Raw genomic sequence first — 230,686 nt, 5'->3', positions numbered from 1 at the left:
CAGCCATTTTTACATGCAGCGCATTTCGGTCGGCGTCGGAATAGACCGCGACCGTAGCAATGCCCATTTTCTTTGCCGTTTTGATAACCCGGCAAGCGATTTCGCCGCGATTGGCAATGAGGATTTTCTTTATCATTTTGTTCCCACTCATCGCTATCAAAGCGGAATTGTGTCGTGTTTTTTCCAGGGCGTGTTCTGGCTCTTGTTACGCAGAGCAGAGAAAGCGCGGGCGATGCGGCGGCGGGATGAATGCGGCATGATGACCTCATCAATGAAGCCGCGTTCAGCCGCAACGAAAGGATTGGCAAAACGCTCCTCATATTCCTTCGTTCGGGCTGCAATCTTTTCAGTGTCACCAAGTTCGGAGCGATAAAGGATTTCGGTGGCACCCTTGGCACCCATGACGGCAATCTCGGCGGTGGGCCATGCATAATTCATGTCTGCGCCGATATGTTTGGAAGCCATCACGTCATAAGCGCCGCCATAGGCTTTACGGGTGATGAGTGTCACCATCGGAACGGTGGCCTGGCTATATGCAAACAATAGTTTCGCACCATGCTTGATCACGCCGCCATATTCCTGCGCTGTACCGGGCAAAAAGCCCGGAACATCGACAAGTGTCAGGATCGGAATGTTGAAAGCATCGCAAAAGCGCACGAAGCGTGCAGCTTTGCGCGACGAATCGATATCAAGGCAACCAGCCAGCACCATCGGTTGATTGGCGACGACACCAATGGTCTTACCCTCCATGCGAATGAAGCCGGTGATGATATTCTTGGCAAAAGCTTCCTGAATTTCGAAGAAGTCGCCTTCATCCGCCAGCGCAAGGATGAGCTCCTTCATATCGTAGGGCTTATTGGCGCTATCGGGGATCAGCGTGTCGAGCCGCATTTCGAGGCGCGCGGGATCGTCGTGGAAAGGGCGGGTAGGCGATTTTTCGCGATTGTTGAGCGGCAGGAAATCGAACAGAAGACGCACTTGTTCGAGCGTCTCGATATCGTTTTCATAAGCGCCATCGGCAACAGAGGATTTCTGCGTATGCGTGCGTGCGCCACCAAGTTCTTCCGCCGTCACAATCTCATTGGTGACGGTTTTGACCACATCCGGCCCCGTCACGAACATGTAAGATGAGTCGCGCACCATGAAAATGAAGTCGGTCATGGCTGGAGAATAAACCGCGCCACCGGCACATGGTCCCATGATGACGGAAATCTGCGGAATAACGCCTGAAGCATCGGCATTGCGCTTGAAGACGTCAGCATAGCCCGCGAGCGATGCCACGCCTTCCTGAATACGTGCGCCACCAGAATCATTGAGGCCGATCACCGGCGCGCCGTTCTGTATCGCCATATCCATGATCTTGCAGATTTTCTGCGCATGGGTTTCGGACAGCGAACCGCCAAGAACGGTGAAGTCCTGACTGAACACATAGACTTGCCGGCCATTGATCGTGCCCCAACCGGTAACGACGCCATCGCCCGCGATTTTCTGCTTCTCCATGCCGAAGTCGGTGCAGCGATGCGTGACATACATATCAAACTCCTCGAACGATCCCTCGTCGAGCAGCACTTCCAGTCTTTCGCGGGCAGTGAGCTTGCCTTTGCCGTGCTGGGCATCAATGCGTTTTTGCCCGCCGCCAAGGCGCGCTTCCGTGCGACGTGCTTCAAGTTGTTGGAGAAGTTCCTGCATTCGCTATGCCTTTGGAAAGCTATGAAATTGCGGGTTGTTGTCTCAATGATTAGAGCCAGTATGCCGCATTCTGAAAGCTTGAAAAGGTGTGGCTGTGTAATTTATAAATTTGCAAATAGCGAAATGCGAATTTGCAAACATGGCACCGAGAAAACTTTACGTTGGCAGAAAGATCCGTGAGATACGCGAGCAGCATCGGACAACCCAGTCCGGTTTTGCTGAACGCTTAGGTATTTCAACGAGTTATCTGAACCAGATCGAGAACAATCAGCGGCCGGTTTCAGCTGCTGTTTTGCTGGCGCTCGCCGAGAACTACCAGATCGACATTGGTGCGATTTCACTGGGCGATGATGATCGTTTGTTATCCGCTGTATCAGAAGCCTTGGCTGATCCTGTCTTTGATAATTACAAGCCAAATTTGCAGGAACTGAAGCTGATCACGCAGAATGCGCCGGGACTGGCGCATGCGCTGATCGCTTGTCATCAGGCCTATCGGCGCAACAGCGAGCAATTGGCAAGCCTCGATAATCAGCTTGGGCGCGCGCCGTCAGTCGCCGAGCCAGCACCTTATGAAGAAGTGCGCGACTTTTTCCATTTTATCGACAATTACGTCCATGAGATTGATATTGCCGCAGAAAAGCTTGCTGAGAAGCTCGACATTCCAGCGCGGGATATTGGCTTGGCGCTGCCGCAATATATGGAAAGTCATCACCGGGTGCGCGTCGCACGCGCTGATCCGGATGAGGCAATTCTGCGTCGTTTCAACCCTGAAACCCGCATTCTCTACCTCAATCCTTATTCGCCCGCTTCAACACGAAATTTTCAGATCGCATTTCAGATTGCAGAACTGGAAATGGAGGAAACGGTCACAGCAATTGCGAAGCGTGCAGATTTTCGCTCAACAGAAGCTGTCGAAATTTGCAAAATTGGACTACGCAATTATTTTGCTGGCGCGCTGATGCTGCCTTATCAGAACTTTTTGTCTGCAGCGAAAGAGCTGCGGCATGATCTGGAATTGCTGGCGTCGCGTTTCGGCGCAAGCCTTGAACAGGTCGCGCACCGTTTAAGCACCTTGCAGAGATCGGGCCAACGCGGTGTGCCGGTGTTTTTTGCGCGCATCGATCGGGCAGGAAACATCACCAAGCGCCACAGTGCGGCAAAGCTGCAATTCGCGCGTTATGGTGCGGCTTGTCCGCTGTGGAATGTGCATCAGGCGTTTGAAACGCCGGGGCGTATTATCCGGCAGCTTGCGGAAACGCCGGACGGTGCGCGCTATCTTTGTGTCGCGACAGAACTCACGAAGAGCGAAGGCGGTTTCAATGCCCCACAGCGCCGCTATGCCATAGCACTTGGCTGCGAGGTGACTCATGCGCAGGACTTTGTCTATGCCGATGGGCTCGATATCGCCACGCGCTCTGCTTTTGACCCAATAGGTGTTTCTTGCCGCATATGCGAACGCGCTGAATGTGTTCAGCGCGCTGTCCCACCACTCAAAAGCCGCATATCGGTCGATCATGACCGCCGTGGTATTCTGCCCTACAAGCTTTTATGAAATCAAAAGCCTGCATGTTCCTTGAGGAATTCGGCTTCATCGTGCGTGGTGTCGCGCCCCAGCACCTTATTGCGGTGCGGGAAGCGGCCGAAGCGTTCGATAATGTCGTGATGCTGACGCGCAAAGCCGAGTGAGGATTCGTCGCCCAGCTTTTCGTAAAGATCGACACAGCGCTTCTGATCACTCAGGTGTTCGCTATGCATGAAAGGCAGATAGAAAAACTGCCGCTGTTCAGCGGACAGTTTGCGATCGAAATCGTGGTCGAGCGCTTGTGCTGCCACATCACGTGCAAGGCCATCGCTTTCAAATGAGCGCGGAGAGCCACGGAACATATTGCGTGGAAACTGATCGAACAGAATGGTCAGCGCGAGTGCGCTTTCCGGCAGTTGTTTCCAGTCTTCGAGCTTGTCAGCGCGCGCGTCTTCATAAGCAGCCAAAAACTTTTCGCGAATTTCCGCATCGATTTCGTCGCTCTTGGTGAACCAGTTTTCCCGCATCTTTGCGGAGAACCAGAATTCGAGAACGTCTTGGGGTTGAATGGCCATGGCTGCCTCTTTCCGGGTTATGGTGTCTGGTTTGGAGTATCAGGCTGCGGGCAGGGCGGTTCGCCCTTGAAATTGCGCGATGCGCAAGCGAATCGGTCGAACCCTTTGCCCGCATCCATTGCCGCTTTTCCAGCACCGCAGCCGGAAAGAACAGCCAGCGAAATCAATAGGAAAACTTTAGTCATCTGAAGTGTTTCCGGTTTCAATATTGATGCCAATAATAGGCATCGCGGTGCATAGCGGCAATAGAGCGGTTCCGATTAAAACGAGGTGTTGAACCGCTCTAATTATTTGTCTTTACGCGCAACTTCTCCGAAAACTGTTTCACACCTATTTGGACGCGCTTTAGATACAGATATTTGTAATCAACCGCGACCGCGATAATTGGGTACTGACTGTTCAGGAATCCAAACATTCTGAGGTGCTGCGCCCGTTTGATAAAACACATCAATCGGGATCCCACCGCGCGGATACCAGTAGCCGCCAATGCGCAACCACTCAGGCTTTAGAAGTTCAACCAGACGCTTTCCGATTGTCACTGTGCAGTCTTCATGAAACGCACCATGATTGCGGAAAGAAAACAGGAAAAGTTTGAGCGATTTGCTTTCAACCAGCCATTCTCCGGGCACATAATCGATCATCAGATGTGCGAAGTCTGGCTGTCCGGTCATGGGGCAGAGCGAGGTGAATTCAGGCGCTGTGAAGCGAACACAATAGGGTGTTCCTGCTTGCGGATTTGCAACGCGTTCAAGAACAGCCTCTTCAGGTGATTGTGGAACTGCCGCGGTTGATCCAAGCTGCTTTAAATCGGAATATATCGTCTTTTCAGACATTTGCGTGCCTTTATGAAAGCCACGGTGCAGTCTTCACGCGTGCATATCACGCGGTTGTCCTTGTTTTAACCGGGTAGGCTGCGACCGGTGGCAGATAGCCAATGGCTCCGATTAGCAGCGTTGATGTCGTGGGTAAAGCCCATAAGAAAACCCGCGCTGTGGAGCGCGGGTTAGTTAGGAGGAGTCTTATCTGAATTAGCGGCGATCAGATAAAGCGCAGCCAATCGCTACACCGATCAAGATGCCCAAGATGCCAGCAGTACCAAATAGGGTCGTTGCTGTGCCGGGATTTTCCTTAACCGTTTCTGCCACTGCCTGACCGCGTTCACGGACTGCCTGCGCTGCATGTCGGAACCGACCGGATGCATCATCCAGAGCGTCTTCGGCGGTATCTCTAAAGTCGCTTGTGCGTGATGCCAAAGACTTTGACAGACGTTTCAGCTCACCGCGCAATTCAGAAACCTGTTGTTCCAGAGCCTGCTGAACGTCGTTAGCTGTTTTGTTATCGGCCATTTCAAACCTCCGTTGGAATTGATGCTGATAAAACGCTCATGCATCGGTTTGGTTCCAATGGGGAAAACAGAAGGTCGGGCGTTAGCTTCCGGTCTTTTTTGAAAAGAACGGCAGAAGGCTAAGGCCACGGCCGATAAAAACGCCACCGATTGCACCCACTGCTTTGAAGACAAAGTCTGCGAATTCTCCATGACGACCCGGAGCTAAGCGTTGAAGCAACTCAAACATGCCTGCGCATCCGACAGTCAATAACAACACGGCGATCCAGTGGCGTGGATAGGCGAGCGCAAACAGAAAACCGACAAGAACAAAGGCTGCGAAACGTTCAACATCAGCCGGTTCACCGGTAATGGGTCGAAATTGGATCGGGCTTATCGTCACGATAAGAATTATTGCCAGAACCAGCCACGCGGCAAGGCGCAAAAGTCGCGTCATTAAACAAAGGGCCTTCTATTCTGCCGTGTAATTTCCGACAGGTTCGTCCTGATTAGGATCGCCGCAACGCTGATACATCCGATCAGTTATCGTCTTTTTCAATTCATTGCCAAATGGCAATTCATAATGTGCGATAACATCGACACCCATACACCATTTAACGTTCTCCGGAGAGAGACCATAATTGGTTTCGAGGAAGCCAATGGCATAGTTTATGCCTTCTTCGCAATCACCCGTTGTGCAGAAGTTGCCATCTCTCGCCAACTGACGGATCGAACCTTCGCCGATCTTTTGGACAACAGGTTCAACCGCAAAAGGTGCTGCACCGGCAAGCGCAACAATAACCAGTCCAATAAGGGTATATTTTATAGAACGCCGCATGAATCGCTGTCAGTTACCAATCCTGTTGTCACTTCATAACGCATGAGCGGCACTATGATGGCAAGGCTGTGTGATAAATGTGGTGGCTACTTATAGGCAATATTAGCGAATGTGACGGTTTAATATTGACTTTTACGTAAAGGCGGTTGCACAACATTTGCCTGCATATTGCAAGACTGGGATGTCGTAGTGCGCGAATATTATACGATCACGGAGCTGACGCGGGAATTCGGGATATCAACCCGGACACTGCGTTTTTATGAGGATGAGGGGTTGATAGCGCCTGTACGGCGTGGTCGCACGCGCTTGTTCAGGCCGTCTGATCGGCATCTTCTCAAGCAAATCATGCGCGGAAAGCGCCTTGGGTTCTCGATCGCCGAGATCCATGAAATCGTGCAGATGTATCGTGAGCCACCGGGTGAAACTGGCCAGCTCAAGTTACTGATGAAGCGCGTTGAGGAAAAACGAGGCGATCTTCGGCAGAAGCGTCGTGATATTGATGAGACGCTTGCCGAGCTTGATCAGGTGGAAGAAGCCTGCATTGAGCGTTTGGCAGAACTTGGTGTTTCCACCTGATTTAAAGCACATCCCGAAAAGTGTGAAACGGTTTTCGGGAAAGGTGCGCGATACAGCAAAGAATTTAAGCGCAGATCTGATAAAATCAGAACGAAATGCCTTCTAAGGCTGGCTATCTGGCACAGGTGAGCAGATTTCCGCGATTTTCAGAACTGTGCTGTTGTTGTTCTGGTCAGCTTTTCCGCTGAAGACATCGTCAAACAGCTTTGCCTTGTCGAGTTCACTGACAACGCAACCACAAAACTGAGCACAGAGCGCGTCGCTGCCATTCTGCATGCAGGATGATACGCAGGATTGTGTGAACGCTTCACGCGGCGCTGGTCGTGGAGGTGGCATGATCTGAGAAAAGATAAAGACCAACCCGATCAACACCGGCTGGTGGATCAGATAGAATGCGAGGCTATGGCGACCGATGAAAGTCAGTGGTTTTTGCAGAAAACGCGGTGTTATTCCGCCTGAAAGCACTGACAGCCAGTTGAAGCGCTCGAAGATGCGCGCCGCCGCAATACCAAGCAAAACAGCGCCAAACCATGGAAACAGTGGTACATAATCATTGGAACGTGGTGGGACTGTTGAAAGTCCGACCCAGGCAAGCCACATCTGGTTGAAAATATCAGACTGTGCGTAAAGCGGCGCTGTAATGACAAAGGCTGCGACTATGAGAGTTACAACGGCAGGCAGGCGCAGGAACAGCAGGCCAAGCACACTTGCCAGCGCAATTTGGTGCAAAATACCGAAGAAAATGAAGCTATCCGGCGACATATAATATGTTACCGCTGAAATCACAGCCGCTGCTGCCACTATCTGCAACAGACGTTTTCCTACAGCATTCCAGCGAATGGCGCGGCCATGTGCGAGAACGAGGCTAAAACCTACCAGAAACAGGAAGCTTGATGCGATGCAGCGGGCAAAGAGTTTCCATCCACCATGCGCGGTGGTGGCTGGCGCCATATAGCCGAAAAACTCAAGGTCCCAGCCGAAATGATAGATCGCCATCGCAATGAGCGCTAGACCACGCGCTATATCGATGCGCTCCAGCCGCGGACGGCGTGAGGGCGTACCAGTCATCTCAACGTTGCTCTGCATATCACGTCCTGGGCATTGGAAATTCGAGTCAGGCAGGTTTTTATCACATGCGATTGCACGGCTATAGTATGTCAGAGAATCGGATTCGTTCGGATTGGATTGAACTGTGAAGTTTGTCGGCGGAGATTGTGTTGTTTTTCAGTGTTTCAAAGCTATTCTGGCTGTTTTTCCAGCCTCTGACCATCATCTTCGTATTTCTGCTGCTCACACTTTTATTGATTTGGGCAGGGTTTAGAAAACTTGGCCTCGCAACGCTAGTTATTGGCGCTGTTGTCTTGTTTATCAGTGCGTACACAACGCTTGGTTCTGTGCTTCTCGCCCCGCTGGAAGATCGCTTTCCTAAACAGGCAGAGCTGCCGCAACGTATCGACGGTATCGTGGTGTTGGGCGGTTACATGAACGGGGATATCAACGCTGGTAGACCGGGATTTGAGCTCAATAGCGCTGCCGACCGTATATTCGAAACAATGCGACTTGCCCGGTTATACCCTGATGCAAAGGTTATTGTATCGGGCGGAGACGGTGCTTTTTTTGAAGAAGCTGTGCCCGAAGCTGATAGCACACGCCGGATGCTGGCTGATCTCGGTTTCTCGGGGGACCGCTTCATTTTCGAGAACAAGTCACGCAATACGGTAGAGAATGCCGAGTTTTCAAAGACACTGGCACAGCCAAAGCCCGGCGAAACATGGCTTCTTGTGACATCGGCATATCACATGCCGCGTTCGATCGGATGTTTCCGCAAGGCCGGTTTCGATGTCGTTGCTTGGCCGGTCGATTACAAGACACCGGCAAAAGAGAGTTTTTCTCTCTATCTCGAATCGCCAAATGAGGCCTTGTCTCGTTTTAGTGTGGCAATGCGCGAGTGGGTGGGGCTGACTGCATACTGGCTAACCGGTAAGACAGATATGCTGTTGCCTCAACCCTGATGCCGCATTTCTGCCGTGACTTTAAAGCTTTTGTTAAGCATACGTGTTGTTAAGGTTCTGATACTAAAACAGTTTTTGAAACGCCGTGAAGCAAGGCGGGTAAAAGCGCCGCATTTCTGCCATTTTTCACAGTTGCGTTTCATCGGCTTCAGGATTATATCTCCGGTAACAGCGTTGTGAAGGACGCTGATTATAAGAGTTGCACAACAAGGTTGTAAAAAATCTCCATGGACGAAACCGTTCAAAAATCCTGCTGGGGCGTTACGCTCTGGGCAGTCGTTGGCCTCGCTACCATCATTCTCATGGCCTACCTTTTCTCCGCTTGATACGGGCGTGATAGTTTTTGAAAAGTTGAATAGCTTTTCGGATCGAGCTTCCCATTGAACATCGACAGAACAGACGTTTGCATTCGCACAAGAACGCGACGTGCTGTGGTATTGCGTAAACCGGAAATTTAATGCCGCATTTCGGCATTCTGTTGGCGTTGCTCCTCTCCTACACTATCTGATAATGGTGTAATATTATTGCGTGTGTCTGATGAGCACATGCATGTTAGAGCGTCGCGCACCTTGTAGGGCGCACAAAGGACGCTCTTAACTGTTGAATCACGCATCGTGCTATCCAAAAATCGATTCTGATTTTTGGGCCGATACAGTAGATTGCACTACCCATTTGTGGGTCGGAATAGGTGTAGAATGTTTCTGTCGGTATTCGATCTCTACAAGATTGGCATTGGGCCTTCGAGTTCACACACGATGGGCCCGATGACGGCCGCTCACATGTTTCTCGATGAGCTGATCAGCGACAATTGGCCGAAGCCAGCCAATGCCAAGGTTTATCGACTAAAGGCCAGCCTTCATGGCTCGCTCGCGTATACCGGCGTTGGACACGCGACAGATCGCGCCGTGGTTCTTGGTCTTTGTGGCTACACACCTGATTCGATCGATCCCGATATCATGGACAGCGAAGTCGAAAAGGTTTCACGCGCGAAGACTGTGCAGCCTGCCGGTCATCCGGCTTATCAGTTTGATCCCAGCACGGATCTGGTTCTTGATCGTAAAACACCTTTGCCAGGTCATGCCAATGGCATGGCTTTCGAGGCTTATGATCGTAGTGACCGCCTGTTGCTCCGCCGCGTCTACTTTTCGATTGGTGGTGGTTTTGTTGTCACAGCAGAAGAAATGAGCCGTGTGCAGACCAGTGGCGGAAAGCGCGAGGAAACGGCTGATGTGCCTTATCCATTCAACAATGCTGCTGAAATGCTGGAGATGGCGCGCGCGAGCGGCCTTTCGATAGCTGACATGAAGCGCGCCAATGAAGAATGCCATATGTCTTGCCTTGATCTGGATGAAGGTCTGGATCGTATCTGGGGTGCAATGCGTGGCTGCATCGAGCGTGGATTGAGCCGCGATGGTATCATGCCGGGCGGTTTGAAAGTTCGCCGCCGCGCCCGCCAGCTTTTTGAACGGCTGGAAGACGATTGGCGCAACAACAAGGTCAATCCGTTGCTCGCCAATGACTGGCTGTCTGTATATGCGATGGCGGTCAATGAAGAGAATGCGTCAGGTGGTCGTGTTGTGACTGCACCGACCAATGGTGCAGCGGGCGTTGTGCCTGCGGTTCTGCGTTATTATTTGCATTTCCATGACGATGCCGATGAGAAGGGCATTCGCGATTTTCTGCTGACGTCTGCGGCTATCGGTGGTGTGATCAAGCACAATGCGTCTATTTCGGGCGCAGAAGTCGGTTGTCAGGGTGAGGTCGGTTCGGCGTCGGCTATGGCAGCAGCCGGTCTTGCAGCCGTTCTTGGTGGTTCTCCGGAGCAGATCGAGAATGCTGCTGAAATCGCTCTTGAGCATCATCTTGGCATGACCTGCGATCCTGTGGGCGGGCTTGTTCAGGTTCCTTGCATAGAGCGCAATGCGCTGGGCGCTGTTAAAGCTGTCACTGCTGCATCGTTGGCAGTTAAAGGCGATGGTCAGCATTTTGTGCCGCTTGATGCTTGTATCGAAACCATGCGTCAGACAGGTCATGATATGAGCGAACGTTACAAGGAAACCAGTCAAGGCGGTTTGGCTGTCAATGTGGTTGCCTGCTGAGGATAACGTTCTTATCACTTGAAGCTCTTATTCAGCTTGGCTAAATCAGCTCCATGGCACTTAATCTCGTCAAACTCTGCGTCGGCTGCGACAGCATCGAAGATCTCGCGGCCTGGATTGATTTCAGGCTGGCCGAGCAGCGTGCTGCCGGGCTCGTTCCAGAACAGTTTCACACCACACGAATGGTTCCCAAGCGTGTCGATGAACTACTGGAAGGTGGTTCGCTCTACTGGGTGATCAAGGGCAATGTGCAATGCCGTCAGCGCCTGCTGGATATCCGCCCTTTTACCGATGAGCAGGGTATTAACCGCTGTCATCTTATGCTCGAGCCAAAGATCCACTCGACCCAATGGCAGCCGCGGCGTGCGTTTCAGGGCTGGCGCTATCTCGCTGAAAATGAGGTTCCGCTGGATGAAGCTGCTGGAAAATCGGGTAGGGCAGCTTTGCCGTCCGAGCTGCGGCAGGAGCTTGCAGCACTGGGGCTGCTCTAAGCATTTATCTAAAAGCATTTCAGAAATGAAATAGGCCCGCCATAAAAGGCAGGCCTATTTGTTTTAGCTTGTAACGTCCTCAGCTTTCGATGGTGAGACGTACTGAAACTTTGTCTGATGTGACCGGTAAGGTCATACGCATCATTGTGCGCGGCTGCATCATGCGGCGGTTGCGAGCGGCATGGCTTACCAGTAATCCAACCAGATCGCGGGTATGGAAACCTTTGCCGTGACGCACGTCCGCAATGCGAATCGCCGCCTGCTTCAAAACCTGAACAGAAAACAGGGAACCCAGACCTGAGGGACGAGGTGCCTGTTCGGCCCATGTACTGGACTTCAGGGCATATTGTCCGATTGGTTCATTCATATTCGACATCTCGAAACCCTCTACGCAATACAAATTTCGGGTTTAAAGCGGTGCAAGAGAGGTATCCCTCCTGCGTTCGGATTGTTCTCTTGTCGCATCGTCCCATGCAAAGCGGCTTCGCGCTTTTGCTGGAAATGCTTTTAGTTTGCGACTGCGTAGCAGCCAAAGTTCTTCTTTTTCAGTGATGCGCATGCATCCCATGCAGCCTGCTTCGAGGAGAAGCCAACAAAGCGTGCACGGTAGAAAGTGGAGCTGCCCTTGGTGAAGGTTTCTGTATAAGGCGATGCAGAGCGCAACGAACCACCAACCGAAGCCGAAGCTTTGGCGAGCATGTCGCGTGCCTGACCTTCACTTGGAAGCGAGCCGACCTGGATTGCCCAGCCACCGCTTGCAGGGGCCGATGCAGTCGTAACGGGATCAATGTCGTGAGCCGGTGCGGCAGGAACCGCTGCCTTTGGCGTGGGGCGAACCGCTGCTTGCGCTGCCATTGCTGCTGGACGCTGCGTTGGTGCTGCGAGAGCCAGAACCTGTGGCTGATCGACGTCGCCTTCACCGCTTTCGTTGTTGATGACGTCAGCAACTTCATTGATCTGACGTGCAACCGGAACCGGCGCATTACGTGCCTTTGGAAGATCGACAGATGCAACGACCTGTGGAACTTCACCGCGCATTGCGACGAGTGGTTCGGAAACACGGCCACGCGTGGCTGCAGGCAGATACTTGCGGATTAGCTGGGTCATGTGGGCGTCACGGCTTGCGCCAGTGTTACCACCCATGACAACCGCAACCAGACGACGGCCATCGAGATTGACCGAAGAGGCAAGGTTGTAGCCGGATGCATTGGTGTAACCGGTCTTGATGCCGTCAACACCTTCAACGCGGCCGAGCAAACGGTTGTGACCGTTGATTGTCTGACCACGGAATACGAAATTGCGGCGCGAGAAATATGAGAATTCCTGCGGGAAATGCTGACGAAGCGCAATGCTGAGGATTGCCATGTCGCGGGCTGTGGTCTGCTGGGACATGTTTGGCAGGCCAGATGCGTTGCGGAATGTGGTGTTGCTCATGCCAAGACGACGGGCTTTGGTCGTCATCATCTGGGCGAAACGTTCTTCAGAACCACCGAGGAATTCGCCGGATGCCGTGGCAACGTCATTGGCAGACTTTGTCACCATGGCAAGGATAGCATCTTCAACGCGAATGCTCTGACCCGGCTTGAAGCCGATCTTTGTCGGAGGACGTGCGGCAGCATAGGCGGAGATCGGAATGCGGGTATCTTTGTTGATGCGACCGGATTTCATTGCTTCAAAAAGCATATACATGGTCATCATCTTGGTGAGCGACGCGGGATACCGCTTTGCGTCTGCATTGGATGCAAACAGCGTTTTACCTGTGTTCGCGTCAATCACGATCGCGGCATACCGATCGCTAGCTGCAACGGCTGGCACTGTTGTAGAGGCTGTGGAACAGCCTGTTACGACAGCGAGAAGAAGGGTGGCTTGCGCCGCTCTTTTCAAGGCGTATGCGACTTTACTGAATGCGGTACGCACGATGATGACCTGCCTGTATCCCGGTTTTTTTGAACTGCGGCGCAAAGGGCACACAGCAATCTAATTCCGTGACCTTACTGTCATCAGCGTTACCAATCCGTTTATGGTAACCGACTTATTCATAAAATTTGAAAAAAATTGCCTGTCAGATTTTTCGGCTGAGCCGTGAATTCCGCTGAACCGACATGGTTTGCCTTTCGGGGACTGGAATTTCCCGATAAACTTATCGAGATAATTGTGCCAATGCTGCAGCTTGCAATAAGTCTCGGTTGCAAGTGTCGTCGAAGGGCTTAAAATCACCGCATGACGCCCTACATATATGGGCAAGCAGGCAGATAGTAAGGTCCAGATGTCTGGGCCAGGAACTGGGCATTGGGTGATAGTTTCCATGCGGCATTCTAATCCAGTCATGCAGAGCAAGACCAACGGCGGGAACGGACCGGATAACGGTACCGTGGTGGTCACGCGTACGCAGCCGAAAACAAAGAAGCCAAGCCTCTATCGCGTCCTGCTTCTCAATGATGACTATACTCCCATGGAGTTTGTCATTCATGTCCTGCAACGTTTTTTTCAAAAGAACATGGACGATGCGACGCGTATAATGTTGCATGTTCATAACCACGGTGTCGGCGAGTGCGGCGTATTTACATACGAAGTTGCTGAGACCAAGGTTAGTCAGGTCATGGATTTTGCCCGCCAAAACCAGCATCCATTACAATGTGTAATGGAGAAAAAGTGAGGTCATATGCCATCGTTTTCTCCCAGCCTTGAAAGGGCGCTGCATCAAGCGCTTACCATCGCGAACGAGCGGCATCACGAGTATGCGACGCTCGAACACCTTTTGCTTGCCCTGATCGACGATCAGGATGCAGGCGCAGTGATGCGCGCCTGTAACGTCGATCTGGAGCACCTCAAACGGATAGTTACAGATTACATCGACCGTGAACTGGATAATCTCGTCACCGGCTATGATGAGGATTCCAAACCTACGGCCGCTTTCCAGCGCGTGATTCAGCGCGCAGTTATCCACGTCCAATCTTCAAACCGTGAGGAAGTGACGGGCGCCAATGTGCTCGTTGCCATTTTCGCGGAGCGTGAAAGCCATGCTGCTTACTTCCTCCAGGAACAGCAGATGACGCGTTATGATGCCGTCAATTATATTTCGCACGGCATTTCGAAGCGTACACAGAGTAGCGAGCCACGCACGCCGCGCGGTGCGGAAAGCGCCAGCGAAGAACGCACAAGCGTAGAGCCGGAAGAAGGCACAAAGAAAAAGCAGGATGCTCTTTCTGCCTATTGCGTCAATCTAAATGAAAAAGCCAAATCCGGGCGTATCGATCCGCTGATTGGTCGTGACAGTGAAATCAGCCGCACTATTCAGGTTCTTTGCCGTCGGTCCAAGAACAACCCACTCTACGTGGGTGATCCTGGGGTCGGTAAGACTGCGATTGCCGAAGGTCTGGCCAAGCGTATCGTTGAGGGCGAAGTGCCTGAAGCACTCGCTGATGCCACAATTTTTTCGCTCGACATGGGTACGTTGCTTGCAGGGACCCGCTATCGCGGCGATTTCGAAGAGCGCTTGAAACAGGTTGTGAAAGAGCTCGAAGATTATCCGGGAGCGGTTCTGTTTATTGACGAAATTCATACGGTGATTGGCGCAGGCGCCACGTCGGGCGGTGCAATGGATGCATCGAACTTGCTGAAGCCTGCTCTGTCTTCCGGCGCAATCCGTTGCATCGGTTCGACCACCTATAAGGAATATCGTCAGTTCTTCGAGAAAGACCGGGCACTGGTTCGTCGTTTCCAGAAGATTGACGTCAATGAGCCGTCGATCCCGGATGCCATTGAAATCATGAAGGGTTTGAAACCGTATTTTGAAGACTTCCATAAAGTCAAATATACGGGTGATGCCATCAAGTCTGCGGTGGAGCTTTCTGCACGCTACATCTCTGACCGCAAGTTGCCGGACAAAGCCATCGACGTGATCGATGAAACTGGTGCAAGCCAGATGCTTCTGCCGGAAAACAAACGAAAGAAGACAATCGGCGTCAAGGAAATCGAAGCAACCATTGCCACCATGGCTCGGATTCCACCCAAATCGGTTTCCAAGGATGATGAGGTTGTGCTTTCGCATCTTGATGCGGAACTCAAGCGCGTCGTCTATGGTCAGGATCTGGCAATTGAAGCGCTTTCGGCTGCCATCAAGCTTGCTCGTGCAGGCTTGCGTGAGCCGGATAAGCCAATTGGTTCCTATCTGTTCTCCGGCCCGACAGGTGTCGGTAAGACAGAAGTTGCCAAGCAGCTTGCGTCTTCGCTGGGCGTGGAACTGCTTCGATTCGACATGTCCGAGTATATGGAACGCCACACCGTATCGCGTTTGATCGGTGCGCCTCCCGGCTATGTCGGCTTCGATCAAGGAGGTCTTCTGACTGATGGCGTCGATCAGCATCCGCATTGCGTGTTGCTGCTCGATGAGATCGAGAAGGCACATCCAGACCTTTACAATATTCTGTTGCAGGTTATGGATCATGGTTCGTTGACCGATCACAACGGCAAGAAGATCGACTTTCGCAACGTCATTCTGATCATGACCACCAATGCCGGTGCTGCTGATATGGCAAAGGCCGCGATTGGATTTGGTTCGACGCGACGCGAAGGCGACGATATGGAAGCGATCAACCGGCTGTTTACGCCGGAATTCCGCAACCGTCTCGATGCAATTGTGCCATTCGGCCCGCTGCCTGTTCCGGTCATTCATCAGGTTGTGCAGAAATTTGTGCTTCAGCTTGAGGCCCAGCTTGCAGAACGTGGTGTTACTTTTGAGCTAACCGAATCTGCGATCGCCTGGCTTGCGGACAAGGGTTATGACGAACGTATGGGCGCACGTCCTCTGGCTCGTGTTATCCAGGAGCACATCAAGAAGCCGTTGGCTAATGAAGTGCTATTTGGCAAGCTCAAGCATGGTGGAATGGTTCGTGTTGATGTAACGACCAAGGACGACGGCAAGACCGATCTCGTGCTTGAAAGTGTCGCTGATAAGCCTGTGAAGCCTAAGAAGGATATTCCTCCGGAGAAGAAGCTTCCACAGCGCAAGAAAGCTGCACCGAAAAAGGCCGAGAAGGAAAAGGTATTGGCTGGCAAGGATGAAGAAGTCTCGGCCAAGCCAGCAACCAAAGCCACGACGGCAAAGTCGTCGGTACCTAAAGTGCCGCGCAAGAAATAAACTTTACGGAAAGGCCCTTCTTTGGAAGGGCCTTTTTCATTTTAAGTGCTTTTGATTGGACAGATCGCGCTAAATGCAGGTGCTCTTTTTTGCGCCCTGTTCTATTTTTAAGATATGTCTTCGAGTCGCTCCCTCAGTTCTAAGCATCAGTCAGCCGAACAAACTAGCTCCTTGGGTTGGTTTTTTCGTGGGACGCGTCGCATAATCAGCGTACCAGCAATATTGCTGATGAGCTCCTTCATTGGCTTTGCAGGATTGGCGATTGAAAGCGGCATAACCGTCGGGCAGGCAGTTTTCATGACGCTGACCATCTGGGCGCTACCGGCCAAAGTGGTTCTGATCGGTGCAATCAGCGCTGGTGCTTCGATCCCCGCGGCAGCACTCGCCGTCGGATTGTCTTCGGTTCGTTTGATGCCAATGGTTGTCGCACTTCTGCCAGAGCTGAAGGGGCCGAAGACCCGAAAACTCACGCTCGCAGCGCTCTGCCATTTTGTGGCAGTTACGGCCTGGGTCATGGCAATGGAGGAATTGCGCAACGTTCCGCGCGATATGCGTACAAGCTACTTTGCAGGAATTGGCACGGTCCTTGTTGGCACAAATGCGCTGGTCGTCGCGGTGGTTTATTTGCTTTCAGCGTCATTTCCGCCGGTGGTGTTTGCGGCACTATTCATGCTCACACCGATGTATTTTCTGACATCGCTTTGGCGTTCGGCTCGCGAGCGGGCAGGGCAGATTGCCATGGTTTCGGGGATCGTGTTGTTCCCGATTTTTCATCAGTTCGCGCCAGGTTACGATTTGTTGATGACGGGTGTCGCGGGCGGGGTGATTGCATTTGCTTTCCATCGGTCACGTAATTCCAGCAAGGATGTGGCCAAATGAACTGGGGTAGTTTTTCCGACTGGTGGTGGCCGTTTACCTTCATCCTGCTTGCAGGCGCGCTTCCGACTTATATTTTTCGCGTGATGGGTGTGATCGTTGGTGGTCGAGTACGCGAAGATTCGGAAGTGCTGGTGTTTGTTCGCTGTGTCGCCACAGCACTTGTCGCAGGCGTGATCGCGCAACTTATTCTGTACCCGAACGGGGAGCTTGCAAACTCCCCGATGTGGTTGCGGGTTGGATCAGCTGCGGCTGGCTTTGCAGCCTATCTCATTGCAGGAAAGCGCCTGCTTGTGGGCATCTTGGTTGCCGAAGTGCTGCTGATAACTGGACTTTTAAGCTTATAAAGCCGTTTCTTATCAAAGTGCTGCGCGGATTTTCTCAGCATTTTCTGAAAGTATCGCTGCATCTTCCATTTTCCCGGTATGTGGCTTGAGTTCTACGCCTTCAAAACGTGGGATCACGTGAAAATGCAGATGGTAAACCGTTTGGCCTGCTGCAGGTTCATTGAACTGAATGACAGTGACACCATCGGCGCTGAACGCCTTCTTGACCGCATTGGCGATCTTCTGCACGGCCTGTATCGCTTCAGCCAACGTTTCAGGCTCCGCATCCAGCAGATTACGCGATGGCGCTTTGGGAACAACGAGCGTGTGGCCCGTTCCCTGTGGCATGACATCCATGAAGGCCACAACATGATCTGTTTCGTAGACGCGTGTTGACGGAATTTCGCCGCGCAGGATTTTGGCGAAGATGTTGTTGTCATCATAGGTGGCGGACATGCGATTCTCTCCAGTTCAATATTCTATCTATGTTGGCATTCATGTGTGTTTGAAAGGCGAATGCTCTTCCAGTCCTACATGTATCTGTTCGACCTCGCGGCGCTCGTGCTCCAGATAATCGCTAACTGCTCTGCGGAAACCCTCATGCGCAATATAATGCGCGGAATGGGTTGTAACCGGAACATACCCGCGGGCGAGTTTATGTTCACCTTGCGCTCCGGCTTCAACGACACGAAGTTTCCTGTCGATTGCAAAGTCGATTGCCTGATGGTAGCAGACCTCAAAATGGAGATATGGGTGATCCTCGATACACCCCCAGTGGCGACCATAAAGTGTGTCGCTGCCAATAAAGTTGATCGCGCCTGCAATATAGCGGCTGTCGCGGCGGGCCATGACGAGCAATATGTCGTCGGCCATCGTCTCGCCAATCAGTGAGAAAAACTTACGGTTGAGATAAGGGCGCCCCCACTTGCGGCTACCCGTATCGACATAGAACGCATAAAAATCGTCCCAGACCGATTCCGTCAGATCGCTGCCGGTCAACCAGTCGATTTCGATACCTTCAGACAAGGCATCGCGACGTTCTTTTTTGAGTGCTTTCCGTTTTCGCGAAACAAGCTCATTTAGGAAGTCAGCATAGTCTGAAAAGCCATTGTTTATAAAATGGAATTGCTGATCTGTTCGATGCAGAAAGCCAGATCTTTCAAGTGATGAAATTTCGCTTTTCGGCGCGAAGGTCACATGGGCAGACGAAGCGCCGGTCTGGTCCGTCAATTGGCGTAGCCCGTTTGCGAGAGCAAGTTGAACCGCATCGGGTTCGAACTCTGCGTGATGGAGTAAGCGTGGCCCAGTTGCGGGTGTGAAGGGAATTGAGGCCTGAAACTTGGGGTAGTAGCGTCCACCAGCGCGTTCAAAAGCATCAGCCCAGCCATGGTCGAAGACATATTCGCCCTGGCTATGCCCTTTGAGGTAGTTCGGTACAGCGCCTATTAGGTAGCCCTTGTCATCTTCAAGGCGCAGGTATCGTGGCAACCAGCCCGCTTGCTGTGAAACGGACCCGGATTGTTCGAGCGCATTCAGAAAGGCGCGCGAAATAAAGGGATTGTAGTTTCCGCCTTGCCGGAAGGTTCCGGCAAGGTGGTTCCATTCGTCTTCCGAAAAATCGCCGATGCCTTCGACGACACGAAGAACGAAGCTTTGCTCTGTCTGCCTTTCGTCGTCGCTCATCGCCGGATTTTCCTATCAGGCAACCAAAGACCGGGGATCGAAACCTTCAAAGGTAATCTGATCCACGTTGAGATCGCTGTGCTTTTTCATCTCGGCGTCGCGGACCGTCCAGCTGATGACCGGAAGATTGAGCTTTTCGCGAACAAAGCTGACAAACGGGTTTGGCAGGTGATGCACATTGTAAGACACGAACGAAATCTGATGCGCGAGCATCGAGAAGTGTGCTTCAAAATCCTTGATTCGCGTGCCTTCAGCAGTCAGTCCGCCGGGAATTCCCGGAGCGTCGCTTGCAAACAGACGGACCAGATGATGGTCGAAGGACATGATCGCAGCTTCTCCCTTATAGGAAGCGAGCTCCTTTGCGACAGCGGCGACCAGACCATCGTCACGGCCTTCAATGCCTTTAAGCTCGATGACAAGCGGCACACGACCAGCGACCAGATCAAGCATTTGGCGTAGTGTCGGTGCATGATCGCCAGTGCCACCAATACGCAGCTCTGTGGCCTCCGCGAGTGTCAGGTCACTGATGCGACCGTCTCGTCCGGTGAGGCGCTTGAGATCGTCATCATGGAATACGATGACGCTGCCATCTTTGGTGAGATGTACGTCGCATTCGATTGCAAAGCCCGCTTTTGCAGCAGCATCAAAGGCCGATAGGGTGTTTTCCCAGCGCACTTTGTTTTGATCGTGCAGTCCGCGATGCGCAATCGGCTGTTTTTTGAGCCATTCGGGTGAAGACATTTAGGCAACCTCAATGATTGCTTCGATTTCAACGGGAGCATTGAGCGGCAGGCTCGCAACACCGACAGCCGAGCGCGCATGCTTGCCCGCGTCGCCAAGGACCGCGACGAGCAGATCGGATGCGCCATTGGCAACAAGATGCTGTTCGACAAAATCGGCGGTCGACGAAACGAATACGGTGATTTTCACGATCCGCTTGATGTTGTTCAGGTCGCCAAGTGCAGCCTTTGCTTGCGCCAATATATTGACGGCACATGCGCGCGCTGCGGCCTGACCGTGTGCCACTGTGAGCACATCGCCAATCTGGCCGGTATGAACGAGTTTGCCATTTTCCAGCGGAAGCTGGCCCGATGTAAGCAGCAGAGAGCCCGTTTGTGCGAAAGGCACGTAGTTTGCAGCTGGTGCTGCGGCTTCTGGCAAAGATATACCCAGATTTTTAAGACGGCTGTCGATTGTGTCGGTCATTCTATTAATCCTTACTAACTTAATGCCTTTCGCACCCGATATATTGGATAGAATCGGTGAAGCTTTTGGGGAGGGTGCGTTTTTTGCCTCGCTTCCGCCATGAGTTTTTTTATCATGCTCCTCAACAGATCGGGAGATTCATGTATGCGTTTTTTGAGTATGGCATTTGCAGCAAGCGGAGCAGCGGCTTGCGTTTGGGGTAGCTCGGTCGGTATTGCCGCCGCTGCTTCGACGGTAACGTTGGTTCCGCATCGCGCAGTGTATGATCTCACGTTGGATCGTGCCGATGAGAAATCCGGGATCAGTGGGCTGACCGGCCGTATGGTCTATGAGTTCAATGGTTCAGCCTGCGAAGGCTATACGACGAATTTTCGTTTCGTGACGCGCATCGACATGGATGAGCAGCCGCAGCGTGTGACCGATCAGCAAACGACAACCTTTGAAAGCGGCAACGGCAAGGACTTCCGTTTCGTCAACAAGACTTTTGTCGATAAGGAACTGGTCAAGGAAGTGCGCGGCGATGCCAAGGTTGAAGACGGCAAAACGGTTGTCGCCCTGTCCAAACCTAAAGAAGACAATATCGATCTGAAGGCGACACAATTTCCGACGACTCATATGGAAGAGCTGATCGGCAAGGCGGAAGCTGGCGAACGATTTTACCAGACGTCATTATACGATGCGTCGGAAGATGCTGATCGTGTTGTCGCAACGACCGTTGTTGTCGGCAAGGAGCAGGAAGCCAAAAGCGACGAAACCAAAGCCATGGGCAAGTTCACGAAGGACAATGTCTGGCCGGTGACGATTTCCTATTTCGATGACAAGGAAAAGCAGGACGGGCTACCGATTTATCGCATTAATTTCAAGCTATACCGGAATGGCATTACGCGCGACCTAACCATGGATTATGGTGATTTTTCCATGCGCGGAAAACTGGTCAAGCTTGATGTATATGATGACAAGCAGCCAAGCGCGAGCTGCAAATAAGTTTATTAGAGCGGATTCAGTTAAGGTAGATTGGTTGGAGACGCTCCAATTATTTGTTCTCCGCATCTCCAGAAAGCCGGTTCCCGCTTTTCTGGAGATGCTTTAATACAGTCTTTGGCGGTATAATGGTCACAAGGCTTGCATTTATTGGCGCGATAAGTTAACAGCGCGCCTATTCCACACACGGGATTGGGCTTTTGCAGGGAGAAATCCTGCTTCAGCCTCCGGTGGCGAGCAATCGCCTCAGCCCGTGGAGGTTCAACCGGAAAAGGAAAATACAGATGGCATTGCCTGAATTCAGCATGCGTCAGCTTCTGGAAGCTGGCGTTCACTTCGGTCACCAGACACACCGCTGGAATCCGAAGATGGCCCCATACATCTATGGCGACCGTAACAACATCCACATTCTCGACCTGTCCCAGACTGTTCCTCTGCTGCACAATGCGCTGAAGGTCGTTTCGGACACTGTTGCTCGTGGTGGCCGCGTTCTGTTCGTTGGTACCAAGCGCCAGGCTTCGGACATCATTGCTGATGCAGCAGCCCGTTCGGCTCAGTACTACGTTAATGCACGCTGGCTGGGCGGCATGATGACCAACTGGAAGACGATTTCGAACTCGATCCAGCGTCTGCGCAAGCTCGACGAAATTCTCTCGGGCGAAGCACACGGCTTCACCAAGAAGGAACGTCTGAACCTCGAGCGCGAGCGTGAAAAACTCGACCGCGCACTTGGCGGCATCAAGGACATGGGTTCGGTTCCTGATCTGATGTTCATCGTTGACACCAACAAGGAAGCAATTGCTATCCAGGAAGCAAAGCGTCTTGGCATTCCGGTTGTTGCTGTTATCGATTCGAACTGCAACCCAGACCAGATCGACTTCCCGATCCCAGGGAACGACGATGCTGCACGCGCTATTTCGCTTTATTGCGATCTGATTGCCCGTGCTGCTCTTGACGGCATTGCACGTCAGCAGGGCGCGCTTGGCATCGACGTTGGTGCACAGGCTGAAGCTCCTGTTGAGCCAGCTCTCGAAGCTCCAGCTGCAGGCGCATAATCAGCGCTTATGAATTTCATCCATCCGTCACATGACGGGTGGATAACTTCATTCGTTCCGACGCAATGAGCGTTGGTTAAAAGTTGGCACACCCATTCGGTGTGCCTTCGCTTTCGTGAAAGGCGACACAATGAGCATTTCCGCATCACAGGTTAAAGAACTCCGCGAACTGACTGGCGCAGGCATGATGGACTGCAAGGCAGCGCTTGCTGAAACCAATGGCGACATCGAAGCCGCTGTTGATTACCTGCGCGCCAAGGGCATGGCAAAGGCTGACAAGAAGGCTGGCCGTACGGCTGCTGAAGGTCTGGTTGGTGTTGCAGCTTCCGGCAACAAGGCTGTTGTTGTTGAAGTCAATTCCGAGACCGACTTCGTTGCTCGTAACGACGCTTTCCAGGATCTCGTTCGCAAGATCGCTCAGGCTGCTCTGTCGACCGATGGTTCGTCGGAAGCTGTTGCTGCAGCAGACATCGACGGCAAGTCGGTAACGCAGGCTGCGAAAGATGCAGTTGCAACCATTGGTGAAAACATCAGCTTCCGTCGCTCGGCGGCTCTTGAAGTTTCGCAGGGTGCAGTTGCTACCTACATTCACAACGGCGTTGCAGACGGCCTCGGCAAGCTCGGCGTTCTCGTTGCAATCGAAACTGCTGGCGACGTAGAAGCTGCAAACGCATTTGGCCGCCAGGTCGCAATGCACGTTGCTGCAATCAACCCGCTTGCACTGACTGCTGCTGACGTTGATCCAGCTGCTGCTGAGCGTGAAAAGGCTATTTTCATCGAGCAGGCTCGTGAATCCGGCAAGCCAGACAACATCATCGAAAAGATGATCGAAGGCCGTATGCGCAAGTTCTACGAAGAAGTTGTTCTTCTTTCGCAGGCTTTCGTTATCAATCCGGACCTGACTGTTGAAGCAGCGCTTAAGGAAGCTGAAAAGTCGATCGGCGCTCCTGCGAAGATCATCGGCTTTGCACGCATCGCTCTCGGTGAAGGCATCGAGAAAGAAGAAAGCGACTTCGCTGCTGAAGTTGCTGCTGCTGCCAAGGGCTAAACAGCCTTTTGGAGGTGCATCCGGTTTTCGAATGCGCTTCAATATTTGTCTTACCACATTATCCTACGCAAAAGGCTTATGCAGTTTTGCTGGAAATGGGTTAAAAGGCTTTTGATTGTGAAGGGCATCGCGTGACAACGCGGTGCCCTTCGTGTATCGGAACCCCAATAGTAACAGTTGATCATGATCTGCGGAGAACACTCCATGTCCGTTAAGTCCGCCTATAAACGCGTTGTCCTCAAAGCCTCAGGCGAAGCATTGATGGGCAGTCAGGGCTTTGGCATCGATGTCTCGGTTGCCGATCGCATTGCCAGTGACATTGCTCAGGCGCGTGAACTGGGCGTTGAAGTGGGTGTCGTGATCGGTGGCGGCAATATTTTCCGAGGCGTTGCAGTAGCGTCCAAGGGTGGCGACCGCGTGACGGGTGATCACATGGGTATGCTTGCAACGGTGATCAATTCGCTGGCCCTGCGTACTTCGCTTCACAAAATCGGCGTGGATGCCGTTGTCCTTTCCGCCATAGCAATGCCTGAAATCTGCGAGAGCTTCTCTCAGCGCAAGGCAACTGCCTATATGGACGAAGGAAAGGTTGTGATTTTTGCAGGTGGTACTGGCAATCCTTTCTTCACAACAGACTCGGCCGCAGCATTGCGCGCAGCCGAAATTGGTGCGGATGCACTTTTGAAGGGCACGCAGGTCGATGGTATTTATTCGGCTGACCCGAAAAAAGACCCAACTGCAACGCGGTTTGACAAGCTCACACACAAGGAAGTTCTTGATCGCGGGCTCGCGGTGATGGATACGGCTGCTGTCGCCCTTGCGCGTGAGAACAACATTCCGATAATAGTTTATTCCATCCATGAAAACGGCGGCTTGGCCGATATTCTGCAAGGCAAAGGACGCTGCACGATCGTTTCCGATAAATAATCGGCTATCGATCGTTTGTCTTGTCGCGCACTGAAGGAGAACATGTATGAGCGATGTTTTTGACATCAACGACCTCAAGCGACGCATGGAAGGCGCAGTCAGCGCCCTGAAGCATGACCTTGGTGGTCTGCGTACGGGCCGCGCTTCTGCAAGCTTGCTCGAACCAATTACGATTACAGCTTATGGCGCTGAAATGCCGATCAATCAGGTCGCCAATATCACTGTGCCTGAATCGCGCATGCTTTCGGTTTCCGTATGGGACAAGAGCATGGTGGGCGCGGTTGAGCGCGCGATTCGTGAATCCGGTCTTGGTCTCAATCCAATCACCGATGGCATGACGCTTCGCATTCCACTGCCCGAACTCAATGAACAGCGCCGTAAAGAGCTGGTCAAGATTGCGCATCAATATGCCGAACAGGGCCGTATTGCAGCGCGTCACGTTCGCCGTGATGGTATGGATACGCTTAAGAAGCTCGAGAAAGACGGCGACATCAGTCAGGATGACAGCCGCGGCCTTTCTGAAAAGGTTCAGAAGCTCACTGACGATACGATCGCCGAAATGGATAAGATCGTTTCGGTCAAAGAAGGCGAGATCATGCAGGTCTAGTTTCTTGATTTCAAAGTTCGTGCGATTTCATATCATGATTGGAGCCGGACTTTGAAACCAAACGAAATTAGAAACAATTCGTTGCCAGTGTCTGGCAAGTTGTGAAATTCTGATTGTGTTTGTTCAAACGCTACAGATTTATGACGTTAGGCACTGGATTTGCATGATTTACCAATGAGGAGAGCTTCGCAATGTCCGATCCGCGCCACATAGCCATTATTATGGATGGCAATGGCCGTTGGGCGAAGGCGCGCGGTTTGCCGCGCAGCGCCGGCCACAGAGCCGGAGTTGAAGCTTTGCGTGAGACGGTGAGGGGCGCAGGTGATCGCGGTCTTGGCTATCTCACCCTTTTTGCGTTTTCTTCCGAAAACTGGTCACGCCCGAGCGGCGAAGTCGGCGATCTTATGGGGTTGCTGAAGCTGTTTATCCGGCGTGATCTTGCCGAACTGCATCGCAATAATGTCCGGGTGCGGATTATTGGCGAGCGCGAAGGGTTGGCCTCCGATATTTGCGGATTACTCAGCGAAGCAGAGACACTAACCCGACACAACGCGGGCCTTAATCTGATCATTGCCTTCAATTACGGTTCGCGCGATGAAATTGCACGTGCCGTTAAAAGTCTGGCGCGCGATGTCGCAGCCGGCCTTCTTGATCCGTCATCGATTTCCGCTGATTTGATCTCTGCAAACCTGGATACTGCAGGTATTCCTGATCCAGATCTGATCATTCGCACGAGCGGCGAAATGCGTCTGTCGAATTTTCTGCTCTGGCAGGCGGCTTATTCCGAGTTTCTGTTTGTGCCGGGGCACTGGCCTGATTTCAAGCCTGCTGATCTTGATGCAGCTTATGAAGTTTTCCGTCAGCGCGAGCGCCGTTTCGGTGGCGTAGAAGCGCGCGACAAGCTCGAAGAGTGTTCAACCGCAATCGAATGCACTTCGGCAAAAGGTGCAGCGGTTTGATGCGGCCTGTCAGCATAGAGCGCCGCGCGCCTGGTGGGATGCGTAAACATCGCTCTAGCGGCTTAAAGTATTTCCAGCAAAAGTGGGAACCTGTCTTGCGTTCGGAAATGCTTAAAAACAAATAGTTACAGCGGTTTCAACGATTCGATCTTAACTGGAACCGCTGTAAGTTAGCCGAAAGGTATCAATGTCAAATCTGCAAACTCGTATTCTGACCGCCATAGTTCTCGGCGCTGCGGCCCTCTGGCTGACCTGGGTAGGCGGGGTGGGTTTCACTCTGTTCTCTATCGCCATTGGTCTGGCGATGTTTTACGAGTGGACTGAACTCAGTGCGATAAAGCAGACTTCATTTTCTCGCATTTTCGGTTGGGCCTGGCTGCTTGCGACCTTCATTCTTCTAATTGTCGACCGGGGTGCTTTGCTGACAATTGGCGTGCTGCTTGCCGGTTGCATCATTCTATTGGCAACGCAGTGGAAGACAGGGCGCGGATGGCCTGCTGCTGGTCTTTTTTACGCTGGCTTTTCAGCTATCTCGCTTTCGCTGTTGCGTGGCGATGAGCCGTTTGGCTTCACAGCTATATGTTTCCTTTTTGCAGTCGTATGGTCGACCGATATCGCAGCCTATTTCAATGGGCGTGCGTTGGGTGGACCCAAGCTTGCGCCGCGCTTTTCGCCTAACAAGACATGGTCAGGGGCGTTGGGTGGTGCTGCGGCGGCCGTTGCAGGCGGCATTCTGGTTGCGTCACTGGTGGCAGCACCCGGTAGTTGGATCGTGCCGCTACTCGCTCTTCTTCTCTCTATCGTCTCGCAGATTGGCGATCTGGCTGAATCATGGGTTAAGCGGCAGTTCGGTGCAAAGGATTCCGGTCGTCTTTTGCCAGGACATGGTGGTGTTCTGGATCGAGTGGATGGGCTTGTGGCGGCGGCAGCGCTTCTGTACCTCTTTGGTGCTATTATCGCCGAGCCAGATGTACCATCTGCAATCTTTTTTAGTTTCTGAGCGCGTATGAATTCGTAGGAGTGGTAATTTGCAGGAGGCTCTGGCCTTTTTTATCGGCAGTGAAAGTCTGCTTGTCGGAACCATAATTCCATTTCTTTTTGTGCTGACGGTTGTCGTTTTCGTGCACGAAATGGGGCATTACCTCGTAGGACGCTGGTGCGGTATTGGCGCAAGCGCTTTTTCTATTGGTTTCGGACCTGAACTAATCGGCTTCACCGATAAGCACGGGACGCGCTGGAAGCTTTCAGCAATTCCTCTTGGCGGCTATGTGAAGTTTCTGGGCGATGAAAGTGCTACGAGTTCGCCTGTGGGTGTGGATAACTCCAATCTCAGCGCAGAAGAACAGAGTAGGGCATTCCATACGCAGCCGGTCTGGAAGCGCGCTGCAACGGTTTTTGCTGGCCCTGCATTCAACATCATTCTTACGGTTGTCATCTTCAGCGTGTTCTTTGCGTTGTATGGACGGCAGATTGCTGACCCGCTTGTTGCTGGCGTTCAGCCGGACAGTCCGGCTGCCGCAGCCGGTTTTGAGCCGGGTGATCGCTTTGTTAGTGTGAATGGGGAGAAGATTACAACTTTCTCCGATGTGCAGCGGATCGTTTCCGGGCGCTCGGGCGATGTGCTGGACTTCACTGTCGAGCGCGATGGCAAGATGGTCGATCTTAAGGCCACACCTGCACTCGTTGAACGTACAGACCCTCTGGGCAATAAGGTCAAGATGGGGGCGATTGGCGTGGAAACCACGCAGGCGGTCGGAAATTTCCGCCGTATTGAATATGGTCCGCTCGAATCAGTGGGGCAGGCGATTGTCGAAACCGGACATATCATCAGTCGCACTGGAGAGTTTTTTCAGCGCTTTGCCGTTGGTCGTGAAGATAAATGTCAGCTCGGCGGACCCGTGAAGATTGCCAATATGGCGGGCAAGGCTGCAAGTCAGGGATTTGATTGGCTTATCCAGCTGACTGCGATGCTGTCCATTGGCATCGGGCTTTTGAACCTGTTTCCCTTGCCGCCGCTGGATGGTGGGCATCTGGTTTTCTACGCCGTGGAAGCAATCAAGGGCAGCCCTGTGTCTGTTTGGGCGCAGGAAATTTTTTATCGTGTTGGATTCCTCGTTGTGATGGGATTCATGGGGTTCGTACTTTTCAACGACCTGTTTGCCTGCTAGATCACTGTCCGGCTGGTTGTCGGGGAACTGGGTCGCGCTGCCAATATGGCGAGACTCTCTACCGCAAGAAGCGCTACTCACAGTGAAAGCTGTGTAGAGGCGTTAATCAGAAATGAACGTTGGGAGTGAGGACTGGAAAAGCGTAGTGATTTGTTTACCATAACCGTTAAATCGCGTGGCACGGATGTCACGCTGGTTGCTTAAGTAAACAGATTTTAACCGCGACGCTTGCTTGTATAGAAAAACCGGCTATTACGGTTGTATCTATACGTGCATTTCTGGGAAATTCGCCCCGGGGACAGAAAGAAACGAAGGTTCGGAAAGCCTATGACGGCAAGTTCTAAATTCTTTGGCGCCGCTTCAGCGCTCGCCATGTCGGTGGCTCTTGTAGCTTCGGGTACTGCTGCGCTCTCTCTGGCATCGGTAAATGCTGCTGAGGCCGCGGTCGTCAATCGTATTGAAGTGCGCGGCAATACGCGCGTCGATGCGCAGACAATCCGTGACAATATCGACATTCGCCCGGGCAAGGCTTTCAACAGCAATGATATTGATGCTGCTGTTAAGCGCCTTTTCGCAATGGGTTTGTTCTCTGATGTTCGCATCAACCAGTCTGGTGGATCGCTGATCGTTCAGGTGAGCGAACGTTCTGTTGTGAACAACGTCCTTTTCCAGGGGAACAAAAAGGTCAAGGATCCTGATCTGGCTCGCGCCGTTCAGCTCAAGGCTCGTTCGCCGTATGACGCGGCAACCATGGAAGCTGACAAGGAAGCCATCAAGGGTGCTTACGCGCATATCGGCCGCAGCGATGCGGTTGTAAATGCTCGTACCGTTGATCTCGGTCAGGGTCGCGTCAACGTGGTTTATGAAATCACGGAAGGTTCGCGCACCAAGATCGCTAACATCAATTTCGTTGGTAATAGTGCATACGGCTCGCGTCGTCTGCGTGACGTGATCTCCACCAAGCGCTCGAACCCGCTTTCGTGGCTGACCCGTAACGACGTTTATGATGAAGGTCGTCTGCAGGCTGATGAAGAAACGCTGCGTCGTTTCTACTACAACCGAGGCTATGCGGATTTCCGCGTACTTTCATCGAATGCTACGCTTGATCCATCGACCAACGAATACACGATTACGGTTACCGTTGACGAAGGTCAGCGCTATACCTTCGGTAATGTCGGCGTTGAAAGCACCGTTGAAGGTGTTGATACGCAGGCTCTTGGTGGTCTGGTCAAGACGCGCGAAGGCAAGCCTTACAGCGCTAAAGAAATCGAAGACTCCGTTACGGCTATCACGGAAAATGTTGCCGGTAGCGGTTACGCATTTGCCAAGGTCGAGCCGCGCGGTGATCGTGATTTTGACAATCACACAATCTCGCTCGTCTATAGTGTTGATCAGGGTCCGCGCGCTTATGTTGAGCGCATCGAAATCCGCGGCAACGACAAGACCCGCGATTACGTCATTCGTCGTGAGTTCGACATGAACGAAGGCGATGCCTTCAATCAGGTCATGGTCCAGCGTGCGAAGCGTCGTCTCGAAGCACTCGACTTCTTCCAGACTGTCAATATCTCCACTGCTCCAGGCGCAGAACCTGATCAGGTGATTCTGGTTGTTGACGTTGTCGAAAAGTCGACCGGTGAATTCTCAATCGGTGGTGGTTACACGACCGGTGGCGAATCGCCTGGTGCACAGGTTGAAGCTGCTATTACCGAGCGCAACTTCCTCGGTCGTGGCCAGTTTATCCGAATCAGTGCTGGTGCAGGTCAGGACGAAATGCGTAACTACGCGCTGTCGTTCACCGAGCCATACTTCCTCGGCTATCGCATGTCGGCTGGTTTCGACGTATTCCGTCGCTCGTACCGCGTAGATAGCGGCGGTCGTTATGATGTTCAGCAGACGGGCGGCACGATCCGTTTCGGCTTGCCGATCACCGATAACTTCTCTGCTGGTCTGGCCTATAACCTCGTTCAGGAAAAGTATGACCTGTACGTTTCCGGTCCTGATGGTAACCCTGATCCAGATTACTACGCACCTGCTCTTATCGATGCAGCTGAATTCAGCCCATGGCTGCGTTCGTCGGTTAGCTACTCGCTAACCTACAATTCCATCGACGATATGAAGAACCCGCATGAAGGTATTTATGCGAAGTTCACGCAGGAATTTGCGGGTCTTGGTGGTGACGCGAAGTACGTCAAGACGACTTTCAAGGGTAATTACTACACCACGCTTATGCAGGAAGCTGACATCGTCGGTATGCTGGGTGTCGGTGGTGGTTACATCCACGAATTTGGTAATGACGGCGTTCGTATCTTCGATCTGTTCAAGAACAATTCGGATATGATCCGCGGCTTCAAGTTCAACGGTATTGGTCCTTATCAGGATGCGAACAACGGCAACCGCTACTGGATGGGTGGAACGACCTATTTCAACGGTACAGCTGAAGTTCAGTTCCCGATGCCGCTTGTTCCAGAAAGCCTTGGTATCCGTGGTGCTCTCTTTGCAGACGCTGCAACCCTGTATGGAAATGATACCACGGGTGTTAATGGCGACGACAAGAAGCTTCGTGCTTCGGCTGGTGTGAGCTTGATGTGGGCTTCGCCATTCGGTCCGTTGCGCTTTGACTACGCATTCCCTATTGCAAAGGCTGATACCGATAAGGTTCAGAATTTCAACTTTGGTGTTTCGACCAAGTTCTAATAGATTTGCCTTTTCCCGGGGCAGACATGCCCCGGGCAAGAAAGTGCTTTGATGGCAGATCCCATTTTCTTCAAGCCTTCTCGTGAACTCACGATCGGCGATATAGCAGATTTTACCGGTGCTAAACTTCGCAACCCGAAGTTTGCACCGCGTGCTGTTGCACGTTTAGCTTCATTGAATGATGCGAGTGAAAATGCACTCGTTTTTGTTGATGGCAAAAAGAATGCTGCCGCACTTGCTGGCATGAAGGCCGCAGGTGTTCTTTGTTCCGAAGATGTCGCGGATAGTGTTCCTTCGGGTATGGCAGCGCTTGTTACCAGAAATCCTCAGCGTGATTTTTCGTCCGTCGGACGGATGCTTTTTCCTGTATCGGTGAGGCCGGAAAGCTGGCTGGGTGAAACTGGTATTTCCCCGGCGGCATTTATTCATCCATCTGCAACGATCGAAGATGGTGCGACAATTGAAGCGGGCGCGATGATTGGCAGGAATGTCAGTATTGGTGCCGGGACGCTGATTGCTGCAACAGCTGTCGTTGGCGAAGGCTGCCAGATCGGTCGCGATAGTTATATTGCGCCGGGTGTAGCTGTTCAGTTTGCCCTGATCGGCAATCGCGTGTCTCTGCATCCGGGTGTTCGTATCGGGCAGGACGGCTTTGGCTATGTTCCTGGGCCCAGAGGCCTTGAAAAGGTGCCTCAGCTTGGACGCGTTATCCTGCAGGACGATGTCGAAATCGGTGCAAATACCACGATTGATCGTGGTGCTTTAAACGATACCGTGATCGGTGAGGGTACTAAGATCGATAATCTGGTGCAGATTGCGCATAACGTGCGATTTGGCCGATTTTGCGTTGTGGCTGCACTTTGCGGTATTTCGGGAAGTGTTGTTATCGGTGACCAAACCATGATCGGCGGCAGTGTAGGCCTTGCCGATCACGTGGTTATCGGTTCGCGTGTACAGATTGCTGCGGGAAGTGGCGTAATGAATGACATACCCGATGGTGAGCGTTGGGGGGGCGTCCCTGCTCGGCCAATTAAACAATGGTTCAGAGATATCGCGAATATCCGGAGCATCGGGAAACCAAGAAAGGAGCAATCCTCTGATGAGTGATGCTAATCAGAAGAAGCTGGAAACCGCAGATATTCATGCAGTTATGCGTGCGCTCCCGCATCGATATCCATTTTTGCTGATTGATCGTATCATCAATATTGATGGCGATGAATCTGCGACAGGCATCAAGAATGTCACGTTTAATGAGCCGCACTTTACCGGCCATTTTCCTGACAAGCCGATTATGCCAGGCGTTCTTATTATCGAAGCCATGGCCCAGACAGCTGGTGCGATCACTGTTCTCAAAAAGGGCACAGACGCGCCTAGCCTTGTTTATTTCATGACGATCGACAAAGCCAAGTTCCGTCGTCCGGTGGTTCCGGGCGACCAGCTTCACCTTCACGTGAAGAAGATAAAACAGCGCGGAAACATCTCTAAATTTGAGTGCGTGGCGGAAGTTGATGGCGTAAAGGTTGCCGAAGCTGAAGTTGCCGCGATGGTTGGCGTAGCCGAAGAAAAGGCGTGAGTACCTCAATGAAGGAAACTTTTATCCACCCTACAGCTCTCGTCGAGCAGGGTGTGGAGCTGGGACGAGGCGTATCTGTCGGTCCATTTTGCCATGTTCAGTCTGGCGCCGTCGTCGGTGATGGCTCGGAACTGATGAGCCATGTTGTCGTCACTGAGGCGGTAACGCTTGGTGCTGGCGCAAAGGTTTATCCGCATGCCGTTCTCGGTTGCGATCCACAGAATGGAAAGCATAAAGGCGGTCCGACCAAGCTTATCGTTGGCACAAACTGTCTTATCCGCGAAGGTGTCACCATGCATCGCGGTTCGGACAGCAGTCGCGGATATACAAGCGTTGGCGACAATTGTCAGTTTCTTGCTTATGCACATGTCGCTCACGACTGCGATGTCGGCGATCACGTCACATTCGCCAACAACGTGATGATCGGCGGGCATGTGGAAATCGGCCATCATGCCATTCTTGGTGGCGGTTCCGCTGTTCATCAGTTCACGCGCGTTGGTCATCATGCGTTTGTTGGCGGTATGGCTGCACTCGCCCATGATCTCATTCCCTACGGCAGTGCTATCGGCAACCACGCCTATCTGGGTGGTTTGAACATTATCGGCATGAAGCGTTCGGGCATGCAGCGAAAAGATATTCACAATCTGCGCCATGCAGTGCATATGCTGTTTGATCGTTCTAAGCCTGTTCGTGAACGCGCGCAGGACGTTTTGAAGGCATTTCCTGACTCGGACGGTGTGGCTGATCTTATCTCCTTCATTCTGGTGGATAATAAACGCGCCTATTGCACTCCACCGCTCGGTTCATCCGTTGGCGGAGCGATGGATGACGGTGACGACGCTTGATAGCGGGCAGAGCGTGAACAAGCGCCCCCGCACTGCTATTATAGCTGGCAATGGCCTATTGCCGATTAAGGTGGCCGAGGCTTTAAAGGCGGATGGAAATCCGCCTTTTGTGCTTCCGCTGCGTGGTGAAGCTGATGCTTCGCTCTACGAATATGATCATCAGGAAATCTCGGCTGTCGATTTTGGCATGTTGATGCGTGCCATGCGTTCCGCTGGCGTTTCGCAGGTGGTTCTTGCTGGTGGCCTTCGCAATCGGCCGCACCTGAGCGATTTGAAGCTTAACTTGCCCACAATCCGAGCGATGCGGTATGTTCTCGTTGCTCTCAGTCAGGGCGACGATGCGTTGTTGCGGGCTTTTATGCGCCTGCTAGAGCGATACGGCTTCAAAATGGTAGGAGCGCACGAAGTCGTGCCAGACCTGTTATCGCCAGAGCCTGCACGCTGTCTCACACGATTGACACCGGATTCGCGCGAGCGCCGTAATATTACGCTTGCGATGGAAGCAGCTCTTCGGTTGGGGGAACTTGATGTCGGGCAGGGTGCAATCGCAGCCGGCGGACGGGTTGTCGCTCTTGAAGGTGCTGAAGGCACTGACCTGATGATTGAGCGCGTTTTTGCCCTACGTCAGGAAGGCAGAATTCCCAAGCGTGGCGGCGTACTTGTAAAAATGGCCAAGCCAAGACAGGATGAACGCGCCGATTTGCCAGCCATTGGCGTGTCGACAGTGGAAAACGCTGCACGCGCAGGGCTTTCCGGCATCGCGATTGAAGCGGGACGCACCTTCATTCTTGGGCTGGGAGAAACCTTGGCTGCGGCAAACGAAAAAGGCCTGTTTATCGAAACGATCAGTCGAAGCACAAAGGACACGACAGGGTGAGCAAAACCAGCCGGCCATTGAAAATCGCAATCGTGGCCGGAGAGGAATCCGGCGATCTACTTGGTGCCGACCTGATTGATGCTCTTCGCAGCCAGACTGACAGGCTGGTCGACATCGTTGGCGTTGGCGGCGAGCATTTGACCCAGCGCGGATTGAAAAGCTTTTTCGATCCGCATGAAATTGCTCTGATGGGCCTTGGTGCGATCCTCAAGAATCTTCCCGGTCTTATTCTGCGTATCCGACAGACGGCGAAGCGTATCGTTGCCGAGAAGCCTGATTGCGTTCTGCTGATTGATAGCCCTGAGTTTACGCATCGGGTTGCAAAGAAAATAAGGGCGACGGATTCTTCGATCCCAATTGTGAAATATATCGCACCGAGTGTTTGGGCCTGGCGTCCACAACGCGCGAAAGAAATGCGGGCCTATGTTGATCATGTTCTGACGGTGTTGCCGTTCGAGGTTGATGTGATGAAACGGCTCAACGGGCCGCAATCAACTTATGTCGGGCATCGTCTCAGCAGTTATGCACCCATCTTGGAGGTGCAGGCAGCGCAAAAGGCTGCCGAGCAGAAACGCTGGCCTGATGACACTCGTTGCTTGCTGCTGCTTCCTGGCTCGCGTCGCGGGGAACTCCAGATGCTTATGGAGCCGTTCGGCAAAGCGGTTGCCGAATTGGCGACACGTGTGGAAAAGCTGGAAGTCATCCTGCCGACATTGCCTCGTATTGAGGAAACAGTGCGTGAGATGTCCAAGGACTGGGCAGTTAAGCCGTTGATCGTGACGGGAGACGAGGCAAAATGGCAGGCTTTTGCTCGCGCAGACGCGGCATTGGCTGCATCGGGCACAGTCTCATTGGAATTGGCGCTGTCGCATATTCCAACCGTTCTTTCTTATAAAGCGGATTGGTTTGCGCGTCAGTTTCTGATCTCCAAAATTACGATCTGGAGTGCAGCACTGCCTAACATTATCGCAGATGCGCCTGTTGTACCGGAATTTTTCAATGAATCCGTGAGGCCCGGCAACCTGGCGCGCTACATCGAGCAATTGATGCAGAAAGGTGCTTTTCGGCAAGCTCAGCTTGATGGCTTCGATAAGGTGACGTCGATCATGGCTACCGAGCGGCCATCAGGTGAGATCGGTGCGCGCGTTCTACTTGATCTTGCTGAAAACGGCAGAAAGCGCTGACCTTTAAAATCGTTACAAACAAAAACCCCGGCAATTTGCCGGGGTTTTTTATTGTGCATGGATTACTTACGCTTTGCGACTGGTACGTAATCGCGTTCTGCAGCGCCGGTGTAGAGCTGACGCGGACGACCGATCTTCTGTTGTGGATCTTCGATCATTTCTTTCCACTGTGCGACCCAGCCAACTGTACGGGCGAGCGCGAACAGAACCGTGAACATTTCGGTCGGGAAGCCGAGCGCCTTCAGTGTAATGCCGGAATAGAAGTCGATGTTTGGATAGAGCTTCTTTTCGATGAAGTATTCATCGGTCAGAGCGATCTTTTCCAGTTCCAGAGCGACGTCGAGAAGCGGATCGTCCTTGATGCCGAGTTCACCGAGAACCTCATGACAGGTCTTCTGCATGATCTTGGCGCGTGGATCGTAGTTCTTGTAAACGCGGTGACCAAAGCCCATCAGACGGAATGGATCGTTCTTGTCCTTGGCACGGGCGATGAATTCTGGAATGCGGTCAACCGAGCCGATTTCAGCAAGCATGTTAAGCGCGGCTTCGTTTGCGCCACCATGAGCAGGGCCCCAGAGGCAGGCAACGCCGGCTGCGATACACGCGAACGGGTTTGCGCCTGATGAACCGGCCAGACGGACAGTCGACGTCGAAGCGTTCTGCTCGTGATCTGCATGCAGGATGAAGATACGATCCATAGCGCGGGCTAGAACCGGATTGACCTTATATTCTTCGCAAGGAACGCCGAAGCACATGTGTAGGAAGTTCGACGCGAAATCGAGGTCGTTCTTCGGATACATGAACGGCTGGCCGATGTGATACTTATAGGCCATCGCAGCCAGCGTTGGCACCTTGGCAATCAAGCGGATCGAAGCGACCATGCGCTGATGTGGATCGGTGATATCGGTCGAGTCGTGGTAGAACGCAGACATTGCGCCAACGCAGCCTACGATCACGGCCATCGGATGCGCATCACGACGGAAGCCTGTGAAGAACTTCGTCATCTGCTCATGGATCATCGTGTGACGGGTCACGCGATAATCGAAATCAGCTTTCTGAGTTGCCGTTGGCAGTTCGCCGTAAAGCAGCAGGTAGCATGTTTCGAGGAAGTCGCCGTGTTCAGCAAGCTGATCAATCGGATAGCCACGATAGAGTAATACGCCTTCATCGCCATCGATGTAGGTGATCTTGGATTCGCACGAAGCAGTCGACGTGAAACCAGGATCGTAAGTGAAGGCATTCGCATTCTTGTAAAGTGGACCGATGTCAACGACGTCCGGCCCGACAGTGCCTTGTCGTACAGGCAGGTCGAACGTTTTGCCGTCGAGGGTAAAGCTAGCTGTCTTATCTGACATCGTGTTTCCTTTCGTGTCCACTTTGCCGTCTTTGCGACGGCTGAATTTTAATCGTCGTTATAACTTGTCTTTCGCAAATTCCGAATGTTTCCCGCTTGCGCGGGAAACTTGCTAGTGGTCTTTTTTATTCCGATACTTGTAACCGAAGGGCGCAAATGTCGGAATCAGACCACTAGTTTTGAACGTATTATCCAAACGATTTCGACCGCCAAACTATCCCAATGATTTTGCGATGCAATGCGTAATTTGGACTAATTAAGCCCGTTTTGTCACGTCAGCGTGAATGCTAACAGTTCAAACGATTTGATCTTTTATGCGTGCAAGTGACTCTTCACGACCGAGCACAAACAGTACATCGAATACACCCGGAGATGTAGCGCGACCCGTAAGGGCAGCGCGCAGTGGTTGTGCCACCTTTCCAAGCTTCAAGCCTGTGGCTTCAGCATGGGTGCGAACCGCCGCATCAAGTGCTTCCACAGTCCATTCTTTGACTGATTCCAGATGCGGAAGGGCAGCCGCCAGCACTGCTCGGCCTTCGTCATTAAGCAGGGATGCGGCCTTTTCATCAAATGCAAGTGGGCGCTTGGCGAAGATGAACTTAGCACCGTCTGCGAGTTCGACGAGTGTCTTTGCACGATCTTTTAGACCGGGCATTGCTGTGAGAAGCTGTTCACGGCCTTTGTCGTCCAGAGAGGCTTCAAGTTCTTTGCCGCCTTCGATCTCAGGCAAGACAGCGATCAGAGCATCAAACAGTGCCTTGTCGTCGCTGTTGCGCATATAGAGGCCATTGATTGCTTCCAGCTTCTGGAAGTCAAAGCGCGCAGCACCTTTGTTTATATCCTTCACGTCAAACCACTCGATCATCTGTTCGGTCGACATGATTTCATCGTCGCCATGGCTCCAGCCAAGGCGAACCAGATAGTTGCGCAGAGCTTCCGGCAGATAACCCATGGCGCGATATGCATCGACGCCAAGTGCGCCGTGACGCTTGGAGAGCTTCGCGCCATCCGCACCATGAATGAGCGGAATATGCGACATCTGAGGAACTTCCCAGCCCATCGCATCATAAATCACCGTCTGACGCGCAGCATTGGTCAGATGATCATCGCCGCGGATAATGTGGGTGACGCCCATATCATTATCATCGACGACAACGGCGTGCATATATGTTGGCGTACCGTCGGAACGAAGGATGATGAAATCATCTAAGTCCTTGTTTGGGAAACGAACATCACCCTGAACCGCATCGCGAACAAGGGTTTCACCTTCCTGCGGTGCCTTGATTCGGATGACCGGCTTTACACCTTCTGGTGCTTCGGATGGATCGCGATCACGCCAGCGACCATCATAACGCGGTGGGCGGCCTTCGGCACGTGCCTTTTCGCGCATGTCTTCCAGTTCGGCTGGTGTCGCATAGCAATAATAAGCTTTGCCTTTAGCGACCAGTTCTTCGGCTACTTCGCGATGGCGTGGGGCGCGTTCAAACTGTGAGATGGCATCGCCATCCCAATCAAGACCTAGCCATGTGAGGCCATCGAGGATCGCTGCCGTTGCAGCATCAGTGGAGCGCTCACGATCTGTATCTTCGATGCGTAGCAGCATCTTACCGCCGCTATGCTTGGCATAAAGCCAGTTGAACAGGGCGGTCCGGGCTCCGCCAATATGTAGGAAACCCGTGGGCGAAGGGGCAAAACGGGTTACGACCGGTTTCGACATGACAGCTCCACTATAACAGGCCTCGTTGGGCTGCAGCGGATGCGCAGTGCGAGGCGGAATTTTGAATATGTAGCGCCCGATTGCACTCAGTCTACGGGCGTCAAGGATTCTCGATGCGGGAACCCTCTCGATTTTGGCTGGCGTTCATGTACCATAGGCAGCACAGCGCGCAAGGGCTTGAAGTTTCTTTCGCGCTAATCCGGTATTCTTCTTGAGAAATCGGGGAACACTTTTGCAGTCAGGCGGGGGCATGACGAGCATAAGCGAAACGCAGGAGATTAATGAACGGGTGTTTGTCAAAGACATGCCCGACGGTCTTGCGCGTTCCTTATTGCCCGAACCATGGCTACCTTATAAACCAACTGAACAAACACCGCCAGTTCAGCCGTCAAGACAACAAACACCGTCTGAACGGCTAACGGCGCTGGCATCCATTGTCCGGCAGAATTTTTCTGCAGCCATGACGCGGGAAATCGGCAGAGGGATGTTTTTCCTACTGTTTCCGGTTTTCATGGGTGTTGGAGCGGTTATCTATTTTTCAGTTTCGTTCGAACCTGCGTGGCTGCCACTTTTTTCGGTTCTCACAGCGTCTGTTCTTATTCGTCTTCTTTCTCGCAAACACTTCCTCGTATCGCAGCTTCTGACGCTCGTGATGGCACTCCAGCTGGGAATAATTGCGGGAAAGATCGAAACAGAGAGACGCGGAACCCAGATGCTCGGTTCCGAAGTGGCGACCCGCGTTACGGGGAGGGTAGTTGCTCTCGAATATCGGGACAATGGCAGCTGGCGCGTCACGCTTGACTTGATTGAAACGCAAACGCCCAAGTTGCGTTATTCGCCGCAACGCATCCGGATTACTGCGCGCGATATTCCAGCTTCAACGACAATCGGAAGCGGCTTGAACGGTTTTGCACGTCTGCGCGTGGCGTCCGGTCCGGTGCGGCCTGGAAATTACGATTTTGGCTTTCACGCTTATTTCGGTGGGATCGGCGCAAACGGCTTTTTTCTGGGGACGCCGAAAATTGTAGATGTACCCGGCCCAAGTAATATGGCCGCAAAAATTTCCGGTTCTATAGCACAGTTACGCGTACATGTTTCAGAGCGGATTGCAGAGGTGTTGTCCGGTGAAGATGGCAGCGTTGCAGCAGCGCTGATCGCCGGCGAGCGGGCGGGGATCAGTGAGGAGACAATGAGCATCTGCGCAAGGCTGGGCTTGCGCACATCCTATCGATTTCTGGCTTGCATATGGTGTTGGCTGCAGGAGTGGTCATGATGTCGTTGCGGTCCCTGTTTGCCCTGTTTCCGGCCTTCAGCGCGCGATACTCCGTCAAGAAATATGCTGCTTTTCTGTCGCTGCTGAGTTGTACGTTCTATCTCGCCATGTCTGGAGCCGATGTGGCGGCACAGCGCAGCTACGTGATGATTGCTGTGATGCTTTGCGCGCTTCTGGCTGACAGAGCGGCTATCAGTATGCGCAATCTGGCGATTTCAGCGATAGCGATGATCGCGATCTCGCCGCACGAAATATTGGGTCCAAGTTTTCAGATGTCATTTTCAGCAACGGCGGGACTGATTGCGGCGTTCGCCTGGTGGAGTGAAAGGAAGGCCCGCAAACAGTCAGGTATGGAAAACCGCACGGCATCGCCGCGCGGGATTCTGTCAAGAATACTAGCGCCGACGATCGCCACAGCTGCGACATCAATTGTAGCGGGTGTGGCCAGCGGGATATTTGCCGCTTACCATTTCAACAATACCGCCCCTTTGGGGCTTGTTGGCAATGTACTAGCCTTGCCGGTTATTTCGATACTGGTGATGCCATTTGCAGTCTTGAGTCTATTGTTGATGCCCCTGCAACTCGATTGGCTGCCATTACAGGTCATGGGGTTTGGCGTTCTACTTGTGCGACATATTGCGGAATTCGTCGCCAGCCTATCGCCCGATGGCAATCCCGGTGTCATGCCAGTCATCACGCTCATTCTCTGGACAGTTGCGCTTTTGATTGCTGTTGTTTTCACAACTCGGCTGCGGTTACTGGCGCTTCCATTCGTTGTGTTGGGACTGATCGCATTCATTCGGACGCCGATGCCTGATGTTCTTGTCAGTGAAGATGCGAAGTTTGTGGCGGTGCGACTGTCGGATGGGAATTTTGCTGTTAATCGCAGCAGGCCACCGCAATTCACAGCACAGAACTGGCAGACAGCCTATCTGGTTGAAACGTTTGTTTCTCCGCACATAATGAAAAAACAGCCCGTTCCCGTTGATGAGAACGCTTTCCTTTGTGAGGACGGCCTCTGTACCATTCCCCTTCGGGACGGTCGAATGCTAGCCTATACCACCCAGGAAGACATGCGCGAGGTCGCCTGTAATGTGGGGGATATTGTTATTCTTGCTATTGCCGGAAAAAAACTAAGCTGTGAGCGGTCCAACGCGCTCGTGATCGGCAGGCAAGAATTAGCCCTCAAAGGAACTCTTGAAATAAGATTTGGACAAAAATTAAACGCAGACAAAGTGGCTCAGGCAAAGTTTTTGGGGCAAGAACCAGTCAGTGAGGGTGAGGCTTATCGTTTCGCGCCTGCTGTACCTCGGAATATCAGCGACTATGCGGACAAACTGAGCTTTTCAGTCGATGCACCTACAAGACCTTGGCATCTCTATCGACTTTATTCACGAGCGGCGCGCGGCTTGCCTGATCGTGAGTATCGGAAGAAAGCTGGAACAGAAAATGCAATCGGCTCTGATCTTCCGCAATAATTCCGGAGCGTTTCTTTGATTTAACAAAAAACGCTCTAAGTTTTTATCCTAGCGCATTTCCTGTTTAAGATGAATCGTTAGAAATTCGCCTAACTGTTTGTTTTTACGCATATCTTTATACCAAAACCGGTTCCAACTTTTGGGAGATATGCTCTAGTGCGCATCTTGTCCGAAAAATGCTTTACACATTTCAGGATGGGTAGATTCAATAGTTGAGAGCGTTCTTCGTGCGCCCAAGAGGGCGCACGGCGCTCTAGTAGCGTCGGATCAGTCCGATCAGCTTGCCCTGCACACGAACACGGTCAGGACCGAATATCCGCGTCTCATAGGCAGGGTTTGCAGCTTCGAGCGCAATGGACGCACCTTTGCGGCGGAAACGTTTCAGCGTCGCTTCTTCGTCATCCACCAGTGCAACGATGATTTCGCCTGGATTGGCTGTATCGCCGCGCTTGATGATGACAGTATCACCATCGAAAATTCCGGCTTCGATCATCGAGTCGCCCTTGACCTCAAGCGCGTAGTGTTCACCTGCGCCAATCATTTCTGGCGGAAGGCTGAGCGAATGGGTCTGATTCTGGATCGCCGAGATTGGTACACCAGCAGCGATACGACCCATCACAGGGATGGAAACCATGGTCGATACGTCGTCATTGGCTGTTGTCGGAGCAGGGCGCGCAGGCACGGGGGCAGGTGGCACCTTGCCCAGACTGCCTTCAATCACACTTGGCGCAAATTTCTTTTGCGAATTCAGTCCGGGAGCAATGGAATCTGGCAGACGGAGCACTTCCAATGCACGTGCACGATTTGGGAGTCTGCGGATAAAGCCACGTTCTTCCAAGGCCGTGATGAGGCGATGAATGCCCGATTTCGAGGCTAGATCGAGAGCCTCTTTCATCTCGTCAAAAGACGGAGGGATGCCCGTCTCTTTAAGACGTTCATGAATGAACAGCAGAAGCTCGTGCTGTTTACGGGTCAACATGCGCTACACCCTCCAGACCAGAATCAAATAAAAACAAAACCAGAACGAACACTATATGTTCCAGTCTTGTTCTGCAATGGTTTTAAAATGATTAACGGACTGGCGGAATTGGATAGGTTCGTTACAGCATCAATATCAAGCACGATTCACCGGTCGCTGCAGCTGGTGCATTTTCATCTCTGATTAGCAGCGCATTGGAGCGGACTAAGGCAGAAAGCATCGACGAATCCTGGAGAGGAAAAGGTGTTGCGATCAATGTTCCATCAGTGTCCTGTTCGACTGTTGCCCGAACAAAATCGCGCCGGTGATCATTAGAATTCATCGCCTGACCAAGCTTTGCGGGACGAATATCTGCGGTCAAATCCGTGCCGGATAGCTTGGCTACCAATGGACGTAGAAATACGAGGCCGCAAACGAGGCTAGAAACAGGGTTTCCCGGCAGGCCGATGACGTGCACTGTTTTGCCTGAAACTGTCTTGCGGCCATACATCAGCGGTTTGCCGGGTCGCATAGCAATTTTCCAGAAATCGAGATCAACACCGCTGTTTTTCAACGCGCCATGCACGTAATCACGATCACCTACTGATGCGCCACCGATAGTGACAAGGATATCGATGCCATCGTCGAGCACTTGGCTTATCGCTGATTCGATTTTGGCGGGGTCGTCAACGATGATGCCCATGTCTTCAGGCTTGCCACCTGCGCGACGCACGATCTCGGCTATTCCCACGCTATTGGAGGCCACAATTTGATCAGGTCCGGGAATTGTTCCGGGTGGGACGAGCTCGTCGCCTGTGGCGAGAATGGCAATTCGCGGCTGCTTGAAAACAGAAATCGTTGCATTGCCGCTCGCTGCAGCAAGAGATAGCGCCGGGGCGTCAAGTTCGCATCCAACTGGAAGAACAGTGTCGCCGGGTGCAAAGTCGAGGCCCGCACGCCGAATGTGGCGGCCTTTATCGAGCCCTTGTTGGATCGTCAGTTTGTCACCAGAACGCTCGGTGTCTTCTTGAATGACGATGCAGTCAGCGCCAACTGGCATAGGTGCACCGGTGAAAATACGCACAGCTTCACCAGCGGCAAGCTTGCCTTCAAATCTTTTTCCAGCGGCCGATTCGCCGATCACTGTAAGTTCAATCGGATATTCAACATTCTGAGGCGCGATGAGCGCATAGCCATCCATGGCGGAACAATCAAATGGCGGCTGGAGTAGTTTCGCAGCGACCTGCTCGGCAACAACACGGCCTCCGGCTGAAGCAAGTGGTATCTGCTCAAAACCATGCGGCTCAGCGGCGCTTAGGATGCGGGCAAGTGCTTCATCGACCGGGAGAAGGGACATAGGGTTTCCTCTCGTCTGAATGTTCAGGCTTTCCAGTCGCCTGACTTGCCGCCGCTTTTTGCCGAAACACGGATGTCGGTGATCTCCATATGGCGATCAACTGCTTTGGCCATGTCGTAAATGGTCAGGCAGGTGACGGAAACAGCAGTCAAGGCTTCCATCTCTACACCAGTGCGGCCTTTAAGCTTTGCAGTAGCACGAATACGCAGACCGGGAAGTGTCAGATCAGGCTGGATATCAACCGATACTTTTGTCAACATCAGAGGGTGGCAAAGCGGAATAAGATCTGACGTTTTCTTTGCGGCCATAATGCCAGCGAGCCGTGCGGCGCCGATAACGTCACCCTTGGCTGCATTGCCTTCCAGAATAAGCGCCAGCGTTTCCGGCTTCATCCTGACTGCGCCTTCTGCCGTGGCCTGACGTTCAGTCTCAAACTTGTCCCCAACATCGACCATATGGGCAGCGCCTGTCTGGTCGATATGGGTGAGCTTGGTCGCCATATCTCAGGCCTTGCCGGTCAGAAGTTCGCGGGTTGCGGTCGCAACATCATCTTTGCGCATCAGGCTTTCGCCGATGAGGAAGGTGCCGATATTCGATTTTTCGAGACGCAGGCAATCATCATGGGTGAAGATGCCGCTTTCGCCGACCAGCAGGCGATCCGAAGGAACCATCTTTGCGAGACGTTCGGAAACCGCGAGGTCGACTTCAAATGTGCGCAGGTTGCGATTGTTGACGCCGACGAGGCGCGAAGAGAGCTTGAGCGCGCGTTCTGTTTCCTCTTCGTCGTGCACTTCAATCAATGCATCCATGCCGAGTTCAAATGCGGTTTCTTCAAGCGCCTTGGCGAGATTGTCATCGACGCTTGCGAGAATGATCAGAATACAGTCTGCACCCCAGCTGCGCGCTTCATAGACCTGATAGGTATCGAAAAGGAAATCCTTGCGCAGAGCTGGCAGAGAGCAGGCATCGCGTGCAGCCGTCAGAAACTCTGGTGCCCCCAGAAAGGATGGCTTATCGGTCAGCACGGAAAGACAGGCAGCACCGCCTTCTTCATAGGCCTTGGCCAGTGCCGGTGGATTGAAATCCGGGCGAATGAAGCCCTTCGACGGGCTTGCCTTTTTAATCTCGGCGATAAGCGCAAACTTGTTTGCAGCGCGCTTTGCTTCAAGTGCCTTCAAGAAGCCGCGTGTCGCAGGCTGATCCTTAGCCTGCGCTTTTACTTCTTCAAGTGGAAGGCGAGCCTTGGCGACAGCGATCTCTTCGCGCTTATAAGCTTCGATTTTCCGCAGAATGTCGGTGGACATGGTTTGATCCTCTCCGTCAGAGCGGTTTGTCGTTGGAGACGGCGATAACTTTTTGCAGGACTGCAAGTGCTGAACCGCTGTCGATAGATTGCGCGGCAAGAGCAATGCCGTCCTTCAAGTCTTTTGCCTTACCTGAAATGACGAGTGCTGCCGCAGAATTCAGCAACACGATATCGCGATAGGCGTTTTGATCTCCTTCGAGAACGCCAAGCAGAGCTCTGGCGTTTACTTCGGCTTCGCCGCCCTTGAGTTCCGACATATCGACACGGCGCAAGCCCACATCTTCAGGCTCAATCTCGAATGTGCGAATCGTACCGTGTTCAAGCGCTGCGATTTTCGTGGTGCCTGCCGTGGTCATCTCATCTAGACCATCGCCATAGACAACCCATGCGGTTTCAGAACCAAGTTCTTTGAGGACCTGCGCCAAAGGCTCTACCCATTCTGCCGAAAATACGCCGACCAGCTGACGCTTGACGCTTGCCGGGTTTGATAGCGGTCCAAGCAGGTTGAAAATCGTGCGGGTGCCGAGTTCAACACGCGATGGACCTACATGCCGCATAGCGGAATGGTGAGTCGGTGCGAACATGAAGCCAAGACCAGCTTCATTGATGCTGCGGCCAATCGTATCTGCATCGGCATCTATGTTGACCCCAAGGGCTGCGAGCGCATCGGCGGCACCCGAACGCGATGAGAGGGCACGATTGCCGTGTTTGGCAACGGGAATGCCTGCACCTGCGACGACGAAAGCCGAGCAGCTCGATACATTGTAGGAGCCGGACTGGTCGCCGCCGGTGCCAACGATATCAACAGCGTTAATTGGTGCGGATACCGGCAACATGCGCGAACGCATGGACGCAACAGCCCCGGCAATCTCCGGCACTGTTTCACCACGAACGCGGAGAGCCATCAGGAAACCACCGATCTGCGATGGGGTGGCCTGTCCGGACATCATGATGTCAAAGGCTGCTTTGGAATCCTCAAACGACAATGGATTACCGGAGGCAGCCTTGGAGATATAGGGTTTTAAGTCAGCCATTATTTCATGTCCGCCGCTGATCAGAAGGCCAATGCGTTGTTGATGACGGTCTGGTTGATCCGCACCGGATATTGCTTCTGCAATTCGCCAACCAGCTGTTCGAGAACGTCATCGGTAAGCGTGGTCGACAGATAGGTCTGCTGCTGTTCAGGAATTGCTTCCGGACCCGCAGCAGTTGGTTCTGTGACTTCGATAACCTTGAACAAAATCTGTGCATCGTCAGATGCAGCTGCAGCCGTACCTGTGTGATCGTTTGGCCCACGGAAGACCTGTGCGGTCGCAGCAGAGCTGAAATCAGCATCGTTGGTGTTCCGAGTGATGCCGCGCTTGGTCTGCTTTTCAACACCCGCTTCTGCGGCAATCGCGTCAAGCGTTTCACCGCCGTCGAGGCGCTTCTTCAGATTTTCCATGCGCTGGTTCAGGCGCTTCACAGCCTCGTCACCCTTCCATGCTGCTACGACCTTGTCCTTGACTTCGTCAAGCGTGCGGTCGCGAGCAGGGGTGGTGCCATCGATTTGATACCAAAGGTAGCCGGTATTGCCCATTGTCAGAGCGTCGTTGTCAAAGCCTTGTTCAGCTTGGAATGCAGCAGCGAGAAGCGCTTCGGAGTTTGGTAGTTCAACAGCGTTGCCGGCAGGATCGTTGCCTTCGGCATCAACGGATTCGATAGTGACAGTCTTGAGGCTCAAACCCTTGGCAACTTCGACCATGCTTGCGCCGTCTGAACGCTGCTGTTCGTAAGAATCGTGAATGCCGTTGATGCTGCTGATTGCAATGTTGGTTGCGACGGTATCGCGAATTTCGCCTTCAACGTCCGATAGCGACTTGACGTTCGCTGCATTCACCTTGGTGACACGGAGGATAACCGGGCCGAATGCACCCTTGACCACGTCGCTTACACCGCCTTCGTTGAGTGCAAATGCTGCCTCAGCGATAGTCGCATCAGGAAGAGCAGACTTTTCAAAGGTTCCGAGAACCAGATCGGCTTCGCTCTTGCCTTGTTCTTTGCCGATATCAACAAAGCTCGTACCAGCTGTAATTTTCTGCTGCGCGGCTTGAGCTGCAGCTTCGTCTGCAAAGTTCAACTGTTCGATGGTGCGCGTTTCAGTGGTGCTGAAGCGGCTCTTATTCTTTTCATAATACTCGTTGATTTCGTCCTGCGTGACTGCAGCTGCATCGGCAATGTCCGAAGGCTCAAGCTTCACATAGGTGATCTTGCGATATTCTGGAGCCTTGTATTCATCCTTGTTCTCATCAAAGTAAGCCTTGAGAGCTTCATCAGATGGGGCAGGAACTGCATCGGCTTTTTCGGCAGGAATGGTGATGTAATCGGCGCTGCGGCTTTCACCCTGATAAAGAGCAAGCGCTTTCAACATAGTATTCGGCATTTTCAAGCCATCGGTAGCGGCTTCAACAACCTGCTGGCGACGAGCAACTTTTGCACGATTGTCGAGATAGTCCTGCGCACGAATGTTGGACTGACGCAAAACCGCATCAAACTGGGCACGGCTAAAATTGCCACTTGCATCCTGAAATGATGGATCTTCACCAGTTAGACGCGCGATACCGTCTTTGGAAAGACCAAGCTGCATGTTGCGAGCCTGTTCATCCAGGACGACGCCAGCTGCGAGCTGTGCCAGAACCTGATTTTCAACGCCGAGCTGTTGAGCCTGTTCACGGGTCAGTCGCTGACGGAACTGCTGCGATAAACGCATCAGCTGTTGCTCATAGGCAAAGCGATAATCTGTTGCGCTCACTTCCGACTTGCCAGCGCTGAGCGCTGCACTGCCAGACGTGTCGCCCCGGAATGCATCTGCGATGCCCCAGACTGCAAAACTCAGAACGAGGAGGCCGAGAAGAAGCTTAGCAACCCAGGATCTGGCGGCATCACGCATACTGTCGAGCATTGGAAACCCTTTAAGAACAAAACATAGCCCGGCCATCGATAAAGATAAGCCGTGTGAGGGGATAACCTTAAGCTAGGCCCCGATGCAAGTTCTCATTGAGTATAGACCACCAAGAACGTTGCATTGCGTGACGAATACGCTTAGTCAGTGGCAAAATTTGGCGCCGCATACCTGTTTTAGCAGGTTGGCGCCGTTCAAGGCGAGGAGAATGATATGACTCCGGGAATCCGTCCGCTGGTTGCTGGCAACTGGAAAATGAATGGCACGGGAGAATCCCTAACGGAACTGCGCGCGATTGCTGCGGGCCTGAGTTCCGATCTGGGTCGTAAGCTTGACGCTGTCATCTGCGTTCCTGCTACATTGCTCTCACGAGCGGCTGAAACGCTTGAAGGTGAAACCGTCGCATTGGGTGGACAGGATTGTCATCCAAAGGTGTCGGGCGCGCATACCGGCGATGTTTCAGCGCAGATGCTTAAAGAAGCTGGTGCAAGCCATGTCATTCTTGGCCACTCCGAACGCCGCACAGATCACCGCGAAGCCAATGATCTTGTTCGCAGCAAAACCGAAGCTGCATGGGCAGCTGGTCTTATAGCGATTGTCTGTGTTGGCGAAACGGCTGACGAGCGCAAGGCAGACCGCACGCTTGACGTGATCGGCGATCAGCTTGCCGCTTCACTTCCAGAAGGTGTGAAAGCCGAAAATACTATTGTTGCCTATGAACCAGTTTGGGCAATTGGCACAGGCTTGACGCCAACTGTGCAAGACGTTCGCGCCGCTCACGCTTTTATACGTGAGAAGCTGACCGAGCGCTTCGGTGCCAGTGGTGCGCACTTGCGTCTTCTGTATGGCGGTTCGGTTAAACCGGCCAACGCCATTGAATTGTTGAGCGTGCCCGATGTTGATGGCGCATTGGTGGGCGGAGCCAGCTTGAAAGCAACGGACTTCCTCGCCATATGCGAAACCTATCGCAATCTGTGAGAAGTATCTGCGTCCTCAGTTTATCTGGGGCCAATCTATCTGGGGCAGAGGGCTTGGATTATCACACAATAGCGTGTAAAGAGCCGCTCTATCTATTTGTATCATCGCTATCCGGGGCGGAAATCTTGTGGTTTTTCCCGGTTACGCATTAGTCCAGAGATATAAAGACCGTAACCTATGCAGACCATAGTCATTGTCATTCATTTGTTGATCGTTCTGGCGCTTGTTGGCGTTGTGCTCATCCAGCGTTCCGAAGGCGGTGGCCTTGGTATCGGCGGTGGTTCGGGCTTTATGACGGCACGCGGCGCAGCTAATGCGCTGACCCGTACGACAGCTATTCTCGCGATTGGCTTTTTTGCCACTTCGCTTGTTCTCGGTATCATGGCCCGTTACGGCGAAAAGCCTACGGACATTCTGAACCGTATTCCGGCTGCTGGCAGCACACAGAATCCTCCAGCCGGTGGAACCGGTACTGGCGGCGGCATTCTCAATCAGCTTGGTGGCGAGTCTTCGCGTACCAATGAGACGGAAACGCCTGCTTCTGGCTCGGCTCCAACGACTGCACCAACGCAGCCTGACAGCACGCAGCCGCAGGCTCCACAGGTTCCAAGCTCCCAGTAACGAGCTTTATAATCTCAGAAATTTGAAAACCGGCTCGAAAGGGCCGGTTTTCTTTTTGTTAAACTTGAGTTCGCAAAGTGTTGCACGCCGGCAATAGCCCCACTCGAATCGTGCGGGATAGCCATTGTGGATAATTGAGTAGTGCGACTGTTTAAAGTATGGAGAGCGAAAGCCTGAACGCGATACTGCGACAGGTGTTTTCCGCATTGCTTGGGTTTTCGGGAAAAGATCATGTCTTCACGTTTTATTTTGATGGCTGGCATTGCAAGCCTTTGCATTGGACTTACGGGCCCAAGTTTTGCTGCAGGTGTGGCCGGTGCTGAAGCCGAGCTTACCGCTGCGGCAACAGGTGTTCAGCAGGTCGCTGTGGCTAGCGACGCCAAGGAAAAGCCTGCCAAGAAGAAAAAGAAGAGCGCTTCGAACGCAGGTGCTGCGAAGAAGGTCGGCCTTAACCGCTACAACATCGACCCGCGTTATCAGGCGCAGTCCGTTACCTTCACTGGTTACGAAGCAGGTACGATCGTAATCGATCCGTCGAAGTATTTCCTTTATCTCGTTGAAAGCTCGACCACTGCGCGCCGTTACGGCATTGCTGTTGGCAAAGTCGGTCTTGAATTCAAGGGAACCGCGACCGTCAGCGCGAAGCGCGAATGGCCGCGCTGGATTCCTACCAAGGAAATGATCGAACGCAATCCTGCGCAGTATGGCCGTTACAAGAACGGCATGGATGGTGGTCCGGGCAATCCGCTTGGTTCACGCGCCATGTATCTGTTCCAGGGCAACAAGGATACGTATATCCGTATTCACGGCACCACTCAGCCATGGACAATCGGTAGCCCGGCTTCGAACGGTTGCTTCCGTATGACCAATGACGACATTCTGGATCTCTATGATCGCGTCGGCATGGGCGCAAAAGTCGTCGTTCTCTGATCTTGCTTAAAAATACCCGAAAGGCCGGGATTCTTCCCGGCTTTTTTTGTGCGCGTATAAAACTGAAGTGTCAAATTTCACGCACACGTATTTCGTTATTTACGTCTGACATTTCGCTTTATGCGCGTAATCAGATGTGAAGATGCTGGAAAAAACGCCAACCGCACATTTTTTTAGTGGCGGAATCAATCAGAAGGGTCTAACGACATAAGCCCATGGCGCGATATGTATTCATCACAGGCGGCGTGGTTTCTTCCCTTGGAAAAGGCATTGCCGCAGCAGCTCTAGCTGCACTCCTTCAGGCACGTGGTTACCGCGTGCGTATCCGTAAACTCGACCCTTATCTCAATGTCGACCCTGGCACGATGTCGCCTTACCAGCATGGTGAGGTGTTCGTCACTGACGATGGTGCTGAAACAGACCTTGATCTGGGCCATTACGAGCGGTTCACCGGTCGTCCTGCAAATCAGCGGGACAATATCACCACCGGTCGCATTTACCGTAATATCATCGAAAAAGAACGCCGTGGCGATTATCTCGGCGCGACAGTTCAGGTCATTCCACACGTCACTGATGAAATCAAAAACTTTATCCTTGAAGGCAATGACGATTATGACTTCGTCCTGTGCGAAATCGGCGGTACGGTTGGCGATATCGAAGCCATGCCGTTCCTTGAAGCCATTCGTCAGCTCGGTAATGAACTGCCACGCAACAGCGCGGTCTATATCCATCTCACACTGATGCCGTACATTCCTGCTGCGGGCGAACTCAAGACGAAGCCAACGCAGCATTCGGTCAAGGAACTGCGTTCGATTGGTATTGCGCCGGATATTCTTCTGGTGCGTGCGGATCGTGAGATTCCAGCTTCCGAACGTCGCAAGCTGTCGCTGTTCTGTAATGTGCGTGAAAGCGCAGTCATTCAGGCGCTTGATGTTTCGTCCATTTATGATGTGCCGATTGCGTATCATAAAGAAGGTCTCGATAACGAAGTTCTCGCAGCTTTCGGTATCGAGCCTGCTCCGAAGCCTCGTATGGAGCGCTGGGAAGAAATTTCCCATCTCATCCATAATCCTGAAGGCGAAGTGACCATTGCCGTTGTCGGCAAATATACTGAGCTCAAGGATGCTTATAAGTCGCTGATCGAAGCGCTTCAGCATGGTGGCATTGCCAACAAGGTTAAGGTCAATCTCGACTGGATCGAAGCTGAAGTCTTTGAAAGTGAAGACCCGGCTCCGCATCTGGAAAAGGTACACGGCATTCTGGTGCCCGGTGGCTTTGGTGAACGCGGTGCGGAAGGCAAGATTCTTGCCGCAAAGTTCGCTCGTGAACGCAAGGTGCCTTATTTCGGTATCTGTTTCGGTATGCAGATGGCATGTCTCGAAGCCGCGCGTAACCTTGCCGGTATCGAAAATGCTTCATCGACCGAGTTCGGTCCGACCAAGGAACCTGTTGTCGGTCTGATGACTGAGTGGCTCAAGGGCAATATGCTCGAAAAGCGCACGAAGTCAGGTGATCTGGGTGGCACCATGCGTCTGGGAGCATATGAATCCACGCTTAAGGCTGGAACGCGTATTGCTGAGATTTACGGTTCAACCGATATTTCCGAGCGTCATCGTCACCGCTATGAGGTGAATGTTGACTATAAGGATCGTCTGGAAGAATGCGGTTTGGTGTTCTCTGGCATGTCACCTGATGGCGTTCTGCCAGAGACGGTCGAATATGCCGATCATCCATGGTTCATCGGCGTTCAATACCATCCGGAACTGAAATCTCGTCCGTTCGAGCCGCATCCGCTGTTCGCTTCCTTCATCGCTGCTGCGATGGATCAGGGTAGACTGGTTTGATGCATGAATAACCTTCTTGCGCGCAATGCTCGTTCAGTTGACCATCTCGTTTTGCCGGTGGCTCAGCTTAAGGAGGCGCGCAAGAGACTTTCTCTCTTAGGATTTACAGTGGCGCCGGATGCGCAACATCCATTCGGTACAGCCAATGTCTGCAGTTTCTTTGCAGACGATACCTATGTCGAAATGTTGGCTGTGGACCGCGCACCGCTTTATGAAGCCGCTGCGCAGCGCAACAACAGCTTTGTCCAGCGTGATTTGTCTTACCGCTTTCGCAACGGCGATGACGGCTTTTCCGGGATAGCTTTCAAGACCGATGATTCGCGTGGCGATCATGCGGAATTCAAGCGGCGGGGTATTTCCGGCGGTCGCATGGTCGAGTTTTCACGCAGCTTCATCTCATCGGAAGGGAAACGTGAGAAGGGCAGCTTCCGGCTGGCTTTTGCAGCGGATTTGCGCGCGCCGGATGCATTCTTCTTCACCTGTCAGCGTTTGGCATATCCCAAGACTGACCGTTCGCACCTGATCACGCATGAAAATGGCGTAACAGGCTTACGCGAGATATTGCTGTGTGAAGAACAGCCGCAAGACTTCTCCGATCTCTTGCAGGGCGTATTTCATGCCGCTGCTCGGAGACGTGAAGATAGTTCCCTGGCAATCACGGCTAAAAATTCCAATATAGAGGCCATGACGCCGACACAGTTTAATCGCTGTTTTGGTTGGTCGCCGGAACTGCATGGCCGTGGCTTACTTCTATCAGGACTGGTTTTCTCGGTTGCTTCGCTTTATGCCGTTGAGCAACTCCTCACTCGTAACGGAATCGCTTTTACAAAGAGCGATGGTCGTGTTCTCGTCTATCCTGCCGCAGGTCAGGGGACATTGTTTGTATTTGAAGGTTCACAATCATGACGACCGCTAATTCTGCCGTGAAAATCGGCAATGTTACGTTCTCCAATAGTGCGCCGCTGGCTCTGATCGCTGGGCCTTGCCAGATGGAAAGCCGTGAACACGCGTTCGACATGGCTGGCCGACTGGTTGAGATCACCAATAAGCTTGGTATGGGGCTTGTTTATAAGTCGAGCTTTGACAAGGCGAACCGCACTTCGCTCAGCGCGCAGCGCGGTATTGGCCTTGAAAAGGCACTCGAAGTTTTTGCTGACCTTAAGAAGGAATTCGGCTTCCCCGTCCTGACTGACATTCATACCGAAGAACAGTGTGCGGCCGTCGCTGGGGTCGTCGATGTTCTGCAGATCCCAGCATTTCTTTGCCGTCAAACTGACCTTCTGGTTGCGGCTGCAAAGACGGGCCGTGCGGTCAATGTTAAGAAGGGCCAGTTTCTGGCGCCTTGGGACATGAAGAACGTGCTTGCCAAGATCACCGAGAATGGCAATCCGAATGTTCTGGCAACAGAACGTGGTGCATCTTTCGGTTACAACACACTTGTTTCCGACATGCGCTCGCTGCCGATCATGGCTGGCTTTGGTTCGCCTGTGATTTTTGACGCGACCCATTCGGTGCAGCAACCGGGCGGGCAGGGTGGATCTTCAGGCGGTCAACGCGAATTTGTCCAGACACTTGCAAGTGCAGCCGTGGCTGTTGGTGTTGCCGGTGTTTTCATTGAAACGCATCAGGATCCGGACAATGCACCGTCTGACGGACCAAACATGGTGCCAATCGATAAAATGGCCGCACTTCTCGAAAAGCTGATGGCCTTCGACCGGATTGCTAAATCGATTTAAAATTTCATCAGGAATTCACAGGCGGGGGATTTTCCTCTGCCTCTTATTTCTATAATGAAGATGTGAAATCGGATTTCTTCAATGTGTCTCGACAAAGAGCGAGGCAATCTACTGGGAAGGACCTGCTCCTATGACTGCAATCATCGACATCGTTGGCCGCGAGATTCTCGATAGCCGCGGAAACCCGACCGTCGAAGTTGACGTAGTGCTTGAAGACGGCTCTTTTGGCCGCGCTGCTGTACCATCGGGCGCATCGACTGGCGCACACGAAGCTGTCGAACTGCGCGATGGCGGCAGCCGTTATCTCGGTAAGGGCGTTGAAAAGGCTGTTGAAGCGGTCAATGGCAAAATCTTCGACGCAATCGCCGGTATCGATGCTGAAAGCCAGCTGCTGATCGATCAGACACTGATTGATCTCGATGGTACGCCAAACAAGGGCAATCTCGGCGCTAATGCAATTCTCGGCGTTTCGCTTGCTGTCGCCAAGGCTGCCGCACAGGCAACCGGCCTTCCACTCTACCGCTATGTTGGCGGCGTCAACGCCCATGTTCTGCCAGTTCCAATGATGAACATCATCAATGGTGGCGCGCATGCTGACAATCCAATCGACTTCCAGGAATTCATGATCCTGCCAGTTGGCGCTTCGTCGATCCGCGAAGCTGTCCGTTATGGTTCGGAAGTGTTCCACACGCTCAAAAAGCGCCTGAAGGATGCCGGTCACAACACCAATGTTGGTGACGAAGGCGGCTTTGCTCCAAACCTCAAGAGCGCACAGGCTGCTCTCGATTTCGTACTGGAATCGATTGAACAGGCTGGATTCAAGCCAGGTGAAGACATTGCAATTGGTCTCGATTGCGCTGCGACTGAATTCTTCAAGGACGGTAACTACGTCTACGAAGGTGAGCGCAAGACCCGTGATCCAAAGGCTCAGGCCAAGTATCTTGCCAAGCTTGCTGCTGATTACCCAATCGTTTCGATTGAAGACGGTATGGCAGAAGACGATTGGGAAGGCTGGAAATACCTGACCGATCTGATCGGTGATAAGTGCCAGCTCGTTGGCGACGATCTTTTCGTCACCAACTCGGCTCGTTTGCGCGATGGTATCAAGATGGGTGTTGCCAACTCAATCCTCGTCAAGGTCAACCAGATCGGTTCGCTCAGCGAAACGCTGGATGCTGTCGAAACCGCTCACAAGGCCGGTTACACCGCTGTCATGTCCCATCGTTCGGGCGAAACGGAAGATTCGACCATTGCCGATCTCGCCGTTGCAACCAACTGTGGTCAGATCAAGACTGGTTCGCTGGCTCGTTCTGACCGTACGGCGAAGTACAACCAGCTCATCCGTATCGAAGAAGAACTTGGCAAGCAGGCTCGCTATGCAGGCCGCAGCGCGCTGAAGTTCATCTAAGCTTTAGTTATTTTATAAGTTGAAAAGGCGGGCTTTGGCCCGCCTTTTTCTTTGCGACTTTGTGTCGACATATTTGGTTGGTTTTTAAAGGGGCGCGCTGGGCGCAATTGGGGAGCAGAGTTATGTCGAGCGATACGCTGGGTTTTTATGCGGATAATGCAGCCGCCTATGCAGCCCGCTCCAGCGTTAATCCAAGACTGGAGAGTTTTCTCATACTCGTGCGGCCTACAGGTCTTGTTCTTGAGCTTGGCACAGGGAGCGGCCAGGATGCTAAAGCTATGCTCGAACAAGGCTTTGAGGTCGATCCGACCGATGGTTCAGGAGAACTCGCTGCAGAAGCTGCATTGCTTTTGAAGCGCCCCGTTAAACAGATGCTGTTCCATGAACTTGAGGCGGTCGAGCGTTATGACGCCATCTATGCATCTGCTTCGCTTCTCCATGCAAATCGTGCAGACCTACCCGATATTGTGCGGCGTATGCACCGTGCACTAAAGCCCGGCGGTTGGTTATGGGCGAGTTTTAAGGATGGCCCAGGAGAAGGTTATGACGCACTTGGGCGATACTATAACTATATGAGCGCCGATGAGATCGTCAGCTTTTGGAACAGCAATGCATCGTGGAATGCAGTTTCTTCAGAAAGCTGGGAGGGAAGTGGTTATGATCTCGCTCCTACCTTATGGCATTCGGTAACAGCGCAGCGGTGACTGCCCAACGATTCTTTTTTCGACCGTTTCCTTTTACGCGAGCCCTTCATCCAACCTACACGTTGAGGCTCAGAGCCTCTTCTTTTTACGCTGAGCAGGTAGTCATGCCTTATTTGACAAATCAATTTACATTGATATCAATGTAAATGCTGTTGCCAGTTAAGTTTAGTGACCTATTTCAGAGGAAAGTGAACCGAGGGCAAACGCAGTCAATGAAACGGGCGGAAAAAATGGGAGAGAGAAATGGCTTATATCGAAGGATTTGTTGTCGCTGTTCCTAAGGCGAACAAGGACACATATCAGAAACATGCCGCCAAAGCGTCGGCGCTGTTTAAGGAATTTGGCGTGACGCGGATGGTCGAAGCCTGGGGTGACGATGTACCCGATGGCAAAGTCACTGATTTTCGCCGTGCAGTGCAGGCGACAGCCGATGAGGATGTGGTCTTCTCGTGGTTTGAATATCCAGACAAAGCCACAAGAGATGCCGCGAACGAGAAGATGATGAGCGACCCGCGCATGAAGGAAATGGGCGATACCATGCCTTTTGACGGCAAACGCATGATCATGGGTGGCTTCTCGACCATTCTCGATGTGTGATTTCCACAATTATTAATGATCAAATGGTGGCCATAGTGGATTGAATTTGACGTTTGAATTCGGATGATATCGATGCTGTTTCAAACGTCAAATTCGAAAAATCCACTGGATTCATAAAGTTGCAAGTGGTCTTTTGATTCCGACATTTTTTCGATGCCTGTCACTGAGGGATGCAAATGTCGGAAACAGGTCACTATCTGCCATTTGTGATTCTGTGTGCCCAATCGCTGAAATAAAGCCTCTTTTCAAAGAAATATGCTCGATAAGCTTGCGTCATAGGGCTGCGGTAAATCTCTGTTAAGCAAAATAATGCTTCATGGTGGAAATCGGATTGACGGCTTTTTGACGAGAATCAAAGCCGTTTTGAGTGTCCGGGAAGGAAGCCGAAATGTGGACCAAGCAGAAACGTAAATCTATCCGCGGGCGCTTTGTGCTGCCTATTTTGACGGCTGCGTTTCTTAGCTATTTCGGCTTTCACGCCTATCATGGCGAGTTTGGTCTTTATTCCCGTATTCAGCTTGAAGAACAGAAAAGCCTGCTTAGCCAGCAGCTTGAGAAAGTGACTGCCGACAGGGCCGCACTTGAGAAGCGCGTCACGCTTTTGCGCGATGGGTCGATCGAAAAGGATATGCTTGACGAGCAAGCGCGCAGGGCGCTTAATCTCTCCCATCCCGACGAAATGACTATAATCATTTCAAAGGAAGACAAGTCGAATTAACTCAAATCCAGTTAATTGTCTTTTTGTGATATGTTTTTAAAGGCTTGGCGGCATAGCAGCTATGCTCTGGGTGCATATTGTATCTTGTAAATTGCCCGTATAACGTCACAATAGAACAACAATCTTAGAGCGCCGTTTGCCCTACGGGTGCGTAAGGGTCGCTCTGGTAATTTGAATCGACGCATCATGTCTTCCGAAAATCGATCCCGATTTTCGGGGGGGGGATGCTTAAGGGAGCGAGATATGGCACCGAGGGCTAAAAGGGCGCCTGCCGGCAAAATGCAGGCGTCTTCTGTTACAACCCCCAAGGCACCTGCGCCTGCAAACTTCGACAAGAAGCAGGAACTGGCCGCTTATCGTGAGATGTTGTTGATCCGCCGTTTCGAAGAAAAGGCCGGTCAGCTTTACGGTATGGGCTTCATCGGCGGTTTCTGCCATCTTTACATCGGTCAGGAAGCCGTTGTTGTTGGCATGCAGACAGCGCTGAAGGAAGGCGATCAAATTATCACTTCCTACCGTGACCATGGTCACATGCTTGCTACCGGCATGGAAGCACGTGGTGTCATGGCCGAGTTGACCGGACGCCGTGGAGGTTACTCCAAGGGCAAGGGCGGCTCCATGCACATGTTCTCGAAAGAGAAAGGCTTTTACGGCGGCCATGGTATCGTTGGCGCTCAGGTTCCGCTTGGAACTGGTCTTGCCTTCGCGAACAAGTATCGCGGCAATGACAATGTTTCCGTGACCTATTTCGGTGACGGCGCTGCCAATCAGGGTCAGGTCTATGAAAGCTTCAACATGGCTTCGCTGTGGAAGCTCCCTGTGATCTATGTGATTGAAAACAACCGTTATGCGATGGGTACGTCAGTTTCGCGTTCTTCTGCTGAAACAGACTTCTCCAAGCGCGGTGTTTCGTTCAACGTTCCGGGCATCAAGGTTGACGGCATGGACGTTCGCGCCGTTGCCGCTGCTGCTGAGTTCGCTGTTGATTGGGCACGTTCCGGCAAGGGTCCATTGATCCTTGAAATGGAAACCTATCGTTATCGCGGTCACTCGATGTCCGATCCTGCGAAATATCGCTCGAAGGACGAAGTGCAGAAGATGCGTTCCGAACACGATCCTATCGAACAGGTAAAACAGCGCCTGATCGAAAAGGGCTGGGCCACTGAAGAAGAGCTGAAGGAAATCGACAAGGAAGTTCGCGACATCGTCGCTGATTCCGCCGATTTCGCTCAAAACGATCCAGAGCCGGATGCTTCCGAGCTCTACACGGATATTCTGCTCTAATTCGAGAAAGGTGTTGTCATGCCCGTAGAAATTCTCATGCCTGCCCTTTCTCCTACGATGGAAGAGGGCAAACTTTCCAAGTGGCTTAAAAAAGAAGGCGACAAGGTTACGTCTGGTGACGTGATCGCGGAAATCGAAACCGATAAGGCGACGATGGAAGTTGAAGCCGTTGATGAAGGCACAATCGGTAAAATTCTCATCGAAGAAGGTACGGAAGGCGTGAAGGTCAATACGCCGATCGCAGTTCTGCTCGGCGATGGTGAAAGCGCCTCTGATATTGGCTCTGCTCCGGCGGCCAAGGCTGAAGCACCGAAGGAAGAAGCAAAAGAAGCGCCAAAGGCTGAAGAAAAGAAAGCCGATAGCGTTCCAGCTACTCCAAAGGTTGAAGTTGCTGCTGATCCGGATATTCCAGCCGGTACAGAAATGGTTTCGACAACTGTGCGTGAAGCACTGCGCGATGCCATGGCCGAAGAAATGCGCCGTGACGAAAATGTCTTCATCATGGGTGAAGAAGTTGCCGAATATCAGGGTGCTTACAAGATCACGCAGGGTCTTCTCGACGAATTCGGCCCGCGCCGCGTCGTTGATACCCCGATCACCGAACACGGTTTTGCCGGTGTTGGCGTTGGTGCCGCAATGGCTGGCCTGAAGCCGGTCGTTGAATTCATGACGTTCAACTTCGCCATGCAGGCGATTGACCAGATCATTAATTCGGCAGCCAAGACGCTTTATATGTCCGGTGGTCAGATGGGCGCACCAATGGTGTTCCGCGGCCCTTCGGGTGCAGCTGCCCGCGTCGCAGCTCAGCACTCTCAGTGCTATGCTGCATGGTACAGCCAGATTCCGGGCCTCAAGGTCGTCATGCCTTATACGGCAGCTGACGCGAAGGGCCTGCTCAAGGCTGCTATCCGTGATCCAAATCCGGTAGTCTTCCTCGAAAACGAAATCCTTTACGGTCATCATTTTGATGTGCCGAAGCTTGATGATTTCGTTCTGCCAATTGGCAAGGCCCGCATTCATAAGCAGGGCAAGGACGCGACCATCGTTTCGTTCGGTATCGGCATGACCTATGCGATCAAGGCTGCAGAAGAGCTGGCCGGTCTCGGTATCGATGTGGAAATCATTGATCTGCGCACCATCCGTCCAATGGACATTCCGACAGTTGTCGAATCGGTCAAGAAAACTGGCCGCCTCGTGACTGTGGAAGAAGGCTATCCACAGTCGTCCGTTGGTACTGAGATTGCTACCCGCGTCATGCAGCAGGCTTTCGATTACCTCGATGCGCCGATCCTGACGATCGCTGGCAAGGATGTGCCGATGCCATATGCGGCAAATCTTGAAAAGTTGGCTCTGCCAACTGTTGCAGAAGTGGTAGAAGCGGTGAAAGCCGTGACCTACACCGCCTGAGGAGGTACTGGACATGCCGATTAAAATCACCATGCCAGCGCTTTCGCCAACGATGGAAGAAGGCAATCTTTCCAAGTGGCTGGTCAAGGAAGGCGACAAGGTAACGTCCGGCGATGTGATTGCCGAGATCGAAACCGATAAGGCGACGATGGAAGTCGAAGCTGTCGACGAAGGCACCGTTGCCAAGCTGGTGGTTCCTGCCGGAACCGAAGGCGTCAAGGTCAACGCGTTGATCGCAATCCTCGCCGAAGACGGCGAGGATGTTGCTGAAGCTGCCAAAAGTGCAGCAGGGGGCGGTGATGCTGCTCCTGCACCAAAGGCTGAAGCACCGAAGGAAGAGCCTAAGAAAGAAGCTGCACCTGCAGCCGCCCCGGCTTCTGCGAAGGCTGAAGCTCCTGCGGCCGCTTCTGCTGCAAGCAAAGGCACTGAGAACAAGGGTGAACGCGTCTTTGCATCACCACTTGCTCGCCGCATCGCTAAGGATGCAGGCGTCGACGTTGCGGCTGTAAAAGGCTCTGGTCCATATGGTCGCGTCGTTCAGCGTGACGTTGAAGCTGCTATTAAGTCTGGTGGCGCGAAGGCTGCATCTGCTGCACAGCAGGCCACTGCATCGGCTTCGAAGCCTCAGTCGGATGATGCCATCCTCAAGCTCTTTGAAGAAGGCACATACGAAATCGTTCCTCACGACGGCATGCGCAAGACGATTGCCCGCCGTCTGGTGGAATCGAAGCAGACTGTTCCGCATTTTTATCTGACGATCGATTGCGAACTGGATGCACTTCTGGCTCTGCGTTCGCAGATCAATTCAGCTGCACCGCTGATCAAGACAGAGAAGGGTGAGGTTCCGGCCTACAAGCTTTCTGTCAACGATCTGGTGATCAAGGCCGTGGCTCTTGCGCTGCGTGATATTCCTGAGGCCAACGTCTCCTGGACGGAAGGCGGCATGATCAAGCACAAGCGTGCGGATGTCGGCGTTGCTGTGTCGATCCCGGGCGGTCTGATTACGCCAATCGTGCGTCAGTCGGAATCGAAGACATTGTCCGCCATTTCCAATGAGATGAAGGACCTTGCCAAGCGTGCGCGTGACCGCAAGCTCAAGCCTGACGAATATCAGGGTGGTTCGACCTCTGTGTCCAACCTTGGCATGTTTGGCGTCAAGGACTTTGCCGCGATCATCAACCCACCGCATGCGACGATTTTCGCAATCGGTGCGGGCGAACAGCGGGCAGTGGTCAAGAACGGTGAAATCAAGGTTGCGACAGTTATGTCCGTAACTCTTTCGACCGATCATCGTGCAGTAGATGGTGCTCTTGCTGCTGAACTGGCACAGGCCTTCAAGCGTCACATCGAAAACCCAATGGGTATGCTGGTGTAATATGACATTAACGCCAAGGCTTTTCGTTGCCTCTACTATCGGGAAAAGCCTTGGCGGCGTCTCTGCTGTCAAGAAACATGCATTGATGCGCAAGTTGCTTGCGTGGCTTGGATTTGCTTTTTTTTGTTTTATTTTTCAGTTTATTGATCAAATCCATATTCCACGGAGCCATAACGCATGAAGTCTATTTTATGCTTTGGTGACTCATTGACGTGGGGCTATCAGGCTCCCAATGGCGCACGTCTTCCATTGGAAGATCGCTGGCCTTCAGTTTTACAGAACGCGCTCGGTTCGCAGGCCAACGTCATTGCCGAAGGGCTGAACGGCCGCACGACTGCCTTCGATGACTATACGGCAGCAGAAGACCGCAATGGCGCTCGTATTCTGCCAACATTGCTCGGCACACACTCCCCACTTGATCTGGTTATTATCTTGCTTGGTAGCAATGATATGAAGCCACAGGTCGTGGGTGACGCTTTTTCAAGCCATTCTTGCATGCGCAGATTGATACAGATCATTCGTTCGCACCCGTATGGTGAAGGTTCGACCGTTCCTGAAATCCTTATCGTAGCGCCACCACATATCAGCGAGAGCGCTGATCCGGCTTTTGCTTCGATGTTTGCGGGCGGTATTGTTGAAACCGCCAAGTTAGGTCCGTTGCTTGCCGGACTTGCCGATGAAATGAAATGCGCGTTTTTTGATGCTTCGACTGTCGCGAAGACGACTTCGCTTGATGGTGTGCATCTGGATAGAGAAAATACCCGGGCAATCGGACAAGGGCTGGAGCCTGTTGTTCGTGCAGTGCTCGGTTTGTGAATTATTGGGCCGATGATATCGGCTTTTTGAACAGTGAAAGATATGCCGGTGAGCCGGCATAAAGACCACTCGAGGAGAATGAGCGTGTCCAACAGTTACGATGTTATTGTTATCGGATCGGGTCCTGGAGGCTATGTCGCCGCTATTCGTGCAGCACAGCTTGGGCTCAAGACGGCTGTTGTAGAGCGCGAACATCTTGCTGGTATCTGCTCCAACTGGGGTTGTATCCCTACCAAGGCGCTGCTGCGTTCAGCAGAAGTGAAGCACCTCGCTGATCATGCAAAGAATTATGGCCTGAAGCTTGAAGGTTCGATCACTGCAGACATCAAGGCTGTTGTTTCCCGCTCGCGCGGTATCGCCGAGCGCATGAATGGCGGCGTTGGCTTCCTCATGAAGAAGAACAAGATCGACGTGATCTGGGGTGAAGCAAAGCTTTCCAAGCCGGGTGAAATCGTTGTTTCCAAGACCTCCAAGGCACCGATGCTGCCACAGGCGCCACAGCCAAAGAACACGCTGGGCGAGGGCACTTACAAAGCGAAGCACATTATCGTTGCGACTGGTGCGCGTCCGCGTGCGCTTCCAGGTATCGAGCCAGATGGCAAGCTGATCTGGACTTATTTTGAAGCCATGGTTCCACAAGAACTGCCACAAACCATGCTGGTCATGGGTTCTGGCGCAATCGGTATCGAATTCGCTTCGTTCTACAATGACATGGGCGTTGACGTTACTGTCGTTGAACTGATGTCGAATATTATGCCGGTTGAAGACGCGGAGATCTCGACTTTCGCGCGCAAGCAGCTCGAAAAGCGTGGCCTCAAGATCATTACAGACGCCAAAGTTTCGAAGGTTGAGAAGGGCACAAACAATGTGACCGCTCATATCGAAACCAAAGACGGCAAGGTTCAGACGCTGACCGTTGATCGCATGATCTCGGCTGTTGGCGTTCAGGGTAACATCGAGAATATCGGCCTTGAAGCACTCGGCATCAAGACAGATCGCGGTTGCATTGCCATCGATGCTTATTGCAAGACGAACGTTGATGGCATCTATGCTATCGGTGACGTTGCTGGTCCACCAATGCTGGCTCACAAGGCTGAGCATGAAGCCGTTATCTGCGTCGAAAAGATTGCCGGTTTGCCGAATGTTCATCCGCTCGACCGCAACATGGTCCCCGGCTGCACCTATTGTAACCCGCAGGTCGCCTCCGTTGGTCTTACTGAAGCCAAAGCGAAAGAGCTTGGACGCGATATTCGCGTTGGCCGTTTCCCATTTGTCGCCAACGGCAAGGCAATCGCACTTGGTGAAGATCAGGGTCTGGTTAAGACCATTTTCGACAAGAAAACCGGACAGCTGCTGGGCGCCCATCTGGTCGGCGCAGAAGTAACAGAGCTTATTCAGGGTTTCGTTGTCGCGATGAACCTTGAAACCACTGAAGAAGAGCTGATGCATTCGGTCTTCCCGCATCCAACCATTTCCGAGACAATGAAGGAAAGTGTGCTGGATGCCTATGGCCGCGCGCTGAATATGTAATTTAGAAGGCTCTTACATAGGAGTAAGCACATTCCACTGATCGATAATGGAGGGCCTTGGCGGCGTGCCGCCTGGCCCATGATAAAATGGTGTACCGCAGGCGGTCTTGCACTGGGTTTTCTTGCCGGAAGCTTTAGCTTGATCGGCGGAAACACTATATCGATCAACGGAATGGCGATTGTCGGCTGGTACGGTGTCTGGACACTGACCTTGGCACTTGGCTTCGGCGGCCTTATATTCGGTCTCATATGGGCTTTGGTTTTCAGAGCGATTGGGATTGCAGCGAGACGGTAAGCCGCAGTTATGGGCATTGCGTAGCAGTGCTTCAAATTGTTAGGGCATGCCATATTCAGGGGTCTACCCATTGTTGGAGCACAAGGCCTGCAGGCGTTTTGTTCCAGATAGGCAGGAAACAGCATGGTTACAGTTCTCGATACAGTGAACCAGAGACGTCAACGGCATCCTGAAAAGGCTCACCGTCCAGACAATGAAGTTTTGAAGAAGCCCGACTGGATCCGAGTCAAGGCCCCCGTTTCGCGTGGCTATAATGAAACGCGTGAGATCGTCCGCTCCAACAAGCTTGTCACTGTTTGCGAAGAAGCTGGTTGCCCGAACATTGGTGAGTGCTGGGAAAAGAAGCACGCAACCTTCATGATCATGGGTGAGATTTGCACCCGCGCTTGTGCGTTCTGTAACGTTTCCACTGGTATTCCGAAGGCTCTCGACCCGAATGAGCCTGAAAATGTGGGTCGCGCCGTCAAACAGATGGGGCTGACGCATGTTGTAATCACGTCAGTCGATCGTGACGATCTGGCCGATGGAGGCGCGCAGCATTTCGCCGATGTCATTCTCGCGATTCGTGAAGCCGCGCCAAAGACGACGATCGAAATTCTGACGCCAGACTTCCTGCGTAAGGAAGGCGCGCTTGAGATCGTGGTCAAGGCACGCCCGGATGTGTTTAATCACAATCTGGAAACGGTGCCTTCGAAGTATCTCAAGGTTCGTCCCGGTGCGCGCTATTTCCATTCGATCCGCTTGTTGCAGCGTGTGAAGGAACTCGACCCAACGATCTTCACCAAATCCGGCATTATGGTTGGCCTTGGCGAAGAGCGGAACGAAATCCTTCAGCTGATGGATGACCTACGTTCTGCTGAGGTGGATTTCATGACCATCGGTCAGTATCTCCAGCCAACCCGTAAGCACCATCCGGTTATCCGTTTTGTGACGCCGGACGAATTCAAGTCCTTTGAGACGATTGGTCGTACCAAGGGCTTCCTGCTTGTTGCGTCCAGCCCGCTGACACGTTCATCGCACCATGCTGGCGATGATTTTGCGAAGCTAAAGGCTGCACGTGAAGCGCAGGTCGCAGCACAGGCTTAATATCGCATGCCGCAATTTACGAATGTCAGACGCGTTCACCACAGGGCAGACCAGATGTTTGCCCTGGTTTCGGATGTTGAAAAATATCCGCAGTTTTTGCCCATGTGTGAAGCTTTGTCGATCCGATCACGCAAGGAGAAAGACGGTAAGACGTTTCTCATTGCTGATATGACGGTGGGCTATAAGCTGATCCGCGAGACTTTTACCAGTCAGGTGTTTTTGAAGCCTGAAGAGAACGTCATCGACGTGAAATATGTCGATGGTCCGTTCCGCTATCTTGATAATCGCTGGACGTTCAAGCCGGTTGGTGATGGCTATGAATGCGATGTCGAATTTTTCATCGACTATGAATTTAAGAGCAGGACGCTTGGACTCCTGATGGGGTCGATGTTCGATCTGGCTTTCCGCAAATTCTCAGAAGCATTCGAGAAGCGTGCTGACGCGATTTACGGGCTTGCCTAAGTCTAAGCCAGTTCTGACGATTTAAGCGCTTCAAGAACCAGCGCCAGTGCAGCAATCACGGTTTCGTGGCGAATATCTTCGCGTGATTTTTCACCAAAGCGGCATTCTTTGTGCAGTGTTGCAAAGCCTTTACGAGCGCTCGCGATATGCACAAGGCCAACGGGCTTTTCAGCTGACCCGCCGCCGGGACCTGCAATACCTGTCACAGCGATACTGATGCCTGCGCGAGAATGAGCGAGCGCGCCCTCTGCCATGGCAATGGCCACTTCCTTTGAGACAGCGCCGATCCGATGGATCAACACAAGCGGAACGCCGATCATTTCGTTCTTGGCTTCGTTGGAATAGGTGACGAAACCCCGATCCACCACATCAGACGAACCGGCAATGTCTGTCAGCGCGCCTGCGATAAGTCCACCTGTGCAGGATTCTGCCGTTGCAATCATGGTGCCGTACTTGCGGCATGCATTGAGAACGTCAATGGCCTGAGCTTCCGCAATGAATGTCATTCCGGAACCTCCCCGGGATAGATCACTGTTGCTGTTACAATAGCAGCAATACCTTCGCCACGGCCAACAAAGCCCATTTTCTCGTTGGTAGTCGCTTTGACGGACACACGGTCGTGCGAAATTCCGAGCATATTTGCCATGGCTTCCGTCATAGCGGGACGGTGCGGTCCAATCTTTGGCTCTTCAGCAATGATCGTCACATCAGCATTGGCAATGCGCCCACCAGCTTCGCGGACGATTTTCACGGCATGTTCAACGAAAATATGGGATGCAGCACCTTTCCATTGCGGATCGGAGGGCGGGAAATGCGTACCGATATCGCCCGCGCCACGGGTTGCAAGCAATGCGTCGGTCAAGGCGTGCAGAGCGACATCTGCGTCGGAATGGCCGTTCAGCTTCTTGTTGTGTGGAATGGCAACGCCGCAGAGCGTGACATGGTCGCCGGGTTCAAAGCTGTGAACGTCATAGCCATTGCCGGTGCGGATATCTGGAAATGAAGTCATGCCATGCCTCAAGCGTTTGTCGGCCATTTCGATATCTTTGGCCCACGTTAATTTCGTATTGTCTGCGGAACCTTCAATGATGCGGACTGAAAGCCCAAAAGATTCTGCAATGGATGCATCGTCAGTAAAGTCTGAGCGCCCGCTGATGAATGCTTTTTCGTGCGCGTCGAGGATCGGCGCAAAGGGAAAGGCCTGCGGCGTCTGCGCGGAGAAAAGACCGGCACGCGGAACAGTTGTCTTGACCGTTCCATCGCTGGCCGATTGCTTCAATGTATCTGATACGGCAAGCGCGGGCAGTACACCTTCTTCTGGCGTCAGATTGTCAAAAATCCGCGCGAGAAGGTCCTGCTCAATGAAGGGGCGCACGCCATCATGAATGAGCACATATTGCGGCGCATCTGCGGTAAGCGCCAGTAGCCCGAGCCGTGTCGATTCCTGACGCGTGGGACCACCGGTTACAACGCGCACATTTGAATAATGATCTGCTATGGCGTTCTCATAAAGCGTTGCATCGTCCGCATGAATGACCACGACAATCTGGTCAATCTCAGTGCATCGAGCGAAAACACGCAGCGTACGCGCAAGCACAGCTTCGCGACCGATGCGCCGATATTGTTTCGGCCCTTCGGTGCTCTGTCCCGCCCGTTCGCCACGCCCCGCGGCTACGATGACTGCTGCTGCCCGTGAAATGTCGGTCGCCTTTGCCAAAAGATTCATCTATTCAAACAATCGTCTGCAAGCCGAATAATGCCTTGCGCAAATAATTGCCAGACGGCAATCGATTTATCATCGCAGGCATGTGCTTTTCCTTGCGTTCAACGCATTGAATGATTAAAGTGTGTGCTAATTGCATCATGCACATCAAATGGGCATTTCTTGGTGACTCTCCTCGAACAACCTCTAAACATACGTGGCGTGGCCCTTCAAAACCGCGTTTTTCTCGCGCCCATGTCGGGTGTTTCCGACCTCCCATTCCGAAAACGCGCTGCCGAGGCTGGGGCTGGCATGGTCGTTTCGGAGATGGTTGCGAGTGCAGAGCTCTGCAATAGGCATAAAGAAAGCATGCTGCGCCTTTCCGGTGAAGGGCTGGGTACGCATGTTGTGCAACTCGCAGGACGTGAAGCGCACTGGATGGGTGAAGCCGCCAAGATTGCCGAAGGCGAGGGTGCGGATATCATCGATATCAATATGGGCTGCCCCGCCAAGAAGGTGACGGGCGGCTATTCCGGTTCAGCGCTGATGCGCGATCTCGACCATGCGATGACATTGGTTGAAGCCACAGTTAATGCCGTCAAAGTTCCGGTTACGCTCAAAATGCGTCTTGGCTGGGATGAAAACAGTATCAATGCGCCGGAATTGGCAAAGCGCGCCGAAGATGCGGGCATTGCGATGGTGACGGTGCATGGCCGCACCAGATGCCAGTTTTACGAAGGTAGTGCTGATTGGGATGCCATTCATGCTGTACGCGATGTGGTGAAGATTCCACTGGTTGCCAACGGTGATGTGTTATCGCGTGACGATGCAAGAGAATTGTTGCGCCGTTCGGGCGCGGACGCTGTGATGGTTGGACGCGGTTCCTACGGACAACCGTGGTTGGCAGGCGCGATAGCGGGCAGTGATTTCGCTCCGCGTTCTCCAGAACAAATTCTTTCTTATGTTATAAGACATTACGAAGATATGCTCGACCATTATGGCAGCAAAACTGGTATCCGTCATGCGAGAAAGCATCTCGGCTGGTATCTGGATCGCCACGTGGACAAGGCATTCTCGTCGCCAGAAAAATCCAAAAAAGCTAAGGCTGAAATCATGACGCTCACCGACCCTGAAGCGGTTATCGCAGCGCTCGCCCGCGTTTTTCTGCGTGATGCAAATCATGCAGACGCAATCAGAAAGGTCGCATGATGGTCGGAAGAGCCGAAGCCGGTGGCATCCCGGGCATAATTCTGGATGCGATCAACCAGCCTGTTATCATGGTCAGCACTGACAATCACATCGTTTACGCTAATATGGATGCGGAGCAGTTTTTTCGCTCAGGCTCCTCCATTCTGGCACGTAACCGGCTGGAGTCCTTTCTTCCTTTCGGAAGCCCGCTATTGGCTTTGGTCGATCAGGTTCGCACCAGCCAGGTACCGGTTAACGAGTACCGCGTCGATATCTCGTCTCCCAAGCTGGGTGCCGAGCGCATCGTTGATCTTTATGTGGCTCCGGTGATCGAGACGCCGGGCGCTGTGGTGATCCTGTTCAAGGAAAAGACCATGGCGGAGAAGATCGATCGGCAGATGACGCATCGTGGTGCTGCGCGTTCGGTCACAGGGCTTGCTTCCATGCTGGCGCATGAGATCAAAAACCCGCTTTCAGGTATCCGCGGTGCAGCACAATTGCTTGAACAGGTAGTCACAGATGAGGATCGCGCGCTTGCGCGGCTCATTACCGATGAAACTGATCGCATCGTGAAGCTCGTAGATCGTATGGAAGTGTTTTCCGATGAACGACCTATCGAGCGCACTGCAGTGAATATTTACTCGGTGCTTGATCATGTGAAGGCAATCGCACGCAACGGATTTGCGCGGCACATTCGCTTTGTTGAGGAATATGATCCGTCATTGCCACCGGTCTTTGCCAATCGGGATCAGTTGGTCCAGGTGTTTCTCAATCTGGTGAAGAATGCAGCAGAGGCTCTCGGAAGCCGCGAAGGGGCGGAGATCACGCTATCAACGGCTTATCGTCCGGGCATTCGGCTACAAGTTCCGGGTGCGAGCGACCGCGTAGCTTTGCCACTCGAATTCTGCGTGCACGATAACGGCCCGGGTGTGCCTGACGATATGCTGCCGCATCTGTTTGATCCCTTTGTGACCACAAAGACCAATGGTTCAGGCCTGGGGCTGGCGCTTGTTGCCAAGATCATCGGCGATCATGGCGGTGTGATTGAGTGCGACAGCCATCCATCCCGCACGACATTCCGCATACTGATGCCTGCGTGGAAGAGTTCTGCCGATAATGTGGGTTCAAAAAGCCCGAAGATGTCTGCAAAGACAGGAGATAACGCATGATTGCCGGACGTCCGACAGGTACGATTCTCGTCGCGGATGACGATGCTGCAATTCGCACAGTGCTTAATCAGGCACTCTCGCGTGCTGGCTATGATGTTCGGGTGACGTCCAACGCGACCTCGCTGTGGCGCTGGGTGGCTGCTGGTGATGGTGATCTGGTCATTACCGACGTCAATATGCCGGACGAGAACGCATTTGATTTGCTCCCGCGCATCAAGAAGATGCGCCCTGATCTGCCGATTGTGGTGATGAGCGCGCAGAATACTTTCATGACCGCAATTCGTGCCTCTGAGGCAGGTGCTTATGAATATCTGCCCAAGCCCTTCGATCTAACTGAGCTCATCAATATTGTTGGTCGTGCGCTTTCTGAGCCAAAGCATAAGCCTGCAGCCGCTATGCCTGATGAGCAAGCCGAAAACATGCCGCTGGTGGGGCGTTCACCTGCAATGCAGGAAATCTATCGCGTCTTGGCTCGTATGATGCAGACCGACCTGACCATGATGGTCACAGGTGAGTCGGGCACAGGCAAGGAATTGGTTGCGCGCGCACTGCATGAATATGGCCGCCGTCGCAAAGGACCGTTTGTTGCCATCAATATGGCGGCTATTCCGCGTGATCTGATTGAATCTGAATTGTTTGGCCATGAAAAAGGTGCCTTTACCGGCGCGCAGAACCGTTCAAGCGGACGTTTTGAACAGGCCAATGGCGGAACACTTTTTCTCGATGAAATCGGCGATATGCCGATGGAAGCGCAGACGCGTTTGCTGCGCGTGTTGCAGCAGGGCGAATATATGACGGTCGGTGGCCGCACTCCGATCAAGACCGATGTGCGTATCGTGGCCGCGACCAACAAGGATTTGCGCCAGCTCATCGCACAGGGTCTGTTCCGCGAAGACCTTTATTACCGTCTGAATGTTGTGCCGCTGCGCTTGCCGCCATTGCGTGAGCGCAGTGAGGACGTGCCAGATCTGGTGCGCCATTTCTTCAAGCGAGCCGCTGAAGAGGGGCTGCCGGAGAAACGCATTACCGCTGCGGGTTTCGACATGATGCGTCGCTATCCATGGCCGGGCAACGTGCGCGAGCTGGAAAACCTTGTGCGCCGGTTGGCAGCGCTTTACCCGCAGGAAGAAATTTCTCCAGAGATAATCGAAGCCGAACTGAAGGCGGAGCTTTCAAAGCCCGATGTTCCGGTTGCCACATCTGGCGATATCGAAAACATCACCATTTCACAGGTGGTGGAGCACAATATGCAGCGCTATTTCGCATCCTTTGGCTCTGATCTGCCACCACCAGGTCTCTATCATCGCGTTCTGGCAGAATTGGAATATCCGCTCATCCTCGCTTGTCTCACCGCTACGCGTGGCAATCAAATCAAGGCGGCGGAGATTCTTGGGTTGAACCGCAACACGTTGCGGAAGAAGATCAGGGAACTTGGCGTCAACATCTATCGCGGCGCTAAACAAAGCTAAACCATCAATACACGCCGAAACGGCCCGAAATCCGCTCACCCTTTCGACACTCTTATTTTAGCTGTAAACAATCGTTGCATTTTCGCCACAATGCGTTGCATAGATGCAACGCTATTGGGTAACATGGTTAACATGAACACAGCGAATCTGACGACGGATATAGACGGTGAAGAGCGATCATCACGCGCGGGTGAGGGGCGCAGGCTTCTTGCGTTGCCTGGTATTATCACCGTTGTTTCAGCGCTGATCACGGCGTCGATTTCTTTTGCCATTCTTATTGGCATCACGCCAATCACGCCTGACCGCAATGTGACGATTGCGTTGGTTATCGTCAATGTTGCGTTGATTGTTTTCTTGATTCTGCTGATTTGCCGCGAGATTTTCCGCATCGTCTCGGCTCGTAGATCGGGGAAGGCAGCTTCCCGGCTGCATGTCCGCATCGTCGCGCTGTTTTCATTGATCGCAGCTGTTCCCGCTATCGTGGTGGCAATTGTTGCCTCGGTAACGCTCAATCTCGGTCTTGATCGCTGGTTTGATACCAACACGCGCGACATCGTAAGTTCATCGCAAAGTCTGACCACTGCGTATATTCGCGAAACGGCACTCAATCTGCAAAGCACGTCGTTCTCGATGTTGCAGGAGCTGGATGCCCAGCGCACGCTTTACAGCCTCGATCGGGGCGGGTTCATTCGCTACATGACTCTCCAAGCGGGTGGTCGTGGCTTGCTGGGCGCATTTCTGGTGCGTGAAGGCGGCGATGTCGTTGTAAAAAGCGAAACTGGTGTCGAGACACGCCTTCCGCCGCCCACCGATGATGCGTTGAAGACTGCTGTTGATGGTAAGCCTGTGATTATTCCACCCGGCAACAGTAATTTCGTCGGTGCGGTCATCAAGATGCGCGAAATACCGGATCTCTATCTCTACACGGTCCGTGCCGTCGATCAGCAGATTCTGGAAGCCATGCGCCTGATGGAAGCCAATACAGCTCGTTATCAGGAGATGGATGCCAACCGTATTCCGACCCAGATAGCTTTTGCGCTGCTCTACTTCGGTTTGACGCTGATTGTTTTGCTATCGGCTATATGGACTGGTATTGCTGTCGCTGACCGCCTTGTGCGCCCAATCCGCCTGTTGATTGGAGCGGCTGATGATGTGGCGGCGGGCAACCTCGATATTTCGGTGCCAGTCCGTTCGTCGGACGGAGACGTCGGCGCGCTTTCGGGTACGTTCAACAACATGGTTGCGGAGCTGAAGAGCCAGCGTAACGAGCTTCTTTCTGCAAAAGATCAGATCGACGAGCGCCGCCGGTTCTCGGAAGCGGTGCTTTCAGGCGTGACCGCAGGTGTTATCGGTATTGAATCTGATGGTTCCATTTCGATCCTCAATCGCTCCGCTGAACATATGTTCGGGGTGAGTTCACAGGATGCAATCGGCAAAAGCCTTAGCAGTATCGCGCCGGAAATCGGGCAGGCCTTTGAGGTTGCACGTACGACAGAACGCACGGTGCATCGCGAACAGGTCAGCATGACGCGCGGAGGTGCGGCACGTAACTTCAATGTGCAGGTTACGGTGGAAGATGCAGAATCTGACGATTATTCCTATGTCGTGACTGTCGATGATATTACCGATCTGGTGCAGGCGCAGCGTTCTTCGGCATGGGCCGATGTTGCGCGCCGTATCGCACATGAAATCAAGAACCCACTGACCCCGATTCAACTTTCTGCAGAACGTATTCGTCGTCGCTACGGCAAGGTAATTACGGAAGACCGCGAAGTCTTTGATCAATGCACGGAAACGATCATCCGGCAGGTCGGTGATATCGGTCGCATGGTTGACGAGTTTTCAGCTTTCGCACGGATGCCGAAGCCGGAAATGCGCGCAATGGACTTGCGCGAGGCGCTTCGGGAAGCATCTTTCCTTATCGAAGTCAGCCGACAGGACATTCATTTCAACCATGAATATGGTTCTGAAAAGCTTATCGGTTCATTCGATAGCCGGTTGCTTGGGCAGGCCTTTGGTAATGTCATCAAGAACGCCAGTGAGGCGATTGATGCGGTTGCCAAGGAAGAGCGCGGGGATGGTTATATTCTCGTTCGCTCGCAAAAACTCGACGGGCAGCTAGTAGTAGACGTTATCGACAACGGTAAAGGCTTGCCGGGTGATGACCGTCAGAAACTCCTCGAGCCCTACATGACCACACGTGAAAAGGGCACGGGGCTCGGTCTCGCCATCGTTCGCAAGATTGTTGAGGAGCATGGCGGACATTTGGAATTGCATGATGCGCCAGCAGATTTCCACGGAGGACGTGGCGCAATGATACGTATGATCTTTCCTGAGGTTTCCACCGGTGCAACCGGTACGGAAGAGGGAAGTCACGGAAACAAGATAATTGGACAGGTGAATTGATATGGCAGCCGATATTCTTGTAGTTGACGACGAAGCGGACATTCGGGAACTCGTTGCAGGTATTCTGAGCGACGAAGGCTATGAAACACGTACCGCTTTTGACGCTGACAGCGCGCTTGCAGCCATCGACGATCGTGTGCCGCGTCTGGTGTTCCTCGATATCTGGTTACAAGGCAGCCGTCTTGATGGGCTTGCATTGCTTGACGAGATCAAGAAGCAACATCCGGAGCTGCCCGTTGTTATGATTTCCGGTCACGGTAATATTGAAACAGCGGTGTCCGCGATCCGTCGCGGTGCGTATGATTTTATCGAGAAACCATTCAAGGCCGACCGTCTTATTCTGGTTGCGGAACGCGCTTTGGAGACATCCAAGCTCAAGCGTGAAGTTTCCAACCTGCGTAAGCGCAGTGGCAACAGTATGGATTTGATCGGTGCTTCGTTGGCTATCAATCAGCTCCGTCAGACAATTGAGCGCGTGGCACCAACCAATAGTCGCATCATGATCACTGGTCCTTCGGGCGCTGGCAAGGAATTGGCCGCACGCGCCATTCATGCGCAATCAACCCGCGCCAATGGACCGTTTGTGACAGTCAATGCTGCGACCATTACGCCAGAGCGTATGGAAATCGAGCTGTTTGGCACAGAAATGGATGGCGGAGAGCGTAAAGTCGGTGCGCTTGAAGAAGCGCATGGCGGCATTCTCTATCTCGATGAAGTTGCCGATATGCCGCGCGAGACGCAGAACAAGATTTTGCGTGTTCTGGTTGATCAGCAATTTGAGCGTGTGGGTGGAACAAAGCGTGTGAAGGTGGATGTCCGCATCATTTCTTCGACCGCACAGAACCTCGAAGGCATGATTGCCGAAGGCACTTTCCGCGAAGACCTGTTCCATCGTCTTTCGGTGGTGCCGGTGCACGTGCCAGCCCTTGCAGCGCGCCGCGAAGATATACCGGCGCTGGTCGAATATTTCATGACGCAGATTGCCGACCAGGCCGGTATCAAACCGCGCAAAATCGGTTCCGATGCGATGGCGGTTTTGCAGTCGCACAGTTGGCCGGGCAATATTCGCCAGCTGCGCAATAATGTGGAACGCGTGATGATTCTGGCGCGTGGCGACGATCCAGAAGCGCCAGTAACAGCAGATCTTTTGCCAGCCGAAATTGGTGACACGCTGCCGCGTGCACCAACGGAATCCGATCAGCACATCATGGCGTTGCCTTTGCGCGAAGCACGTGAGCGTTTCGAGAAAGAATATCTGATTGCACAGATCAACCGCTTTGGTGGCAATATCTCGCGTACTGCCGAATTTGTCGGCATGGAACGCTCGGCTTTGCATCGCAAACTGAAATCGCTAGGCGTATAACAGTTTTAGTTAGTTTAGGGCAGGCGGATTGATATGCGCGTTATTGTGTGCGGAGCAGGGCAGGTCGGCTACGGCATAGCTGAGCGGCTCGCGGCCGAAGAAAATGACGTCTCCGTAATTGATACTTCTGCACGACATATCGAGATTGTGCGTGACACGCTGGATGTCCGCGGATTTGTTGGCCATGGGTCGCAGCCTGACGTGTTGGCCGCCGCCGGTGCCAACGAGGCTGACATGATTATCGCTGTCACACTATCTGACGAAGTCAATATGGTGGCTTGTCAGGTGGCGCATTCGGTTTTCAACGTGCCGACCAAGATTGCACGTATTCGCGCGCAGTCCTATCTCAAGGCCGAGTATCAGGACCTGTTCCTGCGTGAAAACCTGCCCATCGACGTCATTATTTCACCGGAACTGGAAGTTGGTGAAGTTGTCTTGCGGCGCATCGCGTTGCAGGGGGCGACTGACGTCCTGCGATTTGCCGACGATAAGATCATCGGTCTTGCAATCGAGTGCCTTGAAGAATGCCCCGTCATCAATACACCGCTTAAGCAACTGTCGGACCTGTTTCCGGATCTTGCTGCTACGGTCGTTGGCGTTGTGCGCAATGGCAGTCTCTTTATTCCGCGCTCGACAGATCAGCTTCATGCCGGTGATCTCGCCTATGTGGTGACAACGCGTGAACAGGTGCGCAGAACGCTGTCATTGTTTGGACATGAGAAGCCGGAAGCACATCGTATTGTCATTGCTGGCGGCGGCAATATCGGCCTCTATGTTGCCAAGGCGATTGAAGAGCGCAAATGGCAAACGCGGATCAAGATGATCGAAAGTGAGCATGAGCGCGCTTTTGCGATAGCAGATCAGTTGAATCGGACAATGGTTCTGCATGGCAGTGCGCTTGATCAGGCGCTTTTGCAGGAAGCCGATATTGAGGATGCCGATCTGTTTGTTGCACTGACCAACCAGGATCAGGTCAACATTCTCTCAAGCATCATGGCGAAACGACTCGGATGCAAGGCGAACATGGCGCTGATCAATACGGTTGCGTATCAGGACTTCACCCACATGGTGGGAATCGATGCATATATTAATCCAAAGGCAGTGACCGTATCGAAGATACTCCAGCACGTGCGTCGCGGACGTATCCGAGCGGTCTATAGTGTCTATCGTGACATGGCTGAAATTATTGAGGCAGAAGCGCTTGAGACCTCCTCATTGGTTGGTGCACCTCTGCGTGACCTTGATCTGCCGGAAGGTTTGCGAATCGGCGCGATTTATCGCGACGGGCAGGTCATTCAGCCCAATGGTAATGTCCGCATCAAACCGAAAGATCGTGTGGTGATTTTTGCTACTGCGGACGCAATCAAGCATGTGGAACAAATGTTCCGCGTTAGCCTTGAATTTTTCTGATTACCCGGCGTTTATTTAACGCGTCGGCATTTTCCTCGGGGCTTTTATGGATATCTGCACGTTCTGGTACGGACCGCGGTTACGTGAAGTTGATCGTATCTGTCTGGCCTCCATGGTGATGACTGGCCAGCGTGTGAAGCTTTTTTCTTACGCACCGATTGAAAATGTTCCTCCAGGTGTGGAATTGCATGACGCCAACAGATACTTCCTGAGCTGGTGTTTAAAAGGCTGGACCCGGGTTATCCGCATTTTCGTGACCAGATCACAATTGTTCAGTTCAGCGATATTTTCCGTATCATGCTGATGAAGCACAAACAGGGCGTTTGGTTTGATACAGACGTCTATCTGCTCAAACAGCTTCATCCCGATCCATCGAAGCCCTACGTAGCACGGGAAAATCGTTTCCGTGTCGGAGTGTCGGCGCTTTATCTGCCACACAATCATCCGATTATTCGCGAATTTGAAGCATATGTTGCGGCAACCTATGCATTGCCGCGCTGGCTTGGCCTGAGGCGCGGTAAGCTGCGGCCCTTCTACTATCGAATGACTGGTAAAGAAGTCACGCCAGCATCTATTGGTATTACTATCTTTGGCAATGACGGCATTTCACGTCTCGCCAGAAAATACGGCATTTTCAAAAACGCGGCGCCGCAGGAGAACTTTTATTACTGGGTCGGGAAGGAAGCTACCCGCATCTATGATCCTGCTTATGGCTTGGAGCCAATAAAGCACCCAGACTTTATCGGCTTTCATATTCATAAGAAACACAAGGAAGTCGTTTCTCTCCAGCCTGGAAGCTTTTATATGTGGGCAATCGACCGCGTGAAACCATTGCTGGATGCGCCGCGCCAAGAGGTTCTCACGACAGCTCAATAAACTGTCCGATGGCCTTTTCCTTTCAGCTCATTGAAAATTATGCCAGATTTGCGAAGCCTGTAAGATTTGCTTACTCGCATTTGAAATTGCCGGTTGCGCAAAGATTCCCATCCTGTTAACCGAAGCTAAAGAGCGAAGCAGTTGTCTTTCCACAGCAATTGCGATCAGCGACCGGGTTTGCGCAATCCGGGAGCTTGATTTATGTGTGTGCGCGTGTTCGTCTGGCATTTGGCGAGCTGACTGCTGATCGATTAAAGGAATAAAAACAATGGCTGAACGATCGCAAAATCTTCAAGACCTTTTTCTCAACTCTGTACGCAAGCAGAAAATTTCACTGACCATCTTTCTTATCAATGGTGTGAAACTCACGGGTATCGTGACGTCTTTTGACAATTTCTGCGTATTGCTGCGTCGCGATGGCCATTCGCAGCTTGTTTATAAGCATGCAATTTCGACCATCATGCCAAGCCAGCCTGTGCAGATGTTCGAGGGCGAGGAAGTCTGACGCTTACCAGTTTATCTGGCCAGTTTTTCGCTGGAGCGTGGTGATTTCGCAAAGCTGTCACTCCGCTCCAGTTTTTTCGATTCTAATCCGGCCAGAAATGGCTTTCGGATTGTGATTTGATTAGCCGGGGCGTCTTCTATTTGAAACCGCTTGTGCGGAGACCTATCTGCGTAGGTAGTTCGTTTCCGTATCCCGGAGTAAATTTATTTGTCGAAATTCAAAGATAAGAACGTATCGCCTGCAGATGAAAAAAAGGGATTTGGTCTGTCTGAACCAGAACCTACCAGAGCAGCGGTTATCGTTCCTATATTGCCAGAACGGCACAATACAAGCACTGCAAGTGAAGAAGGCGAAAGGCCCCAGTTTCAGCGTTCTAATGAAGCGCGGCTGGAGGAAGCCGTTGGTCTTGCACGTGCGATCAATCTTGAAATTGCTCACGCCGAAAATGTAGTGGTGAACACACCGCGTCCCGCAACCTTGCTGGGAACAGGTAAGGTAGAGGCGATTGCTGAAATTCTCGAAGACAAGTCAATCGGGCTTGTTATCGTCGATCATTCGCTGACGCCGGTTCAGCAACGCAATCTGGAGAAAGAGTGGAACGTCAAGGTCATCGATCGTACGGGTCTCATTCTCGAAATTTTCGGTGAGAGAGCACGCACCAAGGAAGGTGCGCTGCAGGTCGAACTTGCGCATCTGAATTATCAGAAAGGCCGTCTTGTCAGAAGCTGGACCCACCTTGAGCGTCAGCGCGGTGGCGGCGGGTTCCTGGGCGGTCCGGGTGAAACGCAGATCGAAGCCGATAGGCGCATGTTGCAGGACAAGATTCTGCGCATAAAACGTGAGCTTGAAACCGTTGTTCGCACGCGTACCCTCCATCGCCAGAAGCGCCGTAAGGTGCCGCATCCGGTCGTGGCGCTCGTTGGTTATACGAACGCGGGTAAGTCGACATTGTTCAACCGCATGACTGGTGCCGACGTTCTCGCCGAGGATATGCTGTTTGCGACGCTGGACCCGACGCTTCGTCGTATCCGCCTTCCGCACGGCGAAACGGTTATCCTGTCCGATACCGTGGGTTTCATCTCGAACCTTCCGCACCATCTGGTCGCGGCGTTTCGTGCGACGCTTGAAGAAGTCGTCGAGGCTGACCTGATCTTGCATGTGCGCGATATTTCCGATCCGGATAATGCTGCACAAGCAGAGGACGTCGAGAGTATTCTCGCCGGTCTTGGTGTCGAGCCTCATGACCACAAACGCGTGATCCAGATATGGAACAAGATCGATAATCTGGATGAATCAGGGCGCGAGGCAGCATCTCGTCTTGCGGCGGCTGGCAGCGATGAGGGGCGTCCGATTCCGCTTTCAGCCTGGACGGGTGAGGGTGTTGACAGGTTGCTTTCGCTTATCGAGACCCGCATTGCAGGGGCGCTGGGTTCGGTCGATGTCGTGTTGTCTCCGTTTGAGATGCATATCCTTGATTGGATTTACCAGCACGGCAGCGATGTAAAACGCGAAGATCTCGAGGATGGGTCGGTCCGTATCCGCGCACGTCTGACTGAGACATCACGTAAAATGCTCGATGAGAAACGTGGCATTAAGCCTGTCATTGATGATTCCGACTGGGATTGATCGGCATCTTGCGGAACAGGGCTGCAAAGCCCTATGTATGGGTAATCCATACGATTCAAATTCGTCCTATTCGCCATAAATATCCAGAGGCCCATAATGAGAGATCCCATTGAAACCGTCATGAACCTCGTGCCGATGGTGGTTGAGCAGACCAACCGTGGTGAGCGGGCCTATGATATCTTCTCGCGCTTGCTGAAAGAGCGCATCATCTTCGTCAACGGTCCTGTCGAAGACGGCATGTCGATGCTGATTTGCGCGCAGCTTCTCTTTCTTGAATCGGAAAATCCGAAGAAAGAGATCAACATGTATATCAACTCGCCCGGCGGCGTTGTGACCTCCGGTATGGCGATCTATGACACGATGCAATTCATCAAGCCGCCCGTTTCCACGCTTTGCATGGGCCAGGCTGCATCGATGGGCTCGCTGCTGCTGACCGCCGGTGCAACCGGTCAGCGTTTTGCGCTGCCAAATGCTCGTATCATGGTGCATCAGCCGTCTGGTGGTTTCCAGGGGCAGGCGTCGGATATCGAGCGACATGCGCAGGACATCATCAAGATGAAGCGCCGCCTCAACGAGATTTACGTCAAGCACACCGGTCGTGATTACGAGACGATTGAGCGTACACTTGATCGTGATCACTTCATGACTGCGCAGGAAGCGCTGGAGTTCGGTTTGATCGATAAAGTGATCGAATCACGCGAAACTGGTGCTGAAGAATCGAAGTGAACAGGAGCCGGTTTACCCGGCTTACTGTAATTTTAGCGTCCTCTGCCACAAAAGCGGCTTATTTCTTGGTCGTACGTGAAAGTTAACGTGTCGCGTTAAGCATCTGTTGGGGTTCAGGGCGCTAAAATTGTTCAGATTATGCGGAATCTCGTCGGGGAACCTGATTTTTCAATTGTTCCCCGCTTTAGGTTCTGCAAAAGTCATCACTTAAGGCTTCTTCGGTCGGGAAGCCTGCGGTGACTGGAATCCCGAGACTAGAAGCAGCGCGTTGAAGCTGCTGATGGACCGCCAAGGAAGTGTGTTTTGCTTCCCAAATGGATCCGAACCGGAAAAAACGATCGAAATGAACACGCGATGAGGTTGTCGTTCATTTCGGTTTATTGAAAGGAAACTGCAATGAGCAAAGTCAGCAACAGCGGCGGCGATTCAAAGAATACGCTTTATTGCTCGTTCTGTGGCAAAAGCCAGCATGAAGTGCGTAAGCTGATTGCAGGTCCGACCGTATTTATCTGCGACGAGTGCGTCGAACTTTGCATGGATATCATCCGCGAGGAAAACAAAACCTCGATGGTGAAGTCACGCGAAGGTGTGCCTACGCCGCAGGAAATTATGGACGTTCTTGACGATTATGTCATTGGCCAGAAGGATGCGAAGCGCGTTCTCTCGGTTGCCGTGCACAATCACTATAAGCGTCTCGCGCATCAGTCGAAGAGCAGCGATATCGAACTTGCGAAGTCCAACATTCTGTTGGTCGGTCCGACAGGTTGCGGCAAGACCTATCTTGCTCAGACGCTCGCTCGTATTATTGATGTGCCGTTCACTATGGCCGATGCAACGACATTGACCGAAGCCGGCTATGTTGGTGAAGACGTCGAAAACATCATTCTGAAGCTTCTTCAGTCGGCCGATTACAACGTTGAACGCGCGCAGCGCGGCATCGTTTATATCGACGAAGTCGACAAAATCAGCCGCAAGTCGGACAACCCTTCGATCACGCGTGACGTGTCGGGCGAAGGTGTTCAGCAGGCGCTTCTGAAGATCATGGAAGGCACTGTCGCTTCCGTGCCTCCTCAGGGTGGTCGCAAGCATCCACAGCAGGAGTTCCTGCAGGTGGATACGACGAACATCCTGTTCATCTGCGGCGGTGCTTTTGCTGGTCTCGACAAGATCATCTCGGCTCGCGGTGAAAAGACGTCGATTGGCTTCAGTGCAAATGTTAAGTCAGCCGAAGACCGTCGTATCGGCGATGTGTTCAGGGAATTGGAACCAGAAGATCTTCTGAAATTCGGTCTTATTCCGGAATTCGTTGGTCGTCTGCCAGTGATTGCCACACTCGAAGATCTCGATGTTGACGCACTGGTACAAATTCTGACTGAGCCAAAGAACGCGCTTGTGAAGCAGTATCAGCGCTTGTTTGACATGGAAAATGTCGAACTGAGCTTCCACGAAGACGCACTGCGAGCCATCGCCAACAAGGCTGTGGAACGCAAGACGGGTGCACGTGGTCTGCGCTCCATCATGGAAAAGATCTTACTCGACACCATGTTCGAGTTGCCAACGCTGGAAGGTGTGCAGGAAGTCGTCATTTCCGGTGATGTGGTGGATGGTAGTGCGCGTCCGCTCTACATCTACGCAGAGCGTCAGGAAGAGAAGGGCAATGCGTCTGCCTGACGATTGCTTGATTTTTCGAAAAAGGCCGCGCAAGCGGCCTTTTTCTTGTCTATGTCTTGGCTGATGCTGGATACAACGGGAGCTTGTTATTGTACAAATTTCTGTGACGGCGCAGGATAGATGACGATTCTATGAATGCTGCCCTGTAAGCAGCTTGAATTTAGGAGTTCGACACTCCAATTATGGACCGACGCACTGGTTGTGGACTGCCTCGTAATGAAAGGGGCCACAGCTTGTGGCAATCGGGTCGAATGACCTGAGAAAGGACTGAATAATGACGGGTATTGAACAGAAGACCCCAGCGAATGGCGAAGACGGGCTGTATGCCGTGCTGCCGTTGCGCGATATCGTAGTCTTCCCCCATATGATCGTTCCGCTGTTTGTCGGACGTGAAAAATCGATCCGTGCCCTTGAAGAAGTGATGGGCGTGGACAAGCAGATTCTGCTCGCAACGCAGAAGAATGCAGCCGACGACGATCCGGCACCGGATGCAATCTATGAGATCGGCACGATTGCCAATGTGCTGCAGCTTCTCAAGTTGCCAGACGGTACCGTCAAGGTTCTCGTCGAAGGCACTGCTCGCGCCAAGGTTTCCAAATTTACCGATCGTGAAGATTATCACGAGGCCTATGCCGCGGCTCTCCCAGAGCCCGAAGAAGATGCCGTCGAAGTTGAGGCCTTGTCTCGTTCGGTGGTCTCGGACTTTGAAAACTACGTCAAGCTGAACAAGAAGATTTCGCCTGAAGTGGTTGGCGCTGCCAGCCAGATCGACGATTATTCCAAACTTGCCGATACGGTTGCTTCGCATCTCGCGATCAAGATTCCTGAAAAGCAGGAAATGCTGTCGATTCTTTCGGTGCGTGAGCGCCTGGAGAAGGCGCTTTCGTTTATGGAAGCCGAGATTTCGGTTCTTCAGGTTGAGAAGCGCATCCGTGGCCGCGTCAAGCGCCAGATGGAAAAGACGCAGCGCGAATATTACCTCAACGAGCAGATGAAGGCGATCCAGAAGGAGCTTGGTGATGGCGAGGACGGTCGCGATGAAGCGGCTGAGCTCGAAGAACGCATCAACAAGACCAAGCTTTCCAAGGAAGCTCGCGAAAAGGCGCAGGCTGAGCTGAAGAAGCTACGCAGCATGAGCCCGATGTCTGCAGAAGCTACAGTCGTGCGCAACTATCTCGACTGGCTTCTGTCTATTCCTTGGGGCAAGAAGTCGAAGATCAAGCAGGACCTGAACTTCGCCGAAGAAGTGCTGGGTGACGATCACTTTGGTCTTGAGAAGGTCAAGGAGCGCATTGTCGAGTATCTCGCAGTGCAAGCTCGTTCGACCAAGATCAAGGGTCCGATCCTTTGCCTCGTTGGACCTCCCGGCGTTGGTAAGACCTCGCTTGCTCGCTCGATTGCCAAAGCTACCGGCCGTGAATACGTCCGTATGTCGCTTGGCGGTGTGCGCGACGAAGCCGAAATTCGTGGTCACCGACGCACTTATATCGGTTCGATGCCCGGTAAGGTCATCCAGTCGATGAAGAAGGCGAAGAAGTCCAACCCGCTCTTCCTGCTCGATGAAATCGACAAGATGGGCCAGGACTTCCGTGGCGATCCGTCATCGGCAATGCTCGAGGTACTGGACCCAGAACAGAACTCGACCTTCATGGATCATTATCTTGAGGTTGAGTACGATCTGTCGAACGTCATGTTCGTGACAACGGCCAATACGCTGAATATTCCTGGTCCACTCTTGGATCGTATGGAAGTCATTCGTATTGCCGGTTACACCGAGGATGAAAAGCTTGAGATTGCCAAGCGGCACCTGCTGCCAAAGGCGATCAAGGATCATGCTTTGCAGCCGAAGGAGTTTTCGGTCACGGACGATGCGCTGCGCAATGTTATCCGTCTTTACACACGTGAAGCCGGTGTGCGTAGCCTTGAACGTGAGATGATGACTCTGGCGCGTAAGGCCGTGACCGAGATTCTGAAGTCGAAGAAGAAGTCGGTGAAGATCACCGACAAGAACCTCTCCGATTATCTCGGTGTCGAGCGCTTCCGTTACGGTCAGATCGATGGCGAAGATCAGGTCGGCGTTGTCACAGGTCTCGCCTGGACTGAAGTTGGCGGCGAGCTGTTAACCATTGAAGGCGTCATGATGCCCGGTAAGGGTCGTATGACCGTCACTGGTAACCTCCGCGACGTGATGAAGGAATCGATTTCTGCGGCGGCATCTTATGTCCGTTCGCGTGCGGTTGATTTCGGCATCGAGCCTCCGCTGTTCGACAAGCGTGACATCCACGTGCACGTGCCGGAAGGCGCGACGCCAAAGGATGGCCCGTCGGCTGGTATTGCCATGGTTACAGCAATTGTCTCAGTTCTGACCGGTATTCCGGTTCGCAAAGACATTGCAATGACGGGTGAAGTGACCCTTCGTGGCCGTGTGCTGCCAATCGGTGGTCTCAAGGAAAAGCTGCTTGCCGCATTGCGTGGTGGCATCAAGAAAGTTCTGATCCCTGAAGAAAACGCCAAGGATTTGGCGGATATTCCGGACAATGTGAAGAATAATCTTGAGATTGTTCCTGTGTCGCGCGTCGGTGAAGTTCTTGAGCATGCACTGCTTCGCAAGCCGGAACCAATCGAATGGACAGAGCCAGCGACTCCTGTTGCGGCGGCCCCAGCGGACGATGAAGCAGGTGTTTCGACAGCTCATTGATCATTGCTAGTGGCTAATAAGATAACAATGCCGGGCTAAATGCCCGGCATTTCTGTGTTTAACCCCGGGTTTCTGGGGTTTTTTCATGTTGACAGGCTTGGTTTGTCAACCGATTTGAATAAACTGCACGCAATCCGGTCGCGTTATTCGTTCCGGTAGATAAAGAAAGGAAATGCCTATGAACAAGAACGAATTGGTCGCCGCTGTAGCGGAAAAGGGCGGTTTGACAAAGGCCGACGCAGGAACTGCTGTTGACGCTGTACTCGCAGCTGTCACCGGTGCACTCAAGGCTGGTGAAGAAGTTCGCCTGCCAGGCTTCGGCGTTTTCTCCGTTTCGCATCGTGCAGCTTCCACTGGCCGCAATCCTTCGACCGGCAAGGAAGTTGCTATTCCTGCCCGTAACGTGCCGAAGTTCTCGGCTGGCAAGGGCCTGAAGGACGCCGTTAACGGCTAATCTTATGAACTGACGCGATATGATCGCGAACAGTTTTGCGAGAAGGCCCGGTTTACCCGGGCTTTTTTCATTTCAACGGTCTATGGTTTTGATTGGGGGAGGTTTCGCGATGCGCTTTCGTAAAATGAGTATGGCACTCCCGGCTATTGGCTTTGCAGGCTTGCTTTTGGGTATGCAATCGGCGCTGGCGGAAACCTGCGATGAGCAGGTCTTTCAGGACACAAAATTCATAATCTGCACAGTGAAGGCCAAAGAAAATCTGCGTCTCTTCTGGAAGGACTCTGACGGCGAGCCATATCGCAATTTCTCGAAAGTGGCAGACGCTGTAACGCAAGACGGCAAGACGTTATCATTTGCCTTGAATGCAGGAATGTATCAGGTCGATTTTACGCCTATGGGACTATACGTCGAGAATGGGCAAGAGTTGGTTGTGGCCGACACCAATGCGCCCACGCGTTCCTCTGGCCCGGTTCCAAACTTTTACAAGAAACCCAATGGCATTTTCTATTTCGGAGATGACGGCGCCGGTATTGTTTCAACCGACAGGTTTTTGAAGCGCAAACCGCAGGCGCATTTTGCCACGCAGTCCGGGCCTATGCTGGTCATTCAGAACAAGCTCAATCCGATTCTGATTAAAGGATCGACCGACCGGACCCGTAGAAGTGGCGTTGGTGTCTGCAACGATGATTCCATCCGCTTTGCCATCAGCGAAGATGCTGTGAATTTCTACGATTTCGCCATGCTGTTCCGTAATGGGCTTAAATGTCCCAACGCCTTGTTTCTTGACGGCGGTGGCGGCGCTGGAATTTATAATCCGACCATGGGGCGAAACGACATCTCATGGCATGGTGGATATGGCCCGATTGTCGCGCTTATCGAGTAATGAAAAAGCCGGGGGTGAAACCCGGCTTTTCTATACTCATTCAGCAGCTTCAGCCTTGCGCCTAGGGCGGCGTTCAAGCAGCTCTTTGAGGAACTGCCCTGTATAGGAGCGTTTCTCCTTTGCGACGTCTTCTGGACGCCCCACGGCTACGATCTCACCGCCACCATCACCACCTTCTGGACCGAGATCGATCACCCAGTCAGCAGTCTTGATGACTTCGAGATTGTGCTCGATGACGACGACTGTGTTGCCCTGTTCGACCAGCTCATGCAGTACTTCGAGAAGCTTCGCGACATCATGGAAGTGCAGGCCGGTGGTTGGCTCATCAAGAATGTAGAGGGTGCGTCCGGTAGCGCGGCGTGACAGTTCCTTGGCAAGCTTCACACGCTGCGCTTCACCACCGGAAAGTGTCGTCGCCTGCTGACCAACCTTGATATAGCCGAGGCCGACCTTGACGAGTGTTTCGAGCTTGTCGCGAACCGCAGGAACAGCCGAGAAGAACTCAGCACCTTCTTCAACCGTCATATCGAGCACGTCGGCAATTGATTTGCCTTTGAAGTGTACTTCAAGCGTTTCGCGATTGTAGCGTTTGCCGTGGCAGACGTCACAAGTGACGTAGACGTCGGGCAGGAAGTGCATTTCGATCTTGATGACGCCATCGCCCTGACAGGCTTCGCAGCGTCCGCCCTTGACGTTGAACGAGAAACGACCCGGCTGATATCCGCGCGCTTTTGCTTCAGGCAAGCCTGCAAACCAATCACGCATCGGTGTGAATGCACCTGTATAGGTGGCAGGATTGGAGCGCGGTGTGCGGCCAATCGGCGACTGGTCGATATCGATGACCTTGTCGAGGAACTCCAGTCCCTCAATACGATCATGTTCTGCAGGATGTTCACGAGAACCCATGATACGGCGCGATGCGGCCTTGAACAAGGTCTCGATCAGGAAGGTGGACTTGCCGCCGCCTGAAACACCCGTGACTGCCGTAAACGTTCCCAGTGGGATATCTGCGGAGACATTTTTCAGGTTATTGCCGCGTGCGCCGACGATCTTGATGCGCTTGGCCTTCGAAATTTCGCGACGTTCTGCGGGAACAGCGACTTCCAGAGCGCCCGACAAATATTTGCCGGTGAGCGAGTCGGGGTGGGACATAACATCATCGGGCGAACCTTGCGCAATGATCTTGCCACCGTGAATGCCTGCAGCGGGTCCGATATCGACGACATAGTCAGCCGTAAGGATGGCATCCTCGTCATGTTCAACCACGATAACCGTATTGCCGAGGTCGCGCAGATGACGCAACGTATCGAGAAGACGCGCATTATCGCGTTGATGCAGGCCAATGGAAGGTTCATCCAGAACATACAGCACGCCCGTAAGCCCAGAACCGATTTGTGAAGCCAAGCGGATACGCTGACTTTCACCACCTGACAGTGTACCGGAGTTCCGCGCAAGCGTCAGATAATCAAGGCCGACATCGTTCAGGAACTCCAGACGTTCGCGGATCTCCTTGAGGATACGCGCAGCAATTTCGCGCTGCTTATCGTTGAAGCTGCCATCGATATCGCGAAACCATGCGTCTGCATTGCGGATCGACATGCTGGTAATTTCGCCGATGTGCTTCATGCCGATCTTTACGGCGAGAGCTTCAGGCTTCAAACGGTAGCCGTTACAAGCCGGGCAGGGCGTCGAGGACATGAAGCGTTCGATTTCCTCACGCGACCAGGCCGAATCGGTTTCTTTCCAGCGGCGTTCCAGATTGGGAATGACACCTTCAAAAGCCTTTGTCGTCTGATAGGAGCGCAAACCGTCATCATAGTTGAAGGTGATTTCTCGTCCCTTCGTGCCATGAAGTATCGCGTTCTGCGCTTCATCTGGGAGGTCTGACCAACGAGCACCAACCTTGAACCCATAGGCCTTGCCGAGCGCTTCAAGCGTCTGGTTGTAATAAGGTGACGAAGAACGTGCCCATGGTGCAACGGCGCCATCTTTCAGAGAGACTGAATGATCGGGTATGATCAGATTTGGGTCGATGGCTTGCTGCGTACCAAGGCCATCACAGGTGGGGCAGGCACCAAACGGATTGTTGAAAGAGAAAAGACGCGGCTCGATTTCAGGAATCGTAAAACCTGAAACCGGGCAGGCAAACTTTTCCGAAAACATAACGCGTTCATGCGTTTCATTGGCAGATTTATTCGCACCACCGCCGGCCGACGTATCTTCGGCCAGCAAGGGCTTGTCTGCAAATTCCGCTATAGCCAGACCTTCTGCCAGTTTGAGAGAGGTTTCCAGACTGTCGGCGAGGCGGGTCGAAAGATCGGAGCGCACAACAACGCGATCTACGACCACATCGATATCATGCTTGTACTTCTTATCGAGTGCGGGGACGTCAGCGATTTCGTAGAAAGTGCCGTCCACCTTGACGCGTTGGAAACCCTTCTTCTGCAGCTCCGCCAGTTCCTTTTTATATTCGCCCTTACGACCACGCACGATGGGGGCCAGAATGAAAAGACGGGTGCCTTCCTCAAGCATCAGGATGCGGTCAACCATCTGGCTGACCGTCTGGCTTTCAATAGGTAAGCCGGTTGCAGGCGAATAAGGAATACCCACACGCGCAAACAGCAGGCGCATATAGTCATAAATTTCGGTGACTGTGCCGACTGTCGAACGCGGATTGCGGCTCGTGGTCTTCTGTTCAATAGAAATGGCAGGAGACAGACCATCAATCTGGTCCACATCGGGTTTCTGCATCATCTCCAGAAACTGACGCGCATAGGCCGAAAGGCTTTCGACATAACGTCGCTGACCTTCCGCATAGATCGTATCGAAAGCGAGTGAGGACTTTCCCGAGCCTGAAAGGCCCGTCATCACGATCAGCTTGTCGCGTGGCAGATCAAGATCGACATTTTTCAGATTGTGTTCACGCGCACCACGTATGGAAATGAATTTCTGATCGCTCATTCCGCGTCCTGCCTGTTTGGTCATGTCATGGAGTGTTCGGGCGCCGAACTCTGCGTCGCGCCGCTCCATAATATGGGGATGAACCCCTTCCAGGGAAGGGGGGCTGTTCAATCGTTCTTCGCACATTTAGCACCAGAACAAAGATCGAACAACCAGCCTTCTGATAGGCGATACGAAATGTGAACGCAAGAGCGTTGACTGTCACTCCTGACAGGAGCAGACTACCTGTGCTCACTGGTTGCGGAGAGATATCGGAAAGGGATGAAACGATATCGGCAAGAGGTCCCGCCAGTTGAGTAAGCGAACCGGGAGGTAAAGGAGCATGAGTCCACCTGACTACGTTGCATAGCTTTCACATCGATGAAAGCACAATCGCTTGCGGTCATAATTGCTTCATTTGCAAGGAATGACGCTTTTTTGATTGAAGTGAGTGATTGCAGAAATTTTGAAAAATGCGCGGCGATCTGGTCTCATATTTCAGATTTCCGATTAGATTTATCGGCGAAGTACTGTCGATATAAGAGCTTTGCTCGACCCCAAGCCCTGCGCGCCAAAGAAACAGTGAGCGGCAGGGCTTTTCCTTGTAAGATCATTTGAGAGTTTACCATTTGGACCTCAAGCATGTGAAAAATGCATGGAAATCTATCTGCGTACTTGTAATTTGAACAAAACAGGAACATAACTTCTGTGGACATTGGTTGAATTCGCAGCGCAGAGATGAGCGCAGCAGTGGCTGCTGCTGTAAGGTGGTAGCTGAATTTCAGGTCAATACATTCAGGTGGTTGGCCATTCTTTAGTAGCAGGCACCGTTTTGCAGGGCAAAAGTCCGCTCAACGTGTGTATGCGAGAGATCCGGAGTAAGTTTTCGATGGCTGGTAGCGTCAACAAAGTCATTCTGGTCGGCAACCTTGGTGCTGATCCAGAAATCCGTCGCCTCAATTCTGGTGATCAGATTGCTAATCTGCGCATCGCAACCTCGGAAAGCTGGCGCGACCGTCAGAGCGGCGAGCGCAAGGATCGCACCGAGTGGCACAGTGTTGTCATCTTCAATGAGAACCTTGCCAAAGTTGCTGAACAGTATCTGAAGAAGGGTTCCAAGGTTTACATCGAAGGTGCGCTCCAGACACGTAAGTGGCAGGATCAGAATGGCAATGACCGTTACAGCACCGAAATCGTGCTGCAGAAGTTCCGTGGTGAACTTCAGATGCTCGATAGCCGTGGCGAAGGTGGCGATCAGGGCCGCTCGTTTGGTGGCGGCGGCGGTGGCAATCGCAACCAGGTGTCGGATTATTCCGGTGGTGGTGACTTCGGTTCGTCCGGCCCATCCAATCAGGGTGGCGGCGGTGGCGGTGGTTTCTCCCGCGATCTGGACGACGAAATTCCATTTTGATGTAAAAAAGCGGGCGCTATGAGCGCCCGCTTTTTTAGTTATATTGAGTTATTACAATATCTTTATAAGCCCTTGTTTTAAATTATTAATCCAGCGGATCGCTTTCGATAACGAACTCCATCCGATCTGCTGAAAAGCGCGTTAGTGAATATTGAATTGGCTTTCCCGCAGTATCTATATTGATTGCGCGTGCCGTCAGAACGATAGCGCCCGGGGATAGTTTAAGATGTTTGAGGTCGTCTGGATCGGCATGGCGTGCCGATACCACGGTGGATTTTCTGAAATAATCGCTGACGCCTGCCGCTTTGAATGCGGACGTGATTGAGCCGCTGGCCGTATAATCTTCAGTGAAAGTCGGAAAGGCATTTGCATCCACCCAATGGGTTGCTATGGAAATCGGATGGCCATCCGCACTGTGCATGGTTTCAAGCTTCAGTGTTTCGGAACCAGTTTCTATTTCAAGCGCTTGAATGATGTCGGCAGCCGCTGTTTCTACATGGGAACTCAGCAGGATGCCTTTGGTCTCGCTGACTTGTGGTGCCAGCGCTTGTGAAATGCGGGTGCGGCGGCCAATCTGATAGGTAAGCCGTTTCGCATTGGCCACAAAAGTACCGCGGCCTTGTTCAGCGCGTAGCACACCTTCCTGCGTCAGTGCCGCAATTGCGCTGCGCACTGTATGGCGATTGACACCAAATCGATCTGCCAACTCCATCTCGGCGGGCATCCGTGCACCTGTTGCAAGTTTCCCGGCCATGATGTCGCCGCGTATCTCGTCCGCGATCTGGCGCCAGATGGCCACGCCGCTGTTTCGTTCAATTCGTTTCGTCTTTGCCATGCTTTGTCATCGTCCTGTCATTGGCAGGGTATATGAATGGTGTTATTGTATAGTTGTCTAGATAAATAGACAATTAGAGCGATAAAGTCAACGAGATTAGGGTAGGGCGGATAAGCTCATGCAGACGACGCAGCATAGCACGGGTGAAAGTGGAGCGGGCTCCACGACTGGAAACAGAACGGCGCCGGATGCGACGCAGATTGCACGTCAGGCCAGCTTGGCAATTCTTGCACGCGCCAGCGGTGAAGAACTGAAATCATTTTGGCAGAATTGGCCGAGTAAGCCAGAATTCGAGGTTCTGCGTGGTCCTGAAACTGGACTTGTTATGCTGCGCGGTCGCATCGGCGGCGGCGGTGCGCCTTTTAATGTCGGTGAAGCGACCGTCACCAGAGCGACCGTTCGTCTGTCCGATGGCTTAGTCGGGCATTCTTATGCACTCGGACGCGATCAGGAAAAGGCGAAACTCGCCGCTCTGTTCGATGCGCTTTGGCTCGATGAAGACCAGCGCGACACTGTTGAGGCCAAGGTGCTGAGCGTGTTGCGCAGCCGCATTGATGAGGCGGATACCAAGCTGCGCGCCGAGGCCGCTGCCACCAAGGTCGACTTCTTCACTATGGTTCGGGGAGACAACTGATGCTCCATTCTTCTTCTGCTTTCGAAGGCGGTCTGGCTGATCCGGTTAATGAGGCGCAATCGGCGTTTCATGCTGTGATGCACGCTATTGCAAATCCCGGCCGCATTTATTCGTTGGTTCAAGCTGCGACGCCACCACAGCCGCTTACGCCTGAGCTTGGCGTGATTGCTGCAACATTGCTTGATCACGACGCAAGCGTCTGGGTCGATGCTAAAATTGCAGCCAACAAGGACGCAACGGCATGGCTGACATTCCATACTGGTGCGCCAATCGTTGGGGATCAATCGAAAGCGCAGTTCGCACTTGTAACGGATGCGCAATCGCTACCGGTACTTTCTTCCTTCGCGCAGGGAGACCCTGAATTTCCGGATCGTTCGACGACTGTTGTTCTAGCAGTTTCGTCTCTGACGAGCGGGCAGGGTTTCTGCCTCAAAGGCCCGGGCATCAAGGATGAAACTGTGCTGACCGTTGATGGACTGCCGCAGGATTTTACTGCGCAATGGCGTGAAAATGGCGCGTTGTTCCCGCTGGGTATCGATCTGGTGCTCGTCGCTGACGGTAAAGCCGCAGCGCTTCCCCGTACAACCCGTGTCGAGTCTCTGGAGGGTTAACTCATGTATGTTGCTGTAAAGGGCGGTGAAACCGCTATTCGCAATGCCCACCGTCTGCTTGATGATCGTCGTCGTGGTGACCGCTCGGTTCCAGCATTGCGTCTTGATCAGATTGTCGAACAGCTTGGCCTCGCCGTTGATCGTGTGATGGCCGAAGGCTCGCTTTATGATCGCGAACTTGCGGCACTTGCCGTGCGCCAGTCGCGTGGCGACCTGATTGAAGCGATCTTTCTGGTGCGTGCCTACCGCACGACATTGCCGCGTTTTGGTTATTCGCTTCCGCTGGAAACGGCGAATATGTTGATCGAACGCCGAATTTCGGCCACCTATAAGGATCTGCCCGGCGGCCAGCTATTGGGACCGACATTCGATTATACGCATCGTCTGCTTGATCCGGAACTGGCGGGTGATGTCAGCGTTCCTGAGCCGGAAGTGCGTGCGACTGAGCCTGAAGAAACGCCACGCGTGACCGATATTCTCGGTGTCAACGGGATGATCGAAGAAGATGGTGCAATGCCGGATGGGCATGAGCCGGGCGATCTTACCCGCGAACCGTGGACGTTTCCGATGCCGCGCGATCTGCGCTTGCAGGCTTTGGCGCGTGGTGATGAAGGCTTCCTGCTGGCGCTGGGGTATTCCACGCAACGCGGTTATGGCAACACGCATCCATTTGTCGGTGAGATCCGCATTGGTGAGGTGGAGGTTGAGTTCGATGTGCCCGAGCTCGGCTTTTCCGTTTCGCTTGGCCGTGTTCAGCTGACCGAATGCCAGATGGTGAGCCAGTTCAAAGGCTCGTCCAAGCAGGCACCACAGTTCACGCGCGGCTATGGTCTGGTGTTCGGGCAGAGTGAACGCAAAGCCATGTCGATGTCGCTTTGTGACCGTGCGCTTCGCGTTCGCGAATTCGATGCAGATGTGACAGCCCCCGCGCAGGACGAAGAATTCGTCATTTCCCATTCTGACAATGTGCAATCGACCGGCTTTGTCGAGCATCTGAAATTGCCACATTACGTGGATTTTCAGGCCGAGCTCGATCTCATCCGCCGTATGCGTGCGGAATACGAACAAGCGAACAATGAGACTGAAGTTTTGGCAACCGAAGCAGCAGCCAATATTGCCGCAGGCAAGGAAGCAGCAGAATGAGCGATCTAGCCAATTACAATTTCGCCTATCTGGACGAGCAGACGAAGCGGATGATCCGCCGTGCTATCCTGAAAGCCATCGCTATTCCGGGCTATCAGGTGCCGTTCGCAAGCCGCGAAATGCCGATGCCTTATGGTTGGGGCACAGGCGGTGTGCAGGTAACTGCCGCAATCCTCGGTCAGAATGATGTGCTGAAGGTGATCGATCAGGGTGCTGATGATACGACCAATGCCGTCTCCATCCGTGCATTCTTCCAGAAGACTGCGGATGTTGCCGTGACCACTCATACGGGTGAGGCGACGATCATCCAGACGCGTCACCGCATTCCGGAATATCCGATGAGTGAGGGACAGGTGATTGTATATCAGGTTCCAATTCCTGAGCCGCTGCGTTTTCTGGAGCCGCGTGAAACTGAAACGCGCAAGATGCACGCGCTTGCCGAATACGGCCTCATGCATGTGAAGCTTTACGAGGATATCGCGCGCCACGGCCATATCGCCAAGACCTATGATTATCCGGTGATGATCGAAGGGCGCTATGTCATGGCACCGTCGCCAACACCGAAGTTCGACAATCCGAAGATGCATATGTCGCCAGCTCTGCAGCTTTTTGGTGCCGGTCGTGAAAAGCGCATCTATGCCGTGCCTCCTTATACGGATGTCGTGAGCCTCGATTTCGAGGATCATCCATTCGAAGTGCAGAAATTCAAAGAGCCTTGCGCATTGTGTGGCGCACGCGGCGTTTATCTCGACGAAGTCGTGCTCGATGACCGTGGCGGCTCGATGTTTGTCTGCTCCGACACCGATTATTGTGAAGATCGTCAGGCGAATGGCCACTTTGGTCATCTGGCAGCGAATAAGGAGGCCGCGGAATGAGCGTCGAACCTCTGCTGAAAGTCAGCAATCTCTCGAAGTTTTATGGCAGCCGCCGTGGTTGCGCAGATATCGATTTCTCGCTGTGGCCGGGCGAAGTATTGGCCATTGTCGGTGAATCCGGTTCGGGCAAGACGACTTTGCTCAACTGTCTGGCGACCCGTCTGGAACCGACATCGGGCAGCGTGGAATATCGGATGCGCGATGGCGAGTTCCGCGATCTTTACAAGATCGGGGAGGCTGAACGCCGCTTCCTGATGCGTACCGACTGGGGCTTCGTGCATCAGAACCCTTCCGATGGTCTGCGTATGACCGTTTCGGCGGGTGCCAATGTCGGTGAACGGCTGATGGCTGTTGGCGAACGCCACTATGGCAATATTCGCAACACGGCAACTGAATGGCTCGGACGTGTCGAAATAGCTGCTGACCGCATCGACGACCAGCCCCGCGCTTTCTCCGGCGGTATGCGTCAGCGTCTGCAGATTGCGCGCAATCTCGTCACAGCCCCGCGCCTTGTTTTCATGGATGAACCGACCGGCGGTCTAGACGTGTCCGTGCAGGCACGTCTTCTCGACCTGCTGCGCGGTTTGGTGAGCGATCTCGGCCTTTCGGTTGTCATCGTGACCCACGATCTCGCAGTGGCGCGTCTTCTGTCCCATCGCATCATGGTCATGAAAGACGGCCATATTGTCGAACAGGGCCTGACCGACCGCGTTCTGGATGACCCGCAAGCGCCTTACACGCAGCTGCTCGTGTCGTCTATTTTGCAGGTTTAGTAAATTAAAACAGATGTTTGCAGCGTGTTGTTCGTAAATTAGCGAAACTTCATGCGTGAGGTGAGAAATGACACAAGTTAGAACATCCTCTCCGCTAGCCGTGTCGGGTCTGGCGAAGACGTTCACGATGCATTTGCAGGGCGGCATTCAGTTGCCAGTCGTAAGTAACGTGGACTTCAATCTGGAAGCAGGCGAATGCGCTGTGCTTGGCGGACCATCCGGTGCGGGTAAAAGCTCCATCCTCAAGATGGTCTATGGCAATTACGCAGTGAATGCTGGCTCGATCCTTATTCGTCACGAAGATCGCATGGTGGATCTGGCGACTGCCGATCCGCGCGAAGTGCTGGCCGTTCGGCGTGATACGATTGGATATGTCAGCCAGTTCTTGCGCACGTTGCCTCGCGTGGCGGCAATCGACGTCGTTGCGGAGCCATTGGTGGCGCGTGGTGTTGATCGCGATGCTGCTCGCAATCGTGCAAGCGAATTGCTTGCGCAGCTCAACCTGCCAGAACGGCTTTGGGCGCTGCCTCCTGCCACGTTCTCAGGTGGCGAACAGCAGCGCGTGAATATTGCGCGCGGTTTCATCACGGATCATCCGGTGTTGCTGCTTGACGAGCCAACGGCTTCACTTGATGCCAAGAACCGCGCAGTCGTTGTTGATCTTATTAAGGCCAAGAAAGCTCAGGGCGTCGCAATGCTCGGCATCTTCCATGACGAAGATGTGCGTGAACAGGTTGCCGATCGGATTATCGATGTTACCGCTTTCTCTCCGAGGGCCGCGGCATGACTAAGCTCTCGGTAGAACCTTTGGTTCACGATACTGCCGAAGTTAACGGCAGCAAGTTTGGCCGTTACACGGAAGTCGGCGCGCGTAGCCGGGTTTCGGAAACTGTGCTTGATGACTATTCCTATCTCGGTATCGACTGCGAAATCTGGTGTGCAGAGATTGGCAAGTTTTCCAATATTGCCAGCCATGTGCGCATCAATGCGACCAATCATCCGACATGGCGTCCGACACTGCATCATTTCACCTATCGTGCAGGTGATTACTGGCCGGGTGAAAAGGATGAAACCGAGTTTTTCGAGTGGCGACGCGGCAATTCCGTGAAGATTGGTCACGACACATGGCTTGGCCACGGTTCGACCATTCTGCCGGGAGTGACGGTTGGCAATGGCGCGGTTATTGGAGCCGGAGCAGTCGTCAGCAGGAACGTGGCTCCTTATACGATCGTCGGCGGCGTCCCTGCACGTCTTATCCGCGAACGGTTCGATGCCGCTACCGGCAATCGTTTGGATCGACTGGCTTGGTGGGATTGGGATCACGAGCGTCTGCGTGATGGACTCGATGATTTCCGCACGCTCGATATCGAAGCTTTCCTCTCGAAATACGAAACGTCCGCCAATACAAATGCGGTTATGAAAGAGCTATCCAATGGCTAACGAAATCGTTCTTAAAAATGCTCGCATCGTGCTTGCTGACGAGATTGTCTCTGGATCGATTCTGATCCGCGATGGCAAAATTGCAGCGATTGATCAGGGCAACACCAATGGTGGCGATGACATGGATGGCGATTATGTCATTCCCGGTCTGATCGAGTTGCACACCGACCAGCTCGAAAGCCATTACGCACCACGCCCTAAAGTCCGTTGGAATGTCGACGCTGCAGTTCAGGCGCATGACGCGCAGGTCGCAGCTTCCGGTATTACAACTGTGTTCGATGCCATGCGTGTCGGCTCAGACTATGACCGCGATTTTGCTGGCAAGGATATGCGTATGCTTGCAGATGCTATTGAAAGCGGCGTGCGCGAGAACAGGCTGCGCGCTGATCACTTCCTGCATCTACGTTGTGAAGTTTCATCGGCGGATTGCCTCGAAAGCTTTGCACTTTTTGAAAATGACGACCGGGTCAAGCTCGCTTCGCTTATGGATCATGCGCCTGGACAACGGCAATTCGTTGATCTTGAGACCTATCGCACCTATTACATGCGCAAGATGAAGCTCACGGATGAGGAGTTCCGGGTGCATTGTGAGAAGCGCATGGCAGATTCAGACGCCTATTCTGCAAAACATCGCCGCGCGATTGCTGATTTATCGGCGCATCGCGGGATCGTTTTGGCGAGTCATGACGATGCGACGAGCAATCACGTCGATGAATCGCTTGATCATGGTGTGCGGATCGCTGAATTTCCAACCACGATGGAAGCAGCTCATGCTTCCAAAGGTGCAGGATTGTCGATCCTGATGGGCGCGCCAAACATCGTTCGCGGCGGTTCTCATTCTGGTAATATTGCTGCTCGCGATCTCGTTGATAATGGCAGCCTCGATATTCTGTCTTCGGACTATATTCCGTTCAGCCTTATCCAGTCGGCATTCGGCCTTGCTTCCGGTGAACGCCCGATTGCTTTGCCCGATGCAATTCGTCTCGTGACCAAGAATCCGGCTGATGCCATGGCAATGGATGATCGCGGCGAAATCGCTATCGGTAAGCGTGCGGATCTGGTTCGCACTCGCACCAAAGGTGCTATTCCAGTTGTACGCACAGTCTGGCGCGAAGGTGAGCGTGTGTTGTGATGCCTGCAGACAATAAGCCAATTGGATGTTTCGTCGCCGTTGTCGGTCCCAGTGGGGCCGGCAAAGACACGATTATGGATGCGGCGCGTGTGGCTCTCGCGAGCGACACGCGTTTTCATTTTGTCCGTCGCATTATTACGCGCCCGCAAATGCCGGGCACGGAAGATCACGACAGTCTGGATGAAACAGCATTTACAAAAGCCGCAGGCGAGGGTGCTTTCGCGCTGCACTGGCAGGCGCATGGCCTGAGCTATGGATTGCCGAAATCGCTTGATGATGAAATCGCCGACGGAACTGTTGTGATTGCCAATGTCTCGCGTCGGGTGCTCGGTGATATCCGCAGGCTTTATTCCGAGCGTTCAGTTGTCATCATTTCGGCACGCCCGGAGGTGCTCGCCGAACGGCTCGCATCGCGCGGTCGTGAAAGTAGAGAAGAAATCGCTCTGCGACTTGCGCGCGAAGTGAGCTTTGATGACGGTGCTGACGATGTTGTCATAATAGACAATTCGGGTGAAGTCGCTGCTTCCACAGATGCCTTCCTGCACCATCTGGATAAAATTAGCATTAAAACAATTGCCTAAATTAAAAACTTAAAGCGGAATGTAAGTTTACACAAACGTCATGGTCCGTTCATTGCAGTGTCATTGAACGGATCAATAGTGAGCATGAATGGAGACGAATTCATGCTTCAACTAAAAAACGTAACGCGCCGTTATAATGATAAGGTGGCGGTTTCGGGTGTTGACCTCGAGATCGAGCCGGGCTCGTTTGTTGGAATTATCGGGCGTTCGGGCGCGGGCAAGTCGACGCTGCTGCGTATGATCAATCGCCTCGTTGAGCCTTCAGAGGGAACAATTCACTGGGACGGCCGCGACGTTACAGGGCTTAAAGGTTCTGGGCTGCGCGCCTGGCGTGCGCAATGTGCGATGATCTTCCAGCATTTCAATCTGGTTGATCGACTTGATGTTCTGACCAACGTGCTTATGGGCCGTTTGAACTATGTTTCCACCCCTAAGTCGCTCTTGCGTATCTGGAGCGATGAAGAGCGTCTGATTGCCCTTTCCGCTTTGCAGCAGTTTGATATCGCCCATCTGGCAGCGCATCGCGCCGATGAGCTTTCCGGTGGCCAGCAACAGCGTGTGGCGATTGCCCGCGCTCTTGTTCAGCAACCACGTATTATCCTAGCAGATGAACCAATCGCTTCGCTCGACCCGCGTAATACGCGCAGCGTCATGGATGCATTGCGTCGTATCAATCGCGAATATGGAATTACGGTTCTCTGCAATCTGCACTCACTCGATATTGCGCGCAATTATTGCGACCGCCTCGTCGGCATGTCTGCTGGCAAGATCGTGTTCCGAGGAACGCCGTCAATGCTGACCGATATGGCATCACGCGACCTTTACGGCATGGAAGCCGATGACGTCATCGATCAGGATGATGCGACCGAGCCAATGTCGATGCCAGTTCCGCAGCCGGCAGAAGCCGTTCTGCGCCAACTTTCCGCCTGAGCCAACATAGCTCCGGAAAATTTACGCTCCAAAATCAGGGATTAACAGGAGAGACTTATGCTTAACCGTAGAAACTTTCTGGCGGCTGCTGCGCTTACCGCTACGCTGACCTTGCCAATGATGGCTTCCACTGCTCAGGCAGCTGACTGGAGCAAGGATTATCCAGAAATCGTTCTGGGCGTTATCCCAGCTGAAAACGCTTCGACCACTTCCGACCGTTATGCGCCTCTGGCTGCTTATCTCGGTAAGGAACTCGGCACCAAGGTGACCCTGCGCGTTGCTAACGACTATGCAGCTGTTATCGAAGGCCAGCGCGCTGGCAATATCCAGATCGCTTTTTATGGCCCGGCTTCATATGCTCGTGCAGTCATGACCGGCGTTGAAACCACTCCGCTCGTCAACCAGCGTCACGACACTGGCGTAAACGGCTATTACTCGGTTGTTTATGTTCGGGCCGACAGCCCGTACCAGAAGATGGACGACCTCAAGGGCAAAGCGATTGCTCTGGTTGATCCAAACTCGACATCGGGCAACAACGCGCCACGCTTCTTCTTGAACCGTGACGGCTATAGCGTCGATACGTTCTTTGGTAAGAACTTCTTTGCCGGCAGCCATGAAAATGCAGTTCTTGCTCTCGCACAGGGCACCGCAGACGCTGCTGCAAACTCCTGGAATTCGGAAGACGATTCCAACCTTACCCGCATGATCAGCCGCGGCGTTCTCAAGGATGCAAACGGCAAAGCAATGACGAAGGATGATTTCCGCGTCATCTTCAAGTCGGACTTCCTTCCAGAAGGCCCATTTGCTGTCCTCAGCACTCTGCCAGACCAGCTCAAGGCCGACATCAAGCAGGCTTTCCTCGATATGCCAAAGAAGGACAAGGCTGGCTTTGACGCCCTTTCCGATGGCAAGGATCAGGAATTTGTAGCGACTGAAGCCAAGGAATATGAGCCAATCATCGAGATGCTCAAGTTCAACGACAAGGCTCGCAAGTCCTAATCCGTAGAACAATTGAAATGCCCGGAACGTATCCCGTTCCGGGCATTTTTTAGAGCATGATCCCGAAAGGTGGGAACCGGTTTTCGGATATGATCATGCTTGATTAAAGGAATCTCGCATGACGGTATCCTCACTCGACGGCAACGGAGCTAAAGGCTTGCTTGCCGATTATCGCAGAGAAGTCGGCAAACGGCGTCTCTACGGTATCGCGCTCCTCCTTGCGCTTGTCGTTATCGCCATAGCTGCCTCCGTTGTTGCCGATGTTCGGCCGGGCACACTGGTCGAGAACCTCTTTCGCTTTACAAGCTATCTTGGCCGCATTCTGCCAGAACTGACGATTGCCAATTTCTGGGGCGATCTTGCTGCCTGGTACTGGAATATCGGTGGCTGGCTCAAAATGTTGTTTGAGACACTGCTGATTGCTTATCTGGCAACATTGATCGGCGCTGTGATTGCCTTTGCGGCATCCTTTGCAGCCTCATCCAATATGGCGCCAAATTCCACTGTTCGCTTTATAGTTCGTCGTGGGCTTGAGTTGCTGCGCACCGTTCCTGAAATTGTATTTGCGCTTTTGTTTGTCATCGCCTTTGGTCTTGGACCGATGGCTGGTGTACTCGCGCTTATGCTTCACACCACCGGCGCATTAGGCAAGCTGTTTTCGGAAGTTGTTGAGAATATAGACATGCGGCCTGTTGAGGGTATCCGGGCTGCCGGAGGGTCAGGACTGCAGGTTATTCGTTTTGCTGTGCTGCCACAGGTGGCAGCGAATTTTGCATCCTACGGATTGCTGCGTTTCGAGATCAATGTTCGCGGCGCTTCTGTCATGGGCTTTGTCGGGGCCGGTGGCATCGGGCAGGAACTGCTCACATCGATCCGCCAGTTTTACTACAGCGACGTTAGCGCCATCCTGCTTTTGATTATCGTGACCATCGTCGTCATCGATCTCATTACGCAGCGGGTTCGCCACGCGCTTCTTGGCCGTATAGACTAAATGGGAGATTACCATGACTGATGTAGCACAAAGTCTCTCCCGCGAAGCGCACGCGCATGAAAAAGAACTCAGGGCCGAACATGCCGAATTGTTCGGGAATGCGCGCGCATGGCGCAATCTGGCGATTTTAACCGTATCTGTGATCGCTTCGGTCTGGTTTGCCTTCTATTGGCTCGATTTCTCGCTGCTGCGCATTCTCAATGGGCTGGGGCGTCTTGGAGATTTTGCGCTGATGATGATGCCGCCGTCATCCGGTGGCCGTTTCAGCCTTTATCTGTGGTCCATGATGGAAACGCTGGCGATCGCGTATCTTGGCACATTGCTGGCCGCGCTTCTTGCGTTCCCATTCGGTTTTCTGGCTGCGAAGAACATTATTCCGAATATCTTTCTCCACTTCGGCATTCGTCGCTTTCTCGATACCATTCGCGGCGTCGATACACTGATCTGGGCATTGATATGGGTATCTGTGGTAGGCCTTGGACCGTTCGCTGGCATTCTTGCAATTGCCTGCTCGGATTTCGGTGCATTCGGGAAGCTGTTTTCCGAAGCCATTGAAGGCGCGGACAAGAAGCCAGTGGAAGGCGTTGTATCTTCCGGGGGCAACAGACTGCACGGCTATCGCTTCGGTATATTGCCGCAGGTTTCGCCGCTCATGGGCAGTCAGGTGCTTTATTTCTTTGAATCCAACACTCGTTCCGCGACGATCATCGGTATTGTCGGGGCAGGTGGTATTGGTGCCCACCTTGCAGAACAGATCAAGGTTCTCAATCTTCAGGACGTTTCATTCCTGATCCTGATGATCCTCGTGGCGGTCGCCGTTATCGACTGGTTCTCGTCCAAGCTTCGCCACGCGATGATTGGCAAGAAAGCAATGAAATCTGTTTAGAGCACCGTGCGTCCTTTCGGACGTGCAAAGCATGCTCTAACTCTTTGATTCTACGCATCGTGCTTTACAAAAATTGATTCCGATTTTTGCGCCGATGCGCTAACCGTTGATTAAAGACTTCACGCCGTCTGCGACGAATTGAACTGCAAGCGCTGCGAGTATGACACCCAGCAGACGGGTCAGGATAGAACGACCGGTTTCGCCAAGAAACCGGTCGACGCGTTCTGCGAGTAACAGCACAAAATACGTAATCAACAAGCAAACAGCTATCACCCCGAGCAGAGCGGCCCGTGGGCCGATGCCGTCAAAGGAATCCGATGTCAGTACGATTGCTGAAATCGCACCCGGGCCGGCGATCAATGGAATGGCGAGCGGGAAGGCGGCGATATTGCGGATATGATCCTTGGTGATGGCTACCTCGGCGCTCTTTTCCTTGCGCTCGGTTCGTTTCTCAAAAATCATTTCGAAAGCGATCCAGAAAAGCAACAAGCCACCTGCGACGCGGAAAGCACCGATGCTGATGCCGAACATTCCCAATATCTGTACGCCAGCTATGGCAAACAGCGCCATGACAATGAAACCGATGATGGATGCGCGCAGCGCGACCTGACCGCGATGGCTGCGGTCCATGCCCGGTGTGAGTGCTAAAAATAGCGGCGCAAGGCCGGGTGGATCGATTGTGACGAGAAGGGTGACGAAGGCGCTGAAAACCGTATCGTAGAACCCCATGCTAAACTCGCCCCTTTTGTTGATATTCTTTACCTGAATTGTAAACCAGATTGTACCTGATGAAGGACGCTCGGTCGACGGAAAGCGCGCTTTGCGGCAACATCATTGCGCGATCTTTATGTGAATATCTTTTAAGTTATTGATTTTATAATGGAAATAAGCCGGTTGAAATGGTCGCGAAATTGGCGTTTTGTACCGTTTTACTTTATAAAGTGACTTTATCGATTCTGTTGAGAAAGATATCTGAATAGTGTCAGATCAAACGCCTCCACCCGGTTCCGAAGATATGAATGACGGCCCGAGCGGCCCTACAGGTATCGAACCGATTTCCATTATTGAGGAGATGCAGCGCTCCTATCTCGATTACGCAATGAGCGTTATCGTGAGCCGCGCTCTGCCTGACGTGCGCGACGGCCTCAAGCCTGTGCATCGCCGTATCCTCCATGCCATGAACGAGATGAACCTCGCTTACAATCGCCCCTACCGTAAATCGGCAGGTGTGATCGGTGAAGTGATGGGTAAGTACCATCCGCATGGTGACGCATCGATTTATGACGCCCTCGTGCGTATGGCGCAGGACTTCTCCTTGCGTGATCCACTTGTGGATGGACAGGGCAATTTCGGTTCCATCGATGGCGATCCGCCAGCGGCAATGCGTTACACCGAATGCCGTCTGGAAAAAGTCACTGAATCCCTTCTGTCGGATATCGACAAGGATACGGTTGATTTTCAGGATAACTATGATGGCCGCGAGCGGGAACCGATGGTTCTGCCTGCACGCTTTCCGAACCTGCTTGTCAATGGTTCTGGCGGTATTGCGGTCGGTATGGCGACCAACATCCCGCCGCATAATCTTGGCGAAGTCATCGACGGCTGCGTAGCGCTCATTGAAAATCCAGCCATTGAACTGGAAGAAATGATGGAGATCATCCCTGGTCCGGATTTCCCGACCGGTGGTATTATTCTCGGACGCGCTGGCATCAATTCTGCCTACACCACGGGTCGTGGCTCGGTCATCATGCGCGGTCGCGTAGCGATTGAACCAATGCGTGGCGACCGCGAAGCTATCATCATCACCGAAGTTCCCTATCAGGTGAACAAGGCTTCGATGATCGAGAAAATGGCCGAACTGGTGCGCGACAAGCGTATTGAAGGCATTTCCGACCTGCGCGACGAATCTGACCGCGAAGGCTATCGCGTTGTGGTCGAACTGAAGCGCGATGCGGTTGCTGATGTGGTGCTGAACCAGCTTTATCGCTACACGCCATTGCAGACCTCGTTTGGCTGCAACATGGTGGCGCTGAACGGTGGGAAGCCGGAACAGCTCAACCTTCTCGATATGCTGCGCGCATTTGTTGCCTTCCGCGAGGAAGTGGTTACGCGTCGCACGAAATTCCTGCTCAACAAGGCGCGTGATCGTGCACATGTCTTGGTTGGTCTGGCTATCGCTGTCGCCAATATTGACGAGATCATCGCTCTCATTCGTCGTGCGCCCGATCCGGCAACGGCACGCGAGCAGTTGATGGAACGTCGCTGGCCTGCCGCTGACGTTGCACCACTGATCCGTCTGATTGACGATCCGCGTCACCGGATCAATGAAGACAACACGTATAACCTTTCTGAAGAGCAGGCTCGTGCTATCCTTGATCTGCGTCTGCAGCGCCTGACAGCACTTGGTCGCGACGAAGTTGCGGACGAGCTGAACAAAATCGGCGAAGAAATCCGCGACTATCTGGATATTCTTGGCTCACGCATTCGCGTCATGACAATCGTCAAAGAAGAGATGATTGCCGTTCGCGACGAGTTCGCCACGCCACGCCGCACCGAGTTCGGTCTCGGTGGCGCGGAAATGGACGATGAAGACCTCATCGCCCGTGAAGATATGGTCGTGACGGTTAGCCATGCGGGTTATATCAAGCGTGTGCCGCTGGCGACTTATCGTGCGCAGCGTCGTGGCGGCAAAGGCCGCTCCGGCATGGCAACGAAGGACGAGGATTTCGTAACCCGTCTGTTCGTCGCCAATACGCATACGCCGGTGCTGTTCTTCTCCTCGCGCGGTATCGTCTACAAGGAAAAAGTCTGGCGTCTGCCGGTCGGTAATCCGCAATCGCGCGGTAAGGCACTCATCAATATGCTGCCATTGCAGCAGGGTGAGCGTATTACAACAATCATGCCATTGCCGGAGGATGAAGAATCCTGGGCAAACCTCGACGTCATGTTCTCGACGACGCGCGGAACCGTGCGCCGTAACAAGCTTTCTGACTTCGTTCAGGTCAACCGCAACGGTAAGATCGCGATGAAGCTGGAAGAAGAGGGCGATGAAATCCTTTCGGTCGATACATGTACCGAATTTGATGACGTTCTTCTGACTTGTGCCGGTGGCCAGTGCATTCGCTTCCCTGTGACTGACGTTCGCGTCTTTGCAGGCCGCAATTCGATAGGCGTTCGCGGTATCAATCTGGCGGATGGCGATAAGGTCATCTCCATGGCGATCCTGCATCACGTCGATGCCGATGCTTCGCAGCGTGCTGCATATCTCAAGCGCTCGATCGCCGAGCGCCGTGCACAGGGTGCTGACGATGCGGATGATATCGTTGTTGTTGGAGAAGAAGTCGCGGTTGAAGCAGAACTCAACGAGGAGCTTTATCAGGAGTTGAAAGCGCGTGAACAGACCGTTCTCACTGTTAGTGAGTATGGTTACGGCAAGCGTTCTTCGTCTTATGAGTTCCGTGTTTCGGGTCGTGGCGGCAAGGGCATCCGTGCAACAGATACTTCGAAAGCCGAAGAAATCGGCAAGCTCGTTGCACTATTCCCTGTTGAAGCAAGCGACCAGATTCTTCTGGTCTCTGACGGCGGTCAGCTGATCCGTGTCCCGGTCGGCGGCATTCGTATTGCCGGACGTTCAACTAAGGGTGTCACGATCTTCAACACGGCTGATGGCGAAAAAGTTGTTTCGGTCGAGCGCATTTCGGAAACGGAGAGCGACGAAGAAAACGGTGTTGTTGAAGCTGGTGATTCTGGCCCTGAAGGTGAAACGCCAGTAGCACCAAGCGAGGAATAAAATGAGGAGCCCGATACTGAGAAGTATCGGGCAATCCTTGAAGCAAAGCAAAAAGGCCGATGGGATTTCCATCGGCCTTTTTCAGATGCCAAGACTGGAGGATATTGGCGATCTTCAGAAACTCATTGTACAGACTAACGCGAACTCAATTTACGCATGGTGCTGAGGCTAAATGCCGTCGGACGTACGCGTTGGCGCTTCGCTTCGGTCTCTTCCAGAAGCAATACAATCGCCGATGCAGCCATCGCTACCATCATGGATAATGCCAGAAGAAATATCATCATCGCGGTATCCTTTCGTTATAGATACGCTTGAGAAGCGAAAAGGTTGCACCAAATTTGCGCCTATCTTGGTAAATCGGTTGTGAACTTGTCGTGAAATCGTTGTTCATATCGCATTCATCTGTTTTCTTGGTTTCTGATTTCTTTCCAATTGTGGTTGTTGTTGAAAATCTGACGAGAAAAGGCTAGCTGGAAGAAATGACGATAGCGATTTATGCTGGCTCCTTCGACCCGGTGACCAATGGCCATATGGATGTACTGAAAGGCGCGCTGCGCCTTGCGGACAAGGTTATTGTCGCCATTGGCGTGCATCCGGGCAAAAAACCATTGTTCAGTTTTGAGGAACGCGTCGAGCTTATCGGTGCGAGCGCCGAGGTTATTCTGGGTAAGGATGCCAATCGGCTTTCTGTGATTTCATTCGATAATCTGGTGATTGATGCCGCGCGCAAACATGGTGCGCAGCTGATGGTTCGTGGATTACGTGATGGCACAGATCTCGATTATGAGATGCAGATGGCCGGCATGAACGGCACCATGGCGCCGGAACTTCAGACTGTTTTTCTACCTGCCGATCCTGCCGTGCGCACGATTACTGCCACATTGGTTCGTCAGATTGCCTCTATGGGCGGTGATATTCGTCCTTTCGCTCCCGCAGCCGTTGCCGCTGCGCTCGAAGCCAAATTCAAATCCTGATCGCAGGGAGTTTTCCGATCATGCCATTTATTCGTTCGGCGCTTGTCGCAGCTAGCATCGTTGCATTTTCTCAAGGTGCAGCCTTTGCTGCTGACACCCTCAATTTGCAGCTCAAAGACGGCAATGTCGCTATTGAGCTGAACCCAAGCGTTGCACCCAAGCACGTCGCGCAGATTGAAAAGCTGGTGAAGGAAGGCGCTTATAACGGCGTGGCTTTCCATCGCGTGATTCCAGGCTTCATGGCTCAGACAGGCGACGTGAAGTTCGGCAACATGGAAAAGGGTTTCAATGCTTCGCGCGTTGGCACAGGTGGTTCGGAACTGCCAAACATTCCGGCTGAGTTTTCCAAGGAACCTTTCGTGCGCGGTACGGTTGGTATGGCTCGTAGCCAGGACCCGAATTCGGCAAACTCACAGTTCTTTATCATGTTCAATGATGGCGCATTCCTGAACGGCCAGTACACTGTTGTTGGCAAGGTTGTCAGTGGTATGGACGTAGTTGATAAGATCAAAAAGGGAAGTGAATCCGACAATGGCTCGGTTGAAACCCCTGACAAGATCATCAAGGCCACGATCGACAAGAAATAAGTTTTAAATTCAATACGCATCCCTTGTCTCAAGAATCATTCAACATTTTGGGATGCGTTCAATAGGAGAGGCCCGATGGCTTACAAAGACCCAGAAAACACCCTCGTTCTTGAAACCACCAAGGGCAATGTCGTTCTCGAACTCTATCCAGACCTGGCTCCTGGCCATGTAGAACGCATCAAGGAACTTGCGCGCGAAGGCGCTTACGACGGCGTTGTATTCCACCGCGTGATTGATGGTTTCATGGCGCAGACTGGCGACGTGAAGTTCGGCAAGACGGGTGGCGCACATTTCAACGGTTCGCGCGCTGGGATGGGCGGCTCTGAAAAGCCTGATCTTAAGGCAGAATTCTCGAACACGCAGCACAAGCGTGGCACGGCTTCGATGGCACGTTCGCAGAACCCGAACTCGGCCAACTCGCAGTTCTTCATCTGCTTCACCGATGCGCCTTGGCTTGACCGTCAGTACACTGTTTGGGGTCAGGTCATTGAAGGTATGGACAATGTTGACACGATCAAGCGCGGCGAACCGGTTACGGATCCAGACACGATCGTAACTGCACGCATCGCAGCAGACATCTAATCCTGTCGTTTCTATAGAAATACAGCGGCTCCGGTTTTGCCGGGGCCGCTCTTGCTTTGATGCATTTCCGGTCGTGACATTCCGACAGAAATGCTCTGATGAGGTTTATGATGCGCGTTGATCTTTTCGATTTCGATTTGCCGGAAGAGAGCATTGCTCTGCGTCCCGCCGAACCGCGCGACCACGCCAAGCTTTTGCGTGTGCGTCCCGGCCAGCCATTCGAAGATCGACAGGTATTCGAGCTGCCTGATCTGTTGCAGCCGGGCGATGCGCTCGTTTTCAACGATACAAAAGTCATTCCTGCGCAGCTTGAAGGTATGCGCGAGCGCGACGGCAATATTTCGCAGGTCAGTGCGACACTTCACATGCGTACCGGCCCTGATCGCTGGAAAGCATTCCTGCGTCCTGCCAAGCGCGTGAAGGAAGGCGACCGCATCCGTTTCGGCCATTCCGGTTCAAGCTGCTTCCTTGGAACACTCGACGCAACCGTTGCTGAGAAGGGTGACGCGGGTGAAGCTCTGCTGGTGTTCGATCTTTCTGGCGCGATGCTGGATGAAGCCATTGCTTCGGTCGGCCACATTCCTTTGCCGCCTTATATCGCATCCAAGCGCGCTGAAGATGAGCGCGACCGCAGCGATTATCAGACTGTTTATGCGCGTGAGGAAGGGGCTGTTGCAGCACCGACTGCCGGGCTGCATTTCACACCCGATCTGCTCAAGAAAATCCGCGATCGTGGCATCGAAGAACATTTCGTAACGCTGCATGTGGGGGCGGGCACGTTTCTGCCGGTTAAAGCCGACGACACCACGGACCATAAGATGCATTCCGAGATTGGTTACGTTTCGCAGGAAACTTCCGATGCGCTGAATGCCGTTCATGCCCGAGGTGGCCGGGTAATCTGTGTCGGCACAACATCGCTGCGCCTGATCGAGAGCGCTGCCGGTGAAGATGGCATCATTCGCCCATGGGCGGGCCCGACCGATATTTTCATCACACCGGGCTATAAGTTCCGGGCGGTCGATCTGCTGATGACTAATTTCCATTTGCCGCGCTCGACGCTCTTCATGCTTGTTTCGGCCTTTAGTGGCTTTGAGACGATGCAGGACGCTTATAAGCACGCAATCGAGACAGGCTACCGTTTCTATTCCTATGGAGATTCCAGTCTTCTTGAGAGGAAATGAAACGGTTCCCTTTTTCGGCATAATTCATTAGAGACACGGCATGACCAGCGAAAATTTTGAATTCAAAGTGCTTGCGCGTGATGGCGCAGCCCGTCAGGGCGAAATCTCCATGCCGCGCGGCGTGGTGCGTACGCCTGCCTTCATGCCGGTTGGTACAGCCGGAACCGTCAAGGCCATGTATATGGATCAGGTGAAGGATTTGGGCGCCGACATCATTCTCGGCAACACCTATCATCTGATGCTGCGTCCGGGTGCGGAACGCGTTGCTCGTCTTGGTGGTCTGCATGAATTCGGCGGCTGGAAAGGCCCGATTCTGACCGATTCCGGCGGCTTTCAGGTCATGTCGCTCGCGCAGCTGCGTAAGCTCAATGAAAACGGTGTGACTTTCCGCTCGCACATCGACGGTAAGCCTTATGAAATGACGCCGGAGCGCTCCATCGAAATTCAGGGGCTTCTCGATAGCGACATTCAGATGCAGCTTGATGAGTGCGTGGCACTCCCATCGCCTGAAAATAATACGGAACGCGCGATGGAATTGTCGCTGCGTTGGGCAGAACGCTGCAAGGTGGCTTTTGGTACACAGGCTGGCAAGGCGATGTTCGGCATCGTGCAGGGCGGTGACAATGCGCGCCTACGTGAACGCTCTGCCGAAGCGCTGAAGGCCATGGATCTCAAGGGCTATTCCGTTGGTGGTCTGGCGGTTGGTGAACCGCAGTGCGTCATGCTCGATATGCTCGAAGTGGTTTGTCCGATTCTGCCCACCGAAAAGCCACGCTATCTGATGGGCGTTGGCACGCCGGATGACATTCTAAAATCGGTTGCACGCGGCATCGACATGTTCGATTGCGTGATGCCGACACGTGCAGGTCGTCATGGTCTAGCATTTACACGCTTTGGCAAAGTGAACCTGCGCAATGCACGTCATGCCGACGATCATCGTCCGCTTGATCCAGAATCAAATTGCCCGGCGACGCGTGATTACAGCCGCGCCTATCTGCATCATCTGGTGAAGGCCGGTGAAGCATTGGGCGGAATGCTGCTGACATGGAATAATCTGGCCTATTACCAGTATCTCATGCAGGGCATCCGCGCGGCGATTGCTGAAGGGCGTTTTGAAGATTTCGCGGCAGAAACGACTGCTGGATGGGAGAGGGGCGACATATCACCCCTTTGAGCATGTATTATAATCGAAAGAAAACGCGCCTTTAGGGCGCGTTCTTTATATCTGAATTCAACAAAATACAGTTTTAGCCAGCTTCCAGTATCTGCTCAAGCCGACAGATTACTGAATGCCGCTCTTCATCACTGATGATATCACAATCAAGCAAACGGCCACATTCCAGACCCGAAAGAGCTAGATAGGTAATCAAAACGAGGTTGGGGTCTGTCGCATCTTTCAACATTCGATCCAGAACGGATCGATGATAATGTCGGACCGGAATCATGAAATCCGGATTCTCGACAAGTGCAGCCAGAATTCCGCTGGCTGGCGGCTCGTCATCGGCCTGAATGCGATAAACGTCGAAAAAGGCGCGTGCAATGCGGTTTTTATCGCCGCTTTGGAGGTTCTCCTGAACATCCATCGCACGTTCATGCTCCTTCATATACTCCTCGACCACACCTTCAAGCAGCTTTGCTTTTGTCGGAAACGAATAAAGCAATCCTCCTTTTGAGAGGCCTGCGCGGGCGGCTACCGCGTCGAGAGATATATGGGCTGGTCCGACCTCTTGGGCGAGTTCCACTGCTGCGCGCAAAATGCGCTCTCGCGAAGAGACCTTATTCTTTGTGTGCAATTCTGAGCGTCTCCTGACAGTTCGATAGTTGACAATACCGTCCAGACGGTACAGTTATTTTCATCTGATATTCAAGTAAAATACGTGCGACCAAATTGTGAGGAACATAAAGGAAGCACGCCAACGACGCCCTGGAGTGCATCCGCAATGATCAAACGCCTTATTCTGGCAATAATTTTCCTCGTGATCGTCGTGGGGGGGCTTGTTGGGTTTAACCTGTTCAGAACACAAGCGATCAAAGATTTTTTCGCTAATATGCAGCAGCCAGCCAAGACGGTTTCTACCGTTACCTTGCAACCCGGTGTATGGACACCCGGTATCGAAGCCATTGGTTCGGCCAATGCAATCAATGGTGTAGACCTGACTGTCCAGGTCAACGGTATCGTTGATAAAATCAACTTCAAGGCCAACCAGGAAGTGAAGCAGGGCGACGTTCTGCTTGAACTGGAAAACAGCATCGAGACTGCCGATCTGGTGGCGGCCAAGGCTGAAGCCGTTCTTGCTGATCAAAACCTGAAGCGTGCTGAAACTCTGCGCACGCGTGGTGTTGGTGCTGTTTCCGACGTCGATACAACAGCTGCTGCTGCGAGCGCCAAACAGGCAGCTGTTGCGAAAATGCAGGCTGTACTCGACCAGAAAACCGTTACTGCTCCCTTTGACGGCGTAATTGGTATTTCGAAAGTCGATCTTGGCCAGTATCTGACCCCCGGCACCGTAATCGGCACCTTGCAGGAAACTGACAAGATGCGGATTGATTTCACTGTTCCCGAACAGTCGCTAACCTCACTTAAGCTTGGTCAGGCTGTGAAGGTCGGCCCAAGCGCTGATCAACTCAATTACAACGGGACGATTGTCGGTATTGATCCGAAGATTGACTCGTCAAGTCGTCTGGTTTCGGTCCGTGCAGAAGTACAGAACGATGAACCGCGCCTGACACCTGGGCAGTTTGTTCAGGTCCGCATCGAACTTCCACAAGAAGAAAATGTTCTCGCACTTCCCCAAACTGCAATCGTGACCAGCCTTTATGGTGATTACGCCTATGTTGTTCGTCCAGCGCAGCCGAAGGAAGGTGAAAAGGCTCCTGAAGGACAGGCTGAAAAGCTCGTCGCACAGCAAGTCTTCGTCAAGCTCGGTCGTCGTTATGGCGGCGTTGTAGAAATTACGGATGGCTTGAAGGCTGGCGATATCGTGATCAATGCAGGTCAAAACCGGCTTTCGCCGGGAGCTACTGTAACGATCGACAACACAGTCAATCCGCTGCCTGCGGCTGACAAGTAATAGGCGAGCAAGATGAGCTTTTCCGATATCTTCATCCGGCGACCCGTACTTGCTACTGTGGTCGCTCTCATGATCATTCTTCTGGGGCTTCAGGGGATTGCGCAGCTTACGGTGCGTGAATATCCGAAAGTCGACGAAACCGTTATTACCGTTACGACGGCTTATGCCGGCGCAAGCGCGGAGCTTATTCAGGGCTTCATCACGTCGCCAATCGCTGAATCGGTGGCAACCACTGAAGACATTGACTACGTCACTTCTTCCAGCCGTCCTTCGTCGAGCACGGTGACGGTCCAGATGAAGCTTGGCGCTAACCCAGATGCCGCACTCACCGAAGTGATCGCGAAGGTTAATCAGGTTCGCGGCAACCTACCGTCTGAATCCGATGATCCGGTAATCGTCAAAGGAACTGGTCAGAGCTTCGCTACCATGTATCTGGCAGCGCAAAACCCAAACATGACCAGCGAGCAGATCACAGAGTATCTGGAGCGTGTTATTCAGCCTCGCATGTCCACCATTCAGGGTGTGGCAAAGGCTGAAATTCTCGGTGGCCAGGTCTATTCGATGCGTGTGTGGATTGATCCAATCCAGTTGGCAGCGCGTGAGATCACGGCACCTGAAGTTCTGGCCGCCATCAATGCGTCGAACTTCCTCTCGGCACCGGGTACGACCAAGAACCAGTATGTCTCGTCTTCGATCACACTGGAATCGACCTTGCAGACACCTGAAGCCTTCGGTGCTATGCCGATCAAGACTTCCGGCGATGAGGTCGTTCGTCTTCGTGATGTCGCAAAGGTAGAACTGGCTGCGAAAAGCACAGATACAATCGTTGCGTTCAACGGTTCTGCCGGTACGTTCTTGGGCGTTTACCCAACGCCTGCTGCAAACCCAATTGATATGGCGAACGCCGTTCGCAAGGAACTGCCGTCGATCCAGGCATCGCTGCCTGAAGGCATGAAGCTTGATCTCGTCTATGACGCGACCGAGCAGATCAGCTCTTCGATCAAGGAAGTGTTCACGACCATTGGGGAAGCCGTGGCCATCGTTATTCTGGTCATCATCGTTTTCCTCGGTTCGTTCCGTGCAGTGCTTATTCCAATCGTAACGATCCCGATTTCGCTGATCGGCGTCTGCTTCTTCCTTTATATCCTCGGCTTCTCGATCAACCTTTTGTCGCTTCTCGCGATGGTGCTGGCGATCGGTCTGGTGGTCGATGACGCGATTGTGGTGTTGGAGAATATTCACCGACATATCGAGGAAGGATTGCGTCCAATGGATGCGGCCTTCAAAGGTATGAAGGAAATCACCGGCTCAATTATCGCGATGACCATCACTCTGGCTGCAGTGTTCGCACCTCTCGGGTTTACCGGCGGTTTGACCGGTTCTCTGTTCCGGGAGTTTGCCTTCACACTGGCCGGCGCTGTTATCATCTCAGGCGTTGCGGCATTGACGATTTCGCCGATGATGTGTGCGCGCATGCTTAAGCATGGCGAAGCATCGCGGTTCCAGAAGTTCATCGACGGCACCTTCTCGAGATTCGAGAAGTGGTATCATCGCATGGTATCGGGCTCGCTTAATTATCGCCCGATTACATTGATGATCGTTATTGCTCTGGTTGGTCTCACAGGCTTCCTGTTCGTCAACACATCAACCGAACTGGCACCTGAAGAAGATTCCGGCGCGCTGTTCTCGATGTTCCAGGCTCCGCAATATGCAACGTCCGCTTATACCAACCTCTATGCCGAGCAGATTGATGGTCTGACAAAAGATCTGCCAGAACTGGATACACGCTTCCAGATCGTCGGTATGGATGGCGGTACGAATTCGGGTATTGCGCTCTGGGTGTTGAAGGATTGGTCTGAGCGTTCGCGTTCGCAGAAGGCAATCCAGCAGGATCTGACCGCACGCATCGATAAGGTGGCTGGTGTTGAAGCATTCATCTTCGCGCCACCATCCCTACCAGGTACGGGCGGCGGTCTACCGATTTCGATTGCTCTTCAGTCGACTGGTCCTTCTGATCAGGTGTTCGAGCTTGCTGAAGAAATCAAGAACGAGGCACAGGCGACGGGTCAGTTCATCATCGTTCAGAACTCGATGTCCTACAATGCGCCGCAGACGACGATTACGATTGACCGCGATCGTGCTGCGACGCTTGGTGTTCAGGTCAGCGACATCGGTTCGACGCTTGGTCTTCTGACAGGTGGTGCAAAGATTGCCCAGTTCGACCGCGATTCCAACAGCTATGACATCATCAGTCAGGTGCCGGATATCTATCGTTCAAACCCGGAAAAGCTTGGCGAATTCTACGTCCGCAGTGTTTCGGGTTCGATGGTGCCTCTGTCATCGGTCATTCAGATCAAGCAGAATGCTTCGCCTGCGGCTATTGAGCAGTTCAACCAGCTCAATTCTGCAACGATTTCCGCGCTGCCAATGCCAAGCGTGACTACGGGTCAAGGCCTGCAGACGCTCGTCAATCTGGCTCAGCAGAAGATGCCTGAAGGCTTCTTCCTCGACTATTCTGGACAGTCGCGTCTCGAAGTAGAGCAGGGAAACACGATTCTGATCGCTTTCGGCCTCGCCGTTATCGTTATCTATCTCGTGCTGGCTGCGCAGTTCGAAAGCTTCCGCGATCCGTTCATCATCATGATGTCGGTTCCGCTTTCGATCTTCGGTGCTATCGTTCCGCTAAACCTTGGCCTTGGAACGCTGAACATCTACACACAGGTCGGTCTCATTACACTCGTGGGACTGATAACCAAGCACGGCATTCTGATGGTGGAATTCGCCAATCAGCAACGCCGCCTGCATGGTCATTCGCGTCGTGAAGCCATCATTCTCTCCGCAGAAACTCGTCTGCGTCCGATTCTGATGACGACGGCTGCAATGGCGCTGGGTGTTGTTCCACTGATCATTGCAAGCGGTGCGGGTGCAGCGGCGCGTTACTCGATGGGTCTGGTGATTTTCACCGGTATCACCATCGGCACGGTCTTCACGCTGTTCGTGGTTCCGATGTTCTATACGTTCATCGCCAAGAAGGACGTGGAAGGCGAGTTCGTACCGTCGCAGGAAGATGGCAAGGAGCCTGCGGCAGCAGCCCATCACTGAAATCTGTCCATCACTGAAACTTGTATTGAATAATCAGATTAAGGGCGGCCACATGTGGGCCGCCCTTTTTGTTGGGATTTGAGCGTATTTCGATCTGATTTTATCAGATCGGCGCTCTGATTTCTTCCCAACATAATCTTGTCGATCCTCGTTTCACTCCGGTCGGATTACGCTCTGTTGCATTCCAACCGTTCCACACCATATGAGCAAGCATGATACCTTTATCCGTACTCGATCTTTCACCCGTCCCTGAAGGCAGCGATGCAGGACAGTCTCTGCGCAACACGCTCGAACTGGCCCAGCAAGCCGAAAAATTGGGCTTCACGCGCTATTGGCTGGCCGAGCATCACAACATGCCGGGTATTGCCAGTGCTGCAACTTCGGTAGTTATCGGCCATGTGGCGGCGGGCACGTCCACCATTCGCGTTGGGGCAGGTGGAATCATGCTGCCCAACCATTCGCCACTGGTGATTGCCGAACAGTTTGGGACGCTGGCATCGCTGTTTCCGGGGCGTATTGATCTGGGACTTGGTCGCGCGCCGGGCACCGATCAGCTGACGGCGCATGCGCTGCGCCGCAATCTGGAAAGCAGCGCCAATGATTTTCCGCGCGATGTTGTGGAGCTTCTCAATTATTTCAAGCCGGCCGATCCCGCACAGCGCGTACAGGCCGTGCCGGGCGCAGGGCTGAATGTTCCTGCCTGGATTCTCGGCTCTAGCCTTTTTGGTGCGCAACTGGCTGCGATGCTGGGACTGCCTTATGGCTTCGCCTCACATTTTGCACCGGCTGATATGGAACGCGCAGTAGACCTTTATCGCGAACGATTTGAGCCGTCCGAATATCTGCAAAAGCCTTATGTGATGCTGGGACTCAACGTCATTGCAGCCGATACGGATGAAGAAGCGCATCATCTGTTCACGTCGCAATTGCAGGCATTTGTGAACTTGCGCAGCGGTCGTCCGGGCAAGTTGCCTGCGCCTGTTGCGGGTTATCAGGAGCAGCTTGATCCGTCAGCACAGGCACTGGTTCGCCAGATGCTGTCATGCCGTGTCGTGGGTGGCCCTGAAACCGTCGACAAGGGCATTCGCGAGTTTGCCGAACGCACCGGCGCTGATGAATTGATGGTGACGGGCATGATCTATGACCATCAGAAGCGTCTTCGTTCCTATGAGATCGTCAGCAACTCGATGGCGTGAGGATCAAATTCGCGGTTAACTTCAGTGAGAAGCCAATCTCGAAAAGCTTTGACCGCAGGCGTGTTTGCGCGCGCCTGCGGTGTTACGAAGTAATAGCTGCTCGGGCTTTTGACCGTGTGCTGGTAGGCAACAACAAGCTGCCCGCTTTCAATTTCGGCGCTGATTAGAAACAGCGGCATCAGCGCAATACCAAGCCCAGCTACACAAGCCTGAGAAACATTCGAGAATTGCTCGAAGCGCATTCCGCCCGCTATCGGCGCTGCAATGTCGAGGCTTTTGAACCAGTGGTTCCATGCGCCGGGTCGTGACGCCATGTTGAAAAGCGGCAGTCGCAATAAGTCGCTGGGTGCAGTAACCGGGTGCTGTTTCAGAAAAGCCGGGCTGCACACAGGCGCAACCGTTTCCTCCATCAAAAATGTGCAGTCTGCATTGGGCCAGTTCGGTTGGCCAATATGAATTGCTGCATCAAGTCCCTCTCGTTCAAAGTCGAACTGACCTATACGCGTGGCAAAATTTAGAATGATATCTGGATAGTGAGCGACAAAACGAGGTATTCGCGGGATCAGCCACCGCGTTCCAAAGGTTGGTAGAAACGCCAGATTGAGTGTTGTCCCACGCATTTGCGACATGACCTGTAGCGAGGCTGCGCGGATGGAAGCAAGGGCTGGACTGATAGCATTCCGATAGGCGCGTCCGGCATCGGTCAGCAAAACATGGCGGCTGGTGCGGTCAAACAGGGCGGCACCGAGTTGTTCTTCCAGTGTTGCAATCTGGCGACTTACCGCGCCTTGCGTCAACGAAAGCTCTTCTGCGGCGGTAGAAAAGCTCTCGTGTCGCGCCACCGCGTCAAATGCGGCAAGCGCGCTCGTTGAAGGAAGCAGGCGTCTCGATAGTGAAGTCATGATCTATTACTAAACGGAATAGATCGATGAGTAAACGTTCATTGCATGACTCCGCTTTTCAGGCCACATTTGGGCAACTGAATTTGAGGAGATTATTCATGTCGCGTGCCGTATTTAACTGGGAAGATCCGTTTCTGCTCGATGAGCAGCTGACCGAAGATGAGCGCATGATCCGCGATTCGGCGCAGGCTTTTGCGAGCGATATTCTCCTGCCGCGCATTGAAAAAGCTTATCTTGATGAAACGACTGATCCCGATCTGTTTCGTTTGATGGGGCAGGCTGGTCTTCTTGGCGTAACGCTGCCTGAAGAATATGGCGCAGCCAATGCTGGCTATGTTTCTTATGGTCTGGTGGCGCGCGAAGTTGAGCGTATCGATTCTGGCTACCGCTCCATGATGAGTGTGCAGTCTTCGCTCGTGATGTATCCGATTTACGCTTACGGTTCGGATGAGCAGCGCAAGAAATATCTGCCGGGTCTGGTTTCTGGCGAGTTGATTGGCTGTTTCGGTCTGACCGAACCGGATGCGGGTTCCGATCCTGCTGGCATGAAAACGCGCGCCGACAAGATTGATGGCGGTTATCGCATCAGCGGTTCCAAGATGTGGATTTCCAACTCGCCGATTGCCGATGTGTTTGTGGTCTGGGCCAAGTCGACAGCGCATGACAATGCAATCCGCGGCTTTGTGCTCGAAAAGGGCATGAAGGGACTTTCGGCTCCAAAGATTGGCGGTAAGCTTTCGCTGCGTGCGTCTGTCACCGGCGAAATCGTCATGGATGGCGTGGAAGTATCTGAAGATGCAATTCTGCCGAATGTTTCAGGTCTTAAGGGGCCGTTCGGCTGTCTTAACCGCGCTCGCTATGGCATTTCGTGGGGTGTGTTGGGTGCAGCAGAAGATTGTTGGTTCCGCGCGCGCCAGTATGGGCTTGATCGCAAACAGTTCGACAAGCCGCTGGCTGGAACGCAGCTTTATCAAAAGAAGCTTGCCGACATGCAGACCGAAATCACCCTTGGCTTGCAGGCATCGTTGCGTGTTGGCCGTCTGTTTGACGAAGGCAAGATGGCGCCTGAGATGATTTCTATCGTCAAACGCAACAATTGCGGCAAGGCACTGGATATTGCGCGTCAGGCGCGCGACATGCATGGCGGCAATGGCATTCAGATCGAGTATCACGTCATGCGCCACGCCCAGAACCTTGAAACCGTCAATACCTATGAGGGTACACATGACGTTCATGCGCTGATCCTCGGACGTGCACAGACCGGCATTCAGGCTTTCTTCTGATCGCAGTTTATCGCTCGGAGAGGTTTTGAGAAATGCAGAATACACCGCTTGCGGGTCTGAAAGTCATTGAACTGGCCCGCATTCTGGCGGGCCCATGGGTCGGGCAGACGCTGTCCGACCTTGGCGCGGATGTTATCAAGGTTGAAAGCCCGGAGGGTGATGATACCCGCAAATGGGGCCCGCCATTTATCGACGTGGAAGGTGAAAAGTCGGCAGCCTATTTCCACGCCTGCAATCGTGGCAAGCAATCGATCATTGCCGATTTTCGCACTGATGAGGGCAGGGAGCTTGTACGCAAGCTCGTTGCCGATGCGGATGTGGTGATTGAGAACTTTAAGCTCGGTGGACTTGATAAATACGGCCTCGACTACGAAAGCCTGAAGGCGATCAATCCGCGCCTCATCTATTGCTCTATCACGGGTTTCGGCCACACCGGGCCTTATGCAGAACGTGCGGGTTATGATTTCATGATCCAGGGCATGGGTGGCATTATGGATCTGACCGGCGAACCCGATCGTGAGCCGCAAAAGATCGGCGTGGCCTTCGCAGATATCTTCACAGGGCTTTATAGCGTCATTGGTATTCAGTCGGCTCTCATCATGCGTGAGCGCACGGGCAAGGGGCAGCACATTGATATGGCGTTGTTTGATTGCATGTCGGCAGTTCTTGCCAATCAGGCGATGAATTATATGGCATCTGGGGTTTCGCCCAAGCGTATGGGCAATGCGCATCCGAACATCGCGCCTTACCAGACGCTGCCGGTCTCAGACGGCTATTTCATCATTGCCTGCGGCAATGACGGGCAGTTTGCGAAGCTGACGTCTCTCTTGGGGATAGGTGAACTGGCGAGTGATTCCCGCTTTCTTACCAACTCGTCCCGCGTTGCCAATCGCGATGCGCTCACCGATTTGCTCGAAGAGCGCACGAAGCAATGGTTACGTGACGATATTCTGGCAGCACTTGCCAAAGCAGGCGTGCCTGCTGGGCCGATCAACATGGTTGAAGATGTGTTTGCCGATCCGCAATTCATCGCGCGCCAGATGAGAATTGATCCCGATGGTGTGCCGGGCTTGCGTACGCCAATCCGATTCTCGGACGCTGAACTGAAATTGGATAAGCGATCCCCCAATCTTGGTGAACATAGCAATGATATTTAACAAAAACCCCGCTTTAAGCGGGGTTTTTAGTAGGTCAGTCGTCGGTGGCGACCATCACGTCTGATGCTTTAACGACTGCATAGGCCGTCTTGCCACCCTTGAGGTCAAGTTCATCCACGGCTTCATTGGTGATGGACGAGGTAACAACGACACCATTTCCGATGTCGATTCGGATATGAGCCGTGGTGGCACCCTTGGTCACATCAACGATTGTGCCTTTAAGGCGATTGCGAGCGCTGATTTTCATATTCTCTTCCCGAAGTTGATTAGCGTCTGATGGAGGCAATACTGCATTTGAGCAGCAACAATAACATCTCCAAATGGAGAAGCTATTGATAACCACAGCGCTACAAATAGGAGTATTCTCGGGAAGAGAATGGTGCGGTCGAGAAGACTCGAACTTCCACGGGTTGCCCCACAGCGACCTCAACGCTGCGCGTCTACCAATTCCGCCACGACCGCACGTGGTAGAGCTGAACAATGTCAGCGAGGAGGCATCTAGCAAATCGATCCGAAAGGTACAAGCCTGTTCTTGTGCATCTGCCAATCTTTTTCATAAAAGAGTGGGTAAAAGTCGAAATACTGCAATTCCAGGCGCTTAAAACTTTAATTTTCCTGGCTTTTTTGTGTCAAGATTTTGGCTATTTTGGGAGTTTAAGCGCTGATCTATGTGAATTTGGCATAGATCGTGACGAATCTTTTTCGTTCCATCAACCGCTTATGCCCTGAAGCCTTTTGATGTCTTCCAGTCGTTTAACGGTTTCCACGTAGCCAATATCGATTGCTTCCGATGCGCGGTGAAAGTCGGCTAGGCCGATTTGTCCGACGGTTGGCATCAGCGAAACATCGGGTGGATCGCCAGCCATGCGGGCACGAGAAATGCGGTCCTGGATAATGTTGAAAGCCTCCATCATCACGCCGGTAATACCGAGTCGGCTTTCCTTCTCTCCATGGATCGTTTCGCTGAGTGTGTCCTGCCGTGACTGTGCATGTTTGATAACAGCCGCGCGGCCGAACTGGTCGTAGTGGAGATTTACGGCAAGCACGAGCCGCTGTTCATAGGCACGACACACCGAGACGGGGACTGGATTGACCAGCGCACCATCGACCAGCACACGCTCTTGCCAGCGCACAGGTTCGAACACACCGGGCAGGGCGTAGGACGCACGCATGGCTTCGACAAGTGGGCCAGTAGAGAGCCAGATTTCATGGCCAGTGCGCAATTCGGTACAAACCGCAACGAATGGACGATCCAGATCTTCAAGGCGCAGGCCGTCGAGGTGCTCGCGCATTCGTCCATCGAGCTTCATGCCGCCGAACAAACCACTGCCGCGAAATGTGATGTCGAGAAGGTTGAACATGCGCCGCCGCGTCAGGCTGCGCGCGAATTCTTCGAGTTGATCAAGCTTGCCCGCCAAATAGCAGCCGCCGACAAGTGCGCCGATTGACGTGCCGGCAATCATTTCAATTTCGATTCCTGCTTCATCGAGTGCGCGTAGAACACCGATATGAGCCCAGCCGCGCGCGGCACCGCCGCCCAATGCGAGAGCAATGCGACGCGGTTCATGCCTGACTTGCGGCAGATCGATGATTTCTTCTTCCGGCTTCAAGGGTTGCGTATTGGCTGCCTTGCGCCTTTGACCCCATGCGAGCATATCGACTGAGCACCTCTTGTTTCGGTTAGAGCATTTCCACCTTTGATTGAATAAGGAGAAACGCTCTCAGTATTTGTTTTGTCGCATTGTCCTACGCAAAACCACTACGCACTTTTGCTGGAAATGCTTTCATTTATCAAAACACTGTATCGAAACAATAAATGCTGCAAATTGAAGGCGCGAGAGAAAATCGCGCCATCACATCGATTTGAGCGAGTTCATAGATCGTGAGAGAAAATTAGTGTTCGTGCTCGCACGAGCCATTCAGGGAAAGGCTAACCTTGCCATCTTCAGACTGAACCTGACGATAAAAGCACGAGCGACGGCCCGTGTGGCAAGTGGGGCCATCTCCAGCAACTCTGACCTTCAGCCAAAGCGCGTCCTGATCGCAATCGGTGCGCAGTTCGACAACGCTTTGCAGATTGCCGGAGGTTTCGCCCTTTTTCCAAAGCGTGTTGCGTGATCGCGACCAGTAATGAGCAATGCCGGTTTCGAGCGTCAGGCGCAACGCTTCCTCGTTCATATGGGCGACCATCAGCAACTCACCATCACGCGCGTCTGTTACGATAGCAGTGATAAGACCTGATGCATCGAAGCGCGGCATGAAAACCGCGCCTTCTTCAATGGCCTTCTTGTCAGAGGGCTGGGCAGAAAAAATGCTCATTGTTGCGCCTGAATATATGTCTTACTTGCGAATAAGGCTCATGAAACGAACCTGTTCGTTCACTTCTTCCTTAAAAGTGCCAGTAAAGGTCGTCGTGATTGTGCTTGAACCCTGTTTGCGGATACCGCGCATCGCCATGCACATATGTTCTGCATCAATCATAACTGCAACACCGCGCGGTTTCAGAATGCGCTGAATGCTGTCTGCGATCTGTGCGGTGATGCTTTCCTGTGTTTGCAGGCGGCGCGCAAAAATATCAACAACGCGCGCAATCTTCGACAGACCAAGCACCTTGCCATCTGGCAAATAGGCGACATGCGCTTTACCGATGATAGGCACCATATGATGCTCACAATGCGAGAAGAAGGAAATATCCTTCACCAGCACCATGTCATTATAGCCGGAGACTTCTTCAAAGGTGGTGCCAAGAACATCTTCAGGGCTTTCGGCATAGCCGCCGAACAACTCACTGTAGGATTTGGCAACGCGCTTTGGTGTATCGAGCAATCCTTCACGGTCAGGATTATCTCCTGCCCAGCGAAGCAGTGTGCGTACAGCGGCTTCTGCTTCGGCCTGCGTTGGCTTTGGCAAATCTGCGGGCAGATTGGATTCGTCATCGATTTTAAGGATGCGAGCGTCCATCAGTATTCTCCAGTAGTCTCCTTCGAGGAGGAGACGAGTTAAACGGACAATACAACGATGCGCTTTGCGAGCGGGCGATGTATTGATCCGGCAACACCAAGCTGCCGGACGGATAATCGTGCGGCTGCTCATAACCATGTGATAATCTGTCCATGGCGCAGTCACGACTTGCCTATTATATAGACAGGAAAATGCAACTTCAAACGTTAACCGGGCGACAAATTTACGTTTTTATCCGGTGAGGCGGAAGGTTTGTCTAAATGATCGACGAAGTTTACAACAAACGTATCCTTGAATTTGCAGGGAATATCGAACGCATAGGGCGAATTGCTGCCCCAGATGCGGTAGCAACTGTTCACTCAAAATTGTGCGGGTCGACGGTTACTGTCTATTTGAAGATGGTTGACGGTGTTGTCACGGATTTCGCGCATGAGGTGAAAGCTTGCGCATTGGGGCAGGCATCGTCGTCGGTTATGGCACGAAATGTCATCGGCTGCTCATCAGAAGAGCTGAGAGCTGCACGTGACGCGATGTATAAGATGCTCAAAGAAAATGGCCCTGCACCGGAAGGCCGTTTAGAGGATCTGAAATATTTCGAGCCAGTGCGTGAATACAGGGCGCGCCATGCTTCGACGCTTCTGACTTTCGATGCGGTTGTCGACTGCATTCGCCAGATCGAAGAAAAGGTGCAGGCCGCCTGATATGTGCAGTTGCGGAAAGGATCACCTAAATAACGCTGCGACAACGAAGAATCGTCAGACCCGCAACTTTACCGATCCATGGCGGAAAACACCGGGCAGGGTGCTGGGAACAAGCTTCATCAGGCTTTATCAGCTCACGCTGTCCTCATTCATCGGCAATTCCTGCCGCCATATGCCGACCTGTTCAGAATATACCTACGAATCTGTCGCTCGTTATGGTTTGTGGAGCGGTAGCTGGATGGGCTTGTTTCGTATTATGCGTTGCGGTCCGATGGGCACACATGGCTTTGATCCAGTGCCAAAAGATTTGCCTGGCCATTACCATTGGTATCTCCCGTGGCGTTACTGGCGGGTTTCCTCACCGAAAAACTGACAGCATTATTTTCATCAGACAGACAAAAAACTGTTAAGTTAATCATGCTTGATTAGAGTTCGTTAATAATAAATCGGTTTTATGCGGAAAAGGAAATCAGGTTGATCGGGCGTCTTTTTGACGCCGCAATTGACCTTCATTTGCATCCAGTTTTCTTTTCTTGCGAGTCATTATGCCGAAATCGTCGTCCCGCACCTCCCTGCTAGTAGCCGGTGTTGCGCTTGGTGCCAGCATTCTATGCTCCACTAGCGCCATGGCGAATGTATCGTGGGTGGTTTTCGATGCCGATACCGGTATCGTTCTGGGACAAGATGATGCAACGGAGCAACACGCTCCCGCATCATTGGCCAAGATGATGACGCTTTACCTGACATTTGAAGCGCTCAAGACCGGAAAACTGCATTGGGATGATGAAATGCCCATCTCCAAGAATGCAGCTGCAAAAGTTAGAATGAAGCTGTATCTGAAGGCTGGCGAGACGATTTCCGTCCGTGATGCCGTCAACGGTATGGTCATTGTTTCTGCAAATGATGCCGCAACCGTTGTTGGCGAATATCTGGGTGGTTCGGAATCAGGTTTTGGTCGTCTCATGACGCAGAGAGCCCGGAACCTTGGCATGAAAAGCACATATTTCGCCAACCCATCGGGCTTGACCGCAAAGATGACACAGCTGACGACCGCCCGCGACATGGCCGTACTTGGCATGTCGCTCCGTCGTGATTTCCCGCAGGAATACGCGCTGTTTTCCCAGCGTTCGTTCACCTACAAGGGCCGTCCGTTTAACGGCCATAACAACCTGATGTATCGTTATCAGGGCGTCGATGGGATCAAGACCGGCTATACCGATGTTTCGGGCTACAATCTTGTTTCTTCTGCAATAATCAATGACAAGCATCTTGTGGGCGTTGTGCTTGGTGCCGGTTCGTCGCGGGAACGTGATGACCGGATGGCAAAGCTACTAACGCGCTTTGGCACTGAAGGCACTGGAACGGCGACCGAAGAAATTGTTGCGGCAGTTCAGACACCATTGCCGGTTATCTCGCCGCTTAAGCCCCAAAAGCCGAAAGTCGATGCTGTAGCGGACATGATCGACGATTCCAAAATCGAGCAGGGCGATGGTGGCTTTCTGGTGAAATCTGCAATATCTGCCTGGCGCGTTCAGGTTGGCGTGACCCCATCGCGCAAAGGTGCAGACGAGTTACAGGCCAAGTATATGCCTGTTGTGAGCCGTTTGGTTCCGGGTACGAAGGCTGAGATTTCGACGGCTCCGCGTGGTCGCAAGGTTTATCGTGTTCGTTTCACAGGCTTCAAAGATTCGGATGCCGCTGAAAAGACCTGTGCGAAGCTCAAGCAGCAGGGCGTTCCCTGCCTCGCCATCCGTAACTGAGTTCATTTAGTTTTTGGAGTTTTAACGGTGCCGTGATGCAGTTTGCCACGGCGCTTTTGCTTTACGGACTGGCGAAAAAAGATTAATAGCCAGTCTTCATTCAAAGTTGCATAAGCATTTTAATCGAAATGTAGAGCAGCAAAAGGGCAGTTCTGTACTTATATTGGTGCAGAGCTGCTTCGTGCGTAAACCACCCGCAATCGTTGGCGGGACTGGATAAGGAAGAATATGATGTCGAATGTTTCCATGCAATTTCCCGATGGCTCGGTGCGCGAATATAATGCCGCCACAACCGGTGCCGAACTTGCAGAATCAATCTCCAAATCACTTGCAAAGAAGGCTGTGGCTTATGCCGTAGACGGTACCGTGCGTGATCTTTCTGATCCGCTTGGTGCTTCCGGTGCCATCGAAATTCTGACCCGTGAAGACCCGCGCTCGCTGGAACTGATCCGTCACGACACGGCTCACGTTTTGGCTGAAGCCGTGCAGGAGCTTTTCCCGGGAACGCAGGTAACGATCGGCCCAGTCATCGAGAATGGCTTTTATTACGACTTCGCGCGTAATGAACCGTTCACGCCTGATGACCTGCCAGTGATCGAAAAGAAGATGCGCGAAATCATTCAGCGCAACAAGCCGTTCACCAAGCAGGTTTGGTCGCGTGAGACGGCCAAGCAGGTTTTTGCCGATAAAGGCGAGAGCTACAAGGTTGAGCTCGTCGATGCGATCCCTGAAGGCCAGGATCTTAAGATCTACAATCAGGGCGAATGGTTCGATCTTTGCCGTGGCCCGCATATGGCGTCCACTGGCCAGATCGGCAATTCCTTCAAGCTGATGAAAGTTGCAGGCGCATATTGGCGCGGCGATGCCAATAACCCGATGTTGACACGCATCTATGGTACGGCATTTGCCAACGACAATGATCTTCAAGCTTATCTCCATATGCTTGAAGAAGCTGAAAAGCGCGATCACCGCCGCCTTGGCCGCGAAATGGACCTGTTCCATTTCCAGGAAGAAGGTCCGGGCGTTGTGTTCTGGCATGCCAAAGGCTGGCGTATGTTCCAGACGCTGGTAAGCTATATGCGTCGTCGTCTCGACAGCCATGGCTATCAGGAAGTGAATGCGCCACAGGTACTGGACAAGTCCCTTTGGGAAACGTCCGGTCACTGGGGCTGGTATCGCGACAACATGTTCAAGGTGACTGTTGCCGGTGATGATACCGACGATGATCGCGTGTTTGCGCTCAAGCCAATGAATTGTCCAGGTCACGTTCAGATATTTAAGCATGGTCTTAAGTCTTACCGCGATCTGCCTATAAAGCTTGCAGAATTTGGCAATGTGCATCGCTACGAACCATCGGGCGCGCTGCATGGTCTTATGCGTGTTCGCGGCTTCACACAGGACGACGCGCATGTGTTCTGCACCGAAGAACAGATGGCTTCAGAATGCTTGCGGATCAATGATCTCATTCTGTCGGTCTACAAAGACTTCGGCTTCAAAGGGATCACGATCAAGCTGTCCACACGGCCTGAAAAGCGCGTCGGTTCGGACGAATTGTGGGATCGCGCTGAAAGCGTGATGATGACGGTTCTTGAACAGATCAAGGAACAGTCGGATGACATCAAGACCGGTATTCTGCCGGGCGAGGGTGCGTTCTACGGTCCGAAGTTCGAATATACGCTGAAGGATGCAATCGGTCGTGAGTGGCAGTGCGGAACGACGCAGGTTGACTTCAATCTGCCGGAACGCTTCGGTGCATTCTACATCGACAGCAATTCTGAAAAGACCCAACCGGTTATGATCCATCGTGCAATCTGCGGTTCGATGGAGCGTTTCCTGGGCATTCTGATCGAGAATTTTGCTGGACACATGCCGCTTTGGTTTGCGCCGATTCAGGTTGTTGTTGCGACAATTACCTCGGAAGCTGACGGTTATGCAGCTGAGGTTGCGGCCAAGCTCAAGGCTGCTGGCTTGCAGGTCATCACCGACGTGCGCAACGAGAAGATCAACTACAAGGTCCGCGAGCATTCGCTGCAGAAGGTTCCGGTCATTCTCGTTTGCGGTATGCGAGAAGCTGAAGAAAAGACGGTCAATATGCGTCGTCTTGGTTCGCAGGCTCAGGTGTCGATGACGCTGGACGAAGCGATTGCTCAATTGTCAGAAGAAGCAACGCCACCTGATCTGGTACGTTTGAAGAACGATGCGAAATAATAAAAAGGCCCGCGAAAGCGGGCCTTTTTTATGAAAATGCGTGTTCAATCAGTCTTGCCCTGAGAAACCGTCATCGGGTGCTTCGGATTCACGGTTTGCGACCACTTCTACTTCGCCATTTGCGCCAGATGTCACTTTGAAATCGCGCTGATAGATTCGGTCTTTGTTCTTGGCGACAGCAACATAGTCGCCTTCAATCAAAACCATCGACGAGTAAGCACCAGCGCTTTCGCGTACAACATCGCCAGAAGCGTTCAGGATTGACCATGACGTGTCGGCAAGAGCCTCGCCGCCTTTTTCACGCACCAGCTTCAATACAACTTCCGCCGCGCGATGCTGCACTGTTGCTTCGGTCAGCTTGCCTGCTTCCACGCGAATATCTGCGCGGATAACAGCATTTGCGGAGCCATAGTTTGAAACCACGTGATAAGTGCCGCTATTCAATCGGATGATTGTGTCCGGCTTCACATCCGGGACAATGAGAGAACGGTCGTTGTTATCTTCGTCGGCATAAATGGAGAAGCGAACGAGATCGCCTTTGATCTTACCTTCATCCGGCAGGACAGCACTCAGCTTCATGCCACCCGCATCGAGAGTCATCACTTCATGACGACTGGCATTGGTGAGTGTAATGCGCTTTGTCGCGCCCGCACGGCCATAAGCGGCATGCACCAGATAACTGCCTTCTGGTAGATTGAACACTGTGCTGCCGCCTTTTGACGAGGCGATAAGTGCGAGCTGACCATCGGGGCCAACTTCAGGTGCAAAGACACGCCATACGAGGCCGGTCGAAATATCCGGGCCGTCCTGATTGAGACGTGCTTTCAAATCCAGCTCACTCGTTTTGACCAGAGGATTGTTCTCAGGGCTTGTCGGGCTTGCATAAGGACTGAGCGTCGGCAAATTGAGCTTTGGCTCCGGGAAATTCGGAAGGCCGATTGTGGTATTCGTCTGAATTGTTCCGTTGCTACCCGATGGAGCCTGCATAGCTGGTGGGGCAGCAGGTGCTGGTGCTGGGGGCTCCAGTTGGAAACTTGGCAGTTTGAAGCCGCTACCGGGATTGCCTTGCGGACCTCCGCCAAAGCCACCCCCTATGCCACCGCCGGATCCACCCGGCCCGCCAGGGCCTTGAGCGAATGCAGAAGAAGCAATCAGGACAACCGACAGCGTCGCCACAAATGACTTGCTGCGCGATGATTTTGCACTGCTTGTTTGAAACAGACCCAGAATATCTGACATGATGATGTTTTGAACCCAAGCGGGTGGCGAATTCAAGGCCAAATCGACCGTTATCATGGCAAATTTATACACGGGAGATATGCTGCGTCACAGATTTTTGGCTTTACACCTTTATGATGTCGCGCGAGAAGAACCCGCCTCCGTTGAGAGTGCGTTCGATCTGATTTTATTAGATTAGCGCTCCGAAGTTTTCTGGTTGAAGCATAATCTTATCGATCATTGTTTCATTCCTGTCGGATTATGCTCTAAGTGGAGTCATATATGCAGATTTTAGCGATGAGGGATTTCCGTGACGCATCCGGTGTTTGATTTTCTGGCCCAGCGCAGCTCTACGCCTATTTCCGCCATTTCAGAACCAGCACCGCAGGGGACTGAACTAGACGAATTGTTGAAAGTGGCAGCACGCGTACCGGATCATGGACGTCTTACACCGTGGCGCTTTATTCTTTATCGTGGTGACGCTCGTCACAAGGTAGGCGAATATCTGGCCAAGCGCGCAGAAGAGCGGGAGGGGCCTTTGAATGATAGCCGCAAAGATCAGGAACGTGCGCGCTTTGCTCGCGCACCGTTGGTCATTGGCATTGTTTCGTCACCAGTTGCCCATGAACGTATCCCGGAATGGGAGCAGTTTCTTTCGGCAGGTGCCGTGGCCATGAATCTTTGTACTGCTGCGAACGCGCTTGGCTACGCAACCAACTGGATCACCAACTGGTATTCAGACGATGCGCCAGCACGTGCGTTTCTTGGTCTCTCACCTGAAGAGCGGGTTGCTGGGTTCGTTCATATTGGTACGGCGCAAAACAAGATGCCCGAACGCCCGAGAGCTGAAATGGACAAGATTGTCTCTGATTACAGCGGGCCGTGGTCATCCTGATCTTTCGCTTTATAGCTCAGCCTTAACTAATGGAAAAACAGATGTTTTATGAGCCATCAGTCGGTCATAATCTTCCTCACAATCCATTCAAAGCGATTGTCGCACCGCGTCCGATTGGCTGGATCGGGACGCGGTCAAAAAATGGCGCGGTCAACCTCGCTCCATATTCATTCTTCAATGCAATATGCGATACGCCGCCGATGGTGATGTTTTCATCAAGCGGTTTTAAAGACAGTGTTTCGTTTATTGAAGAGACGGGCGAGTTCACGGCCAATCTGGTGAGCGATCATCTCAAAGAGAAGATGAACGCTTCATCGATCAACGCTCCGCGCGGGACCAGCGAATTTGAATATGCTGGGCTGACGATTGCGCACAGCAAACTCATCGCGGCGCCATATGTGAAAGAAGCCTACGCTGCGCTGGAGTGCGTCGCCGTGGAGATTAAGCGCTTGCAGGACAAAGAGGGCAGGCCGACCGACAACTACATGGTGATTGGCGAGGTCGTTGGTGTGCATATTGACGACCGAGTGCTTACGGATGGTCTGTTCGACATTAAAAAAGCTAAGCCGGTGACCCGACTTGGCTATATGGATTATGCGACCACAGAGGGCGTCTATCAGATGTTTCGACCAAATTGGGAAGACAAAATTTGAATTATCGGGGCTAGTTACAGCCCGTTTTTCTTTGCCTCGACCCAGATTGCTTCCATGTCATCGAGCCGTGCTGCCTCAAGGCTGCTGCCTGATTCCTTCAACGACTTTTCGATGAAATCAAAGCGACGCTTGAATTTGTCGTTCGCTGCAATGAGCGCTGTTTCGGCATCAATTTCTAAATGCCGGCCGAGATTGACCATTGCGAAAAGCAGATCGCCATATTCTTCCGCAATATTGGCTTTGTCCTGCGCCGCCATTGCTTCTTTGAGCTCGGCTGTTTCTTCCGCGATCTTGTCCAGTATAGGTGCTGCTTCCGACCAATCGAAACCGACTTTGGCTGCTTTTTGCTGTAGCTTTAACGCGCGTAGGAGAGCCGGGAAGGCGTTCGGGATATCGTCAAGATAACGTGTTTTATCAATAGTTTCCAAGCCAAGCTTAGCGCGGCGTTCTGCTCGCTCGGCCTTTTCTTCAGCCTTGATGCGGTTCCAAGAGCCTTTGGCCATGCCAGCGCTTCGGGCTTCTGCGTCGCCAAACACATGCGGATGGCGACGGATCATTTTGTGCGTGATGGCCTCAACGACGTCACCAAAAGCAAACTGGCCCTGTTCTTCCGCCATGCGTGAATGAAAAACCACCTGCAGCAACAAATCGCCGAGCTCTTCACGAAAATCATCAACATCGTCGCGCTCGATGGCATCGAGGACCTCATAGACTTCCTCGAGTGTATAAGGCGCGATTGATCTGGAGGTCTGTTCTACGTCCCAGGGACAGCCCGTTTCGGGGTCACGAAGGGCAACCATGATTTCGAGAAGACGGTTGATATTGCGGGAGGGTTCCATCTTCGCTCCATTAAAATTGATGTCGCATTCTTGAGGCAGTCTGCAAGAATCGGAGGGTTTGGGTTGCAGTTCGCTACGGTTTTTGCATAGTCAGCCAACAAACGCTCTCGGGATCGCACATTGGGGCTGTATGTTCAACAAGCAGGTATTTAAAGCATGACGATTCTTGTAACTGGTGGCGCCGGATATATCGGTTCTCATACATGTGTACAGCTGATCGAGGCCGGCCATGATGTGGTGGTGGTCGATAACTTCGATAACAGTAATCCGGAAGCTCTCCATCGCGTGGAAAAAATCACTGGTCGCGCACCTATTCGCGAACCGGGCGATATTCGCGACCGTACTTTGCTGGAACAGATCATCACGCGTCATAAATGCACGGCTGTCATCCATTTTGCCGGTTTGAAAGCAGTGGGTGAGTCGAGTGAAAAGCCGTTGCATTATTATGATTGTAATGTGCTTGGCACGCTGCGTTTGTTGCAGGCTATGGAAGCCACAGGCGTCAAGACACTTGTCTTCAGCTCGTCTGCGACGGTTTATGGCGATCCAGAAAAATTGCCGATTACCGAAGATCAGCCGCTTTCCGCGACCAATCCATATGGGCGCACGAAGCTTATTATCGAAGATATGCTGCGCGATCTTTATAACAGCGATAACAGCTGGAAGATCGCGATCCTGCGTTATTTCAATCCGGTCGGCGCGCATGAAAGCGGCCTGATCGGCGAAGATCCCAAGGGTATTCCAAACAACCTGATGCCGATCATCGCACAAGTGGCAACCGGCCGCCGCGAAAAGCTCAACATCTGGGGTAATGATTATAATACGCCGGATGGCACGGGGGTTCGTGACTATATCCATGTCGTTGATCTTGCCGCCGGACATCTCAAGGCGCTCAAGAAACTTGATGAGCCAAAGTGCTTTTCTGTCAATCTGGGGACAGGGCAGGGCTACAGCGTTCTTGATGTAGTAAAAGCCTTCGAACACGTTTCAAATCGTGAAATTAAATATGAGCTTTCGCCACGCCGTCCGGGCGATGTGGCCGAGTGTTATGCCGACCCTGCTTTTGCACGTGATTTCCTTGGCTGGACTGCCGAGAAAAATCTTCAGGAAATGTGCAAGGACATCTGGAACTGGCAGTCGAAAAATCCAAATGGATATGAGATGGATTGAGGGTTGAAAGGCCCTTATGCAGCTCATTTTCCCGGAAAAGTGATCCGATTGGCGGCTAACTCCGTCCTTTAGTGTTGTGCCGATTTCTGATCGGCTTATTACAAACTAGTGGATTGAATTTGACGGTTGAATCCCGACTGACATACATGCTGTTTCAAACGTCAAATTCGAAAAATCCACTAGATTCATAAACTTGCTAGTGGTCATCTTGATTCCGACATTTGTCCGACGCCAGTATCCGAGGGATGCAAATATCGGAATCAGACCGCTAGGGATCACAACTAGCTCGGAACGTTCTCGGAGGCATGTGTGTGTGTTCTCGGGGAGCGTTCAAGTATGAAGTGCTGAAGGACTGACGAGAAATGCGTTTTCTGCCCGATAAGTTCACCTGCATGTTGATTGCGACCATTCTGCTTGCATCATTTCTTCCTGTGCAGGGTGATTTTGCTGAATGGTTCGGTATTGCAACCAAGATCGCAGTTGGACTTCTGTTCTTCCTGCACGGCGCGCGTTTGTCGCGTGAGGCAGTTGTGGCTGGCGTCACTCACTGGCGACTGCATCTGGCGGTCGTCTGCTCAACATTCGTCCTGTTTCCAATTTTGGGACTGACCGCAGGCTGGACTATTCCGGGGCTTGCGCAATCGCCGTTTTATCTCGGTATCCTTTATCTCTGCGTTCTTCCTTCAACCGTACAATCTTCAATCGCCTTTACCTCTATGGCTGGCGGCAATGTTTCTGCGGCCATCGTTTCTGCATCGGCATCGAATATTTTCGGCATGTTCCTGACGCCGTTGCTTGTCGGACTGCTGTTTGCGGTTAAAGGCGGCGGCGGGATTTCAGTCGATGCGCTGGAAGCGATTTTGCTGCAATTGCTTGCACCATTTGTTCTGGGGCAAATCTTGCAGCCATGGATTGGTAATTTCATGCGTCGTCACAGCAAATCGCTTGGCTTTGTCGACCGTGGTTCGATCCTGATGGTTGTCTATCTCGCATTCAGCGAGGCTATCGTTGAAGGCCTGTGGCACACCGTTTCCTGGAGCGATCTTGGCGTCATGATCGGTGTAAATATCCTGCTTCTGGTGATCGTCATGCTGGCCACATGGTATGGAAGCAAGTGGTTCGGCTTTAATCACGCTGACCGCATCACCATTATGTTTTGCGGTTCGAAGAAAAGCCTCGCCAGCGGCGCGCCGATGGCCAGTGCGATCTTTGCGGGCGCGAATGTCGGTAGTGTCGTGCTGCCGCTCATGCTGTTTCACCAAATTCAGCTGATGGCTTGCGCAGTGATTGCGCGCAAACTTGCCGATCATAAGCCTGCTTCCAGTACGGCAACTGCGGCGGCTGAATAGAACTGGTTCTTGCTGTCATCTTCATATGAGGGTAGGAGGGCAGGCGAGTGGCTCGCCTCGCCCTTTCCATCTATGGAACACGCGCCGTAACCCGTATAATAGCTCTCTACTGGCCTTTTCAGTTCGCTGACGGCTCAACAAAAGGCAACGCAGATGTCCAAGCAGAACGGCAAATCCCATAACATGGATTCTCTTGACCAAGAGGCGCTTGCTGAGGCTTACAACCATGCGCTTGCCTTGGAAAAGGCTGGCGATCTGGATGCTGCTGCTGAGGCCTATAAAGCAGTTCTCGAAATTGATCCCGAAGACCACGGTGGCGCTGCCGTACGTCTCGCAAGCATGGGTCGAGGAACTGTGCCGCCGAAAGCACCGGACGCTTATGTTGCAACGCTGTTTGATCAGCATGCCGAGATGTTCGATACAATTCTCGTTGATCAGCTTGGTTATGACGTGCCGCTGCAATTGCGTGAAATGCTTCTGGAACTGGATGAAGAGTTTCAGGTCGAGCGCATGCTGGATCTTGGCTGCGGTACCGGGCTTTCTGCCGATGCGCTGGACGACATGGCCGATCACAAGACCGGCGTCGACATATCTGAAAACATGATCGAAGTGGCTTATGAAAAAGGCGATTACGATGCGCTTTTTGTCGGCGAAGCAGTTCGTTTTCTTGAGACCACAGAGGAAGACGCTTGGGACCTGATCGTCGCAACAGACGTGCTGCCTTATATGGGCGAGCTTGACCGCTTTTTCTCGGGCGTTGCGGAGCATCTGCGGACTGGAGGCTATTTCGGGTTCTCCAGTGAAACGCAGTCAGATGAGCGTTTCGCTGGCCGTGATTTCATGGTTGGCGATTTCCAACGTTTTGCACATGCGCAGTCCTATGTACGTTCGCTGCTCTCAGAACACGGTATGGACTGTATTCGTTGCACGGATATCACTGTTCGAAGTGAGCAAGGATCGCCAGTTCCAGGACATCTCTACATAGCTCAGCGTCGCTAACGTTTATTGGGTCTTGTGTGCGAACTTAGATCGTCTTGTTCCATAATCTATCTTATGTGATTACGACATGTAGGGGCTATTTAGTAATGCGACAGTTGGGCCAGTTAGAGATGCGACGTGTCGCCTCTTGAGGTGCTGGTCAATGTCAACGTTGGAGGCAAGGATGACGATCTTCAGTCTGGTTGAGACCATGAGCGGTTGGAGTCGTCATGCCCTGTTTGATCACCATGTCGCAGAAAGAATTGCATCGCCTCGAAGTCGTCCAGAAGATCCGTGATCTACGCCTGAGTGTTGTCCAGGCGGCTGAGCTGCTTGGCCTCAGTCGAAGTCAGGTTCACAGGCTGCTGCAAGCCTATGACCGGGATGGTCCAGCTGGCCTCGTTTCCAAGAAGCGATCGCGTCCGAGCAACCGGCGTCACAGCGAGGATTTCCGTAATACGGCGCTGGACCTGATCCGCGAACGCTATCTGGATTTCGGTCCGACGCTGGCGCGCGAGAAGCTGATCGAACTGCACCGGATCTCTGTTGCCAAGGAGACGCTGCGGCAATGGATGACCGAGGCCGGCATCTGGATCTCGCGCCGGGAACGCAAGAAACGGGTTTTCCAGCCACGCGGCCGGCGCGACTGCTTTGGCGAACTGGTGCAGATCGACGGCTCGCATCACTGGTGGTTCGAGAACCGCGGCCCCAAATGCGCCCTGCTCGTCTACATCGATGACGCCACCGGCAAGCTCTTGCATCTTCGCTTTGCCGGATCGGAAAATACGTTCGACTATCTGCATGCGACGAAGGCTTATCTGCAGCAATGGGGCAAGCCGCTGGCTTTCTATAGCGACAAGCACGGCGTTTTCCGCTCGCTCCATGCGTCGAAGAAAGACCGGACGAGCGGTCTGACGCAGTTCGGCCGGGCGCTTTACGAGCTGAACATCGACATCATCTGTGCCAACACCCCACAGGCCAAAGGCCGTGTGGAACGTGCCAACCAGACGCTGCAGGATCGGCTGGTCAAGGAGATGCGGCTGCGCGGCATCGACACGATCGAGGCCGCCAATGCCTATGCCACTGAGTTCATTATGGATTTCAACACTCGCTTCGGCAAGCAACCACGCAATCCGAAGGACATGCACCGGCCACTGGCCGAGCATGAGAACCTTGATGGCGCCATGTGCCGCAAGGAAGTCCGCACCCTTTCGCAGTCATTGACGCTGCGCTACGACAAGGTGCTGTTCATTCTCGACCCGACCGAGATTTCCAGGCCATTGGCGGGCCAGAAGGTGATCGTCTGCGATTATCCGGACGGCCGGCTCGAGATCATGCACGAGAGCTTTTCCCTGCCCTACAGAACCTTCGACACGTTGCGCTCGGTGCATCGTGCGGAGGTTGTCGATAACAAGCGGCTGGACGACATGCTGTCAATTGTCGCCGAGATGCAAGCTGGACGCGAAGAGAAACGGAGCGGCCCGCGCCGAACAGGTCAGACAAACCATATGTTTGGCATACGCGATGGCAGCGTCGGTAATGGTTATCAGAAACGTGGGCGCAAGCCGGGACGCAGGACCGATTTCATGAACGATCCGGAGGTCATTGCCAGACGTGAGAAGGCGCTGGCGCGAATAGAAGCTGGGAAATGAGGTTGACCAACGCGGGCATTATATACTGGAGAGCCCGAACATTTTTCGTATACTCACTCCATGAAAGAAGAGCTAATCTTTGAGTTATGGCTTGATCCCGAACCTGATGGCCAAATGCTCCCTGGGCTTTGCCAAGCTGGCCCTATGGGGGACGGATTTCGATCACTTCTCAACGAAGGGGCAATTCGCGTCGGGACTTTGAGTGGGCACAGCCATTTTGACGTGATGACCAGATATTGGAAATATCAAGGGTGGGGCGAATACAAGACGGAGCATTCTGAGGATTACCAGCCGTTCCCGGAACAATGGCTCCATATCCAACGCTCTCATTTGAGCACCGCTGAGGCGGTGATCTCGGAGGAAAGCTAAAGCCCGAAGAGGCGTTCCCTTATCCGCCCCCGATCTGCCCTTGCAACCCTGACCAGCCGGTCAGATCGGGGGCTTGGCGCTGCGTCCTTCATCAAGAAGTGTCGCATTTCTATCTGGCCACCGGTGTCGCATCTCTAATCAGCTTTGACACGACATGTAGGGGGGTACATTCTATTTTAAACTGCAACATGTCAATGAATTCATGAGGTTAGCCATGGAGGAAATTGGATGTCGAATTGCTATTCACAGATCACTTTGCGTGAACGTCGCCGTCTTTTCGAACTTAAACAGCTCAAAGTCCCTCTCGGCGACATTGCGCGGCTGATGGGTCGTCATCGCTCGACGATCTATCGCGAGATCAAGCGTAACAGCTTTCGGGACACTGAGATACCAGACTATAATGGCTATCACAGCGTTGTTGCCGACAATATCAGCAAAGACCGCAGAACACGGTTGCGCAAGCTCAGACGTTACCCAGAGCTGCGCAAGTTTGTCATTGAACAATTGGAAGCCCATTGGTCGCCAGAGCAGATCTGCGGCCGACTGGTTCGCCATGGTCTGAGCGCGATACGACTGTGTGCGGAAACGATTTATCGCTTCATTTACTCAAAGGAAGAATATGGGCTGAAGCTGTTTGAACACCTTGCCGAGATGCGAACAAAACGCTGCCCACGCGGCACCAGACGATCGCGCAGTTCCCGTATTCCAGAAGCGTTTCGCATTCATCAACGCCCTGATTTTATTGGCAATCGTCTGCAATTCGGCAACTGGGAAGGTGATTTGATTATCTTTGATCGTGACCTGGGAGAAGCCAATGTCATGACGCTTGTTGAACGCAAAAGTCGTTATTGCGTCATCATCAAAAACAACAGTCGGCACTCAAAGCCTATCATGAACAAAATCATTCAGGCCTTTGCTACACTGCCTTATCACGCACGCCGCAGTTTTACCTTTGATCGCGGTTCCGAGTTTATGGGGTATAGGGCTTTGGAGGATGGAATGGGGGCCAGAAGCTGGTTTTGCGATCCAAACTCGCCATGGCAAAAAGGTGCTATTGAGAACATCAACAAGCGCATTCGACGTTATTTGCCCAGCAACACTGACCTGACGCAGGTCAACCAGGCGCAGTTGACTGCCCTCGCCCATGATCTCAACGCAACCCCGCGCAAGTGTCTTGGATTCAAGACACCCGCTGAAGTGTTCGCCTCCCTTTTGCAGGAAGCAGCATAATCAGATAGCCTCACCAACGGCATGATGCACTTGGGATAGCTTTTCCAGAGTCGTCATGCCCGGTTTGATCACCATGTCGCAGAAAGAATTGCATCGCCTCGAAGTCGTCCAGAAGATCCGTGATCTACGCCTGAGTGTTGTCCAGGCGGCTGAGCTGCTTGGCCTCAGTCGAAGTCAGGTTCACAGGCTGCTGCAAGCCTATGACCGGGATGGTCCAGCTGGCCTCGTTTCCAAGAAGCGATCGCGTCCGAGCAACCGGCGTCACAGCGAGGATTTCCGTAATACGGCGCTGGACCTGATCCGCGAACGCTATCTGGATTTCGGTCCGACGCTGGCGCGCGAGAAGCTGATCGAACTGCACCGGATCTCTGTTGCCAAGGAGACGCTGCGGCAATGGATGACCGAGGCCGGCATCTGGATCTCGCGCCGGGAACGCAAGAAACGGGTTTTCCAGCCACGCGGCCGGCGCGACTGCTTTGGCGAACTGGTGCAGATCGACGGCTCGCATCACTGGTGGTTCGAGAACCGCGGCCCCAAATGCGCCCTGCTCGTCTACATCGATGACGCCACCGGCAAGCTCTTGCATCTTCGCTTTGCCGGATCGGAAAATACGTTCGACTATCTGCATGCGACGAAGGCTTATCTGCAGCAATGGGGCAAGCCGCTGGCTTTCTATAGCGACAAGCACGGCGTTTTCCGCTCGCTCCATGCGTCGAAGAAAGACCGGACGAGCGGTCTGACGCAGTTCGGCCGGGCGCTTTACGAGCTGAACATCGACATCATCTGTGCCAACACCCCACAGGCCAAAGGCCGTGTGGAACGTGCCAACCAGACGCTGCAGGATCGGCTGGTCAAGGAGATGCGGCTGCGCGGCATCGACACGATCGAGGCCGCCAATGCCTATGCCACTGAGTTCATTATGGATTTCAACACTCGCTTCGGCAAGCAACCACGCAATCCGAAGGACATGCACCGGCCACTGGCCGAGCATGAGAACCTTGATGGCGCCATGTGCCGCAAGGAAGTCCGCACCCTTTCGCAGTCATTGACGCTGCGCTACGACAAGGTGCTGTTCATTCTCGACCCGACCGAGATTTCCAGGCCATTGGCGGGCCAGAAGGTGATCGTCTGCGATTATCCGGACGGCCGGCTCGAGATCATGCACGAGAGCTTTTCCCTGCCCTACAGAACCTTCGACACGTTGCGCTCGGTGCATCGTGCGGAGGTTGTCGATAACAAGCGGCTGGACGACATGCTGTCAATTGTCGCCGAGATGCAAGCTGGACGCGAAGAGAAACGGAGCGGCCCGCGCCGAACAGGTCAGACAAACCATATGTTTGGCATACGCGATGGCAGCGTCGGTAATGGTTATCAGAAACGTGGGCGCAAGCCGGGACGCAGGACCGATTTCATGAACGATCCGGAGGTCATTGCCAGACGTGAGAAGGCGCTGGCGCGAATAGAAGCTGGGAAATGAGGTTGACCAACGCGGGCATTATATACTGGAGAGCCCGAACATTTTTCGTATACTCACTCCATGAAAGAAGAGCTAATCTTTGAGTTATGGCTTGATCCCGAACCTGATGGCCAAATGCTCCCTGGGCTTTGCCAAGCTGGCCCTATGGGGGACGGATTTCGATCACTTCTCAACGAAGGGGCAATTCGCGTCGGGACTTTGAGTGGGCACAGCCATTTTGACGTGATGACCAGATATTGGAAATATCAAGGGTGGGGCGAATACAAGACGGAGCATTCTGAGGATTACCAGCCGTTCCCGGAACAATGGCTCCATATCCAACGCTCTCATTTGAGCACCGCTGAGGCGGTGATCTCGGAGGAAAGCTAAAGCCCGAAGAGGCGTTCCCTTATCCGCCCCCGATCTGCCCTTGCAACCCTGACCAGCCGGTCAGATCGGGGGCTTGGCGCTGCGTCCTTCATCAAGAAGTGTCGCATTTCTATCTGGCCACCGGTGTCGCATCTCTACCCAGCATTGATACGACATATAGCCGGGATGGGTTCTAGTTTGAAGTGCGACTTGCAAATGATAACAATGAGTTATCCAATGCCAGAAGCCTTCATACAACACGCCTACTCGCACATAGATCTAGATGAACGTCGTAAAATAGCACACTGGTGCACTGCAAACTTCATTGTTGGCGTTCTCGTAAGGAAACGGCAACAATACAAATTGATGCTACCAGCTAAAGAAGGTTCCCAACTTTAGCTGCAAAACTATTGCTAATTCACGGCAGGTAAATTTCCTTTCAGAAAGAATTGGCGCTTAGATACAAAACCGATTTATGTCATTCATGTTAAAGTGCTCATAAATGAACCGGATTGGCCTAACCATGAGCATTTTGTTCACTACACGGAGAGGATGGGTTTCATGGGTAAAATTTCGATTGCGCTAGTTGCAATGCTAATCATTACAGGCTGTACGACTACTGAGAAGGACGTCAGTATTGGCACCGTCGCGGGTGCTGCTATTGGAGGAATTGCCGGTGGTGGTCGTGGTGCACTGATTGGTGCGGGCGCTGGCGCTATTAGTGGTTTGCTGGTTCGCAACCTGCGTAACGGTAAATGTGAATACCGCGATCGCCGTGGACGGATCTATACAGCTCGCTGCCGATAATAAAATTGCTATGCAGGACTTATCCGCCCTGCCTAGCACACTAGATCTCAGAAAAGAATACAGCGCTTTCAGTTTAGATATTCGACAAAAAAAGCATCATTCTGCTTCGTTATTGTTAAGTTTTTGTCCGACGTCGATACGGTTGCCGTCCGGGTCTTCAAAAACAAACGCCCGCAAACCGTAGTCTTTGTCTTGCAGACCTTTTATGATCCTCATGCCATGACGCTTACAAATTGCGTACATAGCATCGACGTCTTTCACCAGCATGTGAGCAATGTTGAAATTCGCGGCTTTGTGATCTTTTTGCAGTGAGAGGTGTAATTCACCTTCGTCGCGCTTCAGGATCATGAAACCCACCGGGTTTCCGTTTTCAAAGACTTTTTTGAAGCCTAATGCGCCGCAGTAAAATTGACAGGCCGCATCCATTTCTTTGACCGGAATCATAACCGCAATTCGGCCAAAACCGACACTCTGATTAGCGATATCGTTCATCGCATAACCTCTTCTTCTTGCGAAGACACAATTCCCAGTCAGACGGTGCTGCTGAAAGAAATGCGCTTCAGTGTTTTTATGAGAAGGACGGTGCCAACAACGTTATATTTATCCTGAAATCATTGCGTTGGGAATAGCTTCGGCCATGTTGCGCTGGCTTGGTTTGATTGAAATCATTCCTTGGAACGGTTTTGCGATGTAATTCCACATTGCCGATCTAAGACCAAAGCATGCGTGTAATCGCAGTCAGCATGCGCTATTACCTGCATGCGCTGACTCCGGCTACCATGCTCATATTAGTTGCGCGTACTGGAGAGCGTTGTTTCCGGCCTAAAGCCGGTCTGCAAGGAAGGTAGATTACATGTTGGAAGCACGTATCAGGAACGCGTCTCTGCGTGACAAGATTATCACTGCGGAAGAAGCCGCAAGCCTGATCAAAGATGGCATGATTGTCGGCATGAGCGGATTTACACGCGCAGGTGATGCCAAAGCCGTTCCACTCGCAATGGCTGCACGTGCAGCGAGCGATCCGTTTCAGATTACCCTGATTACCGGCGCCTCTCTGGGCCACGATGTCGATAAGCTGCTGACGCAAGCTCATGTGCTGGCCCGCCGTATGCCTTTTCAGGTGGATCGTACTTTGCGCGCAGCGATCAATCGCGGCGAAGTCATGTTCATCGATCAACACCTGTCTGAAACTGTCGAGCAGCTGCGTTCCAACCAGATTGGTCCCATTGATTACGCTGTCGTCGAGGCACTTGCTATCACCGAAAATGGTGGGATCATTCCCACAACGTCCATCGGCAACTCGGCAAGTTTTGCTATTCTTGCCGAGAAAGTCATTGTTGAAGTCAATCTGAACCAGCCATTGGCGCTTGAAGGATTGCACGACATCTATATTCCGACCAAGCGCCCTTCCCGCGATCCAATCCCGGTTATAGCCTGCGACAGCCGTGTTGGTCTTCCATACATCCCGATTCCGCCGGAGAAGATTGCCGGTATCGTCATCACACAGGAAAATGATAGCGCTTCAACTGTAGAGCCTGCGGATGGTGAGACGATTGCGATTGCTTCACACCTCATCCAGTTCCTCTTGAACGAAGTCGAGGCAGGTCGTCTTGATCTGACACTCAATCCTTTACAGGCGGGCATCGGTACAATTGCCAATGCGGTTCTCAATGGCTTTGCAGATAGCCCGTTCTATAATCTTCGCATGTATAGTGAAGTGCTGCAGGACAGCACCTTTGATCTTTTTGATGCGGGAAAACTCGATTATGCTTCTGGTTCATCGATCACATTGAGCCCTGCCTGTGGCGAACGCGTCTTCAACAACATTGACCGCTATCGCGACAAGCTGATCCTACGTCCACAGGAGATTAGCAATCATCCTGAGGTCATTCGCCGTCTTGGTATTATCGGTATCAATACTGCTCTTGAGTTCGATATCTATGGGAATGTAAATTCGACCCATGTCGATGGCACGCATATGATGAACGGCATCGGCGGTTCGGGTGATTTTGCACGTAACGCTTATATTTCGATTTTCGTGAGTAAATCAGAAGCCAAAAACGGTGCTATATCGTCGATCGTTCCGATGGTGACGCATGTCGATCATACCGAACACGACGTAGATATTCTGGTAACCGAACAAGGTCTGGCAGATCTTCGTGGTCTTGCGCCTCGTGAACGGGCAAAGCTTGTTATAAACAATTGTGCTCATCCGGATTATCGCGATCAGCTTAATGATTATTTCGATCGTGCTTGCAGCCGAGGTGGGCACACCCCTCACCTCCTTGAAGAAGCATTCAGCTGGCATAGCCGACGCCAACAAACAGGGTCTATGCTGAAATAGCGCATAGTTTCAAATCACAAACCTAAAGCATGTCGCGCTCAAATGGATCCATTTGAGCTCCCGCGAACATGCGACATTTAATAGAATCTAGAGCGAGCGCCATGGGTGCGATTAAGCGCGACACGCTCTAGTAAACAGTGGCGTAAGCCGACGTTTTGCTTTGTAAATTATTGGAACCTTATTCTCATTGGAACGTTAACCGGCACATCATTTTCAAACTGAAGATGATTGAGATCAGGGATGTGTGGGGCCAAGGAATATTCCTCGCTTCCCATGATTACCAAGTTCAGTTCGGCGTTGCGAAGGAACCGCGGCCGAATGAGTATAGAAAAGCCGTTCCGGGAAGGGTCCGACTGCCTATGTCCATCCTCATCAGTCTGCTGATAACAATTCTGGTTATCTTTCTCGTTCTGTATCTCATCAATATGCTGCCACTCGATGGGAAAGTGAAACAGATCGCTCAGGTGATCGTCATCATCATCGGTATCATATCGCTCCTGAAATATCTCGCAGTCTTCTAGTGATCTGATTCCGACATTTGCAAGACTCGGCTACAAGCATCGGACAAATGTCGGAATCAAAACGACCACTAGTAAGTTTATAAATCTAGTGGATTCTTCGAATTTGACGTTTGATACAGTGTGAATATCGGTCGGGATTCAAACGTCAAATTCAATCCACCAGTCGCCCGACGATATAGCGTAATGAACATTGAGGGACGCTCTAGGGGCGTCCTTCTGTTGTTTGGGTGTTGTTACGTTTTAACATTGTACATTAGTAACATGTTAAAAATTACAATCTCTGTTATTTCTTTTAAAGATAGTTGTCGTTCAGCTAATCTATGGGTAATATATTCGCGACGCTCTACTTTAGATTGTGTCAATAATGGCACGCATATATAAAAAATTGCATCCGTGCAGGCGCGCGTCTTTCTTCGCCAAAGCATTCCTCTTATAAGGCCCACAAAGATCAGGTCTGTTCATAGAGGGTTCAGAGACAGGCATTTAAAACATCTTCGTCGGGGTTGGGGAGTTCGGTATGAAGGCGGCTTTATGGAAGGCAACGTTGATAACGTTGTCTGTAGTCCTGTTTTCCGTCGGGACCAGCCTGACCGTCGGATTTTTCTCGGGCGGCATGCCTGGGATTATCGCCATTAGTCTCAGCGTCGTGATACCGACCATAACGGCCTTCCCTTCGCTTCTTTATATCTTTTTGCAGCATAGCAAGCTCAGCGATGCCTATATGCAACTTGAAAAAGCCCACACCGAATTACAAGCCCGCTCTCGCGTCGATCACATGACCGGATTGCTAAATCGTGAAGCGCTGTTTGGTGCTATGAAAATCAGCCGTTCGCGCATTGAGAGCGGAACACTTCTCGTTATCGATGCCGATCACTTCAAGGCGATAAACGACACGTTCGGGCACAGCGTCGGCGACCGTGCACTCAAGCTGATTGCCTTTGCACTTCAGAATGTTACCCGGAAAGGTGATCTGGTGGGGCGTATTGGTGGTGAGGAATTCTGCGTGTTTCTTCCTGGCGCCACTGGTGAAACAGGAATGCGGGTGGCACAGCGAATTCGCGCAGAAGTAGAAAATACGCCATTCCATGCCACGGAGTATCAAATTTATCCGCTGACGATCAGCATCGGCGTGGCATCTGCTCCTAAGAATGAAACCAATTCCCAAGTGCTAAGCCGCGCCGACCGGTGTCTTTATATGGCGAAGCAGCGCGGACGAAATTGTGTTGTTTTCGACGAGGAAAGTGGGCGTATCACCAGTGCGTCTGTGGTTTCGATTACCAATGGCCGTGAAGTGGCAAGAGGCTAAAGCATTTTGAGCAAAATTTTGAAGCGGTTCTAACGACTACGCTTTGGCAGGAGCTGCTCCAATTGTACCGGTCCAAATTATTCCCAGGGTTTGACTTCTTCCTCGGACCAGCCAACGGGCACAAAACCCATTTTCTGATATAGCTGTAACGCGCGCGGGCTATCGAGCGTATTGGTATGAATGGCCACTTTTTGCGGGCTGTGCGACCAGGCGGTTGAAATGGCTTCACTAAAGAAGAATTTACCAACTCCCCGTCCCTGATAATCAGGAACCAGCCCGAAATAGAGAATTTCAGCGGTTACTGGCAAGGCCGAGAGATCGAGTTCCAGCAATCCGGCCGGGTTGCCGTCCGCATAGAGGACGTGGATCTCAGTGGTTTCTGCATGAATGGCCTCAGCCACTTCTGCATCGCTTTGCACGCGCCGCATCATCCAGTGATGTTGGCGCCCTACTCTTTCATATAGATAACGATAAAAATGCACTGGCATTTCGGTCGAGCGCATAATTGCGAGGCGCAAACCAGAGGGAACCGGAACCGACAGCGCTGGGCGCGCTGTCATTTCCAGATGAGTTACTCTGGCCGTCAATTTTTCCGTCATGCTTATTCTGCTTCGCCGGTCACGACAGGCGTATCCTGCCTGCTGCCCCACTCGCTCCAGGAACCATCATAAAGCCGATTGTCTTCATGACCAAGGGATGTCAGCGCAAGAGTGATGACTGCAGCCGTTACACCCGATCCGCAGCTCGTTACGACTGGCTTTTTAAGATCGACACCAGCATTGGCGAAAATTTCGCGCAGGCTATCGAGGCTTTTCAGTTCGCCATTCTCCGACAGAGTACCTACTGACACATTCCGCGCACCGGGCATGTGCCCCGAACGCATACCTTCACGTGGTTCGGCATCGCGGCCTGTGAAGCGGCCTGCAGCACGCGCATCGGCTATCTGGGAGCTACGTCCATCAACGATTTTGCTCATTTCTGCAAAATTGACAACCTTCGCATCATTGAATGAAGGCGTGAAAAGCGTAGCTGCAATTTTTGTTGCTTCATCGGTTACAGGAAAGTTTGCTGCCTTCCAGCCATCAAAACCGCCATCAAGCACCAGAACATTCTTCACACCCATGACGCGGAACATCCACCACACACGCGGTGCTGAGAACATGCCCGGACCGTCATAAACGACCACAGTTTCATCGGCGGTTATGCCCATGGAACCCACATGGCGCGCAAAAAGCTCAGGCGACGGCAAGGTGTGTGGCAGCCCCGACTCTTTGTCGGCAATCAAATCCTGATCAAAGAAAACAGCACCGGGAATGTGACGGGCATCATATTCGTCTCGCCCGTTACGCCCTGCCGCAGGCAAATACCAGGAGGCATCCACGATCGCGAGACCTGGTTCGCCCAGTCTGGCCTTCAGATCATCGCGGGAGATAACAAATGCACTTTTGTTCGACATGATTGCTCCTGAATTCAGAACAGCTCCAGTTAAGACTGAACCGTTGGAACTGCTCTATCTATTTGTTTTTACGTACTATCCGACGTAAAACCGCTTCGCACTTTTGGCTCAAATGCTTTAAGCCTGCGGTGCATTGCCAAATCGAATACGGAAGCGGCGATTTTCCTTGCCCTTCTTTTCGATCTTGCCGATGTGGATTTCACCCACTTCCTGCGTTTCAGAAACGTGTGTGCCACCGCAAGGTTGCGAGTCGACACTGCCATTTTCACCGATGACAACCAGACGAAGGCGTCCTGCACCGACGGGAGGGCGCACATTCTTCGATTTGACGATATCAGGATTGGCCAGAAATTCTTCGTCGCTTATCCAGTGCAGACTGATCGGATCATTGGCTTTCACCATTTCCATCAGTTTCTCTGTTACGAACTCTTTGGTGTAGCTTGCATCCGGCAGATCAAAATCGACACGGCTTTCCTCTTCACCGACCGATGCGCCGGTAATCGGAAATGGACAAGCAACGGACAGCAGATGACAGGCTGTATGCATGCGCATCAGCTTATGTCGGCGATCCCAGTTAATGTTCAGAGCAAGCTTTTCGCCGATAGCCGGCCCAGTCTGCCCGTCTACTGGAATATGGATGATTTCGCTTTTGCTTTCGCCTGTGACAGTCGCCGCAATTTCAATGCGTGAGCCATCGGTGCGCTCAAAAAAACCGGTATCGCCCGGCTGACCACCAGAAGTCGCATAGAAATTGGTCTTATCGAGAATAATTCCGCCCGTTTCGGTCAGGGCAACGACTGAACCCTCCGCGGTTTTAAGATATGCATCTTCGCGGAACAGAGCTTCAGTCTCATATGCCATGATTATCCCTCGTACGGTATGTCGATCTCGGTTTTCGCTTCCAACCAGCCCGGCACCGGTAAATCTTTGCCACGCAGGAAAGTCGGATTGAACAGCTTGGACTGGTAACGATTACCATAGTCGCACAGCACGGTCACGATGGTGTGGCCCGGCCCGAGATCTTTTGCAAGGCGGATTGCACCAGCAATATTGATGCCTGATGAGCCACCGAGGCAAAGCCCCTCCTCCTCGACCAGGTCAAATAGGATATCGAGTGCTTCGGCATCGGAAACGCGATAGGAAAAGTCTGGTGAGAAACCATCCAGATTGGCCGTTATGCGCCCTTGTCCGATGCCTTCAGTGATGGAATCACCTTCGGATTTCAGCTCACCTGTCGTGTAAAACGAATGAAGTGCAGCGCCGTGCGGATCAGCAAGAGCGATTTTGATGCTCGTATTCTTCTCTTTTAGCCCGAAAGCTGTGCCTGCAAGCGTGCCACCGGAACCGACAGCCGATACAAAGCCATCAACCTTACCGCCGGTATCATGCCAGATTTCCTGCGCAGTGGTTTCGACATGCGCCAAGCGATTGGCGATATTGTCGAACTGATTGGCCCATATGGCACCATTCGGCTCGGTTTTGGCGAGCTGTTCTGCAAGGCGACCTGAGAGGCGCACGTAGTTGTTGGGATTGCGATAAGGAGCGGCGGGAACTTCGATCAGTTCCGCACCCAGAAGGCGCAAAGCGTCCTTCTTTTCCTGACTTTGCGTTTCCGGGATAACGATCACCGTTCGGTAGCCTAGCGCCTTGGCAACCATTGTAAGACCAATGCCTGTATTGCCCGCAGTGCCTTCGACGATTACGCCACCGAGCTTTAAAAGCCCGCGTTTCTCAGCATCGCGGATAATGTAAAGCGCCGCACGATCCTTAACCGATTGGCCGGGATTCAGAAATTCAGCTTTGCCGTAGATTTCGCAACCAGTGACTTCTGAAGCTTTCTTCAAACGGATCAGTGGCGTGTTGCCGATAGCGTCGAGTACCGAATTGAGCATAGCTTCTATCCCCTATGGTTGAGAGGAAACTATGAGGAAGCATGCTTATCTTCAAGCAAGTCTGAAATAATTTTCCATCAAGTTTTGCAACTGCAAACTCATAAACATGCCCATAACGAAAAAACCGCCCCGTTAAGGGCGGTTTTAAAGAAAAGTCGTACTTAGAGCGGTTGAAATTTCTCTAAATCAGGGAAAACGCTCCAACTATTTGTTCTTGAGCGCATCTTGTCCGAAAACCGATTCACACTTTTCGGGATGCGCTCTAAAAATTAAGCTACGCGCTGGCCACCACCGCCATCGCGACGCTTGCGATGGAATGGACGTTTTGGCTTTGCAGCGCCTTCACCAGCGGCTGGCTTGGCAGCAGGATTTGCACGATGTTCACCGGACTTTTGCGCCATCTTGCTTGCTGGACGACGGTGCTTCTGCGGCACGCTATGCGAACCGGGTCTGCGGTTCTGCTGTGGCTTCTGGTCGTCGTCAGCTCTTGCTGCCGGTGCTGGTGCAAGCTTAACCGGAGCTTCCTTGATCGTCAGCTTGTTACGCGTGACGCGTTCAACAGCACGGAGCTTCGAATCTTCCGTTGCCTGATCGTAAAGCGTGATCGAAGCGCCGCTTGCGCCGTTACGGCCAGTACGACCAATACGGTGCACATAGGTTTCCGGTTCGTCTGGCAGGTCGTAATTGACGACATGGCTGATACCCGGAACGTCGATGCCGCGTGCTGCAATGTCGGTTGCAACCAGAATGCGCAATGAGCCATCGCGGAAGCCATTCAGCGCACGCTGGCGGGCATTCTGCGATTTGTTGCCGTGAATAGCTGCAACATTAAAACCATCGCGTTCCAGATGGCGAACAACAGCATCGGCACCATGTTTGGTGCGTGTGAAGACGATAACCGACTTCAGAGTCTGATCCGACAACAGACCTGAGAGAAGACGACGCTTGTCCTTGGTAGGCACCGGATGCACGACCTGCGTGATTTCAGCAGCAGTTGTACCCTGTGGTGCAACTTCAACCCGTACAGGATCGCGCAGAAGGCTCTGTGCGAGCGTTGCGATTTCCTTTGGCATGGTTGCCGAGAACAGAGCTGTCTGGCGGTTCTTATGCGTGCCTTTGGCAATGCGCTTCACATCATTGATGAAGCCCATGTCGAGCATGCGGTCGGCTTCATCGAGAACCAGCCAGCGGGTTTCTGACAGATCAACGCAATTTTCGCGTACGAGATCTGTCAAACGGCCTGGCGTTGCGATGAGAACGTCAACGCCGCCCTGCATACGCTTGATCTGGCTCAGTCGCGACACACCGCCGAGAATAAGTGCAGTTGAAACATGCGCCTGCTTGGCAACCGTGCGGATCGTTTCTTCGATCTGCACAGCGAGTTCGCGTGTCGGTGCAAGGATCAGCGCGCGCGCAGTCTTGCCTTTGCGCTTGTCGCCAAGTGCAATGATCTTCTGGAGAATAGGCAGGCTGAATGCAGCGGTTTTGCCCGAGCCGGTCTGAGCAATACCCAGAATATCGCGGCCTTCCAGCTGATGCGGAATGGCCTGTGTCTGAATAGGCTTTGGTTCGGTCATGCCAGCGGCTTCAACGCCCTTAAGCAAAACGCCCGTGACACCCAGAGCGGCAAAGCCGCCGGTGTTTTCGCCAATAGTTTCGATAGTCAATTCAATCTCTTTCGGCGGCACCGCTTAATAGCAGTCCGCTCTAAAATTTCGGACAAGCGCAACTTGCCGAAGGGGAATTTTGTGATGATACGACGGGACGCCGGAAAACACCGGTCGACTTGCGCTGCCGTGCCCGAAACCAGCCGGGTCTCCCCTGCTCTCAGACCATTCTGATTGCAAGAGGCGAGACGCAACGAGTCCGATTCCGGGAGAGCTGAAATAGTTCAGCCCATGCGCCTAGGCCGCCATATGGGGTGCTTTTCCCAAAAAAGCAAATGATTTCTGTTTGAACACCAATCAGATGATGAAATCAGCAAGCACCTGATTGTCTGTAATATCCTGATAAGCCCAGCCTGCTTCTGCAAACTTCTTTTCCAAAATCTTGAAGTTGCCAGCGTCTTTGGTTTCGATGCCAATCAGCACTGAACCAAAATTGCGCGCAGACTTTTTCAAATATTCAAAGCGTGCAACGTCATCTTCAGGGCCAAGCAGATCGAGGAACGAACGAAGCGCACCCGGACGCTGCGGGAAGCGGAAAATGAAGTATTTCTTCAGGCCTTCATAGCGAAGTGCCCGTTCTTTAACATCTGGCAGGCGTTCAAAATCAAAATTTCCGCCCGACACGACAATGACAATACGCTTGCCTTTGAGTTCGCTTTTCTTGAAATCCTTCAGTGCATCAATTCCGAGCGCACCAGCAGGCTCCAGCACAACACCCTCGATGTTGAGCATCTCGATGATCGTTGAACACAAACGGTTTTCCGGAACTGTAATGACAACGTTTTTATCGAACTCTTTGAGAAGCTTGAAGTTTTCTTTTCCAAGTTCTGCAACAGCTGCACCATCGACGAAATTATCGACCTCAGTAAGCTTGATCCGTTTGCCAGCTTCAAGACTGCCTTTCAGGCTAGCCGCACCCTGTGGTTCGACAAAGCGATAGGCAGTCTTCCAGCCAAGCGCTGAAAAATATTGGGTTACGCCTGCAGACAGGCCCCCGCCACCAACGGGCAAAAATACAAAATCCGGCTTCTTATTGTCTGGCAGCTGTCGTTCGATTTCGAGTGCTACAGTCGCCTGCCCTTCGATGATGCCTGTATGGTCGAAGGGCGGCACCATCACGCCCTTTTGGGCTTCAGCAAACTCTTGCGAGGCCGCATAGCAGACATCGAAAATATCGCCGATAAGCTTGATTTCGATAAACTCCGCACCGAATGCGCGGGTTTTGTCGATTTTCTGCTGTGGCGTTGTGACAGGCATGAAAACCACGCCCTTGCGGCCAAAATGGCGGCAGGCAAAGGCAAAGCCTTGCGCATGGTTGCCGGCCGAGGCGCATACGAACACAGCTTTTTCATCAGCTGTCTTTACGGCACGCGAAATGAAGTTGAAAGCTCCACGTATCTTATAGGAACGGACAGGTGTGAGGTCTTCGCGCTTGAGCCAAATTTCCGCACCGTACTTTCGCGAAAGATAGTCATTGAGCTGCAAAGGCGTCTCTGGAAAGAGCGCACGCATTGCACTTTCAGCTTGAGCTACGGCTTTAACGAAGGCGGTCATTGTTCAGCTTTCTGCATTTCCTGCGGTATTTGCGCATGGCTACATGGCTTTAACGCTGCAAACAAGCTTGAAACGCAAAACATGAGTAAAATGGTAGTGTTTTATACTCAAATGTATATACCGATAGGAATGGTGGTGCGGTCGGCGGGACTTGAACCCGCAAGCCTAAAAGGCGACGGATTTTAAGTCCGTTGCGTATACCAATTTCGCCACGACCGCAGCATGAGAGTTTGTATGTCATGATTTGTGAAGCAAATTCAAGCCGTTTCCAGCACTTGTAACAACTGGTTTTGATGACAGTGGAAATTTATGAAAGAGCGTTCCCGAAAAATTCAACAAATCGCTGGCAACGAATTCGGCTCAAATAAGTTATTGCAAAACGAATAATCGCGCATCTCGCCTTGCAAGAGGATTCCAGCTTGAAACGCAGAGAAAATCAGTTGCAGCATGTGTCTGCCGGGGATTAACTGTGAAGACACAGAATGGAGTCTGGGCATGACGAATACCCCGCAGCGAGCCGTTACGGCTGCAATGCTTGCAATTGGCGATGAACTTCTCTCAGGACGCACGAAAGATAAGAATATTGGACATCTGGCTGATGTGCTGACTGCTGCTGGCATTGATCTCAAAGAAGTTCGCATTGTTCCAGACGATGAAGACGCCATAGTTACGGCTCTTAATGCTTTGCGCCCCGGTTTCGATTATGTTTTCACATCAGGCGGCATTGGCCCAACCCACGACGACATAACTGCAGACGCGGTGTCACGCGCTTTTGAAGTGCCTTGCATTTATGATGAAAAGGCAATGGAAATGCTTGCCGCGAATTACGCCAAGCGTGAGCTGGAGTTCACCGATTCACGCAAGCGTATGGCTCGCATGCCGCAAGGCTCCGAACATATTGATAACCCTGTCTCGACAGCCCCCGGTTTTCATATCGGCAATGTCTATGTCATGGCTGGCGTACCTTCGGTATTTCAGGCGATGCTCGATAATGTTCTGCCGACGCTTAAAACAGGGCGCAAACTTTTGTCGAAGGCTGTTCCCTGCCCGTTTGGCGAAGGCGTCATTGGTGCGCCGCTTACGGCGATCCAGAAGGAAAATCCTGAAACGATCATTGGTTCTTATCCGAAATTCGAGAACGGTAGATTTAGCACCGAGCTGGTTGTTCGGGGCAGCGATGAGACAAAAATCGATCTTGCTGTAAGTGCAATCGAAGCGATGATCATCACCTTGCAAACGCAGGGAGCAGCCTGAATTAAAGCGGAGATCATTGAGCAGCTCTAACTATCTGTTTCTAGGCATTATCCAATGCAAAACCGCGAAACACTTTTGCCGGAAATGCTCTATATGATAAAATGGAAATATAGCCGGAAGGAGAACTGATATGTCCTACAAGACGGTGGTCGCCTATTCCCGCAGTGAAGCCGAGTTGAAGCGGGTTTTGTCTGCAGTTGCGCTTTTGATGCGCAGAATGCCTGACATGCACGTCATCGGACTTTACTCTGTTCCCTCTCCTGTTGTGTATGCCGATCCCAACGGATTCATTGATCCGGGCATGTTTGAGCTGCATGACAAGCAGCATAAGGAAATATCGGAGCGTCTAAAGCACCTTTTCGAAGAAGAGATGCGTCGTCAGGGTGCCAATCACGAATTTCGCGTTACCCGTTCCGAAACAGGGACCGCAGCTGATGGTGTTCTGACGTCATGTCTGGGTGCGGAATTGCTCGTGGCGGGTCAACCTGACCCAGACGATCCCGCAACCAACGATGAAACTGCTGATACACTGGTGTTTAACTCCAGCTGTCCAGTATTGTTGGTGCCCTATGCACCAGTTCACACGATGGAGGCGCTGGATCGCATCGTTGTGGCGTTTAATGGCAAGCGTGAGGCGGCGCGTGCGACTTTTGATGCTCTCCCTCTGATGAAGCATGCAAGGCGGACTGAAATTATCTGGGTCGATCCGCCAGAACGCGAAGGCGAAGACGAAGCACTTGCTGGAAGCGAGCTTGCTGAGGCTCTGTCGCGTCATGGGCTGGACATCAGTATAACTCCGCTTCCGTCGCATAATCGTTATGCACAGGATGTGGTGCGTGAGCATATTATTGCAGAACGTGCAGACCTTTTAGTCATGGGGGCTTATAGCCACTCCAGGCTCCGTGAACTCGTTTTTGGTGGCGTGACCCGTGCGATGCTTAATGATTTGCCGATCCTGACGCTTTTTTCGCGTTAAATCATTTTCTCGAAACGTCGGCCTGTTCCCGCAGGCCGACGTTTAGTTTCCAGCAATTATTTAGTTCAATTTTAGTTATTAGCGGGGGCTGCGATCACACGCCGCTCTTGCAAGATAGGCTTATTTGCGGTTATCAGCATTTCCCGGCGCTGAAATTGCCGGGCGGAAAGCCTTTCTATACTTGTGCTGCATGCATTTAGAGTGCTGTGCGCGCATGAAGGAAAGCTGCAGATCCAGACAGTTCAGCGCGACTGGCAACAGCCATCGCGCATTTTTGGTTTGACAGGTCCGGAGTGAAACTCCCGGATTTTCCATGGAGCGTTTCGATGTCGTTGCCCGATAAAGCCTTTCCCGTTTCCTGGGATCAGTTCCACCGTGATGCCCGCGCCCTCGCCTGGCGCATCGCCGATATGGACCGCGAATGGCGTGCCATTGTCGCGATCACGCGTGGTGGATTGGTCCCAGCCGCTATTGTTTGCCGCGAGCTCGGCATCCGTTTGATCGAAACGGTCTGCGTTGCATCTTATCATGATTATACATCGCAGGGCGAGATGGAGGTTCTCAAGGGAATCAGTGCTCCACTTCTCGAAAATGATGGTGAAGGCGTGATTGTCGTCGATGATCTGACGGACACAGGCAAGACCGCGGCTATCGTCCGCGAAATGATGCCAAAGGCGCATTTTGCGACTGTTTATGCGAAGCCAAAGGGCCGCCCGCTTGTCGATACATTCGTGACCGAAGTTTCGCAGGATACCTGGATTTATTTCCCATGGGATATGGGCTTTACCTATCAGGAACCAATTGCTGGCGGAAAACGCGGGTAAACGAAAACAAATGAAAGCGGATTGCGGTGGTAAAACCGCCGCAATCACACTATATTGAAAGTCTGCCGAAATCAGATGGAGGCGGAGTGCACGGTATTGATTTGAAGCCGTGCGACCGTTAATTTCAGCAAGCCCTTAAAAATAAAAGCATTTTTCGCTTTTTATTGTGAGGCGTTGTCGAACAAATTCATTGTCATTTTGGCGAATCAATCCATTCTGTTTGGAAAATGGTGGGACTTTCGCAGTGAAAACACAGGCCAAAAAATTTGTTGCAACGGAAAAGCGTATTCTGACGCCTTCCGGTCGTTTGCAGCAAGTTGCGGCACTTGTGTACCGCTACGAAGCGCAGGAATTGCAGGTTCTTGTCATTACCAGTCGCGGAACCGGCCGTTGGGTGATCCCTAAGGGATGGCCTCAAGTCGGTCGCACGCTGGCAGAAACAGCTGCTCGTGAGGCGTTCGAGGAAGCTGGCATACGCGGCGAGATAACATCTCAGCCTATTGGTAGCTTCGATTACTGCAAGAATGATCTACCGCCGGAATGCATCAACCAGTTTACGGTTGCTGTCTACGCCCTGCACTTTGCTGAGCGCGCTAAAGACTGGCCGGAACGTGATCAACGTGTTTGCGAGTGGGTTTCGCCGCGTGAGGCGGCTGAACGGGTGGATGAAGTTGATCTTAAGCGCATTCTGCTGGATTTTGATGGTTCGCGTATGGCCATTGCCGCTGAATAATACTCGCTATGCGGGGCTTGGACCGCTCTAATGATTATTCCAGACTATTCCCAAAACATATATTGGCGTTCCGGTGAGGTGTTTCTTACAGCGGTTCCAGTTAAGACTGAACCGCTGTAACTATTTATTTTGACGCATTATCCTACGCAAAACCGCTTCGCACTTTTTTGCGGGAAATGCTTTAAAACCAGAAAATAGAGCGCCGATTTGTTTCAATCAGACCGAAACTCGCTCCAGTGTTGCGGATCAGCATGTGTCTCGCAATAAACCGCGCTGTCTTTCATATAACTGTCATTCTCCCCGTTATCCACATTTCCTCGCAAAGCTTTCTCACAATATCTAGCGTCTGCCGCCTTATAGTAAACCAATGCTTGACGCTCATGGCCGAGTCGTTTTTTATGAAAGTGTCGTTGCGTAAGTAGCGTGGCCGAGCGTAAAGATTCAGTCGGTCTTTTCTTCAAATTTGTCGAGTTCAGAGCGGGCGTTGCGTCGAAGAGACGTGTATCGCGCGAGATTTTTTGCGTCGGAAATTCAGGACGTTAGCTCTGCAATAGGAATGAGTTTTGTTGGTGTCGATGTCGTATTAATACTAGATTTAGTATTTCCAATCATGATAACATACCAGATAGTGAAAACTTATCCGCAAGCTCATACAAGTTTGAATAAGCTGGCCAAATGGCTGGAATGTCAGACATGCCTCTCTCGAGGTATTATGTCTGAGTGAATTTTCGGGGAGCATACGCTCCTCAACCTGATTGCCCTCCCGCATGGGAGGACGTTCGAAACAAATATGCGAGACACATACCGTGGCTGGCGCGCCGGGGCTGAAATTTATCAGTCCAGCTACTATATATAGAACGTTTGGATGGGACAGATGAAGATCGAACGCCGTTTCACAAAAGAAAACCAGTCGGCCTATGCGGAGATCGAATTCCGCACGGCGACGAGTGAGATCAAGAATCCCGATGGCTCTGTCGTATTTCGCCTTGAGAACATCAATGTTCCGGCGCAGTTCAGTCAGGTGGCTGCAGACATTCTTGCCCAGAAATATTTCCGCAAAGCCGGTGTCCCTGCCCGTCTGAAAAAGGTTGAAGAGAACGATGTTCCATCGTGGCTCTGGCGCTCTGTTCCGGATGAAGGCGCCCTGACCAAGCTTCCTGAGAATGAGCGTTTCGGTTCTGAAATGGATGCGTGTCAGGTTTTCGACCGCCTGGCCGGCACCTGGACCTATTGGGGCTGGAAGGGCGGTTATTTCAATTCCGAAGAAGATGCGAACGCTTTCCGCGACGAGCTCGCTTATATGCTCGCAACGCAGCGTGTGGCACCAAACAGCCCGCAATGGTTCAATACGGGTCTGCATTGGGCCTATGGTATCGACGGTCCTGGTCAGGGCCACTTCTATGTTGACTGGCAGACCGGCAAGCTGACGAAATCGAAGTCCGCTTACGAACATCCGCAGCCGCATGCCTGCTTCATTCAGTCGGTTGGCGATGACCTCGTCAATGAAGGTGGCATCATGGACCTCTGGGTTCGTGAAGCGCGCCTCTTCAAATATGGCTCCGGCACGGGTTCCAATTTCTCCCATCTGCGTGGCGAGGGCGAAAAGCTTTCAGGCGGCGGGAAGTCGTCGGGTCTTATGAGCTTCCTCAAGATCGGCGACCGCGCAGCGGGCGCGATCAAATCAGGCGGCACAACCCGCCGCGCCGCCAAGATGGTGGTTGTTGATGTCGACCATCCTGATATTGAAGACTATATCGACTGGAAGGTGAAGGAAGAGCAGAAGGTTGCTGCCCTCGTAACCGGTTCCAAGATCGTCAAGCAGCATCTGGCTGCGATCATGAAGGCTTGTGTCAATTGCGAAGCCGACAATGACGACTGCTTTGATGCTTCTAAGAACCCGGCTCTCAAGCGCGAAATCAAGGCTGCAAAGAAGAATCAGGTTCCTGAAAACTATGTGAAGCGTGTTATTCAGTTCGCGCGTCAGGGTTATACGGATATTCAGTTCAAGACCTACGACACAGACTGGGATTCAGAAGCCTATCTGACTGTTTCAGGCCAGAACTCGAACAACTCGGTATCGCTCAAGGATGAGTTCCTGCGCGCCGTTGAAAATGACAGCGATTGGAACCTGACCGCACGTCGCGATGGCCGCGTCATGAAGACCCTCAAGGCGCGCGATCTTTGGGAAAAGATTGGTTATGCCGCCTGGGCTTCGGCTGATCCGGGGCTTCACTTCAACACCACGATGAACGATTGGCACACCTGCCCTGCGGCTGGTCCAATCCGTGCGTCCAATCCGTGCTCGGAATATATGTTCCTTGATGACACGGCTTGTAATCTGGCGTCAATCAACCTGCTGACCTATCGCAACAAGGACGGCTCGTTCGATATTGCAGCGTATGAACACACTGCACGTCTCTGGACAATGGTTCTCGAAATTTCGGTGATGATGGCGCAGTTTCCTTCCAAGGAAATTGCTCGTCTCTCTTACGAATACCGCACGCTCGGCCTTGGCTATGCCAATATCGGCGGTTTGCTGATGACGTCTGGTATTCCTTACGACTCCGATGAAGGTCGTGCGATCTGCGGTGCCCTCACCGCTATCATGACTGGTGTGGCCTATGCCACTTCGGCTGAAATGGCCAAGGAACTGGGAACCTTCCCGAGTTATGAGCCAAATGCAGAAAGCATGCTGCGCGTCATTCGCAATCACCGCCGCGCCGCCTATGGCGAGAACGACGGTTATGAAGGCCTTGCTGTTAATCCGGTTGGCTTGATTGCTGAAGATTGTCCTGATCAGAACATGATCGCTCATGCACGCGCTGCATGGGACAAGGCGCTGGAACTTGGACAGCAACACGGCTACCGCAATGCACAGGCAACTGTTATCGCGCCAACTGGCACCATCGGCCTTGTCATGGATTGCGATACCACTGGTATTGAACCTGACTTTGCACTGGTGAAGTTCAAGAAGCTTGCTGGCGGCGGTTACTTCAAGATCATCAATCGTGCAGTTCCTGAAGCGCTACGCACGCTCGGCTATTCGGAAAGCCAGATTGCTGAAATCGAAGCTTATGCAGTTGGTCACGGCAACCTTAATCAGGCACCGGGCGTCAATCCTTCGACACTGAAGGCCAAGGGCTTTACTGACGAAAAGATTGAGACACTCAACGCAGCCCTCAAAAGTGCGTTCGACATCAAGTTCGCTTTCAATAAGTGGACGCTTGGCGAAGATTTCTGCAAGGACGTGTTGAAGCTTACCGATGAGCAGCTCAATGATTTCTCGTTTGAAATGCTTCCGGCACTCGGTTTTGCGAAGAAGGAAATCGAAGCAGCAAACGTTCATGTTTGCGGTGCGATGACGCTTGAAGGTGCCCCTTTCCTCAAGCAAGAGCATTATGCTGTGTTTGATTGCGCCAATCCTTGCGGCAAGATCGGCAAGCGCTATCTTTCGGTTGAAAGCCACATCTGGATGATGGCCGCAGCACAGCCGTTCATTTCCGGTGCGATCTCGAAGACGATCAACATGCCGAATGAAGCGACTGTTGAAGACTGCAAGAGCGCTTACATGCTCTCGTGGAAGCTCGCGCTCAAGGCCAATGCACTTTATCGCGACGGCTCCAAGCTTTCACAGCCGCTCAATGCATCGCTTATCGCTGACGACGAGGACGAAGATGATGCGGTTGAAGCACTGATCGAAGCACCTGCAGCTGCTCGTGCTGTTCAGATCACAGAGCGCGTTGTTGAAAAGGTTATCGAAAAAATCGTTCACGAGCGTGACAAGCTGCCGAACCGTCGTCAGGGTTATACGCAGAAGGCCGTTGTTGGTGGCCACAAGGTTTACCTGCGCACCGGTGAGTTTGGTGACGGTCGTCTTGGCGAAATCTTCATCGATATGCATAAGGAAGGCGCCGCTTTCCGTGCAATGATGAACAATTTTGCTATCGCCGTATCGCTCGGTCTTCAATATGGCGTGCCGCTCGAAGAATATGTCGAGGCATTTACCTTCACGAAGTTTGAGCCTGCTGGCATGGTCATCGGCAACGACGCGATCAAGACGGCAACGTCGATCATCGACTATGTCTTCCGCGAACTGGCTGTATCCTATCTTGGCCGAAACGATCTCGCTCATGTCGATACGAGTGATTTCTCCAACACGGCGCTTGGTAAGGGCATCCAGGAAGGTAAGACCAACCTCGTTTCAACTGGCTGGACGCGTGGCTACAAGCCGACCTTGGTATCAAACACTCAGCCGGGAAATGAATCGAAGGGGTCGGTTACATCTGCGCCACAAGGTTCGAATGTGACGACGTTGAAGTCCTCTTCTCCTCGCGCGGGCACTGTTGGTCTGGTGACAGACGGTGCAACGGCATTCAAGCGTGAGTTTGAAGAGCAGCCAACCCCAGCGGCCCAGCCAGAAAATCAGGCAGCGACTGAGCTGTTTTCTGACAAGGCGGCAGCTGATGCGGCATCTGCTCGAGCTGAAACGACAAACGCGGCCAAGAAGATTGAAGCTGATCGCCGTATTAAATCGATGATGCAGGGCTATACGGGTGACAGCTGCACGGAGTGCCAGAACTTCACAATGGTTCGTAACGGCACTTGCCTCAAGTGTGATACATGTGGTGCTACAAGTGGCTGCAGTTAATCTTCATTTAGATTAAATATAAAAGGCAGGCCGGGTAAAACCGGCCTGTTTTGTTTCTATAGTATATTCTTTGCTGATTTATATCTCTCATCAATATCCCAATTTTTCATAAAATTTATAAAAATTTCGGAACTCAATGCACATCTCTACGTTCAACTAATGCAACCGAGCGTATAAAGGAGATGGTTATGCTTAGAACAACACTTCTGACAACGACGTGTGCACTGTTTATCGGTGGATCAGCTTTTGCACAGACTGCAACTCCGGCGCCGACAGAAGCAGCGCCTGCAGCAGCAGAGCTTCCAGTTTCATCTCAGAACATGTTTGGCAGTCCGCCTTCTGAAGGTACCGATAAGGTTGGCTTTGTTGAGCCGAAGGATGGACAACTCCTTGTATCAAGCTTTATCGGTCAAACCGTTTATGAGAGCGACGCAGCCGATGCTGCCTCTGTTGGCAAGCTCAACGATTTGATCACCAGCCCTGAAGGTGAAATTCAGGCAGCCGTGATTGGTGTCGGTGGCTTCCTTGGTGTCGGCGAGAAGGACGTTGCCGTGAGCCCTGATCAGTTGCAGCTTGCAACGCGAAGCGACGGCAAAAAGTGGTTGGTTATCAAGGCCACGAAGGAGCAGCTGACCGAGGCACCGACTTTTGATCGTTCGGCACTCTTTGCCGACGGTGTAGCGGATAAAGCCGCAACAGGTGAGACAGAGACTCCGGCGACTGACGCGTCGACGGCTGATCCTGCTCCAGCGCCAGCAACACCTGCTCCTGCGCAGTAAAGCTATATCCTTGAATACTGTATGGGTAAAAGTCCTGGCCTCTGGCCGGGGCTTTTATTTGAAATGAGGTACAAAGGTTGATTTCAGAAGTTCATCCAATTACCACTGTTTCACAATCACCAGATCATTTGGTTTAGCTCGTTCGGGAAAATCTATTGTCGGAATTCTTTATTGCCCATCCCTGGGCGCAGACGGTTGCGTCACTTGGCGGTCTTTTTCTTGCGGCGTTTGTCGCAAACTTCCTTATCAAAGCGATACTATTGAAGGTTCTAGATAGGATCGTTCAACGAACACCTTTCGGTCAGGACGAAGAACTCAAGAAAAACGGCGTGATTGGGCATCTGGCCAATATCGTTCCTGCGTTGATCATTTCGTCGGGCATCGCAGCTGTACCTGAATTGCCTCAAACTGCGCTGACGGTAATCAGCAATGTAGCGACTGCATTTATTATTCTGACGCTGGCTTTCACGGTAAGCGCTGTTCTGAGTGTGGTTGATACGCTTTATAGCCGCCGGGAAGAGTCTAAAGACCGACCGATCAAGGGCTATATTCAGGTTAGCAAGCTCGTAATCTACATTATTGCGATCGTGTTGATCATCGCGACGCTTCTTGATCGATCGCCTGTGATCCTGCTGTCTGGTGTGGGTGCCATGGCTGCGGTTCTTATTCTAGTGTTTCAGGATACGCTGCTCTCACTGGTTGCCAGTATGCAGATTGCTTCATCGAACATGGTTCGCGTCGGAGATTGGATTGAGATGAAAAATCTCGACGCCAATGGCGATGTGGTCGAGATCGCACTTTATACGGTGAAGGTACAGAACTTCGATAAGACAATCACTACTATTCCCATCCGTAAACTCATCACCGAGCCGATGAAAAACTATCGCGGAATGCAGCAGTCTGGTGGCCGACGTATCAAACGAGCGTTGTTTATCGATCAGGCGACCATACGCTTTCTAAGCGAAGGTGAACTTCAAAGCCTTACTTCCATCGATCAGCTCACAGGCTACCTGTCGAAGAAGGAAAAGGAAATTGCCGACTGGAATGCGAAGCTTGGCGACAAGGCAAAGAACCCGGTCAATACACGTCGCTTCACCAATATTGGCACGTTCCGCGCTTATGTAGAGACCTATCTGCGGAACCATCCCGGCGTTCACAAGGGCATGACCCTACTCGTGCGCCAGATGGACCCGACGCCGGCTGGTTTGCCGCTCGAAATCTACTGTTTCACCAATACGACCGTCTGGGCATCTTACGAACAGATCCAGTCCGATATTTTCGACCATCTCTATGCAGTGATGCCGGAATTCGGCCTCTATCCGTTCCAGAATCCAAGCGGCGGCGATTTCCGCAAGCTCAGTCTTGCGGATTTGCCTGCAGTCACTGCAAAGCCTTGATGATAGCGGCCTGAAGTTCGGGAACCTTGTAACCCGTGCGCGACGGTGTGAGACCAAGGCGAATGATGGCCAGGTTCATCGAAGGTACAATGATCAGGCTCTGGCCATCATGGCCCGACATCCAGAAGGCATCTGCCGGGATGCCTTCTGTACCCGCTTGAATTCCAGCGCTTTGCAGCCATGTCTGAGCCGCTCCGTAACGCCCCTGCGATGCTGGGGCTGGCGTCTGCATCAGGCGGACAAAATCCTCGCTCAAGAGCTGCTTGTCGCCGACTTTGCCCTTATCAAGCAGAAGGCGGGCGATGGAGAGCCAGTCACGCGCATTGGCATAAAGATAAGATGAGCCAACGAAGATACCGCTCGCATCCGCTTCCAGTGTAGCACTTGCAATACCCAATGGTTCAAAGAGCACTTTCTGCGCGTAGTTAAATGCTTCTTCAGGCGTGTCGAAGCTTTCCATATAGAGCTTTGACAGGATGTTCGCCGTGCCGCTCGAATAGTTGAACTTCGTTCCAGGTTGCGCTTCAAGCGGTAAAGAGGCAGCAAATTCTGTCATATTATTTTCGAGGAAAAGCATACGTGTTACGTCGGTAACGTTGCCATAGTCTTCATCGAATTTAAGGCCGCTCTGCATCCCAAGAAGATCGGCAAGCTTGATCTTCGAACGGTCGTCACCTTCCCACTCTGGCAGAAGATGGTCGCGCTGAAGGTCCATTTTGGCTTCCGAAATGCGCATACCAATCAGTGTTGCCATAACGGATTTCGTCATGGACCAGCCCAAGAGAGGCGTATCGGCATCAAAGCCCTGCGCATAAGTTTCGGCGACGATCTGGCCGTCTTTCAGCACAGCGACGGCACGCATACCGGGGCCTGCAAATGCCGGGTTTTCGATGATGCTTTGAACTGCCGGGTTGATATTGATGTCGGCTATGAGAGCGGCCGCATCCATGGGCGTTGTCAGTTGAGGACGCAGATCGGTACCATGTACGTTGGCGCAGCCAAGGCCCGGGCGATAGACGGCCTTGTTTGGCGCGAAGAAGCCAAAGATATGTGCAGTTACTGTTTCGCTGGCGTTATCGACCGAAACATCGACAAACTTCAGAAGCGGGTGGCCGGGCGCCTGCACATCAAGTGCAAGCACTTCCTGCGGGTTGCGGTTTGCCAGAAACACATTGGAGCAGACGATTTTTGCGGCATAGCCGGTGCCGACTTTAAGAAGCTCCGGTGGCCGAAAGCCGAGCCATAAGACGACACCCAGCAGGCTTAAGAGGACAATGGAACCGGCAATCTTCAAAAAGCGTATCATATTCCCTCCCATGAGCCTGAATAGTGAGGCGTCTAACTGCCTCTTGAGAGCCAGTTATCCATGCCTTCTGCTGCGGCCTTCGCAATCGCAAAACATGCGGTGAGAAGATAGCCGCCCGTCGGTGCTTCCCAGTCGATCATCTCGCCAGCAACAAACATGCTGGGCAGTTTTTTGAGCATATAATGCTCATCGATTTCGCTCCATTCTATGCCGCCCGCAGAAGATATGGCTTCCTCAATGGGGCGTGGACGAAGGAGTGGCACTTCCAGTGACTTGATAGTCTGCGCCAGTTTGGCGGGGACTTTTTCGCGCTGAAACTCAAGCACAAGTGCTGCTTTGACACCCTTAAGGCCAGCGCCCTTTCGCAATATATTACTAATACTTAGCTTCTTATCCTGAAGCGAAATATCAAGTTTCAGCCGTTCAAGCGTACGGCTCGGCGCAAGATCGAGAATGAGGTTGGCATGGCCGTCGCGTTCAAGGTCATCGCGCAAAGCAGCTGAATGTGTATAGACAAGGCTGCCTTCCACGCCGCCGCGCGTAATCACAAACTCGCCTTGTGTTGTTCCTGCCTTGCTGGTGATCGTCACCGACTTGACAGGCTCGCCTGCGAAGCGCTCGGAAAAGACGCCACTCCAGGCAACATCGAAACCGCAATTGGCCGGACGCATCGGCGTAATCCGGATGCCCTGCCCCTCGAATATTCCACTCCATGCGCCATTGGAACCCAGCTTGGGCCAGCTTGCGCCTCCGAAGGCAAACAGTGCGGCATCGCACGAAACAAGTTCAATTCCATTTGGCGTTTGCACGAGAGGCCTACCAGAATCGAAGCCTATCCATTTGTGCCGGGTCAGGATTTCAACACCTTGTGCTTCCAATCGACGTACCCACGCGCGCAGCAAAGGCGAAGCTTTCATGGCTTTGGGAAATACGCGGCCGGAGGAGCCGACAAAACTTTCTGCGCCGAGCGCATCGGCCCAGTCACGTAAATTCTCCGGTGTGAACTGTTGTAAAGCTGGCAACAGGTGATCGTTGCTCATGCCATAGCGCTGCGCGAATTGCGCAAATTCTTCGGAATGCGTGATGTTCAGACCGGATTTGCCTGCCAGCAAAAACTTGCGCCCAACGGTTGGCATCTGCTCATAAACCGTTACGGAATGTCCAAGTGCCGACAAGCGTTCGGCGGCGAATAACCCTGCAGGTCCGCCACCGAAAATCGCAATTATGCGTTCACGCATCGCTGTCCGCACCGCGCTCAAGCATCAATCTTCTTTCTCCAGCATTTCTTTAACAGCAGTTGCTAACTGTTTGAGAGAGAATGGCTTTGGCAAGAAGCCAAACTTGGCATCGGCTGGCAGATTGCGCGCAAATGCGTCTTCTGCATAACCTGAAACAAAGATGAACTTGATGTCCGGATGCGTCTTACGCAATTCGCGTAATAGCGTCGGTCCATCCATTTCAGGCATGACAACGTCGGAAACAACGATATCGACCTGTCCATTCAGTTCTTCAAGAACTTCAAGCGCTTCGACGCCTGATGCCGCTTCGTGGACTGTATAGCCACGCGACTGCAACGCGCGCACACCACCCATGCGAACCGCGTCTTCGTCCTCAACGAGCAGAACGGTCGCGGAGCCGGAAAGGTCAGTTGCCTTTTCGACCTTCTTCTCCTTGACCGCAATCGGTGCGTTATCTGCGCCCTTTTCTTCGATATGGCGCGGAAGGAAGATCTTGAAGGTTGTGCCCTTGCCGACTTCGGAATCGCAATAGATGAAGCCGCCGGTCTGCTTGATGATGCCATAGACCATAGAAAGGCCAAGACCGGTGCCTTTGCCGACTTCCTTGGTGGTGAAGAATGGTTCGAAGATTTTCTCAAGCACATCGGCAGGAATGCCAGTGCCATTGTCTGCAACTTCAAAGACGACATAATCGGCTTCAGGCAAGTCTCGATAGTTGAGCTTTGCGGCTTCTGAGGCTTTGACATTGCGCGTTCGCAAAGTGATCTCGCCACCTTCAGGCATGGCGTCACGAGCATTTACGGCCAGATTGACAGCAACCTGCTCGAACTGGCCCAGATCGGCCTTAACCGGCCAGACGTCGCGTCCATGTTCAATCTTAAGTCCAATATCCTTGCCAACGAGGCGTGCCAGAAGCATGCGCAAATCGGCCAACACATCGGTAAGGTCAAGAACTTCTGGGCGTAGCGTCTGACGGCGTGAGAATGCCAGTAGCTGACGCACGAGAGAAGCCGCACGATTTGCGTTCTGCTTGATGTTCATGATGTCCGGGAAGGACGGATCGGAAGCGCGATAATTGCTCAACAGCAAATCCGATGACATGATAATCGCGGTCAACACGTTGTTGAAGTCGTGGGCGATGCCGCCTGCCAGTTGCCCCACTGCCTGCATCTTCTGGCTTTGCGCCATCTGATTTTCGAGCGCTTTCTGCTCGGTGGTTTCCACTGCAGAAATGATGGCTGCTTCTTCGCTGGTCTCGCGCAGATCGGTGACAGCACTTAAATAGAAACGAATATGACGCTCTTCATTACCCGGAAGAACAGTATCGACCGGCGAAATGCTGGCCTGACCCGCAAAAGCTGCGGCGAGTGCTTTGTTGAAAGTCTCGCGGTCACGTTCGTGAACGACATTCTCAAGCTTCATGCGGTTGTCGATGGCATCGCGATCAACCACAGGTGCAAAAATGTCAAGGAAGCGCGCATTGGTGCGCAGCGTATGCCCTTCAGCATCTACAGCAGCAATCGCCATCGGTGCCGAATTGAAGAAGCGCGTGAACCGCACTTCGGCAGAACGCAATGCTGCCGATGAATCTTCACCCTCGGCGCGATCAAGCACGATTGTGCGACTTGTGCCACGTGTTCCGTCGCGTGCAGCTTGAACGCGATGATAGAAGCGAACAGCAAGGCTCTGGCCGTTGCGCTTGATCAGATCAAGGTCGATGACCGTATTGCGACTGGTGCCCGGCTCCGCCTTGACGGCCTTGATGAGCGCCATCCCGCTACCCGCAACAATATCATTGAGTGTGAGAGAACCCGGGGTGAATTGGGTGAGGTCGACGCCAAGCCATTCGGCGAGCGTCGCATTGAGATAGATGATGCGACCCGACGGATCAGCCGAGAAAAATCCGGCAGGTGCATGATCAAGATGGTTGATCGCTTCCTGAAGTTCCTGAAAGAAGCGTTCCTGTTCGGCGCGTTCATCGGAAATATCCGCAATCTGCCAAGCAACCAACTGTCCCTTGAAGTCTGGCCCGCCATCAACCGGACGAGCCTTGATACGATACCAGACGGGGGCGGCAGAGCCGTGACCATCACGTGAAAGACCGCCCGATATGCGTACTTCTTCCTGTCCCGACAGGCCGTCACGGACCGCATTTGTCAGGCGATAGATGGCGTCAGAAGCAGCCGGTTCATTCGTCAGAATATTGTCGAGTGAGCGCACGCCGTCGGCAGTCGCAACGCCGGTCATGCCGGCATAGGAATTATTGGCGTAAACGATCTGGCCACGGGAATCCGAAATTACCGTTCCTTCGGGCAGCGTATCCATGAAGGTATGGGCCAGGTCCTGCCCGCCATGGCGCTGGCTGAACTGGATCAGACCTGTGGCAGCACCGAAAAGATAGAACACGCCGATCATGGACAGGATGCCCATCAGGACGATAGCAAAACCGTCACCTAGCTTGTCTCGAAACAGGAAATAGACAAGGGCTGCAACTGTCAGCACTATGCCGATGATCAGGAGCCTCAGTGCTGAGCTTGAGCCACGCTTCGGCATGACGAGCGGTTTCGGATAATTATTGTCCGTCTGTCGCGACATCAGGCCCACTGCCCTTTCATGCTGTTTGGCTGAACTGCATGGACGACAAATCGTCCGTTTGCTGTTACTTCCAGCTCAAGCGCTATCTTATTCATCAAGCAAAACCAATCACGTTCCCTGCATCGTTTTCCAGATTCATGTCTTGTGCCAGATTTTGTCGCATATTGCAGGGTATATACGATTCGCAGAATGCGTTAATTGCCCGGCAGCACAAGCTTGCCGACCTCAAAACAGCATCAACTAAGCTGTTTTGCACTGTTTTGGCTGGGGATCATATGTTTCTCACAAATTGATGGAACATTCCCAAGCAGGGTAAATTGAACTAGTGTTCTATAGGACATGTGTTGTCACGTTGATTTGAAGCGCGGGGATTTGTGGTTTCCGTCAACCGGACATTATTCGTTTTAGTATGAGAGGGTTACCCGCATGAAGGAATGGCTCAGCGGTCTTGTTGGAGAAAGCGCGGCAAATATTGTCGGCTTCATCCTTATTTTTGCGATCATTTTAGGCGGAATTTTTGTTGTTCTGAGTATTATTCGTCGCTTCAGCGGTGGAACTTTTGCCACGAACGGTCGAACTGGACGCCAGCCAAGACTTTCAGTTATGGACGCAGCAGCAGTCGATAGCCGCCGCAAGCTGGTTCTGATCCGCCGTGACGACGTTGAACATCTGTTGCTGATCGGCGGCCCTACTGACGTTGTCGTTGAACAGAATATTGTCATGGAATCACGCGCGAATTCGCGTTCACAAAGCGTTCGTATCGAAGCAGAACATATCGAGCGTTTCCGGCAGCATGAGGCGAGCATTACGTCCGAGGTGACAGACCGCCCGGCTCTCACGCAACACACGACGCAGTCGGTGGAAAAAGGTGAAGCCATTCAGCTGAATTCCCCGATTGAAACACCGGTTCAGCGCAAACCTGAACCAGTACGGGAAACGCCAGCTCAGCAGGTGAGCCCTGAAACGCCGCAGTTTCGCGCTCCTCCACGCCCACCTGTCACGCCAGTTGCCCCTCAGGCACCAAAAACGGTTGAGGCACCTGCCTTTCAGGCGCGTACTCAGCCGCCACGCCCAGCTCTCAACTATCCGCCGCAGCCGCGCACTGTGCTTCCTGCTGAACGTCCGGCGGAACAGCCCCAGTCACCACGCCTGCATCCTGCCTACCCTCTCAGCCAGGTTTCTCGCGGAGTTCTGAGTTCAACCTCAGGCCTGGGTGCCAGTGCCGCTGCAGCAGCTGCAGCAACAGTTGCAGTGTCCGATCTTGGTAGTGTTACGCCAGAACGTGAAGTGACGACGAGTGCAAAAGCACCTGCACCTGAAATCGGTGACATCTTGCAAAGCCCAGCGGTAACGACGTCATCGGCACCAGATTTCACGCCACCTGCCCTCAAGGCAGAGCAAGTTTCAGCTCCGTCAAATCCAGAGCCAGAAACTATAGATGATGATCTTGGTGATCTTGGTGGTGCTTTCCACGATGCCATCATGGCTGATCTTGAAACAGAAAGCCCGGCAGGCTCTACCAGTAACGAACCTGAAATGCTGGAAGTTGATATTTTTGAAGAAGAGCTTCTGGGCTCACTCGATATCTCTCCAAATGGCGGGAAGCCGGATGACAGTATCGAGGATGAAATGGAAAAGCTTCTCGGTGAGCTTACCAAGAACGAGACCCGCAACTTTTAGGTAATTCTCATTGCGTGAAAGCGACGGTCACAGCGATTCCAGTTAATACCGGTTCCCACTTTTGCTGGAAGTGCTTTTAAATCAAGGGTATCAGTCAAACAGGCTGATACCCTTTCTTTTCGCGTGATCAAAACATAAAGAAAAAAGGCTGCGGGAGCCGCAGCCTTTAAAGAATGTTCTAATCGACCTACCGCATAATTCCTTAAACCTTTAACAGTTTAAGGTAAAATTACGCAGCAAATTTAATCTGTTAGAGCTTCATTTGTGTGTCCAAATGGACGCATGGCGCTCTAATTAAGATCAATCGTCGCGATAGACCTTTTCGCGGCGCTCATGGCGCTCTTGTGCTTCAATAGAAAGCGTTGCGATTGGTCGTGCATCAAGTCGTTTCAAACTGATTGGATCGCCGGTTTCTTCACAGAAACCATAGGTTCCTTCGTCAATACGGCTTAAAGCTGCATCGATTTTGGAAATCAGTTTGCGCTGCCTGTCACGAGCGCGAAGTTCAATTGCCCGGTCCGTTTCGGAGGATGCCCTATCCGCCAGGTCCGGGTGATTTGCATTTTCCTGCTGCAGCGCTTCGAGCGTTTCGCGCGCTTCGCGCAGAATATCATTCCTCCATGCAACAAGTTTTGCACGAAAGTAAGACTTCTGCCGTTCATTCATGAACGGCTCGTCTTCAGTGGGCCTATAGTCAAGGTCGATCAATTCACTCATTCTGAATCACCCCACATCTAGGAGACGCGAGCGGTTATATAAGTCCATAGCAACAAGGACACAACATCAAACACACGCGTCTCGCTACTTTTTAATTCATCAAAATTGTATGATTTTGATGAAAAAATAAGCAATTTAATTTCAAAATGTAATTTATTCGGTTTTGTTTTTATAAAAGACTTCAAACTATTAGGTAGTCACCTGCTTAAGAAACATAATTACAAATGAAGAACAATCGATCCTGCTGATTATGCCCAATTATGCATCAAAACTATCTGTGAATATTCACACGCCACACCAGAAAGTTGCCCGAAACTGCATGTAGTCGGAGCAAACTTGCAGAAAATGTGGCATGAATTGAGCTGCAAGCGCATCAAAATGCAGTCAGGAGCCCTCAATGAGTCGCCTTTTCCTCCTCCGCCATGCCAAAGCAATATGGGCAAAGCCTGCAATGAAAGACTTTGACAGGCCTCTGGATGAAGAAGGTATTTCCTCATTAAACGAGTTGGCCGAAGCCATGAAGGCGTCAAAGCTATTCCCTGAAAAGGTTTTACTTTCGGCTTCCTGTCGCACGCGCGAAACTGCGTTTGGTTTGATTGAACGGCTCGGAATAGATGCAGAAATGATCATCGATGAGACGATCTATAGCGGCGGAGCTGGTGAATATATGCAGGCAATAAAGAAAAATGCAGATTCAGACCATTTGATGCTGGTCGGGCACAATCCAAGTATGGAAGATCTTGCATTGGCGCTTTGCGGCGATGGTGAACCCTCAAGTCTTTCAAGGCTTGAAGCTGGCTTCCCAACCGCAGCCCTCGCTACAATTACCTTTGATGGACCATTGTCGGATATTGTGCGCGGAAAGGGCTTTCTGGAAAGTTTTCCTCTGCCCTGTTGAGGACTATCGATTGAATCCGATGCTTCCTTGTTGATATACCTCAGGAGTTCCTATGTATGGCAGTGACAAGATGTAATTTTCACGAGGGAACAATTGGCAAAACTGACCAGTTTCGGCGATGAAGCAAGGATCGCACTCGACACGCTGACAGATCGGGCAACGGGTTTGATGTCTCCTTCGCTGAGGCTGGGTGTCACTGGTCTTTCCCGCGCTGGTAAGACGGTTTTCATAACCGCACTGGTGCACAATATGGTGCATGGCGGCCGCCTGCCCTTGTTTGAGGCATATAAGTCAGGCCGCATTTCACGTTCCATGCTCGAACCGCAGCCGGACGATGCAGTTCCGCGTTTTCAGTATGAAGAACACCTTTCAGCTTTGCTCGACGAACGTATCTGGCCGGATTCGACGCGTGCTATCTCGCAACTTCGTCTTACGATTGAATATGAAACCGCATCCGCATGGGGCCGCTGGTTTTCGCCGGGGCGACTGTCGGTTGATATTGTCGACTATCCCGGTGAGTGGTTGCTCGACCTTCCCTTGCTGGGAAAGACCTATAGCGAGTTCAGCGCGGATTCATTTGCTCTGGCCAATGAGCCAACGCATATCGATCTCGCACAGATGTGGTTGCGCGACGCGCAAACCGTTTCGCCGTCCGACAATGCAGACGAATTGACTGCTCAGCGACTGGCCAGAAGCTTCACGGCTTATCTGCGTGCTGGCAAAGCTGATGAGCGCGCTCTGTCTACACTGCCGCCGGGACGTTTTCTGATGCCCGGTGATCTTGAAGGTTCGCCAGCCCTTACTTTTGCGCCCTTACCCGAGCTGAAGCCTGAAGATTTCAAAGCAGGCAGTTTGGCTGCAATGATGGAACGTCGTTACGAGGCCTACAAAACGCATGTGATCAAGCCATTCTTTCGCGAACATATTGCCCGGCTCGATCGCCAGATCATTCTCATTGATGCCATGCAGGCCATGAATGCAGGCGGGGCTGTGGTGGCCGATCTTGAGCGCGCACTGACTGATATTCTATCTTGCTTCCGTCCCGGACGTGCCAATCTGCTGACCGGCCTTATCCAGCGCCGTATTGGCCGTATTCTGGTTGCAGCCACCAAGGCTGATCACCTTCACCACGAGAGCCATGACAGGTTGCAGGCGATTGTTCGCCGTCTTGTCGAGCGGGCAATAGAACGCGCTGATTTCTCAGGCGCCGATATTGACGTGCTGGCGATGGCTGCTGTGCGTGCCACGCGTGAGGCGACGGTAAAGGAAGGCAAGGACACACTGCCTGTCATTATCGGAACACCGCTCAAAGGCGAACGAATTGATGCGGACGTATTCGATGGTGAAACAGAAACTGCTATATTTCCCGGTGATTTACCAAAGAATCCTAATGTAATATTCGAACCGTCAGTTTCGAGCGACGAACCAGCTATTCGCTTCGTGCGTTTTCGGCCTCCACGGCTTGAACGAACTGCCGAAGGTCTAACGCTTTCATTGCCACATATCAGGCTTGATCGCGCACTCCAGTTTCTCATCGGGGATCGTCTGGCATGAGCGAGCAGCCTCCACGCAAACCCGCAGCCTTTACCGTCAAAAAGCCAACTGAGACGGTTTCAATTTCCGAAGCGATGCAAGAAGCACCGCGTCGTCCGCGTGCCGTCACGGATCTGGACAAAGTCGTTCCAGAGATCGATGTCTTTGCCTTGAGCGATGAAGAAGCCGCTGAACTGGAAGTTTTGGACCCGTCATTTGAAGCGCCGCCTCGACGACGCTGGTCTTTGAGCAAGATCTTGTTGGGTGCTCTGGGTATATTGGTTTCATTTGCCATTGGCATTTGGACCGAAGACCTTATTCAGGCGCTTTTCATGCGCGCTGACTGGCTTGGCTGGACGGCGCTAGGCGTCGCAATGATCGCGCTTGCTTCTTTCGTTGCAATTATCGTGCGTGAATTATTGGCTTTAAGGCGACTGGCATCAGTGCAACATCTGCGCAAGGATGCCGCAGATGCGGCGGAGCGTGATGATATGGCCGCAGCCCGTAAAGCTGTTGACGCGCTGCGCACAATTGCGGCAGGCCTGCCTGAAACTGCGCGTGGACGACAGATGCTTGACGGTCTGACCGATGAAATCATTGATGGCCGCAATCTCATCCGCCTTGCTGAGACAGAAATACTGCGCCCTCTAGACCGAGAAGCACGCGCACTAATCCTCAATGCATCAAAACGCGTTTCAATCGTCACCGCGATCAGTCCACGCGCGCTCGTCGATATTGGCTATGTGATTTTTGAATCCGCCCGACTGATCCGGCGGCTGTCACAGCTTTACGGTGGACGTCCGGGTACCTTGGGGTTTCTCAAACTTGCACGTCGGGTCGTGGCGCATCTGGCCGTGACTGGGACCCTCGCGATGGGTGATAGCGTCATTCAGCAGCTCATCGGTCACGGATTGGCATCGCGCCTTTCTGCGAAACTCGGTGAAGGTGTCGTCAATGGATTGATGACTGCCCGTATCGGTATCGCAGCGATGGATGTCGTGCGGCCCTTTCCGTTCAATTCGGAAAAACGCCCCGGTGTTGGGGACTTTATCGGCGACATTGCGCGCATAACCGGCGACAAAGGCGTGAAGCCGAAAAATAGGGATTAATGCTCTTCCCGAAAAAGATGAAGCTGTATTCGGACTAGGCGCACTTTTACACAATTCAATGTCACACATTCCCGGAAATCTCGTTGACTTTAACAGTCGTGACAACGAAGCATTAACCATTCGCAACGAATATAAGATAGATGTATCGGGTGCTCGAATCTGTGATCCTTGCGCCGTAGAAATGCACTGATGCCCGATTGTGGGACATTCGGTTGCGGAGTGTTTACAGATAAATTATTGGAATGGTGCCTTAGGGTCGAGATTCCGGGACAGAGCTGAATATGAAAAACTACATCGCTGCATGCCTCACGCTACTGCCCGCATCGTTTTTTGCTGCGCCAGCTCTGGCCGCAGATAAGGATGAACAGTTTTTCCAGACGATTGAGGGCCAATGGTCCGGTCCGGGTGAAATTGTCGCCGGAAAATACAAGGGCACCAAGTTTGTATGCTCGCTGGCAGGCACAACGCCTAACGACGCAGTCGGTATGACGTTGGATGGCTCCTGCCGGGTGGGTGTTTTCTCTCAGCCTATGAAGGCGACGGTCACGCGCGTTGGCACCAGCTATTCCGGGAAGTTTAATGACGGCGCAGAAGGCAAGGGCCTGAATGTAACGTCAGGTTCCGTGACGGGAAACAAAGTGGTTCTTGGCTTAAACCGCAAGGAACTGAATGGTGCAATGCTCGCGCGCGTTGCCGACAAAAACACCATGAACGTCACGGTTTCGGTTCGCGTTGACAAGGAATTGGTTCCAGTGATCGGGATGAGCCTCAAGCGCATCGATAACATCGCTGTTGGCAGTATTGCCAAAAACTAACCGGCCCCGGTTAGTCTATGTATTCAAGCCACCAGCCCGCATCAGTGCGGGCTTTTTCTATTTCAGAGCAGGCGCACGCCAATTCCCACTCAGAAACGCTTTTGCCTGCAATCTTAAGCGTTGGCGCAATATCGTTAAGCGGTACGAGCACGAATGCACGTTCCTGAATGCGCGGATGCGGTAACTCAAGCGCCGGTTCATTCATGATGACCGCCTCACCTGACTTTTCCATAGCAAGAATATCAATGTCGATAATGCGTGGTCCCCAACGCTCTAACCGTACCCGTTTAAGCGAACGTTCAACGTCGAGACATGTCTCAATAAGCTTTAATGGTTCAAGTGCGGTTTCGATCTCTGCGCAGGCATTGTGAAACCAGGCTTGATCGGTCTTACCCCATGGCGGCGTGCGATAGACATTTGAAACAGCGACGACCTTCGTGTCTGCACGAGCTTCAAGCAGTTTCAACGCCTTGGCCATGGAAGCGACTGGATCATCGATGTTACCGCCTAGTCCAATCCAAGCGCGATAGGGCCAAGCGTGATAGATAACGGCATTACTCATCAGCGCGGATAAACCACTGTTACTTCCACATGGTCCAGAACGCCCGGAACCGGGGCATTCGGCTTGCGAACAGTGATTTCAGCGCGCTTGATCTGAGGAAAACGCGCGACCAGTGCCTTACCGACATCAAGTGCAAGCGTTTCGATGAGATAACGCTGACGACCGGTGATGATGTCTTGAATGACAGTAAAAGCGATCCCGTAATGGACTGTGCCTTCAATATCGTCATTGTCCAGCGAGGCGCCGGGATCGACGTCCAGTATCGCATCGACATAGAAACGCTGGCCGAGTTTATGTTCCTCGTCAAAGACGCCGTGGTGCGCGAAGAACGCGCAATTCATGATACGGATGGTGTACACGGCCATGTTTCCTATTTTGAATTTGCTTTGCTTTGCAGGATAGCATCGGCAACTGCAAGTGCGTCCCTATTAAAAGCGACATTGTGAACACGGAAGATGTCGGCTCCCGCCAAACGCATTGCAACTGACGTTGCAGCAGTTCCAACGTCGCGCATCATGGGATCGGCCTGTTCAGTAATTGCACCGATGAAGCGCTTGCGCGAGGTGCCGACAAGCAAAGGATAGCCGAACCGTTGCAATTCCTCCATGCGTGCCATCAGCGCAATGTCTTCGTCCTTGTCTTTGCCGAAACCAAAACCCGGATCAAGAACGATACGAGAGGCTTCAATGCCTGCCCTGCCCGCGATCTCGAGCGATACATCTAAAAATGCAAATTGATCGGCAATTACGTCAGGATCGGTGTTTCTATCGCGACTGGTGTGCATGATGACCAGTCCCGCGCCTGTCTCTTTCGCAATTTCTGCAATTTCAGGTTCACGTTGCAGCCCCCACACGTCATTGACGATATGCGCGCCCGCTTCCACTGCACGTCGTGCGGTTGAGGCGCGATAAGTATCAATTGAAACGATGCAGCCTAAACGCTGGGTAATCGCTTGAATAACCGGCACAACGCGCGCTGCCTCAGTTTCAGCATCAACTGCAGCGCTGCCCGGCCGTGTCGATTCACCACCAACATCGATAATCGTTGCCCCATCTGCAAGCATTGTTTCGGCAACCGCTAAGGCTTTATCGAGATCGTTATGGCGACCGCCATCGGAAAAGGAATCCGGTGTAACGTTGAGAATACCCATAATGACAGATTTTGCGCCCAATTGGAGGTTACGACCATGGGCAAGTTGCCATTGTTTCATCATTGACGGATATTCCAATTGTCTTTTTTAGAACTTAGAGCGGTTCGAGTTAAAATTGAATCGTTGGAACCGCTCTAACTGTTTATTTTTAAGCATTTCCATTCCATACGCAAAACCGGTTCCCGCTTTTGCTGGAAATGCTTTAATGCAGCCAAACAGGCATTATGTCATTTTGTGAGGGGCGTTATAGTTCTCTTGACGATTGCATGCCATGTTGCTCATCAATGAATTTACGAGTTTCTTTCTGGTTTTATGAAGAGGTGCCGGAACATGTCTTTGAAAAAACGGGTTCTGGCTCTGGGGTTAGCGCTTGCTGTTGTTGCCCCGCATGCTGAAGCCGCATCCATTTTCCGAACGTTCAGCTATTACAATGTCAACGGAAAGACTGCCGAGGATCTCGACAAGGCATTGTCACGCAGCGGCCCGTTTCTCAAGAAAACTGGTCAGCATCATCCAGGTGCAGCTGAAATCCGCTTCGACGCCAAGGTGCGTTATGGTCGGGCTTCCGGTGATCGCGCGTGCAAAGTTCAGGGCGTTTATGTGAATGTCCATGCAAAGGTCATGTTGCCACGCTGGAAGCAACGCCGAAAAGCCTCTCCTGAGCTCGCACTGATCTGGGATACGTTGTATCAGGATATCCGACGCCACGAAGAAAGCCATATCGTGATTGCCCGTAGTCACGCCAGTGATATGGAACGTCAGATACGCTCATTGCGTAGTCGTACAGATTGCGCAACCTTGCGTGCGGACATTGATAAAGTGACGGAACGCCTGATGGCGGCGCATGATAAGGCGCAAGAACGGTTCGACCGCGTCGAAACGATCAATTTTGAACGTCGCTTTGAACGCCTGCTGACCTATAAACTCGAAAAAATGGTCCAGTAGAATCTGAAGCTTATCTGGCTTGCTGCAATTCGCGCCTGATGGCCTGGGTCATCAGGGCAGCCTCGTGAAAACCGGAAAGTATGAGTTTCAGCTTTCCCGGATAATGACAAACGTCTCCAATAGCGTAAATTTTCCGTTGCGATGTGCGAAACGTCTCGGAACTGACGACGATTGCGTTTCCAAACCGCTCAACAGAAGCCATAGCGCCAGTCGCAGCCAATGGATCGCGGCGCACGATCTGACCAGCAGATGTCAAAGCGCCGAGCCCTGAAGCGATTACCAGGGCTTTGGCACTGAAGGTGACGCCAGTGGCGGTCGTAAGCTGAACGCCCTGCTCACCAGCGGTGATGTCTGAGATCAGCTGACTAAATTCAAAGTCAGGATGATAGGGCTCGATCTGCTTAAGCAGACGATCAACCAACTCGCCACTCATAATTTCAGGGAAAGCCGGAATATCAAAGATGGGCTTGTCAGCATAAAGTGCTGTGCACTGACCACCCGCCCGGCTCATGGAATCAAACAGCCGACATTTGAAACCGAACAACCCGAGCTGGAAGACAGAGAAAAGGGCGACAGGTCCGGCGCCGATGATTGCGATGTCAGACTGACGTTCGGCTACCATCGACGCTCCTTACATGTCATCACTCTACTTTAAAATATTAATTCTGACGTTCCGGAACTTGAACGACGAGGCCGTCAATCTCATCCGTCACGCGGATCTGGCAAGAAAGGCGCGAGTTAGGCTGCGGTTCATAAGCGAAATCCAGCATGTCCTCTTCCATCGCATCCGGACCGCCGACGATCTCAGTCCAGTCTTCATCGACATAGACATGGCAAGTCGCGCAGGCGCACGCGCCGCCGCATTCAGCATCAATGCCAGGAATGCCGTTGCGAATTGCAGCTTCCATTACGCTCGATCCGTTGTCAGCTTCAACTTCGGTGCGCGAAGCGCCATCAGCGGATACGAATACAATTTTTGTCATTTTAAGTTCCTGCACACGCCTTCCCGGCGCGATTGATATCTTGAAGAGGCAAATACGGCCTTATGCGCGCAGTTTCAACCACCGGAGCATATTCGGCAGATAACTGCGCCAATATGCCATTGTTTCCCAGCAAGTTTTGATCCGTAAATATAAGTATTTGCTGATGTACCCTTGTGGTGCGGGCTCAATAAGCATTAGTGTGGCTCGTGGAACAGTGCGTTTGAACGCTATGCAGATTTCTCGTCTTATGAATCAAACCATCGGTAGAATAATAATAACAGCTCTCCTTTAGCGCGTATTTTTCTTAACGATTTAGCGGAGATGAGTTAAGGTGCTTTCTCGCATCGGTTTGATTTCCACAGAATGATCGTTAATGTCAAAACACCGGAAATCCGGCATTTTTTGCAAGTCTTCTCTTTTTTGTTAACCTTGTATTTAAAGTTTTAGACATCAGGCGCGGGTGCCTATTTCCTTAACAAGCCCGAGCCGATACGATGAAAAATGGCGGAATAAGTTTTGTAACGGCTCTATAATGATCCGGCCGTCGCAGTAATGAGTACGAGGTAGGCAAGGCTATGGCTTCTAAATCCAAGGCGCAAAAGCTCGACCATGAGGTCGAACAGGCACTTGAACAGGCACTCGATATCGATTTCGGTGACGATTTCGACATTGATATGGACCTGAGTGCGATTGGCGAAGAATTTTCAGTCGATGACCTGGAAGAGCAGATTTCGCGTGCGGCCGAAGAATTGGTTGCAGAGCAGAACACGAAAGTGGTCGATGCTGCGAAAGTCTCTCCCGTAGACATTACGACAGAAGGAACGGCAAAGGCCGAAACGATTGCTACCGTTTCCGTCATTGCAAGCCCTGCTGCACCGCCCGTGCCTCCAGTTGTCAATGCTGCATTCCCATCCGCCTCGCCTGAAGCTGCTAACGTTGCGCCGAAGCCAGCCAACAAAGCCAAGCCAGCAGTTCAGGAAGCCGCGCCAAAGCCTGTAACGCCATCTCCAGCGGTCGTAGCCGCCACGCCTGCGGCTGCCCTCACGCCTGCCAATGATGATTCCCGCAACGGCAGAGCTGTTGCCGCCGCACCGCGCCGTGTAACCGAACGTTCTTCCAAGCTCTATTGGACAACGACGGCCATGAGCGTGCTCTGGGCCGCAGGTGGCGTTGCGATTAGCAAGGCAATCAGCCCTGATGTCTTCTCCAGCTTTCAGGCAACCAAAGATTTCTTCACATCCCCCGCCGGTATTGGCGTAACTGCTGGCACAGTATTGCCTATCGTTATGTTCTGGGGATTTGCACATCTGGTCCGCCGTGCGCAGGAGATGCATGTCGCAGCGCGCAGCATGTCGGAAGCAGCTCTTAAGCTTCTGCAGCCAGAAGCCGCTGCTGGTGATCGTGTATCCACACTGAGCCAGGCTGTTCGCCGTGAAGTTGCTGCGATGAACGAAGGGATCGAGCGCACACTCGCACGCGCTGTTGAACTTGAGACGCTTGTTCAGTCCGAGGTTAATCAGCTTGAACGTGCATACAGCGACAACGAAGTCCGTATCCGTTCGCTCGTCAGCGATCTTGGCAATGAGCGCGAAGCCGTAGTCAGCCATGCTGAGCGCGTTCGTTCTTCGATCACAGGTGCTCATGAGCAGCTGAAAGAAGAATTGTCGAGTGCAGCCAATATCATACGCGACAATGTTGTCTCGGCCTCTGAGCAGCTTAGCTCGCTTCTCGGTGATTCTGGTGAACGTCTCATCGGCAGCATCAATGAAAGCGGTGGCGCAATTGCTGAGGCGATTGAAAAGCGTACCGGTGATATTGCGACACGCATCACCACTTCAGGTGAAGCTTTTGCAAACGAACTCGACACCCGTATCGCAACGCTCGATCAGCAGTCACGTGACATTTCGGAACGTGTAAGCTCTGCTCTCGATGAGCGTACCGCTGGCATTGCTACCCTGCTCGGCGGTGCTACCCAGTCGATGGTCAGCGAATTCGATGCACGTCTGACGCAGCTCGACACGACGCTCAATGAGCGTGGCCGTTCGCTGCTGACCGAGTTCGAAACACGCGCTCATGCGCTCGACAGCAGCACCGAAAAGCTGAATGCAGCTCTCGAAACCCGTTCGCGCCAGATCAATGAAAACCTCATTGCTCGCACCCGTGAGATTGCAGAAACCTTCTCCGGTGGCCGTACTGCCTTCAGCACCATGATCGATGAAACGAAGACCAAGATCAGCGATGATCTGACTTCGATCAGCGAAAGCGTGGGCAATATTCTCAATGAGAAGGCTTCGTCCTTCGCAGGCAAGCTCGCTGAAAGCCGCGATATTCTGGCTTCTTCGCTTGAAGGTGAAACAGAGCGCGTTTCCGCGGTCATCCGTGGTCATGCCGATACGCTCTCTGCACGCACAACCGACATCGAAAACGCAATCAACAACAGCTCTTCGGCTCTCAATTCTGCCGCCGAACAGCATGCAGCAATCCTTGCTGACAGAACCAGCATTCTGCAGGAAGAGATGGCTAACAACGCCTCGCGCCTTGATGCCACCTTTGCTGATCACGCCCGCTCGCTGGACGAACGCGCTGCTTCCTTGCACAGCGTCATTGCTGGAAATCAAGCAATGCTTGCTCAGCTGATGGATGAACGTACGACCGCACTACGCGATAACTTCAACGAAAATCGCGAAGTTCTGGCGCGTACATTCGATGAGCGCGTGAACACTTTGACCGCGCTTATCGCTGATAATCAGCAGGAACTGGCACGCGTCTTCGACGAACGTTCGCAGGCAATCAGCGACACGATCGGCGCAAGCCGTGATGCATTCGAAGCGACATTCACTGATCACGTTCAACGTGTCGAGGAACGTACAAGCGGCCTCCGTTCAGTTCTGAACGATCATAACAACGCCCTAGCCCACATTCTTGATGGACATGAGCAGACTATTGAAGGTCGTACAGCTGCAATCCGTGAAACACTGACTGACAGCACCGCTTCGCTCAGCCAAACACTTCAGGATCACGGCGATATTCTTTCGCAGCGTACTGCAAACCTGCACAATGCGATTGAAAACAGCAGTGATGTAATCACCCGCGCATTCGAAGGCCAGACTGGCATTATCGAAGAACGCACCCAGACAATGGAAAAGGCGCTCACCATCGGCGTCGATAATGTTCGACGCGCACTTGAACAGAGTGCGGGTGTCGTTGCTGGCTCGCTGCGTGAGAAAATCACTGAAGCTGCAAGCATTCTGTCCGCAGAAGCGGCCAAGGCCGGTGAATCGCTCGACGGTTTTGGTCAGAGCTTCAGCGCCGATCTCACCACCAACCTCGCAGCTACTGAGGAACGCCTTGGTGAGCGTGCAAATGCAATTGCATCGCGTCTGGCACAGATTGAAAGCAGCATTGCTGACACAGCAAGCAAGACGAGCGAAACCCTCGCAGGTCATAGCGAAGCATTTGCTGCAAGCGTCGCCGACAATCTGGCCGGAACAGAAGCCCGCCTGAACGAACGTGCAAGCGCAATTGCTGGTGGACTTGAAGCAATCGAAAGCCGCCTCACCGGCGAACTGTCGGCAATCGAAGCCCGCATTGCCTACACTGCGACCAAGACTGGCGAAACACTGGCTGGTCATAGCGAGGCATTCTCGGCAAGCGTTGTTGATAATCTCGCTGGTACGGAAGCGCGTCTTGCAGAACGTGCGAGCGCGATTGCTGGTGGCCTTGAAGCTATCGAAAACCGCCTCACCGGTGAATTGTCGGCAATTGAAGCTCGTATCGCTGATACTGCGACCAAAACCAGTGAAACGCTGGCCGGTCACAGCGAAGCCTTCTCGTCGAGCGTTACCGAGAACCTGTCCGGCACAGAAGCACGTCTTGCTGAACGTGCAGATGCCATTGCAACCCGCCTTGGTGACATTGGTTCGCGTATCACGATGGAACTTGGTTCCGTTGAAGCACGCATCGCTCAGGTAACAGACACCACGGCTGTAACGCTTGAAGAGCGCACGCGTGAACTCAATGCAGTTCTTGCGGCCCGCTCGCAGGAAATCACGCAGATCCTCAACGATACTGCCGAACCTCTCGTGCAGCGTCTGGCAGATAGTGGTCGCGGACTGGCAGAACAGCTGGAAGAAGCAACTCACGCAGCCACTGATCGTCTGCGTGCTGAAAATGCCGCGCTCGTTAACGCATTGGCCAACCGTACGGCAGAAACCATTGCAGCGGTTCAGCAGGCAAAGACCGGCCTTTCGGAAAATGTCAGCGAATTGATCGACCGTCTCGCCGCTTCAAACGGCGAACTTGGCAAGCTTATCGATGCTGCCGCTCGCAACCTGACGAATATCGATGGTCGCCTTGTCGAAACAACAAGCAGCTTCGTTGAAAACGCCAACCGTGCAGCGCAGATGTTCCAGGCTTCGACTGGTCTCATCGACAACAATATCGGCACCCTGCGTGCACTGTCCGACGGCACGCTGTCGCAGATCGCAGACATTGCTGAGCGCTTTGAAGAGCACGGTAAGGTTCTCTCCACTGCTTCGGACATGATCAACTCGGCACAGAATGGCCTCGCAGGCACACTTGAAGATCGTCATCTGGCGCTCGACAAGCTTGCCTCCGGCCTGGTTGAAAAGTCAGAAGGCATCGAGAAGTTGATGCAGTCGTTTGAAACCGTGGTTGCTTCGGCATTCCAGCGCGCTGAAGGCCAGACACGTTCTTCGGCTGAGAAGATGCGCGAGAGCGTTGCTGAAATCGTTGAACAGGCATCGCAAAGATTCTCTGCTGCGACTGACGACATTCGTCGCACTGCAACGGAAATCCGCAGCGAACTCGACACGACCCGTGGAGAACTCAAGCGCGGCGTTCTTGATATGCCAGCTGAAGCCAAAGAAACGACGAGCGCAATGCGCAAGGCCGTTGGTGAGCAGATCAATGCTCTTAAGGAGCTTGCTGAGATCGTCAACAAGTCGGGTCGTCTGGTCGATGTCGGTGAAAGTCGTGCAGATCGTCCAGTTTCGCGTCCGGTCCAGACGCAGCGTGCAGCGCCTACCCCGGTTCAGGCGCCGGCTGCGGCTCCGCGCCCCCAAACTCCGGCACAGGCCGAAGTTGCTGTTCGTGCCCGCCCGGCTGAAGCTCCAAAAGCTACTCAGCCTACTCAATCGGCTGAAAAGCCACGCGGTTGGGTTTCAGATCTTCTGGCACGCGCATCACGCGAAGACGAAGTTGCGGCACCTTCACAGGCACAGCCGACCCAAGCTCCACGTTCGCCAAGCCACGTGGTTGAATCGCTCAACTCGCTCTCGGTGGATATTGCTCGCGCAATCGACCATGAAGCATCGGTTGAACTTTGGGATCGCTATCGCCGCGGTGAACGCAATGTCTTCACGCGTCGCCTCTACACGCTGAAGGGTCAGCAGACCTTTGATGATATCAAGCGTAAGTATCAGACCGATGGTGAATTCCGCCGTGCAGTGGACCGTTACATGGATGACTTCCAGCGCCTGCTCGAAGACGTCGCCCGCAACGATCGCGACAACATGGTGACCCAGACTTATCTGACGTCGGATACCGGCAAGGTCTACACCATGCTCGCTCACGCAAGCGGACGCCTGCGATAGAGCATTTCCAGCAAAAGTGCGTAGCGGTTTTGTGTAGGATAATGCGAAAAAACAAATGCTTAGAGCGTTTCTTCTTATTCAATCAAAGTAGGAAGCGCTCTAAGCGCAGTCAGATGAACAAAAAGACGCGGCTTTCGGGCCGCGTTTTTTGTTGTTTGCTGTTCTGAGCGCTTCGATGTTTTGATGAGATGGACGGTAGTTGATCCGCCTGCAAGCTGCATAACAACGCATTTCATATTGAAGCGACATAGCGCATTTTTGGCTGGCGAACAGATCAGCCCAATAATCGCTTAGCGGGAACGCGGTTACAAAGGAGCTTAATAAAAAAAAGCAGTCCGGAGTGGGCCGGACTGCCTTGAAAAACCAAAAAAATTGAAGCGTAGAGCAGCCCCAGTTGAGATTAAATCGTTGGAACCGCTGCAACTATTTGTTTTTACGCATTTCCGAACGCAAACCGCTACGCACTTTTGCTGGAAATGCTTTACAGCGAGGATATCGTCCAGCTCACAATGTCACTTGCGGTGCGTTCGAACGCTGCATCAAGGGCTTTTACGTAGCCGCTATTGGTTGTGCCTGAAACAGGAACAGCCGAACGGAAGACGCGTGTTGCGCGGACTTCACCATTCTTGTCGTTCATAAGCTTGACGGCGATTTCAACAACCGCTGCCCTTTGCGCGCCATAGGCTTGAATGCTGAACACACGCAAGTCGGTCAGGATCTGGTAATTGATAGCCAGACCATCGCCAGGCCGTCCTACGCCGCCAAAGACGCCCGTATTTTCATAAGCCTGAACAAGGCGCGACTGAACGAGATTCGGCAGCCTGTCGCCCCATTGTGCGCCTTTGAGATACTCAATCGCACCGGGTGCTGTGTTGACGACGATATTCTCGCTATCCAGTGCTTTCAGCGCGCTCGGTGCAGGAACCAGAAGCTGAAGGCTCTTGCGGCTCGCGGATGCAGATTGCGTCTGTTGTGGCGCAGTCAGGCTGAAAGTATCGAGCGGCGTTGTCGTTCCGCATCCTGCCAACAAGGTTGCAAGCAGAAAGGGCGCAGTAATATTCCGGATCGAATTGCGGGGAAATTTGGTCACGACAGAACCTGTAATGGACATTAATGACGCGTCCTTCCGTTATACTGCGGAACACTACCTGGGCCACCAAACAGCAAACGCTGGGGATTGCGTTCGAGGTCTGTTACAGCCTGTTCTACACGCTGCACGGCACGGCGGCTATCACCAATCAGCGCTTGAACATCGCTCAGACCCTGTCCCGAAAAACGCTCAAGGTTGCTGGCGATTGGCGTAATGCGCTTATCCAAATTACTCGACAGCTGGCGAATGGATTCAAGTGTAGCCTTAGCCTGCGCGACCACACCGTCTTTATCATCACTTGAGAGCAACTGGTCGGCTTTTGCAATAACGCTTTCAACACGCGAGGAAGCTGCATTCAAGCGCGACATCATCTCTTGTGCATCGGCAACGATCTTATTGATGTTGGCCGCGTTCGAACCAAGTTCGTCAATCACATCAGCATTTTTCGCAAGCGCATCTGTAAAGGTCTTGGTGTTGTGGATCGTATCGATCAGTGGTCCGCGCGCATCCTTTGCAAATCCTTCCAGCTCGCCAAGCACGGAATTCGCACGCGCGAAAATATCCTGAGCGGTTGCGAGGAGGTTGTTCACTGCTGACGGATCGGCATCAATACGTGCAACCGTATCTTCTTTGGCTGCTTCTGTAAGCAGGTTCGGTTCTTCCAGACTACCGCCGTTAAGTTCGATGTAAGCCTGACCAGTCAGTCCCTGAAAGCCAAGTGTCGCTTTGGTTGAGCGCGTAATAGGAGTAGTCGCATTCACGCGGGTTTGCACGATAACCATGCTCGGATTGGATTCGTCGAGATGTAGTCGGCGTACGTCACCGACTTTGATGCCGTTGAAAAGGACCTGACTACCAATGCTTAAGCCTGTGACGGATCCAGGAATACGCACATCGAGGATGACGGAATCCCGCGCTTCACCGAAACGGGCGATCCAGTACACGAAACCGAAAGCCAGCAGGCTGACGATCAGCGTGAAAACTCCTACCAGTACGTAATTGGCCTTCGTTTCCATATCTTATCCAGTCTGCAAGCGGCTGCCGGGCCGCCGTCTGCTCGGCGCGGATGTGTCGATCTGACGTGCGCGCTTGCCTCGAAAATAGGATTTTACCCATGGATCGTCTACAGTCAGCATGTCTTCAATGGAACCACTAACCAAAACTTTTTTGTTACCCAGGACAGCGATGCGATCACAGATCGCAAAAAGACTGTCGAGGTCGTGCGTCACCATGTAAACGGTGAGCCCCATCGTATCGCGCAGATTGGCGATCAGTTCATCGAAGTCTGCAGCGCCAATTGGATCGAGGCCAGATGTCGGCTCATCAAGGAAAACGATATCTGGATCGAGTGCCAGCGAACGAGCCAGTGCAGCGCGTTTGATCATGCCACCAGAAAGCTCAGACGGGAACTTCTCTGCTGTATCCGGCTTCAGTCCCACCAGATCGATTTTCAGACGCGCCAACTCGTCCATGAGCTTTGGTGACAGGTCCAGATATTCGCGCATTGGAACCTGAATGTTCTCAAGCACGTTGAGGGCAGAAAACAGCGCACCATGCTGAAACAGCACGCCCATGCGCATATCAATTGCCATTTTCTCAACGTCAGTCATCTTGTCGATATTGTTGCCCAATATCTCAATCTGGCCTGACTGCTTTTTGTTAAGGCCGAGAATGGTCCGCATCAGCACAGACTTACCTGCACCGGACGGGCCGATGAAGCCAAGGACTTCACCCTTATAAATATCGAGGGACAGATTATCGAGCACAGGAGCGCGACCGCCAAAACCAACGGTAACGTCACGCACCGAAATGATCGGCAAAGGCTGATCGTTGGTCTCGGCATGCTGCGATTGCGGCTGATTATCGATACTCGTCTCCATCAATATTCTTTATCCGAGCTTACCATGCGACTAAACTGCAAGAAGCAGTTTCGCTTCAGTTTTATTCCAGACTGTGTCCGAAAGACCCCATCAAAATGCAGAAATAGGGGGTTAGAAGTCAATTGCCGCATAGAACATGGCAAACATTCCGTCGACGACAATCACAACGAAGATCGACTTCACCACAGAAGCCGTTACCCGGCGCCCCAGTGATTCTGCGCTACCGCCAACTTTCATACCTTCAACTGAAGCAAGAATGCCGATGATCATCGCCATAAACGGCGCTTTAATAAGGCCCGCAAAATAAGTGTTGAGTGCGACTGCATCATGCAAGCGGCTGATAAATGCTTCCGGCGAGATGTTTGAGTAGAAATAAGTAACAGCTGCAGCGCCAATCAATGCCGACAAATCGGCAATGATAGTAAGAAGCGGCAGAATCACAACTAGAGCGACAAGCCGTGGGAAAACAAGCACGCCAACTGGATTAAGTCCGATAACGGTGAGCGCGTCAGTTTCCTCGCGCATCTTCATTGAGCCAATTTCAGCGGTGATAGCACTGCCCGATCGACCGGCGATCATGATAGCCGTCAAAAGAACGCCGAGTTCGCGCAGAACCAGAATGCCGACCAGATCGACGACAAAGATTTCAGCCCCGAAGTAGCGAAGCTGGAAAGCGCCCTGCTGCGCAATAATGGCACCCACAATCGTTGACATGAGGACGATGATCGGGATTGCGCCCACCCCCATCCGGTCCATCTGCTTGACGATGGCTGGAATTGGAATGCCTGTTCCGCGCCCCGCTTTCAACTGCGCGCCACGAATGGTTGCGCCCAGAATATGCATCGCCATCAGGAAATCTTCATAGACTGAAACGACGCCACGACCGAGAGAATCCAGCATCGAGACGATGAAGAACGGCTTCTTCGTATGCGTCACATCCAAAGTGCGAACGACCGAATTGCCAACCTCTTCCATAAGAGGAAGCCAGGCCTGTTTTACACCTTCGAGACGAACATCTATCTCTTGAGACAATAGTCTCTGGCGTAGCCGCTCAATCAGCCATGCGCCGGCAGTATCAAGCCCCGCTACATCCGTTGCATCGATTATAACAGCTTGTGAACCACCGACTTTTTCAAGCTCGCGCATCTTCTTATCGACAATGCTGACGCTTTGCGAAATCCAGCGTCCACTCAAACTGATAAGACGTGCGCCATCATGCTCGGCCAAATCAATCTTTGGCGCAACATTAGCGGCAGCATTTGCTTTGTCGGCAGCGTCGGTCAACATGGCCTAACCTCTTATACGAGTCGTTACACGACCGAAATACTGCGTCCTAAAAGGCATATCCATGCACAATAGCTTGAAAATCATTCATGAACGCTATCCCATTGCCGGGAAATTCACAATCTCTCGCGGTTCCAAGACCGAAGCCTTAGTGGTTGTCTGCGAGATTGGCCAAGATGGCCAGTTAGGACGCGGTGAGTGCGTTCCTTATGCCCGTTATGGCGAATCGATCGAAAGCGTGAGTGAACAGATTGAATCCGTTCGTGGTGCGATCGAGAATGGTGCAACACGGCAGGATATTCAGACAATTATGCCAGCTGGTGCCGCACGCAATGCGGTTGATTGCGCGCTTTGGGATCTGGAAGCAAAGCTGTCAGGGAAAAGCGTGGCTGATATGCTCGGGACGCCAACGCGCGCACTTGAGACAGCGATAACGGTGTCGCTCGGAACACCTGAGGAAATGGCAGTCTCCACAGCTAAAGTCGCTCATTATCCGCTGATTAAGGTCAAGATGGGGGGCGATAACGATATCGAGCGTATCCATGCCGTTGCGAATGCTGCACCGAATAGCCGCATCATCATTGATGCCAATGAAGGCTGGACGGATGAGAATATCGAAGAAAACATGGCAGCAGCAGCCAAAGCTGGCGTGGTTTTGATCGAACAGCCCCTGCCCGCTGGAAATGACGATATTCTAAGCCGCATCGCTCGTCCGGTGATTATCTGTGCTGATGAAAGCGTGCATACGTCAATTGGCCTCGAAGACCTTGCAAAACGCTACGATGCCGTGAATATCAAGCTGGATAAGGCCGGTGGATTGACCGAAGGATTGGTCATGCGAGAGAAAGCAATTTCGCTTGGATTGCAGATCATGGTTGGCTGTATGGTCGGCACATCGCTCGGTATGGCGCCTGCAGTATTGCTCGCACAAAAAGCCAATGTTGTTGACCTTGATGGTCCGCTGCTTCTGGCGCAGGATCGCGTTCCTGGCCTTCATTACGATGGCGCTCTAGTTTATCCGCCGGAAGCCACCGTTTGGGGCTGATTATCTGGTTTACCCACTGGCTGTGCGACACTCTTTGTTGACGAGAGAACGTTTTCGAGAATGTCGGCACAGGCCTTCCACGTGAAGGGCTTCAGCACTTCTGCAGGGTCAAATGCTGGCATTTCGAGCGCTTCCAGACAAGCTTTGTGCAAATCATCAGAAAGAATGCCTGCTCCGGTAGCACCGACAACGTCGGCAGAACCTGGCACGGGAAATGCTGCAACAGGTAGACCCGATGATATGGCTTCAAGCAGCACCAGCCCGAAGGTATCTGTTCTGCTTGGAAATACGAAAACATCTGCTGATGCGTAGATGCGCGCCAGATCTTTTCCCTCTTTCTTGCCAACGAACACAGTCTTGGGAAAACGCGATCTGAGGTCTTCTAAAGCTGGACCGTCTCCGACGATAAGCTTCGTTCCAGGCAGATCAAGTTCCAGAAATGCTGGCAGGTTCTTTTCAGTCGCCACACGGCCGACGCAGATAAAGACTGGCTGTGGTAATTCTCTCGTCACATCATCGCGCGGATGAAAAAGTGTGCGATCAACACCCCTTGTCCAGAGCTCCAGCCCAGTAAAGCCGCGTTCTTGTAAATCGTCCAGAATCGATTGGGTTGGGACCAGTGTGTGCGATGCCGCATTATGGAAACGACGCAGAAACGCATAAGTCCACTTTGGCGGGATTGGAAATCGGTCCAGAAGATATTCTGGGAACCGAGTGTGGAAACTTGTCGTGAAGCTCCAACCCATTTTAAGACAGGCGCGTCGTGCCATAAAGCCGAGCGGGCCTTCTGTTGCGATGTGCACATAGTCGGGATTCAAACGCGCCAGCTTTCGCCGAAAGGCCGACGGCGTTGTCATTGCCAGACGAATTTCCGGATAAGTCGGGCATGGAACCGAACGGTAATCCTGTGGCGAGACGACAATCACCTCGTAACCACGTTCAGCCATCAGTTCACAGCATTTCGCCAGCGTTCTCACAACGCCATTTACTTGCGGATGCCAGGCGTCTGTGACGATGACCAGTTTCTTCATCGGCTTCCGTTCACCGCTTTGCGCGCCGCTCGTGGAAGTCTGATTATTCTGCTACCGGTATTGCCGTCTTGCACGACAGGAAGCGATGGTCGTTGACCAAGTCGTTCAGTCCATTCCAGCAACTCCATACGGCCATCGAAATGTTCGACAACTGCTGTGCAGCTTTCGACCCAATCGCCCGTATTGATATATTCAACACCATTCATCTTCTCGATGGTTGCATGATGAATATGGCCACAAATGACACCATCGACACCGATGCGCTGTGCTTCTTCCGAAACAACGTTTTCAAAATTACCGATGAAATTGACTGCTTTTTTGACTCGGAATTTGGCCCAGGCCGAAAATGACCAATATCGCAATCCAAACATGGCGCGGACGCGGCTCATTACTGTGTTGATCCAGATCGCCGTATCGTAAGCCCAGTCACCAAGATAAGCGATGAAGCGAGCATTGCGCACCACCACATCAAACTGATCACCATGGATGACAAGAAACTTGCGGCCATCTGCAGTTTCGTGGATAGCGCGGTTCATAACTTCAATGCCACCAAAATGCGTGCCTTGAAAGTTTCGAAGAAATTCGTCGTGATTGCCAGCGATGTAGATAATAGTTGCGCCTTTGCGGCTTTTGCGCAGAAGCTTCTGAACGACGTCGTTGTGTTCTTGCGGCCAATGCCAGTTTCGCCGCAGGCGCCAACCGTCAACGATGTCTCCAACCAGATAGATCGTTTCCGCCTCATGGCAGCGCAGAAAATCCAGCAAAAGTTCGGCTTGAGCTGCCTTGGAGCCGAGATGCACATCCGAGATAAACAGAGTGCGGAATTGCTTTGGCTCAATCTGTTCTTCGCTCATTTGGTTGTCCTTCTGTTGGCAACCCGGATTTGAGCGCAGAAAACCCGATTCATGTCACAAACATATGACGAAGAAAAAAGAAGCGCGAAACGTCAGGTTTCGCGCTTAAGGGGAGGATCGAGAGAAACTATAAACATCCACTTTAATCGTTAAGGCGGATTAGTTCCTTGGTATGATTAGACTGCCAGTTCCAGCTTTGGTCCAATGTAATGTGATTTGGGTCGAATGAGCTTGTTTTCTCTTATCTGCTCGCGACAATGCGCGGCCCAGCCCATCGCTCGTCCCATGGCAAATACGCAGGTAAAAGCCTCACGTGGGAAGTCCAACTGCTCAAGAAGAAGCGCGGTGTAGAATTCGACATTGGTTGCAAGCGAACGGTCTGGCTTATGGCTTGCCAATGCAGAAATTGCCGCAGCTTCAACGGCTTCAGCCAGCATTAGCCTGCTTTCATCTTTACTCTTGTTCTCTAGAACGTGCATGAGAGCTGCCTTGATGGCATCGGCACGCGGATCACGGACTTGATAAACGCGATGGCCAAATCCCATCAATCGTTCACCTCTGGATATTGCATCTTCCAACCATTGCTTGGCATTTTCCGCTTTACCTATCGCGTCCAACATATCAAGTACTGGAGCCGGAGCACCGCCATGCAATGGCCCCTTCAGTGCGCCAATGGCGGCAAGAATTGAAGATGTCATTCCGGCTTGGGTTGACGCTACGACACGCGCAGCAAAAGTCGACGCATTCAACCCGTGGTCCGAAACAGAGACAAGATAGCTATCCAGAGCCTGAACATCGTATTCTTCAGGCATCCGGACATTCGCCATCCGCAGAATATCGACGCTATGTGGAAGTGACGGATCCGGGGAAACCATTTGTCTGCCGCGCTTTGCACGGATAATAGCGGGTGTAAAAACTGCTGGTGCGGCGACCATATAAAGTGCCGCCGTAAGATCGTCGCCATCTGGGATTCTTGCTATGAGCGCACGAACCGCTTCGATGGGCTGCAAATCAAGAAGCTCATCATCAATGGCGTCGGTGTGATGGAAGACCTGAACCCGTGCTTCGCCTAATGCGCGCTGAAGCTCAGCCCCCTTGGGAAAATCGTCAAAAAAGCCATCCCACAATAATTCGATGCAATCCTCGACGCAGGTGTGAGGTATAAGACTATCGAGTGATCGCCCGCGAATTACTAGTTTCCCCAAAAGACCATCGACATCTGATAAAACCGTTTCAGTTGCGACCACATCTTCAAGACCGGCGTTCATGACACATACCTTTGCCTGTTTACTGAATTTTACTAAGTATAATCTTCTTAAAATTGAGCGAAACAGTTCAATATAGTTAGCTACTAAAGTATAGTCTTATATAAGAATTCTGATATTAGAGCTCATGCTCACGCGCTTTTTTGATATTTAGATAGGAGTAATGTTCCTCACAAAGTGAAGCCCGCCATCCCGTAGAGAGCACAAAACAAGCGGAACAGGTGGACATTTCCGCGCGTCAACCAAAATCCGGTTGATTGGTGGGATCGCTTGGTGGCATGTCTACCGCCATAAAAGAAGCGGCTTGATTTGAAATACCCTGTGGCTGCGGAATAACTGCTTCTTGAAATCGGACCTATAGTGATTTGATAGTTTGAGATAAGAACGGTAATGGCTCAAAAGACGCAAATTGGCGTCACGGCGCGGTTTCCTCCCCCGGCTGCGCGTATGAACCGGAAAGCGATGCGATAATGACCAACAAAAAGACCCCCTCCACTTCCACGCGTTCAGATTTTGACGAAGCGGCGCTGTTTTTCCACCGCTATCCAAAGCCCGGCAAGCTGGAAATTCAGGCCACGAAGCCGCTCGGCAATCAGCGCGATCTTGCACTGGCCTATTCGCCAGGCGTTGCGGCCCCGTGCCTTGCGATCCATGAAGATCCTGCTGCTGCTGCCGAATATACGGCGCGTGGCAATCTGGTAGCGGTCGTTTCCAACGGCACTGCCGTTCTCGGTCTTGGTAACATTGGCGCACTCGCATCCAAGCCGGTAATGGAGGGCAAGGCTGTCCTCTTCAAGAAGTTCGCTGATATCGATGTTTTCGACATTGAAATCGATGCTCTTGAAATTGAACGTATTGTCGACGTGGTTTCGGCTCTGGAACCGACCTTTGGCGGCATCAACCTCGAAGACATCAAGGCACCTGAGTGCTTTGAAGTTGAAGAGCAGCTCCGCGCCAAGATGAACATCCCGGTTTTCCATGACGATCAGCATGGAACGGCGATCATCGTCGCAGCAGCCGTTCTCAATGGACTGGAACTTGCAGGCAAGAAAATCGAAGATGCGAAGATCGTGACATCAGGCGCTGGTGCAGCTGCACTTGCCTGTCTTAATCTTCTCGTCAATCTCGGTGCAAAGCGCGAGAATATCTGGGTCTGTGACCTTGAAGGTGTGGTCTATGAAGGCCGAAACACACTTATGGATCGCTGGAAGGAAGTGTATGCGCAGAAGACTGACGCGCGTTTACTCGCGGATGTCATTGGTGGCGCCGATGTATTCCTCGGACTTTCGGCTGCAGGTGTTCTGAAACCTGAATTACTCAAGCAGATGGCTGACAAGCCGCTTATCATGGCGCTTGCAAATCCAAATCCTGAAATCATGCCGGAAGCAGCGCGTGAAGCACGCGCTGATGCTATGATTTGTACCGGACGTTCGGATTATCCGAACCAGGTCAACAACGTTCTCTGCTTCCCATATATTTTCCGCGGTGCACTTGATGTAGGCGCAACCGCAATCAATGAAGAAATGAAACTTGCAGCCGTTCGTGCCATTGCAGCACTTGCGCGCGAAGAGCCTTCAGATGTTGCGGCCCGTGCCTATTCAGGTGACACACCGACATTCGGGCCGGATCATATCATTCCGTCGCCGTTTGATCAGCGCCTGATCCTGCGCATCGCGCCTGCGGTTGCAAAAGCTGCGATGGAGAGTGGCGTCGCGACACGCCCGATTGAAGACTGGGAAGCCTATATGGATAGGCTGAACCGCTTTGTTTTCCGCTCCGGCCTTATCATGAAGCCGGTCTTTGCGGCTGCGCGTGCACAGAGCAAGCCGATGCGCGTTATCTATGCCGACGGAGAGGATGAGCGCGTACTTCGTGCTGCACAGGTCGTGATTGAAGAAGGCATTGCCTCGCCTATTCTCGTTGGTCGTCCGCAAGTTGTGGAAACACGCCTGAGCCGCTACGGCCTTAAAATCCGTCAGGGCAAAGATTTTGAACTGATCAATCCAGAGGACGACCCGCGCTACCGCGACTATGTGGATCTCTATCTGTCCTATACGGGCCGCCAGGGCGTCACACCAGAAGCAGCGCGTACCATCGTTCGCACCAATTCCACCGCCATTGCTGCACTTGCCGTAATGCGCGACGAAGCTGAAGCCATGATCTGCGGTCTGGAAGGACGCTTTGAACGCCACTTGCGCGTTGTAAAGCAGATTATCGGCAAGCTGCCCGGTATCAGCGATTACTCGGCGTTGAGCCTGCTTATTTCTCAGCGCGGTGCACTGTTCCTCACCGACACCTATGTCAATGTGGAACCCGAAGCCAGTGAGATTGCCGAAATGGCGATACTGGCGGCGAAGGAAATCAGCCGCTTTGGCATCGAGCCAAAGGCCGCACTTGTTTCTCACTCGAACTTTGGCTCGAAAGAGTCAGCAAGTGCAGAGAAAATGCGTCGTGCGGCAGCAATCCTTGCTGAGAAGGCACCAGAACTGGAATCGGACGGCGAAATGCATGGTGACTCGGCGCTGTCACAAGCCCTGCGTGATCGCGTATTCCCCAATTCCCGTCTCAAGGGCGAAGCCAATCTTCTGGTCTTTCCTAACCTCGATGCAGCAAATATTACCCTGAATGTCGTCAAGACCGTTACCGATGCACTGCATGTTGGTCCGATCTTGCTTGGCGCTGCGCGCCCTGCTCACATTCTCACACCATCGGTTACATCGCGCGGTGTGGTTAACATGACCGCGCTTGCGGTTGTTGAAGCACTTCAGCGCTCCGGTGAAGTAAAAAGGCAAGGCTAAATAAGCTATTTCTTTAATATAAATAATACGCTTTAATAAAAAACGCCAAGTACGATTAATCATACTTGGCGTTTATGCTTTTTTAATCGCAATACACGACAATCGACGCATACGAACAACAGAACGGGCTTGTTCTATGATGATTGCTTATAAGAATTTTCTTCGTGTATCTTCTTTGGCGACGCTAATGGTGACCGCAGTGCTGGTTGCTGGCTGCACGACAACGCAACCTATACAGCAATGTACTCCTAAAGAAAAAGCACGTTTAACGAGTAATTTGAATTCTACAAAAGCAAAGCTTGATCGCAATAAGGCCGAACTTTCCCGAAGTCGGACCGAGATGGCGAAACAGAGCTGTATTGGGATTTCGGCAAGTAAATCTTCAAGTTGCACACGCCTTAAGGCAAGAGCGAACAAGCTTCAAACAGAGATCAGGACACTAGAGAACCAACTCGCTGAGCTGAATGCTACAATTGCAGGTAGGTCACATGCTGGCAGGTTTGTGCAAGCATGTTCCGCAAACTGGACGCCAGCTCGGAAGATGCAAAAGGCTGCACCAAAGAAATCATCTGCGAGCAAGACATCGAAACAAAGTCAAGCCAAAGTCGCGAACGCAGTGAGCGAGCCTGTTGAAGATTTCGTTGTACCGGCATATGAAACGCCCGAAACGAGCTATGCGCCAACTGACCAACCAAAGGTGCAGCCCACCGCGTATGTTGCTCCAGTAGCGACTACACCGCCAACGGAGCGAACCTACACGGAAGGTTCGAAAGTCAGAGTAGTCGGCTCTTCGTTCTATCCGGACCAATCAAAACCAGTAGGTCCGCAAGCTCCGGACCATGCGCCTGCCCCGTAAGAGCAATACGCAGGGGCATGAAGAGTGTCTTGCCCTTGCGGCCTGTTGCTGCTTTCACAGCATCGGTCCAGCTTTTCCAGGTAAGTTTGTCCCAAGGTGCGGACGGAAGTATTGCCGACGCCTCACGCACGAAGACTTGATCTTCTTCAGATAGCTCAGGCTTTTCAGGCAAATCAGCATTGATGATCTGCCACCAATGAGCAGCATCATTAAATCGCTCAAGATTACCACGTACAGTCAGCCAGAATTGCTCAGCATTCTCACCATGAATACCCAATGCTTCGAGACGGCTTGCTGCCTTCTCGTACGGCATCGCGTGCAACAATGCCCGATTGAGCGTATCAAGTTCAGCTGGATCGAACTTCGCTGATGATTTCGAAATTGAAGCAAGGTCAAAACGTTCTGCAAGCGCATCCATATCGGTGGCTGCGGAAACAGACTCAGACGTTCCGATAAGCACCGCGAGAGACGCAACAGACATTGGCTCATATCCACTATCGCGAAGCGAACCGATAGACAGTGCACCAGAGCGCTTGGATAGTCCCTCGCCCGAAACCGTGGTGAGCAGGTTGTGATGGCCGAAGACTGGCGGCTCGGCGCCGAGCGCCTCGAAGATAGCAATTTGCACGCCTGAATTGGTGACGTGATCGTCGCCGCGAATGATATGCGTGATACCCAAATCAATATCATCGACAACCGATGGCAGTGTATAAAGATATGTGCCGTCTTCTCGAACGAGGACAGGATCTGACATTGATGCCAGATCGACAGTCTGCGGGCCGCGAACCAGATCATCCCAATGGACTTCGGTGCGTGTGGTTACAAATGGGTCGTTCTCGAAATTAGGCAGAAGAAAACGCCAGTGCGGCTTGCGCCCTTCTGCTTCAAAAGCAGCCTTTTCTTCATCGGTCAGCTTCAGTGCCTCACGACCATAAACAGGCGGAAGACGGCGTGCCAATCGCAACCGGCGTCGGCGTTCAAGTTCATCAGCTGTCTCATAGCAGGCATAGAGCAGGCCTGCCTTTTTCAGCTTTTCGACAGCCTTGGCATAAACGTGAAATCGCTTTGACTGGTATTCAACGCGGTCGGGCTTCACACCAAGCCAGTCAAGATCAACCGCAATGGCCTCAGCATATTCCTGCTTAGAACGTTCGACGTCTGTGTCGTCATAACGCAAGATGAAATTGCCGCCATTCTTTTTGGCATAAAGCCAATTCGAAAGCGCGGTACGCGTATTGCCAATATGAATATAACCCGTCGGAGACGGTGCAAAGCGAACAGTTACGGTCATTACAAAATCTTTCAGCGGTCGCGGAAGCGGTTCGTTATTGGATAACGACGATCACGTCCGAAATTCTTCTTGGTAATTTTTACACCTGGCGCAGATTGCCGACGCTTGTATTCAGCCAAATTGAGCAGATGCTCAATACGTTGCACTGTTTCAAGCGCATGGCCCCGCGCGACGATCTCGGCGTTGCTCATCTCGTTTTCAACGAGGCATTCCAGAATATCGTCAAGCACGGGATAAGGCGGCAGGCTGTCCTGATCTGTCTGGTTTTCGCGCAATTCAGCCGATGGTGCCTTCGCAATGATATTTTGCGGGATCACTTCGTCAGCGGGGCCCAAACTGCCTACCGGAACATGATTGTTACGCCATTCGGACAGTGCATAGACCTGCATCTTATAGACATCTTTGATGGGGTTGAAGCCGCCATTCATATCACCATAAAGCGTTGCATAGCCCACCGACATTTCCGACTTGTTGCCCGTAGTCACAACCATCGAGCCAAACTTGTTGGAAATAGCCATCAGAATGGTGCCGCGGGCACGGCTTTGCAGGTTTTCTTCGGTCACACCGGTTTCTGTGCCTTCAAACAAAGGCTTGAGCGCGGATAGGAAACCCTCAACGGGCTCAGCAATCGGCACGATATCGTAACGCACACCGAGCGCCTTGGCACAGTCGGCAGCATCTTTCAGCGACTCTTCCGACGTATATCGATAAGGCAACATCACACAACGCACGCGATCCTTACCGAGCGCATCGACGCCGAGCGCTGCGCAAATTGCAGAATCAATACCGCCTGAAAGACCAAGCACGACGTCCTTGAACCCGTTCTTGTTCACATAATCACGCAGACCCAGCATGCAGGCCGCATAATCAGCTTCAAGTCCTTCCGGCAATGTTGCTTTCTCGCCGTCTTCACAGCGCCAGCTGTCGCCTTCACGCTTCCAAACTGTCAGTGCGATTTTCTCCGCAAATTGCGGCATCTGCAGACTAAGGCTCTTGTCGGCATTGAACGCAAATGAACCGCCATCGAAAACCAACTCATCCTGTCCGCCCATCTGGTTAGCATAGAGCATAGGCAATTCGGTTTCGATAACCTGTTTCAGAACGATCTGATAACGACGATCGATTTTGTCGCGATGATAGGGTGAACCGTTGGGAACCAGCAGGAACTCCGCACCGCTTTCAGCCAGAGTTTCCGCTACACCTAAATCACCCCAGATGTCTTCGCAGATCGGAATCCCAATGCGAACGCCACGGAAATTAACTGGGCCGGGCATCGGGCCAGGCTGGAAAACGCGTTTTTCGTCAAACTCACCATAGTTCGGCAGATCAACTTTGAAGCGTTCGGCTATGATTTCACCGCCGTCGAGCACTGCAATCGAATTGTGTAAGCCGCTATCACGCTGCAAGGGGGTGCCGATGATAACGCCGGGACCGCCATCTGCAGTATCTTTAGCAAGCTCACGCACAGCCTTTTCGCAAGCAGCAACGAATGCTGATTTCAGAACCAGATCTTCAGGCGGATAGCCCGCGATGAACAGTTCTGTGAACATTACGAGGTCGGCGTTCATTTGGGCTGCTTCTGCGCGTGCAGCACGTGCCTTGGCAAGATTTCCGGCAATGTCGCCCATAACAGGGTTGAGCTGTGCAACGGCAATACGAAGCATATCGAGATTCTCGCTAGCGCTGATCATGCCCAAGCTTTAGCGCGCTTGTGCAATTAATTGCAACGGATTGAGTTGAAGAACTGTTGTTCTTTATCAAACCATATAGGTTGTGAAGAGAATGTAGCCCCATGTGGTGGCTACAAAAACAATTGCGATCAATACCGCGAGCGATCCGCAATCTTTGGCAATCTGAATCTCTTTATGAAAATCGCGAGAAACTGCATCGCACGTTGCTTCAATACCAGTGTTCAACACTTCAACCAGAATGAGAAACAAGATCGACCCGGTCATCATCAGGAATGCAAGGCAGCTTGGGGCCAGGAAAAATGCAACGGGTAGTGATATCAGAAAAAGAACCAGTTCTTGTTGAACGGCCTTTTCATGTCGCGCCAAGTGCTTGAGAGCACGCATTGAATTGAGAAACGCCAGAATAATTCGCTTCATCGATGCCCCCAAAAGTGAGTTTTCGTCAAAATCAATAAGCGAGTTCAGCCGAAATACAACAGGGCGAAGGATGAATCCTCCGCCCTGTGGTCAGTTGAAGTGATTATACCCAATCAGGCGTTAACGGCCTGCTTTTCCGAACCCGAGTCACGTTCCTTCTTGAGCAGCTCCGCCAGAAGGAAGGCCAACTCAAGCGCCTGATCTGCATTCAGGCGTGGATCGCAATGCGTGTGGTAACGGTCGTGCAAGTCTTCCGCAGAAATTGCGCGAGCACCGCCCGTGCATTCGGTGACATTTTTGCCGGTCATTTCGACATGGATACCACCTGGATGCGAGCCTTCGGCGCGATGAATTGCGAAGAAGGATTCGACTTCCTTGAGGATACGGTCGAACGGACGGGTCTTGTAACCGCCAGCGGTGATCGTGTTGCCGTGCATCGGGTCGCAAGACCAGACGACCTTACGACCTTCACGTTCAACTGCGCGAATAAGCTGTGGCAGATGATCGCCAACTTTGTCGTAACCGAAACGAGCGATAAGCGTCAGGCGCCCTGCTTCGTTTTCAGGGTTGAGAAGGTCGATCAGACGGATGAGATCATCCGGCTGTAGCGATGGACCGCACTTCAGACCGAGAGGGTTCTTGATGCCACGGCAATATTCGATATGCGCATGATCAGCCTGACGCGTACGGTCGCCAATCCAGATCATGTGGCCTGAAGTACCGTACCAGTCACCCGATGTGGAATCGACGCGTGTCAAAGCTTCTTCATAGCCAAGCAGCAGAGCTTCATGACTGGTGTAGAAATCGGTCTCACGCAGCGAATGATTGCTATCGGAAGTGATACCGATAGCGCGCATGAAGTTCATCGTTTCCGAAATACGCTGAGCGAGAGCAGCATAACGTTCAGCCTGCGGGCTCTTGCCAACAAAGCCGAGCATCCACTGATGCACGTTCTCAAGATTGGCGTAACCACCCTGCGCGAATGCACGCAGCAGGTTCAGCGTCGCAGCAGACTGGCGGTAAGCCATGTCCTGACGCTGCGGATCAGGGATACGCGAAGCCTCATCGAAATCGATGCCGTTGATGATGTCGCCACGGTATGATGGCAGCTCGACACCATTGAGCGTTTCCATGTCGGAAGAACGCGGCTTGGCAAACTGACCAGCAATACGGCCAACCTTAACAACAGGCTTGGAGGCACCAAACGTCAGAACAACGGCCATCTGCAAAAAGACGCGGAAAAAGTCGCGAATATTATCCGCGCCATGTTCTGCGAAACTCTCCGCACAATCGCCGCCCTGAAGCAGGAATGCCTTGCCTTCAGCAACGTCTGCAAGCTGTGATTTGAGCTTTCGCGCCTCGCCTGCAAAAACGAGCGGTGGATAGGTACGAAGGCGAGCCTCAACATCGGTCAGAGCCTGTGCGTCTGGATAAAACGGCACTTGCTTGATCGGTTTGTTTCTCCAGGAATTCGGGGTCCAGTTCTTCGTCATTTCACACCTGTTTAATTATCCGCGCGATTTCTCTCGGATTTCTTCCTCCTTAACACGAAAGCCGGCATCCGCTTCTACCAGACAAATGAATGTCTGCGCACGGAAACCGGCACACGTGACCGCGTTGATATAATGCAGACGCTCGCTTTATACCAGCAAGAATCGTTAACAGGATCAGCTTGCGACGAAAGATTTAGCTGTCTATCTTTTCGCCGTTCAAAATGCGGTAGGTAGGCTTGTACATTGTGACCAGTTCTTCGGCCGCAGTTGGATGAACTGCCATGGTCCGATCGAAGTCATCCTTGGTTGCACCTGCCTTAAGCGAAATGCCGAGAAGCTGTGCCATTTCACCTGCATCCGGCCCCATTATATGTGCACCGATAACCCTGCGGCTCTTGGCGTCTACAATGAGCTTCATGAGCATTTTCTCGTTTCGGCCCGAAAGCGTATTCTTCATCGGGCGGAACAAGGCGCGATAGACTTCCAATTCAGGATATTTCTTTGCAGCCTCATCTTCCGGTAACCCAACAGTTCCAATTTCTGGCTGCGAGAAGACTGCTGTTGCAATCAGTTCATGATCAGGTTTTGTCGGATTATCCTTGAAGGCTGTTTCAAGGAAACACATGGCTTCATGAATGGCTACAGGCGTCAGTTGCACGCGATTTATGACATCGCCAACTGCCCAGATGTTGGAAACACTGGTGCGTGAATAGTCATCAACTTCGATTGCACCGAGAGCATCGGTCTTAACACCGGCTTTCTCCAACCCAAGGCCATGCGTATTCGGCTTACGACCAATGGCCAGCATGGCCTGCCCGACATTAAGCGTTTCGCCGTTACTCAGTGAGACTTTGAGGATGCCGTCTGGCTGCTTTTCGACATTCTCGAAAATCGCACCGCAAATAATGCGAATACCCTTTGCTTCCATTGTTTCATGAAGCAAGTGGCGGATATCGGGATCAAAGCGGGAGAGAATTTCCTTACCCCGATAAACAATCGTGGTTTCAACGCCGAGGCCATGGAAAATATTGGCAAATTCAACTGCGATGTAACCACCACCAGCAATCACGATTGATTTCGGCAGCTCTTCAAGGTGAAAAGCTTCGTTAGAGCTGATGCAATATTCATTGCCTGGCAAGGCTTCGTGCGCGCTTGGGTGGCTACCTGTCGCGATCAGAATCTGATCAGCAGTGACGCGGCGTCCGTCTGCCTTCAGCTCGATTGTATGCTCATCGATCAGTTCGGCGCGGCTCGCAAAAATCTCAACCTTCGAATTTTCGAGCCCCTTGCGATAGAGGCCTTCAAGACGGGTGATTTCCTTGTCCTTCGCATCAATCAGCTTTTTCCAATCAAAAGTGCTTTTGCCGACGTCCCAGCCATAGCCAGCAGCATCTTCAAAATGTTCTGGAAACTGGGAGGCATAGACGAAGAGTTTCTTTGGTACGCAGCCGCGAATGACGCAGGTGCCACCCATACGATATTCTTCGGCCAGTCCGACCTTTTTGCCCATGGCGCCAGCAAGACGCCCTGCCCGGACACCACCGGAACCACCACCGATAACAAAAAGATCATAATCGTAGCTGGCCATGGTGTTCTCCATTCAAAATCTGGAGCGCGTTTCAATCTGATTGAATCAGTTTGGCGCTCTAATGCTTTGTTTAAACGCGCATCTTTCCCGAAAACCGCTTCACACTTTTCGGGATGCGCTCAAGTATTGAAACCTATGTAAGCAAAAGAAAAAGCCCGGCCAAGTGGCCGGGCTTTTAAAATCTGCGTTACAATAGCAAATTACTGCTGAGCTGGCTGTTCGGGAGCTGGGGCGGCGGTTGCGCCAGCCTGTGCTGCGAGAACTTCTGCAACTGACGTTGCGAGATCGCGCGCAATACCGTTCTGCCAGATGTTGGCAGCCTTAACGACTTCGCGCGTTACGATTGGGCCTTCTGCAAGAAGCTTCTTACCAGCGTCAGACGTATAGAAAGCAGCAATTGCCTTGAGCTCGTCTTCGCTGAATGCGTTTGCGTAAGCGCGCGCAGATTCAGTTTCGAGGTCTGCACGGCGAGCGGCGAGCGCCAGAGCTTTGTCATCAACCGTCTTGGTGATGAGTGCTTCAAGGTTAGGATCTTTCTGAATGAGCTCACCTTTGAGGGCGCGCGCAGCACTCGGCAGGATCTCGTCGAACTGCTCAGTGGCATTGATCGAGGAGATTGCTGCACGTGCAGCGTCCAGATGCGATGCAGAAATCTCCTGAGCAGAGGCTGCATGAACGCCTGTCATCAGGACGAGTGCGGAAAACGGTGCAATCAGACGGCGGAAGCCAGTTGCCGGGATCATATGGTCAGTACTCCGTTCAAACAATTCTTGTCGGCGTTTTAAGGCCGGTTCATGGTTCGGATGCCGTCAGCGCCTGCGATAACCGCGGCATTTGCCAGTCCGATGAAAAGTCCATGCTCAACAACACCCGGTATGGCGAAGAGAGCGTCAGATAGAATCTTTGGATCGGGAATGCGGCCAAAAGATGCATCCACGATATAATGTCCACCATCCGTTACAAACGGCGAGCCATCTTTTAACCGCAGGACTAGCGGACCTGCAAGGCCGCATTGCGCAGCAGCCATTTCAATAGCGCGTAAAGTTGCGCCAAGGCCGAATCGATTGACTTCAATCGGCAAAGGAAAACGGCCAAGTGTTTCAACAACTTTCGATCCGTCCGCAATGACAATCACTGAGTCGGAAGCAGCGGCAACAATCTTTTCGCGCAGCAAAGCGCCACCGCCACCCTTTATAAGGGTCAGGTTTACATCCAACTCGTCTGCACCATCGATAGTGAGATCAAGGTGTGGAGTTTCTTCGAGGGTGGTCAGAGGAACGCCGAGTTCAGTGCAAAGAGCAGCCGTGCGTTCAGAAGTCGGAACACCGATAACCTTGAAACCGCCACTTACTTTTTCAGCGAGCAACCGTACGAATTCTTCGGCTGTAGAACCGGTACCAATTCCCAGACGCATTCCGTCCCTGACGTGCGTCAATGCCTCTGCAGCGGCGGCGATTTTCAGCTTGCGTGCGTCATTCATGCCTGAATTCCTGATTTCCCAGCGGATTCTCATCCGGCTCCAAGAACGCCTCTAGCATGTGCGTGGAGCGCAACAAAGCTCTCAATACAAATTATCGCGATTTTTGCGATAGGCCCTCGTTTCTGCGTTAAGTTTAGCCTATTTGAAACAACGGTTAGAAATGCGCTCGCATGTCTCGTTGCTGAAGGAAGTCATATGTCCGCTGTAAATTCCAAGCCTATCATCGTTTTCGATCTCGACGGCACACTGGTTGAAACAGCACCGGACCTTTTGGACAGCTTAAATCATTGTCTCGCAATTTCAGGTTTGCAAACTGCTGACAAGGATTCCCTGCGCCGCTTTGTTGGACAAGGAGGTCGCGTCATGATCGAGCGCGCCTTTGCTGCACAGCAAAAGCAGGTTGACGATGCGAAACTCGATCATCTGGTCGAAGAATTCCGCGAGCATTATGCAGCACATATGCCAGGACATTCGACGTTTTATCCGGGCGTTCTCGAAGCTATGGATCGCTTCTCCGCAAACGGATATACACTCGCCGTATGTACAAATAAGTTTGAAGCCCTTTCCGTCAAACTTCTGACGTCAATGGGCGAAGCGCACCGCTTTGCTGCTATCTGCGGCGCAGACACATTTGCTTTCCGCAAACCCGATCCGCGTCATCTGACGGAGACGATCCTCAAAGCCAATGGCAACCGTGACCGCGCAGTGATGGTTGGAGACAGCCGCACCGATATCGATACAGCTAAAGCCGCAGGTATTCCTGTCGTCGCAGTTGATTTCGGTTATACTGATCTCCCAGTCCAGCATTATGAACCGAGCCGCGTTATCTCTCATTATGATGAGTTTACGCTTGAAATGGCTGAACAGCTTTTGGAAGCCGTTGCAGACAGGGTGTGAAATAAGGCGAGATGATTATGAAGCGATTTCTTATATTTACCGCTGTTTTCTCAACGGCATTATCAGCAAACGCTTTTGCAAACGATCAGTCACCAACTGGTCTTCCCGGCGTAGAACCACAGAAGCCAATCGTTTCGGCTCCTCCGCCTGCGCCGGAACCTAACTCTCAGCCCGCCGGAACATGGAAGAATTTCCGCATCGGCAATACCGACGTTTCGATCTCCGGCAGTGTCACTGTTGACGTTGGAACCGGGGGCAGCCGCACTTCAGGGCGTTAGAGCGCTGCTCGATTTGATTGAATCAAATCGACGCTCTAATTGTCCAGTTTCATGCGTATCTTATCAGAAAACCGTTTCATACTTTTCAAGATGCGCTCTAACCCTACTCATAATGATCCAAGCCAGACCAAACCGCAGGCAACTGGTTTGGCAGATCTTCCGCGATAAGCCCATGACCAAAGCGTCGAGCGGCATCAGCGTGGACCCAAACGGCTGCACTTGCCGCCTCAAAGGCGGGCATTCCCTGCGAAAGCAATCCACAAACGATACCAGCAAGCACATCGCCCGATCCGGCAGTTGCCAGAAATGGTGTACCGTTCGGGTTGATAACGGCTTGCCCATCAGGAGCCGCTATCACCGTATCTGGACCTTTATAGATCAACACTGCATTCGCGCGCTTCGCTGCTTTACGTGCCTTGCCGGTCTTGGACAGATTGTTCTCAGCCGAAATATCAGGAAAAAGACGCCGAAATTCGCCTTCATGTGGTGTGAGAACGAGAGCTGTATGTGAACTGCGTTTCGCGTAAAAAAGCTGCTCAGGCTTGCTTTCAAATGCCGTGATGCCATCGGCATCCAGCACCAGTCCATTCAAATTTTCGGCGCGGCCATTAACGGCTGTCAGGAGCATCGAGGCGTGGTCGCGCGCGAATGACGGGCTGCTGTAGCCCGGCCCCAGCACACAGGCAGCAACCTTTCGGTCAATCGTGAACGCTTCAATATCTTTGATGCCGCGTGTTTCCCGCACCATGATGCTTGTTAAATGCGCTGCATTGACTGACAGCGCATCAGGCGGAGACAACAACGTTACCGCCCCTGCTCCGCTTCGTGCCGCTGCCATTGATGACAGACGCGCAGCGCCAGTCGAATGCGCAGGCCCGGAAAATACTGCCGCATGACCACGGCTATATTTATGTGCGTTCGTTGAAAGCGTAGGTAAGCTATCTCGCCAAAGCTGGGGCGCATTTTCAAAAGTGTTGGGTTTTATCTTGTTGAGCACATCGTCAGAAATACCGATGTCCGCGACATGCAGCACGCCGCAATGAGTTCGGCCAGGCTGCAACAGGTGTCCAGGTTTTTTCCGGAAAAACGTCACGGTCGCCCGCGCCTGAATTCCCGTTCCAAGAACCTGTCCACTTTCACCAGACACGCCGCTGGGTAAATCTATTGCGAGTACAGGAATATTTGATGCATTGACCGCTTCTATTACGCGAGCCTCAGCCCCTCCCACAGGACGCGCCAAGCCCGCCCCATAAACGGCATCAATAACACCGACGAAGTCGGCTGGTATCAAAGCGCTTATCCGGCGCACTTCGCCTTTATAAAAGAGAAGTGCGCGCATCGCATCGCTTCCCGGACGTGGCTGCGCTGTTCCGAAACAAATAACATCGCGTCCGGCTTCGAGCAGAAACTGCGCGGCAACATAGCCATCACCGCCATTGTTTCCCGGCCCACAGAGGATCGCGATCGGCCCTTCGCCGATAAACATGCGTTGCGCGACATCGGCAACGGCATGACCTGCGGCTAGCATTAGAGAAAAGCCATCCCGCTGTCCGGTGTCTATTGTCAGACTATCTGCACGTGCCATTTCTTCCGGTGTCAACAGTTCGAACATGACACACACTTCCCTTCTGATTGTCCGGGTGATTAATTACGCGGCAGTCGCTTCAATGCAAGATTGACTAACTTCTTTGCATTTTGTCTAATTTTTAATCACATCTAACGAGATCGAAACCCTATTGAAAATCTTTCACACATACCGCCTTGTTTCCATGACAATAATAATGCCACTCTACCGCAAAGAAAGTTGCACTTCTGAAACTATTGAAAATGCGCTAGCCTCGGCTTTAGTGCCATTTTCACGGGGAGTGACGGGATAACTTCGGGAAAATTTGCTTGAAAAAGTATGGAATGTAAAAATTTTGGTCAACACAGATCGAGTTGGCACAGTTCATGCTTCTATATCTGTGAAACGGGCACGATGCCCATTTCCGAACAAGAGCGGAGACCATTCTCTGATGAAAAAGATCGAAGCCATCATTAAGCCTTTCAAGCTCGATGAAGTGAAGGAAGCCCTTCAGGAAGTTGGTTTGCAGGGAATTACTGTAATTGAAGCCAAGGGCTTCGGCCGGCAGAAAGGCCACACCGAGCTTTACCGCGGTGCGGAATATGTCGTCGATTTTCTTCCCAAGGTGAAAGTCGAAGTTATCGTCGCCGACGAAACCGTCGATGGCGCCATTGAAGCTATTCGCAAGGCAGCCCAGACGGGTCGTATTGGCGACGGTAAGATTTTCGTCTCCAATATCGAAGAAGTTATCCGTATCCGTACCGGTGAATCCGGCGTGGATGCTATCTGATAAAACCAGCCTACCGACCATCGTCGTGCAAACAGGATACTAAAATGACGACTGCCAATGACATTCTGAAACAGATCAAAGACAACGACGTCAAGTTTGTTGATCTCCGCTTCACAGACCCAAAGGGCAAGCTGCATCACGTCACGATGGATATCGGCCTCGTAGACGAAGAAATGTTCGTTGATGGCGTCATGTTCGACGGCTCTTCGATTGCTGGCTGGAAGGCCATTAATGAATCCGACATGGTTCTCATGCCAGATCCGGAAACGGCTCATATTGACCCGTTCTTCGCTCAGTCCACGCTGGTTATTCTCTGCGACATTCTTGATCCTATTTCGGGTGAAGCTTATGGCCGCGACCCACGCACGACTGCAAAGAAGGCTGAAGCCTACATGAAGTCGCTCGGCATCGGCGACACCGTTTACGTCGGTCCAGAAGCTGAATTCTTTGTCTTTGATGACGTGAAGTACAAGGTTGATCCATTCAACACAGGCTTCAAGCTCGACTCGACCGAACTGCCATCGAATGACGACACCGATTACGAAACCGGTAACCTCGGTCATCGTCCACGCGTCAAGGGTGGCTATTTCCCTGTTCCGCCAATCGACAGCGCACAGGACATGCGTTCGGAAATGCTCACCGTTTTGACGGAAATGGGCGTGACCGTTGAAAAGCATCACCACGAAGTGGCTTCGGCCCAGCACGAACTCGGCGTCAAGTTCGATACGCTTGTTCGCAACGCCGACAAGATGCAGATCTACAAGTATGTTGTGCATCAGGTTGCCAACGCTTACGGCAAGACTGCAACCTTCATGCCGAAGCCAGTTTTCGGCGACAACGGTTCAGGCATGCACGTTCACTTCTCTATCTGGAAAGAAGGCAAGCCAACCTTTGCTGGCAACGAATATGCCGGTCTGTCGGAAAACTGCCTGTTCTTTATCGGTGGCGTTATCAAGCACGCCAAGGCTGTGAACGCATTCACCAACCCATCGACCAACTCCTACAAGCGTCTGGTCCCAGGTTATGAAGCTCCGGTTCTGCTGGCCTATTCGGCGCGTAACCGTTCGGCTTCCTGCCGTATTCCATTCGGCTCGTCTCCGAAGTCGAAGCGCCTTGAAGTTCGCTTCCCGGATCCAGCAGCGAACCCATACCTCTGCTTCGCAGCTCTGCTGATGGCTGGTCTTGACGGTATCAAGAACAAGATCCACCCAGGTCAGGCTATGGACAAGGACCTTTACGATCTGCCTGCAAAGGAACTCAAGAAGATCCCAACCGTCTGCGGTTCGCTTCGTGAAGCTCTGCAGTCGCTCGACAAGGATCGCGAGTTCCTCAAAGCTGGTGGCGTTTTCGAAGACGACCAGATCGATAGCTTCATCGAAATCAAGATGGCTGAAGTGCTGCGTTACGAAACAACGCCGCATCCAGTCGAGTTCGACATGTACTACTCGGTTTAACCTATTGTGCGGGTGGGCAACCACCCGCTCTGGTTACTTGTTTAAAGCGCATCTTATCCAAAATAGTTTCACACTTTTCAGGATACGCTTGGATTACCGAGGGGAACGACGTGCTGAAGCACGCGAAAGAAAACCCGGCGCAAGCCGGGTTTTCTATTAATATCAATCTATTATGTTCATTAGTTGAATAAAAACTAGAGCGCCTGCAGCACCTGAGCGGCAACCATCATTTCGCCCTTGCGTGTCTTGCGGCGGGCCTGCGCTTCGGCATCTTCGCCCCAATGCTCAATGGTCCAGTCTTCATCAAGATGCGCGCGTGTCCAACCGTCTTCGACGGATATCTCGCCCTTGGCAATTGCCAGCGCGATAAGTGCCGAGCCAGTTAGTGTCGTCATGGTATGGAGCGACGCAAGTGCAATTGGATTTTTGAATTCCGACAGATGAACGCCATAGGCAGTAATTGCTTCGCGTGATTGCTCGACATGCATCACACCTTCGGCCAGTGCGAAGCGTGCCCCCAGACTTTCAGCCCAGTCAATCAATGGGTCCCATTGTTCAGTCTGCCGGGCAACCAGTTCTTTCGGGGTCGCGGCACGATAACAAATCATGTCCGTACCGGCAAAGCGCAAGATATCTTCAAACACTGCCTGCGGATCCTGCGCGATACCATCGACGGCTGTGTTTACCAGACGTGTGGCTGGCATTTTGGAAGGGTCAATAACCTTTTCCTGCGAACGGAACTCTTCAGCGACGATTTCAGCAGCGGATGCTGTGGGCAAGAGCAGAACAGCACGTGCCGGAGTTTTGACCGGGCGGCCATCCAGATGCACAGTAAAACCGCCTTCGACTTCCGCAACCTCAGCCTTTTCGTAAAAACGTTTCGGCAAAGGCGTCCGCATCAGCTCCTGCGAGCGGGCCACCGGGTCTTTCTGGGAAATCGGCATTTCGGCTTGTGGGTCGCTCAGAGTGTCGCGCATTATCATATATCCAGTTCTTACAGCTATCGTGTCGCAATCAATTACGAAACTAAGGCATCCATTTCATGCAGGATAGCATGGAGTTCTTCAGGCTTATTCAGGACGTGATGAGCGCCTGCTTCCACAAGTGAGGTTGGGCCATGATAGCCCCAGGAAACACCGGCAGCACGTGCGCCTGCTGAACGAGCCATTTGCATATCGTAGATTGCATCGCCAATTACGATCGTTTGGTCCGGTTCTATCCCCATTTCAGCGCAAGATTCAAGCACCATGGCTGGATGTGGTTTGGAAGGACAATCATCAGCAGTACGAATGACCATAAAATGGTGTCCAATTCCGTGACGCTCAAAGACCGAGCGTACGCCGCGTTGCGACTTACCTGTCACAATACCCAACAGAAGATCATCGCGACTGCCAAGCTCTGTCAGCAATGGCAAGATACCATCATAAAGTGGCTCTGCGAAATCTGGTGCCTGACGCAGCCGAACAAAGTTTTCCTTATAGCGCTGTGTAAGCCAGTTGACCTGCTCATCGACTTCACGACCAAGCAATTGCGCAATAGCCAATGGAAGCGAAAGACCAATGATTGAATGGGTCTGAGCAATTTCCGGCGGCTGCAATCCTGCATCAATAAAGCTTGCAGCCATGCAATGGTGAATCGTATCACCGCTATCGACAAGCGTACCGTCACAATCAAAGAGAACGAGTTTCATCGAGCAACTCCGGCTTTTGCTGGTCGATTGATAATAAGCAGGCCCAGCCCGATCAGGGCGAGTGCAGCGAAGATTTTCCAGCCAAGATGTTCGTTGAGCAATATTCCACTCAACAGCACACCGAAAGCGGGCGTGAGAAACGCAAAATTAGACAGTTTGGAAGCCGGATAGCGTCGTACCATCCAGAACCACAATGGATAGGTCACAGCTACTACAAACACCGATTGAAACAGAAATGACAGAACCGAGAGCATATCCGGATCACGGATCAATGGACCACTCAGCGACATGAATGGTAATGGAACCAGAGCTGCCACTGCCAGCTGATAAAGAAGCGTCTTTTCGGGCGCAGCACTTGCAAGTTTCGTCCGCTTAATGACGAGCGTCGTCATTCCCCACAGCATTCCTGATATCAGCGCAAGCAAATCACCATAGACCGCATTGGGGCCAGGCCGACTGATATGGTCCGAAAAGACAACAAAGACACCGAGGAATGCCACACACATACCAATGAAGGCGCGCATGGACATGCGCTCACCCAAAAGAAAATGACTACCGATTGCCACCCAGAATGGCATCACGTTCATCATCAGAGTGACACGCCCGACGCTGGTGAGTTCCATGGCGAGAAAGATCAGGACAAATTCAACACCAAAGAGAAGGCCGGCCAGAATGCCGGGCTTTAAAGTGCCATCTCGTCCAAAAAGAGGAATACGTTTCCAGTAGCACCAGAGAAAAACACAAAGGCCACCCAATGCTGCACGACCTGCGGCCATGAGCATGGGGTTGAAACCGCGATTGCCGATCTTGATGGCAACCTGATTAAGCCCCCATGTGAACATGATGAACATGACAAGCGCGATAGCCAGTCCATCAAACGACACCCGGCCCTGAGCCGTTCCTCCCTCAGCACCCGACATTCTTATTCTTCCGCATTTGCCTCATCGAAGCCAAGCAAATTCCACGACTGCACCATATGTGGCGGCAGAGGTGCCGTGACATCAATGATGCCGCCTGCAGGATTGGGAATACGAATGCGGCGCGCATGCAGATGCAGCTTTTTTTGAATGCCGCCCGGAAATTCCCAGTTCTGATCTGCTTCAAAATATTTCGGATCGCCGATGATCGGATGGCCGATGTGTGCTGCGTGGACACGAAGCTGGTGGGTGCGGCCTGTATAAGGTTCCATCTCCAGCCAGGTCAGATTGTTACCAATCTTTTCGATGATCCGGTAATAAGAAACGGCGTGATCGGAATCCGGTTCACCATGCTGGCAAACGCGCATCTTATCGCCATCAGGTGTCTGCTCTTTCACAAGCCATGTCGAAATCTTGTCTTCACGCTTGCGCGGAACGCCTTTCACCAAAGCCCAATAGGTCTTTTTGGTGTCGCGCTCCCTGAACGATGCAGTCAGCGCCTGTGCTGCTCCGCGTGTGCGGGCAACCACCAGAACGCCAGATGTGTCCCGGTCAATACGATGCACCAGACGTGGCTTTTCACCCCGCTTGTTGCGCCATGCTTCGAGCATGCCGTCAACATGGCGAACAAGGCCAGAACCGCCCTGCACTGCCAGACCCGCAGGCTTGTTAAAAACAAATACCTTCGGATCTTCATAGATCAGCATCTGTTTGAGAACATCACCATCCTGCTGGCTGCGGATGGTTTTTGCTGTCATTGGTCCAGCGGCCTTTTCATCGACCTCCAGCGGCGGAATGCGCACCATCTGGCCTGCCTGCAAACGTGTGTCTGACTTGGCACGACCGCCGTCGACGCGGACCTGACCGGAACGCAGCAATTTTTGCAGATGTCCGAACCCAAGTCCGGGAAAATGGACCTTGAACCAGCGATCAAGACGCATACCCGTCTCGTCTGCAGCCACACTTTTCTGTTCAACGCCTGCCATGAAAAACCCGATCAATACTTTTTTGGGCACGAACCAGCGTGCCTGACTTTTTATGCGCCTTATATCCGAGAGCCTGTTTCCGTCTTTCGAGATGCGCTTTAAATCAGTCAATAGACGCGCCAAGGGCGGATTGCTAGGCTAAATTGGGGAAAACAACAATCTGCCGCTGTTTTGCTAAAGCAGGAATGCTCTGCAAAGAATAGGAATGCGGCTATGAATCTTCACGCTCGGTTACATGCATTTTTAATTTATGGTCAATCTTAACACGTATTCGCCACTTCTTGCCTTCATTGCATATTGATAGAACAACGGGACTGCACCATTTAGTCCTGTGAAATAGAACGAGCGGGAGTGCGAAGGTGTCATTGCTCAAAATCTACTGGCGTGCCATGGAATATCTTGCGGCTGAGAAGGCTGCAACGATAACCATGTGTATTGCAAGCGTACTGGTTGCTCTTGTCATGTTGGCCGAACCGATCCTTTTTGGACGCGTTATTCAGGCTATCTCAGATAAAGGTGATATCTTTACGCAGCTCGCCATGTGGGCCGCACTTGGTGCGTTTAACATTGTCGCAGCGGTGTTTGTTGCGCGCGGTGCAGACCGCCTCGCCCATCGCCGTCGTCTCGGCGTGATGATCGACTCTTATGAGCGCATCATTACCATGCCGCTTTCGTGGCACCAGAAGCGCGGTACATCAAACGCACTGCACACGTTGATCCGCGCGACCGACTCCCTTTTCACGCTCTGGCTTGAATTCATGCGTCAGCACCTGACCACAGTTGTGGCTCTGGTCGCGCTTATTCCAGTCGCAATGAGCATGGATATGCGCATGTCCATGGTGCTAATCGTGCTTGGTGTCATCTATGTGATGATTGGCCAGCTCGTCATGCGCAAGACAAAGGATGGCCAGACGGCCGTTGAAAAACACCACCACAAGCTGTTCGAGCATGTCAGCGATACCATCAGCAACGTTTCGGTCGTGCAGAGCTATAACCGCATCGCTTCTGAAACACAGTCGCTGCGCCAATATGCAAAGAATCTGGAAAACGTCCAGTTTCCGGTTCTCAACTGGTGGGCGCTTGCCAGCGGTCTGAACCGAATGGCTTCGACGCTCTCGATGGTTATCGTGCTGATGCTTGGTGCGTATTTCGTGACCAAGGGCCAGATGCGCGTTGGTGATGTTATTGCCTTTATCGGTTTCGCTCAACTTATGATCGGTCGTCTTGACCAGATCAGCGCGTTCATCAACCAGACTGTAACAGCCCGCGCAAAGCTGGAAGAGTTCTTCGAAATGGAAGACGCGACCGCTGACCGTCAGGAACCGCAGGATGCAACCGATCTTGAAGATGTGAAGGGTGGCATTGTTTTTGATAATGTAACCTTCGAATTTCCGAATTCGGGTCAGGGCGTCTACGACGTGTCGTTCGAAGTCAAGCCTGGACAGACAGTGGCTATCGTTGGCCCGACGGGTGCTGGCAAGACAACACTGATCAATATTCTCCAGCGTGTGTTCGACCCTGCTGCAGGTCGCATTATGATCGACGGCACCGATACACGCACCGTCAGCCGCCGCTCGTTGCGTCATGCAATTGCAACCGTGTTCCAGGATGCAGGTTTGTTCAACCGTTCGGTCGAAGATAACATTCGTGTCGGTAACGAGAATGCGTCTAACGAAATGGTTCATGCTGCTGCAAAAGCTGCTGCCGCGCACGACTTCATTCTTGCAAAGGGCAACGGTTATGACACGGTCGTTGGTGAACGTGGTTCGCAGCTTTCAGGTGGTGAACGTCAGCGTCTCGCTATTGCTCGCGCTATCCTCAAGGATTCTCCTATCCTGGTGCTCGACGAGGCGACAAGTGCGCTTGACGTTGAGACAGAAGAAAAGGTCAAACAGGCTGTTGATGATCTGAGCCACAATCGCACGACCTTCATCATTGCGCACCGTCTGTCGACTGTTCGCTCTGCTGATATTGTCCTGTTCATGGATAAGGGACATCTGGTTGAACGCGGTAGCTTCGACGAACTGGCTGCACGCGGTGGCCGCTTCTCCGACCTGCTCCGCGCTGGTGGACTGCAACTTGAAGACAAGTCTGAAAAGGCTAAAGACGAAAGTAGTAATGTCATGCCATTCCCGGTCAAGGGGTCAGCTGCCTGATCAACGACTACAGCCCAAAGAGAAAAGCCCGCTGCAAATACCCGCAGCGGGCTTTTTCAGATGGAAACTTCAAAGCGCAACCCATCATAACCAGGCTCAACGTTATCGGGTGTTTCCCGCATGACTGCCTCGTAATCGAGCGGTATGTGCATGTGAGTCAGTATCGCGCGCTTAGGTCCAAAAAACTCAATCCATTCGAGCGCTTGCTCAAGTGAAAAGTGGCTTGGGTGAGGACGATACTGCAGTGCGCCGATAATTAGAATATCTGCATGGCGGATATATTTCAGGCTTTCATCTGGAAATGCGCTGACATCTGTGCAGTAAGCGACATTGCCGATGCGGAAGCCGAGCGATTCAATATCACCGTGAACCTGCGTGAATGGTTCAAACCGGATCGATCCGCCTGCTCCTGTAATCGTAAAAGCCGTTTCAGCGACGATGTCATGCATGGAGAGGATCGGCGGATAACTCGACCCTGCTGGCGTCTCGAAACAATAGCCAAAGGCATCAAACAGCCGATTGCGCGTCAGCCGGTTGGCGTACACATCCATCAGGCGCCTGTTTTCGACCACGTAGGTACGAAGATCATCGATCCCATGAATATGATCGGCATGTGGATGTGTGTAAACAGCTGCATCCAGCGACGGCACATCCGCATCGATCATCTGCGCTCGAAAATCCGGTCCTGTGTCGATCACGACGACGGTGCTGTTTCCTTCACCGTCGAACCGCTCCACAAGGAGTGCGGCGCGGCGACGCCGGTTTTTCGGATTTTCAGGATCACAATTGCCCCAATCACCATTGATACGTGGCACACCGGGGGACGATCCGCACCCCAGAATTGTGAAACGCAAACAATTGCGGGAAGCTGCCACGATGATTATTCTCCAGCAGGCTTTGGCATTTTGGAGAAAAGCCGGAAGACGTTTTCACTTGTGATGTCGGCTATCTCATCGCTGCTCACACCAATTGTGTCAGCTAAAACGGCTGCCGTGTGCTGCACAAATGACGGCTCATTGCGTTTACCGCGATACGGCATCGGTGCGAGATATGGCGCATCTGTCTCGACCAGCAGACGATCACGCGGAACAATGCTTGCAACTTCGCGAATATCGGCTGAGTTCTTGAAGGTCAGAATGCCGGAGAATGACACATAACCGCCAAGCTCAATGCCCTTCTCAGCCAATGCCCGACCGGACGAGAAACAGTGCAGGATAAAGGGAAACGCGCCCTTCGCCGTCTCAGATTCCAGAATGTCGGCCATATCCTGATCCGCGCTGCGCGCGTGAATCACGAGCGGCAACTGTGTGCGACGTGCAGCTTCGATATGCGTGAGGAAGCCCTGACGCTGGGCTTCCGGCGGCGCATAATCATAATGATAGTCCAAACCCGCCTCGCCTATGGCGACGACTTTCGGATGCTCAGCCAGACGCACCAGATCATCGGCCGTGACATCGAGTTCCTCATGCGCATTGTTCGGGTGTGTTCCAACAGAACAATAGACGGACTCGTAATTCTCAGCGAGTGTCAGGATCGTATCGAACTTGCGTACACGCGTGCAAATTGTGACCATGCGCTTGATGCCAGCATCGAGCGCGCGCGCCACAACAGCATCGCGCTCTGGCTCGAAATCCGCAAAGTCGAGATGGCAGTGACTATCAACCAGCATATTCAGCTCAGTTCTGCTCTTCCGCTTCCACAAAGCGCGGGAAGACCGGCTGCGGTGCTGGTAGTTCGGCTCGACCGACAAGCGGGCTTGCAGTTACGTCAGAGAACTGACGCTTATCTGCCGGGATTGCCAGAGTATCGAGGAGCTTTTCAGCCGACTGCGGAATGAACGGCTGCACCATGATGCCGACGCGGCGGATCACTTCCGCGGTTACATAAAGCACCGTACCCATACGCGCAGGATCAGTCTTGCGCAGTGCCCACGGCTCCTGTCCCGCAAAGTAACGGTTTGCTTCCGCAACCACGGCAAAAATTGCACCAAGAGCAATATGCAGCGCCTGATCACCGACTGCCTTACGCGCAGTTTCCAGTGCCGCATCGGCCTGATCCAGAATAGCCGTGTCAGCATCCGAAAACTCACCAGGAACCGGAACCTTGCCTTCGCAGTTCTTGGCAATCATCGACAGCGAGCGCTGTGCAAGATTGCCCAGATCGTTGGCAAGATCGGCATTGGTGCGGTTGACGATCGCATCATGGCTGTAGCTGCCATCCTGACCAAATGGTACTTCACGCATCAGGAAGTAGCGCAGCTGATCAAGACCATAACGCTCTACCAGTTCAAACGGATCGATGACGTTGCCAAGCGACTTCGACATCTTTTCACCGCGGTTGAACAGGAAGCCATGCGCAAACACGCGCTTTGGCAGCGGAACTCCCGCCGACATCAGGAATGCTGGCCAGTAGACTGCATGGAACCGCGAAATGTCCTTACCGATGATATGAGCATCGGCAGGCCAGTAGCCCCACTTTTCATCGGTTGTATCAGGATATCCAACTGCCGTGATGTAATTCGTCAGGGCGTCAACCCAGACATACATGACGTGCTTTTCATCACCCGGAACCGGAATACCCCAGTCGAATGTCGTGCGCGAAATCGAAAGGTCTTTCAGACCAGACTTTACGAAGCTCACGATCTCGTTGCGACGTTCCGCAGGCATGATGAAGCCGGGATTCTTTTCGTAAAGTTCAAGAAGCTTGTCCTGATAATTGGACAGACGGAAGAAGTAGCTTTCTTCTTCAACCCACTCAACAGGGGTGCCCTGAGGACCGTAGCGAACATTATCCGCACGGACTTCCGTTTCCTCTTCGCCATAATAGGCTTCGTCACGAACCGAATACCAGCCCGCATAGCCGCCTTTATAGATATCGCCATTGGCGGCCATTGCCTGCCAGATTGCCTGACTGGCCTTGTAATGGCGCTCTTCGGAGGTGCGAATATAATCGTCGTGCGAGCTGTTCAGAAACTCGCCCATGCGCTGGAAAGCAGCTGTGTTGCGATCTGCGAGTTCGCGTGGCGTAATGCCTTCCTTACGCGCACTCTGCAGCATCTTAATGCCGTGTTCGTCCGAGCCGGTCAGGAAGTGAACATCCTTGCCATCCAGACGCTGGAAACGCGCCATGGCATCAGTCGCAATCAATTCATAAGCATGACCGATATGCGGCTTGCCATTTGGGTAAGCGATTGCGGTGGTGATATAGAATTTTTCGCGGCTCATCAGAAATCCGGCTTCTTCAAGTGTGATGTTTAAAAAACGTTAGCGGTGACATAACGCAAGTGAAGCACCATGTCACGTAAGCGGAGGTGTGCCAGATCGAAAAGCGCGATGCGTTTTTTCCAAAAGGATCATAACTGCCTGCTTCCGGTCGAGATTATAGGTCTCGGCATTCGAAATTTCACGAACAAGTTCGCTCCAGAAACGCGACCACTGATCGGCTTCACGCAACTGACCCGAATCTGCATAGCGTCTAGCCTCATCCGCGATCCGGCTCATAAGATAATCGCGGAACAGTTCATATTGAACTTCTGCCTCACGCCCATTCAGAACACCTGAAAGCGTTTGAGCTTTTGGAAGATCAAACGCCTGCCCCTGCAATATGGCATCAACGGTATTCGATATTTCAAGGCCTCCATGGGCCACGAGAAGCAGCGCCTTGCGCACGCTGCCTTCAGAGCGAGTCAGAAGCGATTGTGTGATGCCGTCGGCATCAAGCCCGACGCTAGGTCCAACGTGCTCCAATGCATCTGTAAGCGCATCATCTCCGAGAGGCTTAAACTGGATGCTCTGGCAGCGTGAACGGATGGTTGGCAGAAGCCGTCCCGACGAATGCGATATCAGAATGAACATCGCGCGTGCCGGTGGCTCCTCCAGAGTTTTGAGAAGCGCATTCGCAGCATTACGGTTCATATCATCGGCAGGATCGACAATGACAATTCGCCATGCGCCGTCCGATGCCGTGCGGGTCAGAAAATGAGTGACGCGACGAATTTCCTCTACAGGAATACCAGTCCTGAACTTGCCGGTTTTCTGATCGAAGGGCCGATTAATATGCAACACGGCCGGATGCATACCACCTGCGATCTGTCGCCAGAGTGGTTTGCTGAAATCAGGCATTCCGATCGTTTCAGGTGCAAAGGTCTGATCTCCAAACGCAAGCATGTGGCCTGCGAGATGAAAGGCCAGTGTCGCCTTGCCAACACCCTGAGCGCCCTCAAAAAGCAGCGCATGATGCATACGACCTTCACGATAGGCCTGTGCCAGGAAAGCTACTATTTCGCCATGACCGGTGAGATAATCACTGGCAGATGGTTCAGCTACGCCTTCAATGGAATCATGGGCTTTTGGGACATCAAGCTCTTCGATCACAGAAGTCCCTTTTTCTTCAAAATTTCGTCTGCAATGGCTACGATATCGGCTGATATCTCATCCTGTGAACGGTCGGCGTTGACCACCTTACAGCGATCGGGTTCGGCATTCGCAATTTCTAGAAACGCCTGACGCCGGGCTTCGTGCACGGCAATGGCTTCTTTCTCGAAACGATCGGCAATGTCAGTCCCTCGACGCTTCACTGCGCGAGAAAGACCTTTTTCTGCAGGAATATCAAGAATGATCGTAAGGTCTGGCATTGCACCATCGATAGCAATACGTTCGATAGCAGCCATATAAGTGGCATTGAGATTTCCTGTCACGCCCTGATAGGCACGGCTCGAATCGATGAAACGGTCACAAAGCACAACGCGACCTTCAGATAATGCCGGACGGATCAGCTGATCGACATGATCAGCTCGAGCAGCAGCGAAAAGCAGCGCTTCCATTGCAGGACCGTAGCTTTCGGCATTACCACTCAGAATCACGTGACGAACTGCTTCAGCACCCGCAGAACCACCGGGTTCACGCGTGATCAGCGGATCAAAACCAAGGCTACGCAGATGCTCCGCCAGCAAGGCAATCTGGGTTGATTTACCCGCACCTTCCCCACCCTCGAATGTAATAAACAATCCGGTCACACTGGCTTCCGCAAAATTGAGTCCAGCTTAAAACAAGCTCTCTATTGTTTATCGGCGTTTGCGCGTGAGGTCGAGGAGGGTTTAGAGATATTTCCTTAGCCAACCCGTGGAAAGCTCCAGCGCTGCGCCCATTGCTCGCTGTGAGAGAGTGCCAACTGAAACCGATTGAGCCGTATAGAGCGGCATTTGCTGTACTACATTCCCATTGAGTTCGAACCGCAAAGTTCCAACTTGCGTGTCTGTCTCGATGGGAGCGTTTAACGGCCCCTCGTAGAAAATACGTGCTTTGAGCTTGTCGCGCCCTTCCTTTGGAAGCAGCAGTTCAACATCGTCTTTGACTTTCAGAGAAACGCTGGAGGCGGAGCCGCCGAAAACCTGCGCAGTGCCGATCTCTTCGTTAGCCGAATAAATACTTATAGTATCGAATGAAGTCATCCCCCATTGGATAAGTTTCTTTGCTTCTTCCTCGCGTTCTTTGATGCTGGTCAAACCACTCATTGCAAGAAACAGCCTGCGTCCGTTCTGTTCTGCAGAGGCGACCAAAGCATAACCGGATGCTACAGTGTAGCCCGTTCCCATGCCGTCTGCGCCAATATCAAGCCGCAAAAGCGGGTTGCGATTGCGCTGCATGATGTTGTTCCAAGTGAATGCCGGCTGGGCATAATAGACGTAACGTTCGGGATGAGCGCTATGAATATGGCGCGCGAGTTTTATGAGATCGGACAGCGTTACCGTTTGTCCTTCGGCGGGCAGTCCGGTCGCGTTCACGAAATTCGAGCCGATGAGGCCCAAATCTTTCGCACGCTCATTCATCTTTTGCGCGAAAGCAGCTTCGCTGCCAGACAGCCCTTCAGCGAGAATGATGGCACCGTCATTTGCAGCCTGCACAATCATGCCTTGCAGCAGATCAGCAACCGTTGGCGTCGACTTGATCTTAGCAAACATCGTTGACGTGCCAGAAGGTGCACCGCCGGTGCGCCACGCATACTCAGTGACAGGGTAGCTGGTTTCGAGCGTCGTCTGGCCTTTTTCAAGTGCTTCAAAGACAACTTCAGCCGTCATCAACTTGGCAAGCGACGCGGGTGGCACTTTCATGTCCGGATTTTTGGACAAAAGGACGGTGCCGCTCTTATCGTCCAGTAGCAGGACTTGGGGAGCCTTCGTAGCGAATGCAGCTTGCACAGTCTGCGCATATCCCGGCACGGTCATTGAAGCCGCAACGGAAAATGCTGCCGCAAGCCTTACGCTATTTGAAGAACGCCCCATGATTCACCCGTCCGCTTAGAGCGATTCCAGTTAATATTGAATCGTGGAAACTGCTCTATCTATCTGTTTTAAAGCATTATCTTACGCAAAACCGCTCCACACTTTTGCTGGAAATGCTTTAAACTTCCGACGAGCCTATGCAGCCTTTCCGGCCAAAATCAGTCGGCACGAACAACAAAGGCGTCTGTTGCTCCGACTTTCCACGCCGCACGAAGCAAATCGTCGTTATTGCCCTTTTCGGCAAATGCCGTCAGCTCATAAACGTCGCCCTGCTCCGTAGGTATCTTGGTGCGTGTCACACGTGCAGTGCGCGGCAGAGATTTTTCCAGCTTCGTCAGATCGTCCAGCGAGTTAAAAACACCGATCTCGACATATTCACGCTGTTCTTCTGCATTTCTACGCTTCCAGGCGTCCGAAACCGCACTTGCGGTCAAGATACTGCCATAGGTGCGCTCTTCGGCGAAGGCAGAGGCTGCCATACGGTCGGAAGCATAACCAAGTCCGCCAATACGAGCCGCAGTCGCAACGCCGAAACTACCAGCTGGTCGCTGTGAAGGAACCGGAACATTTGCAGGGAGCAACGGTGTCTCGCCATCGCCATAAGCCGGATTGACCTCAAATGGAGAAGACGGTGGAACCGGCATCGCCGCAATTCCGGCTGGTGTCGGCGTTGGCGCATTCATGGCCATCATGACGCCGGTCGCCGGCTGTCCAATCGGATCCCCATTTCCTGGACGATAGGATGCCATCAGATACGCATCGTCCTGTCCATCAAGAGGCGCACGCCCTACATATTCAACCTTCACATCGGCCGTGCCGTGATGCTGATAATCCAGCAACTCAGCAGCCTTCTGCGATAGATCAATCACGCGATCACGCTCGAATGGTCCACGATCATTCACTCGAACGATAATTGAACTGCCGTTGTAAGTGTTGGTGACACGCGCATAACTTGGCAGCGGCATCGTTGGATGCGCTGCCGTCAGATGCGTCATGTCATAGATTTCGCCATTGGCGGTCAACCGACCGTGGAAAGCACTGCCATACCAGGAAGCACGACCCGTTGAGGCGTAATTCTTGTTTTCTTTTGGATAATACCAGCGGCCCTTGACCTGATAAGGTTTACCGACCTGATCGCGGCCACCACCACGTGGCAATGGCTTGCCTTGAAGGTTGGTGACACGTGGGCTGGCTTTCACGCCATATTTGGATTCGGCAAAATATTCTTTGGGGTGCTTTTTCTTCGACGATTTCGGCTGCGGGGCGCTTGCGCAACCCGCCAAAACCACAGCCAGCGCCATGAATGTCAACACAGCAGTCGATCCGCGCTTTTGACGCATCATCGATAGATCTGCATTCTTAGCACGGTTTCGCCACCCGTTTGAACTCATACGCCACACGCCCGCAATACACTAACTATGACCGTAAGGCCGATCGTATCTTTTAGAAATTAGTGATGTCACTGAATTATTGACGGATCATTAAAGTTTTTGCAAATCCCCTGAAATGAGTCGAACCGAAGCAGTTGTGAACATAATCATTATGGGAACCAATTTCCTGCCAGATCGTTGAAATTACAACATGAAGGAGAGACAATATGTTCCGTGCACTAATCCTTTGGCTTCTCGGCGTACCATTCATCGCTGTTCTGTTTATCTGGTACTTTTTCTTCTGATGATGGAACGATTGGGCTCCTCGCCCGTTTCATCTATGGCTCTTATGACCTCCGAGCCAGTCACCTAACGTCATGAATTGGGCCCGTTCTTTAAAGAGCGGGCCATTTTTTATCAGAATGAGAATGGCCTGTAAGCGTTGACCGCTTCACGATGCAAGCGAAAGTGAGCTGGGGTCCAGGTTGAAAGTTCACCGTCTGTGTTTACTGGCCTTGGCTTCTTGGTGCGAATGATAACTTCAGTCGTGGGAAATGCACGAACGTCGTCCCACTTTGACTGTGTTCCCTGACGCAAACTGGGTAACAGACGCAACAATTTCCACCAATGGTCAACTTCGAGGCTATAAAAGTCGAGCTTGCCGTCGTCTATGGCTGCATCTTTTTCGACGGCCATGCCGCCGCCGTAAAACTTGCCATTTCCGACCGAAACTTGCAGCGTCTTTATCTGCTCTGTAATGCCATCATGTTCGAGATAGGCAGTGAACAACTCTGAACGCATCAGAATACGGCCAGCCGCAATGGCGTAGCCGAGTTTACCCCACTTTTTCTTGGCCTCAGCACTCAGTTTCTGCGCGAGTTCAGCACTAAAGCCGATGCTCGCCACATTGAAATAGAGGTGGCCATTCACTTCACCAAGATCGATGGGATGCTGTTCATAAGTGAGCAGCTGCCGCGTGGCTTCTGTGGGGTCGGCGGGAATGCCGATTGTGCGAGCAAAGTCGTTCGCCGTGCCAAGCGGCAATATGGCAAGCGGCACCTTCGTTTCGACGAGGCCAGGTGCGGCTGCGTTCAATGTACCGTCGCCGCCACCGACAATCACCAAATCGACTTCGCTATTGGAACGGATGACATCAGAAATGGTTTCAGCCCCCTTCGCAGTCTTCTCAATGAGAGAAATGCCGCCGCGCTCGAGTATCCCGCGCATGTCGGCATTGAACCCTTTGCCGTTGCGGGCTTTTGGATTGACGATCAGCAATGCTCGGCGCTTGGAAGATGTGGCCATAGGTACCTGTTGGAAATTTCGGTTTAAATATTGAGTACCGCAAATGGCGACGGATTTACGGATATCAATGGGAACCGCGATGAAATCTTCTTACGCCTATTAATGATTGGAACCGATAAAGATAAGATTGCGGCGCTAGTATTCCAACAGCACTGGCGTGCTGACCTGCGTCTTGCTAGGATAGGTTATACTGGGCGGGTATGATGTAATGGTAGCCTGCTACGCCGTGTGGACGAATTGACTCAGGTATAAGTTTTCCGGTTCCAGACTTTCTCTCGACGTGATTCACATATTGCTGACGTGATTTGGAGGTCAGTAATGTGCACCAAGATGACAGAAAATGACTATGAACTGGCACTTGAGGTTTTTCGGACTTGTCTGCCAGCCGTTGGCGCGAAAGCTAAAAATGACCGCCTATTCCTTGAGGCGTTGCATTATTTCACCCTTCACAACATCTCATGGCGGGCTTTGCCTGAGCGGTTTGGTAACTGGAACAGCGTATGGAAGCGTTTTGACCGTTTAGGTAAAGCAGGTGTTTTCGAGGACTATTTTTCCATTTTGGCTGGGCTTGATGAAAGCGCTCATCTTATCGCTATGTTCGACAGCACCGTCATTCGCGCCCATGTATCTGCAGCAGGCGCTAAAGGGGGCAGGAAGGTCAAGCGCTCGGCCGGTCTCGTGGAGGGTTCGGAACCAAAATCCATCTGAAAACCGACCGAAATGGTCAGCCCCTTGGCTTTGAACTGACCGGAGGCGAAGCCTCCGATAGCAAACAGTTTGAAAGCCTCATGGACACGGGCCCTCAAGTCAGGCACCGCGCTATCATTGCTGACAAAGGCTATGATAGCGACGTTAATCGAGAGATTGCGCGAAAGGCTGGCGCTATCCCTGTGATCCCTTACAGATCAAACAGGCGTAATATTCCGAAGCATTTTGCCACGGCGCTTTATCGAGGTCGCGCACGTATCGAACAAATGATGGGGAAGCTCAAACGGTTCAAACGTGTCGCATTACGCTGCGAGAAAACAGCAAGAAACTTCCGATCCATCGTCGCAATCGCTTCTGCTTTCATCTTAATCAAATCCGTCCACACGGCCTAGCTTCCCAAGCTGAATGCGCGGGTTCGATTCCCGCTACCCGCTCCATTTATTTTTATGCTGTTATAGACGGAGAACACCATGGCGCGACTGAAATTAGCTCTCGGCACTCTCTCCCTGCTTCTCATCACCACCAGTTCACAAGCAGCACTTGCTCCGAACTATCAACGTGCAAAAGAGCTAACCGCTGTCATTGAGGCCGCCGCAGCCGCGCTTCCGCAGTATCCGATAAGCAAAGTGATCTATCAGAAGGAAGATCAATATCAGATCATTGCCGGACCTTGTTCTCTCAGAGCGAATATTGTCCCCAAACCGATGAAAAATGGAACGGTTGGACCTCGCCAGTTTGAGGTGAAACTCGGTCAATCTCGCTGTCGCTAGATAGGTTTGCGCGGATTAAAAATTAGCGACTGCTTGCATTTTCCCACATTTCTGGCTTCATGAGTTTGTTGAATTTAAAACTCATATTTGGAGAAACTGATGGCAGAACCAAGCTCGCTCAATAAATATCAACCCTATGCTATTGGCATCCTACGTATCGTGACAGCGCTGCTCTATTTTGAGCACGGGACACAGAAAGCGTTCAGCTTCCCAATCGCGGGCCCTGACAGCTTGTCTGCTATTCAGCTTGCATCGGCGCTTCTGGAAATTGTTGGCGGCGCGTTGATTTTCCTGGGCTGGTTCACACGTCCCGTCGCCTTTATTCTTTCAGGCCATATGGCCTTTGCATATTTCATGGCACACTTCCCAAAGAGCTTCTTCCCTGTCGCCAATGGCGGCGATGCAGCCATTCTTTTCTGCTTCGTATTCCTGACACTGGTGGCGACCGGTGCTGGCGCATTTTCGGTCGATAATCGTAACCGTTGATCGAAATCATTTCCTGAAACCGATCAATCTGACAGGTTCAGATCACATACAGTTTTCTTGTATGTGATCTGAACAATGCGGATGATCAAAAAATGAAAATACTCTTGATCGCCCTGGCCATATTGGCCTTCCTCGTGTTTGGCTGCTTTCTGCAGACACACTTTGGCTCGTGGCAATAAGAGTCTTTGGCGAAGCACCACCTTGATATGTGCGTTTCAGGCCTTACCTAGAAACTATATCAATCGAAGGGAGTTCTTCATGCGCACCATGCTCGCAGCCATTCTTCTCACAGCAACTTCTGCCGGCGCTTTCGCCGCGGCTCCAGAGGGTGCAAAGCTCTCTGAAATCATTGCCAAGATCGAACAGACCGCCGATGTGCAATACATCGATGAAGTCGATTGGAATGATCGCGGCTATTATGAAATCGAATATTTCATGAAGAATGGCGCGAAGGTCGAAATCAAAATCGATCCTAAGACCGGCGAATCCGTCAAGTAACAGCGAATCTCATTTGCGGCACACACTTTGGGGTGCCGCTTTTACTTAAATTCAGTACCAGATGATCATTTACCCATGACCTGAGGGAGCGGATTTCAGGTGTTTTCCACAAATGCAGACCTAAATTAGAATTATCCGAACTTTTTTATGGTCTTAAGCGTAGAAACGATTGACGCTGCTCCACTTCCCGAATACATGAGCAGCGTTCCTGATTGAAAAACATCAGAACAATGCGCGGGTGTAGCTCAGTTGGTTAGAGTGCCGGCCTGTCACGCCGGAGGTCGCGGGTTCGAGCCCCGTCACTCGCGCCATTCTTCTCTCAAGAGAAGAATGTTTGGAAACAAAGTTTCGTTTATTATTAGCCATATAGATTAATTAGATAATGTGAACGTGAAGCTTCCGATTCGCGCGTTCCCGTTGGCTTATGTTCGCAAAAATGGCGGGCCTTTCGACCCGCCAACGTATCAAATGTCGAATTATTCTTGCGTGATATTCAGCATAGGGATTGAACCGTTCGGCAGCATGGTCGTCGGTAGCTGGCCATTCCACCGCTCAGCTTGCGTTAGAGACACCAGACCTGGATTGTCCCGCAATGCATCACCGCGTGCTTTGATAGCCTGCGCCTCTGCGTCACCCTTCAAGCGAATTGCTTCTGCATCGGCCTGTGCTTGCAAACGTACGGAATCAGCCTGTGCTTGAGCATCGGCACGCCGTGCATCTGCCTGCGCATTGGCCTGCGTAACGGTGATTTCTGCCTGTACTTTTTCACGCTCAGCATTCTGGCGAAGGCGCTGAACTTCCACTTCGGCCAGCATACGCTGCTCAATGCTTGCTTCATATGCATCAGAAAAATCGATGTTTTCGATCTGTACGCTGTCGATAATGACTGGGCCGCTCACACTCTTCTGGATCGCATCTGCGATTTCCTGATTAAGCCGACCACGTTCCTGGATAGCCGTCATGGCAGCAAAGCGACCAAAAACCGTTTTACTTTCTTCAAATACGCGACGCTCCACCAGACGAGACAAGAGCCCATCTTCGCCGCCATAGGTGGCATAGACTTCTTCCACACGATCTGGCGGAATACGGTAATTTACCGAAAGGTTCATCGTGGCAGGCTGCTGATCCCGGCTATAAGCTTCCATACCATTATAAATTGCGGCCTTGGACTGCACAGAAACCCGGACTACGGAGTCAATCACGGGAATCTTGAAGCCAAGTCCCGGCTGGGCAACGCCAGCAACTGCTCCATAACGGAGAATAACGCCTCGTTCACCTTCATCGACAGTATACCAGGACCCTAGAATGACACTCAAAATGGCTAAGCCAATAAAACCGGCAATAGCTGTTGGAATATGACGCATATCATCTCCTCATACGCTTAATTAATAGATGCTCAATAAGCGCAAAAGTCAGATATTAAAAACGAAACAAAGCTGAATAGTCGAGTATCGACAATTATTTTGATCTATTTAGATTTACTCTCATTCTGGTGGATATTGAGGTATCCGAATATTCGCACAGCCCTCATAGCGCATCCCGATGGATGATCGCAGGTTTATTGTTAATCTCGCACATACTATGTGATTTTCAGCTTATTTCACTTTTATATTCAGGCCATTATACGGGATTGTCTAATATAACTTTGACTAGTCACGAGGAACGAACAATGAAAGCATACCTTCTTGCCATCACTGTTGTAATGGCCGCTGCTTCACCTTCGCTCGCTTGCACAGCTGAAGAAGTAAGTGCAAAGGCAACAGAGTTTGCCACGAAGATGCAGGAACTCGCTGCCAAGGATCCACAGAAAGCGTCCGAAGTAGCACAGAAGCTTTCCGGTGCGCAGTCGCAGCTCACAACAGATCCTGAAAGCGCCTGCAAGGTCTATGACGATATTCTCGCTGACCTGAAATAATTTTTTAAATGGCGGCGTTCGCAATTCGAGCGCCGCTACCAATATATCTTGTATCAATGATTAGAAGGTCAGCTGCACATCGAGCGCCTTTTCGCACTCGGTAAGATCAGCACCCAGTTTGGTCAGAGCGGAATCATATTCCGGCTCTTGAGTGCTGTCGCTTTTGATGTAACCCGCAATGATCTTCACAATATTCTGAAGCGAACTGGCTGCTGTATCGCACATCTTATACGCCTCATATGCGCCAGCATCGGAGCTATTCTTCGCAATTTCCTGCCATTCATACTGTGCTTTGGCAACAGGTACCTGCACCTTCTCTTCCATCGCAATGCCGAGCGCCTTCGAACGCCCGTCAGAATTCTCACCCAGTTCGATATAGGTAAACAACCCTTCAACTACGGATTTCCTGAGTTGAAGTGAATCCGTCTTTGCATCCGCAAGTGCAGGAGAAACCATCAGAATAGCAATCGCACTGGCTATGGCTACCTTGCCGAAAGAATGCACATTTAGCTCCTGTATAAACTTCGTGCCTTCTTTAAGCACATTCAAACCAAGGCAGGAACCCGTTTTGCGCATACCCGCCTCGCCTGACAGTCAGCGGTCAAATGCCGACTTCAAGTGCAGCTGGCATTTATTGATAGATTTTAGCCAAGCTTTCTAGCGCGAGACAGGCCAAAAAGTCCTGAAATCAAAAGTGCGATGCCCACGCCCATGAGCCCATAACCCAAAGCGCCTGAACCGATTTCAGACTGATTAGCCGAAGCTATTGCTGCCGCTGCGTCGAATGCGCCTGATCCGTTTGCCTTTGCATCCATCATGGCAACAACGCCTGGCTCATTGCATGTTGGCGTGAGTGTTTGTTGCGCCTCGGCACTGTCTTTGTAGAGATTTTTGACATTCTGCTCACAACGCATCTGATCAGCCGAAGAAACCCCTGACGCGCTAAACTGGAGATAAAAGCCACCAATTAAGAATATTACTCCTGCAACAGCCATCATAGCTGGAGCTTTAACTGCATTTTTTTGAGCCATATCACCTTGTCCTGTATAATTTCTGCGTAATAGATCGTGAGTCTTGGAACGAGACAAGGCGGCTGCCCTCGTCATTAACGATAAACAACGTAGGACACTTAAATAGCACCTATAAATAGCTGGAATTGTCGTGATTCTTCACGAATAGCGCGGCTTCTACCTCAAAATTTTAGGTTTACCTGAACCTGTGAGCAGTGGCAGAAGCAATTATAAGTCATTGATTTCATGGCGCACCCGACAGGATTCGAACCTGTGACCTCTGCCTTCGGAGAGCATACGGAAACGATTTCTCTTAGCTTCGCAAAATTTCTTTATCACTCTTTCTTCCATCGTTTTCAATGACTTGCAACCGTAACATGCCGTAACCTGTTTCCGGGCACCTTCACGTTTTTCCATTTTCATGGTGAGTATTCAGTGAGTAGAATCGCTAAGGCAGGGGTGAAATGGCGAAGCTTACAAAAACGATTGTGGATCGCGCAGATCCGCGTGAGAAGCAATATACGGTCTGGGATAGCGATCTTAAAGGCTTCGGTTTATTCGTCAATCCGGCTGGATCAAAGACATATTTCGTCGATTATCGCACGCCTGAAGGCAAGCGGCGCCGTATGACAATTGGTCGGCACGGGAGTATCACGACCGAGCAAGCCCGCAAACTTGCCATCGAAACACTTGGCGGGATTGTTTTGCAAAAAGAAGATCCACTGCTTGAGAGACAAACACGGCGCAGCTCGCTGACGGTGACAGATCTATGCGACAATTATCTGAAGGCTGCCAAGAAGGGCTTAATTCTTGGTCGGTCCGGTAAACCCAAAAAGTCATCGACTCTAGATACGGATACAGGCCGGATCGAGCGCCACATCAAACCGCTTCTCGGTAAATCTCTTGTCATTGACCTGAAGAGATCTGACATATCCAAATTCATCAGAGATGTAACAGTTGGCAAGACAGCTTTCGAAGGAAAGTCTGATAAAGCGAGAGGGAAAATTGTGGTTTCAGGTGGCGCAGGAACTGCCGCTCGCACAGTAGGTCTACTAGGCGGCATCCTCTCTTATGCCGTGTCAGAAGGCATTATTGAATTTAATCCGGCGCAAGGGGTTAAAAGACCAGCCGACAAACGCCGAGAAAGGCGACTGGTCGCCAGCGAGTTTAAAGCCATCGGCAAGGCACTGAGCAACGCTGACGCCGTCGCATGGCAGGGCATAATCGGCACTAAGCTACTCTTGCTCACAGGCTGTCGCCTGGGCGAAATCGTCAAGCTCCGATGGGAAGAAGTCAGTCTTGATGAACAATGCTTTCGACTTGGCGACAGTAAAACAGGCGCTTCTGTCAGACCGATCGGAAAGGCTGCAGTTGAAGTATTGAAAGAAATCAGGTCTGACATAACAACCGGATGGGTACTACCCGGCATAAGAAATCCATCTGATCATATCGGCTCACTGGATGATTTGATTGAAAAAATCATGACTATGGCCGGGTTGATAGGCGTCACCGCTCATACACTTCGCCACAGTTATGCGTCTATCGCTGCCGATCTAAATTATTCCGATAACACCATCGGAGCCATAATCGGACACGCAGGAAGCGGCACAACAAGCCGGTACACTCACCGTCTCGATACCGTTCTTGTGGCAGCCGCTGACACCATTTCAGAGGAAATTGAGTGTCAGATGAGCTAAAGCATTGGCTTAAAACTCACCGACAGGCTTGACCTGCCCGCCGCCATCTAGATTATCAACTGCAAATTGATATAACTCGTTCAAATGCTTAACTGGGTGAGTCTTCGGAGGGGCAAATGGATATCGATATTTCAGCGATTTCCCTTGATGTAGAAAATTTTCGACACAAGAAAGTAAAGACGGAACGAGAGGCTATTACTGTGCTTCTATCCGATGAGAAAAATCACAAAGTTGCCGCGCTAGCAGAAGACATAGTTGATCTCAAAGGATTAGATCCTTCGGTTCGTCTTATCGTGACAGAAGATACTAATAATCCCAACCAATACATTGTACTCGAAGGCAACCGTCGCCTAACCGCCTTGAAAACTCTCATTAATCCGTCGCTTGCGATAAATCTCGCAACTCACGCAACGTTTCGCGATTTAAGTCCTTCATTCCTCGCCTTGAATATCCAGAAAGTTGACTGCGTAATTCTTGATAGGCAAGAGGCTTACAAGTGGATAAAGCGTAAACATTACAATGCCATGGGTGGCAAAGGGACTATCGAGTGGGGCGCCATCGCAACAGCTAGAGCTGACGCGACAGAAGGGCGACCTCCCCGATGGATGATTGCGCTTTCTGAAATCGCCAAAGAAGGACACGATGATAATGTACTTCTCGAAGGGATTGCATCGAAAACTACAACGGTCGAACGCGTATTAGCAACAGCACAGTTTGGACCGGTTTTGGGAATAACGTTTGATCAGAAAAGCAACTCTGTTAAAGCCGAGAACGGAAATCGAGTTGCCGCCATATCGCTACTCAAAACAATGATCACCGATATGGCTGATAAGAGATTCATTGTTAGCGCAGTCGATGACGCAAATGCCCAAACCGATTTCGTTAATAGGTATGCTCACCTCAGCGTGAAAAAGCAATCGCCCAAGGCATCCAGTTTATCGACAACCAATACGATTACAGGTTCAACGTCGGGCGGAAGCGGTTCGGGAGGAACTGGAGGAGCGCCCACGGGGGGAGCGTCTGTCGCCGGAGCGGCATCCGCGAATAGTAAAAGCTCAACAGGAACGAACACTCCACGAGCAAACCCAGTTCGAGACAGAAAGACCTTAGCGGACAAAGGTTTAAGTATTAAGAATAAT

205 protein-coding genes, 3 tRNA genes and 7 pseudogenes (2 of these 215 running past the window's edge) are annotated in these 230,686 nt (G+C 52.3%); 130 read left to right on the top strand and 85 right to left on the bottom strand.

Features of this window, described 5'->3' with window-relative positions; genetic code table 11:
- Together CES85_RS15570 and CES85_RS15565 are read right to left on the bottom strand one after the other, a co-directional pair.
- Positions 1–136 carry the start of an acetyl-CoA carboxylase biotin carboxylase subunit gene (locus tag CES85_RS15570; RefSeq protein ID WP_095447913.1) on the bottom strand. 1,868 nt of this gene lie to the left of the window's left edge, so the window shows 136 of its 2,004 coding nt (coding positions 1–136); its start codon is at positions 134–136; the stop codon falls past the left edge of the window.
- A gap of 20 nt (positions 137–156) precedes the next feature.
- On the bottom strand, positions 157–1,689 hold the full coding sequence (locus CES85_RS15565; protein ID WP_095446783.1) for an acyl-CoA carboxylase subunit beta: 1,533 nt from the start codon (positions 1,687–1,689) through the stop codon (positions 157–159).
- A gap of 139 nt (positions 1,690–1,828) precedes the next feature.
- Here CES85_RS15565 and CES85_RS15560 point away from each other — a divergent pair, with 139 nt between their 5' ends.
- Positions 1,829–3,241 carry a helix-turn-helix domain-containing protein gene (locus tag CES85_RS15560; RefSeq protein ID WP_095446782.1) on the top strand — a complete coding sequence of 471 codons (1,413 nt, stop codon included), beginning with the start codon at positions 1,829–1,831 and terminating at the stop codon, positions 3,239–3,241.
- Between the two features lie 2 nt (positions 3,242–3,243).
- Here CES85_RS15560 and CES85_RS15555 read toward each other — a convergent pair whose 3' ends face one another.
- The 6 genes from CES85_RS15555 to CES85_RS15535 all read right to left on the bottom strand — a co-directional run bounded on the left by CES85_RS15555 (position 3,244) and on the right by CES85_RS15535 (position 5,948).
- Complete coding sequence (locus tag CES85_RS15555; protein WP_095446781.1) at positions 3,244–3,786, bottom strand: DUF924 family protein; 543 nt, start codon at positions 3,784–3,786, stop codon at positions 3,244–3,246.
- 17 nt (positions 3,787–3,803) lie between these two features.
- The gene (locus tag CES85_RS27445) at positions 3,804–3,971 is read right to left on the bottom strand and encodes a hypothetical protein (protein WP_167388300.1); all 168 of its coding nucleotides are present in this window, start codon (positions 3,969–3,971) and stop codon (positions 3,804–3,806) included.
- A 180-nt stretch (positions 3,972–4,151) separates the two neighbouring features.
- On the bottom strand, positions 4,152–4,619 hold the full coding sequence (queF, locus tag CES85_RS15550; protein WP_095446780.1) for a preQ(1) synthase: 468 nt from the start codon (positions 4,617–4,619) through the stop codon (positions 4,152–4,154).
- Positions 4,620–4,814: 195 nt separating this feature from the next.
- Positions 4,815–5,132 (bottom strand): ElaB/YgaM/YqjD family protein, encoded by a 318-nt coding sequence (locus tag CES85_RS15545; RefSeq protein ID WP_095446779.1) that lies wholly within the window; start codon positions 5,130–5,132, stop codon positions 4,815–4,817.
- A gap of 81 nt (positions 5,133–5,213) precedes the next feature.
- Positions 5,214–5,567, bottom strand: coding sequence for a VanZ family protein (locus CES85_RS15540; protein ID WP_095446778.1), 354 nt, complete (start codon positions 5,565–5,567; stop codon positions 5,214–5,216).
- Positions 5,568–5,582: 15 nt separating this feature from the next.
- Positions 5,583–5,948, bottom strand: coding sequence for a hypothetical protein (locus tag CES85_RS15535; RefSeq protein WP_095446777.1), 366 nt, complete (start codon positions 5,946–5,948; stop codon positions 5,583–5,585).
- A 189-nt stretch (positions 5,949–6,137) separates the two neighbouring features.
- Between CES85_RS15535 and CES85_RS15530 the strand changes: the two genes are divergently transcribed.
- Positions 6,138–6,524 carry a MerR family transcriptional regulator gene (locus tag CES85_RS15530; protein ID WP_024897062.1) on the top strand — a complete coding sequence of 129 codons (387 nt, stop codon included), beginning with the start codon at positions 6,138–6,140 and terminating at the stop codon, positions 6,522–6,524.
- Between the two features lie 102 nt (positions 6,525–6,626).
- Here the strand turns inward: CES85_RS15530 and CES85_RS15525 are convergent, their stop codons facing one another.
- Positions 6,627–7,610 carry a heparan-alpha-glucosaminide N-acetyltransferase gene (locus CES85_RS15525; RefSeq protein WP_434063362.1) on the bottom strand — a complete coding sequence of 328 codons (984 nt, stop codon included), beginning with the start codon at positions 7,608–7,610 and terminating at the stop codon, positions 6,627–6,629.
- 131 nt (positions 7,611–7,741) lie between these two features.
- Between CES85_RS15525 and CES85_RS15520 the strand changes: the two genes are divergently transcribed.
- The 3 genes from CES85_RS15520 (at position 7,742) to CES85_RS15510 (ending at position 11,126) form a co-directional block, all read left to right on the top strand.
- Positions 7,742–8,536, top strand: a complete 795-nt coding sequence (locus CES85_RS15520; RefSeq protein WP_095446776.1) for a YdcF family protein — start codon at positions 7,742–7,744, stop codon at positions 8,534–8,536.
- A gap of 695 nt (positions 8,537–9,231) precedes the next feature.
- On the top strand, positions 9,232–10,635 hold the full coding sequence (locus CES85_RS15515) for an L-serine ammonia-lyase (RefSeq protein WP_095446775.1): 1,404 nt from the start codon (positions 9,232–9,234) through the stop codon (positions 10,633–10,635).
- 53 nt (positions 10,636–10,688) lie between these two features.
- Entirely contained in the window at positions 10,689–11,126 is a 438-nt protein-coding gene (locus tag CES85_RS15510) for a DUF1489 family protein (RefSeq protein ID WP_095446774.1), read from the top strand.
- 79 nt (positions 11,127–11,205) lie between these two features.
- On the opposite strand, the gene CES85_RS15505 is transcribed toward CES85_RS15510, so the two are convergent.
- Positions 11,206–11,502: a hypothetical protein gene (locus tag CES85_RS15505; protein ID WP_095446773.1), complete on the bottom strand. Its 297-nt coding sequence runs from the start codon at positions 11,500–11,502 to the stop codon at positions 11,206–11,208.
- 131 nt (positions 11,503–11,633) lie between these two features.
- Positions 11,634–13,043: a D-alanyl-D-alanine carboxypeptidase gene (locus CES85_RS15500; RefSeq protein WP_095447911.1), complete on the bottom strand. Its 1,410-nt coding sequence runs from the start codon at positions 13,041–13,043 to the stop codon at positions 11,634–11,636.
- 388 nt (positions 13,044–13,431) lie between these two features.
- Here CES85_RS15500 and clpS point away from each other — a divergent pair, with 388 nt between their 5' ends.
- The 4 genes from clpS to CES85_RS15480 all read left to right on the top strand — a co-directional run bounded on the left by clpS (position 13,432) and on the right by CES85_RS15480 (position 17,489).
- Positions 13,432–13,782: an ATP-dependent Clp protease adapter ClpS gene (gene clpS / locus CES85_RS15495; RefSeq protein ID WP_024897070.1), complete on the top strand. Its 351-nt coding sequence runs from the start codon at positions 13,432–13,434 to the stop codon at positions 13,780–13,782.
- 6 nt (positions 13,783–13,788) lie between these two features.
- The gene (gene clpA, locus CES85_RS15490; protein ID WP_095446772.1) at positions 13,789–16,266 is read left to right on the top strand and encodes an ATP-dependent Clp protease ATP-binding subunit ClpA; all 2,478 of its coding nucleotides are present in this window, start codon (positions 13,789–13,791) and stop codon (positions 16,264–16,266) included.
- A 228-nt stretch (positions 16,267–16,494) separates the two neighbouring features.
- Positions 16,495–17,145, top strand: coding sequence for an AzlC family ABC transporter permease (locus CES85_RS15485; RefSeq protein WP_095446771.1), 651 nt, complete (start codon positions 16,495–16,497; stop codon positions 17,143–17,145).
- Positions 17,142–17,489: an AzlD domain-containing protein gene (locus tag CES85_RS15480; protein ID WP_095446770.1), complete on the top strand. Its 348-nt coding sequence runs from the start codon at positions 17,142–17,144 to the stop codon at positions 17,487–17,489. The genes CES85_RS15485 and CES85_RS15480 overlap by 4 nt, the downstream gene beginning before the upstream one ends.
- 12 nt (positions 17,490–17,501) lie before the next feature.
- Here the strand turns inward: CES85_RS15480 and CES85_RS15475 are convergent, their stop codons facing one another.
- From CES85_RS15475 to CES85_RS15460, 4 genes are read right to left on the bottom strand one after another with little or no spacing between them, the layout of a single operon-like run.
- Positions 17,502–17,924 (bottom strand): HIT family protein, encoded by a 423-nt coding sequence (locus CES85_RS15475; protein WP_095446769.1) that lies wholly within the window; start codon positions 17,922–17,924, stop codon positions 17,502–17,504.
- A 39-nt stretch (positions 17,925–17,963) separates the two neighbouring features.
- The gene (locus tag CES85_RS15470; RefSeq protein WP_095446768.1) at positions 17,964–19,151 is read right to left on the bottom strand and encodes a GNAT family N-acetyltransferase; all 1,188 of its coding nucleotides are present in this window, start codon (positions 19,149–19,151) and stop codon (positions 17,964–17,966) included.
- Between the two features lie 15 nt (positions 19,152–19,166).
- On the bottom strand, positions 19,167–19,892 hold the full coding sequence (locus CES85_RS15465; RefSeq protein WP_095446767.1) for a glycerophosphodiester phosphodiesterase: 726 nt from the start codon (positions 19,890–19,892) through the stop codon (positions 19,167–19,169).
- Positions 19,893–20,357, bottom strand: coding sequence for a RidA family protein (locus CES85_RS15460; RefSeq protein WP_095446766.1), 465 nt, complete (start codon positions 20,355–20,357; stop codon positions 19,893–19,895).
- A gap of 144 nt (positions 20,358–20,501) precedes the next feature.
- On the opposite strand from CES85_RS15460, the gene eipB reads away from it, so the two are divergent.
- The 14 genes from eipB (at position 20,502) to lpxB (ending at position 35,275) form a co-directional block, all read left to right on the top strand.
- Positions 20,502–21,341: a cell envelope integrity protein EipB gene (gene eipB / locus CES85_RS15455; RefSeq protein ID WP_095446765.1), complete on the top strand. Its 840-nt coding sequence runs from the start codon at positions 20,502–20,504 to the stop codon at positions 21,339–21,341.
- A 281-nt stretch (positions 21,342–21,622) separates the two neighbouring features.
- Entirely contained in the window at positions 21,623–22,393 is a 771-nt protein-coding gene (gene rpsB, locus CES85_RS15450) for a 30S ribosomal protein S2 (protein ID WP_095446764.1), read from the top strand.
- Positions 22,394–22,523: 130 nt separating this feature from the next.
- The gene (gene tsf / locus CES85_RS15445; protein ID WP_095446763.1) at positions 22,524–23,441 is read left to right on the top strand and encodes a translation elongation factor Ts; all 918 of its coding nucleotides are present in this window, start codon (positions 22,524–22,526) and stop codon (positions 23,439–23,441) included.
- Between the two features lie 204 nt (positions 23,442–23,645).
- Entirely contained in the window at positions 23,646–24,368 is a 723-nt protein-coding gene (gene pyrH / locus CES85_RS15440) for a UMP kinase (RefSeq protein ID WP_095446762.1), read from the top strand.
- A gap of 46 nt (positions 24,369–24,414) precedes the next feature.
- Entirely contained in the window at positions 24,415–24,975 is a 561-nt protein-coding gene (gene frr, locus CES85_RS15435) for a ribosome recycling factor (protein ID WP_095446761.1), read from the top strand.
- A 191-nt stretch (positions 24,976–25,166) separates the two neighbouring features.
- Complete coding sequence (locus CES85_RS15430) at positions 25,167–25,934, top strand: isoprenyl transferase (protein ID WP_095446760.1); 768 nt, start codon at positions 25,167–25,169, stop codon at positions 25,932–25,934.
- Between the two features lie 187 nt (positions 25,935–26,121).
- Positions 26,122–26,934 (top strand): phosphatidate cytidylyltransferase, encoded by an 813-nt coding sequence (locus CES85_RS15425; protein ID WP_095446759.1) that lies wholly within the window; start codon positions 26,122–26,124, stop codon positions 26,932–26,934.
- A 28-nt stretch (positions 26,935–26,962) separates the two neighbouring features.
- A complete protein-coding gene (gene rseP, locus CES85_RS15420; RefSeq protein ID WP_095446758.1) occupies positions 26,963–28,102 on the top strand; it encodes an RIP metalloprotease RseP in 1,140 nt (379 codons plus the stop codon).
- 327 nt (positions 28,103–28,429) lie between these two features.
- On the top strand, positions 28,430–30,796 hold the full coding sequence (bamA, locus tag CES85_RS15415) for an outer membrane protein assembly factor BamA (RefSeq protein ID WP_095446757.1): 2,367 nt from the start codon (positions 28,430–28,432) through the stop codon (positions 30,794–30,796).
- Positions 30,797–30,847: 51 nt separating this feature from the next.
- On the top strand, positions 30,848–31,903 hold the full coding sequence (gene lpxD, locus CES85_RS15410; protein WP_095446756.1) for a UDP-3-O-(3-hydroxymyristoyl)glucosamine N-acyltransferase: 1,056 nt from the start codon (positions 30,848–30,850) through the stop codon (positions 31,901–31,903).
- Positions 31,896–32,369 carry a 3-hydroxyacyl-ACP dehydratase FabZ gene (gene fabZ, locus CES85_RS15405; protein WP_095446755.1) on the top strand — a complete coding sequence of 158 codons (474 nt, stop codon included), beginning with the start codon at positions 31,896–31,898 and terminating at the stop codon, positions 32,367–32,369. The genes lpxD and fabZ overlap by 8 nt, the downstream gene beginning before the upstream one ends.
- An 8-nt stretch (positions 32,370–32,377) precedes the next feature.
- Positions 32,378–33,214 carry an acyl-ACP--UDP-N-acetylglucosamine O-acyltransferase gene (gene lpxA, locus CES85_RS15400; RefSeq protein ID WP_095446754.1) on the top strand — a complete coding sequence of 279 codons (837 nt, stop codon included), beginning with the start codon at positions 32,378–32,380 and terminating at the stop codon, positions 33,212–33,214.
- Positions 33,195–34,091 carry an LpxI family protein gene (locus tag CES85_RS15395; protein WP_095446753.1) on the top strand — a complete coding sequence of 299 codons (897 nt, stop codon included), beginning with the start codon at positions 33,195–33,197 and terminating at the stop codon, positions 34,089–34,091. The genes lpxA and CES85_RS15395 overlap by 20 nt, the downstream gene beginning before the upstream one ends.
- Positions 34,088–35,275, top strand: a complete 1,188-nt coding sequence (gene lpxB / locus CES85_RS15390) for a lipid-A-disaccharide synthase (RefSeq protein WP_095446752.1) — start codon at positions 34,088–34,090, stop codon at positions 35,273–35,275. Before CES85_RS15395 ends, lpxB begins: the two co-directional genes overlap by 4 nt.
- Positions 35,276–35,337: 62 nt before the next feature.
- Here the strand turns inward: lpxB and gltA are convergent, their stop codons facing one another.
- Both gltA and gltX (CES85_RS15380) read right to left on the bottom strand, forming a co-directional pair.
- The gene (gltA, locus tag CES85_RS15385) at positions 35,338–36,630 is read right to left on the bottom strand and encodes a citrate synthase (RefSeq protein WP_095446751.1); all 1,293 of its coding nucleotides are present in this window, start codon (positions 36,628–36,630) and stop codon (positions 35,338–35,340) included.
- Positions 36,631–36,924: 294 nt separating this feature from the next.
- Positions 36,925–38,346, bottom strand: a complete 1,422-nt coding sequence (gltX, locus tag CES85_RS15380) for a glutamate--tRNA ligase (protein WP_095446750.1) — start codon at positions 38,344–38,346, stop codon at positions 36,925–36,927.
- A gap of 250 nt (positions 38,347–38,596) precedes the next feature.
- On the opposite strand from gltX (CES85_RS15380), the pseudogene CES85_RS15375 reads away from it, so the two are divergent.
- A pseudogene (locus CES85_RS15375) lies at positions 38,597–41,097 on the top strand (ComEC/Rec2 family competence protein).
- A 253-nt stretch (positions 41,098–41,350) separates the two neighbouring features.
- Here CES85_RS15375 and lexA read toward each other — a convergent pair.
- The 6 genes from lexA to CES85_RS15345 all read right to left on the bottom strand — a co-directional run bounded on the left by lexA (position 41,351) and on the right by CES85_RS15345 (position 47,659).
- Complete coding sequence (gene lexA / locus CES85_RS15370; protein ID WP_095446749.1) at positions 41,351–42,076, bottom strand: transcriptional repressor LexA; 726 nt, start codon at positions 42,074–42,076, stop codon at positions 41,351–41,353.
- Positions 42,077–42,197: 121 nt separating this feature from the next.
- Positions 42,198–43,412 carry a molybdopterin molybdotransferase MoeA gene (locus tag CES85_RS15365; protein ID WP_095446748.1) on the bottom strand — a complete coding sequence of 405 codons (1,215 nt, stop codon included), beginning with the start codon at positions 43,410–43,412 and terminating at the stop codon, positions 42,198–42,200.
- Positions 43,413–43,435: 23 nt separating this feature from the next.
- Positions 43,436–43,912 (bottom strand): cyclic pyranopterin monophosphate synthase MoaC, encoded by a 477-nt coding sequence (gene moaC / locus CES85_RS15360; RefSeq protein ID WP_095446747.1) that lies wholly within the window; start codon positions 43,910–43,912, stop codon positions 43,436–43,438.
- A 3-nt stretch (positions 43,913–43,915) separates the two neighbouring features.
- The gene (trpC, locus tag CES85_RS15355) at positions 43,916–44,716 is read right to left on the bottom strand and encodes an indole-3-glycerol phosphate synthase TrpC (RefSeq protein ID WP_095446746.1); all 801 of its coding nucleotides are present in this window, start codon (positions 44,714–44,716) and stop codon (positions 43,916–43,918) included.
- A 16-nt stretch (positions 44,717–44,732) separates the two neighbouring features.
- Positions 44,733–45,752, bottom strand: a complete 1,020-nt coding sequence (trpD, locus tag CES85_RS15350) for an anthranilate phosphoribosyltransferase (protein ID WP_095446745.1) — start codon at positions 45,750–45,752, stop codon at positions 44,733–44,735.
- Positions 45,753–45,772: 20 nt separating this feature from the next.
- Positions 45,773–47,659: a peptidyl-prolyl cis-trans isomerase gene (locus CES85_RS15345; protein ID WP_095446744.1), complete on the bottom strand. Its 1,887-nt coding sequence runs from the start codon at positions 47,657–47,659 to the stop codon at positions 45,773–45,775.
- Positions 47,660–47,872: 213 nt separating this feature from the next.
- On the opposite strand from CES85_RS15345, the gene tpiA reads away from it, so the two are divergent.
- The 18 genes from tpiA (at position 47,873) to CES85_RS15250 (ending at position 65,449) form a co-directional block, all read left to right on the top strand.
- Positions 47,873–48,637 (top strand): triose-phosphate isomerase, encoded by a 765-nt coding sequence (tpiA, locus tag CES85_RS15340; protein WP_095446743.1) that lies wholly within the window; start codon positions 47,873–47,875, stop codon positions 48,635–48,637.
- Positions 48,638–48,814: 177 nt separating this feature from the next.
- On the top strand, positions 48,815–49,258 hold the full coding sequence (gene secG / locus CES85_RS15335; protein WP_095446742.1) for a preprotein translocase subunit SecG: 444 nt from the start codon (positions 48,815–48,817) through the stop codon (positions 49,256–49,258).
- A gap of 231 nt (positions 49,259–49,489) precedes the next feature.
- Positions 49,490–50,188, top strand: coding sequence for a L,D-transpeptidase (locus CES85_RS15330; RefSeq protein WP_095446741.1), 699 nt, complete (start codon positions 49,490–49,492; stop codon positions 50,186–50,188).
- Between the two features lie 215 nt (positions 50,189–50,403).
- Entirely contained in the window at positions 50,404–52,032 is a 1,629-nt protein-coding gene (pyrG, locus tag CES85_RS15325; RefSeq protein WP_095446740.1) for a CTP synthase, read from the top strand.
- A 3-nt stretch (positions 52,033–52,035) separates the two neighbouring features.
- Complete coding sequence (locus CES85_RS15320; RefSeq protein WP_095446739.1) at positions 52,036–52,938, top strand: VOC family protein; 903 nt, start codon at positions 52,036–52,038, stop codon at positions 52,936–52,938.
- A complete protein-coding gene (gene kdsA / locus CES85_RS15315) occupies positions 52,935–53,768 on the top strand; it encodes a 3-deoxy-8-phosphooctulonate synthase (protein ID WP_095446738.1) in 834 nt (277 codons plus the stop codon). Before CES85_RS15320 ends, kdsA begins: the two co-directional genes overlap by 4 nt.
- Before the next feature lie 130 nt (positions 53,769–53,898).
- Positions 53,899–55,176 (top strand): phosphopyruvate hydratase, encoded by a 1,278-nt coding sequence (gene eno, locus CES85_RS15310; protein ID WP_095446737.1) that lies wholly within the window; start codon positions 53,899–53,901, stop codon positions 55,174–55,176.
- 122 nt (positions 55,177–55,298) lie between these two features.
- The gene (locus CES85_RS15305; protein WP_095446736.1) at positions 55,299–55,880 is read left to right on the top strand and encodes a class I SAM-dependent methyltransferase; all 582 of its coding nucleotides are present in this window, start codon (positions 55,299–55,301) and stop codon (positions 55,878–55,880) included.
- A 243-nt stretch (positions 55,881–56,123) separates the two neighbouring features.
- Positions 56,124–56,477, top strand: a complete 354-nt coding sequence (locus tag CES85_RS15300; RefSeq protein ID WP_095446735.1) for a DUF1428 domain-containing protein — start codon at positions 56,124–56,126, stop codon at positions 56,475–56,477.
- Positions 56,478–56,865: 388 nt separating this feature from the next.
- Positions 56,866–57,195: an FtsB family cell division protein gene (locus tag CES85_RS15295; RefSeq protein ID WP_095446734.1), complete on the top strand. Its 330-nt coding sequence runs from the start codon at positions 56,866–56,868 to the stop codon at positions 57,193–57,195.
- A 243-nt stretch (positions 57,196–57,438) separates the two neighbouring features.
- The gene (pdhA, locus tag CES85_RS15290; RefSeq protein WP_095446733.1) at positions 57,439–58,479 is read left to right on the top strand and encodes a pyruvate dehydrogenase (acetyl-transferring) E1 component subunit alpha; all 1,041 of its coding nucleotides are present in this window, start codon (positions 57,439–57,441) and stop codon (positions 58,477–58,479) included.
- Positions 58,480–58,497: 18 nt separating this feature from the next.
- On the top strand, positions 58,498–59,886 hold the full coding sequence (locus CES85_RS15285) for a pyruvate dehydrogenase complex E1 component subunit beta (RefSeq protein WP_095446732.1): 1,389 nt from the start codon (positions 58,498–58,500) through the stop codon (positions 59,884–59,886).
- 13 nt (positions 59,887–59,899) lie between these two features.
- Positions 59,900–61,261: a pyruvate dehydrogenase complex dihydrolipoamide acetyltransferase gene (locus tag CES85_RS15280; protein WP_095446731.1), complete on the top strand. Its 1,362-nt coding sequence runs from the start codon at positions 59,900–59,902 to the stop codon at positions 61,259–61,261.
- Between the two features lie 177 nt (positions 61,262–61,438).
- Entirely contained in the window at positions 61,439–62,077 is a 639-nt protein-coding gene (locus tag CES85_RS15270) for an SGNH/GDSL hydrolase family protein (RefSeq protein ID WP_095446729.1), read from the top strand.
- A gap of 84 nt (positions 62,078–62,161) precedes the next feature.
- Entirely contained in the window at positions 62,162–63,607 is a 1,446-nt protein-coding gene (lpdA, locus tag CES85_RS15265) for a dihydrolipoyl dehydrogenase (RefSeq protein WP_095446728.1), read from the top strand.
- A gap of 78 nt (positions 63,608–63,685) precedes the next feature.
- On the top strand, positions 63,686–63,901 hold the full coding sequence (locus CES85_RS15260; RefSeq protein WP_095446727.1) for a hypothetical protein: 216 nt from the start codon (positions 63,686–63,688) through the stop codon (positions 63,899–63,901).
- 123 nt (positions 63,902–64,024) lie between these two features.
- Positions 64,025–64,987 (top strand): lipoyl synthase, encoded by a 963-nt coding sequence (gene lipA / locus CES85_RS15255; protein ID WP_095446726.1) that lies wholly within the window; start codon positions 64,025–64,027, stop codon positions 64,985–64,987.
- A gap of 6 nt (positions 64,988–64,993) precedes the next feature.
- Positions 64,994–65,449 (top strand): type II toxin-antitoxin system RatA family toxin, encoded by a 456-nt coding sequence (locus CES85_RS15250; RefSeq protein ID WP_095446725.1) that lies wholly within the window; start codon positions 64,994–64,996, stop codon positions 65,447–65,449.
- Between the two features lie 2 nt (positions 65,450–65,451).
- Here CES85_RS15250 and CES85_RS15245 read toward each other — a convergent pair whose 3' ends face one another.
- Together CES85_RS15245 and CES85_RS15240 are read right to left on the bottom strand one after the other, a co-directional pair.
- Positions 65,452–65,955, bottom strand: a complete 504-nt coding sequence (locus tag CES85_RS15245) for a CinA family protein (protein WP_095446724.1) — start codon at positions 65,953–65,955, stop codon at positions 65,452–65,454.
- Entirely contained in the window at positions 65,952–67,175 is a 1,224-nt protein-coding gene (locus CES85_RS15240) for a bifunctional 2-C-methyl-D-erythritol 4-phosphate cytidylyltransferase/2-C-methyl-D-erythritol 2,4-cyclodiphosphate synthase (RefSeq protein WP_235901858.1), read from the bottom strand. Before CES85_RS15240 ends, CES85_RS15245 begins: the two co-directional genes overlap by 4 nt.
- Before the next feature lie 162 nt (positions 67,176–67,337).
- Here CES85_RS15240 and dusB point away from each other — a divergent pair, with 162 nt between their 5' ends.
- The 15 genes and pseudogenes from dusB to CES85_RS15165 all read left to right on the top strand — a co-directional run bounded on the left by dusB (position 67,338) and on the right by CES85_RS15165 (position 85,595).
- Positions 67,338–68,360 carry a tRNA dihydrouridine synthase DusB gene (gene dusB, locus CES85_RS15235; RefSeq protein ID WP_208636304.1) on the top strand — a complete coding sequence of 341 codons (1,023 nt, stop codon included), beginning with the start codon at positions 67,338–67,340 and terminating at the stop codon, positions 68,358–68,360.
- The gene (locus CES85_RS15230) at positions 68,360–69,508 is read left to right on the top strand and encodes a two-component system sensor histidine kinase NtrB (protein ID WP_095447909.1); all 1,149 of its coding nucleotides are present in this window, start codon (positions 68,360–68,362) and stop codon (positions 69,506–69,508) included. Before dusB ends, CES85_RS15230 begins: the two co-directional genes overlap by 1 nt.
- Positions 69,505–70,977, top strand: coding sequence for a nitrogen regulation protein NR(I) (ntrC, locus tag CES85_RS15225; RefSeq protein WP_095446722.1), 1,473 nt, complete (start codon positions 69,505–69,507; stop codon positions 70,975–70,977). Before CES85_RS15230 ends, ntrC begins: the two co-directional genes overlap by 4 nt.
- A gap of 90 nt (positions 70,978–71,067) precedes the next feature.
- On the top strand, positions 71,068–73,383 hold the full coding sequence (locus tag CES85_RS15220; protein WP_095446721.1) for a sensor histidine kinase NtrY-like: 2,316 nt from the start codon (positions 71,068–71,070) through the stop codon (positions 73,381–73,383).
- Between the two features lies 1 nt (position 73,384).
- A complete protein-coding gene (ntrX, locus tag CES85_RS15215) occupies positions 73,385–74,746 on the top strand; it encodes a nitrogen assimilation response regulator NtrX (protein ID WP_095446720.1) in 1,362 nt (453 codons plus the stop codon).
- Between the two features lie 33 nt (positions 74,747–74,779).
- Positions 74,780–76,156, top strand: a complete 1,377-nt coding sequence (trkA, locus tag CES85_RS15210; RefSeq protein WP_095446719.1) for a Trk system potassium transporter TrkA — start codon at positions 74,780–74,782, stop codon at positions 76,154–76,156.
- Between the two features lie 46 nt (positions 76,157–76,202).
- Positions 76,203–77,032 (top strand): annotated as a pseudogene (locus CES85_RS15205) (hypothetical protein).
- Between the two features lie 46 nt (positions 77,033–77,078).
- Positions 77,079–77,295, top strand: a pseudogene (locus CES85_RS28165) (hypothetical protein).
- Between the two features lie 5 nt (positions 77,296–77,300).
- Positions 77,301–77,537 (top strand): RNA chaperone Hfq, encoded by a 237-nt coding sequence (gene hfq / locus CES85_RS15195; protein WP_007875113.1) that lies wholly within the window; start codon positions 77,301–77,303, stop codon positions 77,535–77,537.
- Positions 77,538–77,744: 207 nt separating this feature from the next.
- Positions 77,745–79,163, top strand: coding sequence for a GTPase HflX (gene hflX / locus CES85_RS15190; RefSeq protein WP_095446718.1), 1,419 nt, complete (start codon positions 77,745–77,747; stop codon positions 79,161–79,163).
- A gap of 96 nt (positions 79,164–79,259) precedes the next feature.
- Positions 79,260–79,889, top strand: coding sequence for an ATP-dependent Clp endopeptidase proteolytic subunit ClpP (clpP, locus tag CES85_RS15185; RefSeq protein ID WP_024897130.1), 630 nt, complete (start codon positions 79,260–79,262; stop codon positions 79,887–79,889).
- Positions 79,890–80,285: 396 nt separating this feature from the next.
- Positions 80,286–81,560 carry an ATP-dependent Clp protease ATP-binding subunit ClpX gene (gene clpX / locus CES85_RS15180; protein ID WP_094577336.1) on the top strand — a complete coding sequence of 425 codons (1,275 nt, stop codon included), beginning with the start codon at positions 80,286–80,288 and terminating at the stop codon, positions 81,558–81,560.
- A gap of 274 nt (positions 81,561–81,834) precedes the next feature.
- A complete protein-coding gene (lon, locus tag CES85_RS15175) occupies positions 81,835–84,258 on the top strand; it encodes an endopeptidase La (RefSeq protein WP_095446717.1) in 2,424 nt (807 codons plus the stop codon).
- Positions 84,259–84,436: 178 nt separating this feature from the next.
- Positions 84,437–84,712 carry an HU family DNA-binding protein gene (locus tag CES85_RS15170; protein WP_006470422.1) on the top strand — a complete coding sequence of 92 codons (276 nt, stop codon included), beginning with the start codon at positions 84,437–84,439 and terminating at the stop codon, positions 84,710–84,712.
- Between the two features lie 109 nt (positions 84,713–84,821).
- Positions 84,822–85,595, top strand: a complete 774-nt coding sequence (locus CES85_RS15165) for a phosphodiester glycosidase family protein (protein ID WP_095446716.1) — start codon at positions 84,822–84,824, stop codon at positions 85,593–85,595.
- Between the two features lie 36 nt (positions 85,596–85,631).
- Here CES85_RS15165 and uvrA read toward each other — a convergent pair whose 3' ends face one another.
- A complete protein-coding gene (gene uvrA, locus CES85_RS15160; RefSeq protein ID WP_095447908.1) occupies positions 85,632–88,556 on the bottom strand; it encodes an excinuclease ABC subunit UvrA in 2,925 nt (974 codons plus the stop codon).
- A gap of 868 nt (positions 88,557–89,424) precedes the next feature.
- On the opposite strand from uvrA, the gene ssb reads away from it, so the two are divergent.
- On the top strand, positions 89,425–89,946 hold the full coding sequence (gene ssb / locus CES85_RS15150) for a single-stranded DNA-binding protein (protein WP_095446714.1): 522 nt from the start codon (positions 89,425–89,427) through the stop codon (positions 89,944–89,946).
- Positions 89,947–90,031: 85 nt separating this feature from the next.
- Here the strand turns inward: ssb and phnF are convergent, their stop codons facing one another.
- The gene (phnF, locus tag CES85_RS15145; RefSeq protein WP_095446713.1) at positions 90,032–90,781 is read right to left on the bottom strand and encodes a phosphonate metabolism transcriptional regulator PhnF; all 750 of its coding nucleotides are present in this window, start codon (positions 90,779–90,781) and stop codon (positions 90,032–90,034) included.
- A 118-nt stretch (positions 90,782–90,899) separates the two neighbouring features.
- Here phnF and phnG point away from each other — a divergent pair, with 118 nt between their 5' ends.
- From phnG to phnE (CES85_RS15080), 13 genes are all read left to right on the top strand, one after another.
- A complete protein-coding gene (gene phnG, locus CES85_RS15140) occupies positions 90,900–91,415 on the top strand; it encodes a phosphonate C-P lyase system protein PhnG (protein ID WP_095446712.1) in 516 nt (171 codons plus the stop codon).
- On the top strand, positions 91,415–92,026 hold the full coding sequence (gene phnH / locus CES85_RS15135; RefSeq protein WP_095446711.1) for a phosphonate C-P lyase system protein PhnH: 612 nt from the start codon (positions 91,415–91,417) through the stop codon (positions 92,024–92,026). Before phnG ends, phnH begins: the two co-directional genes overlap by 1 nt.
- Before the next feature lie 3 nt (positions 92,027–92,029).
- Positions 92,030–93,169, top strand: a complete 1,140-nt coding sequence (locus CES85_RS15130) for a carbon-phosphorus lyase complex subunit (RefSeq protein WP_095446710.1) — start codon at positions 92,030–92,032, stop codon at positions 93,167–93,169.
- Positions 93,166–94,044, top strand: a complete 879-nt coding sequence (locus CES85_RS15125) for an alpha-D-ribose 1-methylphosphonate 5-phosphate C-P-lyase PhnJ (protein WP_095446709.1) — start codon at positions 93,166–93,168, stop codon at positions 94,042–94,044. The genes CES85_RS15130 and CES85_RS15125 overlap by 4 nt, the downstream gene beginning before the upstream one ends.
- Positions 94,041–94,817: a phosphonate C-P lyase system protein PhnK gene (gene phnK, locus CES85_RS15120; RefSeq protein ID WP_007875095.1), complete on the top strand. Its 777-nt coding sequence runs from the start codon at positions 94,041–94,043 to the stop codon at positions 94,815–94,817. The genes CES85_RS15125 and phnK overlap by 4 nt, the downstream gene beginning before the upstream one ends.
- A gap of 67 nt (positions 94,818–94,884) precedes the next feature.
- Positions 94,885–95,604 (top strand): phosphonate C-P lyase system protein PhnL, encoded by a 720-nt coding sequence (gene phnL, locus CES85_RS15115; protein WP_095446708.1) that lies wholly within the window; start codon positions 94,885–94,887, stop codon positions 95,602–95,604.
- A complete protein-coding gene (locus CES85_RS15110) occupies positions 95,601–96,257 on the top strand; it encodes a DapH/DapD/GlmU-related protein (protein ID WP_095446707.1) in 657 nt (218 codons plus the stop codon). The genes phnL and CES85_RS15110 overlap by 4 nt, the downstream gene beginning before the upstream one ends.
- Positions 96,250–97,389, top strand: coding sequence for an alpha-D-ribose 1-methylphosphonate 5-triphosphate diphosphatase (locus CES85_RS15105; RefSeq protein ID WP_095446706.1), 1,140 nt, complete (start codon positions 96,250–96,252; stop codon positions 97,387–97,389). Before CES85_RS15110 ends, CES85_RS15105 begins: the two co-directional genes overlap by 8 nt.
- Positions 97,389–97,970, top strand: a complete 582-nt coding sequence (gene phnN / locus CES85_RS15100; protein ID WP_095446705.1) for a phosphonate metabolism protein/1,5-bisphosphokinase (PRPP-forming) PhnN — start codon at positions 97,389–97,391, stop codon at positions 97,968–97,970. The genes CES85_RS15105 and phnN overlap by 1 nt, the downstream gene beginning before the upstream one ends.
- 102 nt (positions 97,971–98,072) lie before the next feature.
- Complete coding sequence (gene phnC, locus CES85_RS15095; RefSeq protein ID WP_095446704.1) at positions 98,073–98,900, top strand: phosphonate ABC transporter ATP-binding protein; 828 nt, start codon at positions 98,073–98,075, stop codon at positions 98,898–98,900.
- Between the two features lie 57 nt (positions 98,901–98,957).
- Entirely contained in the window at positions 98,958–99,899 is a 942-nt protein-coding gene (gene phnD / locus CES85_RS15090; protein WP_095446703.1) for a phosphonate ABC transporter substrate-binding protein, read from the top strand.
- Between the two features lie 118 nt (positions 99,900–100,017).
- Positions 100,018–100,890 (top strand): phosphonate ABC transporter, permease protein PhnE, encoded by an 873-nt coding sequence (gene phnE, locus CES85_RS15085; RefSeq protein WP_095446702.1) that lies wholly within the window; start codon positions 100,018–100,020, stop codon positions 100,888–100,890.
- A gap of 13 nt (positions 100,891–100,903) precedes the next feature.
- Positions 100,904–101,776 (top strand): phosphonate ABC transporter, permease protein PhnE, encoded by an 873-nt coding sequence (phnE, locus tag CES85_RS15080; RefSeq protein WP_095446701.1) that lies wholly within the window; start codon positions 100,904–100,906, stop codon positions 101,774–101,776.
- 99 nt (positions 101,777–101,875) lie between these two features.
- Here the strand turns inward: phnE (CES85_RS15080) and CES85_RS15075 are convergent, their stop codons facing one another.
- A complete protein-coding gene (locus CES85_RS15075; RefSeq protein WP_095446700.1) occupies positions 101,876–102,505 on the bottom strand; it encodes a MarC family protein in 630 nt (209 codons plus the stop codon).
- A 286-nt stretch (positions 102,506–102,791) separates the two neighbouring features.
- Between CES85_RS15075 and gyrA the strand changes: the two genes are divergently transcribed.
- Positions 102,792–105,566, top strand: coding sequence for a DNA gyrase subunit A (gyrA, locus tag CES85_RS15070; protein ID WP_095447907.1), 2,775 nt, complete (start codon positions 102,792–102,794; stop codon positions 105,564–105,566).
- A 134-nt stretch (positions 105,567–105,700) separates the two neighbouring features.
- Here the strand turns inward: gyrA and CES85_RS27440 are convergent, their stop codons facing one another.
- Entirely contained in the window at positions 105,701–105,850 is a 150-nt protein-coding gene (locus CES85_RS27440) for a hypothetical protein (RefSeq protein WP_166673844.1), read from the bottom strand.
- 195 nt (positions 105,851–106,045) lie between these two features.
- Here CES85_RS27440 and coaD point away from each other — a divergent pair, with 195 nt between their 5' ends.
- From coaD to tgt, 5 genes are all read left to right on the top strand, one after another.
- A complete protein-coding gene (coaD, locus tag CES85_RS15065; RefSeq protein ID WP_095446699.1) occupies positions 106,046–106,540 on the top strand; it encodes a pantetheine-phosphate adenylyltransferase in 495 nt (164 codons plus the stop codon).
- A gap of 20 nt (positions 106,541–106,560) precedes the next feature.
- Positions 106,561–107,127, top strand: coding sequence for a peptidylprolyl isomerase (locus CES85_RS15060; protein WP_095446698.1), 567 nt, complete (start codon positions 106,561–106,563; stop codon positions 107,125–107,127).
- Between the two features lie 75 nt (positions 107,128–107,202).
- Positions 107,203–107,709, top strand: a complete 507-nt coding sequence (locus tag CES85_RS15055) for a peptidylprolyl isomerase (protein ID WP_095446697.1) — start codon at positions 107,203–107,205, stop codon at positions 107,707–107,709.
- Positions 107,710–107,819: 110 nt separating this feature from the next.
- A complete protein-coding gene (gene queA / locus CES85_RS15050) occupies positions 107,820–108,890 on the top strand; it encodes a tRNA preQ1(34) S-adenosylmethionine ribosyltransferase-isomerase QueA (RefSeq protein ID WP_095446696.1) in 1,071 nt (356 codons plus the stop codon).
- A 40-nt stretch (positions 108,891–108,930) separates the two neighbouring features.
- Positions 108,931–110,064: a tRNA guanosine(34) transglycosylase Tgt gene (tgt, locus tag CES85_RS15045; protein ID WP_095446695.1), complete on the top strand. Its 1,134-nt coding sequence runs from the start codon at positions 108,931–108,933 to the stop codon at positions 110,062–110,064.
- A gap of 73 nt (positions 110,065–110,137) precedes the next feature.
- Here the strand turns inward: tgt and CES85_RS15040 are convergent, their stop codons facing one another.
- On the bottom strand, positions 110,138–110,683 hold the full coding sequence (locus tag CES85_RS15040; RefSeq protein ID WP_095446694.1) for a TetR/AcrR family transcriptional regulator: 546 nt from the start codon (positions 110,681–110,683) through the stop codon (positions 110,138–110,140).
- 147 nt (positions 110,684–110,830) lie between these two features.
- Between CES85_RS15040 and CES85_RS15035 the strand changes: the two genes are divergently transcribed.
- From CES85_RS15035 to CES85_RS15025, 3 genes are all read left to right on the top strand, one after another.
- Positions 110,831–111,961, top strand: a complete 1,131-nt coding sequence (locus CES85_RS15035; RefSeq protein ID WP_095446693.1) for an efflux RND transporter periplasmic adaptor subunit — start codon at positions 110,831–110,833, stop codon at positions 111,959–111,961.
- A gap of 12 nt (positions 111,962–111,973) precedes the next feature.
- Positions 111,974–115,063: an efflux RND transporter permease subunit gene (locus CES85_RS15030; protein ID WP_095446692.1), complete on the top strand. Its 3,090-nt coding sequence runs from the start codon at positions 111,974–111,976 to the stop codon at positions 115,061–115,063.
- Between the two features lie 212 nt (positions 115,064–115,275).
- Positions 115,276–116,259: an LLM class flavin-dependent oxidoreductase gene (locus CES85_RS15025; RefSeq protein ID WP_095446691.1), complete on the top strand. Its 984-nt coding sequence runs from the start codon at positions 115,276–115,278 to the stop codon at positions 116,257–116,259.
- Here the strand turns inward: CES85_RS15025 and CES85_RS15020 are convergent.
- Positions 116,229–117,161 carry a LysR family transcriptional regulator gene (locus CES85_RS15020; protein ID WP_095446690.1) on the bottom strand — a complete coding sequence of 311 codons (933 nt, stop codon included), beginning with the start codon at positions 117,159–117,161 and terminating at the stop codon, positions 116,229–116,231. The genes CES85_RS15025 and CES85_RS15020 overlap by 31 nt on opposite strands.
- A gap of 98 nt (positions 117,162–117,259) precedes the next feature.
- Between CES85_RS15020 and CES85_RS15015 the strand changes: the two genes are divergently transcribed.
- Positions 117,260–118,444, top strand: coding sequence for an acyl-CoA dehydrogenase (locus CES85_RS15015; RefSeq protein ID WP_095446689.1), 1,185 nt, complete (start codon positions 117,260–117,262; stop codon positions 118,442–118,444).
- Positions 118,445–118,476: 32 nt separating this feature from the next.
- Complete coding sequence (locus CES85_RS15010) at positions 118,477–119,601, top strand: CaiB/BaiF CoA transferase family protein (protein WP_095446688.1); 1,125 nt, start codon at positions 118,477–118,479, stop codon at positions 119,599–119,601.
- 34 nt (positions 119,602–119,635) lie between these two features.
- On the opposite strand, the gene CES85_RS15005 is transcribed toward CES85_RS15010, so the two are convergent.
- The 5 genes from CES85_RS15005 to folE all read right to left on the bottom strand — a co-directional run bounded on the left by CES85_RS15005 (position 119,636) and on the right by folE (position 122,562).
- Entirely contained in the window at positions 119,636–119,848 is a 213-nt protein-coding gene (locus tag CES85_RS15005) for a TOBE domain-containing protein (protein ID WP_095446687.1), read from the bottom strand.
- A gap of 130 nt (positions 119,849–119,978) precedes the next feature.
- Positions 119,979–120,063: transfer RNA gene (locus CES85_RS15000), tRNA-Leu, on the bottom strand.
- Positions 120,064–120,311: 248 nt separating this feature from the next.
- The gene (locus CES85_RS14995) at positions 120,312–121,256 is read right to left on the bottom strand and encodes a patatin family protein (protein ID WP_095446686.1); all 945 of its coding nucleotides are present in this window, start codon (positions 121,254–121,256) and stop codon (positions 120,312–120,314) included.
- A 238-nt stretch (positions 121,257–121,494) separates the two neighbouring features.
- A complete protein-coding gene (gene hisI, locus CES85_RS14990; protein WP_095446685.1) occupies positions 121,495–121,920 on the bottom strand; it encodes a phosphoribosyl-AMP cyclohydrolase in 426 nt (141 codons plus the stop codon).
- Positions 121,921–121,941: 21 nt separating this feature from the next.
- On the bottom strand, positions 121,942–122,562 hold the full coding sequence (gene folE / locus CES85_RS14985) for a GTP cyclohydrolase I FolE (RefSeq protein ID WP_095446684.1): 621 nt from the start codon (positions 122,560–122,562) through the stop codon (positions 121,942–121,944).
- A gap of 260 nt (positions 122,563–122,822) precedes the next feature.
- On the opposite strand from folE, the gene CES85_RS14980 reads away from it, so the two are divergent.
- The 4 genes from CES85_RS14980 to thrS all read left to right on the top strand — a co-directional run bounded on the left by CES85_RS14980 (position 122,823) and on the right by thrS (position 127,231).
- On the top strand, positions 122,823–123,263 hold the full coding sequence (locus tag CES85_RS14980) for an iron-sulfur cluster assembly scaffold protein (RefSeq protein WP_095446683.1): 441 nt from the start codon (positions 122,823–122,825) through the stop codon (positions 123,261–123,263).
- Position 123,264: 1 nt separating this feature from the next.
- Positions 123,265–123,636, top strand: a complete 372-nt coding sequence (gene yidD, locus CES85_RS14975; protein WP_095446682.1) for a membrane protein insertion efficiency factor YidD — start codon at positions 123,265–123,267, stop codon at positions 123,634–123,636.
- A 172-nt stretch (positions 123,637–123,808) separates the two neighbouring features.
- The gene (locus CES85_RS14970; protein WP_095446681.1) at positions 123,809–125,023 is read left to right on the top strand and encodes a D-alanyl-D-alanine carboxypeptidase; all 1,215 of its coding nucleotides are present in this window, start codon (positions 123,809–123,811) and stop codon (positions 125,021–125,023) included.
- A 228-nt stretch (positions 125,024–125,251) separates the two neighbouring features.
- Positions 125,252–127,231, top strand: coding sequence for a threonine--tRNA ligase (thrS, locus tag CES85_RS14965; RefSeq protein ID WP_095446680.1), 1,980 nt, complete (start codon positions 125,252–125,254; stop codon positions 127,229–127,231).
- Positions 127,232–127,279: 48 nt separating this feature from the next.
- On the opposite strand, the gene CES85_RS14960 is transcribed toward thrS, so the two are convergent.
- Positions 127,280–128,218, bottom strand: a complete 939-nt coding sequence (locus CES85_RS14960) for an RgsD C-terminal domain-containing protein (protein WP_404901280.1) — start codon at positions 128,216–128,218, stop codon at positions 127,280–127,282.
- Between the two features lie 541 nt (positions 128,219–128,759).
- On the opposite strand from CES85_RS14960, the gene CES85_RS14955 reads away from it, so the two are divergent.
- Together CES85_RS14955 and CES85_RS14950 are read left to right on the top strand one after the other, a co-directional pair.
- On the top strand, positions 128,760–129,344 hold the full coding sequence (locus CES85_RS14955; protein ID WP_095446679.1) for a nitroreductase family protein: 585 nt from the start codon (positions 128,760–128,762) through the stop codon (positions 129,342–129,344).
- A gap of 41 nt (positions 129,345–129,385) precedes the next feature.
- Positions 129,386–129,997: a flavin reductase family protein gene (locus tag CES85_RS14950; protein ID WP_095446678.1), complete on the top strand. Its 612-nt coding sequence runs from the start codon at positions 129,386–129,388 to the stop codon at positions 129,995–129,997.
- Positions 129,998–130,011: 14 nt separating this feature from the next.
- Here CES85_RS14950 and mazG read toward each other — a convergent pair whose 3' ends face one another.
- Positions 130,012–130,836 carry a nucleoside triphosphate pyrophosphohydrolase gene (mazG, locus tag CES85_RS14945; RefSeq protein WP_095446677.1) on the bottom strand — a complete coding sequence of 275 codons (825 nt, stop codon included), beginning with the start codon at positions 130,834–130,836 and terminating at the stop codon, positions 130,012–130,014.
- A gap of 156 nt (positions 130,837–130,992) precedes the next feature.
- Here mazG and galE point away from each other — a divergent pair, with 156 nt between their 5' ends.
- The 7 genes from galE to CES85_RS14900 all read left to right on the top strand — a co-directional run bounded on the left by galE (position 130,993) and on the right by CES85_RS14900 (position 140,216).
- Positions 130,993–132,006, top strand: coding sequence for a UDP-glucose 4-epimerase GalE (gene galE / locus CES85_RS14940; protein ID WP_095446676.1), 1,014 nt, complete (start codon positions 130,993–130,995; stop codon positions 132,004–132,006).
- A 362-nt stretch (positions 132,007–132,368) separates the two neighbouring features.
- A complete protein-coding gene (locus tag CES85_RS14935; protein WP_095446675.1) occupies positions 132,369–133,355 on the top strand; it encodes a bile acid:sodium symporter family protein in 987 nt (328 codons plus the stop codon).
- A 183-nt stretch (positions 133,356–133,538) separates the two neighbouring features.
- Positions 133,539–134,354 carry a class I SAM-dependent methyltransferase gene (locus tag CES85_RS14930; RefSeq protein ID WP_095447906.1) on the top strand — a complete coding sequence of 272 codons (816 nt, stop codon included), beginning with the start codon at positions 133,539–133,541 and terminating at the stop codon, positions 134,352–134,354.
- Positions 134,355–134,563: 209 nt separating this feature from the next.
- The gene (locus CES85_RS14925) at positions 134,564–135,985 is read left to right on the top strand and encodes an ISNCY family transposase (RefSeq protein WP_095444439.1); all 1,422 of its coding nucleotides are present in this window, start codon (positions 134,564–134,566) and stop codon (positions 135,983–135,985) included.
- Between the two features lie 597 nt (positions 135,986–136,582).
- The gene (locus CES85_RS14915; protein ID WP_095444441.1) at positions 136,583–137,584 is read left to right on the top strand and encodes an IS30 family transposase; all 1,002 of its coding nucleotides are present in this window, start codon (positions 136,583–136,585) and stop codon (positions 137,582–137,584) included.
- A gap of 55 nt (positions 137,585–137,639) precedes the next feature.
- Positions 137,640–139,061, top strand: a complete 1,422-nt coding sequence (locus CES85_RS14910) for an ISNCY family transposase (RefSeq protein ID WP_095446674.1) — start codon at positions 137,640–137,642, stop codon at positions 139,059–139,061.
- 909 nt (positions 139,062–139,970) lie between these two features.
- Positions 139,971–140,216 carry a YMGG-like glycine zipper-containing protein gene (locus tag CES85_RS14900; RefSeq protein WP_095447905.1) on the top strand — a complete coding sequence of 82 codons (246 nt, stop codon included), beginning with the start codon at positions 139,971–139,973 and terminating at the stop codon, positions 140,214–140,216.
- A 96-nt stretch (positions 140,217–140,312) separates the two neighbouring features.
- On the opposite strand, the gene CES85_RS14895 is transcribed toward CES85_RS14900, so the two are convergent.
- Entirely contained in the window at positions 140,313–140,708 is a 396-nt protein-coding gene (locus CES85_RS14895) for a VOC family protein (protein ID WP_095446673.1), read from the bottom strand.
- Positions 140,709–141,069: 361 nt separating this feature from the next.
- Here CES85_RS14895 and scpC point away from each other — a divergent pair, with 361 nt between their 5' ends.
- The 3 genes from scpC to CES85_RS14880 all read left to right on the top strand — a co-directional run bounded on the left by scpC (position 141,070) and on the right by CES85_RS14880 (position 144,387).
- A complete protein-coding gene (scpC, locus tag CES85_RS14890; protein ID WP_095446672.1) occupies positions 141,070–142,560 on the top strand; it encodes a succinyl-CoA:acetate CoA-transferase ScpC in 1,491 nt (496 codons plus the stop codon).
- A 359-nt stretch (positions 142,561–142,919) separates the two neighbouring features.
- Positions 142,920–143,081 carry a Thivi_2564 family membrane protein gene (locus CES85_RS14885; RefSeq protein ID WP_094539610.1) on the top strand — a complete coding sequence of 54 codons (162 nt, stop codon included), beginning with the start codon at positions 142,920–142,922 and terminating at the stop codon, positions 143,079–143,081.
- Between the two features lie 517 nt (positions 143,082–143,598).
- Positions 143,599–144,387 (top strand): GGDEF domain-containing protein, encoded by a 789-nt coding sequence (locus tag CES85_RS14880; protein WP_095446671.1) that lies wholly within the window; start codon positions 143,599–143,601, stop codon positions 144,385–144,387.
- Positions 144,388–144,464: 77 nt separating this feature from the next.
- Here CES85_RS14880 and CES85_RS14875 read toward each other — a convergent pair whose 3' ends face one another.
- The 7 genes and pseudogenes from CES85_RS14875 to CES85_RS14845 all read right to left on the bottom strand — a co-directional run bounded on the left by CES85_RS14875 (position 144,465) and on the right by CES85_RS14845 (position 151,175).
- Positions 144,465–144,986 carry a GNAT family N-acetyltransferase gene (locus CES85_RS14875; protein ID WP_095446670.1) on the bottom strand — a complete coding sequence of 174 codons (522 nt, stop codon included), beginning with the start codon at positions 144,984–144,986 and terminating at the stop codon, positions 144,465–144,467.
- Between the two features lie 2 nt (positions 144,987–144,988).
- Positions 144,989–145,843 (bottom strand): 3-mercaptopyruvate sulfurtransferase, encoded by an 855-nt coding sequence (gene sseA, locus CES85_RS14870; protein ID WP_095446669.1) that lies wholly within the window; start codon positions 145,841–145,843, stop codon positions 144,989–144,991.
- Between the two features lie 117 nt (positions 145,844–145,960).
- Complete coding sequence (locus tag CES85_RS14865; protein ID WP_095446668.1) at positions 145,961–146,704, bottom strand: alanyl-tRNA editing protein; 744 nt, start codon at positions 146,702–146,704, stop codon at positions 145,961–145,963.
- A gap of 2 nt (positions 146,705–146,706) precedes the next feature.
- A complete protein-coding gene (locus CES85_RS14860) occupies positions 146,707–147,735 on the bottom strand; it encodes a cysteine synthase A (RefSeq protein ID WP_095446667.1) in 1,029 nt (342 codons plus the stop codon).
- Between the two features lie 269 nt (positions 147,736–148,004).
- Positions 148,005–149,630, bottom strand: a pseudogene (locus CES85_RS14855) (DEAD/DEAH box helicase).
- Between the two features lie 69 nt (positions 149,631–149,699).
- Positions 149,700–150,956, bottom strand: coding sequence for a threonine ammonia-lyase IlvA (gene ilvA, locus CES85_RS14850; RefSeq protein ID WP_095446665.1), 1,257 nt, complete (start codon positions 150,954–150,956; stop codon positions 149,700–149,702).
- Positions 150,957–151,089: 133 nt separating this feature from the next.
- A tRNA-Leu gene (locus CES85_RS14845) sits at positions 151,090–151,175 on the bottom strand.
- A 276-nt stretch (positions 151,176–151,451) separates the two neighbouring features.
- Here CES85_RS14845 and CES85_RS14840 point away from each other — a divergent pair.
- From CES85_RS14840 to CES85_RS14805, 7 genes are all read left to right on the top strand, one after another.
- Positions 151,452–152,210 carry a competence/damage-inducible protein A gene (locus CES85_RS14840; protein ID WP_095446664.1) on the top strand — a complete coding sequence of 253 codons (759 nt, stop codon included), beginning with the start codon at positions 151,452–151,454 and terminating at the stop codon, positions 152,208–152,210.
- A 130-nt stretch (positions 152,211–152,340) separates the two neighbouring features.
- A complete protein-coding gene (locus CES85_RS14835; protein WP_095446663.1) occupies positions 152,341–153,186 on the top strand; it encodes a universal stress protein in 846 nt (281 codons plus the stop codon).
- A gap of 326 nt (positions 153,187–153,512) precedes the next feature.
- Positions 153,513–154,010 carry a xanthine phosphoribosyltransferase gene (gpt, locus tag CES85_RS14825; protein ID WP_095446661.1) on the top strand — a complete coding sequence of 166 codons (498 nt, stop codon included), beginning with the start codon at positions 153,513–153,515 and terminating at the stop codon, positions 154,008–154,010.
- A gap of 244 nt (positions 154,011–154,254) precedes the next feature.
- Positions 154,255–154,743, top strand: a complete 489-nt coding sequence (locus CES85_RS14820; protein WP_095446660.1) for an NUDIX hydrolase — start codon at positions 154,255–154,257, stop codon at positions 154,741–154,743.
- Positions 154,744–155,617: 874 nt separating this feature from the next.
- Positions 155,618–159,391: a vitamin B12-dependent ribonucleotide reductase gene (locus tag CES85_RS14815; protein WP_095447904.1), complete on the top strand. Its 3,774-nt coding sequence runs from the start codon at positions 155,618–155,620 to the stop codon at positions 159,389–159,391.
- Between the two features lie 188 nt (positions 159,392–159,579).
- A complete protein-coding gene (locus CES85_RS14810) occupies positions 159,580–160,170 on the top strand; it encodes a PRC-barrel domain-containing protein (RefSeq protein ID WP_095446659.1) in 591 nt (196 codons plus the stop codon).
- Positions 160,171–160,325: 155 nt separating this feature from the next.
- Positions 160,326–161,567: a mechanosensitive ion channel family protein gene (locus tag CES85_RS14805; protein WP_095446658.1), complete on the top strand. Its 1,242-nt coding sequence runs from the start codon at positions 160,326–160,328 to the stop codon at positions 161,565–161,567.
- Here the strand turns inward: CES85_RS14805 and CES85_RS14800 are convergent.
- From CES85_RS14800 to cckA, 3 genes are read right to left on the bottom strand one after another with little or no spacing between them, the layout of a single operon-like run.
- Complete coding sequence (locus CES85_RS14800) at positions 161,551–162,873, bottom strand: serine hydrolase domain-containing protein (protein WP_095446657.1); 1,323 nt, start codon at positions 162,871–162,873, stop codon at positions 161,551–161,553. The two genes, CES85_RS14805 and CES85_RS14800, sit on opposite strands and share 17 nt — an antisense overlap.
- A gap of 32 nt (positions 162,874–162,905) precedes the next feature.
- Positions 162,906–164,111 (bottom strand): TIGR03862 family flavoprotein, encoded by a 1,206-nt coding sequence (locus CES85_RS14795; protein ID WP_095446656.1) that lies wholly within the window; start codon positions 164,109–164,111, stop codon positions 162,906–162,908.
- A 24-nt stretch (positions 164,112–164,135) separates the two neighbouring features.
- Positions 164,136–166,706, bottom strand: a complete 2,571-nt coding sequence (cckA, locus tag CES85_RS14790) for a cell cycle histidine kinase CckA (RefSeq protein WP_095446655.1) — start codon at positions 166,704–166,706, stop codon at positions 164,136–164,138.
- Between the two features lie 426 nt (positions 166,707–167,132).
- On the opposite strand from cckA, the gene CES85_RS14785 reads away from it, so the two are divergent.
- A complete protein-coding gene (locus CES85_RS14785) occupies positions 167,133–168,386 on the top strand; it encodes a flagellar biosynthetic protein FliO (protein WP_095446654.1) in 1,254 nt (417 codons plus the stop codon).
- Between the two features lie 300 nt (positions 168,387–168,686).
- Here the strand turns inward: CES85_RS14785 and dksA are convergent, their stop codons facing one another.
- Positions 168,687–169,103 (bottom strand): RNA polymerase-binding protein DksA, encoded by a 417-nt coding sequence (gene dksA, locus CES85_RS14780; protein ID WP_024898699.1) that lies wholly within the window; start codon positions 169,101–169,103, stop codon positions 168,687–168,689.
- A gap of 397 nt (positions 169,104–169,500) precedes the next feature.
- On the opposite strand from dksA, the gene CES85_RS14775 reads away from it, so the two are divergent.
- The 4 genes from CES85_RS14775 to CES85_RS14760 all read left to right on the top strand — a co-directional run bounded on the left by CES85_RS14775 (position 169,501) and on the right by CES85_RS14760 (position 173,458).
- Positions 169,501–170,001: a SixA phosphatase family protein gene (locus CES85_RS14775; protein ID WP_095446653.1), complete on the top strand. Its 501-nt coding sequence runs from the start codon at positions 169,501–169,503 to the stop codon at positions 169,999–170,001.
- 93 nt (positions 170,002–170,094) lie between these two features.
- The gene (locus CES85_RS14770; RefSeq protein WP_095446652.1) at positions 170,095–171,555 is read left to right on the top strand and encodes a YcjX family GTP-binding protein; all 1,461 of its coding nucleotides are present in this window, start codon (positions 170,095–170,097) and stop codon (positions 171,553–171,555) included.
- Entirely contained in the window at positions 171,552–172,643 is a 1,092-nt protein-coding gene (locus tag CES85_RS14765; RefSeq protein WP_095446651.1) for a YcjF family protein, read from the top strand. Before CES85_RS14770 ends, CES85_RS14765 begins: the two co-directional genes overlap by 4 nt.
- A 281-nt stretch (positions 172,644–172,924) precedes the next feature.
- The gene (locus CES85_RS14760; RefSeq protein ID WP_095446650.1) at positions 172,925–173,458 is read left to right on the top strand and encodes a hypothetical protein; all 534 of its coding nucleotides are present in this window, start codon (positions 172,925–172,927) and stop codon (positions 173,456–173,458) included.
- 10 nt (positions 173,459–173,468) lie between these two features.
- Here the strand turns inward: CES85_RS14760 and folK are convergent, their stop codons facing one another.
- Genes folK through folP form a run of 3 tightly spaced genes read right to left on the bottom strand, consistent with a single transcriptional unit; the run spans position 173,469 to position 175,233 of the window.
- A complete protein-coding gene (gene folK, locus CES85_RS14755) occupies positions 173,469–174,020 on the bottom strand; it encodes a 2-amino-4-hydroxy-6-hydroxymethyldihydropteridine diphosphokinase (protein ID WP_095446649.1) in 552 nt (183 codons plus the stop codon).
- Positions 174,020–174,379: a dihydroneopterin aldolase gene (gene folB, locus CES85_RS14750; RefSeq protein ID WP_095447903.1), complete on the bottom strand. Its 360-nt coding sequence runs from the start codon at positions 174,377–174,379 to the stop codon at positions 174,020–174,022. The genes folK and folB overlap by 1 nt, the downstream gene beginning before the upstream one ends.
- Positions 174,380–174,390: 11 nt before the next feature.
- Complete coding sequence (folP, locus tag CES85_RS14745) at positions 174,391–175,233, bottom strand: dihydropteroate synthase (RefSeq protein ID WP_095446648.1); 843 nt, start codon at positions 175,231–175,233, stop codon at positions 174,391–174,393.
- A 267-nt stretch (positions 175,234–175,500) separates the two neighbouring features.
- Here folP and CES85_RS14740 point away from each other — a divergent pair, with 267 nt between their 5' ends.
- Positions 175,501–176,115, top strand: a complete 615-nt coding sequence (locus tag CES85_RS14740) for a DUF922 domain-containing Zn-dependent protease (RefSeq protein WP_095446647.1) — start codon at positions 175,501–175,503, stop codon at positions 176,113–176,115.
- Positions 176,116–176,125: 10 nt separating this feature from the next.
- On the opposite strand, the gene CES85_RS14735 is transcribed toward CES85_RS14740, so the two are convergent.
- Positions 176,126–176,737 carry an NAD(P)/FAD-dependent oxidoreductase gene (locus tag CES85_RS14735; RefSeq protein ID WP_095446646.1) on the bottom strand — a complete coding sequence of 204 codons (612 nt, stop codon included), beginning with the start codon at positions 176,735–176,737 and terminating at the stop codon, positions 176,126–176,128.
- 37 nt (positions 176,738–176,774) lie between these two features.
- Entirely contained in the window at positions 176,775–177,098 is a 324-nt protein-coding gene (locus CES85_RS14730) for a 2Fe-2S iron-sulfur cluster-binding protein (protein ID WP_024898709.1), read from the bottom strand.
- A gap of 531 nt (positions 177,099–177,629) precedes the next feature.
- Between CES85_RS14730 and CES85_RS28315 the strand changes: the two are divergent.
- The 3 pseudogenes from CES85_RS28315 to CES85_RS28305 form a co-directional block, all read left to right on the top strand.
- A pseudogene (locus CES85_RS28315) lies at positions 177,630–177,872 on the top strand (hypothetical protein); the annotation flags it as partial.
- Between the two features lie 62 nt (positions 177,873–177,934).
- Positions 177,935–180,946 (top strand): annotated as a pseudogene (locus tag CES85_RS28310) (apolipoprotein A-IV repeat region-like domain-containing protein); the annotation flags it as partial.
- Positions 180,947–180,955: 9 nt separating this feature from the next.
- A pseudogene (locus CES85_RS28305) lies at positions 180,956–182,713 on the top strand (apolipoprotein A-IV repeat region-like domain-containing protein); the annotation flags it as partial.
- A gap of 481 nt (positions 182,714–183,194) precedes the next feature.
- Here the strand turns inward: CES85_RS28305 and CES85_RS14720 are convergent.
- The 4 genes from CES85_RS14720 to CES85_RS14705 form a co-directional block, all read right to left on the bottom strand.
- Positions 183,195–183,824: an ABC-type transport auxiliary lipoprotein family protein gene (locus CES85_RS14720; protein ID WP_095446644.1), complete on the bottom strand. Its 630-nt coding sequence runs from the start codon at positions 183,822–183,824 to the stop codon at positions 183,195–183,197.
- A complete protein-coding gene (locus CES85_RS14715) occupies positions 183,824–184,819 on the bottom strand; it encodes an MlaD family protein (protein ID WP_095446643.1) in 996 nt (331 codons plus the stop codon). The genes CES85_RS14720 and CES85_RS14715 overlap by 1 nt, the downstream gene beginning before the upstream one ends.
- Positions 184,820–184,822: 3 nt before the next feature.
- Entirely contained in the window at positions 184,823–185,683 is an 861-nt protein-coding gene (locus CES85_RS14710) for an ABC transporter ATP-binding protein (protein WP_167388299.1), read from the bottom strand.
- A 111-nt stretch (positions 185,684–185,794) separates the two neighbouring features.
- The gene (locus CES85_RS14705; protein ID WP_095446642.1) at positions 185,795–186,970 is read right to left on the bottom strand and encodes an ABC transporter permease; all 1,176 of its coding nucleotides are present in this window, start codon (positions 186,968–186,970) and stop codon (positions 185,795–185,797) included.
- 61 nt (positions 186,971–187,031) lie between these two features.
- Between CES85_RS14705 and dgcA the strand changes: the two genes are divergently transcribed.
- Positions 187,032–188,012 (top strand): N-acetyl-D-Glu racemase DgcA, encoded by a 981-nt coding sequence (gene dgcA, locus CES85_RS14700; RefSeq protein ID WP_095446641.1) that lies wholly within the window; start codon positions 187,032–187,034, stop codon positions 188,010–188,012.
- Here dgcA and CES85_RS14695 read toward each other — a convergent pair.
- The 3 genes from CES85_RS14695 to CES85_RS14685 form a co-directional block, all read right to left on the bottom strand.
- Positions 187,982–189,043 (bottom strand): glycosyltransferase family 4 protein, encoded by a 1,062-nt coding sequence (locus CES85_RS14695; RefSeq protein ID WP_095446640.1) that lies wholly within the window; start codon positions 189,041–189,043, stop codon positions 187,982–187,984. The genes dgcA and CES85_RS14695 overlap by 31 nt on opposite strands.
- Complete coding sequence (locus tag CES85_RS14690; protein ID WP_095446639.1) at positions 189,040–189,897, bottom strand: UDP-2,3-diacylglucosamine diphosphatase; 858 nt, start codon at positions 189,895–189,897, stop codon at positions 189,040–189,042. Before CES85_RS14690 ends, CES85_RS14695 begins: the two co-directional genes overlap by 4 nt.
- 176 nt (positions 189,898–190,073) lie before the next feature.
- Positions 190,074–191,165, bottom strand: coding sequence for a citrate synthase/methylcitrate synthase (locus tag CES85_RS14685; RefSeq protein WP_095446638.1), 1,092 nt, complete (start codon positions 191,163–191,165; stop codon positions 190,074–190,076).
- A gap of 467 nt (positions 191,166–191,632) precedes the next feature.
- On the opposite strand from CES85_RS14685, the gene CES85_RS14680 reads away from it, so the two are divergent.
- Positions 191,633–193,960: an NADP-dependent malic enzyme gene (locus tag CES85_RS14680; RefSeq protein WP_095446637.1), complete on the top strand. Its 2,328-nt coding sequence runs from the start codon at positions 191,633–191,635 to the stop codon at positions 193,958–193,960.
- A 773-nt stretch (positions 193,961–194,733) separates the two neighbouring features.
- On the opposite strand, the gene gltX (CES85_RS14675) is transcribed toward CES85_RS14680, so the two are convergent.
- The 7 genes from gltX (CES85_RS14675) to rpiA all read right to left on the bottom strand — a co-directional run bounded on the left by gltX (CES85_RS14675) (position 194,734) and on the right by rpiA (position 202,776).
- A complete protein-coding gene (gene gltX / locus CES85_RS14675; RefSeq protein ID WP_095446636.1) occupies positions 194,734–196,107 on the bottom strand; it encodes a glutamate--tRNA ligase in 1,374 nt (457 codons plus the stop codon).
- 11 nt (positions 196,108–196,118) lie between these two features.
- Positions 196,119–197,798 (bottom strand): NAD+ synthase, encoded by a 1,680-nt coding sequence (locus CES85_RS14670; protein ID WP_095446635.1) that lies wholly within the window; start codon positions 197,796–197,798, stop codon positions 196,119–196,121.
- A gap of 66 nt (positions 197,799–197,864) precedes the next feature.
- Entirely contained in the window at positions 197,865–198,215 is a 351-nt protein-coding gene (locus tag CES85_RS14665) for a diacylglycerol kinase (RefSeq protein WP_095446634.1), read from the bottom strand.
- Between the two features lie 113 nt (positions 198,216–198,328).
- Positions 198,329–199,708, bottom strand: a complete 1,380-nt coding sequence (locus CES85_RS14660; RefSeq protein WP_095446633.1) for a class II 3-deoxy-7-phosphoheptulonate synthase — start codon at positions 199,706–199,708, stop codon at positions 198,329–198,331.
- A gap of 193 nt (positions 199,709–199,901) precedes the next feature.
- Complete coding sequence (gor, locus tag CES85_RS14655; protein WP_095446632.1) at positions 199,902–201,296, bottom strand: glutathione-disulfide reductase; 1,395 nt, start codon at positions 201,294–201,296, stop codon at positions 199,902–199,904.
- Positions 201,297–201,496: 200 nt separating this feature from the next.
- The gene (locus CES85_RS14650) at positions 201,497–202,039 is read right to left on the bottom strand and encodes a DUF2059 domain-containing protein (protein ID WP_095446631.1); all 543 of its coding nucleotides are present in this window, start codon (positions 202,037–202,039) and stop codon (positions 201,497–201,499) included.
- 38 nt (positions 202,040–202,077) lie between these two features.
- Entirely contained in the window at positions 202,078–202,776 is a 699-nt protein-coding gene (gene rpiA / locus CES85_RS14645; protein WP_095446630.1) for a ribose-5-phosphate isomerase RpiA, read from the bottom strand.
- Positions 202,777–202,971: 195 nt separating this feature from the next.
- On the opposite strand from rpiA, the gene CES85_RS14640 reads away from it, so the two are divergent.
- A complete protein-coding gene (locus CES85_RS14640; RefSeq protein ID WP_095446629.1) occupies positions 202,972–203,673 on the top strand; it encodes an HAD family hydrolase in 702 nt (233 codons plus the stop codon).
- Positions 203,674–203,684: 11 nt separating this feature from the next.
- Complete coding sequence (locus CES85_RS14635; protein WP_095446628.1) at positions 203,685–203,951, top strand: hypothetical protein; 267 nt, start codon at positions 203,685–203,687, stop codon at positions 203,949–203,951.
- 103 nt (positions 203,952–204,054) lie between these two features.
- On the opposite strand, the gene CES85_RS14630 is transcribed toward CES85_RS14635, so the two are convergent.
- Positions 204,055–205,563: an NAD(P)H-hydrate dehydratase gene (locus tag CES85_RS14630; protein ID WP_095446627.1), complete on the bottom strand. Its 1,509-nt coding sequence runs from the start codon at positions 205,561–205,563 to the stop codon at positions 204,055–204,057.
- A 403-nt stretch (positions 205,564–205,966) separates the two neighbouring features.
- Here CES85_RS14630 and CES85_RS14625 point away from each other — a divergent pair, with 403 nt between their 5' ends.
- Positions 205,967–206,305: a P-II family nitrogen regulator gene (locus CES85_RS14625; RefSeq protein WP_007874909.1), complete on the top strand. Its 339-nt coding sequence runs from the start codon at positions 205,967–205,969 to the stop codon at positions 206,303–206,305.
- A gap of 44 nt (positions 206,306–206,349) precedes the next feature.
- Complete coding sequence (glnA, locus tag CES85_RS14620) at positions 206,350–207,759, top strand: type I glutamate--ammonia ligase (RefSeq protein WP_095446626.1); 1,410 nt, start codon at positions 206,350–206,352, stop codon at positions 207,757–207,759.
- A gap of 194 nt (positions 207,760–207,953) precedes the next feature.
- Here the strand turns inward: glnA and CES85_RS14615 are convergent, their stop codons facing one another.
- The 4 genes from CES85_RS14615 to CES85_RS14600 are packed head-to-tail and all read right to left on the bottom strand — an operon-like array spanning position 207,954 to position 211,352.
- Complete coding sequence (locus CES85_RS14615) at positions 207,954–208,736, bottom strand: ATP12 family chaperone protein (RefSeq protein WP_095446625.1); 783 nt, start codon at positions 208,734–208,736, stop codon at positions 207,954–207,956.
- Between the two features lie 41 nt (positions 208,737–208,777).
- Positions 208,778–209,449 carry an HAD-IA family hydrolase gene (locus tag CES85_RS14610; protein WP_095446624.1) on the bottom strand — a complete coding sequence of 224 codons (672 nt, stop codon included), beginning with the start codon at positions 209,447–209,449 and terminating at the stop codon, positions 208,778–208,780.
- Entirely contained in the window at positions 209,446–210,369 is a 924-nt protein-coding gene (locus tag CES85_RS14605; protein ID WP_095446623.1) for a DMT family transporter, read from the bottom strand. Before CES85_RS14605 ends, CES85_RS14610 begins: the two co-directional genes overlap by 4 nt.
- Before the next feature lie 2 nt (positions 210,370–210,371).
- Positions 210,372–211,352 carry an RluA family pseudouridine synthase gene (locus tag CES85_RS14600; RefSeq protein WP_095447901.1) on the bottom strand — a complete coding sequence of 327 codons (981 nt, stop codon included), beginning with the start codon at positions 211,350–211,352 and terminating at the stop codon, positions 210,372–210,374.
- A 359-nt stretch (positions 211,353–211,711) separates the two neighbouring features.
- Between CES85_RS14600 and CES85_RS14595 the strand changes: the two genes are divergently transcribed.
- Positions 211,712–213,508, top strand: coding sequence for a glucan ABC transporter ATP-binding protein/ permease (locus CES85_RS14595; RefSeq protein WP_095446622.1), 1,797 nt, complete (start codon positions 211,712–211,714; stop codon positions 213,506–213,508).
- Between the two features lie 56 nt (positions 213,509–213,564).
- Here the strand turns inward: CES85_RS14595 and CES85_RS14590 are convergent, their stop codons facing one another.
- The 8 genes from CES85_RS14590 to CES85_RS14555 all read right to left on the bottom strand — a co-directional run bounded on the left by CES85_RS14590 (position 213,565) and on the right by CES85_RS14555 (position 222,463).
- Entirely contained in the window at positions 213,565–214,383 is an 819-nt protein-coding gene (locus tag CES85_RS14590) for an MBL fold metallo-hydrolase (protein ID WP_095446621.1), read from the bottom strand.
- Between the two features lie 5 nt (positions 214,384–214,388).
- Positions 214,389–215,177 carry a TatD family hydrolase gene (locus CES85_RS14585; RefSeq protein WP_095446620.1) on the bottom strand — a complete coding sequence of 263 codons (789 nt, stop codon included), beginning with the start codon at positions 215,175–215,177 and terminating at the stop codon, positions 214,389–214,391.
- A 7-nt stretch (positions 215,178–215,184) separates the two neighbouring features.
- The gene (gene metG, locus CES85_RS14580; RefSeq protein WP_095446619.1) at positions 215,185–216,732 is read right to left on the bottom strand and encodes a methionine--tRNA ligase; all 1,548 of its coding nucleotides are present in this window, start codon (positions 216,730–216,732) and stop codon (positions 215,185–215,187) included.
- A gap of 72 nt (positions 216,733–216,804) precedes the next feature.
- The gene (locus tag CES85_RS14575; protein WP_095446618.1) at positions 216,805–217,881 is read right to left on the bottom strand and encodes a DNA polymerase III subunit delta'; all 1,077 of its coding nucleotides are present in this window, start codon (positions 217,879–217,881) and stop codon (positions 216,805–216,807) included.
- Complete coding sequence (gene tmk / locus CES85_RS14570) at positions 217,878–218,522, bottom strand: dTMP kinase (RefSeq protein WP_095446617.1); 645 nt, start codon at positions 218,520–218,522, stop codon at positions 217,878–217,880. Before tmk ends, CES85_RS14575 begins: the two co-directional genes overlap by 4 nt.
- An 81-nt stretch (positions 218,523–218,603) precedes the next feature.
- Entirely contained in the window at positions 218,604–219,731 is a 1,128-nt protein-coding gene (locus CES85_RS14565; protein ID WP_235901957.1) for a D-alanyl-D-alanine carboxypeptidase family protein, read from the bottom strand.
- Between the two features lie 215 nt (positions 219,732–219,946).
- On the bottom strand, positions 219,947–221,131 hold the full coding sequence (locus CES85_RS14560) for a septal ring lytic transglycosylase RlpA family protein (protein WP_235901948.1): 1,185 nt from the start codon (positions 221,129–221,131) through the stop codon (positions 219,947–219,949).
- A gap of 444 nt (positions 221,132–221,575) precedes the next feature.
- The gene (locus CES85_RS14555; RefSeq protein ID WP_095446614.1) at positions 221,576–222,463 is read right to left on the bottom strand and encodes a lipid kinase; all 888 of its coding nucleotides are present in this window, start codon (positions 222,461–222,463) and stop codon (positions 221,576–221,578) included.
- Positions 222,464–222,781: 318 nt separating this feature from the next.
- Between CES85_RS14555 and CES85_RS14550 the strand changes: the two genes are divergently transcribed.
- The 6 genes from CES85_RS14550 (at position 222,782) to CES85_RS14525 (ending at position 225,236) form a co-directional block, all read left to right on the top strand.
- Positions 222,782–223,171, top strand: a complete 390-nt coding sequence (locus CES85_RS14550; protein WP_095444932.1) for a transposase — start codon at positions 222,782–222,784, stop codon at positions 223,169–223,171.
- On the top strand, positions 223,162–223,563 hold the full coding sequence (locus CES85_RS14545) for an IS5 family transposase (RefSeq protein WP_084486908.1): 402 nt from the start codon (positions 223,162–223,164) through the stop codon (positions 223,561–223,563). Before CES85_RS14550 ends, CES85_RS14545 begins: the two co-directional genes overlap by 10 nt.
- 78 nt (positions 223,564–223,641) lie before the next feature.
- Positions 223,642–223,941, top strand: coding sequence for a hypothetical protein (locus CES85_RS14540; protein ID WP_095446613.1), 300 nt, complete (start codon positions 223,642–223,644; stop codon positions 223,939–223,941).
- Positions 223,942–224,040: 99 nt separating this feature from the next.
- Complete coding sequence (locus CES85_RS14535) at positions 224,041–224,427, top strand: DoxX family protein (RefSeq protein ID WP_095446612.1); 387 nt, start codon at positions 224,041–224,043, stop codon at positions 224,425–224,427.
- A 258-nt stretch (positions 224,428–224,685) separates the two neighbouring features.
- The gene (locus CES85_RS14530) at positions 224,686–224,925 is read left to right on the top strand and encodes a PepSY domain-containing protein (protein ID WP_095446611.1); all 240 of its coding nucleotides are present in this window, start codon (positions 224,686–224,688) and stop codon (positions 224,923–224,925) included.
- 234 nt (positions 224,926–225,159) lie between these two features.
- A tRNA-Asp gene (locus CES85_RS14525) sits at positions 225,160–225,236 on the top strand.
- Positions 225,237–225,401: 165 nt separating this feature from the next.
- Here the strand turns inward: CES85_RS14525 and CES85_RS14520 are convergent.
- Positions 225,402–226,289: a prohibitin family protein gene (locus CES85_RS14520; protein WP_095446610.1), complete on the bottom strand. Its 888-nt coding sequence runs from the start codon at positions 226,287–226,289 to the stop codon at positions 225,402–225,404.
- 305 nt (positions 226,290–226,594) lie between these two features.
- Here CES85_RS14520 and CES85_RS14515 point away from each other — a divergent pair, with 305 nt between their 5' ends.
- A complete protein-coding gene (locus CES85_RS14515; RefSeq protein WP_095446609.1) occupies positions 226,595–226,840 on the top strand; it encodes a hypothetical protein in 246 nt (81 codons plus the stop codon).
- A gap of 60 nt (positions 226,841–226,900) precedes the next feature.
- Here the strand turns inward: CES85_RS14515 and CES85_RS14510 are convergent, their stop codons facing one another.
- Entirely contained in the window at positions 226,901–227,416 is a 516-nt protein-coding gene (locus CES85_RS14510) for a hypothetical protein (RefSeq protein WP_244923296.1), read from the bottom strand.
- 68 nt (positions 227,417–227,484) lie between these two features.
- Positions 227,485–227,928, bottom strand: a complete 444-nt coding sequence (locus CES85_RS14505) for a hypothetical protein (protein ID WP_244923295.1) — start codon at positions 227,926–227,928, stop codon at positions 227,485–227,487.
- A 386-nt stretch (positions 227,929–228,314) separates the two neighbouring features.
- Here CES85_RS14505 and CES85_RS14500 point away from each other — a divergent pair, with 386 nt between their 5' ends.
- Complete coding sequence (locus CES85_RS14500) at positions 228,315–229,547, top strand: tyrosine-type recombinase/integrase (RefSeq protein ID WP_095446608.1); 1,233 nt, start codon at positions 228,315–228,317, stop codon at positions 229,545–229,547.
- Positions 229,548–229,663: 116 nt separating this feature from the next.
- Positions 229,664–230,686, top strand: the 5' portion of a protein-coding gene (locus CES85_RS14495) for a hypothetical protein (protein WP_095446607.1). It continues 411 nt past the right edge of the window; 1,023 of the gene's 1,434 nt are visible here — the first part of the coding sequence; its start codon is at positions 229,664–229,666; the stop codon falls past the right edge of the window.

Source organism: Ochrobactrum quorumnocens, from assembly GCF_002278035.1.
GTDB classification, from domain to species: domain Bacteria; phylum Pseudomonadota; class Alphaproteobacteria; order Rhizobiales; family Rhizobiaceae; genus Brucella; species Brucella quorumnocens.
Note: the sequence above shows the minus strand (reverse complement) of the source record. Positions and strands in the feature narration are given on the sequence as shown.

Excerpts from the sequence above, each read along its gene's own strand:
- CES85_RS15565 (WP_095446783.1), bottom strand. The coding sequence starts at position 1,689 with ATGCAGGAACTTCTCCAACAACTTGAAGCACGTCGCACGGAAGCGCGC.
- CES85_RS15560 (WP_095446782.1), top strand. The coding sequence starts at position 1,829 with ATGGCACCGAGAAAACTTTACGTTGGCAGAAAGATCCGTGAGATACGC.
- CES85_RS15555 (WP_095446781.1), bottom strand. The coding sequence starts at position 3,786 with ATGGCCATTCAACCCCAAGACGTTCTCGAATTCTGGTTCTCCGCAAAG.
- CES85_RS27445 (WP_167388300.1), bottom strand. The coding sequence starts at position 3,971 with ATGACTAAAGTTTTCCTATTGATTTCGCTGGCTGTTCTTTCCGGCTGC.
- queF (WP_095446780.1), bottom strand. The coding sequence starts at position 4,619 with ATGTCTGAAAAGACGATATATTCCGATTTAAAGCAGCTTGGATCAACC.
- CES85_RS15545 (WP_095446779.1), bottom strand. The coding sequence starts at position 5,132 with ATGGCCGATAACAAAACAGCTAACGACGTTCAGCAGGCTCTGGAACAA.
- CES85_RS15540 (WP_095446778.1), bottom strand. The coding sequence starts at position 5,567 with ATGACGCGACTTTTGCGCCTTGCCGCGTGGCTGGTTCTGGCAATAATT.
- CES85_RS15535 (WP_095446777.1), bottom strand. The coding sequence starts at position 5,948 with ATGCGGCGTTCTATAAAATATACCCTTATTGGACTGGTTATTGTTGCG.
- CES85_RS15525 (WP_434063362.1), bottom strand. The coding sequence starts at position 7,610 with ATGCAGAGCAACGTTGAGATGACTGGTACGCCCTCACGCCGTCCGCGG.
- CES85_RS15515 (WP_095446775.1), top strand. The coding sequence starts at position 9,232 with ATGTTTCTGTCGGTATTCGATCTCTACAAGATTGGCATTGGGCCTTCG.
- CES85_RS15510 (WP_095446774.1), top strand. The coding sequence starts at position 10,689 with ATGGCACTTAATCTCGTCAAACTCTGCGTCGGCTGCGACAGCATCGAA.
- CES85_RS15505 (WP_095446773.1), bottom strand. The coding sequence starts at position 11,502 with ATGTCGAATATGAATGAACCAATCGGACAATATGCCCTGAAGTCCAGT.
- clpS (WP_024897070.1), top strand. The coding sequence starts at position 13,432 with ATGCGGCATTCTAATCCAGTCATGCAGAGCAAGACCAACGGCGGGAAC.
- clpA (WP_095446772.1), top strand. The coding sequence starts at position 13,789 with ATGCCATCGTTTTCTCCCAGCCTTGAAAGGGCGCTGCATCAAGCGCTT.
- CES85_RS15485 (WP_095446771.1), top strand. The coding sequence starts at position 16,495 with ATGAGCTCCTTCATTGGCTTTGCAGGATTGGCGATTGAAAGCGGCATA.
- CES85_RS15480 (WP_095446770.1), top strand. The coding sequence starts at position 17,142 with ATGAACTGGGGTAGTTTTTCCGACTGGTGGTGGCCGTTTACCTTCATC.
- CES85_RS15475 (WP_095446769.1), bottom strand. The coding sequence starts at position 17,924 with ATGTCCGCCACCTATGATGACAACAACATCTTCGCCAAAATCCTGCGC.
- CES85_RS15470 (WP_095446768.1), bottom strand. The coding sequence starts at position 19,151 with ATGAGCGACGACGAAAGGCAGACAGAGCAAAGCTTCGTTCTTCGTGTC.
- CES85_RS15465 (WP_095446767.1), bottom strand. The coding sequence starts at position 19,892 with ATGTCTTCACCCGAATGGCTCAAAAAACAGCCGATTGCGCATCGCGGA.
- CES85_RS15460 (WP_095446766.1), bottom strand. The coding sequence starts at position 20,357 with ATGACCGACACAATCGACAGCCGTCTTAAAAATCTGGGTATATCTTTG.
- eipB (WP_095446765.1), top strand. The coding sequence starts at position 20,502 with ATGCGTTTTTTGAGTATGGCATTTGCAGCAAGCGGAGCAGCGGCTTGC.
- rpsB (WP_095446764.1), top strand. The coding sequence starts at position 21,623 with ATGGCATTGCCTGAATTCAGCATGCGTCAGCTTCTGGAAGCTGGCGTT.
- tsf (WP_095446763.1), top strand. The coding sequence starts at position 22,524 with ATGAGCATTTCCGCATCACAGGTTAAAGAACTCCGCGAACTGACTGGC.
- pyrH (WP_095446762.1), top strand. The coding sequence starts at position 23,646 with ATGTCCGTTAAGTCCGCCTATAAACGCGTTGTCCTCAAAGCCTCAGGC.
- frr (WP_095446761.1), top strand. The coding sequence starts at position 24,415 with ATGAGCGATGTTTTTGACATCAACGACCTCAAGCGACGCATGGAAGGC.
- CES85_RS15430 (WP_095446760.1), top strand. The coding sequence starts at position 25,167 with ATGTCCGATCCGCGCCACATAGCCATTATTATGGATGGCAATGGCCGT.
- CES85_RS15425 (WP_095446759.1), top strand. The coding sequence starts at position 26,122 with ATGTCAAATCTGCAAACTCGTATTCTGACCGCCATAGTTCTCGGCGCT.
- bamA (WP_095446757.1), top strand. The coding sequence starts at position 28,430 with ATGACGGCAAGTTCTAAATTCTTTGGCGCCGCTTCAGCGCTCGCCATG.
- lpxD (WP_095446756.1), top strand. The coding sequence starts at position 30,848 with ATGGCAGATCCCATTTTCTTCAAGCCTTCTCGTGAACTCACGATCGGC.
- fabZ (WP_095446755.1), top strand. The coding sequence starts at position 31,896 with ATGAGTGATGCTAATCAGAAGAAGCTGGAAACCGCAGATATTCATGCA.
- lpxA (WP_095446754.1), top strand. The coding sequence starts at position 32,378 with ATGAAGGAAACTTTTATCCACCCTACAGCTCTCGTCGAGCAGGGTGTG.
- CES85_RS15395 (WP_095446753.1), top strand. The coding sequence starts at position 33,195 with ATGACGGTGACGACGCTTGATAGCGGGCAGAGCGTGAACAAGCGCCCC.
- gltA (WP_095446751.1), bottom strand. The coding sequence starts at position 36,630 with ATGTCAGATAAGACAGCTAGCTTTACCCTCGACGGCAAAACGTTCGAC.
- gltX (WP_095446750.1), bottom strand. The coding sequence starts at position 38,346 with ATGTCGAAACCGGTCGTAACCCGTTTTGCCCCTTCGCCCACGGGTTTC.
- lexA (WP_095446749.1), bottom strand. The coding sequence starts at position 42,076 with ATGTTGACCCGTAAACAGCACGAGCTTCTGCTGTTCATTCATGAACGT.
- CES85_RS15365 (WP_095446748.1), bottom strand. The coding sequence starts at position 43,412 with ATGTCCCTTCTCCCGGTCGATGAAGCACTTGCCCGCATCCTAAGCGCC.
- moaC (WP_095446747.1), bottom strand. The coding sequence starts at position 43,912 with ATGGCGACCAAGCTCACCCATATCGACCAGACAGGCGCTGCCCATATG.
- trpC (WP_095446746.1), bottom strand. The coding sequence starts at position 44,716 with ATGTCCACCGACATTCTGCGGAAAATCGAAGCTTATAAGCGCGAAGAG.
- trpD (WP_095446745.1), bottom strand. The coding sequence starts at position 45,752 with ATGGCTGACTTAAAACCCTATATCTCCAAGGCTGCCTCCGGTAATCCA.
- CES85_RS15345 (WP_095446744.1), bottom strand. The coding sequence starts at position 47,659 with ATGCTCGACAGTATGCGTGATGCCGCCAGATCCTGGGTTGCTAAGCTT.
- tpiA (WP_095446743.1), top strand. The coding sequence starts at position 47,873 with ATGACTCCGGGAATCCGTCCGCTGGTTGCTGGCAACTGGAAAATGAAT.
- secG (WP_095446742.1), top strand. The coding sequence starts at position 48,815 with ATGCAGACCATAGTCATTGTCATTCATTTGTTGATCGTTCTGGCGCTT.
- CES85_RS15330 (WP_095446741.1), top strand. The coding sequence starts at position 49,490 with ATGTCTTCACGTTTTATTTTGATGGCTGGCATTGCAAGCCTTTGCATT.
- pyrG (WP_095446740.1), top strand. The coding sequence starts at position 50,404 with ATGGCGCGATATGTATTCATCACAGGCGGCGTGGTTTCTTCCCTTGGA.
- CES85_RS15320 (WP_095446739.1), top strand. The coding sequence starts at position 52,036 with ATGAATAACCTTCTTGCGCGCAATGCTCGTTCAGTTGACCATCTCGTT.
- kdsA (WP_095446738.1), top strand. The coding sequence starts at position 52,935 with ATGACGACCGCTAATTCTGCCGTGAAAATCGGCAATGTTACGTTCTCC.
- eno (WP_095446737.1), top strand. The coding sequence starts at position 53,899 with ATGACTGCAATCATCGACATCGTTGGCCGCGAGATTCTCGATAGCCGC.
- CES85_RS15305 (WP_095446736.1), top strand. The coding sequence starts at position 55,299 with ATGTCGAGCGATACGCTGGGTTTTTATGCGGATAATGCAGCCGCCTAT.
- CES85_RS15300 (WP_095446735.1), top strand. The coding sequence starts at position 56,124 with ATGGCTTATATCGAAGGATTTGTTGTCGCTGTTCCTAAGGCGAACAAG.
- CES85_RS15295 (WP_095446734.1), top strand. The coding sequence starts at position 56,866 with ATGTGGACCAAGCAGAAACGTAAATCTATCCGCGGGCGCTTTGTGCTG.
- pdhA (WP_095446733.1), top strand. The coding sequence starts at position 57,439 with ATGGCACCGAGGGCTAAAAGGGCGCCTGCCGGCAAAATGCAGGCGTCT.
- CES85_RS15285 (WP_095446732.1), top strand. The coding sequence starts at position 58,498 with ATGCCCGTAGAAATTCTCATGCCTGCCCTTTCTCCTACGATGGAAGAG.
- CES85_RS15280 (WP_095446731.1), top strand. The coding sequence starts at position 59,900 with ATGCCGATTAAAATCACCATGCCAGCGCTTTCGCCAACGATGGAAGAA.
- CES85_RS15270 (WP_095446729.1), top strand. The coding sequence starts at position 61,439 with ATGAAGTCTATTTTATGCTTTGGTGACTCATTGACGTGGGGCTATCAG.
- CES85_RS15260 (WP_095446727.1), top strand. The coding sequence starts at position 63,686 with ATGATAAAATGGTGTACCGCAGGCGGTCTTGCACTGGGTTTTCTTGCC.
- lipA (WP_095446726.1), top strand. The coding sequence starts at position 64,025 with ATGGTTACAGTTCTCGATACAGTGAACCAGAGACGTCAACGGCATCCT.
- CES85_RS15250 (WP_095446725.1), top strand. The coding sequence starts at position 64,994 with ATGCCGCAATTTACGAATGTCAGACGCGTTCACCACAGGGCAGACCAG.
- CES85_RS15245 (WP_095446724.1), bottom strand. The coding sequence starts at position 65,955 with ATGACATTCATTGCGGAAGCTCAGGCCATTGACGTTCTCAATGCATGC.
- CES85_RS15240 (WP_235901858.1), bottom strand. The coding sequence starts at position 67,175 with ATGAATCTTTTGGCAAAGGCGACCGACATTTCACGGGCAGCAGCAGTC.
- CES85_RS15230 (WP_095447909.1), top strand. The coding sequence starts at position 68,360 with ATGGTCGGAAGAGCCGAAGCCGGTGGCATCCCGGGCATAATTCTGGAT.
- ntrC (WP_095446722.1), top strand. The coding sequence starts at position 69,505 with ATGATTGCCGGACGTCCGACAGGTACGATTCTCGTCGCGGATGACGAT.
- CES85_RS15220 (WP_095446721.1), top strand. The coding sequence starts at position 71,068 with ATGCGTTGCATAGATGCAACGCTATTGGGTAACATGGTTAACATGAAC.
- ntrX (WP_095446720.1), top strand. The coding sequence starts at position 73,385 with ATGGCAGCCGATATTCTTGTAGTTGACGACGAAGCGGACATTCGGGAA.
- trkA (WP_095446719.1), top strand. The coding sequence starts at position 74,780 with ATGCGCGTTATTGTGTGCGGAGCAGGGCAGGTCGGCTACGGCATAGCT.
- hfq (WP_007875113.1), top strand. The coding sequence starts at position 77,301 with ATGGCTGAACGATCGCAAAATCTTCAAGACCTTTTTCTCAACTCTGTA.
- clpP (WP_024897130.1), top strand. The coding sequence starts at position 79,260 with ATGAGAGATCCCATTGAAACCGTCATGAACCTCGTGCCGATGGTGGTT.
- clpX (WP_094577336.1), top strand. The coding sequence starts at position 80,286 with ATGAGCAAAGTCAGCAACAGCGGCGGCGATTCAAAGAATACGCTTTAT.
- lon (WP_095446717.1), top strand. The coding sequence starts at position 81,835 with ATGACGGGTATTGAACAGAAGACCCCAGCGAATGGCGAAGACGGGCTG.
- CES85_RS15170 (WP_006470422.1), top strand. The coding sequence starts at position 84,437 with ATGAACAAGAACGAATTGGTCGCCGCTGTAGCGGAAAAGGGCGGTTTG.
- CES85_RS15165 (WP_095446716.1), top strand. The coding sequence starts at position 84,822 with ATGCGCTTTCGTAAAATGAGTATGGCACTCCCGGCTATTGGCTTTGCA.
- uvrA (WP_095447908.1), bottom strand. The coding sequence starts at position 88,556 with ATGAGCGATCAGAAATTCATTTCCATACGTGGTGCGCGTGAACACAAT.
- ssb (WP_095446714.1), top strand. The coding sequence starts at position 89,425 with ATGGCTGGTAGCGTCAACAAAGTCATTCTGGTCGGCAACCTTGGTGCT.
- phnF (WP_095446713.1), bottom strand. The coding sequence starts at position 90,781 with ATGGCAAAGACGAAACGAATTGAACGAAACAGCGGCGTGGCCATCTGG.
- phnG (WP_095446712.1), top strand. The coding sequence starts at position 90,900 with ATGCAGACGACGCAGCATAGCACGGGTGAAAGTGGAGCGGGCTCCACG.
- phnH (WP_095446711.1), top strand. The coding sequence starts at position 91,415 with ATGCTCCATTCTTCTTCTGCTTTCGAAGGCGGTCTGGCTGATCCGGTT.
- CES85_RS15130 (WP_095446710.1), top strand. The coding sequence starts at position 92,030 with ATGTATGTTGCTGTAAAGGGCGGTGAAACCGCTATTCGCAATGCCCAC.
- CES85_RS15125 (WP_095446709.1), top strand. The coding sequence starts at position 93,166 with ATGAGCGATCTAGCCAATTACAATTTCGCCTATCTGGACGAGCAGACG.
- phnK (WP_007875095.1), top strand. The coding sequence starts at position 94,041 with ATGAGCGTCGAACCTCTGCTGAAAGTCAGCAATCTCTCGAAGTTTTAT.
- phnL (WP_095446708.1), top strand. The coding sequence starts at position 94,885 with ATGACACAAGTTAGAACATCCTCTCCGCTAGCCGTGTCGGGTCTGGCG.
- CES85_RS15110 (WP_095446707.1), top strand. The coding sequence starts at position 95,601 with ATGACTAAGCTCTCGGTAGAACCTTTGGTTCACGATACTGCCGAAGTT.
- CES85_RS15105 (WP_095446706.1), top strand. The coding sequence starts at position 96,250 with ATGGCTAACGAAATCGTTCTTAAAAATGCTCGCATCGTGCTTGCTGAC.
- phnN (WP_095446705.1), top strand. The coding sequence starts at position 97,389 with ATGCCTGCAGACAATAAGCCAATTGGATGTTTCGTCGCCGTTGTCGGT.
- phnC (WP_095446704.1), top strand. The coding sequence starts at position 98,073 with ATGCTTCAACTAAAAAACGTAACGCGCCGTTATAATGATAAGGTGGCG.
- phnD (WP_095446703.1), top strand. The coding sequence starts at position 98,958 with ATGCTTAACCGTAGAAACTTTCTGGCGGCTGCTGCGCTTACCGCTACG.
- phnE (WP_095446702.1), top strand. The coding sequence starts at position 100,018 with ATGACGGTATCCTCACTCGACGGCAACGGAGCTAAAGGCTTGCTTGCC.
- phnE (WP_095446701.1), top strand. The coding sequence starts at position 100,904 with ATGACTGATGTAGCACAAAGTCTCTCCCGCGAAGCGCACGCGCATGAA.
- CES85_RS15075 (WP_095446700.1), bottom strand. The coding sequence starts at position 102,505 with ATGGGGTTCTACGATACGGTTTTCAGCGCCTTCGTCACCCTTCTCGTC.
- gyrA (WP_095447907.1), top strand. The coding sequence starts at position 102,792 with ATGAATGACGGCCCGAGCGGCCCTACAGGTATCGAACCGATTTCCATT.
- CES85_RS27440 (WP_166673844.1), bottom strand. The coding sequence starts at position 105,850 with ATGATGATATTTCTTCTGGCATTATCCATGATGGTAGCGATGGCTGCA.
- coaD (WP_095446699.1), top strand. The coding sequence starts at position 106,046 with ATGACGATAGCGATTTATGCTGGCTCCTTCGACCCGGTGACCAATGGC.
- CES85_RS15060 (WP_095446698.1), top strand. The coding sequence starts at position 106,561 with ATGCCATTTATTCGTTCGGCGCTTGTCGCAGCTAGCATCGTTGCATTT.
- CES85_RS15055 (WP_095446697.1), top strand. The coding sequence starts at position 107,203 with ATGGCTTACAAAGACCCAGAAAACACCCTCGTTCTTGAAACCACCAAG.
- queA (WP_095446696.1), top strand. The coding sequence starts at position 107,820 with ATGCGCGTTGATCTTTTCGATTTCGATTTGCCGGAAGAGAGCATTGCT.
- tgt (WP_095446695.1), top strand. The coding sequence starts at position 108,931 with ATGACCAGCGAAAATTTTGAATTCAAAGTGCTTGCGCGTGATGGCGCA.
- CES85_RS15035 (WP_095446693.1), top strand. The coding sequence starts at position 110,831 with ATGATCAAACGCCTTATTCTGGCAATAATTTTCCTCGTGATCGTCGTG.
- CES85_RS15030 (WP_095446692.1), top strand. The coding sequence starts at position 111,974 with ATGAGCTTTTCCGATATCTTCATCCGGCGACCCGTACTTGCTACTGTG.
- CES85_RS15025 (WP_095446691.1), top strand. The coding sequence starts at position 115,276 with ATGATACCTTTATCCGTACTCGATCTTTCACCCGTCCCTGAAGGCAGC.
- CES85_RS15020 (WP_095446690.1), bottom strand. The coding sequence starts at position 117,161 with ATGACTTCACTATCGAGACGCCTGCTTCCTTCAACGAGCGCGCTTGCC.
- CES85_RS15015 (WP_095446689.1), top strand. The coding sequence starts at position 117,260 with ATGTCGCGTGCCGTATTTAACTGGGAAGATCCGTTTCTGCTCGATGAG.
- CES85_RS15010 (WP_095446688.1), top strand. The coding sequence starts at position 118,477 with ATGCAGAATACACCGCTTGCGGGTCTGAAAGTCATTGAACTGGCCCGC.
- CES85_RS15005 (WP_095446687.1), bottom strand. The coding sequence starts at position 119,848 with ATGAAAATCAGCGCTCGCAATCGCCTTAAAGGCACAATCGTTGATGTG.
- CES85_RS14995 (WP_095446686.1), bottom strand. The coding sequence starts at position 121,256 with ATGCTCGCATGGGGTCAAAGGCGCAAGGCAGCCAATACGCAACCCTTG.
- hisI (WP_095446685.1), bottom strand. The coding sequence starts at position 121,920 with ATGAGCATTTTTTCTGCCCAGCCCTCTGACAAGAAGGCCATTGAAGAA.
- folE (WP_095446684.1), bottom strand. The coding sequence starts at position 122,562 with ATGGACGCTCGCATCCTTAAAATCGATGACGAATCCAATCTGCCCGCA.
- CES85_RS14980 (WP_095446683.1), top strand. The coding sequence starts at position 122,823 with ATGATCGACGAAGTTTACAACAAACGTATCCTTGAATTTGCAGGGAAT.
- yidD (WP_095446682.1), top strand. The coding sequence starts at position 123,265 with ATGTGCAGTTGCGGAAAGGATCACCTAAATAACGCTGCGACAACGAAG.
- CES85_RS14970 (WP_095446681.1), top strand. The coding sequence starts at position 123,809 with ATGCCGAAATCGTCGTCCCGCACCTCCCTGCTAGTAGCCGGTGTTGCG.
- thrS (WP_095446680.1), top strand. The coding sequence starts at position 125,252 with ATGATGTCGAATGTTTCCATGCAATTTCCCGATGGCTCGGTGCGCGAA.
- CES85_RS14960 (WP_404901280.1), bottom strand. The coding sequence starts at position 128,218 with ATGCAGGCTCCATCGGGTAGCAACGGAACAATTCAGACGAATACCACA.
- CES85_RS14950 (WP_095446678.1), top strand. The coding sequence starts at position 129,386 with ATGTTTTATGAGCCATCAGTCGGTCATAATCTTCCTCACAATCCATTC.
- mazG (WP_095446677.1), bottom strand. The coding sequence starts at position 130,836 with ATGGAACCCTCCCGCAATATCAACCGTCTTCTCGAAATCATGGTTGCC.
- galE (WP_095446676.1), top strand. The coding sequence starts at position 130,993 with ATGACGATTCTTGTAACTGGTGGCGCCGGATATATCGGTTCTCATACA.
- CES85_RS14935 (WP_095446675.1), top strand. The coding sequence starts at position 132,369 with ATGCGTTTTCTGCCCGATAAGTTCACCTGCATGTTGATTGCGACCATT.
- CES85_RS14930 (WP_095447906.1), top strand. The coding sequence starts at position 133,539 with ATGGATTCTCTTGACCAAGAGGCGCTTGCTGAGGCTTACAACCATGCG.
- CES85_RS14925 (WP_095444439.1), top strand. The coding sequence starts at position 134,564 with ATGCCCTGTTTGATCACCATGTCGCAGAAAGAATTGCATCGCCTCGAA.
- CES85_RS14915 (WP_095444441.1), top strand. The coding sequence starts at position 136,583 with ATGTCGAATTGCTATTCACAGATCACTTTGCGTGAACGTCGCCGTCTT.
- CES85_RS14910 (WP_095446674.1), top strand. The coding sequence starts at position 137,640 with ATGCCCGGTTTGATCACCATGTCGCAGAAAGAATTGCATCGCCTCGAA.
- CES85_RS14900 (WP_095447905.1), top strand. The coding sequence starts at position 139,971 with ATGGGTAAAATTTCGATTGCGCTAGTTGCAATGCTAATCATTACAGGC.
- CES85_RS14895 (WP_095446673.1), bottom strand. The coding sequence starts at position 140,708 with ATGAACGATATCGCTAATCAGAGTGTCGGTTTTGGCCGAATTGCGGTT.
- scpC (WP_095446672.1), top strand. The coding sequence starts at position 141,070 with ATGTTGGAAGCACGTATCAGGAACGCGTCTCTGCGTGACAAGATTATC.
- CES85_RS14885 (WP_094539610.1), top strand. The coding sequence starts at position 142,920 with ATGTCCATCCTCATCAGTCTGCTGATAACAATTCTGGTTATCTTTCTC.
- CES85_RS14880 (WP_095446671.1), top strand. The coding sequence starts at position 143,599 with ATGAAGGCGGCTTTATGGAAGGCAACGTTGATAACGTTGTCTGTAGTC.
- CES85_RS14875 (WP_095446670.1), bottom strand. The coding sequence starts at position 144,986 with ATGACGGAAAAATTGACGGCCAGAGTAACTCATCTGGAAATGACAGCG.
- sseA (WP_095446669.1), bottom strand. The coding sequence starts at position 145,843 with ATGTCGAACAAAAGTGCATTTGTTATCTCCCGCGATGATCTGAAGGCC.
- CES85_RS14865 (WP_095446668.1), bottom strand. The coding sequence starts at position 146,704 with ATGGCATATGAGACTGAAGCTCTGTTCCGCGAAGATGCATATCTTAAA.
- CES85_RS14860 (WP_095446667.1), bottom strand. The coding sequence starts at position 147,735 with ATGCTCAATTCGGTACTCGACGCTATCGGCAACACGCCACTGATCCGT.
- ilvA (WP_095446665.1), bottom strand. The coding sequence starts at position 150,956 with ATGACCGCCTTCGTTAAAGCCGTAGCTCAAGCTGAAAGTGCAATGCGT.
- CES85_RS14840 (WP_095446664.1), top strand. The coding sequence starts at position 151,452 with ATGACGAATACCCCGCAGCGAGCCGTTACGGCTGCAATGCTTGCAATT.
- CES85_RS14835 (WP_095446663.1), top strand. The coding sequence starts at position 152,341 with ATGTCCTACAAGACGGTGGTCGCCTATTCCCGCAGTGAAGCCGAGTTG.
- gpt (WP_095446661.1), top strand. The coding sequence starts at position 153,513 with ATGTCGTTGCCCGATAAAGCCTTTCCCGTTTCCTGGGATCAGTTCCAC.
- CES85_RS14815 (WP_095447904.1), top strand. The coding sequence starts at position 155,618 with ATGAAGATCGAACGCCGTTTCACAAAAGAAAACCAGTCGGCCTATGCG.
- CES85_RS14810 (WP_095446659.1), top strand. The coding sequence starts at position 159,580 with ATGCTTAGAACAACACTTCTGACAACGACGTGTGCACTGTTTATCGGT.
- CES85_RS14800 (WP_095446657.1), bottom strand. The coding sequence starts at position 162,873 with ATGATACGCTTTTTGAAGATTGCCGGTTCCATTGTCCTCTTAAGCCTG.
- CES85_RS14795 (WP_095446656.1), bottom strand. The coding sequence starts at position 164,111 with ATGCGTGAACGCATAATTGCGATTTTCGGTGGCGGACCTGCAGGGTTA.
- cckA (WP_095446655.1), bottom strand. The coding sequence starts at position 166,706 with ATGTCGCGACAGACGGACAATAATTATCCGAAACCGCTCGTCATGCCG.
- CES85_RS14785 (WP_095446654.1), top strand. The coding sequence starts at position 167,133 with ATGAAGGAATGGCTCAGCGGTCTTGTTGGAGAAAGCGCGGCAAATATT.
- dksA (WP_024898699.1), bottom strand. The coding sequence starts at position 169,103 with ATGAGTGAATTGATCGACCTTGACTATAGGCCCACTGAAGACGAGCCG.
- CES85_RS14775 (WP_095446653.1), top strand. The coding sequence starts at position 169,501 with ATGAGTCGCCTTTTCCTCCTCCGCCATGCCAAAGCAATATGGGCAAAG.
- CES85_RS14765 (WP_095446651.1), top strand. The coding sequence starts at position 171,552 with ATGAGCGAGCAGCCTCCACGCAAACCCGCAGCCTTTACCGTCAAAAAG.
- CES85_RS14760 (WP_095446650.1), top strand. The coding sequence starts at position 172,925 with ATGAAAAACTACATCGCTGCATGCCTCACGCTACTGCCCGCATCGTTT.
- folK (WP_095446649.1), bottom strand. The coding sequence starts at position 174,020 with ATGAGTAATGCCGTTATCTATCACGCTTGGCCCTATCGCGCTTGGATT.
- folP (WP_095446648.1), bottom strand. The coding sequence starts at position 175,233 with ATGATGAAACAATGGCAACTTGCCCATGGTCGTAACCTCCAATTGGGC.
- CES85_RS14740 (WP_095446647.1), top strand. The coding sequence starts at position 175,501 with ATGTCTTTGAAAAAACGGGTTCTGGCTCTGGGGTTAGCGCTTGCTGTT.
- CES85_RS14735 (WP_095446646.1), bottom strand. The coding sequence starts at position 176,737 with ATGGTAGCCGAACGTCAGTCTGACATCGCAATCATCGGCGCCGGACCT.
- CES85_RS14730 (WP_024898709.1), bottom strand. The coding sequence starts at position 177,098 with ATGACAAAAATTGTATTCGTATCCGCTGATGGCGCTTCGCGCACCGAA.
- CES85_RS14720 (WP_095446644.1), bottom strand. The coding sequence starts at position 183,824 with ATGTCCATTACAGGTTCTGTCGTGACCAAATTTCCCCGCAATTCGATC.
- CES85_RS14715 (WP_095446643.1), bottom strand. The coding sequence starts at position 184,819 with ATGGAAACGAAGGCCAATTACGTACTGGTAGGAGTTTTCACGCTGATC.
- CES85_RS14710 (WP_167388299.1), bottom strand. The coding sequence starts at position 185,683 with ATGGAGACGAGTATCGATAATCAGCCGCAATCGCAGCATGCCGAGACC.
- CES85_RS14705 (WP_095446642.1), bottom strand. The coding sequence starts at position 186,970 with ATGTTGACCGACGCTGCCGACAAAGCAAATGCTGCCGCTAATGTTGCG.
- dgcA (WP_095446641.1), top strand. The coding sequence starts at position 187,032 with ATGCACAATAGCTTGAAAATCATTCATGAACGCTATCCCATTGCCGGG.
- CES85_RS14695 (WP_095446640.1), bottom strand. The coding sequence starts at position 189,043 with ATGAAGAAACTGGTCATCGTCACAGACGCCTGGCATCCGCAAGTAAAT.
- CES85_RS14690 (WP_095446639.1), bottom strand. The coding sequence starts at position 189,897 with ATGAGCGAAGAACAGATTGAGCCAAAGCAATTCCGCACTCTGTTTATC.
- CES85_RS14685 (WP_095446638.1), bottom strand. The coding sequence starts at position 191,165 with ATGAACGCCGGTCTTGAAGATGTGGTCGCAACTGAAACGGTTTTATCA.
- CES85_RS14680 (WP_095446637.1), top strand. The coding sequence starts at position 191,633 with ATGACCAACAAAAAGACCCCCTCCACTTCCACGCGTTCAGATTTTGAC.
- gltX (WP_095446636.1), bottom strand. The coding sequence starts at position 196,107 with ATGACCGTAACTGTTCGCTTTGCACCGTCTCCGACGGGTTATATTCAT.
- CES85_RS14670 (WP_095446635.1), bottom strand. The coding sequence starts at position 197,798 with ATGATCAGCGCTAGCGAGAATCTCGATATGCTTCGTATTGCCGTTGCA.
- CES85_RS14665 (WP_095446634.1), bottom strand. The coding sequence starts at position 198,215 with ATGAAGCGAATTATTCTGGCGTTTCTCAATTCAATGCGTGCTCTCAAG.
- CES85_RS14660 (WP_095446633.1), bottom strand. The coding sequence starts at position 199,708 with ATGACGAAGAACTGGACCCCGAATTCCTGGAGAAACAAACCGATCAAG.
- gor (WP_095446632.1), bottom strand. The coding sequence starts at position 201,296 with ATGGCCAGCTACGATTATGATCTTTTTGTTATCGGTGGTGGTTCCGGT.
- CES85_RS14650 (WP_095446631.1), bottom strand. The coding sequence starts at position 202,039 with ATGATCCCGGCAACTGGCTTCCGCCGTCTGATTGCACCGTTTTCCGCA.
- rpiA (WP_095446630.1), bottom strand. The coding sequence starts at position 202,776 with ATGAATGACGCACGCAAGCTGAAAATCGCCGCCGCTGCAGAGGCATTG.
- CES85_RS14640 (WP_095446629.1), top strand. The coding sequence starts at position 202,972 with ATGTCCGCTGTAAATTCCAAGCCTATCATCGTTTTCGATCTCGACGGC.
- CES85_RS14635 (WP_095446628.1), top strand. The coding sequence starts at position 203,685 with ATGATTATGAAGCGATTTCTTATATTTACCGCTGTTTTCTCAACGGCA.
- CES85_RS14630 (WP_095446627.1), bottom strand. The coding sequence starts at position 205,563 with ATGTTCGAACTGTTGACACCGGAAGAAATGGCACGTGCAGATAGTCTG.
- CES85_RS14625 (WP_007874909.1), top strand. The coding sequence starts at position 205,967 with ATGAAAAAGATCGAAGCCATCATTAAGCCTTTCAAGCTCGATGAAGTG.
- glnA (WP_095446626.1), top strand. The coding sequence starts at position 206,350 with ATGACGACTGCCAATGACATTCTGAAACAGATCAAAGACAACGACGTC.
- CES85_RS14615 (WP_095446625.1), bottom strand. The coding sequence starts at position 208,736 with ATGCGCGACACTCTGAGCGACCCACAAGCCGAAATGCCGATTTCCCAG.
- CES85_RS14610 (WP_095446624.1), bottom strand. The coding sequence starts at position 209,449 with ATGAAACTCGTTCTCTTTGATTGTGACGGTACGCTTGTCGATAGCGGT.
- CES85_RS14605 (WP_095446623.1), bottom strand. The coding sequence starts at position 210,369 with ATGTCGGGTGCTGAGGGAGGAACGGCTCAGGGCCGGGTGTCGTTTGAT.
- CES85_RS14600 (WP_095447901.1), bottom strand. The coding sequence starts at position 211,352 with ATGGCAGGCGTTGAACAGAAAAGTGTGGCTGCAGACGAGACGGGTATG.
- CES85_RS14585 (WP_095446620.1), bottom strand. The coding sequence starts at position 215,177 with ATGCTGGTTGATAGTCACTGCCATCTCGACTTTGCGGATTTCGAGCCA.
- metG (WP_095446619.1), bottom strand. The coding sequence starts at position 216,732 with ATGAGCCGCGAAAAATTCTATATCACCACCGCAATCGCTTACCCAAAT.
- CES85_RS14565 (WP_235901957.1), bottom strand. The coding sequence starts at position 219,731 with ATGACCGTGCCGGGATATGCGCAGACTGTGCAAGCTGCATTCGCTACG.
- CES85_RS14560 (WP_235901948.1), bottom strand. The coding sequence starts at position 221,131 with ATGATGCGTCAAAAGCGCGGATCGACTGCTGTGTTGACATTCATGGCG.
- CES85_RS14555 (WP_095446614.1), bottom strand. The coding sequence starts at position 222,463 with ATGGCCACATCTTCCAAGCGCCGAGCATTGCTGATCGTCAATCCAAAA.
- CES85_RS14550 (WP_095444932.1), top strand. The coding sequence starts at position 222,782 with ATGTGCACCAAGATGACAGAAAATGACTATGAACTGGCACTTGAGGTT.
- CES85_RS14540 (WP_095446613.1), top strand. The coding sequence starts at position 223,642 with ATGGCGCGACTGAAATTAGCTCTCGGCACTCTCTCCCTGCTTCTCATC.
- CES85_RS14535 (WP_095446612.1), top strand. The coding sequence starts at position 224,041 with ATGGCAGAACCAAGCTCGCTCAATAAATATCAACCCTATGCTATTGGC.
- CES85_RS14530 (WP_095446611.1), top strand. The coding sequence starts at position 224,686 with ATGCGCACCATGCTCGCAGCCATTCTTCTCACAGCAACTTCTGCCGGC.
- CES85_RS14520 (WP_095446610.1), bottom strand. The coding sequence starts at position 226,289 with ATGCGTCATATTCCAACAGCTATTGCCGGTTTTATTGGCTTAGCCATT.
- CES85_RS14515 (WP_095446609.1), top strand. The coding sequence starts at position 226,595 with ATGAAAGCATACCTTCTTGCCATCACTGTTGTAATGGCCGCTGCTTCA.
- CES85_RS14510 (WP_244923296.1), bottom strand. The coding sequence starts at position 227,416 with ATGCGCAAAACGGGTTCCTGCCTTGGTTTGAATGTGCTTAAAGAAGGC.
- CES85_RS14500 (WP_095446608.1), top strand. The coding sequence starts at position 228,315 with ATGGCGAAGCTTACAAAAACGATTGTGGATCGCGCAGATCCGCGTGAG.